197 protein-coding genes, 1 tRNA gene, 1 other RNA gene, 1 pseudogene and 1 CRISPR repeat array (2 of these 201 only partly in view) are annotated in these 226,371 nt (G+C 66.3%); of the genes and pseudogenes, 97 read left to right on the top strand and 103 right to left on the bottom strand.

Annotated features, from left to right (window positions below; all coding sequences use genetic code 11):
* The 6 genes from AC1RCS_RS03820 to AC1RCS_RS03795 all read left to right on the top strand — a co-directional run.
* Positions 1 to 872: the 3' portion of an MFS transporter gene (locus AC1RCS_RS03820; protein ID WP_218293277.1), read on the top strand. 331 nt of this gene lie to the left of the window's left edge; the window shows 872 of its 1,203 coding nt (coding positions 332–1,203); its start codon lies beyond the left edge, outside the window; it ends in the stop codon at positions 870 to 872.
* 64 nt (positions 873 to 936) lie between these two features.
* Complete coding sequence (gene dkgB / locus AC1RCS_RS03815) at positions 937 to 1,752, top strand: 2,5-didehydrogluconate reductase DkgB (protein WP_492244346.1); 816 nt, start codon at positions 937 to 939, stop codon at positions 1,750 to 1,752.
* A 47-nt stretch (positions 1,753 to 1,799) separates the two neighbouring features.
* The gene (locus AC1RCS_RS03810) at positions 1,800 to 3,461 is read left to right on the top strand and encodes an MBL fold metallo-hydrolase (protein WP_492244345.1); all 1,662 of its coding nucleotides are present in this window, start codon (positions 1,800 to 1,802) and stop codon (positions 3,459 to 3,461) included.
* A 157-nt stretch (positions 3,462 to 3,618) separates the two neighbouring features.
* Positions 3,619 to 4,404 carry an rRNA pseudouridine synthase gene (locus AC1RCS_RS03805; RefSeq protein WP_218293274.1) on the top strand — a complete coding sequence of 262 codons (786 nt, stop codon included), beginning with the start codon at positions 3,619 to 3,621 and terminating at the stop codon, positions 4,402 to 4,404.
* 254 nt (positions 4,405 to 4,658) lie between these two features.
* Positions 4,659 to 5,927, top strand: a complete 1,269-nt coding sequence (locus tag AC1RCS_RS03800) for a YjgN family protein (RefSeq protein ID WP_492244344.1) — start codon at positions 4,659 to 4,661, stop codon at positions 5,925 to 5,927.
* 122 nt (positions 5,928 to 6,049) lie between these two features.
* Complete coding sequence (locus AC1RCS_RS03795; RefSeq protein ID WP_218340451.1) at positions 6,050 to 7,279, top strand: M48 family metallopeptidase; 1,230 nt, start codon at positions 6,050 to 6,052, stop codon at positions 7,277 to 7,279.
* A 77-nt stretch (positions 7,280 to 7,356) separates the two neighbouring features.
* On the opposite strand, the gene rnpB is transcribed toward AC1RCS_RS03795, so the two are convergent.
* Positions 7,357 to 7,796: RNase P RNA component class A (gene rnpB, locus AC1RCS_RS03790), an RNA gene on the bottom strand.
* 249 nt (positions 7,797 to 8,045) lie between these two features.
* The gene (rtcR, locus tag AC1RCS_RS03785; RefSeq protein ID WP_492244343.1) at positions 8,046 to 9,680 is read right to left on the bottom strand and encodes an RNA repair transcriptional activator RtcR; all 1,635 of its coding nucleotides are present in this window, start codon (positions 9,678 to 9,680) and stop codon (positions 8,046 to 8,048) included.
* A gap of 339 nt (positions 9,681 to 10,019) precedes the next feature.
* On the opposite strand from rtcR, the gene AC1RCS_RS03780 reads away from it, so the two are divergent.
* The 12 genes from AC1RCS_RS03780 to AC1RCS_RS03725 all read left to right on the top strand — a co-directional run bounded on the left by AC1RCS_RS03780 (position 10,020) and on the right by AC1RCS_RS03725 (position 22,453).
* Positions 10,020 to 10,092, top strand: a tRNA-OTHER gene (locus AC1RCS_RS03780).
* Between the two features lie 307 nt (positions 10,093 to 10,399).
* Positions 10,400 to 11,542, top strand: coding sequence for a slipin family protein (locus AC1RCS_RS03775; RefSeq protein ID WP_369641411.1), 1,143 nt, complete (start codon positions 10,400 to 10,402; stop codon positions 11,540 to 11,542).
* A gap of 34 nt (positions 11,543 to 11,576) precedes the next feature.
* Positions 11,577 to 12,317 (top strand): hypothetical protein, encoded by a 741-nt coding sequence (locus tag AC1RCS_RS03770; protein ID WP_492244342.1) that lies wholly within the window; start codon positions 11,577 to 11,579, stop codon positions 12,315 to 12,317.
* 8 nt (positions 12,318 to 12,325) lie between these two features.
* Positions 12,326 to 13,567, top strand: coding sequence for an RtcB family protein (locus AC1RCS_RS03765; RefSeq protein WP_492244341.1), 1,242 nt, complete (start codon positions 12,326 to 12,328; stop codon positions 13,565 to 13,567).
* A 5-nt stretch (positions 13,568 to 13,572) separates the two neighbouring features.
* Positions 13,573 to 14,316, top strand: a complete 744-nt coding sequence (locus AC1RCS_RS03760; RefSeq protein WP_492244340.1) for an abortive infection family protein — start codon at positions 13,573 to 13,575, stop codon at positions 14,314 to 14,316.
* 54 nt (positions 14,317 to 14,370) lie between these two features.
* Positions 14,371 to 15,420, top strand: a complete 1,050-nt coding sequence (gene rtcA / locus AC1RCS_RS03755; protein ID WP_492244339.1) for an RNA 3'-terminal phosphate cyclase — start codon at positions 14,371 to 14,373, stop codon at positions 15,418 to 15,420.
* A gap of 155 nt (positions 15,421 to 15,575) precedes the next feature.
* Positions 15,576 to 16,493 (top strand): cysteine synthase A, encoded by a 918-nt coding sequence (cysK, locus tag AC1RCS_RS03750; protein WP_369641408.1) that lies wholly within the window; start codon positions 15,576 to 15,578, stop codon positions 16,491 to 16,493.
* 398 nt (positions 16,494 to 16,891) lie between these two features.
* Positions 16,892 to 17,656, top strand: coding sequence for an endonuclease/exonuclease/phosphatase family protein (locus AC1RCS_RS03745; RefSeq protein WP_218293267.1), 765 nt, complete (start codon positions 16,892 to 16,894; stop codon positions 17,654 to 17,656).
* Positions 17,653 to 18,936, top strand: a complete 1,284-nt coding sequence (gene clsB, locus AC1RCS_RS03740) for a cardiolipin synthase ClsB (RefSeq protein WP_369641406.1) — start codon at positions 17,653 to 17,655, stop codon at positions 18,934 to 18,936. Before AC1RCS_RS03745 ends, clsB begins: the two co-directional genes overlap by 4 nt.
* Before the next feature lie 16 nt (positions 18,937 to 18,952).
* A complete protein-coding gene (locus tag AC1RCS_RS03735; protein ID WP_492244338.1) occupies positions 18,953 to 20,002 on the top strand; it encodes a lysylphosphatidylglycerol synthase domain-containing protein in 1,050 nt (349 codons plus the stop codon).
* A 171-nt stretch (positions 20,003 to 20,173) separates the two neighbouring features.
* On the top strand, positions 20,174 to 21,889 hold the full coding sequence (locus AC1RCS_RS03730; protein WP_492244337.1) for an NAD(P)/FAD-dependent oxidoreductase: 1,716 nt from the start codon (positions 20,174 to 20,176) through the stop codon (positions 21,887 to 21,889).
* Positions 21,890 to 21,901: 12 nt separating this feature from the next.
* A complete protein-coding gene (locus AC1RCS_RS03725) occupies positions 21,902 to 22,453 on the top strand; it encodes a VUT family protein (protein WP_492244336.1) in 552 nt (183 codons plus the stop codon).
* Between the two features lie 863 nt (positions 22,454 to 23,316).
* Here AC1RCS_RS03725 and AC1RCS_RS03720 read toward each other — a convergent pair.
* Positions 23,317 to 24,660, bottom strand: coding sequence for an amidohydrolase (locus AC1RCS_RS03720; RefSeq protein WP_492244335.1), 1,344 nt, complete (start codon positions 24,658 to 24,660; stop codon positions 23,317 to 23,319).
* 126 nt (positions 24,661 to 24,786) lie between these two features.
* Here AC1RCS_RS03720 and AC1RCS_RS03715 point away from each other — a divergent pair, with 126 nt between their 5' ends.
* Entirely contained in the window at positions 24,787 to 25,872 is a 1,086-nt protein-coding gene (locus AC1RCS_RS03715) for a GlxA family transcriptional regulator (protein ID WP_492244505.1), read from the top strand.
* An 18-nt stretch (positions 25,873 to 25,890) separates the two neighbouring features.
* Here AC1RCS_RS03715 and AC1RCS_RS03710 read toward each other — a convergent pair whose 3' ends face one another.
* The 7 genes from AC1RCS_RS03710 to AC1RCS_RS03680 form a co-directional block, all read right to left on the bottom strand.
* Positions 25,891 to 27,000 carry a dipeptidase gene (locus AC1RCS_RS03710; RefSeq protein ID WP_492244334.1) on the bottom strand — a complete coding sequence of 370 codons (1,110 nt, stop codon included), beginning with the start codon at positions 26,998 to 27,000 and terminating at the stop codon, positions 25,891 to 25,893.
* A gap of 168 nt (positions 27,001 to 27,168) precedes the next feature.
* Positions 27,169 to 28,050, bottom strand: coding sequence for a protease HtpX (gene htpX / locus AC1RCS_RS03705; protein WP_010462430.1), 882 nt, complete (start codon positions 28,048 to 28,050; stop codon positions 27,169 to 27,171).
* A 199-nt stretch (positions 28,051 to 28,249) separates the two neighbouring features.
* Entirely contained in the window at positions 28,250 to 29,020 is a 771-nt protein-coding gene (locus AC1RCS_RS03700) for a DUF3025 domain-containing protein (protein WP_492244333.1), read from the bottom strand.
* Positions 29,005 to 30,057, bottom strand: a complete 1,053-nt coding sequence (gene pyrC / locus AC1RCS_RS03695) for a dihydroorotase (RefSeq protein WP_492244332.1) — start codon at positions 30,055 to 30,057, stop codon at positions 29,005 to 29,007. Before pyrC ends, AC1RCS_RS03700 begins: the two co-directional genes overlap by 16 nt.
* A 421-nt stretch (positions 30,058 to 30,478) precedes the next feature.
* Entirely contained in the window at positions 30,479 to 30,916 is a 438-nt protein-coding gene (gene rimI / locus AC1RCS_RS03690; RefSeq protein WP_492244504.1) for a ribosomal protein S18-alanine N-acetyltransferase, read from the bottom strand.
* Between the two features lie 130 nt (positions 30,917 to 31,046).
* The gene (locus AC1RCS_RS03685; protein ID WP_492244331.1) at positions 31,047 to 31,988 is read right to left on the bottom strand and encodes an Lcl C-terminal domain-containing protein; all 942 of its coding nucleotides are present in this window, start codon (positions 31,986 to 31,988) and stop codon (positions 31,047 to 31,049) included.
* 20 nt (positions 31,989 to 32,008) lie between these two features.
* A complete protein-coding gene (locus AC1RCS_RS03680; protein WP_492244330.1) occupies positions 32,009 to 32,758 on the bottom strand; it encodes an Lcl C-terminal domain-containing protein in 750 nt (249 codons plus the stop codon).
* Between the two features lie 99 nt (positions 32,759 to 32,857).
* Here AC1RCS_RS03680 and AC1RCS_RS03675 point away from each other — a divergent pair, with 99 nt between their 5' ends.
* The 3 genes from AC1RCS_RS03675 to AC1RCS_RS03665 all read left to right on the top strand — a co-directional run bounded on the left by AC1RCS_RS03675 (position 32,858) and on the right by AC1RCS_RS03665 (position 36,623).
* On the top strand, positions 32,858 to 34,048 hold the full coding sequence (locus AC1RCS_RS03675) for a helix-turn-helix transcriptional regulator (protein ID WP_492244329.1): 1,191 nt from the start codon (positions 32,858 to 32,860) through the stop codon (positions 34,046 to 34,048).
* A gap of 188 nt (positions 34,049 to 34,236) precedes the next feature.
* Positions 34,237 to 35,295, top strand: a complete 1,059-nt coding sequence (locus tag AC1RCS_RS03670; RefSeq protein ID WP_492244328.1) for an IPTL-CTERM sorting domain-containing protein — start codon at positions 34,237 to 34,239, stop codon at positions 35,293 to 35,295.
* A gap of 164 nt (positions 35,296 to 35,459) precedes the next feature.
* Entirely contained in the window at positions 35,460 to 36,623 is a 1,164-nt protein-coding gene (locus AC1RCS_RS03665) for a helix-turn-helix transcriptional regulator (protein WP_492244327.1), read from the top strand.
* A gap of 21 nt (positions 36,624 to 36,644) precedes the next feature.
* On the opposite strand, the pseudogene AC1RCS_RS03660 reads toward AC1RCS_RS03665, so the two are convergent.
* The 3 genes and pseudogenes from AC1RCS_RS03660 to AC1RCS_RS03650 all read right to left on the bottom strand — a co-directional run.
* Positions 36,645 to 36,858: pseudogene (locus AC1RCS_RS03660) on the bottom strand (amino acid ABC transporter ATP-binding protein); the annotation flags it as partial.
* A 187-nt stretch (positions 36,859 to 37,045) separates the two neighbouring features.
* Complete coding sequence (locus tag AC1RCS_RS03655) at positions 37,046 to 38,044, bottom strand: Bug family tripartite tricarboxylate transporter substrate binding protein (RefSeq protein WP_218340465.1); 999 nt, start codon at positions 38,042 to 38,044, stop codon at positions 37,046 to 37,048.
* Positions 38,045 to 38,076: 32 nt separating this feature from the next.
* On the bottom strand, positions 38,077 to 39,246 hold the full coding sequence (locus tag AC1RCS_RS03650; protein WP_492244326.1) for a M20 family metallopeptidase: 1,170 nt from the start codon (positions 39,244 to 39,246) through the stop codon (positions 38,077 to 38,079).
* Positions 39,247 to 39,348: 102 nt separating this feature from the next.
* Here AC1RCS_RS03650 and AC1RCS_RS03645 point away from each other — a divergent pair, with 102 nt between their 5' ends.
* A complete protein-coding gene (locus AC1RCS_RS03645) occupies positions 39,349 to 40,269 on the top strand; it encodes a MurR/RpiR family transcriptional regulator (RefSeq protein WP_492244325.1) in 921 nt (306 codons plus the stop codon).
* Positions 40,270 to 40,469: 200 nt separating this feature from the next.
* Here AC1RCS_RS03645 and AC1RCS_RS03640 read toward each other — a convergent pair whose 3' ends face one another.
* From AC1RCS_RS03640 to AC1RCS_RS03615, 6 genes are all read right to left on the bottom strand, one after another.
* A complete protein-coding gene (locus AC1RCS_RS03640; RefSeq protein WP_218293253.1) occupies positions 40,470 to 41,207 on the bottom strand; it encodes an amino acid ABC transporter ATP-binding protein in 738 nt (245 codons plus the stop codon).
* A 148-nt stretch (positions 41,208 to 41,355) separates the two neighbouring features.
* The gene (locus tag AC1RCS_RS03635) at positions 41,356 to 42,021 is read right to left on the bottom strand and encodes an amino acid ABC transporter permease (protein ID WP_218293252.1); all 666 of its coding nucleotides are present in this window, start codon (positions 42,019 to 42,021) and stop codon (positions 41,356 to 41,358) included.
* A 1-nt stretch (position 42,022) separates the two neighbouring features.
* Positions 42,023 to 42,781: an amino acid ABC transporter permease gene (locus AC1RCS_RS03630; RefSeq protein WP_218293251.1), complete on the bottom strand. Its 759-nt coding sequence runs from the start codon at positions 42,779 to 42,781 to the stop codon at positions 42,023 to 42,025.
* Between the two features lie 108 nt (positions 42,782 to 42,889).
* Positions 42,890 to 43,789, bottom strand: a complete 900-nt coding sequence (locus AC1RCS_RS03625; RefSeq protein ID WP_492244324.1) for an amino acid ABC transporter substrate-binding protein — start codon at positions 43,787 to 43,789, stop codon at positions 42,890 to 42,892.
* Positions 43,790 to 43,903: 114 nt separating this feature from the next.
* Positions 43,904 to 44,800: an amino acid ABC transporter substrate-binding protein gene (locus AC1RCS_RS03620; RefSeq protein ID WP_492244323.1), complete on the bottom strand. Its 897-nt coding sequence runs from the start codon at positions 44,798 to 44,800 to the stop codon at positions 43,904 to 43,906.
* Between the two features lie 180 nt (positions 44,801 to 44,980).
* Complete coding sequence (locus tag AC1RCS_RS03615) at positions 44,981 to 45,913, bottom strand: LysR family transcriptional regulator (RefSeq protein ID WP_492244322.1); 933 nt, start codon at positions 45,911 to 45,913, stop codon at positions 44,981 to 44,983.
* A 236-nt stretch (positions 45,914 to 46,149) separates the two neighbouring features.
* On the opposite strand from AC1RCS_RS03615, the gene AC1RCS_RS03610 reads away from it, so the two are divergent.
* The 3 genes from AC1RCS_RS03610 to AC1RCS_RS03600 are packed head-to-tail and all read left to right on the top strand — an operon-like array spanning position 46,150 to position 49,087.
* Entirely contained in the window at positions 46,150 to 46,713 is a 564-nt protein-coding gene (locus AC1RCS_RS03610; RefSeq protein ID WP_492244321.1) for a TRAP transporter small permease, read from the top strand.
* Entirely contained in the window at positions 46,710 to 48,008 is a 1,299-nt protein-coding gene (locus tag AC1RCS_RS03605) for a TRAP transporter large permease (RefSeq protein ID WP_218293246.1), read from the top strand. The genes AC1RCS_RS03610 and AC1RCS_RS03605 overlap by 4 nt, the downstream gene beginning before the upstream one ends.
* Before the next feature lie 41 nt (positions 48,009 to 48,049).
* Positions 48,050 to 49,087 (top strand): DctP family TRAP transporter solute-binding subunit, encoded by a 1,038-nt coding sequence (locus tag AC1RCS_RS03600; RefSeq protein ID WP_492244503.1) that lies wholly within the window; start codon positions 48,050 to 48,052, stop codon positions 49,085 to 49,087.
* Positions 49,088 to 49,228: 141 nt separating this feature from the next.
* On the opposite strand, the gene AC1RCS_RS03595 is transcribed toward AC1RCS_RS03600, so the two are convergent.
* The 3 genes from AC1RCS_RS03595 to AC1RCS_RS03585 form a co-directional block, all read right to left on the bottom strand.
* A complete protein-coding gene (locus AC1RCS_RS03595; protein WP_492244320.1) occupies positions 49,229 to 49,561 on the bottom strand; it encodes a nucleotide pyrophosphohydrolase in 333 nt (110 codons plus the stop codon).
* Positions 49,562 to 49,637: 76 nt separating this feature from the next.
* Positions 49,638 to 50,570, bottom strand: coding sequence for a 2-hydroxyacid dehydrogenase (locus AC1RCS_RS03590; RefSeq protein WP_492244319.1), 933 nt, complete (start codon positions 50,568 to 50,570; stop codon positions 49,638 to 49,640).
* Positions 50,571 to 50,718: 148 nt separating this feature from the next.
* The gene (locus AC1RCS_RS03585; protein ID WP_492244318.1) at positions 50,719 to 52,581 is read right to left on the bottom strand and encodes an ABCB family ABC transporter ATP-binding protein/permease; all 1,863 of its coding nucleotides are present in this window, start codon (positions 52,579 to 52,581) and stop codon (positions 50,719 to 50,721) included.
* A 128-nt stretch (positions 52,582 to 52,709) separates the two neighbouring features.
* On the opposite strand from AC1RCS_RS03585, the gene AC1RCS_RS03580 reads away from it, so the two are divergent.
* On the top strand, positions 52,710 to 53,135 hold the full coding sequence (locus AC1RCS_RS03580) for an acyl-CoA thioesterase (RefSeq protein WP_218293241.1): 426 nt from the start codon (positions 52,710 to 52,712) through the stop codon (positions 53,133 to 53,135).
* 69 nt (positions 53,136 to 53,204) lie between these two features.
* Here AC1RCS_RS03580 and AC1RCS_RS03575 read toward each other — a convergent pair whose 3' ends face one another.
* The 4 genes from AC1RCS_RS03575 to AC1RCS_RS03560 all read right to left on the bottom strand — a co-directional run bounded on the left by AC1RCS_RS03575 (position 53,205) and on the right by AC1RCS_RS03560 (position 56,565).
* Complete coding sequence (locus tag AC1RCS_RS03575; RefSeq protein WP_492244317.1) at positions 53,205 to 54,176, bottom strand: amidohydrolase family protein; 972 nt, start codon at positions 54,174 to 54,176, stop codon at positions 53,205 to 53,207.
* A 203-nt stretch (positions 54,177 to 54,379) separates the two neighbouring features.
* Positions 54,380 to 54,955 carry a bactofilin family protein gene (locus AC1RCS_RS03570; RefSeq protein WP_218293239.1) on the bottom strand — a complete coding sequence of 192 codons (576 nt, stop codon included), beginning with the start codon at positions 54,953 to 54,955 and terminating at the stop codon, positions 54,380 to 54,382.
* Positions 54,956 to 55,173: 218 nt separating this feature from the next.
* Positions 55,174 to 55,659 carry a thioesterase family protein gene (locus AC1RCS_RS03565; protein ID WP_218293238.1) on the bottom strand — a complete coding sequence of 162 codons (486 nt, stop codon included), beginning with the start codon at positions 55,657 to 55,659 and terminating at the stop codon, positions 55,174 to 55,176.
* Between the two features lie 108 nt (positions 55,660 to 55,767).
* A complete protein-coding gene (locus AC1RCS_RS03560) occupies positions 55,768 to 56,565 on the bottom strand; it encodes a crotonase/enoyl-CoA hydratase family protein (protein ID WP_218340475.1) in 798 nt (265 codons plus the stop codon).
* A gap of 217 nt (positions 56,566 to 56,782) precedes the next feature.
* Between AC1RCS_RS03560 and AC1RCS_RS03555 the strand changes: the two genes are divergently transcribed.
* From AC1RCS_RS03555 to AC1RCS_RS03525, 7 genes are all read left to right on the top strand, one after another.
* A complete protein-coding gene (locus AC1RCS_RS03555) occupies positions 56,783 to 57,658 on the top strand; it encodes a branched-chain amino acid ABC transporter permease (protein WP_492244316.1) in 876 nt (291 codons plus the stop codon).
* A gap of 4 nt (positions 57,659 to 57,662) precedes the next feature.
* Positions 57,663 to 58,739 (top strand): branched-chain amino acid ABC transporter permease, encoded by a 1,077-nt coding sequence (locus AC1RCS_RS03550; RefSeq protein ID WP_492244315.1) that lies wholly within the window; start codon positions 57,663 to 57,665, stop codon positions 58,737 to 58,739.
* Between the two features lie 186 nt (positions 58,740 to 58,925).
* Positions 58,926 to 59,765 carry an ABC transporter ATP-binding protein gene (locus tag AC1RCS_RS03545; RefSeq protein ID WP_492244314.1) on the top strand — a complete coding sequence of 280 codons (840 nt, stop codon included), beginning with the start codon at positions 58,926 to 58,928 and terminating at the stop codon, positions 59,763 to 59,765.
* A gap of 61 nt (positions 59,766 to 59,826) precedes the next feature.
* Complete coding sequence (locus AC1RCS_RS03540) at positions 59,827 to 60,645, top strand: ABC transporter ATP-binding protein (protein WP_218340477.1); 819 nt, start codon at positions 59,827 to 59,829, stop codon at positions 60,643 to 60,645.
* 7 nt (positions 60,646 to 60,652) lie between these two features.
* Complete coding sequence (locus tag AC1RCS_RS03535) at positions 60,653 to 62,509, top strand: AMP-dependent synthetase/ligase (RefSeq protein WP_492244313.1); 1,857 nt, start codon at positions 60,653 to 60,655, stop codon at positions 62,507 to 62,509.
* A gap of 96 nt (positions 62,510 to 62,605) precedes the next feature.
* On the top strand, positions 62,606 to 63,772 hold the full coding sequence (locus AC1RCS_RS03530) for an ABC transporter substrate-binding protein (RefSeq protein ID WP_218340479.1): 1,167 nt from the start codon (positions 62,606 to 62,608) through the stop codon (positions 63,770 to 63,772).
* Positions 63,773 to 63,899: 127 nt separating this feature from the next.
* Complete coding sequence (locus tag AC1RCS_RS03525) at positions 63,900 to 65,063, top strand: acyl-CoA dehydrogenase family protein (RefSeq protein ID WP_492244312.1); 1,164 nt, start codon at positions 63,900 to 63,902, stop codon at positions 65,061 to 65,063.
* 48 nt (positions 65,064 to 65,111) lie between these two features.
* On the opposite strand, the gene AC1RCS_RS03520 is transcribed toward AC1RCS_RS03525, so the two are convergent.
* Positions 65,112 to 65,414 (bottom strand): hypothetical protein, encoded by a 303-nt coding sequence (locus AC1RCS_RS03520; RefSeq protein WP_225584958.1) that lies wholly within the window; start codon positions 65,412 to 65,414, stop codon positions 65,112 to 65,114.
* 186 nt (positions 65,415 to 65,600) lie between these two features.
* On the opposite strand from AC1RCS_RS03520, the gene AC1RCS_RS03515 reads away from it, so the two are divergent.
* Both AC1RCS_RS03515 and AC1RCS_RS03510 read left to right on the top strand, forming a co-directional pair.
* Positions 65,601 to 66,806: an acetyl-CoA C-acetyltransferase gene (locus AC1RCS_RS03515; RefSeq protein ID WP_492244311.1), complete on the top strand. Its 1,206-nt coding sequence runs from the start codon at positions 65,601 to 65,603 to the stop codon at positions 66,804 to 66,806.
* Positions 66,807 to 66,989: 183 nt separating this feature from the next.
* Complete coding sequence (locus AC1RCS_RS03510) at positions 66,990 to 69,161, top strand: 3-hydroxyacyl-CoA dehydrogenase NAD-binding domain-containing protein (RefSeq protein WP_492244310.1); 2,172 nt, start codon at positions 66,990 to 66,992, stop codon at positions 69,159 to 69,161.
* A gap of 509 nt (positions 69,162 to 69,670) precedes the next feature.
* On the opposite strand, the gene AC1RCS_RS03505 is transcribed toward AC1RCS_RS03510, so the two are convergent.
* The 26 genes from AC1RCS_RS03505 to AC1RCS_RS03380 form a co-directional block, all read right to left on the bottom strand.
* A complete protein-coding gene (locus AC1RCS_RS03505; RefSeq protein ID WP_218340482.1) occupies positions 69,671 to 70,312 on the bottom strand; it encodes a LysE family translocator in 642 nt (213 codons plus the stop codon).
* A 365-nt stretch (positions 70,313 to 70,677) separates the two neighbouring features.
* Positions 70,678 to 73,533 (bottom strand): midcut-by-XrtH protein, encoded by a 2,856-nt coding sequence (locus tag AC1RCS_RS03500; RefSeq protein ID WP_492244502.1) that lies wholly within the window; start codon positions 73,531 to 73,533, stop codon positions 70,678 to 70,680.
* Positions 73,534 to 73,783: 250 nt separating this feature from the next.
* Positions 73,784 to 74,671: a beta-keto acid cleavage family enzyme gene (locus tag AC1RCS_RS03495; protein ID WP_492244309.1), complete on the bottom strand. Its 888-nt coding sequence runs from the start codon at positions 74,669 to 74,671 to the stop codon at positions 73,784 to 73,786.
* A gap of 14 nt (positions 74,672 to 74,685) precedes the next feature.
* Positions 74,686 to 75,858: an acyl-CoA dehydrogenase family protein gene (locus tag AC1RCS_RS03490; RefSeq protein WP_492244308.1), complete on the bottom strand. Its 1,173-nt coding sequence runs from the start codon at positions 75,856 to 75,858 to the stop codon at positions 74,686 to 74,688.
* The gene (locus AC1RCS_RS03485) at positions 75,855 to 77,879 is read right to left on the bottom strand and encodes an acetyl/propionyl/methylcrotonyl-CoA carboxylase subunit alpha (RefSeq protein WP_492244307.1); all 2,025 of its coding nucleotides are present in this window, start codon (positions 77,877 to 77,879) and stop codon (positions 75,855 to 75,857) included. Before AC1RCS_RS03485 ends, AC1RCS_RS03490 begins: the two co-directional genes overlap by 4 nt.
* On the bottom strand, positions 77,876 to 78,679 hold the full coding sequence (locus tag AC1RCS_RS03480) for an enoyl-CoA hydratase/isomerase family protein (RefSeq protein ID WP_492244306.1): 804 nt from the start codon (positions 78,677 to 78,679) through the stop codon (positions 77,876 to 77,878). The genes AC1RCS_RS03485 and AC1RCS_RS03480 overlap by 4 nt, the downstream gene beginning before the upstream one ends.
* 168 nt (positions 78,680 to 78,847) lie before the next feature.
* Positions 78,848 to 80,017 (bottom strand): acyl-CoA dehydrogenase family protein, encoded by a 1,170-nt coding sequence (locus AC1RCS_RS03475; protein WP_492244305.1) that lies wholly within the window; start codon positions 80,015 to 80,017, stop codon positions 78,848 to 78,850.
* A gap of 38 nt (positions 80,018 to 80,055) precedes the next feature.
* Positions 80,056 to 81,186 carry a DNA alkylation repair protein gene (locus AC1RCS_RS03470; RefSeq protein WP_492244304.1) on the bottom strand — a complete coding sequence of 377 codons (1,131 nt, stop codon included), beginning with the start codon at positions 81,184 to 81,186 and terminating at the stop codon, positions 80,056 to 80,058.
* 29 nt (positions 81,187 to 81,215) lie between these two features.
* Positions 81,216 to 82,829, bottom strand: coding sequence for an acyl-CoA carboxylase subunit beta (locus tag AC1RCS_RS03465; RefSeq protein ID WP_492244303.1), 1,614 nt, complete (start codon positions 82,827 to 82,829; stop codon positions 81,216 to 81,218).
* Entirely contained in the window at positions 82,826 to 83,767 is a 942-nt protein-coding gene (locus AC1RCS_RS03460) for an SDR family oxidoreductase (RefSeq protein ID WP_492244302.1), read from the bottom strand. Before AC1RCS_RS03460 ends, AC1RCS_RS03465 begins: the two co-directional genes overlap by 4 nt.
* A 30-nt stretch (positions 83,768 to 83,797) precedes the next feature.
* Entirely contained in the window at positions 83,798 to 84,547 is a 750-nt protein-coding gene (locus tag AC1RCS_RS03455) for a TetR/AcrR family transcriptional regulator (RefSeq protein ID WP_492244301.1), read from the bottom strand.
* A gap of 1,014 nt (positions 84,548 to 85,561) precedes the next feature.
* Positions 85,562 to 86,338, bottom strand: coding sequence for an enoyl-CoA hydratase (locus AC1RCS_RS03450; RefSeq protein WP_492244300.1), 777 nt, complete (start codon positions 86,336 to 86,338; stop codon positions 85,562 to 85,564).
* A gap of 72 nt (positions 86,339 to 86,410) precedes the next feature.
* Positions 86,411 to 87,271, bottom strand: a complete 861-nt coding sequence (locus tag AC1RCS_RS03445) for an acyl-CoA thioesterase (RefSeq protein WP_218293214.1) — start codon at positions 87,269 to 87,271, stop codon at positions 86,411 to 86,413.
* A 27-nt stretch (positions 87,272 to 87,298) separates the two neighbouring features.
* The gene (locus tag AC1RCS_RS03440) at positions 87,299 to 88,186 is read right to left on the bottom strand and encodes an alpha/beta hydrolase family protein (RefSeq protein WP_492244299.1); all 888 of its coding nucleotides are present in this window, start codon (positions 88,184 to 88,186) and stop codon (positions 87,299 to 87,301) included.
* Positions 88,187 to 88,469: 283 nt separating this feature from the next.
* Entirely contained in the window at positions 88,470 to 89,669 is a 1,200-nt protein-coding gene (locus AC1RCS_RS03435; RefSeq protein ID WP_492244298.1) for an acetyl-CoA C-acyltransferase, read from the bottom strand.
* A gap of 15 nt (positions 89,670 to 89,684) precedes the next feature.
* Complete coding sequence (locus AC1RCS_RS03430; protein WP_492244297.1) at positions 89,685 to 90,194, bottom strand: DUF4442 domain-containing protein; 510 nt, start codon at positions 90,192 to 90,194, stop codon at positions 89,685 to 89,687.
* Between the two features lie 11 nt (positions 90,195 to 90,205).
* Entirely contained in the window at positions 90,206 to 92,608 is a 2,403-nt protein-coding gene (locus tag AC1RCS_RS03425; RefSeq protein ID WP_492244296.1) for a 3-hydroxyacyl-CoA dehydrogenase/enoyl-CoA hydratase family protein, read from the bottom strand.
* A gap of 85 nt (positions 92,609 to 92,693) precedes the next feature.
* Positions 92,694 to 93,131 carry a DUF2147 domain-containing protein gene (locus tag AC1RCS_RS03420; RefSeq protein ID WP_218340494.1) on the bottom strand — a complete coding sequence of 146 codons (438 nt, stop codon included), beginning with the start codon at positions 93,129 to 93,131 and terminating at the stop codon, positions 92,694 to 92,696.
* Positions 93,132 to 93,176: 45 nt separating this feature from the next.
* Positions 93,177 to 94,973 (bottom strand): acyl-CoA dehydrogenase C-terminal domain-containing protein, encoded by a 1,797-nt coding sequence (locus AC1RCS_RS03415; RefSeq protein ID WP_492244295.1) that lies wholly within the window; start codon positions 94,971 to 94,973, stop codon positions 93,177 to 93,179.
* A 4-nt stretch (positions 94,974 to 94,977) separates the two neighbouring features.
* Positions 94,978 to 95,718: a TetR/AcrR family transcriptional regulator gene (locus tag AC1RCS_RS03410; protein ID WP_218293207.1), complete on the bottom strand. Its 741-nt coding sequence runs from the start codon at positions 95,716 to 95,718 to the stop codon at positions 94,978 to 94,980.
* A 177-nt stretch (positions 95,719 to 95,895) separates the two neighbouring features.
* Entirely contained in the window at positions 95,896 to 96,558 is a 663-nt protein-coding gene (slmA, locus tag AC1RCS_RS03405) for a nucleoid occlusion factor SlmA (RefSeq protein WP_492244294.1), read from the bottom strand.
* A 175-nt stretch (positions 96,559 to 96,733) separates the two neighbouring features.
* Complete coding sequence (locus tag AC1RCS_RS03400; RefSeq protein WP_218294383.1) at positions 96,734 to 98,182, bottom strand: sensor histidine kinase; 1,449 nt, start codon at positions 98,180 to 98,182, stop codon at positions 96,734 to 96,736.
* A 95-nt stretch (positions 98,183 to 98,277) separates the two neighbouring features.
* Positions 98,278 to 98,970: a response regulator transcription factor gene (locus tag AC1RCS_RS03395; RefSeq protein WP_218293205.1), complete on the bottom strand. Its 693-nt coding sequence runs from the start codon at positions 98,968 to 98,970 to the stop codon at positions 98,278 to 98,280.
* 18 nt (positions 98,971 to 98,988) lie between these two features.
* Positions 98,989 to 99,879 carry an acetylglutamate kinase gene (gene argB, locus AC1RCS_RS03390; RefSeq protein WP_218293204.1) on the bottom strand — a complete coding sequence of 297 codons (891 nt, stop codon included), beginning with the start codon at positions 99,877 to 99,879 and terminating at the stop codon, positions 98,989 to 98,991.
* 84 nt (positions 99,880 to 99,963) lie between these two features.
* Entirely contained in the window at positions 99,964 to 101,067 is a 1,104-nt protein-coding gene (locus AC1RCS_RS03385) for a glycosyltransferase family 4 protein (RefSeq protein ID WP_492244501.1), read from the bottom strand.
* Positions 101,064 to 101,861 (bottom strand): glycosyltransferase, encoded by a 798-nt coding sequence (locus AC1RCS_RS03380; protein ID WP_492244293.1) that lies wholly within the window; start codon positions 101,859 to 101,861, stop codon positions 101,064 to 101,066. Before AC1RCS_RS03380 ends, AC1RCS_RS03385 begins: the two co-directional genes overlap by 4 nt.
* Before the next feature lie 79 nt (positions 101,862 to 101,940).
* On the opposite strand from AC1RCS_RS03380, the gene AC1RCS_RS03375 reads away from it, so the two are divergent.
* From AC1RCS_RS03375 to AC1RCS_RS03340, 8 genes are all read left to right on the top strand, one after another.
* Positions 101,941 to 105,609 carry a methyltransferase domain-containing protein gene (locus AC1RCS_RS03375; protein ID WP_492244292.1) on the top strand — a complete coding sequence of 1,223 codons (3,669 nt, stop codon included), beginning with the start codon at positions 101,941 to 101,943 and terminating at the stop codon, positions 105,607 to 105,609.
* Between the two features lie 230 nt (positions 105,610 to 105,839).
* Complete coding sequence (locus AC1RCS_RS03370; protein WP_492255510.1) at positions 105,840 to 107,789, top strand: glycosyltransferase family 2 protein; 1,950 nt, start codon at positions 105,840 to 105,842, stop codon at positions 107,787 to 107,789.
* Positions 107,786 to 108,817 carry a glycosyltransferase family 2 protein gene (locus tag AC1RCS_RS03365; RefSeq protein ID WP_492244291.1) on the top strand — a complete coding sequence of 344 codons (1,032 nt, stop codon included), beginning with the start codon at positions 107,786 to 107,788 and terminating at the stop codon, positions 108,815 to 108,817. The genes AC1RCS_RS03370 and AC1RCS_RS03365 overlap by 4 nt, the downstream gene beginning before the upstream one ends.
* Before the next feature lie 476 nt (positions 108,818 to 109,293).
* Positions 109,294 to 110,802: a cell surface protein gene (locus AC1RCS_RS03360; RefSeq protein WP_492244290.1), complete on the top strand. Its 1,509-nt coding sequence runs from the start codon at positions 109,294 to 109,296 to the stop codon at positions 110,800 to 110,802.
* Between the two features lie 244 nt (positions 110,803 to 111,046).
* Positions 111,047 to 111,979, top strand: a complete 933-nt coding sequence (locus AC1RCS_RS03355) for a peptidylprolyl isomerase (RefSeq protein WP_492244289.1) — start codon at positions 111,047 to 111,049, stop codon at positions 111,977 to 111,979.
* A 40-nt stretch (positions 111,980 to 112,019) separates the two neighbouring features.
* Positions 112,020 to 112,820, top strand: coding sequence for an ABC transporter permease (locus AC1RCS_RS03350; RefSeq protein ID WP_492244288.1), 801 nt, complete (start codon positions 112,020 to 112,022; stop codon positions 112,818 to 112,820).
* The gene (locus tag AC1RCS_RS03345; RefSeq protein ID WP_492244287.1) at positions 112,817 to 114,055 is read left to right on the top strand and encodes an ABC transporter ATP-binding protein; all 1,239 of its coding nucleotides are present in this window, start codon (positions 112,817 to 112,819) and stop codon (positions 114,053 to 114,055) included. Before AC1RCS_RS03350 ends, AC1RCS_RS03345 begins: the two co-directional genes overlap by 4 nt.
* 3 nt (positions 114,056 to 114,058) lie before the next feature.
* On the top strand, positions 114,059 to 114,973 hold the full coding sequence (locus AC1RCS_RS03340; RefSeq protein WP_492244286.1) for a lysophospholipid acyltransferase family protein: 915 nt from the start codon (positions 114,059 to 114,061) through the stop codon (positions 114,971 to 114,973).
* 85 nt (positions 114,974 to 115,058) lie between these two features.
* On the opposite strand, the gene AC1RCS_RS03335 is transcribed toward AC1RCS_RS03340, so the two are convergent.
* Genes AC1RCS_RS03335 through gspE form a run of 12 tightly spaced genes read right to left on the bottom strand, consistent with a single transcriptional unit; the run spans position 115,059 to position 126,277 of the window.
* Positions 115,059 to 115,487 (bottom strand): hypothetical protein, encoded by a 429-nt coding sequence (locus AC1RCS_RS03335; protein WP_492244285.1) that lies wholly within the window; start codon positions 115,485 to 115,487, stop codon positions 115,059 to 115,061.
* Positions 115,488 to 115,513: 26 nt separating this feature from the next.
* Positions 115,514 to 117,889, bottom strand: a complete 2,376-nt coding sequence (gspD, locus tag AC1RCS_RS03330) for a type II secretion system secretin GspD (RefSeq protein WP_492244284.1) — start codon at positions 117,887 to 117,889, stop codon at positions 115,514 to 115,516.
* 33 nt (positions 117,890 to 117,922) lie between these two features.
* A complete protein-coding gene (locus AC1RCS_RS03325) occupies positions 117,923 to 118,588 on the bottom strand; it encodes a hypothetical protein (protein WP_492244283.1) in 666 nt (221 codons plus the stop codon).
* The gene (gene gspM / locus AC1RCS_RS03320) at positions 118,585 to 119,133 is read right to left on the bottom strand and encodes a type II secretion system protein GspM (RefSeq protein ID WP_492244282.1); all 549 of its coding nucleotides are present in this window, start codon (positions 119,131 to 119,133) and stop codon (positions 118,585 to 118,587) included. Before gspM ends, AC1RCS_RS03325 begins: the two co-directional genes overlap by 4 nt.
* Positions 119,130 to 120,374, bottom strand: coding sequence for a PilN domain-containing protein (locus AC1RCS_RS03315; protein WP_492244281.1), 1,245 nt, complete (start codon positions 120,372 to 120,374; stop codon positions 119,130 to 119,132). The genes gspM and AC1RCS_RS03315 overlap by 4 nt, the downstream gene beginning before the upstream one ends.
* A gap of 20 nt (positions 120,375 to 120,394) precedes the next feature.
* Positions 120,395 to 121,261 carry a type II secretion system protein GspK gene (locus AC1RCS_RS03310; protein WP_492244280.1) on the bottom strand — a complete coding sequence of 289 codons (867 nt, stop codon included), beginning with the start codon at positions 121,259 to 121,261 and terminating at the stop codon, positions 120,395 to 120,397.
* A gap of 2 nt (positions 121,262 to 121,263) precedes the next feature.
* Entirely contained in the window at positions 121,264 to 121,941 is a 678-nt protein-coding gene (locus tag AC1RCS_RS03305) for a prepilin-type N-terminal cleavage/methylation domain-containing protein (RefSeq protein WP_492244279.1), read from the bottom strand.
* Positions 121,938 to 122,345 carry a type IV pilus modification PilV family protein gene (locus AC1RCS_RS03300; protein ID WP_492244499.1) on the bottom strand — a complete coding sequence of 136 codons (408 nt, stop codon included), beginning with the start codon at positions 122,343 to 122,345 and terminating at the stop codon, positions 121,938 to 121,940. Before AC1RCS_RS03300 ends, AC1RCS_RS03305 begins: the two co-directional genes overlap by 4 nt.
* 5 nt (positions 122,346 to 122,350) lie before the next feature.
* Positions 122,351 to 122,809 (bottom strand): GspH/FimT family pseudopilin, encoded by a 459-nt coding sequence (locus tag AC1RCS_RS03295; protein WP_492244278.1) that lies wholly within the window; start codon positions 122,807 to 122,809, stop codon positions 122,351 to 122,353.
* A 12-nt stretch (positions 122,810 to 122,821) separates the two neighbouring features.
* Positions 122,822 to 123,280 (bottom strand): type II secretion system major pseudopilin GspG, encoded by a 459-nt coding sequence (gene gspG / locus AC1RCS_RS03290; RefSeq protein WP_492244277.1) that lies wholly within the window; start codon positions 123,278 to 123,280, stop codon positions 122,822 to 122,824.
* A 23-nt stretch (positions 123,281 to 123,303) separates the two neighbouring features.
* A complete protein-coding gene (locus AC1RCS_RS03285; RefSeq protein ID WP_492244276.1) occupies positions 123,304 to 124,557 on the bottom strand; it encodes a type II secretion system F family protein in 1,254 nt (417 codons plus the stop codon).
* Complete coding sequence (gene gspE / locus AC1RCS_RS03280; RefSeq protein ID WP_492244275.1) at positions 124,550 to 126,277, bottom strand: type II secretion system ATPase GspE; 1,728 nt, start codon at positions 126,275 to 126,277, stop codon at positions 124,550 to 124,552. The genes AC1RCS_RS03285 and gspE overlap by 8 nt, the downstream gene beginning before the upstream one ends.
* Positions 126,278 to 126,622: 345 nt before the next feature.
* Between gspE and AC1RCS_RS03275 the strand changes: the two genes are divergently transcribed.
* Together AC1RCS_RS03275 and AC1RCS_RS03270 are read left to right on the top strand one after the other, a co-directional pair.
* Positions 126,623 to 128,503 (top strand): hypothetical protein, encoded by a 1,881-nt coding sequence (locus AC1RCS_RS03275; protein WP_492244274.1) that lies wholly within the window; start codon positions 126,623 to 126,625, stop codon positions 128,501 to 128,503.
* A 103-nt stretch (positions 128,504 to 128,606) separates the two neighbouring features.
* Positions 128,607 to 131,087, top strand: coding sequence for a DUF7657 domain-containing protein (locus tag AC1RCS_RS03270; protein WP_492244273.1), 2,481 nt, complete (start codon positions 128,607 to 128,609; stop codon positions 131,085 to 131,087).
* A gap of 34 nt (positions 131,088 to 131,121) precedes the next feature.
* On the opposite strand, the gene rfbC is transcribed toward AC1RCS_RS03270, so the two are convergent.
* From rfbC to AC1RCS_RS03245, 5 genes are all read right to left on the bottom strand, one after another.
* Positions 131,122 to 131,670 carry a dTDP-4-dehydrorhamnose 3,5-epimerase gene (gene rfbC, locus AC1RCS_RS03265; protein ID WP_492244272.1) on the bottom strand — a complete coding sequence of 183 codons (549 nt, stop codon included), beginning with the start codon at positions 131,668 to 131,670 and terminating at the stop codon, positions 131,122 to 131,124.
* Between the two features lie 10 nt (positions 131,671 to 131,680).
* Positions 131,681 to 132,565: a glucose-1-phosphate thymidylyltransferase RfbA gene (gene rfbA / locus AC1RCS_RS03260; RefSeq protein ID WP_492244271.1), complete on the bottom strand. Its 885-nt coding sequence runs from the start codon at positions 132,563 to 132,565 to the stop codon at positions 131,681 to 131,683.
* Positions 132,566 to 132,579: 14 nt separating this feature from the next.
* Positions 132,580 to 133,470, bottom strand: a complete 891-nt coding sequence (gene rfbD / locus AC1RCS_RS03255) for a dTDP-4-dehydrorhamnose reductase (protein ID WP_492244270.1) — start codon at positions 133,468 to 133,470, stop codon at positions 132,580 to 132,582.
* Positions 133,467 to 134,561 carry a dTDP-glucose 4,6-dehydratase gene (gene rfbB, locus AC1RCS_RS03250; RefSeq protein WP_218293180.1) on the bottom strand — a complete coding sequence of 365 codons (1,095 nt, stop codon included), beginning with the start codon at positions 134,559 to 134,561 and terminating at the stop codon, positions 133,467 to 133,469. The genes rfbD and rfbB overlap by 4 nt, the downstream gene beginning before the upstream one ends.
* A 111-nt stretch (positions 134,562 to 134,672) precedes the next feature.
* Entirely contained in the window at positions 134,673 to 136,661 is a 1,989-nt protein-coding gene (locus tag AC1RCS_RS03245) for an SDR family oxidoreductase (RefSeq protein ID WP_492244269.1), read from the bottom strand.
* 227 nt (positions 136,662 to 136,888) lie between these two features.
* Between AC1RCS_RS03245 and AC1RCS_RS03240 the strand changes: the two genes are divergently transcribed.
* The 3 genes from AC1RCS_RS03240 to AC1RCS_RS03230 all read left to right on the top strand — a co-directional run bounded on the left by AC1RCS_RS03240 (position 136,889) and on the right by AC1RCS_RS03230 (position 139,255).
* Positions 136,889 to 137,491 (top strand): phasin family protein, encoded by a 603-nt coding sequence (locus AC1RCS_RS03240; protein WP_218293178.1) that lies wholly within the window; start codon positions 136,889 to 136,891, stop codon positions 137,489 to 137,491.
* Between the two features lie 248 nt (positions 137,492 to 137,739).
* The gene (locus tag AC1RCS_RS03235) at positions 137,740 to 138,402 is read left to right on the top strand and encodes a TetR/AcrR family transcriptional regulator (protein WP_218293177.1); all 663 of its coding nucleotides are present in this window, start codon (positions 137,740 to 137,742) and stop codon (positions 138,400 to 138,402) included.
* Positions 138,403 to 138,481: 79 nt separating this feature from the next.
* On the top strand, positions 138,482 to 139,255 hold the full coding sequence (locus AC1RCS_RS03230; RefSeq protein ID WP_218293176.1) for a tetratricopeptide repeat protein: 774 nt from the start codon (positions 138,482 to 138,484) through the stop codon (positions 139,253 to 139,255).
* Positions 139,256 to 139,354: 99 nt separating this feature from the next.
* On the opposite strand, the gene AC1RCS_RS03225 is transcribed toward AC1RCS_RS03230, so the two are convergent.
* The gene (locus AC1RCS_RS03225) at positions 139,355 to 140,122 is read right to left on the bottom strand and encodes a type III pantothenate kinase (protein ID WP_218293175.1); all 768 of its coding nucleotides are present in this window, start codon (positions 140,120 to 140,122) and stop codon (positions 139,355 to 139,357) included.
* 177 nt (positions 140,123 to 140,299) lie between these two features.
* On the opposite strand from AC1RCS_RS03225, the gene lysM reads away from it, so the two are divergent.
* The gene (gene lysM / locus AC1RCS_RS03220; RefSeq protein ID WP_218293174.1) at positions 140,300 to 140,782 is read left to right on the top strand and encodes a peptidoglycan-binding protein LysM; all 483 of its coding nucleotides are present in this window, start codon (positions 140,300 to 140,302) and stop codon (positions 140,780 to 140,782) included.
* 87 nt (positions 140,783 to 140,869) lie between these two features.
* On the opposite strand, the gene AC1RCS_RS03215 is transcribed toward lysM, so the two are convergent.
* The 7 genes from AC1RCS_RS03215 to AC1RCS_RS03185 all read right to left on the bottom strand — a co-directional run bounded on the left by AC1RCS_RS03215 (position 140,870) and on the right by AC1RCS_RS03185 (position 148,608).
* A complete protein-coding gene (locus AC1RCS_RS03215) occupies positions 140,870 to 141,286 on the bottom strand; it encodes a rhodanese-like domain-containing protein (RefSeq protein ID WP_218340516.1) in 417 nt (138 codons plus the stop codon).
* A gap of 71 nt (positions 141,287 to 141,357) precedes the next feature.
* Positions 141,358 to 142,335, bottom strand: a complete 978-nt coding sequence (locus AC1RCS_RS03210) for a M48 family metallopeptidase (RefSeq protein WP_492244498.1) — start codon at positions 142,333 to 142,335, stop codon at positions 141,358 to 141,360.
* A 164-nt stretch (positions 142,336 to 142,499) separates the two neighbouring features.
* Positions 142,500 to 143,246: a lysophospholipid acyltransferase family protein gene (locus AC1RCS_RS03205; protein WP_218293171.1), complete on the bottom strand. Its 747-nt coding sequence runs from the start codon at positions 143,244 to 143,246 to the stop codon at positions 142,500 to 142,502.
* A 64-nt stretch (positions 143,247 to 143,310) separates the two neighbouring features.
* Complete coding sequence (gene gmhB, locus AC1RCS_RS03200; protein ID WP_492244268.1) at positions 143,311 to 143,925, bottom strand: D-glycero-beta-D-manno-heptose 1,7-bisphosphate 7-phosphatase; 615 nt, start codon at positions 143,923 to 143,925, stop codon at positions 143,311 to 143,313.
* A 52-nt stretch (positions 143,926 to 143,977) separates the two neighbouring features.
* Complete coding sequence (gene glyS, locus AC1RCS_RS03195) at positions 143,978 to 146,149, bottom strand: glycine--tRNA ligase subunit beta (protein WP_492244267.1); 2,172 nt, start codon at positions 146,147 to 146,149, stop codon at positions 143,978 to 143,980.
* A 22-nt stretch (positions 146,150 to 146,171) separates the two neighbouring features.
* Positions 146,172 to 147,077, bottom strand: coding sequence for a glycine--tRNA ligase subunit alpha (glyQ, locus tag AC1RCS_RS03190; RefSeq protein WP_056413984.1), 906 nt, complete (start codon positions 147,075 to 147,077; stop codon positions 146,172 to 146,174).
* 460 nt (positions 147,078 to 147,537) lie between these two features.
* On the bottom strand, positions 147,538 to 148,608 hold the full coding sequence (locus tag AC1RCS_RS03185) for a type II asparaginase (protein ID WP_492244266.1): 1,071 nt from the start codon (positions 148,606 to 148,608) through the stop codon (positions 147,538 to 147,540).
* Positions 148,609 to 148,777: 169 nt separating this feature from the next.
* Between AC1RCS_RS03185 and AC1RCS_RS03180 the strand changes: the two genes are divergently transcribed.
* Positions 148,778 to 149,683 carry a LysR family transcriptional regulator gene (locus AC1RCS_RS03180; RefSeq protein WP_492244265.1) on the top strand — a complete coding sequence of 302 codons (906 nt, stop codon included), beginning with the start codon at positions 148,778 to 148,780 and terminating at the stop codon, positions 149,681 to 149,683.
* A gap of 53 nt (positions 149,684 to 149,736) precedes the next feature.
* Here the strand turns inward: AC1RCS_RS03180 and fabB are convergent, their stop codons facing one another.
* The 6 genes from fabB to AC1RCS_RS03150 all read right to left on the bottom strand — a co-directional run bounded on the left by fabB (position 149,737) and on the right by AC1RCS_RS03150 (position 155,732).
* On the bottom strand, positions 149,737 to 150,951 hold the full coding sequence (gene fabB, locus AC1RCS_RS03175; RefSeq protein WP_218293166.1) for a beta-ketoacyl-ACP synthase I: 1,215 nt from the start codon (positions 150,949 to 150,951) through the stop codon (positions 149,737 to 149,739).
* Positions 150,948 to 151,478 (bottom strand): 3-hydroxyacyl-[acyl-carrier-protein] dehydratase FabA, encoded by a 531-nt coding sequence (gene fabA, locus AC1RCS_RS03170; RefSeq protein ID WP_218293165.1) that lies wholly within the window; start codon positions 151,476 to 151,478, stop codon positions 150,948 to 150,950. The genes fabB and fabA overlap by 4 nt, the downstream gene beginning before the upstream one ends.
* 160 nt (positions 151,479 to 151,638) lie before the next feature.
* Entirely contained in the window at positions 151,639 to 153,258 is a 1,620-nt protein-coding gene (gene lnt / locus AC1RCS_RS03165) for an apolipoprotein N-acyltransferase (protein ID WP_492244264.1), read from the bottom strand.
* Positions 153,258 to 154,142, bottom strand: coding sequence for a CorC family transporter (locus tag AC1RCS_RS03160; protein ID WP_218293163.1), 885 nt, complete (start codon positions 154,140 to 154,142; stop codon positions 153,258 to 153,260). The genes lnt and AC1RCS_RS03160 overlap by 1 nt, the downstream gene beginning before the upstream one ends.
* Positions 154,143 to 154,239: 97 nt before the next feature.
* Positions 154,240 to 154,977: a GNAT family N-acetyltransferase gene (locus tag AC1RCS_RS03155; RefSeq protein WP_218293162.1), complete on the bottom strand. Its 738-nt coding sequence runs from the start codon at positions 154,975 to 154,977 to the stop codon at positions 154,240 to 154,242.
* 272 nt (positions 154,978 to 155,249) lie between these two features.
* Complete coding sequence (locus AC1RCS_RS03150) at positions 155,250 to 155,732, bottom strand: Lrp/AsnC family transcriptional regulator (protein WP_218293161.1); 483 nt, start codon at positions 155,730 to 155,732, stop codon at positions 155,250 to 155,252.
* A 165-nt stretch (positions 155,733 to 155,897) separates the two neighbouring features.
* On the opposite strand from AC1RCS_RS03150, the gene AC1RCS_RS03145 reads away from it, so the two are divergent.
* From AC1RCS_RS03145 to phhA, 5 genes are all read left to right on the top strand, one after another.
* Complete coding sequence (locus tag AC1RCS_RS03145; RefSeq protein WP_492244263.1) at positions 155,898 to 156,836, top strand: lipase family alpha/beta hydrolase; 939 nt, start codon at positions 155,898 to 155,900, stop codon at positions 156,834 to 156,836.
* Positions 156,837 to 156,839: 3 nt separating this feature from the next.
* Positions 156,840 to 157,835 (top strand): lipase secretion chaperone, encoded by a 996-nt coding sequence (locus AC1RCS_RS03140; protein WP_492244262.1) that lies wholly within the window; start codon positions 156,840 to 156,842, stop codon positions 157,833 to 157,835.
* Positions 157,836 to 158,015: 180 nt separating this feature from the next.
* Positions 158,016 to 159,128, top strand: coding sequence for a 4-hydroxyphenylpyruvate dioxygenase (gene hppD, locus AC1RCS_RS03135; protein WP_492244261.1), 1,113 nt, complete (start codon positions 158,016 to 158,018; stop codon positions 159,126 to 159,128).
* 73 nt (positions 159,129 to 159,201) lie between these two features.
* Complete coding sequence (locus AC1RCS_RS03130; protein WP_218293157.1) at positions 159,202 to 160,179, top strand: Bug family tripartite tricarboxylate transporter substrate binding protein; 978 nt, start codon at positions 159,202 to 159,204, stop codon at positions 160,177 to 160,179.
* 62 nt (positions 160,180 to 160,241) lie between these two features.
* Positions 160,242 to 161,081: a phenylalanine 4-monooxygenase gene (gene phhA, locus AC1RCS_RS03125; RefSeq protein WP_492244260.1), complete on the top strand. Its 840-nt coding sequence runs from the start codon at positions 160,242 to 160,244 to the stop codon at positions 161,079 to 161,081.
* Positions 161,082 to 161,899: 818 nt separating this feature from the next.
* Here phhA and AC1RCS_RS03120 read toward each other — a convergent pair.
* Entirely contained in the window at positions 161,900 to 162,796 is an 897-nt protein-coding gene (locus tag AC1RCS_RS03120; protein WP_492246363.1) for an esterase/lipase family protein, read from the bottom strand.
* Between the two features lie 93 nt (positions 162,797 to 162,889).
* Here AC1RCS_RS03120 and AC1RCS_RS03115 point away from each other — a divergent pair, with 93 nt between their 5' ends.
* From AC1RCS_RS03115 to AC1RCS_RS03075, 9 genes are all read left to right on the top strand, one after another.
* Positions 162,890 to 163,636 carry an FFLEELY motif protein gene (locus AC1RCS_RS03115; RefSeq protein WP_492246362.1) on the top strand — a complete coding sequence of 249 codons (747 nt, stop codon included), beginning with the start codon at positions 162,890 to 162,892 and terminating at the stop codon, positions 163,634 to 163,636.
* Between the two features lie 69 nt (positions 163,637 to 163,705).
* Entirely contained in the window at positions 163,706 to 165,391 is a 1,686-nt protein-coding gene (locus AC1RCS_RS03110; RefSeq protein WP_218340527.1) for an AMP-binding protein, read from the top strand.
* Between the two features lie 442 nt (positions 165,392 to 165,833).
* A complete protein-coding gene (locus AC1RCS_RS03105) occupies positions 165,834 to 166,787 on the top strand; it encodes a sugar ABC transporter substrate-binding protein (protein WP_492246361.1) in 954 nt (317 codons plus the stop codon).
* Positions 166,788 to 166,825: 38 nt separating this feature from the next.
* Entirely contained in the window at positions 166,826 to 168,493 is a 1,668-nt protein-coding gene (locus tag AC1RCS_RS03100; RefSeq protein ID WP_492246360.1) for a sugar ABC transporter ATP-binding protein, read from the top strand.
* Positions 168,490 to 169,482 (top strand): ABC transporter permease, encoded by a 993-nt coding sequence (locus AC1RCS_RS03095; RefSeq protein WP_218293150.1) that lies wholly within the window; start codon positions 168,490 to 168,492, stop codon positions 169,480 to 169,482. The genes AC1RCS_RS03100 and AC1RCS_RS03095 overlap by 4 nt, the downstream gene beginning before the upstream one ends.
* A gap of 56 nt (positions 169,483 to 169,538) precedes the next feature.
* The gene (locus AC1RCS_RS03090; RefSeq protein WP_218293149.1) at positions 169,539 to 170,564 is read left to right on the top strand and encodes a LacI family DNA-binding transcriptional regulator; all 1,026 of its coding nucleotides are present in this window, start codon (positions 169,539 to 169,541) and stop codon (positions 170,562 to 170,564) included.
* On the top strand, positions 170,561 to 171,511 hold the full coding sequence (rbsK, locus tag AC1RCS_RS03085) for a ribokinase (protein ID WP_492246359.1): 951 nt from the start codon (positions 170,561 to 170,563) through the stop codon (positions 171,509 to 171,511). The genes AC1RCS_RS03090 and rbsK overlap by 4 nt, the downstream gene beginning before the upstream one ends.
* Positions 171,508 to 171,897, top strand: a complete 390-nt coding sequence (rbsD, locus tag AC1RCS_RS03080) for a D-ribose pyranase (RefSeq protein ID WP_218293147.1) — start codon at positions 171,508 to 171,510, stop codon at positions 171,895 to 171,897. The genes rbsK and rbsD overlap by 4 nt, the downstream gene beginning before the upstream one ends.
* A 147-nt stretch (positions 171,898 to 172,044) precedes the next feature.
* Positions 172,045 to 172,977, top strand: coding sequence for an MBL fold metallo-hydrolase (locus AC1RCS_RS03075; protein WP_369641330.1), 933 nt, complete (start codon positions 172,045 to 172,047; stop codon positions 172,975 to 172,977).
* Between the two features lie 107 nt (positions 172,978 to 173,084).
* On the opposite strand, the gene AC1RCS_RS03070 is transcribed toward AC1RCS_RS03075, so the two are convergent.
* Both AC1RCS_RS03070 and AC1RCS_RS03065 read right to left on the bottom strand, forming a co-directional pair.
* The gene (locus tag AC1RCS_RS03070; RefSeq protein WP_370627815.1) at positions 173,085 to 173,684 is read right to left on the bottom strand and encodes a DUF4124 domain-containing protein; all 600 of its coding nucleotides are present in this window, start codon (positions 173,682 to 173,684) and stop codon (positions 173,085 to 173,087) included.
* A gap of 112 nt (positions 173,685 to 173,796) precedes the next feature.
* Positions 173,797 to 175,782 carry a lytic transglycosylase domain-containing protein gene (locus AC1RCS_RS03065; RefSeq protein ID WP_492246358.1) on the bottom strand — a complete coding sequence of 662 codons (1,986 nt, stop codon included), beginning with the start codon at positions 175,780 to 175,782 and terminating at the stop codon, positions 173,797 to 173,799.
* Positions 175,783 to 175,796: 14 nt separating this feature from the next.
* Between AC1RCS_RS03065 and AC1RCS_RS03060 the strand changes: the two genes are divergently transcribed.
* From AC1RCS_RS03060 to AC1RCS_RS03050, 3 genes are all read left to right on the top strand, one after another.
* Complete coding sequence (locus tag AC1RCS_RS03060) at positions 175,797 to 176,369, top strand: 5-formyltetrahydrofolate cyclo-ligase (RefSeq protein ID WP_218293142.1); 573 nt, start codon at positions 175,797 to 175,799, stop codon at positions 176,367 to 176,369.
* A gap of 138 nt (positions 176,370 to 176,507) precedes the next feature.
* Positions 176,508 to 177,200, top strand: a complete 693-nt coding sequence (locus AC1RCS_RS03055) for a glutathione S-transferase family protein (RefSeq protein ID WP_492246357.1) — start codon at positions 176,508 to 176,510, stop codon at positions 177,198 to 177,200.
* 8 nt (positions 177,201 to 177,208) lie between these two features.
* The gene (locus AC1RCS_RS03050; RefSeq protein ID WP_492246356.1) at positions 177,209 to 177,517 is read left to right on the top strand and encodes an NIPSNAP family protein; all 309 of its coding nucleotides are present in this window, start codon (positions 177,209 to 177,211) and stop codon (positions 177,515 to 177,517) included.
* 24 nt (positions 177,518 to 177,541) lie between these two features.
* Here AC1RCS_RS03050 and AC1RCS_RS03045 read toward each other — a convergent pair whose 3' ends face one another.
* A complete protein-coding gene (locus tag AC1RCS_RS03045) occupies positions 177,542 to 177,997 on the bottom strand; it encodes a hypothetical protein (RefSeq protein ID WP_492246355.1) in 456 nt (151 codons plus the stop codon).
* Between the two features lie 45 nt (positions 177,998 to 178,042).
* Here AC1RCS_RS03045 and AC1RCS_RS03040 point away from each other — a divergent pair, with 45 nt between their 5' ends.
* Both AC1RCS_RS03040 and AC1RCS_RS03035 read left to right on the top strand, forming a co-directional pair.
* Complete coding sequence (locus AC1RCS_RS03040) at positions 178,043 to 179,296, top strand: multifunctional CCA addition/repair protein (protein ID WP_218293138.1); 1,254 nt, start codon at positions 178,043 to 178,045, stop codon at positions 179,294 to 179,296.
* A 134-nt stretch (positions 179,297 to 179,430) separates the two neighbouring features.
* Positions 179,431 to 179,889 (top strand): GNAT family N-acetyltransferase, encoded by a 459-nt coding sequence (locus AC1RCS_RS03035; protein WP_218293137.1) that lies wholly within the window; start codon positions 179,431 to 179,433, stop codon positions 179,887 to 179,889.
* A gap of 35 nt (positions 179,890 to 179,924) precedes the next feature.
* On the opposite strand, the gene AC1RCS_RS03030 is transcribed toward AC1RCS_RS03035, so the two are convergent.
* On the bottom strand, positions 179,925 to 180,566 hold the full coding sequence (locus AC1RCS_RS03030; protein ID WP_492246354.1) for an NrsF family protein: 642 nt from the start codon (positions 180,564 to 180,566) through the stop codon (positions 179,925 to 179,927).
* A complete protein-coding gene (locus AC1RCS_RS03025) occupies positions 180,553 to 181,197 on the bottom strand; it encodes a sigma-70 family RNA polymerase sigma factor (RefSeq protein ID WP_218293135.1) in 645 nt (214 codons plus the stop codon). Before AC1RCS_RS03025 ends, AC1RCS_RS03030 begins: the two co-directional genes overlap by 14 nt.
* 207 nt (positions 181,198 to 181,404) lie before the next feature.
* Here AC1RCS_RS03025 and AC1RCS_RS03020 point away from each other — a divergent pair, with 207 nt between their 5' ends.
* From AC1RCS_RS03020 to AC1RCS_RS03005, 4 genes are read left to right on the top strand one after another with little or no spacing between them, the layout of a single operon-like run.
* Positions 181,405 to 181,692, top strand: coding sequence for a BufA1 family periplasmic bufferin-type metallophore (locus tag AC1RCS_RS03020; protein WP_492246353.1), 288 nt, complete (start codon positions 181,405 to 181,407; stop codon positions 181,690 to 181,692).
* 4 nt (positions 181,693 to 181,696) lie between these two features.
* The gene (gene bufB, locus AC1RCS_RS03015; RefSeq protein WP_492246352.1) at positions 181,697 to 182,542 is read left to right on the top strand and encodes an MNIO family bufferin maturase; all 846 of its coding nucleotides are present in this window, start codon (positions 181,697 to 181,699) and stop codon (positions 182,540 to 182,542) included.
* Positions 182,533 to 183,300 carry an HvfC/BufC family peptide modification chaperone gene (locus AC1RCS_RS03010; protein ID WP_492246351.1) on the top strand — a complete coding sequence of 256 codons (768 nt, stop codon included), beginning with the start codon at positions 182,533 to 182,535 and terminating at the stop codon, positions 183,298 to 183,300. Before bufB ends, AC1RCS_RS03010 begins: the two co-directional genes overlap by 10 nt.
* A gap of 9 nt (positions 183,301 to 183,309) precedes the next feature.
* Positions 183,310 to 183,783 carry a DoxX family protein gene (locus AC1RCS_RS03005; RefSeq protein ID WP_492246350.1) on the top strand — a complete coding sequence of 158 codons (474 nt, stop codon included), beginning with the start codon at positions 183,310 to 183,312 and terminating at the stop codon, positions 183,781 to 183,783.
* Positions 183,784 to 183,798: 15 nt separating this feature from the next.
* Here the strand turns inward: AC1RCS_RS03005 and trxC are convergent, their stop codons facing one another.
* Complete coding sequence (gene trxC, locus AC1RCS_RS03000) at positions 183,799 to 184,236, bottom strand: thioredoxin TrxC (protein WP_492246349.1); 438 nt, start codon at positions 184,234 to 184,236, stop codon at positions 183,799 to 183,801.
* A gap of 206 nt (positions 184,237 to 184,442) precedes the next feature.
* Here trxC and otsB point away from each other — a divergent pair, with 206 nt between their 5' ends.
* Genes otsB through otsA form a run of 3 tightly spaced genes read left to right on the top strand, consistent with a single transcriptional unit; the run spans position 184,443 to position 188,410 of the window.
* A complete protein-coding gene (gene otsB / locus AC1RCS_RS02995) occupies positions 184,443 to 185,180 on the top strand; it encodes a trehalose-phosphatase (RefSeq protein ID WP_369641323.1) in 738 nt (245 codons plus the stop codon).
* Positions 185,177 to 186,982 (top strand): glycoside hydrolase family 15 protein, encoded by a 1,806-nt coding sequence (locus tag AC1RCS_RS02990; RefSeq protein ID WP_492246348.1) that lies wholly within the window; start codon positions 185,177 to 185,179, stop codon positions 186,980 to 186,982. The genes otsB and AC1RCS_RS02990 overlap by 4 nt, the downstream gene beginning before the upstream one ends.
* Positions 186,983 to 187,030: 48 nt before the next feature.
* Positions 187,031 to 188,410 carry an alpha,alpha-trehalose-phosphate synthase (UDP-forming) gene (gene otsA, locus AC1RCS_RS02985; protein ID WP_218293127.1) on the top strand — a complete coding sequence of 460 codons (1,380 nt, stop codon included), beginning with the start codon at positions 187,031 to 187,033 and terminating at the stop codon, positions 188,408 to 188,410.
* A 51-nt stretch (positions 188,411 to 188,461) separates the two neighbouring features.
* Here the strand turns inward: otsA and AC1RCS_RS02980 are convergent, their stop codons facing one another.
* From AC1RCS_RS02980 to AC1RCS_RS02960, 5 genes are all read right to left on the bottom strand, one after another.
* Positions 188,462 to 188,656 (bottom strand): DUF2905 domain-containing protein, encoded by a 195-nt coding sequence (locus tag AC1RCS_RS02980; RefSeq protein ID WP_056164478.1) that lies wholly within the window; start codon positions 188,654 to 188,656, stop codon positions 188,462 to 188,464.
* Between the two features lie 105 nt (positions 188,657 to 188,761).
* Positions 188,762 to 189,637, bottom strand: a complete 876-nt coding sequence (locus AC1RCS_RS02975; RefSeq protein WP_218340546.1) for an ABC transporter permease — start codon at positions 189,635 to 189,637, stop codon at positions 188,762 to 188,764.
* Positions 189,634 to 190,653 carry an ABC transporter ATP-binding protein gene (locus AC1RCS_RS02970; protein ID WP_492246347.1) on the bottom strand — a complete coding sequence of 340 codons (1,020 nt, stop codon included), beginning with the start codon at positions 190,651 to 190,653 and terminating at the stop codon, positions 189,634 to 189,636. The genes AC1RCS_RS02975 and AC1RCS_RS02970 overlap by 4 nt, the downstream gene beginning before the upstream one ends.
* Positions 190,654 to 190,666: 13 nt before the next feature.
* On the bottom strand, positions 190,667 to 191,719 hold the full coding sequence (locus AC1RCS_RS02965) for an ABC transporter substrate-binding protein (RefSeq protein WP_492246346.1): 1,053 nt from the start codon (positions 191,717 to 191,719) through the stop codon (positions 190,667 to 190,669).
* Positions 191,720 to 191,805: 86 nt separating this feature from the next.
* Positions 191,806 to 192,726 carry a TauD/TfdA dioxygenase family protein gene (locus tag AC1RCS_RS02960; protein ID WP_492246345.1) on the bottom strand — a complete coding sequence of 307 codons (921 nt, stop codon included), beginning with the start codon at positions 192,724 to 192,726 and terminating at the stop codon, positions 191,806 to 191,808.
* 195 nt (positions 192,727 to 192,921) lie between these two features.
* Here AC1RCS_RS02960 and AC1RCS_RS02955 point away from each other — a divergent pair, with 195 nt between their 5' ends.
* On the top strand, positions 192,922 to 194,331 hold the full coding sequence (locus AC1RCS_RS02955; RefSeq protein ID WP_492246344.1) for an ethanolamine ammonia-lyase subunit EutB: 1,410 nt from the start codon (positions 192,922 to 192,924) through the stop codon (positions 194,329 to 194,331).
* Positions 194,328 to 195,143, top strand: a complete 816-nt coding sequence (eutC, locus tag AC1RCS_RS02950) for an ethanolamine ammonia-lyase subunit EutC (protein ID WP_492246343.1) — start codon at positions 194,328 to 194,330, stop codon at positions 195,141 to 195,143. The genes AC1RCS_RS02955 and eutC overlap by 4 nt, the downstream gene beginning before the upstream one ends.
* On the opposite strand, the gene AC1RCS_RS02945 is transcribed toward eutC, so the two are convergent.
* Positions 195,144 to 196,262 (bottom strand): class I SAM-dependent methyltransferase, encoded by a 1,119-nt coding sequence (locus AC1RCS_RS02945; RefSeq protein WP_492246342.1) that lies wholly within the window; start codon positions 196,260 to 196,262, stop codon positions 195,144 to 195,146.
* Between the two features lie 15 nt (positions 196,263 to 196,277).
* On the opposite strand from AC1RCS_RS02945, the gene AC1RCS_RS02940 reads away from it, so the two are divergent.
* From AC1RCS_RS02940 to AC1RCS_RS02875, 14 genes are all read left to right on the top strand, one after another.
* Positions 196,278 to 197,063, top strand: a complete 786-nt coding sequence (locus tag AC1RCS_RS02940; protein WP_492246341.1) for an SDR family oxidoreductase — start codon at positions 196,278 to 196,280, stop codon at positions 197,061 to 197,063.
* A gap of 29 nt (positions 197,064 to 197,092) precedes the next feature.
* Positions 197,093 to 197,464 carry a dihydroneopterin aldolase gene (locus AC1RCS_RS02935; protein ID WP_218293118.1) on the top strand — a complete coding sequence of 124 codons (372 nt, stop codon included), beginning with the start codon at positions 197,093 to 197,095 and terminating at the stop codon, positions 197,462 to 197,464.
* 55 nt (positions 197,465 to 197,519) lie between these two features.
* Positions 197,520 to 199,331 (top strand): LTA synthase family protein, encoded by a 1,812-nt coding sequence (locus AC1RCS_RS02930; protein WP_492246340.1) that lies wholly within the window; start codon positions 197,520 to 197,522, stop codon positions 199,329 to 199,331.
* 52 nt (positions 199,332 to 199,383) lie between these two features.
* Positions 199,384 to 200,310 (top strand): tRNA 2-thiocytidine(32) synthetase TtcA, encoded by a 927-nt coding sequence (gene ttcA, locus AC1RCS_RS02925; RefSeq protein WP_492246339.1) that lies wholly within the window; start codon positions 199,384 to 199,386, stop codon positions 200,308 to 200,310.
* A 63-nt stretch (positions 200,311 to 200,373) separates the two neighbouring features.
* A complete protein-coding gene (locus tag AC1RCS_RS02920) occupies positions 200,374 to 200,985 on the top strand; it encodes a DUF4136 domain-containing protein (RefSeq protein WP_492246338.1) in 612 nt (203 codons plus the stop codon).
* A 60-nt stretch (positions 200,986 to 201,045) separates the two neighbouring features.
* Positions 201,046 to 201,684 (top strand): histidine phosphatase family protein, encoded by a 639-nt coding sequence (locus AC1RCS_RS02915; RefSeq protein ID WP_218340554.1) that lies wholly within the window; start codon positions 201,046 to 201,048, stop codon positions 201,682 to 201,684.
* Complete coding sequence (locus tag AC1RCS_RS02910) at positions 201,668 to 202,837, top strand: DSD1 family PLP-dependent enzyme (RefSeq protein ID WP_218293113.1); 1,170 nt, start codon at positions 201,668 to 201,670, stop codon at positions 202,835 to 202,837. The genes AC1RCS_RS02915 and AC1RCS_RS02910 overlap by 17 nt, the downstream gene beginning before the upstream one ends.
* Positions 202,838 to 202,924: 87 nt before the next feature.
* Entirely contained in the window at positions 202,925 to 203,914 is a 990-nt protein-coding gene (gene cas1f / locus AC1RCS_RS02905; RefSeq protein ID WP_492246337.1) for a type I-F CRISPR-associated endonuclease Cas1f, read from the top strand.
* Positions 203,911 to 207,450, top strand: coding sequence for a type I-F CRISPR-associated helicase Cas3f (gene cas3f / locus AC1RCS_RS02900; RefSeq protein WP_492246336.1), 3,540 nt, complete (start codon positions 203,911 to 203,913; stop codon positions 207,448 to 207,450). Before cas1f ends, cas3f begins: the two co-directional genes overlap by 4 nt.
* 45 nt (positions 207,451 to 207,495) lie before the next feature.
* The gene (csy1, locus tag AC1RCS_RS02895) at positions 207,496 to 208,905 is read left to right on the top strand and encodes a type I-F CRISPR-associated protein Csy1 (protein ID WP_492246335.1); all 1,410 of its coding nucleotides are present in this window, start codon (positions 207,496 to 207,498) and stop codon (positions 208,903 to 208,905) included.
* Positions 208,902 to 209,993, top strand: a complete 1,092-nt coding sequence (gene csy2 / locus AC1RCS_RS02890; RefSeq protein WP_492246334.1) for a type I-F CRISPR-associated protein Csy2 — start codon at positions 208,902 to 208,904, stop codon at positions 209,991 to 209,993. Before csy1 ends, csy2 begins: the two co-directional genes overlap by 4 nt.
* A gap of 58 nt (positions 209,994 to 210,051) precedes the next feature.
* Positions 210,052 to 211,080, top strand: a complete 1,029-nt coding sequence (gene csy3, locus AC1RCS_RS02885) for a type I-F CRISPR-associated protein Csy3 (RefSeq protein ID WP_492246333.1) — start codon at positions 210,052 to 210,054, stop codon at positions 211,078 to 211,080.
* 13 nt (positions 211,081 to 211,093) lie between these two features.
* Positions 211,094 to 211,669, top strand: coding sequence for a type I-F CRISPR-associated endoribonuclease Cas6/Csy4 (gene cas6f / locus AC1RCS_RS02880; RefSeq protein WP_492246332.1), 576 nt, complete (start codon positions 211,094 to 211,096; stop codon positions 211,667 to 211,669).
* A gap of 131 nt (positions 211,670 to 211,800) precedes the next feature.
* A CRISPR array of direct repeats spans positions 211,801 to 214,536; the repeat unit is 28 nt; unit sequence GTTCACTGCCGCATAGGCAGCTCAGAAA.
* A gap of 77 nt (positions 214,537 to 214,613) precedes the next feature.
* On the top strand, positions 214,614 to 216,467 hold the full coding sequence (locus tag AC1RCS_RS02875; protein ID WP_492246331.1) for a lysoplasmalogenase family protein: 1,854 nt from the start codon (positions 214,614 to 214,616) through the stop codon (positions 216,465 to 216,467).
* Here AC1RCS_RS02875 and AC1RCS_RS02870 read toward each other — a convergent pair.
* The 4 genes from AC1RCS_RS02870 to ruvA form a co-directional block, all read right to left on the bottom strand.
* On the bottom strand, positions 216,409 to 217,320 hold the full coding sequence (locus tag AC1RCS_RS02870) for a hypothetical protein (RefSeq protein WP_492246330.1): 912 nt from the start codon (positions 217,318 to 217,320) through the stop codon (positions 216,409 to 216,411). The genes AC1RCS_RS02875 and AC1RCS_RS02870 overlap by 59 nt on opposite strands.
* Positions 217,321 to 217,374: 54 nt before the next feature.
* Positions 217,375 to 218,436: a Holliday junction branch migration DNA helicase RuvB gene (ruvB, locus tag AC1RCS_RS02865; RefSeq protein ID WP_218293110.1), complete on the bottom strand. Its 1,062-nt coding sequence runs from the start codon at positions 218,434 to 218,436 to the stop codon at positions 217,375 to 217,377.
* A gap of 8 nt (positions 218,437 to 218,444) precedes the next feature.
* Positions 218,445 to 220,370, bottom strand: coding sequence for a trypsin-like peptidase domain-containing protein (locus AC1RCS_RS02860; protein WP_492246329.1), 1,926 nt, complete (start codon positions 220,368 to 220,370; stop codon positions 218,445 to 218,447).
* 69 nt (positions 220,371 to 220,439) lie between these two features.
* Positions 220,440 to 221,015, bottom strand: a complete 576-nt coding sequence (gene ruvA / locus AC1RCS_RS02855) for a Holliday junction branch migration protein RuvA (RefSeq protein WP_057229355.1) — start codon at positions 221,013 to 221,015, stop codon at positions 220,440 to 220,442.
* Positions 221,016 to 221,096: 81 nt separating this feature from the next.
* On the opposite strand from ruvA, the gene AC1RCS_RS02850 reads away from it, so the two are divergent.
* The 4 genes from AC1RCS_RS02850 (at position 221,097) to AC1RCS_RS02835 (ending at position 225,143) form a co-directional block, all read left to right on the top strand.
* A complete protein-coding gene (locus tag AC1RCS_RS02850; protein WP_218293107.1) occupies positions 221,097 to 222,050 on the top strand; it encodes a PhoH family protein in 954 nt (317 codons plus the stop codon).
* Between the two features lie 57 nt (positions 222,051 to 222,107).
* A complete protein-coding gene (ybeY, locus tag AC1RCS_RS02845) occupies positions 222,108 to 222,572 on the top strand; it encodes an rRNA maturation RNase YbeY (RefSeq protein WP_492246328.1) in 465 nt (154 codons plus the stop codon).
* A gap of 523 nt (positions 222,573 to 223,095) precedes the next feature.
* The gene (locus AC1RCS_RS02840; protein WP_492246327.1) at positions 223,096 to 223,842 is read left to right on the top strand and encodes a sulfite exporter TauE/SafE family protein; all 747 of its coding nucleotides are present in this window, start codon (positions 223,096 to 223,098) and stop codon (positions 223,840 to 223,842) included.
* 83 nt (positions 223,843 to 223,925) lie between these two features.
* Positions 223,926 to 225,143 (top strand): MFS transporter, encoded by a 1,218-nt coding sequence (locus tag AC1RCS_RS02835; RefSeq protein ID WP_492246326.1) that lies wholly within the window; start codon positions 223,926 to 223,928, stop codon positions 225,141 to 225,143.
* Positions 225,144 to 225,183: 40 nt separating this feature from the next.
* Here the strand turns inward: AC1RCS_RS02835 and dtd are convergent, their stop codons facing one another.
* Together dtd and AC1RCS_RS02825 are read right to left on the bottom strand one after the other, a co-directional pair.
* Complete coding sequence (gene dtd / locus AC1RCS_RS02830; RefSeq protein ID WP_492246325.1) at positions 225,184 to 225,636, bottom strand: D-aminoacyl-tRNA deacylase; 453 nt, start codon at positions 225,634 to 225,636, stop codon at positions 225,184 to 225,186.
* Positions 225,633 to 226,371: the 3' portion of a cation diffusion facilitator family transporter gene (locus tag AC1RCS_RS02825; RefSeq protein WP_218340562.1), read on the bottom strand. It continues 212 nt past the right edge of the window; 739 of the gene's 951 nt are visible here — the last part of the coding sequence; the start codon falls outside the window, past its right edge — the gene reads right to left on this strand; it ends in the stop codon at positions 225,633 to 225,635. The genes dtd and AC1RCS_RS02825 overlap by 4 nt, the downstream gene beginning before the upstream one ends.

Here is a 226,371-nt window from a genome sequence, read left to right as displayed (position 1 = left end):
TCGGCTCGACCATCGCCACCGGCCTGGTGCCGCGCGAGAAAGCCGCCAGTGCGATCGCCATCATGTTCACCGGCCTCACCGTGGCGCTGGTCACGGGCGTGCCGCTGGGCACGTTCATCGGCCAGCATTTCGGCTGGCGCGAGACCTTCCTGGCCGTGTCGGCACTGGGCGTGGTGGCCTTCATCGGCAGCGCGATCTTCGTGCCGCGCAACATCGCCCACACCCCGCCCGCCTCGCTGGTGCAGCAGGCCAGGGTGCTGGCCGAGCCGCGCCTGCTGCTGGTGTACGCCAAGACGGCCATCGGCTACGGCGGCACGTTCATCCCGTTCACCTTCCTCGCCCCCATCCTCACCGACATCGCGGGCTTCAGCGCCGGTGCCGTGGGCTGGGTGATGCTGGTGTACGGCGTCTCGGTGGCGGTGGGCAACATCTGGGGGGGCCGCCTGGCCGACCGGCTGGGGCCCATCCCCGCGCTGCGCATCATCTTCGCGCTGCTGGCCGCCGTGCTGCTGCTGCTGCAGTTCACCGCGCCCCACCCCTGGCTGGCCCTGGCCACCGTGCTGCTGTGGGGCGCCGTGGCGTTCGGCAACGTGCCCGGGCTGCAGGTGTATGTGGTCAAGCAGGCCGAGCGTTTCACGCCCCAGGCGGTGGACGTGGCCTCGGGCCTGAACATCGCGGCGTTCAACCTGGGCATCGCCGGCGCCGCCTGGGCCGGGGGCCTGATCGTGACGCACCTGGGCCTGATGCACACGCCCTGGATCGGCGCCCTGGTGGTGCTGGTGTCCCTGGCGCTCACGCACTACAGCGGCGTGCTGGACCGGCGCAGCGGCATCCCGGTGCGCGGCAGCGGGCCGGTGCCCGTGGGGCACTGAGCAGCCCACGCCCCCTCAACCCTTTCTGTCCCACCCCTTTTCTTGCTTCGTTTCAGGAATCGCCATGACTTCTTCCCCTTCCCTTCCCGCCTTCGGCCTGGGCACCTTCCGCCTCCAGGGCCAGGTCGTCATCGACTCGGTGCGCAACGCGCTCGACCTGGGCTACCGCGCCATCGACACGGCGCAGATCTACGGCAACGAGGCCGAGGTCGGCCAGGCCATCGCGGACAGCGGCGTGCCGCGCGGCGAGCTCTTCATCACCACGAAGGTCTGGACCGAGCACCTGGCGGGCGACCGGCTCGTCCAGAGCCTGAAGGACAGCCTGGCCAGGCTGCGCACCGACCAGGTGGACCTCACGCTGATCCACTGGCCCTCGCCCGGCGGCGCCGTGCCCGTGGCCGAGTTCATGGGCGCGCTGGCCGAGGCCCAGGCCCGGGGCCTCACGCGCCTGATCGGCGTGTCGAACTTCAATACCGCCCTGCTGCGCGAAGCCATCGCGGCCGTCGGCGCCGACCGCATCGCCACGCACCAGATCGAGCTGCACCCCTACCTGCAGAACCGCGCCGTGGCGGACTTCGCGCGCAGCCAGGGCATCCACACCACCTCGTACATGACGCTGGCCTACGGCAAGGTGCTGGGCGACCCGGTGCTGGCGGACATCGCGCGGGCCCACGGCGCCACCATCGCGCAGGTGGCGCTGGCCTGGGCCATGCAGCTGGGGTATGCCGTGATTCCCTCGTCCACCCGGCGCGACAACCTGGCGAGCAACCTGAAAGCCCGGCCGCTGCGGCTGACCGGCGAGGACATGGCACGCATCGCCGCGCTGGACCGCGGCGAACGGCTGGTGAACCCCGAAGGCCTGGCGCCCGCCTGGGACTGAACCGCCCCGCCCGTGCGGGGCGCGCCGCGCGCCTCGATAATGGCCCGATGCCCCGCACCACCCAACAACTGCACCCCCACCGCGAACCTGTTGCCACCCGCCCGGCCGCCACCGTGCTGCTGCTGCGCGATGCGCAGGGCGAACCGGGCGGACTGGAAGTCCTCATGACCCGGCGCTCGGCCACGGCCAGCTTCGCGCCCGGGGCCTACGTGTTCCCGGGCGGGGGCATCGACGCGCTGGACGCGCAGGTGCACGCCGCCGCCGACCGCCGCCCCACGCAGAGCGACCAGCACCTCACGCAGGCCATCGCCGCGATCCGCGAAAGCTTCGAGGAGCTGGGCATCCTGCTGGCCCGCCATGCCGATGGGCGCATGGCCGACGCACGGGACATCGCCGCCATCGACCGCCAACAGCCGCTGGCCGCCCAGTGCGGCGCGCGCGGCCTGCGCCTGGCGGCCGACAGCGTGTACCTGCTGGCCCACTGGACGGCCGACCGCGACCTGCCGCGCCGTTTCGACGTGCCGTTCCTCGTGGCCCGCATGCCCGAGGGCCAGGAGCCCGTGGCCGACGAAACCGAGCAGTTCGAGCCCGTGTGGGTGCGCCCGGCCGATGCGCTGGCGCGGCACGCGGCGGGGCAGTTCTTCATGATCTTTCCCACCATCCGCACGCTGCAGCGGCTCGCCCTGTTCGCCAGCGCGCAGGCGGTTCTTGACGCCCTGGCCGATGAAAAGCCGCTGTGGGTGAGCTGCCCGCGCGCCGGCACGCTGGCGGGCCAGGAGGCGCGCTACATGGAAGGCGACGCCCCCTTTGGCGAGCTGGCCCTGGTGTGCCCCGACGGCCAGATCGTGCACGCGCTCGACTGGCAGACCGACCGGCCCGTGCCGCTGCTGCGCAACGTGCAGCGCCTGACCGCGCCCAACCCCGGCGTGATGACCGGGCCCGGCACCAACAGCTACCTGGTGGGCGACCCGGCCACCGGCTACATCGCCATCGACCCGGGCCCGGCCGACGCGGAGCACCTGGACAGGCTCTGGCGCGCCGCCGGCGGCGACATCCGCACGATCGTGTGCACCCACTCGCACCCCGACCACTCGCCCGGCGCCGCGCCGCTGCAGGCGATGTGCACCCGGGCCGGGCGCAGCGCCCCCCCCATCCTGGGCCTGCCATCGGCCCCCACGGCGCGCGCTGCCAGCGCATTCACGCCCGACCGCTTGCTACAAAACAATGAGCTGCTCACGCTGGAAGGACAAGCGCCAGAGGGCAAAATCACCCACACCCTGCAGGTGATCCACACCCCGGGCCACGCGGCCAACCACCTGTGCCTGCTGCTCGTGGAAGACGCCCTGCTGTTCAGCGGCGACCACATCCTCAACGGCAGCACCACCGTGGTGGACCCACCCGACGGCAACATGGCCGACTACCTCGACTCTCTGGACAAGCTCGATGCGGTCTGCGCCGCACATGGCGTGGAGTTCATCCTGCCCGCGCACGGCTATGTGCTGGGCGACGCGCGCGGCGCGATCGCCAGGCTCAAGGCCCACCGCCTGGCGCGCGAGGCCAAGGTGCTGGCCGCCATGCAGGCGCTGCCCCAGGGCAGCGTGGACGACTGGGTGCAGCATGCGTATGACGACGTGCCCCCGCGCATGTGGCCCGTGGCCCAGCGCTCGCTGCTGGCGCATGTAGAGCGAATAAGAATGCTCGCCCCCTGAGTCGCCTGCGGCGCCTTCCCCCATCCGGGGGGCGACGCCCTCGCTGCGGGGCGGCCTTGCTTGGCGTCCCTGGCGGAGAGAGCGCCCGCTGCACGCGCCACGAACAACAAGAGGCATGCCCACACAATCCATCCAACAAAGAAAGCCGCCCCCACCCATGAATGACAAAAACCCTGACCCCACCCACATCCGCCTGGCCAAACGCGTGGCCGAGCAACTGAACTGCTCGCGCAGCACGGCCGAGCAATTCATCGAAGGCGGCTTTGTGAGCGTGGACGGCCAGGTGGTGGAAGCCCCGGGCGCGCGCGTGCGCCCCGACCAGGCCGTGGCGGTGGCCAAGGACGCCAGCCTGCTGGAGCTGACCCCGGTGACCTTGCTGCTGCACAAGCCGGTGGGGTTTGAAGCGGGCCTGGGCCTGCCCGCCGGGCCAGCGGCGCACGCCAGCCGCAGCCAGGGCGCCACGGCCGCCAGCACGCTGCTGGGCGCTGCATCCCACCTGGCCGAGGACGCCTCGGGCATCCGCGTGCTGCTGCGCCATTTCAGGCAGCTCGAATGCTTCACGCCGCTGCCCACCGAGGCCAGCGGCCTGGTGGTCTACACCCAGGACAAGCGCATCGCGCGCAAGCTGGCGGAAGACATCGAGTCGCTGGAGCAGGAATGCATCGTCGAGGTGAAGGGCGATATCGCACCGAACGGGCTGCAGCGCCTGTGCCACGGCCTGTCGTTCAACGGCCGCCCGCTGCCGCCCATCAAGGTGAGCTGGCAAAGCGAGACGAAACTGCGCTTTGCGCTCAAGGGCATCCGCCCCGGCCAGATCCCGGCCATGTGCGACGCCGTGGGCCTGGCCGTGGTCGCCTTGAAGCGCATCCGCATCGGCCGCGTGCCGCTGGCCAAGGTGCCCGAGGGGCAGTGGCGCTATCTGCAGCCCTGGGAGAAGTTCTGACTCCCCCTGAGTCGCCTTTGGCGCCATCCCCCTGAGGGGGGCACCCGGTGGCCTGGCAAAGCCAGTTCCACGGGTGCGCTGACAGAGGTGCGCCAGTTGCCGGCGGCGGGGCGGGGCGGGCCGAACCATCGCCAGAACGATTGCTACCAAAAACATAGCTATCAGCGCTTGATGGAAAGGCGCCAGAGGCCCATCTGGCTCGAGATTTTTTCCACAGACCGCTGCTACACTGCGCCACAAACAGGAGGGAGTCCATGAGCCAAGTTCCATCAGACAGAGACGGCGCCGCCGGGCCGATGTCCACGTTCATGCCGCAGAACATCGACGCGCACCCGCTCGAATTCACCGGCAGCGGCGGCGAGTATTTCCGGGTGTGGATCGTCAACGTGCTGCTGTCCATCGTCACGCTGGGCATCTACACCCCCTGGGCCCGGCGCCGCACCGCGCAGTACTTCTACAGCCACACGCTGGTGGCGGGCAGCCCCCTCGAATTCACCGCGCAGCAGCGCAAGATGGTGATGGGCTTCGTGCTGCTGGTGCTGCTCACGCTGGCCTACAACATCGCCGCCAATACCGGACAGGACGCGGCCGTGGGCGTGTTCCTGCTGACCGGCGCCGTGCTCTCGCCCCTGGTCTGGGGCAGCGCCATGCGCTTTCGTCTCGGGGCCACGCGCTGGCGCGGCCTGCGCCTGCAGTTCACCGCCAGCTGGAAAGAGGTCTACATCGCCAGCTGGCCCATGTTCGCGCTGGCGCTGGTGTGGTTCGGCGTGTTCTTCGGCATGCAGGTGCTGTCGCCCGGACTGGCCGAGGCGCTCCAGGCCGCCGAGGAAGAAACCACCAAGCGGTCCCTGCCCGCCTTCACCCCCGCCATGGGCGGCCTGCTGCTGCTGGGCCTGGTGCTGACGGTGCTGTGCTTCATCCGCCTCGAATACAACTACAAGAGCCTGCTGGTGCTCAAGGCCCAGGTGGGCGCAGAAAAAGGCCGCTGGAAGCCGGTGTACATGGATTTCGTGAAGGTGTGGCTGGCCACGGTGGCCGTGTTCATCCTGTGCGTGGTCGGCATCTCGGCGCTGATCGGCATCCTGGCGGGCAGCTCCATCGCGCTGGTGGCCAGCCAGAGCGACCGCATGGGCCTGTGGCTGTTCGTGGTGATCATCGTGTCCATCGTGGCGGGCATCTTCATGCTGATCCTGGCCTCGGCCCCCGCCCGCGCGTACCGCGAGGCGCGCATGTTCCAGCTGATGTGGAACAACACCGGCGTGAGCCACGTGGCACGGTTCAAGTGTCACCTGAAGAGCGGGCGCTACGTGTGGCTGCGCATCAAGAACATGCTGCTCACCCTGCTCACGCTGGGGCTGTACCGTCCGTTTGCGCGGGTGAGCGAATACCGCATGAAATGCGAATCCGTCACCCTGCATGTCAAGGGCGGCGTGGAACAGGTGGCGGGCGCCATGGTGCGCCAGCAGCAAGGCGGCCTGGGCGATGCGCTGGCCGATGCGGCGGGCCTGGACCTGATTGGATAGCGGGTAGAGGGCATCCCCCTGAGGCGCTTCGCGCCCCGGTGCGTCCGCCAGGGCGGCCGCTCGCCCGTGCCGCCGCCAGTTTCACCGGCCCCGGGCCACCTACAACGTGATGGATGACTGACATGAACGACCCCCTTCACGCTGCATCCCTCGTGCCTGGCCGCTGGTTCGACGGCCAGAGCAGCAGAGCCCGCCCCGTGATGGTGGGCCTGCGCCCCACGCCGCGGGGCCCGTCGCTGGTGCTGCACCCGCTCTCGCAGCCAGGCGCCGCGCCGGCCGTGTTCGCCTGCAAGGATGTGGGCTGGCCGGAGGCCTGGAACGAGCGCAAGCCCCAGCCCCGCGTGGTCGTGGACCTGCGGGACCACGGCAGCCTGGAGATCGATGCCGTGAACGACTGGCGCGCCGCCCTGGCCGCCGCTGGCGAACGCCCGGGCCTGGCCCAGCGCATGCAGACCCGCTGGCCCGTGCTGCTGGGCGTGGTGGCGGTGGCGGCCATCGGCCTCACGCTGTTCTACCGCTACGGCACCCCCTGGGCCGCCACGCAGCTCACGCGCTTTGTGCCCCTGTCCTGGGAAACCAGCGTGGCCGAGAACGTGCTGCGCCAGATGGACAGCGGCACGCTCAAGCCCAGCAAGCTCCCCAGGGAGCGGCAGGAGCAGCTCAAGGCGCGCTTTGACGCCCTGGTGCAGCACACACCCCCCGGCCTGCGGCGCTACCCCGGCTACCAGCCTCCCTTGAGCCTGGAATTCCGCTCGGGCATGGGCGCCAACGCCTTTGCGCTGCCGGGCGGCAAGGTGGTGATGACCGACGGCATCGTGAAGGCGGCCGCCGACAAGGGACTGGACGACAACGCGCTGGTGGGCGTGCTGGCGCACGAAATCGGCCATGTGGTGCAGCGGCACACCACGCGCATGGTGGTGCAGCAGGGCGTGCTCAGCATGGGCCTGGGGCTGGCGCTGGGCGATGTGTCCGGCATTGTCTCCACCGGTGCCTCGGTGCTCACGGGGCTGGCCTACAGCCGCAACCATGAGCGCGAAGCCGACTGCTACGCCATCGCGGTGATGGGCCAGGCAGCCCTGCCCACGGCGCCCATGGGCCAGCTGCTGCTGGCCATCGCGAAGGATGAAGCAGAAGAGGAAGAAGACAACAAGAAGAAGGAGAAAGCAGGCCAGGACCAGGCGGCCACAGCGGCCGAACCCGGCGCCAGCAGCCCGGAGCGCTCGCGCAAGCGCAAGATGGCGGAAGACATGGCGTCGCACCCGGTCTGGTCGCTGCTCAGCAGCCACCCCGACACCGTGGAGCGGGCCACGGAGCTGGAAAAGGGGCATGCACCCCACTGCGCGAAAGGCTGAGCGCGCCGTGGCGTGCTCCGCGCCGGGCACGACCGGCACATCAGCGCCTACACCAGGCTGAGGCTGGGGGAAATAAAGTGTGAAGCGCGCCGATAAGCCGGATTCTGTGCACCACGGTTGCCCGCAGTGTGACCGCCATTAATCTGGGCCGGGTGTCGCCACCACGGCTCGGTGCTACCTACCCGCCAGCTCTGCGGAACCACATCAACGCTGGCCTACTTGGTATTGCTGCGCGTAGAGATTGCCCGTTTCACCCCGAGCGGGCTTGCCCGCTCGGGGTGGCTGTTCGGACCCGGCTTGCGCCGGGTTCGGACAGCTCTCGCTGTCCTCTCGCCAGCTTGCGCTGGCGCCTCACAGAACACTCCGTGGCAGGTAGTTTCCACCCGGACTCGTCTCTGTTGCTCTGATCCTCACCTCACGGTGGGCAGCCGTTAGCTGCTACGCTGTCCTGTGCAGTCCGGACGTTCCTCCAGTGCCTGGTTTCCCAGATTGCACCAGCGGCGGTCTGGCGCGCTTCACGGGGTGGATTATCCTAGAAACGGCAGTTGAATGCGCCCGTCAGTGCCGTGATCGGTGCGTCAGGCAAGGCGAGACGACGCTGCAGGCTCTTGCCTGCAAGGAGGAGCAACGCCGCATGGCACGCCGAGCGCGGTGCTGGCGGGTGTATAGCGTGCCCATCCAACCAGTGAACGCCATCGAAGCAGCACATACCTGACTTCAGATGGCAAGTTGAAGGAAACCAAGCGGTCAACTGCCGTTTCTAGGATTACTGCCCAGAGGCACTCGCGCGATCCCAGTCGAGGCCAAAACGCGCCAGGTACTTGCGCAGCCGGTCCGCATCGTTGACCACCGTGCGCTGCGTGCGCGAGGCCTGGAACAGCTGGCGCCCCGCGTCCGACAGGGTGCGGGCCTGGCGGCACACCTGCAGCACGGCCGCCAGTTGCAGCTGGTCGAACAGGTCCAGGGCGTGCACCGCTTCTTCGCCCAGCAGGTCCGCCAGATCGCCGCGGCCCACCGCGCCGGGCATGGACGCCAGACCGCTGCGCGCATCGCTGGCGGGCTGCCACAGCCAGCGCAGGCGCGCGATCTCGGCATCGACCAGGGGCAGGCCGATGCGGCCGCTGTCGGCCAGCGTGGCCAGGCGCGTGACGCTGGCCGAGAGGTCGCGGAAGTTGCCGGTCCACAGCGCCTCGGGGGACTGGGCATAGCGCAGGTAGGCCGCGCGCGCCTCGTTGGAAAAGCGCACGCCGCGGCCCAGCTCGGCGCCTGCGCGGGCCAGCTGGTGGTCCACGTTGGGCTCGATGTCCTCGGGCCGCTGCGCCAGGCCCGGCAGCACATAGCTCCAGAGGTTGATGCGCGCATACAGGTCTTCGCGAAAACGCCCCGCCGCCACCTCGGTGCGCAGGTCGCGGTTGGTACCCGCGATGAGCTCGAAGTCGCTGGCCACCTCGCGGTCGCTGCCCAGGGGGTAGAAGCGCTTTTCCTCCACCGCCTTGAGCAGCATGGCCTGCTCATCGAGGCCCAGTTCGCCGATCTCGTCGAGGAACAGCACGCCCTTGTGCGCCGTGCGCAGCAGGCCCGCGCGGTCGGCCGCCGCACCGGTGAAGGCGCCTTTCTTGTGGCCGAACAGCGTGGACGCCGCGCCGTCGCCATGCAGCGTGGCGCAGTTCACTTCCACGAACTCGCCCTCCACCTGGTGGCGCGACTTCTTCAGCTCGAACATGCGCCGCGCCAGGTGCGACTTGCCCGCGCCCGTGGGCCCGGTGAACAGGATGGGCGCACGCGAGCGCACCGCCACGCGCTCCACCTCGTCGATCAGCGCGTTGAAGCGCGCGTTGCGCGTGGCGATGCCGCTCTTGAGGAACTGCACCGCATCCTGCTGCTCGGCGCCGAAGCGCTGGGCGATCCCGTCGTAGCGCGACAGGTCCAGGTCGATCAGCGTGTAGCTGCCCGGGTCGCCCATCTGCTGGCGTTTGGGCGGCGAGGTCTGCGCCAGCACGCCTGGAATGCGGCGCGATTCCACCAGCAGGAACAGGCAGATCTGCGCCACGTGGGTGCCGGTGGTGATGTGCGTCCAGTACTCCTCGCGCCCGGTGTCGAAGCGGTAGGCCTGCGCCCAGTCAAACAGCCTGGCATACACCTCGCCAAAGTCCCACGGGTCGGCAATGGGCAGGGGCGCCAGATTCACCGTGGTCTCGGGCGAGGCGATGGCCATGTCGGCGCGCACCTGCTGCGCCAGGTCCTGGTGCGGGGGCGTGTAGAGCAGCTCCAGCCGCTCGATCACCACGTCCTCATGCTGCACCAGCGACACCGTGGGGCGCCACTTTTCCCACCGCCCCGCGCCCCTGCCGGCGTCGAGCTGGGTGCCCAGGAAACCGATGACGACTTTGTTTTTGCGCATTCTATTTATCTATTCAACTAGCTTTCATTCTAGTTACTTCATGCGCCTCGGATAGACCCAAAAATCAATCAACGAGATTTCCCCTTACAAATCAATGACTTGAAAGAAATCGAACCACAAGCCACAGGCTGGCACGCATCTGGCAATAAAGAAGACATCCAGCGCAAGCGGTGACCGCTCACAGGCCGGGGTTAGGACACACGTTCGCCCCGCCGGTGCAGGGAATCCGGAGCCTCAGGGCTCTTGTCGATTCCCCGCATGCCGCACGCCGCAAACGCTGGGTAACGGCACGGCCGTGGTAGCCATCCCGCAAGGGATGCCTGGTTCGACTCCAGGCGTGCCTCCATTGGTAGCTCATTGGTAGAGCAACCCCGCAAGGGGTCTGTTGCAGGTTCGATTCCTGCCCAAGGCCGCAAGGCCAGCACTTGGAAGTACCGGTCGAAAGACCACCCGCCGAACGCGGGGAGTTGCCCCAGGGTGGCGTTTTTTTGGAACGCCACCGCAAGGCAAGGCCCCGTCAGCCGGTGGCGGTTTGTGCCAGCACCCGGCACGGCCCGCGCCCGCGGCCAGCCACGCTGCCGCCCTGCTTGCAGGGCAGCAGCCACGGCGCACTGCAAGGCCCGAGGTTGTGCCCCCTGGCACCCCGCCATCGCTGTAACGGCAACCTGATTGCAATGACAGCGAAGTAACGACAACGACAGAACAAGGAGAAGAAAAAAATGACGAAGTTGATCCAACGCACCACCGTGAAGAAGAACGAACGCGCCCTGCTGCTGCGCAACGGCAGCTTTGACCGCGTGCTCCACAGCGGCACGCACTGGCTGTTTGCCGGCATGGACCAGCTGCGCGTGGAGACCTTCGCCCTGGAGCAACCCGCCTTCACCCACGGCCTGGCCGACTACCTGATGGCGCAGGAACCCGCCGTGGTGGCGGCAGAGTTTGTGCAAGTGAACCTGTCGGAACAGCAAGTGGGCCTGCGCAGCGAAAACGGCGTGCTGGTCGAGGTGCTGCCGCCCGGCACGCGCCGCCTTTATTGGAAAGGCCTGGTGGAGGTGAGCGTGCAGGTGATCGACCTGCAAGCAGGCCCCGAGCTGCCCGCCGCCCTGGTGGCGCGCCTGACGCAAACGCAACTGCGCCAGCGCAGCGTGGCCGGATTGACCGGCGTGCTGCAGGTGCAGGTGCCCGAGGGCCAGTGCGCGCTGCTCACGGTGGACGGCAAGGTCGAACGCCTGCTGGCGGCCGGCGCCTACGCGTTCTGGAAGTACGGCCGCACCATCGCCGTGGAACTGGTGGACCTGCGCCTGCAGGCCGTGGAGGTCTCGGGCCAGGACATCATGACCCGCGACAAGGTGAGCCTGCGGCTGAACCTGTCTGCCACCTTTCGCACCACCGATGTGCTGCGCGCCTTTGCCCAGCTGCAAAAGCCCGCCGACTACCTGTACCGCGAGCTGCAGTTTGCGCTGCGCGCCGCCGTGGGCACCCGCACGCTCGATGAGCTGCTGGAGAGCAAGACGGTGATCGACGACGTGGTGACCGCGCACATGGCCGCCAAATTGCAGCCCTTCGGCATGCAGCTGGAGAGCGTGGGCGTGAAGGACATCGTGCTGCCCGGCGAGATGAAGGCCATCCTGACCCAGGTGGTGCAGGCCCAGAAGCAGGCCGAGGCCAACGTGATCCGCCGCCGCGAGGAAACGGCTGCCACGCGCTCGCTGCTCAACACGGCGAAGGTGATGGAGGACAACCCCGTCGCCCTGCGCATGAAAGAACTGGAGACGCTGGAGCGCGTGGCCGAGCGCATCGACAAGATCTCGGTGTTCGGAGGCCTCGACCAGGTGCTGAACGGCCTCGTGAAGATGCGCTGAGAAAAATGGAAAAAATGGAAAAGCAGGAACTGCCATGAAAAACAAGAAACTGACAGCGAGAGAAAAGCGCCTGCAGCGGGACACCGCATCCGCCACCTGCGCATCCGTCGGCCTGGACCCGGCGGTGTACAGCGCGGCCTTGCGCTACCTCTTCGACCGCCCCGTGCCCGACAAGAGCGGGCAGGAGTGGTATTGGCTGATCGACGAGCCGGAGTTCGACGCCACGCCACTGCAATGGACACACATCCAGACCGTGCTGTTCGCCAACGCGGGCACCGACCTGGCGCCCTACAGCGACGAGCAGGTGGGCATGGGCCTGAACCATGTGATGAGCAACAACGCGGGCGACATCCCGCACATGGCGAACGACCCCTCGGTGCCCTTGGCCGACGCGATGCGCATGATGCGGGCCCTGCCCACCTTGTGGCGCGACTGCCTCGGCCCGCGCCTGGACACCGGGCCGAGCCCCATCGGGAGCCGAAGCGACCGCCTCTACTTCGTGAGCTACATGTGGTTTGACGTGTGGCCCACGTTCTGGAACGCCAAGGACATCCCTGAATGGCGCGACGCGATGTGGCAGGTGTTCTGCGAGATGCTGGCGATGCCGTTCAGGGCCGCACAGGAGTCCGCATTGCACGGGATCGGCCACGAGGGCGTGCGCCTGAAGCGGCCCAAGGAACTGCAGGCGCACATGGACGCCTTCATCCGCCAGGTGAAGAACGACGACGAACTGAAGAACTATGCCCAGGCCGCCGCGCGCGGAATGGTGCAATGAACAACAAAATGCGAAAGAACAATATGACCAACAACAACTACGAACAATACGAAGTGCCGAACGGCGTGCCCGTGAAGATGTGGACGAACGGCGTGCCCGTGGAAGAAGAAGCCCGGAACCAGCTGCGCAACATCGCGCGCCTGCCCATCGTGTTCAAGCACGTGGCGGTGATGCCCGACGTGCACCTGGGAATCGGTGCCACCATCGGCTCGGTGGTGCCCACGCTCAAGGCCATCATTCCCGCCGCGGTGGGGGTGGACCTGGGGTGCGGAATGATGGCGTGCAAGACCACGCTGACCGCCAGCGACCTGCCCGACAACCTCTCTGGCGTGCGCGCCGCCATCGAGCGCGCCGTGCCGGTGGGGATGACGCCCAAACGCTTTGGCCGCGATGAAGGCAGCTGGGATACCCCGCCCGCCGAGACCGACCGCGCCTGGGCGGGGCTGGTGGACGAGTTCGAGGAAATCTGCGAAGCGCACCCGCGCATCAAGAACACGAACAACTACAAGCACCTGGGAACGCTGGGAACGGGCAACCACTTCATCGAGATCTGCCTGGACGAACACCAGTCCGTGTGGGTGATGCTGCACTCGGGCTCGCGCGGGGTGGGGAACGCCATCGGCACCCACTTTATCGAGCTGGCCAAGAAGGACGCCGAGATGAACCAGCGCAACCTGCCCGATAAAGACCTGGCGTACTTCGAGGAAGGCGCACAGTATTTCGGCGACTACGTGAAGGCCGTGGGGTGGGCCCAGAAGTTCGCCGCCGCCAACCGCGAAGTGATGATGGGCCGCGTGATCGCCGCGCTGCGCCAGGTGATCACCAAGCCGTTCGAGACGCACATTGAGGCGGTGAACTGCCACCACAACTACGTGCAGCGCGAGACGCACTTCGGGCAGGACGTGTTCGTGACCCGCAAGGGCGCGGTGAGTGCCGAGCACGGCAAGCTGGGGATCATCCCGGGAAGCATGGGGGCCAAGAGCTTCATCGTGCGCGGAAAAGGCCACCCCGAGAGCTTCAACAGCTGCAGCCACGGCGCGGGCCGCACCATGAGCCGCACCAAGGCCAAGAAGATGTTCACGATCGAAGACCAGATCAAGGCGACTGAAGGCGTGGAATGCCGAAAGGATGCGGATGTGATCGACGAGATTCCAATGGCCTACAAGAACATTGACGCGGTGATGGCGGCGCAGGAAGACCTGGTGGAGGTGGTGTACACGCTCAAGCAGGTCGTGTGTGTGAAGGGGTGAAAAGCATGAACGTCTACAAAGAGCAGGTGGAAACACTCCAGAACCTGATGATTTCACGAGCAACCGGCAACGACGAAAACGACGCCGACTATGTGAGGCTCAGACAGGTCGTGTTGTCCGAGACGCGATTTGACTCACTGGTTCCAAGCTTCGTGAGAACCTGCCGAAGCCTGCCCCAGTTTTGGCAATTTGTAAAAGGCAAATACGCCAAATATGCCGAGCGAAGAGACTACATATGGGGCGAGTTTCGCCCCCTTTTGGAGAGGATTGAATCAGATCAGGACTATCCCGCCGATTCATTGGTCTCTGGAGCCGTCGAAAAAATGAACTCAGCGTACGCCCAAGCGATATGGTCGAAGGCACTTGATCGGAGGGCGGCCGATCCAGAGGGTGCTATCACACTGGCTCGAACACTTCTTGAGTCGGTATGTAAGCAAATTCTTGACGAGTGCAACGTTACGCATGACGACAACCCAGACATGAACAAGCTGTATCGGCTCACAGCAGAGGAGCTGCGAATAGCGCCATCCCAACACACCGAACAAGTTTTCAAACAAATCTTGGGGGGGTGCACGGCAGTCGTTGAGGGCCTAGCAGCGCTTCGGAATCGCTTGGGCGATGCCCACGGAAAGGGGAAAGTAGGCATTCGACCTGCAGCGAGGCACGCAGAACTGGCAGTCAATCTCTCAGGCGCGCTAGCTATCTATTTACTTGCTACGTATGAAGCCCGCAAGGATGTGCCGACTTAACGTGATCGGCTTCAAACGATCCTTGATGGAAAAACAAAAAACTATCTCACGAAGATGCACTCACTCACCCTCGACGGCTCCACCGGCGAAGGCGGCGGCCAGATCCTGCGCACCGGCCTGGCCCTTTCCATGGCCACCGGCCGGCCGCTGCACATCACGCGCATCCGCGCCGGGCGGCCCAAGCCGGGACTGATGCGACAGCACCTGGCCTGCGTGCAGGCGGCCACCGCCGTGTGCGGCGGGCAGGCCGAGGGGGCGGAGCTGGGCTCCCAGACGCTGCGGTTCACACCCGACGCGGTGCGTGCGGGCGACTACCGCTTTCAGATCGCCACGGCGGGCAGCTGCCTGCTGGTGCTGCAAACGGTCTTGCCCGCGCTGATGCTGGCCGACGGCGAGAGCCGCGTGCAGCTGTCGGGCGGCACGCACAACCCGATGGCGCCGCCGTTTGATTTTCTGGAGCGGGCGTTTGCGCCGCTGGTACGGCGGCTGGGGGTGGGGCTGGATCTGCAGCTGCAGCGGCGGGGCTTCTACCCCGCCGGGGGAGGCGAGGTGCTGGCGCACATCACGCCCCCAGTCCAGACCCTGGCCCCGGTGGACGTGCTGGAGCGCGGCACGCTGAAGACCGGGTGGGCCGATGCGCTGGCGCCCGGCCTGGCCCGCAACATTCCCTACCGGGAGCTGGAGACCCTGGGCCAGCGGATGGGCTGGACCTTTGAAGCAGGCCAGTTGCGCCAACCGCCCACGCGCCAGAACGAGGGGCCGGGCAATGCGCTGATCGCCACGCTGGAGTACGAGCACATCACCGAGGTGTTCTGCCAGCTGGGCGCGCGCAGCCTGTCGGCCGAGCAGGTCGCCAAGCGGCTGGTGGACGAGGTGCGCGCCTACCAGCGCAGCACGGGCGCCCTGGGCCCGCACCTGGCGGACCAGTGGATGCTGCCGCTGGCCCTGGCGGTGTGGCGCAGCGGGCAAGCCGCGCGCTACACCTGCACCGAGGTGACGCAGCACACGGCCACCAATGCGCAGACCATCGCGCTGGGCCTGCCGGTGCGGGTGCAGACCACGCCGGTGGACGGGGCCATGCGGGTCGAGATCACACCGGCGTAGCCCGCCCCCCGGGCCCGCCGCGCGGCCGGGGCCGGGGAAACCCCTGCCGGCTGGCCCGCAACCCACAGGCCCCGGCATATCCATATCACCCAGACAGCAGAACAAGTGGTTCAGAATGCGCGTCACACCCCTCTTTGCACCTCACAGGAGACGCCATGAAAGTTGACAACATTCTGCAAACCATCGGCCACACGCCCCACGTGCGCATCAACCGCCTGTTTGGCCCGGCGGCCAACGTGTGGGTGAAGTCCGAGCGCAGCAACCCCGGCGGCTCCATCAAGGACCGCATCGCGCTGTCGATGGTGGAAGACGCCGAGAAGTCCGGCGCCCTGCAGCCCGGCGGCACCATCATCGAGCCCACCTCGGGCAATACCGGCATCGGCCTGGCGCTGGTGGCGGCCGTCAAGGGCTACAAGCTCATCCTGGTGATGCCCGACAGCATGAGCATCGAGCGCCGCCGCCTGATGCTGGCCTACGGCGCGCAGTTCGACCTGACCCCGCGAGAAAAGGGCATGAAGGGCGCGATCGCCCGCGCACAGGAGCTGCAGGCGCAGACGCCGGGCTCGTGGATTCCCCAGCAGTTCGAGAACCCCGCCAACATCGACGTGCATGTGCGCACCACCGCGCAGGAGATCCTGGCGGACTTCCCCGACGGCATCGACGTGCTGATCACGGGCGTGGGCACGGGCGGCCACATCACGGGCGTGGCGCGGGTGCTCAAGGCCAGGTTTGCGAACCTCAAGGTGTTCGCGGTGGAGCCCACGGCATCGCCGGTGATCTCGGGCGGCGCGCCGGCGCCCCACCCCATCCAGGGCATTGGCGCGGGTTTCATCCCCAAGAACCTCGACACCAGCCTGCTCGACGGCGTGATCCAGGTCGATGCCGAACCCGCCCGCGAATACGCACGCCGCTGCGCGCGTGAAGAAGGCATCCTGGTGGGCATTTCGTCGGGCGCCACGCTCGCCGCCATTGCGCAGAAGCTGCCCGAGCTGCCTGCGGGCGCCAAGGTGCTGGGCTTCAACTACGACACGGGCGAGCGTTATCTGTCGGTGGAGGGGTTCCTGCCTGCATAAGTTGCCCCCCTGAGGCGCAACCGCTTGGTGCCACCGCCAGAGGCGGTGTCTCTTCGATGCCGTCCAAGCCTGCGCAGGCAGGCTTGGAGCCGCGGCGTCTCAGCCCCCAGGGGGACGCACCCGGTGGCCTGGCAGAGCCAGTTCCACGGGTGCACCGGCCTGGGGCGCGCCAGTTTCCAAGGTGCTGCGGGGGCGGCCGGCCCCTGGTGCCAGCCCTGAACCCAGCACGTAGCCAAGGCACGGGTTCAGGGCCGAAAGCCTTTTTCGGCCAGCGCAGCACACACCCACGGCCAGCCGTCCTACAGCGGCGGCGCACTGCGGCCCCAACAATCGTTTCACCCTTCGGCCCGCCCCTGGCGGCGCCCCGCGCTGGAGGGCCCCACAACGATTGTTTGCCCATGGACACCCTCCCCTCACAACCCATCGCGTTCAAGGTGCTCACCGTGAACGTGCACAAGGGCTTCACCACCTTCAACCGGCGCTTCATGCTGCACGAGCTGCGCGAGGCGGTGCGCAGCGTGGCGGCGGACCTGGTCTTTCTGCAGGAGGTGCAGGGCACGCACCACCGCCATGCCAGCCGGCTCGCCAACTTTCCGCAGGTGCCGCACTACGAGTTCCTGGCCGACACCATCTGGTCGCAGTACGCCTACGGGCGCAATGCCGTGTATGACAACGGCGACCACGGCAACGCCCTGCTGTCCAAGTTCCCCATCACGCACTACGAGAACCATGACATCTCGATCAGCGGGCCCGAGCGGCGCGGCATGCTGCACTGTGTGCTGCAGCCGCCCGGCCACCACCTGCCCGTGCATGCCGTGTGCGTGCACCTGGGGCTGCAGGAGGCCCACCGCCAGCGCCAGCTGCAGCGGGTGTGCGAGCTGCTCAAGACCTTCCCGCCCGGCGAGCCCGTGGTGCTGGCCGGCGACTTCAATGACTGGCGCCACCGCGCGCACGCCATCCTGCAGCGGGGCGCGGGCCTGCAGGAGGTGTTCGTGCAGGCCTTCGGCCGGGCGGTGCGCACCTTCCCCGCGTCCATGCCGCTGCTCGCGCTGGACCGCATCTACGTGCGCAACGCGGCCGTGCATGCGCCCCTGTCGCTGCCGCGCAAGCCCTGGGACAAGCTTTCGGACCACGCACCCCTGGCGGCGGAGATCCTGCTATGAGCCTATCTTCCCGCTCGTTTCGCGCACCACGCTCATCCCGCTGGGTGCCGGGCAACCACTTCGATCTGCTGGAAAACGGCGAGGAGTTTTTCCCCCGGGTGTTCGGCGCGATTGAAAAGGCACGGCGCGAAGTGCTGCTGGAAACCTTCATCCTGTTCGAGGACAAGATCGGCCAGGAACTGCACGCCGCCCTGCTCGCGGCCGCCCGGCGCGGCGTGGAAGTGCATGTGCTGGTGGACGGGTTCGGCTCGCCCGACCTGTCCGACGGCTTCGTGGGCAGCCTGGTCGAGGCGGGCGTGCGCTTTCGCATCTTCGACCCGGGCCGCCGCTTCATGGGCCAGCGCCTGAACATGCTGCGCCGCATGCACCGCAAGATGGTGGTGGTGGACGGCGAGCTGGGGTTCATCGGCGGCATCAACTACTCGGCCGACCACGTGGCGGATTTCGGCCCCGAGGCCAAGCAGGACTACGCCGTGCAGGTGCGCGGCCCCATCGTGGCGCAGATGCACCATTTCCTGCGCGAGGCCGTGCAGGAGGGCGCGCAGCGCCGGCGCCCGGGCGGCGCGGCCGCCACGGGGCGGCCACACGCGGGCACCGCCCATGCCATTTTCGTGACCCGCGACAACCACGACCACCGCAGCGACATCGAACGCCACTACCGCGTGGCCCTGCGGTCGGCACGCCACCGCGTGGTGATCGCCAATGCGTATTTCTTCCCGGGCTACCGCTTCATCCGCGAGATGCGGCGCGCCGCCAAACGCGGGGTCGACGTGCGGCTCATCCTGCAGGGCCAGCCCGACATGGCCATCGTGCGCACGGCGGCCAGCATGCTCTACGACCACCTGCTGCGCGCGGGCGTGCAGGTGTATGAATACTGCGAGCGGCCCCTGCACGGCAAGGTGGCGCTGGTGGACGACGAATGGTCCACCGTCGGCTCCAGCAACCTCGACCCGCTGAGCCTGTCGCTCAACCTCGAGGCCAACGTGATCATCCAGGACCGCGGCTTCAACGCCCAGCTCCATCGCCGCCTGGCGCGGCTGATGGAGAACAACTGCCGGCAGATCGAGGCCCCGCCGCCGGGGCGGCTGGACGGCCTGCGCCTGCTGCGCAGCTACGTGGTCTTCCACCTGATGCGGTGGTTTCCCACCTGGGCCGGCTGGCTGCCCCGCCACGAGCCCACCATCACCATGGTCCGCAAGGCGCCGGCCCCCGCGCAGCCCGCGGGCGATGCCGCCGGCAACGGCACCAACAACAACAGCAGCGCGGGCGTGGCCGCCTAGGCGGCCCCGGCATCCCATGGCAGCCACCACCACGACCCCGCGCCACCCGGCCCTGCCGCCCCTGGCCGCGGGCAGGCAGGCCCCCGGCGCCCCTTCCGGCTGGCGCGGCCTCACCCAGCGCCCCTGGTGGCCGTGGCTCACGCGCGGCCTCGCGGCGGCGTTCTTCGGGGGGGTGGCCTGGCTCATCTTCCGGCAGGCGCGCCTGGTGGACTGGCCCGCCGTGTTGCGCGCCCTGCAGGCGTTGCCCGCCAGCGCGCTCGCCGTGGCGGGAGCGCTGGCCCTGGCCAGCCATTTCACCTACGGCAGCTTCGACTGGGTGGGCCGCCACTGCAGCGGCCACCGGCTCACGCGCCGCGCGACGCTGGGCATCGCGATGACCAGCTATCCCTTCACGCTCAACCTGGGCTCGCTGATCGGCGGCGTGGGCGTGCGCTACCGGCTGTACGCGCGGCGCGGGGTGGACGCGGGCACCATCGGGCAGGTGGTGGGCACCAGCGTGCTGACCAACTGGGTGGGCTACCTGCTGCTCGCGGCGGTCCTCCCCTGGCTGTGGCAGCCCCCGTTGCTGGCCGGCTGGGCCGCCACGCCATGGCAATGGCGGCTGGGCGGCGCGGTGCTGGGCTGCCTGCCCGTGGCCTACGTGGCGCTGTGCGCCGCGCGCGGCGGACGGGCCCTCACGCTGCGCGGCCACGCCTTTCCGCTGCCCCGGTGGCCCGTGGCCTTGTGGCAGGTGGCGGCGTCGGCCACGAACTGGATGCTCATGGGCGCGGCGCTGTGGGCCGTGCTGCAGGGCGCAGTGAGCTACCCCGCCGCGTTCGCCACCGTGCAGCTGGGAGCGGTGGCCGGGCTGGTCCTGCGGGTGCCCGCGGGCCTGGGCGTGCTGGAGGCCGTGGGCGTCGCGCTGCTGGCCCACGGCGCGCTGGGCCAGGACAAGGTGCTGGCGGCCCTGCTGGCGTACCGGGCGCTGTACTACTTCCTGCCCCTGCTGCTGGCCGCGCTGGGCTTTGGCGTGGCCGAGCTGCGCTGGCGCAGGGGCGAGGCCACCGGCGACGGAAGATCCGCATAAAAACCGGTTGCAGCGCTTATCCATCAAGCGGTAGCAGCTATCATTTTTGAAAAATCGCCTACCCCACGCCAAGGGCGCCCACGGCAGGCACGGGGCCGCGCGCCAGCGGCCCGGTAAAATCACGGCCCCACGACTTTGCACCCCGCCCGATCGACACGGGCCCGCAAGACCATGATCCGCCTCTCCGAAATCCGGCTGCCCTTCACGGCGGCCGAAGACCCCGACGCGCTGCTGCGCGCCGCCGCCGCCAGGCTGCTGGGCCTGGCCCCGGCCGACATCACCCACCTGCACGTCTTCAAGCGCAGCTTCGACGCGCGCAAGGTGGAACTGCTGGCGGTGTACATCATCGACATCACCCTCGCCCAGCCAGAGCGCGAGGCCGCGCTGCTCGCGCAGTTCGCGGGCAACCCGCACATCCAGCCCACACCCGACATGGCCTGGCAGCCCGTGGGCCAGGCCCCGGTCGAGCTGCCCCTGCGCCCCGTGGTGGTGGGCTTTGGCCCCTGCGGCATCTTCGCGGCGCTGGTGCTGGCGCAGATGGGCTTCCGGCCCATCGTGCTCGAGCGCGGCAAGCCCGTGCGCGAGCGCACCAAGGACACCTGGGGCCTGTGGCGCAAGCGCGAGCTGCATGCCGAAAGCAACGTGCAGTTCGGCGAGGGCGGCGCGGGCACTTTCAGCGACGGCAAGCTCTACAGCCAGATCAAGGACCCGCGCCACCTGGGCCGCAAGGTGATGAACGAGTTCGTGAAGGCCGGCGCGCCCGAGGAAATCCTGTACGTGGCCCACCCGCACATCGGCACCTTCAAGCTGGTGAAGGTGGTGGAGAACCTGCGCGAGCAGATCATCGCGCTGGGCGGCGAGATCCGCTTCGAGCAGCGCGTGACGGACGTGGTCGTCGAAGGCACCGGGGAGAACCGCCACCTGCGCGGCCTGAAGGTGCTGAACCAGGCCACGGGCGAGACCACCGACCTGCGCGCCGACCATGTGGTGATGGCCCTGGGCCACAGCTCGCGCGACACCTTTGCCATGCTGTACGACCGCGGCGTCGCCATGGAGGCCAAGCCGTTTTCCATCGGCTTTCGCATCGAGCACCCGCAGGGCATCATCGACCGCGCCCGCTGGGGCCGCCACGCCGGCCACCCGCTCCTGGGCGCGGCCGACTACAAGCTGGTGCACCATGCGCAGAACGGCCGGGCGGTGTACAGCTTCTGCATGTGCCCCGGCGGCACCGTGGTGGCCGCCACCAGCGAGCCGAACCGCGTGGTCACCAACGGCATGAGCCAGTACTCCCGCAACGAGCGCAACGCCAACGCGGGCATGGTGGTGGGGATCGATCCGAGCGACTACCCTACCGATGCCGCCGCATTCGACGCCCACCTGGGCCACACCCACGGCATCGAAGCAGTGCCGCAGGGGCAGTTCCACCCGCTGGCGGGCATCGTGCTGCAGCGCCAGTTGGAGTCCAACGCCTTCGTGCTGGGCGGGCGCGACTACAGCGCGCCGGGGCAGCTGGTGGGCGACTTCATTCAAGGCACTCCATCGAAGCACCTGGGCGATGTGGAGCCCTCGTACAAGCCCGGCGTGGCCCTGGGCGACCTGCACGCCGCCCTGCCCGGCTACGCCATCGCGGCACTGCGCGAGGCACTGCCCGTGTTCGGCCGCAAGATCAAGGGCTTCGACATGCACGACGCGGTGCTGACCGGCGTGGAGACACGCACGTCGTCGCCGCTCAAGATCGGGCGCAATGAGAACCTGCAGAGCCTGAACACCGCCGGCCTGTACCCGGCGGGCGAAGGCGCGAGCTATGCGGGCGGCATCCTGTCGGCAGGGGTGGACGGGATCAAGGTGGGCGAGGCGGTTGCGCGCGCTCTGCTGGGCACGGCCTGACGTGGTGGTGGCATGCCGGCTGCGCTGAAGCACCCGACCCGCGCGCAGTTCGCTGCCGCGGCCCTGGCCATGGCCGCCGTGGTGCTGGCCTCCAACATCCTGGTGCAGTTTCCGATCAACGACTGGCTCACCTGGGGTGCCATCACTTACCCGGTGGCCTTCCTGGTGAGTGAACTGGTCAACCGCGCCCACGGCCCGCAGCAGGCACGCCGCGTGGCCTGGGTGGGCTTTGCGGTGGCGGTGGCCGCGTCGCTGGTGCTGGCACCTGCGCGCATTGCCATCGCGTCCGGCACGGCGTTTTTGCTGTCGCAATGGCTGGACATCGCCGTGTTCGACCGGCTGCGCCACGGCACCTGGTGGCGCGCGCCGCTGGTGGCCACGCTGATGGCTGCGGTGCTGGACACGGCAGTGTTCTGGAGCATCGCCTTTGCCGGTAGCAGCGACCCTTGGGTGACGTGGGCGCTGGGGGACCTGGGGGTGAAGCTGGTGCTGGGCGTGGCGCTGCTGCTGCCGTTTCGGCTGCTAGTGGGCCGGGGCGCCGCGCTCCACACCCGGTCGGGTTGAGCTTGTCGGACCCTGGGTGCGCTCGCAGGCTCGCTGATGGGCAGCATGCCTGGTTGAAGGGCGGAGGCCGGGAGTCGCCCGGCGTGCGAGTAACTTTCTTTCGCTTCGCCGAAAGAAAGTCACCAAAGAAAGGGCGACCCTACAGCCTGCGTCCCCACTCGCCCGCTGGGCGAGTGGGGCAACCTGCGGTGCTCGTGCGGGGGGCGCGCTGCGGAACTCGCTGCGCGCTTCGCGCTCCGCTCAGACAACCGCAGCGAGTCAGTCAACGAAGGCGTGTGTCCTTCGGCACACGCCCGCCCCCCGCACTGCGCTCCTCGGCGCATCCTGAAGGGCTGGGGGAGCCAACATCCACACGGGCCATTGCTGCGCTCGGCCCCCGAACGCGCAGGCGCTTCGCGCCGCGACCGCGCGGCCGAGCGCAGCAATGGCCCGTGTGGTTGTTCGGATGTTGGGCTGTCCACCCCTGCTGGCTGCGCCTGCGGCGGGGCGGTTGCGGGGTGGCATGCGCGTCGCAGCGCGCATGCTTCGTGCACTGACTCGCCGCAGTTGTCTGAACGGAGCGCCAAAGGCGCGAAGTGAGTTCTGCGGCGCACCCCGCAACCGCCCCGACACAGGTTTGCCCCTTCGCAACGCGAAGGGGTCGCAGACTGGGGGTCGCCTTCTCTTTGGTGACTTTCTCTTGGCGAACCAAGAGAAAGTTACCGCGCCGCCGGGCGCGCACCCCGGCTCCCGCCCTCAACACAGGCATGTCGCATCCATCAGCCAAAGAGCCAACCCAGGTTTCGACAAGCTCAGCCCGCGCAACCTGAGCCCCAACCCCATGCGGCCCCGTCGGCACCACACCCAGCGCCAAGGCCCACGCCTTACTTGCGCTGCAAGAAATCCACCGCCAGCGCCGCCAGCGTGCGCGCACCCACCGGCAGCTGGTCTTCATCGATGTCGAACAACGGCGAGTGGTTGGATGGAGCCTTGTTGAAGTCCGCGCCCTTGGGCGGCGCGCCCAGGAAGTAGAAGAAGCCGGGCGCGACCTTCTGGAACTCCGAGAAGTCTTCCGAACCGCTCACCTTGGGGATGATCATCGCCTTGCCCCCCGTGGCCAGCTTGAGCGCGGGCAGCGAGGCGGCCGTCAGCTCGGCCGGGTTGGTGGTCACCGGGTAGGCCACGGGGCCGAAGCGCACCTTGGCCTTGGCGCCGCTCGACGCCGCGATCTGCTCGGCGGTGGTGGTGATGCGCTTCAAGGCCTCCTGGCGCATGCCCTCGTCGAAGGTGCGCAGGGTGCCCAGCAGCTCCACGTTGTCCGGAATGATGTTGTAGCGCGTGCCGCCATGGATGGAGCCGATGGTGACCACCGCGGGCTCCTGGCTGATGTTGAGCTGGCGGCTGACCACGGTCTGCAGGCCCAGCACCACCTGGCTGGCCACCACCACCGGGTCCACCGCGTTCCAGGGCGACGAGCCATGGCCGCCGCGCCCTTCCACCTGGATGCTGATGTTGTCCGATCCGGCCATGAGCGGGCCGCTGCGGTAGCCCACCACGCCGGACGGCAGGTTGGCCGTGATGTGCAGGCCGTAGATGGCCTGCACATCCTTCAAGGCGCCCTCTTCCACCATGGCCTTGGCCCCGAAGCTGGGCACCTTGCCGTTGGCGTCGGCCTCCACGGGCGCGCCTTCCTCGGCGGGCTGGAAGATGAACTTGATGGTGCCGGGCAGCTGGGCCTTCATGCCGGCCAGCGCCTCGGCCGCGCCCATGAGCATGGCCACGTGGGCGTCGTGGCCGCAGGCGTGCATCACCGGCACTTCCTTGCCCAGGTAGTTGGCCTTCATCTTCGAGGCAAAGGGCAGGCCGGTGTTCTCGGGCACGGGCAATGCGTCCATGTCGGCGCGCAGCGCCACCACCTTGCCCGGGAGGCCGCCGCGCAGGGTGCCCACCACGCCGGTGCCGCCCACGTTGGTCTGCACCTCCATGCCGAGTTTCTTCAGGTGCTCGGCCACGAGCTTGGCGGTGCGCACCTCCTGGCCCGAGAGCTCGGGGTGGGCATGGATGTCGCGGCGCCAATTGACCATCTTGGGCGCCACCTTGTTCACGGCGGTGTCGATGGCCTGCAGGCCGGCGGCATCGAGCGCCTGGGCGTGGGCCGAAGAGACGGCGATCAGCCCGCTGGCGGCGAGGCCGGCGGCAAGCGCGATGGCGGAAAGGGGTTTGTGCATGGGCAGATCCATAGGGTGGGTGACAGCTTGCAAGGCTGGAGCAGGGAGCAAAAAGCACGTTCATGCTAAAAGCCGGCACCCTCTTCATGACAAGCGAAAATGGCCATCCAACGAGCCAATACCGCCATGCCGCAGTCACCGTCGTCCTTGCCCCCGAGTCCCGCCAGGCCGCCGGTCTTTCGCGTGGACATTCCGCTGCTGCCCGAGTCCGCCGTGGGCAATGCGCTGCAGTTCATCGACCTGCTGCGCGGCGCCAACCTGCTGGCGGGCCTGCGCATGGGCGCGCAGGCGCCGCGCATGGCCTGGCGGCTGCTCGATGCCGGGGGGCTGCCCCTCGCTTCCCTGCCAGGGCCGCTGGGGGCCTACACGCCGGCCGGGGACACGGCGGCGCCCTCCGCCCCGGCCCACGCGTTGTTCATCCCCTCGTTCCATGCCGCGGACATTCCGGCCATCCGCGCGGTGGCGGCCCGCCACCGCGCGCTGTCGCGGCAGCTGGGCATCGCGCTCGATGCCGGGCAGAAACTGCTCACGGTGGGCAATGGTGCCTGGCTGGCGGCGCAAAGCGGCCGCCTGAACGGGCGCCAGGCCAGCCTGCCCTGGTTCTACATCGCGGGCTTCGAACGGGACTTCCCGGGCATCGGCCACAGCCTGGGCCGGGACCTGTCGGACGACGGCCCCTGGCTCAGCTGCGCGCTGCCGCACAGCGTGAACCTGCTGGCGATCGCCCTGGTGCGCCACGCGCTGGGGGAGGAACTGGCCGCCGCCTGCGAGACCGTGATGGCGCCGGACCACCAGCGTGCGCGCGCGGCCCTGCAGGCCAACGCGCAGCAGCACATCCCGGCCACGCGCGACAGCACCCTGGCGCGCGCCATCGCCTGGATGGAAGCCCACCTGGACCAGCCGTACTCCCTGGCCCGGCTGGCCGAGGCCGCGTCGGTGAGCACGCGCACGCTGCTGCGGCACTTCCAGCAGGAGCTGTCGCAGTCGCCGCTCGACTACCTGCACGGCCTGCGCTGCCGCCGCGCCAAGGTCATGCTGGAAGTGACGCTGGAGAGCGTGCCCAGCGTCGCCGTGGCCTGCGGCTACGCCGACCCGGCGGCTTTCAGGCGCATCTTCGCGCGCTACACCGGCATGGCGCCGGCGGAGTACCGCAAGCGCCATGCGCTGCGCGCGCCGCGCAGGCGCTGGCGGGTGGAGGTGGCGGCGCGTTGAACGCGCGCCATCCGCCCATCAGGCCGCGGGCAAGGTGGCCTTCAGCACGCGGGCAAAATTACCGTAAGCCACCTTTTCAATGGTTGCAGCGTCAAGCTTCTGGTTCTCCAGCAGCGTCACGACCTCGCGCAGGTGGCTGTAGTCATTGAGCGCCCATTCGCTGCCCATGCCCGCGATATCGGATCCGAAAGCCACATGGTCAGCACCTAGAAGATTCACCAATTTGACCATTTCGCGGGCATAACCAGGCCGATCCTGGGTGCGGACATTCCAATCTGAAACACCTTGCTGGTTTCTACCCAGTCCCCAAAGCCCGACGACACCGCCACGCGCCGCAATTTTCTTGGCCTGCTCGACAGACAGACGTCGCCGCAAGTAGCCGGAGCTGTCACGCGGTCCCCCGCTTTGGGTATGCACCCAGCCATGGGACCAGACCAATGGCTTGGCAGCCACTTCCAACGCCTGGTCAATGGCCGAGGCGCTGCAATGGGCCAGATCCACCAGAATGCCATGCGTTTCGCACGCCTTGACGAGTTCTCGCCCGGCGACGCTCAGGCCGTTGTGGACGGGCTCCATCGTGGAAGCGTCACCAATGGGGGTCCGGATGTAATGCACGAGCTGCATTTGGCGTATCCCGAGATCGAATGCTATTTTGAGCTGACTTACATCGCCATTGAGGAACTCCGCCGACTCGCTCGCCAGAAGCACCGAGTGCTTGCCCGCGAGCGCCGCATCCACATCGGCAGCCGTACGGACGATCGCCAACTGGTTTTGCTCGGCATAGGCTCGCATGTTGCCGAGGGTCTTTTCGAAAAAGGCCAGCAACTCGGCGGCTGTTGGCTCGCCTGTTTGGATGACACCACGTGTGTTGTTGCCCAGCCAGGGCGCATCGGCCACCACCGCCCAGGACACCAGGGTCGCCCCGTGCGCCTTCATCTCAGTGGCCAGATCGGCCGGAGAACGTGTCCGTCCCACCACTCCAAGGTGCGAATGCATGTCAGCGATCACCACCGGAGTCGACGGAGCCTGCGCACGAACGCTCAAAGGGAACAACGCTGCCAGGCCGGCCCCCACGAGACCCTCCAAGGCGAAGCGGCGGGTCACGATGTTGTCTTTTGGTCGGTCCATGGAATGTGTTGCAACAGTTTGTAGGAACTTGCATTCTGGCGGCAAACCCGATGTTGAGCCAGCGACTTTCTGCCGAGCAATTCCGCCGTCGTTCTCCTGCAAAAAAACCGCTGCAAGGCACAACCCTGCAGCGGCTCCCTGGGAAGGGGTTACCCCCTGAGCACTCGTTCAGCCCTGCTGCTGCGCATTCTGCAGCGCGGCGATGCGCTCTTCAATGGGCGGGTGCGTGCTGAACAGCTTGCCGATGCCGCCGGCGATGCCCATGGCGGCCATGCTCTTGGGCAGCTCGGCCGGGTGCATGCCACCCAGGCGGGCCAGGGCGTTGATCATGGGCTGGCGGCGGCCCATGAGCTGGGCGGCACCCGCGTCGGCGCGGAATTCGCGCTGGCGGCTGAACCAGGCCACGATCATGGCGGCCACAAAGCCCAGCAAGATGTCGAGCACGATGGTGGTCACGTAGTAGCCGATGCCGGGGCCCGAGCTGCTCTCGTCGTTCTTGCGCAGGAAGCTGTCCACGGCGTAGCCGATGACACGCGACAGGAACACCACGAAGGTGTTCATCACGCCCTGGATCAGCGTCATGGTGACCATGTCGCCGTTGGCGATGTGGGCCACCTCGTGGCCGATCACGGCCTCGACCTCTTCACGCGTCATGCCCTGCAGCAGGCCGGTGGACACCGCCACCAGGGCCGAGTTCTTGAACGCGCCCGTGGCGAACGCATTGGGGTCGCCCTCGAAGATGCCGACTTCGGGCATGCCGATCTTGGCTTCGGTGGCGAACTTGCGCACGGTCTCGACGATCCAGCGCTCGTCGGGCGAGCCGGAGCCGTCGATCACGCGCACGCCCGAGGTCCACTTGGCCATGGGCTTGCTGATGAGCAGCGAGATGATCGCGCCGCCAAAGCCCATGACGAGCGCGAAGCCCAGCAGCGCGCCCAGGTTCAGCCCGTTGGCCGTGAGGTAGCGGTTCACGCCCAGCAGGCTGGCCACCACCCCCAGCACGACAACGACGGCCAGGTTGGTCATCACAAATAACAGGATCCGCTTCATGGAATGAATTCTCCGTGGGGTCAACAACAACAGTGTCCGCTGGTCCAGATGGGGGCCGGGGACCGCGCTTCAAGCGGTACGCCCTCGGGCGTGGCGGGCCGCTGTAGCCCCCGCGCCCGCCGCCCATGGCCGCGATTTCATCGCGCTATGGTAGGTGCAAACCTGTGGTGCGGCCTTATCACACAAGCCTTGACGGGAATTAGGGAGCGGGTGCAGCGCGCGGCGGACGGAACACCTGGGCGTCGGCATAGAAGCCCGGCACCTCATTCGCCCGCCACCAGCCGGGCACGCCCAGTACCGGCAGGGGGGTGAAAGGCTTGGCGTCCCAGGTGGGAGATTGCACCCGCCGCGCGAGCCAGGCATCCAAATTCGCTATGGATTCAATAGCTTCAGACGCTGGATAGACATGCGCCACCATGGGTTTTCGGGGTGCCACCAGCTTCTCCAGCAACGCATGGCCGAACAGCACCAGCCGGGCTTCGCGCCACAGCGGGTGCAGGTCGACGAACAGGCGCTGCCAGTCGCGCGCCCGGAGCGCATCCCACAGTGCGTCGGGCGCCTGCAGCAGCGCGCCGTTTTCATCGAACACCGTGAGCGCATCGCGCAGCGGCCCGCGCACCGCCTGCACGCCGTCGGCGGCGATGGCCTGGGCCTGCAGTTCGTTCAGGCGGCGCTTGGTGAGCGGGAAATGCAGCCACACCAGGCCGTTGAAGAAGTCGTGCAGGTTGTCGCGCGTGGGCACGCGGCGGGTGTCCCAGATGTACTGCTCGTAGGCCACGCCGTCGGGCAGCGCGGCCTGCGGCGCGAACAGCATGGGCACCGCGCCGCGCGCCGCGGACTGCAATGCCTCGTGCACCGCGCCGCCGCCCTGCACCTGCCGCGCGATGGGCTGGCCCAGGCCGCGCCACGGCGCCAGCCAGGGAGCGCTCCAGTCGATGGCGTCGAAGGAGGGGCTTACACCAGCCGCCACGGCAGCGCTTCACCGGAGCGCAGGGGCTTGAGGTTGGCCTCGCCGAAGACGAAGCTCTCGGGCGGCGTCCAGGATTCGCGGCGCAGGGTGATGGTGCCGGTGTTGCGCGGCAGGCTGTAGAAGTCGGGGCCGTGGAAGCTGGCAAAGCCTTCGAGCTTGTCGAGCGCACCGGCGTTGTCGAACGCCTCGGCGTACATCTCCATGGCGGCATGCGCGGTGTAGCAGCCTGCGCAGCCGGTGGCGTGCTCCTTGAGGTGCGCGGGGTGTGGCGCGCTGTCGGTGCCCAGGAAGAACTTGGCCGAGCCGCTGGTGGCCACCTGCACCAGGGCCACGCGGTGCGTCTCGCGCTTGAGCACGGGCAGGCAGTAGTAGTGCGGGCGCACGCCGCCGACGAAGATCGCGTTGCGGTTGTACAGAAGGTGGTGCGCCGTGATGGTCGCCGCGGTGAAGCGGTCGCACGCCTGCACGTAGTCGGCCGCTTCCTTGGTGGTGATGTGCTCGAAGACGATCTTGAGCTCGGGGAAGTCGCGGCGCAGCGGGATGAGCTGCTGGTCGATGAAGACGGCTTCGCGGTCGAACAGGTCGATGTCGCTGCTCGTGACTTCGCCGTGCACCAGCAGCAGCATGCCGGCCTTCTGCATGGCCTCGAGCGTCTTGTAGGTCTTGCGGATGTCGGTCACGCCCGCGTCGCTGTTGGTGGTGGCGCCCGCGGGATAGAGCTTGCAGGCCACCACGCCCGCATCCTTGGCGCGCACGATCTCGTCGGCGGGCAGGTTGTCGGTGAGGTACAGCGTCATCAGCGGCTCGAACTGCACGCCGGCGGGCACGGCGGCCAGGATGCGCTGCTTGTAGGCCAGGGCCTGCTCGGCCGTGGTCACGGGCGGGCGCAGGTTGGGCATGATGATCGCGCGGCCGAACTGCGCGGCCGTGTGCGGCACCACGGTGGAAAGCGGCTCGCCGTCGCGCACATGCAGGTGCCAGTCGTCGGGCCGGGTGATGGTGAGGGTCTGAACGGGGGTTGGGAGTGCGGCTGTCATGGCGCCATTGTCCCATCCGTGCCGATGCGGGCGCTCCGCGGTCTTTGCTTCATGGGAAAGCTGTTTTTCGCAGCGGCGTTTGCCGCCATCACCGGCGCCCTGCCGGATGTGCAGAGCGCTCTTCTTTCAATAGCTATTAGCGCTTGATGGACGGTCACTAGCGGCAAATCTGACTCAGCATGATGTTGGAAATTTTCGCCACCCCACCGTTTCGCAGGACCCGTTTTTCCCACGAATGGCCTTGGCAATAGTTGCAAACGCTTGATGGTTGGCAGGCACTACCGCCATATTTGCTTGTGCCTATGTTCACCCATCGCGGCTGAACCCGCTTCTGCAAAACGGGGGCGATGAACGCGCCCGTTGCAGAAGCTTCAGCGGGCAGTTTCCAGGGCAGGCAGCCTAGCTAGATCGTGAGCACCAGTCACTCTTGCTCCAGCAATCGCAGGCTCATCACGACAGCGTCCTCGCGTTCGCCCCGAAGCGGCGGGTAGTAGCCCTTGCGCAGGCCCACGCGCGCGAAGCCCCGCTCCAGATACACCTTCTGCGCCCTTGCGTTGCTGGCGCGCACCTCCAGCCACAGCCATTCGGCGCCCACGAGACGCGACCACAGCGCCAGCGCGTCCAGCATCACCAGCGCCCACCCCTGGCGCTGGTGCGCGAGCGCAACGGCGATGTTCAGCAGGCGGACCTCCTGAAGGCCCCGCATGACGACAAAGTAGCCCAGCAGTTCGTCGCCCGCCAGCAGGCACTGCGCTTCGTGGCCAGCGGCCAGCGTGTCGGTGAAGGCGCCGCGTGTCCACGGAGGGTCGCAGGCGGCCTGCTCGACCGCCAGCACGGCGTCCAGCTGCGCGGCGGTCATCGGCTCGAAGCGCGCCTCGATGGCCTGGGCCAGCGGCACGGCATCGGCCAGAAGGATGGCGTTCCTCGGACCGCTCCCCGTGCTTCGGAATGAGCGTTCGGGCTGGGGGACTGTCCAGCGCGTTGGGTGACTAGGCACACGGCCGTCCCCGGCGCCAGCCCAACCCAGCCAGCAGCGCCGACAGCAGCACCAGCCCCCAGGCCGATGTCGCGGGCACGGCCGTGGGCGCGACGGCGGCCGCGGCGGTGAACACCGTGGCCACCACGCCCGGCTGCAGGTTGCCGCTGCCGTCGCGGGCGACGAAATACAGCACGTAGGCCGTGCCTGCCGTCAGGCCGCTGACGGAAAAGCCCGCGGGCACCCCTGCCGCCATGCCGATGGGCATGCCGCCACCGCCCGCCAGCGCGGCGGACGTGGGCGCGGGCTGGCCGGCGGGCGCTACCTGCCAGTAGCCGGTGGCGTCTTCGTTCACCGTCACGCTGACGCTGGCGCTGGCGCCGCCCGTGCCGGGCGTGACGACGGTGGGGCCGGCGGTGGTGAGCGGCGCGGTGGTGTCCAGGGCGTCGAAAGCCGCGGGCGCCGGCCCGCCACGCACCAGGCGCACGTGCAGATGATCGGACTTGGGGCTGAACACCGTGTCGCCAAACGAGAACTGCACGACCCAGGCGGACGACGGGAATGACGCCAGCGTGGTGGAGGTCCAGAACAGGGTGGACGGCGTGCCGGGGAAGGCGTTGGGGTCGATGGCCGGGCTGGTGGCGCGGCCCAGGTCGCGCAGCGACAACAGTTCCTTGATGTTGGGCACACGCCAGTCGGAATGGCCTTTGTAGGCGAGGAGGTTCAGCGACTCGGTGGACTGGAGCGCCTCGCCCCAGGTCATCAGCGGCGTGGTGGTGGTGGTCGGGCAGTGCGCGTCGCTGAGGTGCTGGCCCAGGTAGCAGTGGTCCCACACCAGGCCGGTGGCGGCGTCGGTCACGGTGCCGTCGGCATGGGTGGTGAAAGGCGCAGCCCAGGCGGCGGGCGCCAGCAGCATCAGGGCGGCGGCGCGGATGAAAGAGGTGGTGGCGGACATGGCGGTAAAGGGCGTGGGGTTCATAGTCCGCTGGGCAGCACCAGACGCACATAGGCCGCGCTGAGCGTGTTGTAGAGATTGTTGCCACCCGTGGCGAAGTCCACGGCCCAGGCAGTGTTCGGGAAGGCGGACGTGGTGGACGACCAGTGGGCGGAGCCCACGGTCTGCGGAAAGTAGGCCTGATCGATGGCCGGGTTGCTGCCGCCGTAGGTGGCCAGCGTCAGCAACTCGGCCTCGGTGGGCAGGCGCCAACCGGTGCCGGTGCCGCAGCGGCTGATGGCGTTATGGCCTGCGGCGGCGAAAGCGGGCGTGCTGGCCGTGGCCCAGAACTCCAACCGTGTCTGCAGCGACCAGACCAGGCCGGTCAGGTTGTCGCGCGTGCAGGCCCATTCAGTGGCGTTGGGGCTGGCGCCGGTATTGGCGGGCGGGTTGGCGGCGCAGGCGCCGGCGCCGGCCGCGTCGCCGTTCATGCACAGCCGGGTGAAGTCGAACCCCGCTTCGCCTGCGCCCTGCTTGGCCAGCGTACCAGCGACAGCGGCGGCGTCGCGGCCATAGCGGCCGTCTTGCCCGGGGCGCCCGGAGATCGCGACGTTGCAGGCCACCAGGGCGTGGCTGGCGTCGAAACACTGGGTCTGGCCGGTGTCGTTGAGCGGCCGGGTCTGCGCGCCGGCATGGCCGGGCAGACCCGCCAAGGTGGCGAGCGCCAGCGCAATCAGGGAAAGCCGGGCGCGCCGCGCGCCGGGGGTGTAGGAATTTCGGTGAGCCCTCATCTCGTCCTCTGTGTCATTGGGGATGGAGGCAATGTAGGTATCGCACCGGCGCCGCGTAACTCCACCGCGGTGGAGGGTTGCCGAACGTCCGGCCGTGGCATGCTGTGCGACCACACCGACCAGAAAGCCCCCGTGCGCTACCGTCCCAGCAGCCTGCCAGGCGTGGAGATCGACCCGGCCTTTGCATCCGAGCGCGACTGGCTGGCTCATTTGGGCCTGCTGGCCGATCTGCCTTATCCCAGCCTGGCGCTGATGCCCAGCATCCTGGCCGTCGTGCGCAGCCGCGTGGACTGCGCCGTGGGCAGCTTCGGCTGGACTGACGCCGGCATGAACCCCACCGCGTTCATGACCGAGCACATGAGCCTGCGCGCCTACCAGTGGTGGATCAGCCACGCCAGCGAGTTCTTTGCGCTGTGCCCCATCCAAGCGCAGTGGGACAGCCGGGGTGAATCATTTCGCCAGTTCGTCGCCGCACCCGCGTTCGCGCGCACGGTGTTCTTCGATGAAGTGTTCGGCTCACAGGGCCAGCGCTGGGCCACCCTGGCCCCGGTGCGCATCGCGCAGGGCGAGGGTTATGGCTTTCTGAGCGTGTACCGCGCGCCCGAAAGCGGCCCCTTCACCGACCAGGAGCAGGCGCGCCTGTGGCGGGGCACGCAGGCGCTGGCCGGGCTGGACCGGCGCCACCACGCCTGGCAGGCGCCAGTACCGGTCGAGACGGCCCTGGCGGGCGAAGCCAGCCTATTGATCCGGCCCGATGGCGCGCTGGCGGCCCGCAGCCAGGAAGCCGCCCGGCTGCTGTACCTGCAGGGCGGCGCCAACATGCACACGCTGGAATGGGCCCGCATGGACTGGCGCGCCCTGCCGGCGCAAGTTCGGGATGCCGCCCGCGCCATGTTCGGGCAGCCCGAGCCGGAGCTGAAGCGGCGCGTGTGCCTGCACCAGCCCTGGGGCCGGTTCGAGTTCGTGCTGGAGAAGATGCACGGCCAGGGCGCCCCGGCCGAGGCGCTGGTGGTGGTGGGCATCCGCTACTTCGAGGCGATCGACATCACGGTGGCACGACGGCTGGCGGGCTGGCCGCTCAGCCCGCGCGAGAAGCGCCTAGTGGTGGCGGGCACGCGCAGCGCCAGCCTGGCCGAGCTGGCGCAGGCGTTGGGCATCACCCTGCTCACGCTCAAGACCTACAACCGCGAGTTGATGAACCGCCTGCAACTGGGCTCGCGCCAGCAGTTGATCGAATGGCTGGTGTCCGAGGAAGCCGGCCGGCACGACCGGCTGTTCAGGCCACCCTGAAGCCACCACCACAGCACAGGCTCGGTTCGTTCCTTCATTTGACGGATGCTTTTTGCGGCGGTGTTTCCAACAATGGCGGTGGCATTGGGCCACCTGCGCGGAAATTTGGTCAAAACGACCTACAGCGCCCGTCCCTTCAGCGCAGGCAGCTATCAAAAATGATGAATAACAGAACGAGGAGTCCCCCTATGCTTCGCTGGCTTGCCGCGCTCTTGGCAGCGCTTTCCACCCTGGGCGCCCAGGCGGAGACCTACGTGTACACGGGCGCTTACTACGGCGCAGCCGGCGGCACCATCCTCAACGACACGACATGCGCGTCGCCCCACGAGTGCGGCACATTCATCAACACCCAGCGCGTCACCGGCTACTTCACCACGGCGGGGCCACTGGGCAACAATCTCGTGAACGCGAACATCATCCCCAGCATCACGGGCTATTGGTTCAACAACGGCGTGTCCACCATCTCGTCGGGCAGTGCGTCGCGGATATTCACGTTCCGGGTGTCCACCGACGGCGCAGGCGCCATCACCAGCGCCGAGGTCGAGCTTGTGAGATGGACGTATTCGGCCCTGAACTCACCCCCGGCAGGGCCGCACGGCGAAGGCGACGAATTCGACCTGATCTACATCAGCCCCGCATCCACCAGTTCAGCGTTCATCACTCTCTGGTGTCCTGCTGCAAACATAGGCCCGTCGCCTGATGGGACGCCCGACGTCTGCCTGGCCGCAGGCTCATCCACCGCCACGTCCAGCGCGGGGGTGCCGGGCGGCACCTGGGGCGCAGCGCCCACCGTGTCCATCGACAGCGTCGGCGTCGTAGAAGGCAACGCGGGCGTCACCGTCATGAATTTCACAGTCACGCTCTCGGCCGTGCCCACCACTCCCGTCAGCGTGGCTGTGGCCCACACGCCCGTCACGGCCACTGCGGGCGCGGGCGGGGACTACGTGCTGGCCTTGCCTGGCCTCTCTTGGGCACCCGGCGACCCCGTCACCAAAACCCTGCCCGTGGTCGTGCAGGGGGACACCACCGTGGAGCCCGACGAGACCTTCCAGATCACGCTCTCCAACCCCGTCGGCGCCACGCTGGGCACGGCGTTGGGCACCGGCACCATCCTCAACGACGACGGGTTGGCGCCTGCGGCCGCCGCCACGGCCATCCCGACCCTCTCGGAATGGGCGCTGGCCTTGCTGGCGCTGGCCAGCGCGGCGCTGGGCATGCGGCACATACGGCGCCTGCGGCGGTCTTGAAACTATCTTTTTCATAGCTGCCAGTGCCTGGTGGATAAGCGCTGGCAGCCTTTTTCATCCATTTCCACCGCGCTTCCCGCGTTGCGCCGATGCACGCCCCATTGCCCACCGGCGGGCGATGTGCCACAACAGGCGTCTTCAGGAACCACCCCCCAGGAATCGCCATGAGCCAGCCAGCCGAGATGCCCCTGGCCACCTTCAGCCGCGTACAGCACGCGCTGTACGGCGCCGTGGGCCATGACGACGCCTGGCCCGACGCGCTGCGCGTGCTGGCCGAGGCCTTCGATGCCAGTTTCTCGATGCTGGTGGCCGCCGGCCAGGGGCAGCGCGACCAGAGCTTCTTCGCGGCCTGGAACCATTCCGAGGAAGCGGCCCGCGCCTATTCGGACTATTGGTGGCAGCACGACATCTGGCTGGAGCAAGGCGTTGCCCGGGGCTTGTTCGTGCAGGGCAATGTCCTTCGCGGCAGCGACCTGGTGCCGCTGCCCGTCTTTCGCCAAAGCCGCTTCTACCGCGAGTACCTGGCGCCGCTGTCCGCCGAATACCTGCTGGTGTGCGCGGTGTCGGACGGCAGCGTGCCGGGGCTGGCGCCGCCCTCGCACCTGAGCCTGTTTCGCAGGCCCGAGCAGCCCAACTTTGACGCGGGCGATATCGCGCGCATGCACTTGATCTTTCCGCACGTGGTGCGCGCGTTCGACCTGCACTGGATCACGCGCCGCCTGCAGGAGCAGGTGACGCTGCTGCACCGCTTTCTGGACGCGCTCGACTTTGGCGTGGTCATGCTCGACCCGGCGGCCCAGGTGCTGTACGCCAACCAGGGCGTGGGGGCCATGGTGGCGGCCCCGCAGTTGGCGCGCTGGCTGGGCAGCCTGCCGGCGCGCGTGGCGGCGCATGATCCGCTGGGCAAGCTGGTGCATGCCTGCGCGCGCGGGCACGGCGGCGGCATGGTGCTGGGCAGCGCGGCGTCCCAACTCCTGGCCCTGGCGCTGCCCATCGAAGGAAAAGGCGCACGGGCGCAGCCCGGCGCGTGCATGCTGCTGCTGGCCCGCTATGCGCAGGCGCCTTCGGCCGTGTCCGATTTCGTCATGCGCATCTTCGGCCTGAGCCCCGCCGAGGCCCGTGTGCTGCCGCCGCTGCTGCGCGGCAGCGCGCCAGCGGAGATCGCGGCCGAGCTGGGGGTGAAGATCAGCACCGTGCGCTCGCAGCTCTCTTCCATCTTTGCCAAGACCGGCGCCACGCGCCAGCAGGACTTGCTGCGCCTTCTGGGCAACGTGCCGCGCATCCACCTGCCCGCCAACGGCAACGGCCCCGAAGGGCCGCAGGCGTGAAGCAGCAGGTACAGACTTTTCTTAGTGCGGCAGGATCTTGTTGAGGAAGTCCTTGGTGCGCGGCTGGCGCGCCTCCGGGTGGCCGAAAAAGTCGTCCTTCGAGCAGTCCTCGAAGATCTTGCCGCCCACGTCCACGAAGATCACGCGGCTGGCCAGCTTGCGGGCAAAGCCCATTTCGGGGGTCACGCAGATCATGCGTCATGCCCTCGTGGACCAGGTCCACCATCACGTCCAGCCGTCGCGCACATGCAGGTGCCCATCGTCGGGCCGGGTGATGGCGAGGGAGTCGATGGGGGTGTGGAGGGCGGCTGTCGTGGGCAGCATTGCCCCATCGGCTTCGATACTATTAATTTCATAGCACCCAGCGCTTGATAGACAAGAGCCAGCGGCCAAAATCACTCAAAAACCAAGCTTTCCGGCCCTTATTCGGCCGTGATGCCCGCCTTGCGCACCACCTCGCCGAATTTCACGAGGCGCTCGGACATCATCTTCTCGAAGGCGGCGGGCGCCATCTCTTCGGGGGCGATCACGCCGCGCTCCTTGAGGTTGGCCAGCATCGCGGGCGAGGTGGCGACCTGGCGCACGGCCTTGTACAGCGTCTGCACGATGGCATCGGGCGTGCCGCCGGGGGCCGCCAGGCCTGTCCACGAGGTGAGGTTGAGCTCCGGATAGCCCACCTCGGCCATGGTGGGCACGTCGGGCAGCTGGGCCAGCCGCTGGTCGGCCGCCACGGCCAGGGCACGCACCTTGCCGGCCTGCACGTGCGGCAGCATGATCACCAGGTTGTCTAGGATGAACTGCACCTCGTTGGCCAGCACGGCCGTGATCAGCGGCGTGCCGCCACGGTAGGGAATGTGGGTGGTGAAGGCGCCGGTGGCGGCCTTGAACATCTCCACGTTGAGCTGGCCCATGCTGCCCACGCCGCCGCTGCCGTAGTTGAGCTTGCCGGGGTTCTTCTTGGCGTAGGCCACGAACTCGGCGAACGTCTTGAACGGCAGGCTGCTGTGCACCACCAGCGCGTTGGGCTGGCGGCCCAGGATGGCGATGTTCTCGAAATCCTTGACCGGGTCGTAGCCCACCTTGGGCTGGGTGAGCGGGTTGGCCAGGTGGCTGCTTTGCGACGACACGACCAGCGTGTAGCCGTCGGGCTTGGCGCGCGCCACGTACAACGCGCCCACCGAGCCGCCCGCGCCCGCGCGGTTTTCCACGATGATGGGCACGCCCAGCACGCGCGAGAGCGGCTCGGAATACTGGCGGGCCATGATGTCCACCGACCCGCCGGGCGGGAACGGCACCACCAGGGTGATGGGGCGCGAGGGGAATTTCTCGTCCGCCTGGGCTGCTACCGGCGCCAGGCCCGCAAGGCCCAGCCCCAGGCCGGCGGAAAGAACATGGCGGCGGTTGGGTTGTGTGGAATGCATGGGGTCTTCTCTCGAAAAGGAATGGGGAGGGATCAGGGATGGTCCAGGATGGCCAGCGCCACGGCCTGGGCACGCGGCACGAAGGTGGACAGCTCGCAGTACTCGCGCTCGGTGTGCGGGTGGCCGCCCACGGGGCCGGTGCCGCACAGCGTGGGCGCGCCCACGGAGGCGGTGAGGCCGCTGTCGGCCGCGCCCCCGGTGAATTCGCCCTGCACCTCGAAGCCCAACGACTGGGCGCCGCGCTGGTACAGCGCCAGCAGCGCGTCGGGCGTGGGCTTCATGGGCAGCGTGCGGCGCGATTCGGTGATGCGGCCTTTGGTGCGCGGCACGGATTCCTCCTCCACGATGGCACGCACCCTGGCGAGCAGTTCCTCGGGGTCGGTGTCCGAGGTGAAGCGCAGGTCCACCGCGGCCTTGGCGTGCGGCGCCACCATGTTGGGCACGATGCCGCCCTGCACCACGCCCACGTTGGCGGTGGTGCCCATGGCGGGGTCGGTGAGTGCGTGCAGCGCCAGCGTCTTGCGGGCCAGGGCCTCGATGGCGCTCGCGCCCGCCGCGTGGTTGATGCCGGCGTGGGCGGCGACGCCCTCCACCTCGAACTCCACCACCATCGAGCCCTTGCGGCTCGTCACCAGGTTGCCGCTGACGCGTCCCGGCTCGGCATTGAGCACCGCCTTGACGCCGCGCGCCTGGGCCATGATGCGCTCGCGCGTGGCGGGCGAGCCGATCTCCTCGTCGCACGAGAAGAACAGCTGCAGCGGCCCCTGGAGCCCGCCGCAGCGCGCGAAGGCCTCGGCCACGAACACGTTCATCACCAGGCCGGATTTCATGTCGGCCACGCCCGGGCCGTAGGCACGGCCGTCCTCCACGCGGAAGGGGCGCCGCGCCACGGTGCCCGAAGGGAACACGGTGTCCATGTGGCCCATGAGCACGATGGGCGGGCCGTCGGTGGCGCCAGGAACGTGGGCATGCAGCAGCACGCCATAGCCCGGCACGGGCTCGAACCGCACGGCCACGCCGGCGGCCTCGAGCCGCTCGCGCAGGACGGTGGCCACGGCCGTCACCCCCGCCTCGTCGCGGCTGCCGCTGTCGATGTTCACGACTTTCTGCAACAGGTCTTGCATGGCCTGCGACTGGCCAGCGAGCCAGTCCAGGACGCGCCGGCGCACCTGGGAGCCGCTTGTTTCAAGGGTATCCTGCATCTGTGTCCTTGGGTCCTGCCCCTGAACGCGGGGCGAAAATTGGGCCGAAGTGTTGCACGCGCTGCCTCTGTTTGCAATACATTTTTCATAAAAGAGACATTCATGAAATCATCATTGCAAGAATCCGCCGGCTTGCTGACCGAGCGCCTGGCCCGCCAGGGCGCCGAACTCACGACCAGCGAGCGCACGCTGGCCGAGGCGCTGGGGCGCGACTACCCGCACGCGCTGCTGGAGTCCGCCACGGCGCTGGCGGCGCGCAACGGCACGAGCGCATCGACGGTGGTGAGGCTGTTCGCCAAGCTGGGCTATGAAAGCTATGCCCAGGCGCAGCGCGAGGCGCGCGGCGAAGTCACGGCGCTGCTGCAAACGGCCGGCCAGCGCGCACCGGTGACCATCGGCACGGAGCGCAGCCTGCAGCAGTGCCTGGACGATGCGCTGCTGCACGACCAGCACAACATCGCCGCCACGCGCGACGGCCTGGACATGGCGGCCTTTGAGGCCATCGCCCGGCGCATCGCCCAGGCGCGGGGCCGCCTGTTCGTGCTGGCCCAGATCAACAGCGCGCCCGTGGCCGCGTGGCTGGCACTGCACCTGAACATGTGCCGCCCCGGGGTGCATGAGCTGGGCGTGGGCGCCGTGGCGACCACCGACCAGCTGCTGTGGGTGCAGCCCGAGGACACGCTGCTGGTCTTCAGCATCCGCCGCTATGCGAGCGGCCCGGTGAAGGTGGCCCAGCGCTTTCGCGACGCGGGCGCACAGGTGCTGGCCATCACCGACAGCGCGGCCGCGCCGCTGGCGCGGCTGGCCCAGCACCGGCTTCAGGTGCGCACCTCCAACGCATCGCCGTTCGACTCGTACACCGCGGCCTTCTTCCTGTGCAACGCCCTGGTGTCGGCCGTGGCCCAGCTGCGCCACAAGGCCGTGTCCGAGGCCCTGAAGCATCGCGACGACCTGTGGACGGATTTTGAGTCGCAGCTCATCGTGGAGGGTAGCCCGCCGGCCGGCCGGCGGGGCAAGCGTTAGCCTGGGCTCCTTGGCATTGCATGCGCCCATAAAAAAAGCGCTCCGAAGAGCGCTTTTTGCTTTTAATCCTGAACACCTGCACGCCACTCGCTGCATGAAACTGGCGCGGCCCAAGCCAGTGCCACCGGGGAACTGGCTTTGCCAGGCCACCGGTGGCGTCCCCCTGGGGGAAGGCGCCGCAGGCGACTCAGGGGGAGCCATCAGTGCTGCAGGATCTTGTTGAGGAAGTCCTTGGTGCGCGGCTGGCGGGCGTCGGGGTTGTTGAAGAAGTCGTCCTTGGAGCAGTCTTCCAGGATCTTGCCGCCCACGTCCATGAAGATCACGCGGTTGCTGACCTTGCGGGCGAAGCCCATTTCGTGGGTCACGCACATCATGGTCATGCCTTCGTTGGCCAGGCCCACCATCACGTCCAGCACCTCACCGACCATTTCGGGGTCGAGCGCGGACGTGGGTTCGTCGAACAGCATCACGATGGGGTCCATCGACAGCGCACGGGCAATCGCCACGCGCTGCTGCTGGCCACCCGAGAGCTGGCCCGGAAACTTGTCCTTGTGCGCCATCAGGCCCACGCGTTCGAGCATCTTCAGGCCACGCTTCTTGGCGTCGTCCGCACTGCGGCCGAGCACCTTGATCTGCGCGATCGTCAGGTTCTCCGTCACCGACAGGTGGGGGAACAGCTCGAAATGCTGGAACACCATGCCCACGCGGCTGCGCAGCTTGGGCAGGTCGGTCTTGGGATCGTGCAGGCGGATGCCGTCCACGGTGATCTCGCCCTTCTGGAAGGGCTCCAGCGCGTTGATGGTCTTGATCAGCGTGGATTTGCCCGAGCCCGAGGGCCCGCACACCACCACCACTTCACCCTTGTTGATGGTGGCCGAGCATTCGTTGAGCACCTGCACGGGGCCATACCACTTGGATACGTTCTTGAGTTCGATCATTTCTTTCTCCAATCTCTTCTCTCGTCACTTGTTCAGGGCGCTGCGCATGAGACCGATCCGGCCCCATGCGAGGACGCCGTGGAACTGGCTTTGCCAGGCCACTGGCGTCGTCCCTCTCGGGGGAAGGCGCCGAAGGCGACTCAGGGGGCTACCGAATAATTGCGATCTTCTGGTGCAGGCGCTTGACCATCCAGGACAGCGCGTAGCACATCACAAAGTACAGGACGGCGGCCGCCAGGTAGGCCTCGATGGGCCGGCCGAAGTTCTTGCCTGCCACTTCGAAGCCCTTGAGCATGTCGTAGGCGCCGATGGCGTAGACCAGCGACGTGTCCTGGAACAGGATGATGGTCTGCGTGAGCAGCACCGGCAGCATGTTGCGGAACGCCTGCGGCAGCACTACGAGCTTCATGTTCTGGCCATACGTCATGCCCAGCGCCTGGCCGGCATGCACCTGTCCGCGCGGGATGGACTGGATGCCGGCGCGCATGATCTCGCTGAAATAGGCGGCCTCGAACGCGATGAAGGTCACCACGGCCGACACTTCCGCGCCGATGGGCCGCCCGATGATGGCGGGCACCAGCAGGAAGAACCACAGGATCACCATCACCAGCGGAATGCTGCGCATGCCGTTGACGTAGATGGTGGCGGGCACGTCGAGCCATTTCTTGCCCGACAGGCGCATGAGCGCGAGCACGGTGCCGAAGATCACCCCGCCAATGGTGGCCACGAAGGTGAGCAGCAGGCTGAAGTACAGCCCCTTGAGCACGAAATTGGAGATGAGATCCCAGTTGTAGAAGGAGAAGTCGAGATTCATATCAATGACCTCCGCCTGCGCTGCTGGCCACGACCATGCCCGGGATGCGCACGCGCTTCTCGATGAACGCCATGATCCGGTTGATGGCAAAGGCCGAGATGATGTAGAGCGCCGTCACGGCCAGGTACACCTCGATGCCGCGCGAGGTTTCTTCCTGCGCCTGCATGGCGAACATGGTGAGTTCGGCCACCGACACGGCAAACGCCACCGACGAGTTCTTGAAGATGTTCATCGTCTCGCTGGTCAGCGGCGGGATGATGATGCGAAACGCCATGGGCAGCAGCACATAGCGGTAGGTCTGGAACGTGGTGAACCCCACCGCCAGGCCGGCATAACGCTGGCCGCGTGGCAGCGTCTGGATGCCCGAACGCACCTGCTCGGCGATACGCGCCGAGGTGAAGAAGCCCAGGGCCAGCACGACCAGTGCAAACCCCGGAACGCCCTTGAGCACCGGGAACAGGCTCGGCAGGACGTGGTACCAGAGGAAGATCTGGACCAGCAGCGGAATATTGCGGAATAGCTCGACCCAGGCATTGCCCAGCCGAACGATCACCGGCCGGTCCTGCAGAGTGCGCAGCGTGCCGATGAAAGAGCCCAAAACAAGTGCCAGCACAAGTGCCAGCAGAGAAACAGACACCGTCCAGCCCCAGGCAGACAGCATCCAGTCCAGGTACGTGATGTCGCCGCCCTTGCCAAAGCAGCTTTGCACGACTTCCCGGTCCATGGTGTCCTGGCAGAACACCTGCCAATCCCAACTCATAGGAGCACCCCTTTAATTCTTGGTGTTGCGTTGGCCGCTACCGCGCGCGAGCCCAACAAAAAAGCCCCTTCAAACCGGCTGGCCGAAGGGGCACAAGCGCTCAGAAGATCACTTCTTTGCGTAGTCTTCCATGGGCTTGTCGTTAGGCGATGCCCAGGCCGCCTTGGTGGCTTCAGACATCGGCAGGCCGATCTTGGTGTTGGTCGGTGGCACGGGCTGCATGAACCACTTGTCGTACAGCTTGGCCAGCGAACCGTCCGCGATCTGGCGCTTGATGGAGTCGTCCACGGCCTTCTTGAAAGCGGGGTCGTCCTTGCGCAGCATGCAGGCGATGGGTTCCACGTTCAGGACTTCGCCGACGATCTTGTAGTCGGCGGGGTTCTTGGACTTGGAGATGTTGGCGGCCAGGATCGATCCGTCCATCACGAACGCGTCGGCACGGCCGGTTTCCAGCATCAGGAAGCTGTCGGCATGGTCCTTGCCGAAGACTTCCTTGAAGTCCACGCCGCCAGCACGTTCGTGCTTGCGCAGGGTCTGCACCGAGGTGGTGCCGGTGGTCGTGGCCACGGTCTTGCCGTTCAGGTCCTTCACGGAGGTGATGCCCGAGTTGGCCTTGGTGACGATGCGCACTTCTTCCACATAGGTGGTCACTGCGAAAGCCACGTCCTTCTGGCGGGCTGCGCTATTGGTGGTGGATCCGCACTCCAAGTCCACGGTGCCGTTGGTCACCAGGGGGATGCGGTTTTGCGACGTGACGGGCTGGTACTTGACGTCCAGCTTGGGCAGGCCCAGCTGCTTCTGGATGTCGGCCAGGACGACTTCGCCCATTTCGGTGTGGAAGCCTACGTACTTGCCGTTGCCCAGGGTGTAGGAAAGACCGGAAGACTCACGCACGCCGAGCGTCACGCTGCCCGAGGCCTTGATCTTGGCCAGGGTGTCGGTGGCCTGAGCGAAAGCGCTACCTGCAGCCAGGGCGGTCACGGCAACCGCGAGCAAATGCTTCTTCATTGGTATCTCCTTGTGTGTGAAGCGAAAAAAGGGATGGATTCTAGAGATTCGACCCTGCCGGGGGTACCGGCAGACCGCATTCTCCAAAATGGAAACCTCGACCAGGGATATTAGTCAGAACGGGACCTGGTCGGTAGGGTATTTCCAGAAGTCCCGCAACAAGTAGCTGACAGGAAGGTTCAGCACCGTGTTGTTCGGGGGGATGGGCTTGTTGAACCATTTGTCATAGATCGGGTAGATGTCGCGGCTGGTGATCAGGCGGCGCATCTCCTCGTCGATGAGCTTCTTGAACTCGGGGTCGTTCCTGGGCAGCATGATGGCCAGGGGCTCGGTGGTCATGAAGCGGCCCACCACCTTGAGCGCCTTGGGGTCGGGCCGCCCGGCCGCCAGGCCGTACAGCAGCACGTCGTCCATCACGAAGGCGTCGGCCTCGCCCTTTTCCACCATTTCGACGGCCCTGGCATGGTCGGGCGCCTCCACGATGGTGATGCCCATCAGGCGTTCGCGGTTGGCCTGCTCGGCCGCCTTCAGCGGCGTCGTGCCCTTGGTGGACACCAGTTTCTTGCCGTTGAGGTCTTCCACGCGGTCGATGGGGCTGGCGGACTTCACCAGCAGGCGCGCGCCGGTAATGAAGTGGGGGATCGTGAAGGCCACCTGTTGGCGCCGCTCGGCGTTGTTGGTGGTGGAGCCGCACTCCATGTCAGCCTTGCCCTGCTCGATCACCGCGATGCGGTTGGCCGGCGTGACCGCCACGAACTCGACCTCCATGTCCTTCTTGCCGGTCTTCTTGCGCACCACCTCGGCCAGGCGCAGGCACAGATCCATCGCGTAGCCCACCGGCTTGCCGGACTGGGTGTCGATGTACGAGAAAGGCACCGACGATTCCCGGTGGGCGATCACCAGCTTGCCGCCAGCGCCGATGCGCTCGAGCACCGAGGCCTGCGCAGAAGTCGCAAAAGCGCTGCACAGGGCGGCAAGGCCCCAGGCAATTCCCCAATGCTGAACGTTCATACGGTGTCTCGGTGAGTGGATGGATCGGATTTGCAATGTTCGTGCCACCGAGGGGCCTTCAGAGGGCGCGCGCTGCGGTAACCGACCCGTCGATGGCGCAGACTGTACGTGTCGTTACCGTGAAATTCCAATGCCGTTTGCGCGCGCAACTATGCAAAGTGTTTATATCCGCATTTACCCTTAGTATGACCCTGCCTGGGATTGCAGGTAGGTCCACAGGGCCTGCGCCGTGCCCTTGGGGGCTTCCTTGCCCGCGGGCTTTTCGCGGTAGGCGCGCACGTCCATGGTCATCTGCAGTCCTTCGGTATCGGGCGGCGCCGCACTGACCAGGCGGCGCGAGCGCAGCTCCTTCTTCACCGCGCTGTGCGGCAGGAAGGCCACGCCATGGCCCTCGAGCGCCATGGCCTTGAGGCCCTCGGCCATGTCCGTCTCGTACACCCGCTCCAGATGGATGGGCGTGCCGGACTCCTTGAGGATCAGCTCCGTCACGCGCCCCAGGTAGGCACCGGGCGCGTAACCCAGGTAGGGCAGCGGCTGCCCGGCGCGGCCTGGCAGGCGGTGCAGCGGCTGGCCTTCCGCGTCGGCCTTGCTGTAAGGGGAGAGCACCTCCTGCCCCAGGCTCACCATCTCGTAGCGGTCGGCATCGAGCTGGAACGGCTGCGAAGGGTGGTGGTAGGCGATCAGCAGGTCGCAGCCGCCCTCCACCAGCCGCATCACGGCGTCGTGCACGTTCAGGGCGATGAGGCGGCTCTTGAACGGGCCGAACTTGTCGTGCAGGCTGGACACCCAGGCGGGGAAGAAGGTGAACGCGAGCGTGTGCGGCACCGCGAACTCGATCATGTCCTTGCCGGCGCTGGTGTGCGCGCGCAGCATGGCGCGCGTGTTCTGCAGTGCCTGCAGCATTTCCAGCGCCTGGTCGTACAGGGTCTTGCCGGCGGGCGTGAGGCGGGTGGGGTAGGAGCTCCGGTCCACCAGATCGGTGCCCGCCCAGGCTTCCAGGGCCTGGATGCGCCGGGAGAAGGCGGGCTGCGTCACGTGGCGTAACTGGGCGGAGCGGCTGAAGCTGCGCGTTTCCGCAAGACTGACAAAATCCTCTAGCCACTTGGTTTCCATGGGCGCATTATCCGCGCGCGCCCGCGGACGTGCTTCGTAAAGATATGAGGGTTTTCACAGCCCGCCCCAGGCGCACCAATGGTGTGCATGCATAGCAACCATCGCATAATAGAAAGCAGCGCTTACCGCGCTTTTTTTGCGCTCGGGGCGGGATTCGCCCCAGCCCCCGGTGCACAACACCGCCGGGCAGGGCGGCCGGCATTCGCATATGTTTGTTCCCCTCCACCCCTGCTCCCATGTCCTCCTCTTCCCCCCCCGGGCCCGCGGCCGATGCATCGCCCGGCGCTGCCAGCCCCGACGCCGAGCCCCGCTCGCTGCGCCTTGAAGACTGGCTCACCGTCCTCGTGATGGCGGCGCTCGCGCTCATCACGTTCGCCAATGTCCTGGTGCGCTATTTCACCAACTCCTCCTTCGCCTGGACGGAGGAAATCTCCGTGTTCCTGATGATCGTGCTGGCCCTGGTGGCGGGCTCCGCCGCCGTGGCGCGCGACCAGCACATCCGCATCGAGTATTTCGCCGAAGGCGGCTCGGCCCTGCGCAGCAGGCGCCTGGCGCAGCTGGGAGCCATCACCGTGGCCCTGCTGTTCGGGCTGATCGCGGTGCTGAGCGTGCGCGTGGTGTGGGACGACTACCGCTTCGGCGAGACCTCGCCCGGCATCGGCGTGCCGCAGTGGTGGTATTCGATCTGGCTGCCCGTGCTGTCCACGCTGATCGCGGCGCGGGCCGTCGGCCTGCTGGTGCGGCGCACGCGCGCGGCGCCCGGGGCCACCGATGAAGCCGCCGAGGACGCCCGGCCATGATCGCCACGCTCCTGTTCGTGGCCTTCCTGGGCCTGATGTTCGTGGGCGTGCCGATCGGCGCCGCGCTGGGCCTGGCGGGCGCCGCCGCCATCGCACTGGCCAATGCCGACAGCCAGTGGTTCGGCCTGCTGGCCGTGCCGCAGAATTTCTACGCCGGGTTGGGCAAGTACCCGCTGCTGGCCATCCCCATGTTCGTGCTGGTCGGCTCCATCTTCGACCGCTCGGGCGTGGCGCTGCGCCTCGTGAACTTCGCCGTGGCCATCGTCGGACGCGGCCCGGGCATGCTGCCGCTGGTGGCCATTGCGGTGGCCATGTTTCTCGGGGGCATCTCGGGCTCGGGCCCGGCCAACGCCGCCGCCGTGGGGGGCGTGATGATCGCGGCCATGTCGCGCGCGGGTTACCCGCCTTCGTTCTCGGCCAGCGTGGTGGGGGCAGCCGCCGCCACCGACATCCTGATCCCGCCCTCCGTCGCCTTCATCATCTACTCGGTGCTGGTGCCCGGCGCCTCGGTGCCGGCGCTGTTCGCAGCCGGCATGATCCCCGGCATCCTGGCAGGCATCGCACTCATCGTGCCGGCCGTGTGGATGGCCCGCAAGCACAAGATGGGCGCGCTGGAAGCCACGATGCCCCGCCCCCCGTTCTGGAAGAGCCTGCGCGAGGCCACCTGGGGCCTGGCCGCGCCGGTGCTGATCCTGGGCGGCATGCGCGCTGGCTGGTTCACGCCCACCGAGGCCGCCGTGGTGGCGGTGTTCTACGGCCTGTTCGTGGGCATGGTGATCCACCGCACGATCAAGGTGCGCGACCTGTTCCCCATCCTGCGCGAATCGGGCGAGCTGTCGGCCGTGATCCTCATCGTGGTGTCGCTCGCGGGCATCTTTGCGTATTCGCTGTCCACGCTGGGCGTGATCGACCCGGTGGCCAACGCCATCGTGAACTCCGGCCTGGGCGAATACGGCGTGCTGGCGCTGCTCATCGTGCTGCTCATCACCGTGGGCATGTTCCTCGACGGCATCTCGATCTTCCTGATCTTCGTGCCGCTGCTGCTGCCCATCATGCAGTTCTACAAATGGGACCCTGTCTGGTTCGGCGTGATCCTGACCCTGAAGGTGGCCCTGGGCCAGTTCACACCGCCGCTGGCCGTGAACCTCATGGTCTCGTGCCGCATCGCCGGCGTGCGCATGGAATCCACCGTGCGCTGGGTGGGCTGGATGCTGTTCGCCATGTTCCTGGTGATGGTGCTCGTGATCGCCTTCCCGCAACTGGCCCTGTGGCTGCCCGCCAAACTCGGTTATTGATTCACACATTGACCCCTGATTTCTACAAGGAGACTGAAACAATGAAACTGCGCACTTTCCTCACTTCCGCCGTCGCCACTGCGGCCGCCCTCGCCTTCACCGCCCCCGCCGCCATTGCCCAGACGGCCTACAAGAGCGAGTACCGCATGTCGCTGGTGCTGGGCACCGCCTTCCCCTGGGGCAAGGGCGGGGAACTCTGGGCCAACAAGGTCCGCGAGCGCACCAACGGCCGCATCAACATCAAGCTGTACCCCGGCGTCTCGCTGATCCAGGGCGACCAGACGCGCGAGTTCAGCGCGCTGCGCCAGGGCGTGATCGACATGGCCGTGGGCTCCACCATCAACTGGTCGCCCCAGGTCAAGCAGCTCAACCTGTTCTCGCTGCCCTTCCTGTTCCCCGATTACGCGGCGGTGGACGCGGTGACGCAGGGCGACGTGGGCAAGCAGATCTTCCAGACCCTGGACAAGGCGGGCGTGATGCCCCTGGCCTGGGGCGAGAACGGCTCCAGAGAAGTCTCCAATTCCAAACGCCCAATCAAAACGCCGGACGACTTGAAAGGCATGAAGATTCGAATCACTGGCTCTCCACTATTTATTGACACTTTTACGGCGCTAGGCGCCAACCCAACTCAAATGAGCTGGGCGGATGCTCAGCCCGCCTTTGCCAGTGGTGCTGTGGATGGTCAGGAAAATCCACTTGCCGTCTATCAAGCTGCCAAACTGCATACAGTTGCCCAAAAGTACATCACCATCTGGGGCTATGTGGTGGACCCACTGGTCTTTGTGGTGAACAAGGACATCTGGAAGAGCTGGACTCCGGCCGACCGAGAGATCGTGAAGCAAGCCGCAATTGAGGCAGGCAAAGAACAGATTGCTATTGCCCGCAAAGGCGTTGTCGAGGCCGACAAGCCCCTGCTCAAGGACATCGCCGCCAATGGCGTGACCGTCACGCAGCTCTCCACCGCCGAGCGCGATGCCTTCGTGAAGGCCACGCGCCCCGTGTACGAAAAGTGGAAGGGCCAGATCGGCGCCGACCTGGTGGGCTCGGCCGAGAAGGCGATCGCCGCGCGCAAGAAGTGAGCAATGCCATCACCGGCGCACGAAAGTAAGCCGGTGCGTGCAGCATGAAAAAGCCCCGCCCTGGCGGGGCTTTTTCATGGGCGTCCCGTCACCGCCAAATGGAGAGCACCCGGCATGCAACACCGGTGCAGGCGCCCCCGTTCACTCCAGGTTTTCTGGTGCGGGGTGCTTGACGGCGTTCTTGCGCAGCTTGTGCTCCACCGCTTCGGCCAGGTCCACGCCCGCATGGTCGGCCAGCTGCAGCAGGTACAGCAGCACATCGGCCACTTCATCGGCGATGGGCTCCTTGAGCGCCGGGTCGTCGCGCACCGACCGCGACTGCTCGGGCGTCATCCACTGGAAGATCTCGGCCAGCTCGGCCGCCTCCACCATCAGCGCCATGGCCAGGTTCTTGGGGGTATGGAACGGCTGCCACTGCCGTTCGGCCGCAAACACACGCAGCCGGGCCTGCAGCGCATTCAAATCGACGGGCATGAGTCGCTCCTGATGGAATAGCTGCCAGCGCTTGTCCAGCAAGCGCCAGCAGCCGATATCACTATTGAACCTTCTGTCACACCACCGTGACGGGCGCCTCGCCCGCCAGGTGGCGCCGGGCGTTTTCCATGAACCGGTCCACCGAGGCCTGCACCGCCTCGGGCGACCAGCCCGCCACGTGGGGCGTGAGCACCACGTTGTCCAGGTCCAGCAGCTCGGCCGGGGGCGCGGGCTCGCTTTCGTACACATCGAGGCCCGCCGCCGCGATGCGGCCTTCGCGCAGCGCGGCGGCCAGGGCAGCCGTGTCGATCACGCTGCCGCGCGCGATGTTGACCACCACGCCGCGTGCGCCCAGGGCATCCAGCACAGCGGCATTGACGAGGTGCCTGGTACCTGCACCACCCGGCGTGGCGACCACGAGGAAGTCCGCCCATCCGGCCAGCGCCGCCACGTCTGCGAAGTAGCGATAGGGCACATCGGTGCGCACGCTGCGGTTGTGGTAGCCCACCTCGATCTCGAAGCCCAGCGCGCGCTGCGCGATCTTCTTGCCGATGGTGCCCAGCCCGATGATGCCCAGGCGCTTGTGCGACACGTTGGGCGGCAGCGGCAGCGCCGTGCGCCAGATGCCCGCACGCGTGGCCTTGTCCAGCGCCAGGATGCGGCGCTGCGCCGCGATCAGCAGGCCCCAGGTGTGGTCGGCCACGCAGTCGTCGTTGGTGCCCGCGCCCGTGGCCACCACGATGCCGCGCGCCTTGGCGTGCGCAACGGCCACGTTCTCATAGCCCGCGCCCAGCACGCAGATGAGGGTGAGCGCGGGCAATGCGTCGATCTGCGCGGGGCTCAGGCCCACGGCACCGATGGTGAGCACCACGCGCACGCGCCCGCCATGCTGCGCAATGGCAGCCGCGGCCTGGGGCGCGTCGGGGGCGTAGACCACCTCGAAGGTCTGAGCCATCTGGGCGATGTGCTCTTCGGACAGGAACATGAGGGCAAGCAGGACAGGCTTCATGGGTCAATGCAATGTCAATGGAAAAAAACTGCGAGAACAAGAGCCGTGCGGCGTGCATCGTCTCCTTGCGCGCAGAGCGTACAAAAACCGGCGCGGCCCGCGCGAGAGGCACCCGGCAAGGGCCGCCCCATGGCGGGGGTGCCGCCCCTCAGGGAGAAAGCGCCGCAGACGACTCGGGGGGGCTCTCTTGTTGCAAGGACCACATGCCCGCGTAGCGGCCACCCAGGGCCAGCAGCTGGGCATGCGTGCCGCGCTCGATGATGCGTCCCACGTCCATGACCAGGATCTCGTGCGCTTCCACCACCGTGGAGAGGCGGTGGGCGATCACCAGGGTGGTCTTGTTCTGCGAGACGTTCTGCAGCTCGGCCTGGATCGCGCGCTCGTTGGCCGAATCCAGCGCCGAGGTGGCTTCGTCAAAGATCAGGATGGGCGGGTTCTTGAGCAGGGTGCGCGCAATGGCCACGCGCTGCTTCTCGCCGCCCGAGAGCTTGAGCCCGCGCTCGCCCACCATGGTGCCGTAGCCCTTGGGGGTGCTGGCGATGAAGTCGTGGATGCGGGCGGAGCGCGCGGCCGCTTCCACCTCGGCCTGGCTGGCGCCGGGGCGGCCGTAGGCGATGTTGTAGGCCACCGTGTCGTTGAACAGCACCGTGTCCTGCGGCACGATGCCGATCGCCTGGCGCACGCTGGCCTGCGTCACGGCGCGGATTTCCTGCCCGGCGATGGTGATGCGGCCCTGCTGGATGTCGTAGAAGCGAAACAGCAGCCGCGCCAGCGTGGACTTGCCCGAGCCCGAGGGCCCGACCACCGCCACCGTCTTGCCCGCGGGGATCTCGAAGCTGATGCCCTGCAGGATGGGGCGGCCACTGCCAAGGTCGCCGCCCTTGCGCACCTCGTAGGCGAAATGCACGTCCTCGAAGCGCACGGCGGGCTGGTCCAGCCCGGCCAGGGGCAATGCGCCGGGGCGGTCGGCCACCTCGCGCTCCTTGTCCATCAGCGTGAACATCTTGTCCAGGTCGGTCAGGCTCTGCTTGATCTCGCGGTAGATCACGCCCAGGAAGTTGAGCGGGATGTACAGCTGGATCATGAAGGCATTGACCATGACGAGGTCGCCCAGTGTCATGCGGCCATCGACCACGCCCTGCGTGGCGCGCCAGAGCATGGCCACCAGCCCGGCGGCGATGATGAGCTGCTGCCCCGTGTTGAGCAGGGACAGCGTCGTCTGGCTCTTGAGCCGCGCGCGGCGCAGGCGCTCCAGGCTTTCGTCGTAGCGGCGGGCCTCGAAGCCTTCGTTGTTGAAGTACTTGACCGTCTCGTAGTTGAGCAGCGAATCCACGGCCTTGGTGTGCGCGGCCGAATCGAACTCGTTGGCCTCGCGCCGGAACTGGGTGCGCCACTCGGTCACCAGCACCGTGAAGACGATGTAGAACGCCAGCGCCGCCAGCGTGATCCAGGCAAACCAGGCGTCGAACTTCACGGCCAGCACGGACAGCACCAGCACCACCTCGACCAGCGTGGCCACCACGTTGAACAGCGTGAAGGAGATCAGCGACTCGATGCCGCGCACGCCGCGTTCGATGTCGCGCGTCATGCCGCCGGTCTGCCGCTCCAGGTGAAAGCGCAGGCTCAGGGCATGCAGGTGCTCGAAGGTCTGCAGCGCGATGGAGCGCGCCGCCCCCTGCGTGGCCTTGGCGAACACCAGTTCGCGCAGCTCGGTGAACAGCGACGTGGACAGCCGCAGCGCGCCGTAGGCCACCAGCAGCCCCACGGGCACCACCAGCAGCGCCGCCGGGTCTCCGGGCTTGAAGTTCATCGCATCGACCAGCGTCTTGAGCAGAAGGGGCACGCCCACGTTGGCCACCTTGGCGCCCACCATGAACACGATGGCGGCGATCACGCGCCACTTGTACTGCCACAGGTAGGGCAGCAGGCGGTTCAGGGTGCTCCAGTCGGACTGTGCAGGCGGTGCAATGGTGGCGATGGCGGAAGGGGCGGTTTCGCCGTGGTGGCGCATGGGGGACAATTCCAGTTGTTGTTTTTACCGACCCGGCTGATGCCCAGGTGGTTTTTTGCAGGGCGCGAGCCTGTGATGAAACCCCTGGTTCCCCAAGGATTGGCTCAGCCCCAACCGAGATTGTGCCCATGTCTGCCGTTTTCAGCCCGCCCCCCGCCGCATTGCCCTCCGACAAGGAACTGGTGCTCAAGGTGATCCCCATGCCCGCCGACACCAATGGCAACGGCGACATCTTCGGGGGCTGGGTGATGGCACAGGTCGACCTCGCCGGCTCGGTGCTGCCCGCGCGCTACATGCAGGGCCGCATGGCCACCGTGGCAGTGAACGAGTTCATCTTCAAGCAGCCCGTGCGCGTGGGCGACATCCTGTCGTTCTTCTCGTCCATCACGCGCGTGGGCAACACCTCGGTCACCGTGGAGGTGGAGGTGTATGCCGAGCGTTTTGCCGAGCAGGGCCGGTACGTGAAGGTGACGGAGGCGCGGCTCACCTACGTGGCCATCGACGAGCAGGGACGCCCGCGCCCCGTGCCCAAGCTGGCGCCGAATCCGTCGTAGGGGAGAAACGGCCCCGCACGGCCCGGCCTTTGCGCAGGCTTTCCGGGAAGGCCCGGACCGGCATGCGGCCTAGGGCTGCCCGAGCCCCACCAGCCGCATCAGCGTGCCCCGCGCCACCTGCTGGCGCGCGCCAGGCGACAGCTGGGCCAGGAAGCCCTGCACGCTCGCGTACTTCATGTCGTCGCTCGCGGCCGAGCGGTGGCTCGCATCCGTTCCCACCAGAAAGCGCCCGGGCTGCTCCTCGATGAGCGCCAGCCACTCGGGCCAGACGCGCGTGCCATCGCGCAGGATGGTGTAGTCCGGCGAGCGGGGATGGTGGGGCCAGGTGCGCGCACTCAGTTCGTAGTAGAGGTTGGGATGCCGCTCCAGCATGCGCCGCGCCAGGAACAGCGGCGTATAGCCCCCGTGCGCCCAGATCACGGGCACATCCGGGAACCGCTGCAAGAGCTGTGAAAGCTCCGCCATGCGCGTGCTTTCGACATGCACCATCACCGGCACCTTGTGCTTGCGGGCCAGCTCCAGGATGCCCGCCATCATCGGGCCGACCACGCCGAAGTCCGTCTCCGCGAAGCCGGCCGAGGGAAAGTGCGCCACCGAGATTTCGCCGATGCCCTTGTAGAGGCCGGTCGCCAGCATGGCGTCGAGCTGTGTGAGCAGTTCGACGCCGTTGTGCTCCCAGTGCGGCCGGTACGCCGTGCGTTCGGGCGATATCGAGGCGAACGGAATCAGCACGCCGGGGTGCTGGCGCGCGGCCTCGGCCACGGACTCATTGCTGCTGCGCCCGCCCCAGAACACCACCGCGTGGCTGGCCCCCCAGCGCGCCATGAGCTCCAGCTGCATCGGCAGGCTGTTGAGGTGCACATGGGCATCCACGAAGGGCGTGAGGGCGCCGGCCGGTGCGGGTGCCTGCGCGGGGCCGGGCGCGGCATCGCGCTGCACCGGCTGCCGCGTGGCGCGCCGCACGGGCTCGGACGGCTCGGCCTGCGGCCAGGCGTTGAGCGCAGCCAGGGCAAGGCACGTGGCAAATAGAACTCGTGTCATGGTGGCGATGGCGCGAAGAAAGCGCGCCCGGAGTGCAGGACGACGTGGAAATTTTACAAAGCCATTTCCATGCCGCCTTCTCCGCACCCGCGCCGCGCCGCCACCGGCACGCAGGACGGCACAAGGCACCCGTGACGGCTCCAGCCAGGCCGGGCTGCCGCGGGTGCCTGAATGCCCTGGTTATCTGTGTGCCGCGATGCGGATCAGGCCGCCATCGCCGTGGGCTCGGCCCGCAGCGGTGCAGACGCCGTGCGCTGCGCGCCGGACGACGACGCGCCGCTGGCAAAGCCCGCCTCGATCTCGCCCGCGAGCTGCCCGCCCTCTTCCACCACCAGCTTGCCGTAGCGGATCTTGCCGTTGACCTTGCCGGTGCTGTAGATCACGAGCTTCTGGCGCACGGTGAGCGTGCCATTGAACTCGCCATGGATTTCGGCGATGTCGATCTCGGCCGAGCCGCGGAAGGCGCCGTTTTCAGAGATCTGGATGACGCGCGAATCCATGGTGGCCTCGACCGTGCCTTCGACCACGAGCGTGTCGCAATCGGTGATCTCCACGCCCTTGAGCTTGATGTTGGGGCCCACCGTGAGCTTGCTGCCCGAGGAGTCGCTGGAAGACCGGTTGGCGGCGGTGCCGGCCACCGACTGCGCCGTGGCCGCGCTGCTGGCCGCCGTGCCACTCAGGCTGGAGGCGGCAGATGAGGATGATGAAGTGGTGGCGCCATGGCGGGGTTGGAACGACTCAGGTTCACGCTTGCCAAAGAAGGGATTTTGCACGGCCATCAGATCTCCTTGAAAAGAAGTCATCGTAGGTTTGGGGCCCTGTGAAAGATGCCTTCGTTACGCAAGAACGGTAACCAAACGGTTCGTCCGTAGCATGCGCTTGCAAGGCTTGCGGGATCACACATCCACGCGATGGGGCGCGGCAACGGCCGTGACCTCGCCCCCGTGTCCGAAGAGGGTGCGCGCGCAGCGCGTTGGCGGTGAAGCCGCTCAGGGCGCTACGACACGATGTACGCCGCGGCCCCCGCCGACATGATCTCCCCGTCCGGGCCGAGGAATTCCATGCGCGTGCTGGCCACGCGCGAGCCCAGCCGCAGCACGTTGGCGCGCAGCTCGAAGTGGCTGCCGATGCCGGGGCGCAGGTAGTCGATGCGCAGGTCGATGGTGCCCAGCTTGGCAAAGCGGTGCAGGCGCTGCTCGGGCGCCTCGTCCATGTGCTTGGCGCCGATGGCCGCCATCACGGCCAGCCCGCCCATGGCGTCCAGCCCCGCGCTGATCACGCCGCCGTGGATGCGGTTGTACGCATAGTGGCCCACCAGGTCCGGCTTCATGTCGATGCGGCCCACCACGCCATCGGGCTTGAGGGAGGTGATCTTGAGGCCCAGCACCTGGTTGAACACGATCTTCTCTTCAAAGATGGCCTTGAGCCCGGCAATGAAGTCGGGCTCGAAGGCTTGCGGGGGCGGTGTGGTGGATTTGCTCATGGGTTTCCTGGGGGAGTGCGCGCGGGCAGCTCGGGCCCACGAACGTCATTTGCTATATTTTATATAGCGCACTGCGCTTTCACGATAAGCGCTGGCGGCCATTTTCACTCAAAAATCACCATGGCGTCCCTGCCCGTCGGCGAACCGCGCCGCTCCCCGCAGGGCGTCGGCCAGGCACGCCCGGCCCCCCGCCCACTCGCGCAGCAGGGCCTCCTGCAGCGGCAGCCCTTCGGCCGCGAGCGCGCTGGCCCGGTCGGCGCGCAGCGTGGCCTGCGGGAATGCTGCGATCTCCCGCGCCAGCGCGAGCGACGCCTGCAGCGCCTGCCCCGGGGGCACCACGCGGTTGCACAGCCCCATGCGCAAGGCCTCCGCCGACCCGACCTTGCGGCCGGTGAGGATGAGGTCCAGCGCGTGCGACAGGCCCACCAGGCGGGGCAGGCGCACGGTTCCGCCATCGATCAGCGGCACGCCGAAGCGGCGGCAAAAGACACCGAAGTACGCGTCCTCCTCCATCACGCGCAGGTCGCACCACAGCGCCAGCTCCATGCCACCGGCCACGGCCGCGCCGCTGACCGCGGCGATCACCGGCTTGGTGAGGTGCAACCGGCTGGGGCCCATCGGCCCCAGCGGCAACGGGGTGTCGGCCGTGAAATCGAGCGATCCGGCCAGCGCCTCGGGCGCCACGCCCTGCGCCTGCAGCCGCGCCCCCGACTGCAGGTCCCAGCCCGCGCAGAAATGCCCGCCAGCGCCATGGAACACCGCCACGTCGGCCGCGCCGTCCTGCTCGAACGCCAGGAACGCGGCGTGGAGCGCTCGCGCGGTCGCCGCGTCCACGGCATTGCGCACGTCGGGGCGGTGCAGTGTCACCAGCGTGACACGGTCCTCGGTCTCTATCTGTACGGACATGGCGTTCTCTCAGAGGGTGTTGCGCGCCTTCCCCGACCCTGCCGGAGGGCGCCCCGGGGTGCGCCTATCGGACGCAACCCTTATTGCGCCCCGCCGCGCACTGCGTCAATATGCGCCGGGACCGATCAGGGTTAGCCCCGAGTGCGGGATGCGTCCGGCACAGGCACCATTATTTATGCAAAGCAATCGCTTTGTAAAAATATTCTGGAGCGCCAGGGTGCAATTCTTGCAACTGTTGATCAGCGGTATCTCCCAGGGGTGCATCTACGGCCTGATAGCGCTGGGCTTCGTGCTCATCTACAAGGCCACGGAGACCGTGAGCTTCGCCCAGGGCGAGCTGATGATGCTGGGCGCGTTCTGCGGCCTGGCGCTCATGACGGTGCTGGGCTTTCCCTTCTGGGTGGCGGTGCTCGCCAGCATCCTGGCCATGGGCCTTTTCGGCGTGGTGCTCGAACGCGCGGTGATCCGCCCCATCCTCGGCCAGCCCGCGTTCTCCGTCGTCATGCTCACCATCGGCATCGGCTACGTGCTGCGCGGGCTGGTCACCATGATTCCCAACATCGGCACCGACACCCACACGCTGCCCGTGCCCTACAAGGACCTGTCGTTCCGCCTGGGCGCGCTGGTGCTCAACGCCGAACAGCTGGTGGTGATCGGCGCCACGGCCGCGCTGTGCGTGCTGCTGTTCGCGATGTTCCGCTACAGCAAGCTGGGCATCGCGATGCAGGCCTCGTCGCAGAACCAGCTGGCCGCGTACTACATGGGCATCCCCGTGCAGCGGCTCAACGGCCTGGCCTGGGGCCTGGCCGCCGCCGTGGCCGCCGTGGCGGGGCTGCTGCTGGCGCCCATCACCTTCGTGCACGCCAACATGGGGCTGATCGGGCTGAAGGCGTTTCCCGCCGCCGTAGTGGGCGGCTTTGGCAGCCTGCCGGGCGCCATCGTGGGCGGGCTGGTGATCGGCATTGTCGAATCGCTCTCGGGTTTTTATCTGCCCGACGGCTTCAAGGACACGGCGGCGTACATCGTGGTGCTGATCATGTTGATGGTCAAACCGAATGGGCTGTTCGGCGAAAAGCTGCGCAAGAAGGTGTGACCCCATGAGATTCATCTTCAAGACCAGCTACGAACAAGACCTGCGCCTCGCCAAACATGGCGGGCATGTCTTCTGGTACAGCCTGCTGGCCGTAGGGCTGGTCGCAGCACCCTGGGTGGCGCCAGAGTATTGGCTGGCCCAGCTCACCTTTGTGCTGATCTACGCCATCGTGGGCCTGGGGCTCATGCTGCTGGCCGGGTTCACGGGCCTGTTCTCGCTGGGGCATGCGGCGTTCCTCGGCGTGGGGGCGTACACGCAGGCGGTGCTCACGGGCATGGGCTGGCCGTTCGCGCTGTCGCTGGCCTGCGCGGCGGGGCTGTCGGCCGCCGTGGGCGTGGTGGTGGGGCTGCCCGCGCTGCGCGTGAAGGGCATCTACCTGGGCATGGCCACGCTGTCGTTCGGTTTCATCGTCGAGGAGGTGTTCGCGCGGTGGGAGTCGGTCACCGGGGGCAACTCCGGCAAGCACCTGGTGCCGCCCGAGATCTGGGGCTTCAAGTTCGAATCCACCGAGTCCTTCTACTTCCTGTGCCTCGTGGTCGCCGTGGTCAGCACCCTGGCCATCCTGAACCTGCTGCGCTCGCCCACGGGCCGGGCCTTCGTGGCGATCCGTGATTCGGAGATCTCGGCGCAGAGCATGGGCATCCACCTCGCGCGCTACAAGACGCTGTCGTTCTCGATCTCGGCGGCCCTGGCCGGCATCGGTGGCGCGCTGTATGCGCACAAGCTGCAGTTCATCTCGCCGGACCAGTTCAACATCCTGCAGTCCATCGACCTGCTGCTGATGATCGTGATCGGCGGCCTGGGCTCGGTGCACGGCGCGTTCCTGGGCGCGATCTTCCTGATCTCGATGCCCCAGCTGATCTCGCTCAGCAAGGACTGGCTGCCCGCCGCCGTGGGCCAGGCGCCGGGCCTGCAGGCGGTGGTCTATGGCGCGGTCCTGATCGCCTTCGTGCTGTTCGAGCCCATGGGGCTGTACGGCCGCTGGCTCAAGGTGCGCACCTGGCTGCAGATGTTCCCGTTCTACCGCAAGGGCCTGTTCAAGCGGCAGAAGTCCTTCCAGAAGTCGGACAGGCTGAGATGAAGCACCCCCTGAGTCGCTTCGCGCCTTCCCCCTCTCTCGACCCGCTGCGCGATTCGGGAGGGGAACGCCCCCAGCGCGGTGGGGCGGCCCTTGCGCGGGGGCACTGGCCTCGGTCACGCCAGTCGCAAAGGCAGCGAGCGGCATTCAGCGCAATGGACCAGTGAAATGACCCCAATTGCTGTACCCATGACTGACGACATCTTGCTCAGCGCCCAGAACCTCAGCGTGCGCTTTGGCGGCGTGCTGGCGGTCAAGAACGTGAGCTTCGACGTGCGCCGGGGCGAGGTGTTCACCCTCATCGGCCCCAACGGCGCGGGCAAGACCACGGTGTTCAACCTCATCAGCCGCATCTACACGCCCACCACCGGCACCATCGCCTACGCGGGCCCGGGCGGCGCGATGCTGCCGCTCACCGACCAGCCGCCGCACAAGGTGGCGGGCCTGGGGATAGCGCGCACCTTCCAGAACATCGAGCTCTTCGAGCACGCGAGCGTGCTGCACAACCTGCTGATCGGCCGCCACACGCGGCGCGAGACCGGCCTGTGGGCCGACATGCTGTTCACCCGCAAGGTGCGCGACGCCGAGGTGCGAGCCCGCGAGAAGGCCGAGCAGGTCATCGACTTTCTCGACCTGCAGCATTACCGCGACACGCTGGTGGCCGGCCTGCCCTACGGCGTTCGCAAGGTGGTGGAGCTGGCCCGCGCGCTGTGCACCGAGCCGCAGCTGCTGCTGCTCGACGAACCCTCGTCGGGCCTGAACGTGGAGGAGACCGACGACATGGCCTTCTGGATCCAGGACATCCAGCACGAGCTGGGCATCACCGTGCTGATGGTGGAGCACGACATGTCACTGGTCTCCAAGGTGTCCGACCGCGTGCTGGCGATGAACCAGGGCGAGGTCGTGGCCATGGGCACGCCGCGCGAGGTGCAGTCGCATCCCGGCGTGATCGAGGCCTACCTGGGCACCATCGACGATGTGAGCAACCTGCGCCGCCCGACGGGTTCCCACCTGGGGGTCCGGGCATGAGCGCCGCGCCGGGCCGCCCCCAGCAAGCTCGCACCGCAGTGCGCAGCACGGAGGTTTCCGAATGAGCGCCGTACTTGCCGCCGTCAACACACCAGCCGCCGCGGCGGCCGACCAACCTCTGCTGCGCCTGCAGAATGTGGAAAGCGCCTACGGCCCCATCAAGGCCATCCGCGGCGTGAGCCTGCAGGTGCGGCGCGGCGAGATCGCCGCCGTGCTGGGCAGCAACGGCGCGGGCAAGACCACCATCCTGAAGACCATCAGCGGCATCATCGACCCGCGCAAGGGCTCCATCGAATTCCAGGGCGCCGACATCACCGCCAACGACCCGGCGGCCATCGTGCGCCGGGGCCTCATGCATGTGCCCGAGGGGCGCGAGGTGTTCGCGCTGCTGTCGGTGCGCGACAACCTGCTCATGGGCGCCTACACCCGCGGCGACGCCGACGCGGTGGCGCGCGACATCGAAACCGTGTACGGCTACTTCCCCATCCTGAAGGAACGCGCCGCGCAGGACGCGGGCCTGCTCTCGGGCGGGCAGCAGCAGATGCTGGCCATCTCGCGCGCGCTCATGGCCAACCCCGAACTCATCCTGCTCGACGAGCCCAGCCTGGGCCTGTCCCCGAAGCTCACCAAGGAGATCTTCGAGATCGTGGTGCGCATCAACCGCGAGCGCGGCACCACCATCCTGCTGGTCGAGCAGAACGCCAACATGGCGCTCAACGCATCGGACTACGGCTACGTGCTGGAGAACGGCCGCATCGTGATGGAGGACAGCTGCGAGCGCCTGCGCGAGAAGGACGACATCAAGGAGTTCTACCTGGGCATGAAGGATGTCGGCGTGCGGGGTGAGCGGCGGTGGAAGAAGAAAAAGACCTGGCGGTGAGGACTACATGAGCAATCTCTGGGACCTCGATCACATCCAGCCCGCCGGCACCGACGTGCTGGCCGGCAGCACCATCTCGGCCATGTTCTGGAACGCCGTGGCCGAGCGCGGCCCGCGCGTGTGGATGCGCCAGAAGGAAATGGGGATCTGGAAGAGCTGGACCTGGGACCAGACCGCCGAGGCCGTGCGCGAGATCGCGGGCGGACTCATGTCGCTGGGGTTTGCGCGCGGCGACTGCGCCTCCATCCTGTCGAGCACCAACATCGAATGGGTGCTGGCCGACCTGGCCGTGCTCAGCTGCGGCGGCGTGTCCAACGGCATCTACCCCACCGACGCGGCCGCCCAGGTGCACTACCTGAGCGAAGACTCCAGCACCAGCGTGCTGTTCGTCGAAGACGATGAGCAGCTCGACAAGGCACTGGAGGTGCGCGCCAACCTGCCGCTGCTGCGCAAGATCGTCGTCTTCGACATGGAGGGCCTGCGCGGCCTTCAGGACCCGGGCGTCATCAGCCTGGATGCGCTGCGCGACATGGGCCGCGCCTGGAACCAGCAGAACCCCGACGCGCTCATGCGCCGGGTACAGGCCTGCCAGCCCGAGGACGTGGCCATTCTCGTCTACACCTCGGGCACCACCGGCAAGCCCAAGGGCGCGATGCACACGCACGCCGCGCTCACCTACACGGTGCGCGGCTACAACACGCTGATATCGCGCACCGAAGACGACGAGGCCATGTGCTTCCTGCCGCTGTGCCACATCGCCGAGCGCATGGGCGGCGAGTACTTCTCGCTGTACACCGGCTCGCGCCTGAACTTCGTCGAGAACCCCGACACCGTGCCCGAGAACGTGCGCGAAATCGCGCCCACGGTGTTCACCGCCGTGCCGCGCGTGTGGGAGAAGTTCTATTCGGGCGTGATGATCGCGCTCAAGGAATCCACGCGCCTGCAGCAGGCGGCCTATGCCTGGTCGATTGGCGTGGGCACCCGCATTGCAGACCGTGTGCTGGCGGGCCAGCCGGTAGGGGGACTGCTGAAGGCGCAGTTCATGCTGGCGCGCATTCTGGCGCTGAACAACGTGCGCAAGCTCATCGGCATCCACCGCGCGCGCTTCCTCGTCACGGGCGCAGCGCCCATCTCGCCCGAACTGGTGAAGTGGTACCTGGCCCTGGGCGTGCCCATGCTGGAGGTGTGGGGCATGACGGAGACCTGCGGCGCCGCCACCGGCGTGCCCGCCAGCCGCATCAAGCCCGGCTCCATCGGCCCGGCGGCCAGCTACAACGAGGTGCGCATCGACCCCGCCACGGGCGAGATCCTGGTGCGCGGCCCCAATGTGTTCAAGGGCTACCTCAACCTGCCCGAAAAGACGGCCGAGACCATCGACGCCGACGGCTGGCTGCACACGGGCGACGTGGGCACCATCGACGCCGACGGCTACCTGCGCATCACCGACCGCATGAAGGACATCATCATCACGGCCGGGGGCAAGAACATCACGCCCAGCGAGCTGGAGAACGAGCTCAAGTTCAGCCCCTACGTGACGGACGCCGTCGTGATCGGCGACAAGCTCTCCTACCTCACGGTGATCATCATGATCGACCAGGAGAACGTGGAGAAATATGCGCAGGACAATGACGTGCCCTTCAGCAACTACGCCAGCCTGACCCGCGCCCGCGAGGTGCAGGACCTGATCCAGGCCGAGATCGACCGCGTGAACACCCGGTTCGCCCGCGTGGAGCAGATCAAGAAGTTCTTCCTGCTCGACACGCAGCTCACCGCCGAGGACGAGGAGCTCACGCCCACCATGAAGCTCAAGCGCAAGCTGGTGCAGCAGAAGTACGCGCCCCAGATTGACGCCATGTACCGCTAGGCAGCCTGCGCCAGGTGGCGCGCGGCATAGGGAAAGTGCTGGTGCCCCACCCTGGGCATCGTTCTATAACGACTGATCCATTCAAGGAGACGTGCCATGAAACTTCATCACATTGCCGCGCTGGCCATCGTGGCCATGGCCGCAGGTGCTGCGCAGGCGCAGCCCAGCCAGGGCGTGAGCAAGGACACCATCACCCTGGGCTCCATCCAGGACCTGTCCGGCCCGCTGGCGGGCTTTGGCAAGCAGGTGCGGCTGGGCATGATGCTGCGCGTGGACGAGGCCAACGAGCAAGGCGGCGTCAACGGCCGCAAGCTCGACCTGAAGGTGGAAGACTCGGGCTACGACCCCAAGAAAGCCGTGCTGGCCGCGCAGAAGCTCGTGAACCAGGACAAGATCTTCATGATGGTGGCGCACATCGGCACGGCACAGAACCTGGCCGCCATGCCGGTGCAGTTCAGCAAGAACGTGATCAACTTCTTCCCGGTCACCGCCGCGCGCGAGATGTACGAGCCCTTCCACAAGCTCAAGTATTCGTTCGCCGCCACCTACTACGACCAGATCCGCCTGGCCGCACCCAAGCTCATCAAGGAAAAAGGCGCCAAGAAGGTCTGCACCATCTACCAGGACGATGAGTTCGGCCTGGAGGTGATGCGTGGCGGCGAGGCGGCGCTCAAGTCCCTGGGTATGGAGTTCACCGAGAAGACGTCGTACAAACGCGGCGCCACCGACTTCTCGTCGCAGGTCGCCAAGATGAAGTCGTCGGACTGCGACTTCGTGATACTGGGCACCATCATCCGCGAGACCATCGGCACCATCGGCGAGTCGCGCAAAACGGGCTTCAACCCCACGTTCCTGGGCTCCAGCGCCGCGTACACCGACCTCATCCACAAGCTGGGCGGCAAGCCCATGGACGGCCTGTACGCCACCATGACGGTGCAGCACCCCTACCTGGACGAGGCCAGCCAGCCCATCCGCTTCTGGGCCAACAAGTACAAGACCAAGTTCAACGAAGACCCCACGGTGTTCTCGGTCTACGGCTACGGGGCGGTGGATGCCTTCATCAAGGCAGCCCAGAAGGCAGGCACCAGCCTTACCACCGACAGCTTCATCAAGGCCATGGACACCATGGTGATCCCGCCCGACATGTTCGGCAGCGCCGAGGCCACCTACGGCCCGCAAAAGCGCCTGGGCAGCGATCTTTCGCGCCTGTCGCAGATCACCGATGGCAAGTGGAAGGTGGTGTCCGACTACGTCAAGCCATGAGGGCCTGACCACCCGCTCCCAAGCCGCCTTCGGGCGGCTTTTGTGTTTCAGGGGATGCGCTCGGCCCCAGTCGGTGGCAGAATTTAACCAAGCAGTAACTTTGCATAAATAGACCGAATCCACCGCCATGATCGAACGCACCCTCTTCCAGCCCGACCACCAGGCCTTTGCCGACAGCTTTCGCCGGTTCATCGACAAGGAGGTGGCGCCCCACCACGCCGACTGGGAAGACCAGGGCTACGTGGCGCGCGAGGTGTGGAGCCAGGCGGGCGCCAACGGCTTTCTGTGCATGAGCCTGCCCGAGGAATACGGCGGCGCCGGGGCCGACAAGCTCTACTCCGTGGCGCAGATGGAAGAGCTGGCGCGCGCCGGCACCACGGGCATCGGCTTCGGGCTGCACAGCGAGATCGTGGCGCCCTACATCCTGCACTACGGCACCGAGGAGCAAAAGCGCCGCTACCTGCCACAGATGGCCAGCGGCGCCATGGTAGGCGCCATCGCCATGAGCGAGCCCGCCGCGGGCAGCGACCTGCAGGGCATCAAGACCACCGCCATGAAAAGCGCCGATGGATCGCACTATGTGCTCAACGGCAGCAAGACCTTCATCACCAACGGCTGGCATGCCGATCTGGTGATCGTGGTCGCCAAGACCGACCCGGCGGCCGGGGCCAAGGGCACCAGCCTCTTCCTGGTGGAGCGCGGCATGCCCGGTTTTGAAAAAGGCCAGCGCCTCAAGAAGATGGGCATGAAGGCGCAGGACACCTCCGAGCTGTTCTTCACCGACGTGAAGGTGCCCGCCGCCAACCTGCTGGGCAGCCCCGCCATGGAAGGGCGCGGCTTCATCTGCCTGATGGAGCAGCTGCCGTGGGAGCGCCTGCAGATCGCCATCACCGCCGTGGCGTCCGCGCAGGCCGCCATCGACTGGACGGTGGACTATGTCAAGCAGCGCAAGGTCTTCGGCCAGAGCGTGGCCGCCTTCCAGAACACCCGCCACACCCTGGCCGAGCTGCAGACCCAGGTGCAGGTGGCCCGCGTGTTCGTGGACAAGTGCTGCGAGCTGATCACGCGCGACCAGCTCGACACCGATACCGCCAGCATGGCCAAGTACTGGACCACCGACCTGCAGTGCAAGGTGATGGACGAATGCGTGCAGCTCTTCGGCGGCTACGGCTACATGTGGGAATACCCCATCACCCGCGCCTACGCCGATGCGCGCGTGCAGCGCATCTACGGCGGCACGAACGAGATCATGAAAGAAGTGATTGCGCGCGCCATGGGCCTGGGCAAATAGCACCATGACCAGCGCCACGGACTGCGCCGCGACGGGCGCCCAACACCGTCACAGGTACCAGGCGGCGCGGGCTTCCTCGGGGCTGAGCGGCGCGCCGGGGCGGCGGTCGGTGACATTCAACCAGGAGCGGACACCCTGGCTGCCGCTCAGGGCACGCATCAGCAGCAAACCCGCGCCGATGCCGCGAATGGCTGCCGAGCTGCGGCTGGGTGCCATGAAGGCCGCCACCGCCAGCGCGCTGGATGCGGCCAGTACCACATGGTGTTCCAGCGCAAACCCATCGCGCGTGTCGTCGTATTCCACAGCGCCACGGACCATGCGCTGCAATGCAGAGGATGTATTTCGTTTCATAGCCAAAAATGAGAGAGCAACCGCAGAAAGATAGTGCAAAAACCACCGCACGCGCGTCAGAAAGCGCGCTGTTGTGGTGTGCGCCGCCGAGGCACCGCTCGCTGCCGACCCGCATGGGGCGCGCCTCCCAAGCGCCTGCCCGATCACCCAGCGAGCTTCCAGTTTAAAGACCACCGGAGACCATTCATGACCGAAGCCTATGTATTCGACGCGCTGCGCACCCCGCGCGGCAAGGGCAAGAAGGACGGCACCCTGCACGAGGTCAAGCCCATCGACCTGCTCACCGGCTTACTGATCGAGCTGCAGGCGCGCCACCGCTTTGATACGGCAGCGGTGGACGACGTGGTCATGGGCATCGTCTCGCCCGTGGGCGAACAGGGTTCGGTGCTGCCCAAAGTGGCCGCGCTCAAGGCCGGGTGGGACTTTCGATGCGCGGGTGTGCAGGTCAACCGCTTCTGCGCATCGGGCCTCGAAGCGGTGAACCTGGCCGCGCAGAAAGTGCGCAGCGGCTGGGAGGATTTGGTGGTGGCGGGCGGCGTGGAGAGCATGAGCCGCGTGCCCATCGGCTCCGACGGCGGCGCCTGGGCGCAAGACCCCGCCACCAATTCGGAAACCCTGTTCGTGCCCCAGGGCATCGGCGCCGACCTGATCGCCACGCTGGATGGCTACACCCGCGCCGACGTGGATGCCTTCGCCCTCGAATCGCAGCGCCGCGCCACCGCAGCGCGCGCAGCGGGCTACTTCAAGAACTCGGTCGTGCCCGTGCGCGATTTCATCGGCCAGACCATCCTGGCCGAGGACGAATTCATCAAGCCCAAGACGACCCTTGAAGGTCTGGGGGCGCTCAAACCTTCGTTCGAGCAACTGGGCGGCATGGGTTTCGACGCCGTGGCGCTGCAGCGCTACCCGCAGGTGGAGCGTATCCACCACGTGCACCACGCGGGCAACTCGTCGGGCATCGTGGATGGCGCCGCCGCCGTGCTCATCGGCAACGAGGCCGCCGCCAAGGCCCATGGCCTGACGCCCCGCGCGCGCATCGTGGCCACGGCGCTGAGCGGCGCCGACCCCACCATCATGCTCACCGGCCCCGTGCCCGCCGCCAAGAAGGCGCTGGCCCGCGCGGGCATGACCATCGACCAGATCGACCTGTTCGAAGTGAACGAGGCCTTCGCCGCCGTGCCCATGCGCTTCATGCGCGAGCTGGGCGTGCCGCACGACAAGGTCAACGTGAACGGCGGTGCCATCGCCATGGGCCACCCGCTGGGCGCCACGGGCGCGATGATCCTCGGCACCCTGATTGACGAACTGCACCGCCGGGGCCAGCGCTATGGCCTGGCCACGCTGTGCGTGGGCGGAGGCATGGGCATCGCCACCATCGTTGAACGCGTATGAGGAACAACCCCCTGAGCGGCTGCGCCGCTTCCCCCTTCTCTCATCGCTGCGCGATGGGAAGGGGGACGACGCCACTGGCCTGGCAAAGCCAGTTCCACGGCGTCCGCTGGCCTCGGCCACGCTTCATCCAAGGCCGCGCCCCATAGCTGCGCCATGGCGCATTACCGATTCGGAGACATCAGCATGCAAACCATCCGCTACGAACTCATCCCCGCCCAGGGCACCGAAGGCCAGGTCGCCGTCATCACGTTTGACGAAGCCAACTCCCCCGTCAACACCATGTGCCGCCAGTGGCAGCAAGAGCTGGGCGAGGTCACCGCCCAGGTGGTGGCAGACCGGGAGCGCCTGGGCGCCGCGCTCAAAGGCATCGTGCTCGCATCCGCCAAGACCAGCTTCTTTGCGGGCGCCGACCTCAAGGCCACCATGCGCCTGACGCCCGCCGATGCACCCGCCGTGTTTGGCGAGATCGAGCGCATGAAGAAGCACTTCCGCACGCTCGAAACCTTGGGGCTGCCGGTGGTGGCCTGCCTCAACGGCGCCGCGCTGGGCGGCGGGTGGGAGGTGGCCCTGATTGCCCACTACCGCATCGCCGTGGCCGGCCCCAAGATCCAGTTCGGCCTGCCCGAGGTCACGCTGGGCCTGATGCCCGGCGCCACCGGCGTGACCAAGATGACGCGCCTGCTGGGCCTGATGGGCGCGCAGCCCTTCATCCTGGAGGGCAAGCTCTTCAACCCCGCCGAGGCGCTGGAGCTGCAACTGGTACATGAACTGGTGGCTACCCGCGATCAGCTGCTGCCCGCCGCCCTGGCCCACATTGCCACCCACCCGCACGCCGTGCAGCCGTGGGACGACAAGAACTACAAAATGCCCGGCGGCACGCCCGCCAACCCCAAGCTCGCAGGCGCCCTCACCGTCGCGCCCGCCATGCTCAAGAAGACCACACGCGGCCGCTACCCCGCGCCCGAGGCTGCCTTGGCCGCCATGGTCGAAGGCGCCATGGTGGACTACGACACCGCCCTGCGCATCGAAAGCCGCTACCTCGCCCGCCTGATGACCGGCCCCGTGGCGCGCAACATGATCAACACGTTCTTCTTCGACATGAACGCGATCAAGAGCGGCAAGTCGCGCCCCGGCACCACGCCACGCTACAAGCCCCAAAAGGTCGGCATCCTGGGCGCCGGCATGATGGGCGCGGGCATCGCCTGGGCTCAGGCCAGCCGGGGGATCGCCACCGTGCTCAAGGACGTGAGCGCCGAGAAGGCCGAGGCCGGCAAGGCCTACAGCGCCAAGCTCACGCAAGCCCGCGTGGACAAAGGCCGCATGACGGCCGAGGCGCAGCAAACGCTGCTCTCGCGCATCACGCCCACCGCCAGCGCGGCCGACCTGGCGGGCTGCGACCTCATCATCGAAGCCGTGTTTGAAAGCCGCGACCTCAAGGCCAAAGTCACACAAGAGGCCGAGCCGCAGCTGGCGCCCGGCGGCTTCTTTGCCAGCAACACCTCCACCCTGCCCATCAGCGGCCTGGCCACGGCCAGCAGCCGGCCCGAGAAGTTTGTCGGCATCCACTTCTTCAGCCCCGTGGACAAGATGAAGCTGGTGGAGATCATCCGCGGCAAACAGACGGACGACGAGACCGTGGCCCGCGCTTTCGACTATGTGCAGGCCCTGGGCAAGGTGCCCATCGTGGTCAACGACTCACGCGGCTTCTACACCAGCCGCACCTTCGGCACCTTTGTGATGGAAGGCGCCGCCATGCTGGGCGAAGGCATCCCCGCCGCCGCGATTGAAAACGCCGCCATGCAGGCCGGCCTGCCCGTGGGCCCGCTGGCCGTGCTGGACGAAACCGCGCTGACCCTGAGCGTGCACGTGCTGGACCAGACCCGCGCCGACTACGCGGCCGAAGGAAAAACCTACACCGCCACACCCGGCGAGCTGCTGGTGGAGCGCATGGTCAAGGAACTGAAGCGCCCCGGCCGCGCGGGAGGCGGCGGCTTTTATGACTACCCCGCAGGCGCCAGGAAGCACCTGTGGCCGGAATTGAAACCGCTGTTCGAAAAGCCCGGCGTGGAATGGAGCGTGCAGGAGATCCAGGACCGGCTGCTCTACCGCCAGGCCATCGAGACCGCCCGCTGCCTGGCCGAGGGCGTGTTGACCAGCGTGCACGACGCGAACATCGGGTCGATCTTTGGGATTGGGTTTCCGGCGTGGACGGGCGGGGCGATGCAGTTCATTTATGGAACCGGGGTGGAGGCATTCCTTCAGCGTGCCGATGAACTGGCGGCGAAGTACGGGGCAGGGTTTGTTTTGGAAGCAAAAGTCCGAGATGTCATTCGAGATTTTCAGCCGACCTATTGACTGACCATAGTTCAGTCAAACCGGATAGCTAAAGGAGCTCGCTTCTGGCACACCCAGCGCATCCCCGACCAGCTGCCATATCTGCTGATTCGGTGTTGTGGAGAACACAAACCACAGCTCTACGATGCGCAGAGCTGGAAGCATCAAATCTTCCAGCGAGAAGCGTCCTTCCCTATTGAGACAGATCGCCACAACCAAATCGTCACCAGAATACTTGCTCAGTCCATCGACCCAACGCCTGGACTGTTGCGCTTGCGTTCAAATGATCAGGCACCAGCTCTTGAGGACAGCAGCACGGCCAAGATCTTTCAATTTCTTGCCAGGCGTACACACCAATTCTCACGCGAGTCAGTGACTGATAGCCGCTAGAACGGCGCGCTTGATCCTGTACTTAAGAAATGCGGTTCGCCAACCCGGGTTGGCAAGGATCCCTGATTCGGTGCGCCCCGGAAACATCCCTGCAAATTGATCGCACCCCGATCAATTTGCAGGGATGAGAATTGGCGGAGTTACCGCGCCACCATCCGCAATCCCAGCGCAATAAACACCGTCCCCGCCAGCCGATCCAGCCATACACCCACCTGGGGCTTGCGGTTGATCCACCCACCGACGCTGCCTGAGAAGTAGCCCAGCAACCCGAACAGCACCGCCGCCTGGGCAGTGAACAGCAGCCCCAGCAAGCCCAGTTGCAGTTCCATGCTGCCGCGCGATGCGTCCACGAACTGCGGCAGAAATGACAGGAAGAACAGCACGACCTTGGGGTTGATGGCGTTGGCTATCAGGCCCTTGCAGAAGGTGCGGCCGAGAGATTCAGCAGCGGGTTGGCTGCTGGAGTTGCTATTGGCGCTTTCGATGCGCACAGCGCCTGCGTGGCGCAGGGCCTGGGTGCCGAGCCAGATCAGGTACCCGCCACCTGCCCACTTGAGCGCAGTGAAGGCCACTGGCGATGCGGCCAGGATTGCGCCTACGCCGATGACGGCCAGCACGGTGTGGCTGAGACAACCCAATGCGCAACCCAGGCCAAACACGATGCCAGCGCGGCGGCCTTTGGACATGCCGACGCTGAGCACCATGAGGTTGTCGGGGCCGGGCGTGGCTGTGAGCATGACGGCGGTGAGAAGAAACGCGATGGCTTGGGCGGTGGTCAACATGGTGGTGGATGCTTGGCTTTTTATTGCTGGCCGCCCCTGGCTGGCAAGGGCAGACGGTGATGGTGCTGTGCTGAGCTTGCCCTGAGCGTCCAAGGCATCGCAATCAATTACATACTATCAAATCAATAGCAATCACTCCTTTGCCAACAGGCGGCAGAGGCCTAAAAATATTGAAATCTAGTATGCCAACGGCCGCCACTTGGGCTGCAGGGCCAGATGCCAGGCTGCATCCAGGGGGTCTAAGGACCAGCAGCCCAGCCGCCAACCGCTCGTGGCTGCATCGGAGCCGGGCTGATGCCCTGCCTGTCAGATACACCCCCGCCCGCAACGGCAGGCACTGGCCGAGCCCGGCCAGCTCGGCGCCATCAATCCACGATGAGTTTGTTGTTGTTCAGCAGCTGGGTAATGATCTGCTGGTCTGTGGTGGCGCCCGAGTAGAGAGACTGCAGGTCGTCCCCCGAAAGAACGATCTGCTGGGTTTCGGTGGCGCTGGTGTAGGCCGCTCCTACGATGTGAGAATCCGCAGCAAACCCACCCGTGTGGCTGATGTGGATGATGGTGTTGCCCCCCGATATCTCGAAGTGCAGATAGTTCGCCAGGTTGCCCGCGCCGTTGGATGGGCCCACGTGCTCTCCTTGCAGCAGGTCGCGCAGGTCAAGCACGTCGCCTCCCGCGGTATTGCTGCCCGCTGCCGCCGTTGAGAAGTTCTCAATGGTGTCCACCGCAGGAGTCCCGGCAGCGCCCTGGTCGCCCAGGTTCCAGACAAACACGTCCACGAAGCTTTCACCTGCATCGCCGCCGATCAAGGTGTCGTTGCCCGGGCCGCCCGAGATCACGTCGGCACCGCTGCCGGCGTTGATGGTGTCGTTGCCGCTGCCGCCGTAGAGCATGTCGGACCCGCTACCAGCAGAGAGGTCGTCATCGCCACCACCACCGTGGACGATGTTGTTCCCATTGGAGGCATTGATGGTGTTGTTGCCATTCCCACCCTGGATGAATTCGCTGGCCGAGCTGCCGGTGTAGCTGCCACTCTCCGTCGTGGCGATGTCTATCGTGGTGTAAGCCGCCTTGAGCGTCACGATACTGCTCACGCTGGCAGTGACGCCACCGTTTATTTCTGTGGATGTGACCTGAACGGTCAGGTGGGTTGCATTGGTGGCGTAGCTGCCTGGAAGATTCAGCATCAGGTTGGGCAGGTCCGCCTCGACAAGCTGCCACACGCCGCCACCCAGGTTGAGCCCTGCATTGAATGAAACGCCCGTGGGCACGTTGCTCACCCTGATCGACAGGCTCTCGGAGCCATCCGTGTCTCCAAGGGTCGTAGTGATAGGGAACCTGGCGCTGATTCCGCCAGTGCCGTGCGCATTGACCACCAGGGACCTCAAAATCACCAACGAAGGCGTTGTGGCCGAGCCGACAGTCATATTGACCGTGGCCGTGCTGCTGGCACCGGAGGGATCCTCTATGGTGTAGGTGAAGCTGGCGGCGCCTTCGAAGCCGCTGGCTGGCGTAAAGATGACGTTGTTGCCGATGCGGCTGACCGTGCCGTTCACTGCCGCCTGTACCGACACCAGGGTCAGCACGTCTCCATTCGCATCGGTGTCGTTGGCCAGTAACATGGACACGGGAATGGAAATGGCCGTATCCATGCGCGTGAGGGCCGTGTCGTTGGCAGCGACCGGCGCCTGGTTACCGATGGGATTCACGGTCATCGTGACGGTGCCGGTACCTGTATTGCCATGTCCATCGTCGACGGTGTAGGCGAAGGCGTCTGTACCGGTGAACCCGGCATTGGGGGTGTAGATGGGGTTGCGTGTAACGGCATCGATCACCACCGAGCCATTGGCGCCCTGAGTCACTCCAACAATCGTGAGCGAATCGCCATCGGGGTCCGTGTCGTTGCTGCGCACGGCAATGATCACCGAGCTGCCTTCATCCACTGTCGCAACATCGTTGTTGGCCACGGGCGCGCCATTGGACGGTGCATTGACCGTGACCGTGACGGTTGCGGTGGATGTGGCGCCCTTGCCGTCGCTGATGGTGTAGGTGAAGCTGTCACTGCCGGCAAACCCTGCGTTGGGTGTGTAGATGGGGTTGTTCGTGACGGCATCGATCACCACCGAGCCGTGAGCGCCCGGCGTCACACTGGCAACCGTGAGGGGGTCACCGTCGGCATCGGTGTCGTTGCCGCGCACAGAGACGGTCACAGGGGTGTTTGCATTGGTGGAGACTGCGTCGTTCACCGCCACGGGCGCACGGTTCATGGTGATGCTGAGCGTGCTCGATGCGCCTGTGTGCACGGTGTAGGTCACTACCAGCGGACTGGCGCCAGTGAACGGCGAGGCCGCCACAAAGGTGTAGTCGCCGTTGCTCTGCATGGTCAACGTGCCCAGCCCTGCCGCCGAGGCCGGCGTGCCGGCCGCGTACCGCGTGCCCTGGTAAGTGAAGCTGGCCAGCACCAGCGGGCCATCGGGGTCCAGGTCATTGAGCAGCACATTACCCGTGGCCTGCGCTGCCGCCACCGCCGACACGGTATCGGCCAGCAAGGAGCTGGACTGATGGCCCTGCGCCGCGGTGGCCGCAGCAGCGCACAGTGCCGCCACATCGACCCAGCACGCGCCGCCTGCAGGCAGTGCAGTGCCAACGGCACAGACGGTGCCCGGGCGGGCCGGGGTCACTGGCAGGGGCGACGGAATGCCCAGCGGAAAGCAGGTGCTCCAGGTCGGCTGCGTGATGCTGGTGATGCGCAAGCCGGACGCTGTCCGGTTGGTGTAGACCACCGGCAGGAATCCCGAAGGATCGCCACCGGGTGTGGTGCCCGTGGACTGCACGGGAATCGTGAGCGTTTCTCCACCCGCCTGGTGGAAGGCAGCCTGCAGCTCCTGCAACTGGGCCTGCACAGCGTCACCCCACACCACCAAGGCGCCCAGCACCGTGGCCACGGCTCCCAGCGCCACGCTGCGCAAGGTGGCGGAGGACACGAGGCCTTTCGTGCGCACCATCCAGCCCATGCAGGCCACCATGGCCACCGCCAGCAGCAGCAAGGCGCCAGGGTGGTCGACTGGTATCGCTGCGGCCGCGAGCGCGCCTGCCGTAATCGTCTGCGCCTGCGCCGCCGGCAATGCGGCCACCAGCAGCATTGCAGCCGCCAGGCGCCGCAATGCACTGCGTGCACCGAGAGGGTCAGCGAAAAATGGGGCGCAATACCAGGGGCGCAACATCGATAGTCCTTCGTTGTTGGAAGAATGAAAGCTCATGGGGGGTTGCCTGTCGGGCATGCCTGCACAAGGCCTGCGGCAGGCCGCCGGGAGGGATGGCGCCGGCACTCTACCCTGTAAAAGCAGGTAAGCCATCATAGAAAATTGCAACAGGCCCACGGAGCACAAGACTTACTCCAACGCCGTGGGGGAGGCGCAAGTACGCAAACTGCCTGCCAAAGCCGCGCAACAGGCGGGCAATGCGTGGCCTACGCTACGCGCCAGCCAACCCCAACATGCCCCGCGCCTCCTGCTGCGACGCCACCTCCCGCCCCGCATTGCGCGCGTACTGCGCCAGCTGCTCAATCAAAGGCCCGTTCGAATCCGCCTTGATCCCATCCGGCAGATAGAACGTGTCCTCCAGCCCCGTGCGCAAATGCCCACCCAGTTCGGCCACGCGCTGGTGTACGGGCCAGATCTCGCTGCGGCCGATGACGGTGGCTTGCCAGGGGGCGTCCTTGATTTTCAGCTTGAGCAGGATGGGCAGCAGGTCCGGGTCCGCAGGCATGCCGGATTCGACGCCCATCACAAAGTTGTATTCGGGCAGGCGCTCGGTGTACATGCCGGTCTGCACGTACATCTCCACGCAGCGCACGATGCCCACATCAAAGCATTCGAACTCGGGCAACGTGCCGGTCTCCAGCATCACGTCGATGAAGTCCTTGACCTTGGCGGGCTGGTTGTCGAACAGCATGGGCGGCCAGGCCCAGGTGCCGTTGCTGCGCACCTTCAGGTAGTTGAGCGAGCCGGCGTTGCACGCGGCCATCTCGGGGCGGGTGGCGCGCAGGCAGTCGAGCGGGCCCTGGTAGTGGGGGCCGACCACGCCGGTGGTCTGGTTGATGATCAAACCCGGGCAGGCCTCCCGCATGGCCTGCACGCAGTCGCGCGCGACCTGCGGGTCCCAGCTGGGCAGGTGGCCCTTGCCGGGCTCCTGGTTGCGAAAGTGCACGTGGACCACGGCGGCGCCTGCGTCGCAGGCGCGGCGGGCCTCTTTCGCCAATTGCTCGGGCGTAACGGGCACGTGATGCTGGCCGGGGTCCGTCAGCACGCCGGTGATGGCGCAGGTGATGATGGCTTTGTTGCCGTGGTCGGTGCTGTGCATGGTGCCTGTCTCCTTCAAATGCCGAGCTGCTTGGCAGCTAGGTCTTTCATGATTTCTTCCGCACCGCCGCCGATCATCATGACCTTGACCTCGCGGTAGATGCGCTCGCTGACGGTGCCGCGCATGAAGCCCATGCCGCCCAGGATCTGCACGGCCTGGTCGGCACAGAACTGCATGGTTTGGGTGGCGTGGTTCTTGAGCAGACACACACTCGCTACCCATTCCGGTCCGGTGCGGCCCGCGTCGGCCTGCGCGGCCACGGACTCGCACCACGCGGCGGTGGACTGGATGCGCATCTGCATGTCCACCAGCTTGTGGCGGATGACCTGGTGTTCCACCATCGCGGCGCCAAAGGTCTTGCGCTGGCGGGCCCAGGCCAGGGCCTCGTCGTAGCAGGCCTCGGCAAAGCCCAGGGCCGACGCGGCCAGGCCAAAGCGCTCGCCGTTGAAGTTGGCCATGATGATGCGAAAGCCCGCGCCCTCTTCGCCCAGCAGGTAGCGGGCGGGCACGCGCACATTGTCGAAGCGCAGGTGGGCAGTGTCGGAGCACAGCCAGCCCATCTTGTCGAGCTTGCTGCGCGACAGGCCTGCGCTGTGGCCGGGGATGAGCAGCATGGAGATGCCGCCAGAGCCCTTGCTGCCGGCATCACCGGTGCGGACGGCCACGGTGATCCAGTCCGCGCGCATGCCGGATGTGATGAACACCTTTTCGCCGTTGACGATGTAGTCATCGCCCTCGCGCCGCGCGGTGGTCAAAAGCCGCGCCACGTCGGACCCGCCACCGGGCTCGGTGATCGCCAGCGCGGCGATCTGTTCGCCCGCCAGCACCGGTGGAATGACCTCGGCGCGCACAGCATCGCTGCCATGCGCAAGCACGGGCGGCAGGCCGATGTTGTGCGACAGCAGGCCGGCCAGCACACCGCCGCTGGCGCCGTGGCGGCTGAGCGCACGCCACAGCGGCAGTCGCAAGGCGTAGCTGGCGGGCGTGCCGCCGTACTGCTCGGGGTAGCCCAGGCCCAGCAGGCCCAGGTCGGCTGCGCGGCGGTACAGGCTGCGAGGGAATTCACCGGCTCCGTCCCATGCATCCACATGCGGCGCGATCTCGGTGCGGGCAAAGCGGGTGACGGTGTCGGTGAGGGCGGTGCGGTCTTCGTCGCTCGTAGGGATCGCGTCGGATGTGACGGTCATGCGGGCGCTCCTTGCGTGGCGGGTGCAAAGCGGGCCAGCACCTGGCCGGGCGACACCTGCTGGCCGGGCGCTACCAGCAGCTCAGCCACGGTGGCGGCTGCGGGGCTGGCCAGGCTGTGTTCGAGCTTCATGGATTCGATGACCACCACCGTGTCGCCCGCTGCCAGCGCCTGGCCTGCGGCCACGGGCAGTGCGACCACCTTGCCGTTGAAGGGCGCGCGCAGCTCGGTGGCGCCACCAGCGGCGCCCGAGCGTGCGGCAGGTTCCCACGATGCGTCTTCCACCCAGCCGTCCACACCGCCGATCTGCCAATGCCAGCGCAGCGGCTCCACGGCGACGTAGTGCACACCGCGCTGAGGCAACTGCAGCGTGATGGTGGTGGGCCCTACCCCGGCCTGCTCTACCTGCAGCCGCCCCCTGCCCAGCTCTCGCACGGCGACGGCGTGCACCTCGCCCTGGTGGCGCAGGCGCAGGGGCCGCGCCATGGGGCACGGCAGGATCGATGCGGGTTTTGAAGCAAAAATGGCCTCCAGCGCAGGAGGGACAAGCGCTGATAGCTCCTCTTTCAATAGCAATCCTTGCAAGCCAGCAGCATGTTCTGCCAGGAACGGCACCAGCGCCTCCCCGCTGGCAAACACCGGGTGCTGCAGGCACGCCGCCAGAAACGCGCGGTTGGTGGGCAGGCCCAGCACGCGGGTGCTGTGCAGCGCTCGGACCAGCGCGTCGACGGCCTCGGCCCGCGTCGGCGCATGCACGATGAGCTTGCCCAGCATGGCGTCGTAGTGGGGTGTGACCTCGGCGCCCTCTTCCAGCGCGTGGTCAAAACGCAGCGCGCCGGGGGTGGCCCGTTCAAACGCGGTGGCTTGTGGCGCACTGAACTGCAGCACGCGGCCGGTGTGGGGGCGGAAGTGCGCGTCTTCGGCACACAGGCGCACTTCGATGGCGTGGCCTTGCAGATGCACATGGTCTTGCGCGAGTGGCAGCGGTTCGCCCCGTGCCACGCGGATTTGCCATTCCACCAGGTCCAGCCCGGTGAGCGCTTCGGTCACCGGGTGCTCCACCTGCAGGCGGGTGTTCATCTCCATCAAGTAGAAACTGGCCCCCACGCTCCCCGCGTCGCGTGGTTCGCTGCCCCCCGAGGGGGCCTTCGCGACTTGGGGCGGCCCGGCGTCGCTCAAGCCACTGCCATCCAGCAAAAACTCCACCGTGCCCGCCCCCACATAGCCAGCAGCCTGTGCCAGCGCCACGGCACAGGCGCCCATGCGCTCGCGCAGCGCGGCGTCCACCGCAGGGCTGGGGGCCTCTTCAATGATCTTCTGGTGGCGGCGCTGCACCGAGCAGTCGCGCTCGCCCAGGTGGATGCACGCGCCGTGGGCGTCGGCAAAGACTTGCACTTCCACATGGCGCGGCTGCAGCAGCGCGCGCTCGATCAGCAGGTCACCACAGCCAAAGCCCGCCAGCGCCTCCGACCGGGCACTGGCCAGCGCGGCGGGCAACTGCGCCAGATCGGTGACCAGGCGCATGCCACGCCCTCCCCCACCCGCCACGGCCTTGACCATGAGGGGCGTGCCGATGCGCGCAGCCTCGGCGGAAAAGCGTTCGTCGCTCTGGTCGTCGCCCGCATAGCCGGGCAGGCAGGGCACGCCATGCGTCTGGGCCAGCGCCTTGGCCCCGGCCTTGCTGCCCAGCGCGCGGATGGCGGCGGGCGGCGGGCCGATCCAGGTCAGGCCCGCATCGACCACGGCCTGGGCGAAGTCGGCGTTCTCGCTGAGGAAGCCATAGCCGGGGTGCACGGCATCCGCGCCGGTGGCACGGGCGGCGGCCAGCAGTTTGTCGGTGCGCAGGTAGGTGTCGGCGCTGGAGGCACCGCCCAAGGCCACGGCCTGAGTGGCTTCGCGTACGTGCAGAGCGTTGGCATCGGGGTCGGAATAGACCGCGACCGTTTCGATGCCCATGCGGCGGGCGGTGTGGATGATGCGGCGGGCGATCTCTGATCGGTTCGCTACAAGGATCTTTTTCATAGCTTCGCGCTCCACGGCGGTGCCTTGCGCGCGGCAAATGCCGCCAGCCCTTGCGGCGCCTCAGGCCCACGCAGCGCTTGCGCAAAAGCCAGGGCCGCGTCGTCCAGCAGCGCGGGCAACGGCGTTTCGGGCTGGGCCAGCAACAAACGTTTGGTAGCGGCCACGGCTTGCGGCGCTGCGGCAGCGTGGCGTGCAATGGCTGCCTGCAAAGCGACATTCATGTCGCCCTCCACCAGGTCATCGACCAGGCCCAAGCGCTGGGCAGCAGCGGCATCCCAGCGCTCGCCGGTCAGCAAACACCGCCGCGCAGCAGACGGGCCCAGGCGCCGCACCACAAAGGGCGCGATCTGCGCGGGCACGATGCCCAGCGTGACCTCGGGCGTGGCGAACTGCGCGCTCGTATGGGCCAGCACATGGTCGGCACAGCACACCAGACCAAAGCCGCCGCCCATCGCGGCTCCCTCCACCGCCACGATGAGCCACTGCGGCAAAGCGCACAGGGCCTGCAGCAGCGCGCCAAACTGTCGGTTCAAAGGCACCAGCGGGTCGGCCTCGCCAGAAGCCAACGGCTGGCCGATGGTCTTGGCAAAGCCGCCCAGGCTGCCGCCCGCGCAGAAGTGACCACCGGCGCCACGCAGCACCACGCCGCGCAGGTCGGCATCGGTTGCAGCGCGCTCGCATGCAGCCAGCAGGGCGTCAACCATCGCCTCGGAAAGCGCATTGCGGCTGGCCGGGTCGTTGAGCGTCCAGGTTTCCACACAGCCGCTGGCCAGCGGCGCGCGGGTTATCTGCAAAGGCATGTCAGGTCTCCACCGTGTTGCGCGCCACGCGCGACATACGAAACTGGCGCGGCCCAGTGCCAGGGCAGCCGAGCAAGGGCCGCCCGGCAGCGAGGGCTGCGTCCCCCTGCCCGCATTGCGCAGCAATGCGAGAGCGGGGGGAAGCGACGAAGTCGCTCAGGGGGGTGTTCATCTCTTCGCGATGCCCATGAGCTTGGCGAGGATGCCCAGCATCACCTCGTCCGCACCGCCGCCGATGGACGCCAGCCGCCCGTCCCGGTACATGCGCGAGACCTTGTTCTCCAGCGTGAAGCCCATGCCCCCCCAGAACTGCAGGCAGGTGTCGGGCACCTCGCGGTTGAGGCGGCCGGCCTTGAGCTTGGCCATGCTGGCCAGCTCCAGCACGTCCTGCCCGTTCACGTACAAGTCGCAGGCACGGTAGGTCAGTGCGCGCAGCGCCTCGACCTCGGTCTTGAGTTCGGCCAGCTTGAACTGCACCCACTGCTGGTCGGCCAGCGTGCTGCCAAAGAGCTTGCGCTCCTGCGCATAGTCGATGGTCCACTGGATGCAGTGGTTCAGCGATTCGAGCGTGCTGGCGGCACACCACAGGCGCTCCTCCTGGAACTGCTGCATCTGGTAGATGAAGCCCTGCCCCTCCGCGCCGATGCGATAGCGCTGCGGCACGCGCACCTCGTCAAAGTAGATCAGGCCGGTGTCGCTGCTGTGCATGCCGATCTTGCGGATCTTCTGCGCCACCTCGACGCCCGGGGTCAGCTTGCCGCCGGGGCCATCGCGCAGGGGCACCATCACCAGGCTCTTGTTCTTGTGCACGGGGCCTTCGCCCGTGTTGACCAGCATGCACATCCAGTCGGCCTGCAGGCTGTTGGTGATCCACATCTTCTGCCCGGTGATCACGTAGTCGTCACCGTCCTTGCGCGCCACGCTCTTGATGCCGGACACGTCGCTGCCCGCCGCAGGCTCGCTCACGCCGATGCAGCCCACCATGTCGCCCGCGATGGCCGGGGCGAGAAACTGGCGCTTGAGTTCCTCGCTGCCGTAGCGCGCGAGCGCCGGGGTGCACATGTCGGTCTGCACGCCAATGGCCATGGGCACGCCGCCGCAATGGATGTGGCCCAGCGTCTCGGCCATGGCCAGGCTGTATGAATAGTCCAGGCCCTGCCCGCCGTATTCCTCGGGCTTGCACAGGCCCAGCAGGCCCAGGTTGCCCATCTTCTTGAAGACCTCGTGCGCGGGGAAGATCTCGGCCGCCTCCCACTCGTCCACGTGGGGGTTGATCTCTTCATCGATGAAGCGCTTGAGGGTCTTCTGGATCTCGTGGTGCTCGTGCGTGAACTGCATGGTGTTTGTCTCCGGTGTTTTGTTTGTGTGGATCTCGATCACGACAACTGGAACTGCCCCAGCGGCTGCGGCCGCCCGTTGAGTACCAGTTCCACCTGGTGCGCGCCGGGGTAGTGGGTGCGCGTGGTCATCTGCTGCAGCGACAGCGTCTTGCCCACGGCCACCGTGGCGCCAGGCGCTATGTCCAGCGTTTGCAGCTTGAACACCTTGGGCGCGGCACCGCCGTGGGCCTTGACGTAGTGCACCTTCAGGTCGGCCAGCACGCGCTGGGGCCGTGGCGTGGGGTTGTGCAGCTCGGCCTCGATGCGCACCTTGTCTCCGATGCGTGCGCTGGCAGGCAGCACGCGCGCGGCCCGCACGTCCAACGCCACGGCATGCCCCACGCCCAGGGCATCGAGCGCACCAGAGTCGCCACGCTTGATGAGAAAACGCAGGCCGTGGCGCACCAGGGCTTCACGCGGTGCGGATGCGCCCTGCAGCCAGGTGCGGGCGGTGCCCACGGCCAGGTCGGGGTGATCCTTGGCGATGTCGCCCAGGTGGTTGGCCACCGAGCGGCGCACATAGGACGACGGGTCGTCCTTGAGCGCATCGAGCAACGGCAGGGCCAGTTGCGGGTTGGCCTGGAACGCGGGCAGGCGCGGTGCCCAGGGCAGGCGGGGCCGCGTGCCTTCGCTCACCAGGCGGCGCACGTGGGCATTGCCGTCCTGCGCCCAGTTCCGCAGCCGCGCGAGCGTGGCGCCCTGGTGGTGCAGCAGGTAGGGGCGGATGCAGAACTCGGCGGTAAAGCGCTGGGTCAGCGCGTGCTGCGCGGCCATGGCCGCCTCGAAATGCGGCAGGCCGTGTGTGCCGATGTAGATGCTGTGCGGCAGGTACAGGAAGGCGCTGTAGGGCCGGTCGCCCGCGTCGGGTTCGCCAGCGGCATCGAGGCCCATGGGTGGGTCCATCGAATCGACCAGCACGGCCAGTGCGCGCGGTATGTCTTGCGGCAGGTGCGCCTGCAGGGACTGCGCGATGCGCTGGCCGCGTGCCATCAGCTCCAGCGATTCGTAGCCGGGCTCTACTTGCTGCAGAAACGCGGTGGTATCGAACTTGCGCCACGTGCGCCGCACCATGGCCGCAATGCGCGGCGGCACGGTGTCGTTCAGCAAGTGTTTGAGAGGCTCGGCCATCGTGGTGATTGCGTGCTTTGGCGTGGCTCTTACATCCGCGCCACGCCAAAGCTCAGGGGCCGCAGCGTGCGGGCCTGTGCCTCGGCGCAGGTGTCCAGGCAAAACGCCAGCACGGCACGCGTGTCACGCGGGTCGATCACGCCGTCGTCCAGCAACAGGCCACTGGTGTAGAACGCATCGGCCTGGGCCTCGAACATGGCGACGATCTTGTCGAACTGGGCCTGCGATTCGGCGGGGTCGGGCGTGATGCCTTTGCGCGCGAGCGCCGCCTCGGTCACGATCTGCATGGTGCGCGCAGCCTGCTCGCCGCCCATGACCGCTGTCTTGGCCCCCGGCCAGCTGAACAGGAAGCGCGGCGCATAGCCCCGCCCACACATGCCGTAGTTGCCCGCGCCAAAGCTGGCGCCGCACTGGATGGTGATCTGCGGCACGGTGGCGTTGGTCACGGCCTGGATCATCTTGCTGCCGTGCTTGATCATGCCGCCCTGCTCGCTGTCCTTGCCCACCATGTAGCCGGTAGTGTTCTGCAGGTAAATGATGGGGTGGCCCAGCTGGCACATCCACTGGATGAAGTGCGTGGCCTTGTTCGCGCCCGCCACGTCGATGGGGCCGTTGTTGCTGATGAAGCCCACGGCGTGGCCGCCAATGCGGCCCTGGGCGCACAGGGTGGCCATGCCGTAGCGCGCCTTGAACTCGAGCAGCTCAGACCCATCCACCAGCCGTGCGATGACCTCGCGCATGTCCACGGGCTGGCGCAGGTCGGCGGGCATCAGCGCCAGCAGGTCGTCGGCCGGCAGTGTGGGCGCAGGTGCTGCAGCGCGCGGCAGCGCGGCCCAGCCGGTCTGCGCGATCACGTCGCGCGCCATGCCGATGGCCTCGCGGTCGTCCAGCGCCAGGTATTCGCCCAGGCCCGAGACGGCGGTGTGCATCTCGGCGCCACCCAGCTCCTCTTCAGTCGCGACCTCGCCCGTGGCGGCCATGAGCAGCGGCGGACCGGCCAGGAAGGCCCGCGAGCGGCCCTGCACCATGATGACCACGTCCGACAAGCCGGGCATGTAGGCGCCGCCTGCAGTGCCCGAGCCGTGCTGCACGGTGATCACCGGAATGCCCGCCGCCGACAGCCGCGCGAGGTTGCGGAACAGTGTGCCGCCGTGCACGAAGCCTTCGACCCGGTAGCGCATGAGGTTGGCGCCCGCACTCTCGACCAGGTGCACGAAGGGCAGGCGCTCGCGCAGCGCGATCTCCTGCACGCGCAGGATCTTTTCCAGGCCCATGGGCTGGATGGCCCCCGCCTCGATGCCGGAGTCGCTGGCCACCACCATGCAGCGCACGCCGCTGACCAACCCGATGCCGGCGATCATCCCGCCGCCAGGCACGGACTTTGCCGGGTCCTTCACATCCTGCAGGTAGCCCGCCAGGGTGCACAGCGGCAGCCACGGCGCGCCCGCGTCCAGCAGCAGGGCCACGCGCTGGCGCGGCAGCAGCTGGCCGCGTTTGTCGAACTGGGGCAGCGACCGGGCCGAGGCGGCGGCGGCACGTTCTTCCAATGCGCGCAGGGCATCGAGGCGCGCGGCCAGGGCAGCGCGGCGCTGTTGCGCATCGGGTGCGCCGGAGTGAAAGCGCGAAGCAAAGGCGGTGGTCATTCAGAGTCCTTGGACGCACTGCAAGCCTGCTCGGCAGACGCTGCAAACACGCGCGGCACCTGTGCGCGGTGAAAGCCCCCGTAGGGCTTCACGGCGGCGCGCTGCTGCGTGGCGGCATCGGGCACGCGCAGCGGCCAGCCCAGGCGCACCTGCGGCCGCGCGCCATCCACGCGCAGCGTGCTGCCGCTGATGAAGCTGGCGGCCGGGCTGAGCAGGAAGACGATGGCCGCCGACACCTCGGCCTCGTTGCCGAAGCGGCCCAGCGGCACGGTCTGCGGCATGGCGCGCAGCGTGTGCGCGGCGGCGGGCGGGTAGTTGTCCATGCCGCTCGATGCGATGTAGCCCGGCGCGACGGCGTTCACGCGCACGCCGCTGCAGGCCCATTCGAGCGCGGCGGTTTCGGTGAAGCTGACCATGCCCGCGCGCGCCGCGCCGCTGTGCCCCATGCCCGGCATGGAGCCCCACATGTCGGCCACGATGTTGACGATGGAGCCGCCGTTGGGCGCCATCCACTGCCGGTAGCACTCGCGCGCCACCAGGAAACCGCCGGTGAGGTTGGTGTGCAGCACGGCCTCCCAGCCCTTGGCGCTGATGGATTCGAGCGGCGACATGAACTGCCCGCCTGCGTTGTTCACCAGACCATCGATGCGCCCGTGCGCGGCCAGCACCTGCTGTATCAGCACGACCACCGCGTCTTCGGAGCGGATGTCGCAGGCGTGCCAGGACGCTGCGCCGCCATCTGCGGCGATCTCATCGGCTACGGCCTGCAGCTTCTCTGGCTTGCGGCCCACCAGCACCACCTGCGCGCCCAGGCGGGCCAGCTCGTGCGCTGTGCAGCGGCCGATGCCCGAGCCGCCGCCCGTCACGACGACCACCTGGCCGGCGAACAGGCCCGGGGCAAACACAGACTGATAAACATTCGGAGCCGTCGGGGCCATGGTGGTCCAGCCTTTTTTGTATTTTTTTGTTTATGCGCGGATGAAAAGGGCCAGGGCCTCGTCGGTCAGCGCATCGAGCGACTTGCCCTTCTTGGGCGAGAACCACTGCACGGCCCAGTTGAGCGCGCCAAAGATGAACAGCCGCGCCACGCCAGGATTTGCCTGCAGCGCGCCCTGCTGCGCGAGGGCATCGAGCGCGGGCATCCACGCGGCCTCGTAGCTGTCCTTGATGCGCGCAATGCCCTTGCGCTGCGCGGGCGTGAGCGAGCGCCATTCGTAGAGCATCACCGGGATGAAGCTGCTGCGCGGGCCGAGCAGGATCTCGAAGTGGTGGCGGATCAGCGTGCGCAGCTGCGCGCGTGGCGCTGCGCCAGCAGGCAGGGCCTCCAGCGCCTGCTGCTGGCTCTGCGTGGCCATGGTCATGCCCTCGCTCATCACGGCGTAAAGCAGCGCGCTTTTGCTTTCGAAGTGGTAGAAGGGCGAGCCGCTGTGCATGCCTGCGGCGGCGGCAATATCGCGCGTGCTGGTGGCCGCGAAGCCCTGCGTGCGGAACAGTTTGGCGGCGCCGTCCATGAGCTTGCGGCGGCGGTTGCCGTCGTCGAGTTCTTCGGCGGTCTTGCGCGGGCGGCCGCGGGGGCGGCGTGGGGGGTCTTCGGCTGCCGTGGTTTCTGTGGGGATGGGGTTGGCGACGAGGGACGCTGCGGCCTTGCCACGGGGGCGGGCCGGGGTTTTCTTTTGCGGGGGGGTGATGGCGCGGGTGCGCGACACGGGTGAGTCCATGCAGGCACGATAGCAAAACTGTTTATTTTTAGCAAGCAAGTGCTTGGTAAAAATAGGTGCTGCGATTGCGGGTTGTTTTGCCTGGCGGGATTTTGGGTGTTTTTTTGCCTTTAGCGCTTATCCATCAAGCGCTAAAAGCTATTGTTTTTATAGTATGCAGCGTGCCTGAACGAAGGGCGGAGGCCGGGGTGTGCGCCCGGCGGCGCAGTAACTTTCTTTCGCGTCGCCAAGAGAAAGTCACCAAGGAGAAGGCGACCCTGCCGTCTGCGACCCCTTCGCTGCGCTACGGGGCAAACTGGGGTGCTCGGTCACGGGGTGCACCGCAGAACTTGCTGTGCGCCCCAGGCGCATCCAGAAGGGAACCCGCAGCCGGACATCCATTCGGGCCGTCGCTGCGCTTGGCCCAGCCTGCGCAGCGCGTGGCGCTTGCGCCCGCGAGATGGGGCCGAGCGAAGCAAAGGCCCGTGTGGCTATTCGGCTGTCTGGATGTTCGGCGGTCCACCCCCCTGCTGGCTGCGCCTGCGGCGGGGCGGTTGCGGGGTGAGCATGGGCGTCGCAGCGCCCATGCTTCGTGCTCTGACTCGCCGTGGTTGTCCGAGCGGCGCTGCGCAGCAGCAAAGCGAGTTCCAAGGCGCACCCAGCAACCGCCCCGACGCAGGTGGCCCCTTCGCACTGCGAAGGGGTCGCAGACTGGGGGGCGCCCTTTCTTTGGTGACTTTCTTTCGGCGACGCGAAAGAAAGTTACTCGCATGCCGGGCGACTCCCGGCCTCTGCCCTCAAACCAAGCATGCTTTTCAAACCAGCACGCCCTGGCATCGATGGGCTCAGCCCGAAAGGTAGGCAGAAACTCGATGACTATAAAAACAATAGCTGCTAGCGCTTGATAGAAAAGCGCTAGCAGCCAAAACGACCAAGAACCGGGGACCCAGAGTGCGCCGAAATCCAGTCGGCGCTTTTACCAAAAGATCGTTCAGCCCGCTACGCGGTCTGCACCGCTATCGCGGCGGCCAGATTTCAGCTCTTGCTGAAATCTGGCTTTCTCTTTTCCATAAACGCCGAGAACGCTTCCCGCGCTGCCGGCTCGCGCAGCATGCGACCAAAGCTCGCGCCCTCTTCCGCCATCACCGCCAGCACCTTCCCCGTCTGCCCCCCCTTCATCAGCCGCTTGGTCTCGATCAGCGCCGACAGCGGCTTGGCCGCCAGCTTGCGCGCTTGCGCCTGCGCCACGCCATTGCACTCGGTCGGCGGCACCACGCGGTTGACCAGGCCCACTTCCAGGGCGGCCTCGGCCATGAAGGGCTCGCCCAGCAGCAGCGCCTCGGCCGCGCGGTGATAGCCCAGCATCTGCGGCACCAGCAGGCTCGATGCGGCCTCGGGGCACAGCCCCAGGTTCACGAAGGGCATGGAGAACGCCGCGTTGTCGCCCGCATAGACCAGGTCGCAATGGAACAGCATGGTCGTGCCGATGCCCACGGCGGGGCCACACACCGAGGCGATGATGGGCTTGGGAAAGGCCGCGATGCCGTGCAGGAAGCGGAACACGGGCGAATCCTGCGTGGCGGGCGGCTGCTTCAAAAAGTCGCCGATGTCATTGCCCGCGCTGAAGATGGCCACGTCGCCCTGGAACACCACCACGCGCACGCTGGCATCGGCCTCGGCAGCGGCCAGGGCATCGGCCATGGCGGCATACATGGTGGTGGTGATGGAGTTCTTCTTGTCCACACGGTTGAAGGTGACGGTGGCCACACCGGCTTCGGTGTGGACGAGGATGTCTTGGGTGGCGTCGGTCATGATGGTGAAGGTTCCGGGGTCGGATGGATGAGGACGGGAAGAATGCACGGTGCAGAGCAACAGGCCGACTTCCTATTCCTTGTAGTAAACGATCTGGTGGCTCGTGGCCAGCATGGTGCCAGCCTCGTTCCACAGCTGCACGGTCTGGTCGAAGAAACCGTTGCGAAACTCCTGCCCGCGCGCCTGGCCGAGCAGGTAGCCGGAGCCCGTGGCCTGCAACTGCTCTGCCGTGGCATGGAAGTACACGGTGATGGACACCGTGCCCGCAGGCACCTGGCGCGCACGGCGCAGCCACACGCGGGGGAAGAACACGTCGGCCAGTGCCGCCAGCGAGGTGAAGTCGAGCGGGCGCGGCGGCGCGTCGCGCATCCACAGCTGCGTGAGGCTGTGGTCGCCGCTGCCGTCCCAGGTGCGCGGGATGAATCCCGCGATGGGGCGCATCTCATAGCGGCTGAGCCATTCCACCGCCCCCTTGGGCGCGACGATGGCCTTGTGCTCCGCGGGGGGAGGCACCTCGGGCATGGGCACATCGCCCACGCTCCAGGTCTCGCGGCGCACCGCCGTCACGGCCGTGGCGGTGGTGGTGACCACCGGGGCGCCGTCGGCACCAGCCTGCAGGATCGACAAGGTCCAGTGCTGGGTGGAGCGGTTGGTGCGCACGGGCGTTGCCTGCACGGTGAACGCACCGGCTGTCAGTGCGCCCGCGTAGTTGACGGTGAGCGACAACGGTTCGCCGAGCCGGTCAGGGTGCTGCAGGATGGCCTGTAGCAGCGTGGCGGCGGTGATGCCACCAAACGGGCCCACCATGTTCCAGTAGCCGGGGTGGGTTTGCCCTTCGTACTGGCCGGTCGGAGCGGACGAGGCCGTCAGTTGCAGCGCCTCGTCCAGCGGGTGGGCTGCGGAGGACGAAGAAGTGGATGAAGAGGAAGTCATGCTGCGAGTGTGCCGCGAAACGACCGCTCAGGCCGTCGTACCGGAGACTTCGCCGTGGTGCACGCCGCCACCCAGGGCGGCCAGCGCAGCCGCCGCGCGCGGCCACAGGCTCTGGCGAAACTGGTCGCGAAAGAAACCGAAGTGCCCGATGCGGCGCACCTGCAGATCGGCCGGCGTGATGCTCTCCACGCGGCGCTCGGTGTTGGCGTACAGATTCACTAGGTTGTGTGTGCCGCGCAAGGTCATCAGCTCGTCGTCGGCCATCGACAAGGCCAGCACCGGAAAACGCACCGCGCCGTAGCTCTGCGCCACCGCAGGCCCCTCGGCACCCACGCTGTAGGCAGGATGCAGGCACCAGCGCCGCCACTGCAGGATCACCCCCGCAGGCAGGTCGCCCACCTTCTTGAGCGTGCGCCCCGGAAAGTACCCGCACAGCCGCGTGGCCAGCGGCACCAGCACCCACCAGAAATACGGAACGATGCGCTTGAGCTGCGGTGCGTTGTCGCGCCAGTAGCCGCTGCCTGCGGCCACGCTGAGCAGGCCCGCCACCTGCTCGGGCTTTTTCAACAGGCCCGGCAACTGCGCCCCCAGGCTGTGGCCCAGCAAGTACAGCGGCTGCGACGGCAGCGCGGCCTTGGCGGCTGTGATCACCGCCTCGTAGTCCTGTGCCCAGTCGAACAGGTCCGCCTTCACATCGCGCATGGCGCCCTGCAACGAATCGCCATGGCCCCGGTAGTCGAACGTGGTGACCCGAAACCCTTGCTGCGCCATCCACAGCGCAAAGGCCTCGTAGAACGACTGCCGCACCCCCATCGCGCCGCCGATCACGACACTGGCGCGCGGAGCGCCCTCGGGTTGGTAGACACGCAGCGCCAATGACACTGCCCCGTTGACCTGCAAAGTTTGCTTGTCCATGTCTGTCTCCTTGGTTCGAAACCGATCTGCGCCGGCTTGAAAAGAAAACTATCGCTGAGGGCAGAACCCTGGCTTCGACAGGCTCAGCCCGAACGGTTTGGGTGAGAGCAATCAAGTCTTACCCCGCCCATTCACCTGCCTTCACACCCCGCCCTCAAGGGCGTGGCGAGCGGGATCAGCTGCTAGGCGGACGGAGCACAGGAACCGGAACGTACTTGCCTAGTACGTGAGGATTCCGAGCACCGCCCAACGACGCAGATGGCCCGCGCAGTAGCCAGCTAACTCAAAGAGCTTCGATGATGCCGGCGGCGCCTTGTCCCGTGCCCACGCACATCGTGACCATGCCGTACTTCAGCTTGTGCCGACGCAGCGCATGCACCACCGTCGCCGCGCGGATGGCACCAGTAGCGCCCAGCGGGTGCCCCAGTGCAATGGCGCCGCCCATGGGGTTCACGTTCGCAGGGTTCAGGCCCAGCGTATTGATCACCGCCAGCGACTGGGCCGCAAACGCCTCGTTCAGCTCGTACCAGCCAATGTCATCGCTCTTGAGACCCGCATAACGCAGGGCCGCAGGAATCGCTTCGATGGGGCCAATGCCCATGATCTCGGGCGGCACGCCGCGCGCTGCGTAGCTCACAAAACGCGCCAGGGGCGTCAGGCCGAATTGCTTCACCGCCTTTTCGCTGGCCACGATCAGCGCACCCGCACCGTCGCTGGTCTGCGAGCTGTTGCCCGCCGTGACGCTGCCGCGCGCAGCGAACACGGGCTTGAGCTTGGCCAGGCCTTCGAGGGACGTGTCGGGCCGAGGGCCTTCGTCCAGGTTCACGGTGCGGCGCTTTTCCGCCACTTCGCCGGTGGCCAGGTTGGGCGAACGCTCCACGACCTCGAAGGGCGTGATTTCGTCGCTGAACTCACCGGCCTTCTGCGCCTTGATGGCGCGCAGGTGCGATTCCAGCGCGAAGGCGTCCTGCGCCTCGCGGCTGATCTTCCACTGCTGCGCGACCTTCTCGGCCGTGAGGCCCATGCCGTAGGCGATGCCCACGTTCTCGTCGCGCGCGAAGATCTCTGCGTTGAACGATGGCTTGTTGCCGCCCATGGGCACGAGGCTCATGGACTCGGCGCCGCCGGCGATCAGCACATCGGCCTCGCCCACGCGGATGCGGTCGGCGGCCATCTGCAGCGCGGTGATGCCCGATGCGCAAAAGCGGTTCACGGTCACGCCGCCCACGGGGTGGTCGAACGCCAGGCCCACGGCGATGCGTGCCATGTTCATGCCCTGCTCACCCTCGGGGAAGGAACAGCCGATGATGGCGTCCTCGATCGCCTTGGGGTCCAGCGTGGGGACCTGGGTCATCGCACTGCGGATGGCGGCGACCAGCAGGTCATCGGGGCGGGTGTTCTTGAAATAGCCGCGGCCCGAGCGCCCGATGGGGGTGCGCGTGGCAGCAACGATGTAGGCATCCTGGACTTGTTTTTGAGCCATGGTGTTGAAACTCCTTCAATGCTTGGCGGGGCGGCTGGAAGGAATCCAGGCCCACGTAAATACACATTCGACCGGCTCCACGCCGGCTTCGTCGGTCACGGTGACGGTGACCTGCACCTCGCCCTTGTCGCCGGCCAACATGGCGGCGCGCTGCTCGGCGGTGAGCGTGGCCACGGCCTTCAAGCCACCCGTGGCGCGCTTCTTGAACGCCATGGACAGCTCCTTGGCCAGCGGTATGCAGTCATCGCGCACGTTCATGCCCACCACCATGCCGGTGGCCGTCTCGGCCAGCAGGTTCATGGCCGAGGCATGCACGCCGCCGATGTGGTTCTGCACGCGGTGCTCATTGGGCAGGCGCACTTCGACGCGCTCGGGCGTGAGCGACACGAACTTCACCCCGGCCGTGCCGGTGAAAGGCACGGCCCGGCGCAGGATGATGTTCTGCACGAAGCCGCGCAGGAAGGCGGGTGCCTCGTCCAGGCGCATCAGCGAGCGCTGGAGTTTGTTGGGGGCGTGGTCCGTCATGGCGATGGCGGTCAGTTGCGAACAGGCTTGCCCGTGGAGAGCATTCCGAGAATGCGCTCGTGCGTCTTGGGCTGGGCGATCAGGTGGCAGAACGCCTTGCGCTCCAGCGTGAGCAAGTATTCCTCGCTCACCAGTGCGCTCGCATCCACATCACCGCCACAGACTACCTCGGCAATCATGGCGCCGATCTTGAAGTCGTAGGCGCTGATGAAGCCGCCGTCGCGCATGTTCACGAGCTGCGCCTTGATGGTGGCCAGGCCGCTGCGGCCCGCCACGGGGAACAGGCGCTTGTGGGGCGCGCGCCAACCGCTGGCCGCCATGGACCTGGCCTCGTTGATGGCCACGAACAGCAGCTCGTCCTTGTGGGGCACGATGATGTCGGACTCCAGCAGGAAGCCGAGCTTGCGCGATTCGAGCGCGCTGGTGCCCACCTTGGCCATCGCGGCGGCGGTGAAGCCCTCGGTCAGGAAGGGCAGGATGTCCTTGCCAGTAGAGGCCGCCATGTTCTCGGCCGCGCGGCGCGCGATGTAGGTCAGGCCGCCCGCACCGGGCACCAGGCCCACGCCGACTTCCACCAGGCCGATGTAGCTTTCCATGTGCGCCACGCGCTTGGCGGAGTACACCGCCAGCTCGCAGCCGCCGCCCAGCGCCATGCCGTGGATGGCCGCGACGACGGGCACCTGCGCGTAGCGGATGCGCATCATCAGGTTCTGCAGCTCCTGCTCGATGCTTTCGACCGCATCGGCGCCGCCGACCATGAAGGCGGGCATGGTGGCTTCCAGGTCAGCGCCCACGCTGAACGGGGCGTCGCCGGACCAGATGACCATGCCCTGGTACTCGGCCTCGGCCAGCTCCAACGCTTCGGTCAGGGCTTCCATCACTTCGGGGCTGATGGCGTGCATCTTGTTCTTGATGCTGGCGATGAGTACCTGGCCATCCAGCGTCCACGTGCGCAGGGCTTTGGACTCTGCAATGGTCGTGCCGGCGGTGCGCCAGTCGGGCAGGTTGGTTTCGCCCAGCAGCGACTCGGGGAAAATCTGGCGTTCGTACACGGGCAGCTGGCGGCGGGGCACGAACTTGTTCTGCGATGCGCTCCACGAGCCTTGCGCGGTGTGCACGCCACCGGCTTCGGCCACGGGGCCCTTGAAGACCCACTCGGGCAGCGGTGCCTTGCACAGCGCCTTGCCGGCGTCGATGTCTTCCTGGATCATCTTCGCCACTTCGAGCCAGCCGGCTTCTTGCCACAGCTCGAAGGGGCCTTGCTTCATGCCAAAGCCCCAGCGCATGGCCTGGTCCACGTCGCGCGCGTTGTCCGCAATGGTGGCCAGGTGCACGGCGGCGTAGTGGAAGCCGTTGCGCAAGATGGCCCACAGGAACTGGCCGGGCGCGCCTTCAGCGTTGCGCAGCAGCTTCAGGCGTTCGGCGGCGGGCTTCTTGAGCATGCGGGCATACACCTCGTCGGCCTTCTGGCCGGCGGGCACGTACTCTTCGCTTTCCAGCTCGAAGCGCATCACGTCGCGGCCGACCTTCTTGAAGAAACCGGCCTTGGCCTTCTGGCCCAGGTTGCCCAGCTCCAGCAGCTTCTTCAGCACCGCGGGCGTGCCAAAGCTTTCGTAGAAGGGGTCGATCTCGATGCTCAGGTTGTCCTGCAGCGTCTTGATCACATGGGCCATGGTGTCCAGGCCCACCACGTCGGCGGTGCGAAAGGTGCCGCTCGATGCGCGGCCGAGCTTCTTGCCCGTGAGGTCGTCCACCACGTCGAAGGAGAGGCCGAAGTTCTCGACCTCCTTCATCGTGGCCAGCATGCCGGCGATACCCACGCGGTTGGCGACGAAGTTGGGGGTGTCGTGCGCGCGCACCACGCCCTTGCCCAGGCCGCTGGTGACGAAGGCTTCGAGCTGGTCGAGCACTTCAGGCTGCGTGGTGGGCGTGTTGATCAGCTCCACCAGCGTCATGTAGCGCGGTGGGTTGAAGAAGTGGATGCCGCAGAAACGCGGCTTGATGCTCTCGGGCAGCACTTCGGAGAGCTTGGTGATCGACAGGCCCGAGGTGTTGGACGCCAGGATGGCGTGCTTGGCCACGTGGGGCGCGATCTTGGTGTAGAGGTCGAGCTTCCAGTCCATGCGCTCGGCAATGGCCTCGATCACGAGGTCGCATTCCTTGAGCAGGTGCATGTGCTCTTCGTAGTTGGCCTGCTGGATCAGCGCCGCGTCGTCGGCCACGCCCAGGGGCGAGGGCTTGAGCTTCTTGAGGCCTTCGACGGCCTTGGTGACGATGCCGTTCTTCGGGCCTTCCTTGGCGGGCAGGTCGAACAGCACCACGGGCACCTTCACGTTGACGAGGTGGGCGGCAATCTGCGCGCCCATCACGCCTGCGCCGAGCACGGCGACTTTCTTCACTTGAAATCGGGACATGGGTTGGTTCCTTGTTGGTGGCCTGGCGCCGCCGCGCGCCGGGCACGGCGCAGGCAGACGGGCAGGCAGGCCACGGGCGTTGGGTTTACTGGACGCGGATCCAGGTCTGCGAGCGGCCGAAGGGGCCGATGGAGCCCCGCACTTCGAGCTTCTTGCCGCCGTCGATGGGGGTCATGCGCAGGGTGTAGTTGCGGCCGTTCTCGGGGTCGAGGATCTTGCCGCCTTCCCACACTTCCTTGCCCTCGGCCTTCTTGGCGCCACGGATGATCTCCAGCCCCAGGAGGGGCTTGCCCTTGCGGTCGTCCGAGCATTCGTCGCAGACATCGTCGGGCTTGGCGTCCTTGGACAGGCGCTTTTCCAGCGCCCCGTGCAGCACGCCGCCGCCGATGTCACGGATGCGGATCTCCGCCTTGGCCTCGCCGGTCTTGTCGTCGATGTTGCGCCACAGGCCTTCAGGCGTCATCTGCGCCCAGGCCGGCAACGCACCCGCTACCAAAACAATAGCTGCTACCGCTTTGTACATAAGCGCTCCGTGGCAAAAAGGCTTGAAGTCCGCATGATGCACCGATCAGGCCAGGGCCAGATCGGTGTCCATCAGCACCTTGCTGCCGGCACGGGCCGTGCGCATCAGCGTCGCCGTTTCAGGGAACAGCTTGGCGAAGTAGAAACGCGCGGTCTGCAGCTTGGCGCCGTAGAACGGGTCGGTGTTGCCGGCGGCGATCTCGCGCAGCGCGACCTGGGCCATGCGGGCGAACAGGTAGCCAAACACCAGGTGGCCGGCCACGCGCAGGTAGTCCACGGCGGCGGCGCCCACTTCGTCGGGGTTTTGCATGCCCTTGAAGCCGATTTCGGTGGTGAACTTGGTCATCTGGTCACCCAGCATCGCGACGGGGTTGATGAACTCGGCCATCTTCTCGTTCACGCCTTCTTCTTCCACCAGCTTGCCGATCAGCTTGCCCAGCTTCTTGAGCGTGGCGCCGTTGTTGCCCAGGATCTTGCGGCCCAGCAGGTCCAGCGACTGCACGGTGTTCGTGCCTTCGTAGATCATGTTGATGCGGTTGTCGCGCACGTACTGCTCCATGCCCCATTCCTTGATGAAGCCGTGGCCGCCGAAGACCTGCATGCAGGCGTTGGTGCTGATGTGGCCGTTGTCGGTGATGAAGGCCTTCACGATGGGGGTGAGCAGCGCCACCATCTCTTCGGATTCGGCACGCACCTTTTCATCGGGGTGGCTGTGCACCTTGTCCAGCAGCAGCGTGCAGAAGATCTGCAGCGCGCGGCCGCCTTCGGCATAGGCCTTGGCGGTGAGCAGCATCTTGCGCACGTCGGGGTGCACGATGATCGGGTCGGCGTCCTTGTCCTTGGCCTTCACGCCCGAGAGGCTGCGCATCTGGATGCGGTCCTTGGCGTAGGCCAGCGCGTTCTGGTAGGCCACTTCCGTCAGGCCCAGCGACTGGTTGCCCACGCCCAGGCGCGCGGCGTTCATCATCACGAACATGGCGGCCAGGCCCTTGTTGGGCTGGCCCACCAGGGTGCCGATGGCGCCATCGATGGCGATCTGCGCGGTGGCGTTGCCGTGGATGCCCATCTTGTGCTCCAGGCCCGTGCAGTAGATGGGGTTGCGCTCGCCCAGCGAGCCGTCGGCCTTCACGTTGAACTTGGGCACGACGAACAGGCTGATGCCCTTGCTGCCCTTGGGCGCGTCGGGCAGGCGGGCCAGCACCAGGTGCACGATGTTGGCGGTCATGTCGTGTTCGCCGGCGCTGATGAAGATCTTGTTGCCGGTGATCTTGTAGGTGCCGTCGGCCTGGGGCTCGGCCTTGGTGCGCAACAGACCCAGGTCGGTGCCGCAATGGGGTTCGGTCAGGCACATGGTGCCGGTCCACTCGCCGCTGGTGAGCTTGGGCAGGTAGATCTTCTTTTGTTCTTCGGTGCCGTGGGCGTGCAGGGCTTCGTACGCGCCGTGCGACAGGCCGGGGTACATGGTCCACGCCTGGTTGGCCGAGTTCATCATTTCGTACAGGCACTGGTTCAGCACGAAGGGCAGACCCTGGCCGCCATAGGCGGGGTCGCACGACAGCGCCGCCCAGCCGCCTTCGACGTACTTGGCGTAGGCGTCCTTGAAGCCCGACGGGGGCTTGACTTCGTGCGTGGCCTTGTCCAGCACGCAGCCTTCGGTATCGCCGCTGATGTTGAGCGGGAAGGTCACTTCGGCGGCGAACTTGCCGGCTTCTTCCAGCACGGCATTGATGGTGTCCACATCCACCTCGGCGTGGGGCGGCATTGCCTTGAATTCATCGCTGACCTTGAGCACTTCGTGCATGACGAATTGCATGTCGCGCAGGGGCGGCGTGTAGGTAGGCATGGGTTTACTCCTTGGAGGTGGTGGTTTGGTTGGAAACTTTGCGGCGCTTGGCGGCAGCAGGGGTGGCTGGCGCGGCGGCGGCCGGCGTGTCGGCGCTGTAGCGCGCCAGGATGTTGTGAAAGCCCTGCACGGCCCGGCCCATGGAGCCGGGGGTCTGCAGGAAGCGCGCTTCGTAATGCAGCGCGAGGATGAGGCCGTGGATCTCGAACAGCATCTGCTCGGCATTGGTGTCCGCGCGCAGCTCTGCGAGGCCCTTGCACTGCTCGATGGCGCGGCGCATGGCGGCGTGCCATGTCAGCACCGAGCTGGCCAGCGCGTCGCGCACGGGGCCGGTGCGGTCGTCGAACTCGACCGCGCCGCTGATGTAGATGCAGCCCGAGTCGATTTCGATGGAGGTGCGCTTCATCCAGTTGTCGAACATGGCCGACAGGCGCGCCACGCCGCGCGGCGCGGACATCGCGGGGTAGAACACCTCCTGCTCGAAGCGGGTGTGGTATTCGCGGATGACGGAGATCTGCAGCTCTTCGCGCGAGCCGAAGTGGGCGAACACGCCCGACTTGCTCATGCCCGTGACATCGGCCAGCGCCCCGATGGACAAGCCTTCCAGCCCGATGTGCGTGGCCAGGCCCAGCGCCGCCTCGACAATGGCCGCCTTGGTTTGCTGGCCCTTTTGCAGGGCGCGGCCGGTACCGCTGCGGGCGCGCGGGATGCGGGTGACCTGGCTGGATGAAGAGGTGGCGGACATGCTGGCAAATAAAAACGAACGTTCGTTCTATTCTGCAGCAAATTCAGCGACCGGCCAAAACCCCGGGAAAAAATAGGGAGCGGCCCCCAAATCACCCGTTGCGGCGGCGCCACCGCCTGGCGGGCCCGCTCTCCAGCGTGCCGGGGCCCCGCCGGCGGCACCGCCAGCGGGGCGGTGCTAGAGGATCAGCGCGAGGCTGGCTTCCAGGTGCTCGGAAGGCGGGCGCTTGAAACCCGAGCGCGCATAGCGCTGCAGGCGCCCCACCGCAAACGCCGTGAGCACGCTGGCCGCCACCTGGGCATCGACCGTGGGCGTCGCGGAGCCCGCCGCGGCCGGGCGCAGGCACTGGCGCAGGGTGGACTCGATGCGGTCAAAGAACTGGTTCATGCGCTGCTGCAGGCGCTCGTGCTCGAACACCAGGGCATCGCCCACCATCACCCGCACCATGCCGGGGTTGCGCTCGCCAAACTGCAGCAGCACGGCCACGATGCGCGCCGCCTGCCGCTGGCCCACGTCGGGCGGCTGGGCGGGGTCGGGCACCTCGCGGCCGGTGATCTGCTGCACGAGGGTGAACACGGACTGCTCGATGAAGTCGATCAGCCCCTCGAACATCTGCGCCTTGCTCGCGAAGTGGCGGTACAGCGCCGCCTCGCTCACCGACAGGCGCGCCGCCAGCGCGGCGGTGGTGATGCGCTCCGCGCCCGGCTGCTCCAGCATGGCCGCCAGCGCCTGCAGGATCTGCACGCGGCGCTCGCCCGGCTTGGGCCGCTTGCGCGCGGCCGGCGTTTCACCCGCGTCGTCGGTACTGGCGGGCTCTGGAAGGGGAGAAAGTTCGGACATGCAGGACAGGGGCTCTGGTAGGGCCATGCGGCCAGTGGCACCCGGCGCCCGGTTCACATGCCGGATGGGCATGCACGGGCCAGCGGCAGGCGTAAATCATGTATGGAAATGATTCTCGCACAGGCTTTTGCCCGGCCCGCGCACGGACACGCGCAAGGAGCGCGCGGGGGCGGATCTACAGCGGAAACACCACAGCCACCAGCAGCCCGTGCCCCTGGGGGCCCGTCCCGAGCGTCAGGGAGGCGCGGTGCACGCGCGCGATCTCGTCGGCGATGGCCAGCCCCAGGCCCGTGCCCTCCCCCACCGTGCCAGGCACGCGGTAAAAGCGCTGCATGACGCGGGCGCGCTCCGCCTCGGGCACGCCCGGGCCGTCGTCCTCGACCTCCAGGTACACGCGGGGCGGCCCGGTGCGCCCCTGGCGCATGCCGCAGCGGATGGTGACAATGCCCCCCGCCGGCGTGTACTTGATGGCGTTGTCCACCAGGTTGGACAGCAGTTCGCGCAGCAGCCAGCCATGGCCGGTGACATGCACGGGCTGCACGTCGAGCCCCAGGTCCAGCCCCTTGCCGGTGGCCGGATCGAGAAAGGTCTCGAGCAGCGCCTCGCACAGGTCCTTCAGGTCCACGCGCTGCGGCGGCTGCGCATCCAGGCTGCGCGCGTCGGCGCGCGACAGGGCCAGCAGCTGGTGCGCGAGCTGCGAGGTCCGGCGCGTGGCATTGCGCAGCTTCTCGATCTGATCAACTCCTAAAACAATAGCACCTTTCGCTTGACCATCCTGCGCCAGCGGCATTTGTCGATCAAAGTCCGGCAGCGATACCCGCGGGCCGGCGGCCTTGGCCATCATCGCCCAGGCCTCGACCTGCGCCTGCAGGCCCGCCAGCGGGGTGCGCAGCTGGTGCGCCGCGTCGGCCACGAAGCGGCGCTGCCCTTCCGCCTGCGCATTGACCAACGCGAACAGCCGGTTGAGCGAATGCACGAGCGGGCGCACCTCGGCGGGCGACGAGGCCTCGTCGATGGGGCTGAGATCGCGCGGCGAGCGGTGCTCCACCGCTTCGGCCAGATCCACCAGCGGCTTGAACGCACGCCCCACGGCCCAGTGGATGGCCAGCGCGGCGGCGGCCACGAGCACCAGGTTGGGCAGCAGCACGCGCAGCAGAAGCTGCTGCGCCCACTGCTGGCGCGGGTCCGACCCGTCGGCCAGCGCCACCACCAGCTCGCCGGCCCCCGTGCGGCCGCGCTGCACGGCCACCCGGTAGGTCACGCCGCCAAATTCGACGCTGTGGAATTCGGGGGCCTGCGTGGTCGGCACGGCGCTGTGCACCCAGTCGTCCCCCAGCAGCAGGCGGCCGGAGGCGTCGCGCACGCTGTACCCGGCAAACCCGGCGTTCTGGCGCAGGAAGTCCTCGACCGGCGGCGCCAGCAGCAGCAGGGGCGGCTCGTTGTCACGGATCGCGGGTGCCAGCACCGAATCGGCCAGCGCCGGAAGCAGCCGCAGCAGGCGCTGGTCATGCCGTCCGGCGGCCTCATCGGCCGAGCGGTAGTCCAGCCACACGCCCGCGAGCGCGAGCAGGCACAAGGGCAGCACCAGCAAAAGCAGCAGCCGGTTGCGCAGGTCGGAGGTCATGGCGCGCAGGCCAAGCCGCTGGGAAGGAGGGGCCCGGTCCGGCATCGTCATGGTGGGTCTTCACCGGCGCGGGCGCTGAGCCAGACCGATTCCGCTCAGGCGGCCTGGAGTTCCAGCCGGTAGCCGAACCCGCGGATCGAGCGCAGCGCCACGCCATGCGGCTCGAGCTTGCCGCGCAGGCGCGAGACGTAGACCTCCACCGCATTGGGCGTGATCTCCTTGTCCCACCCCGTCAGGGCCTGCAGGAGCTTGTCCTTGCTCGCAGGCTTGGGGGCGTTGATGAGCAGGTATTCGAGCACGGTCCATTCACGGGGACCCAGTTCGATCACCTGCTCCCCTTCGCCGGTGCGGATGCTCGCGCGGCGGCCTGCCGTGTCCAGCTCCAGCGGCCCGAAGCTGAGCACCGCCGTCGTGGCGGCCTGCGAGCGGCGCAGCAGGGCCCGCAGGCGGGCCAGCAGCTCGGGCAGCTCGAAGGGCTTGACCATGTAGTCGTCCGCCCCCAGGTCCAGCCCCTGCACGCGGTCATGCAGGGCATCGCGCGCGGTCAGGATCAGCACGGGCATGGCGGGGCTGATCATGTCGGGACGGCGCAGGCGGCGGGTGAGCTCCAGCCCATCCATGGCGGGCAGGCCGATGTCGATGATGGCCGCGTCGAAAGACTCCGTGCGCAGCACCTCTTCGGCGCGCTCCCCGCTGCCGACCCAATCCACGGCGTATCCGGCGTCGGTCAGGCCCAACTTGATGCCGCTGGCCACCATGACATCGTCTTCAACCAACAGCAGGCGCATAGCAGGCTACGAAAAGGGTCAGTGCGAGCGGATCATGGTCCCGTAGGCCTGGTCGGTCAGGATTTCGAGCAGCATGGCATGCGGCACACGGCCATCGATGATGTGCACGGCGTGCACGCCGGCCTTGGCGGCATCGAGCGCGCCCGCGATCTTGGGCAGCATGCCGCCGGAGATGGTGCCATCGGCGAACAGCGCGTCGATCTCGCGGGCCGTGAGGTCGGTGAGCAGGTTGCCCGCCTTGTCCAGCACGCCGGGCGTGTTGGTCAGGAGCATGAGTTTTTCAGCTTGCAGCACCGTGGCCAGCTTGCTGGCCACCACGTCGGCGTTGATGTTGTAGCTCTCGTTGTTTTCGCCGAAGCCGATGGGGCTGATGACGGGGATGAAGGCATCGTCCTGCAGCGCCTTGACCACGCTCGGGTCGATGGCCACGATGTCCCCCACCTGGCCCACGTCGTGCTCGATGCTCGGGTTCTTGTTGTCCACCATCTTGAGCTTCTGCGCGCGGATCATGCCGCCGTCGCGACCCGTGAGCCCCACGGCCTTGCCACCGGCCTGGTTGATCAGGCCCACGATGTCCTGCTGCACTTCGCCGGCCAGCACCCACTCGACCACTTCCATGGTCTCGGCGTCGGTCACGCGCATGCCCTGGATGAACTCGCCCTTCTTGCCCAGGCGGTTCAGGGCCGTCTCGATCTGCGGGCCGCCGCCGTGGACCACCACGGGGTTCATCCCCACGAGCTTGAGCAGCACCACGTCTTCGGCAAAGTCGGCCTGCAGCGCGGGGTCCGTCATGGCGTTGCCACCGTATTTGATGACCATGGTCTTGCCATGGAACTTGCGGATGTAGGGCAGCGCCTGGGCCAGGATTTCAGCCTTGTCGCGCGGAGCAATCGAAAGAAGGTCGGTCATGGAGGCGGGCCATCCAGAGAAAACGGTGAGGCGCAAATTGTGCCGCATTCGCGCGGCACCCTGGGGTGGCCTGCGCAACAGCCCTCAGTGGCGCAGCCAGTGCGGGACCTTGAACCGCACGATGGCAAGGTACGCCATCACATAGCTGATGACGAACAAGCCGCAAAACGCCATCAGCAGCGGGGTATTGCTCCAGAACAGCACCGCCGGCACCACCGTGAGCAAGGTGAAGCCCCAGAGGTAGGGCGATGTGCGGTTGTTGCGCATCAGCACCCTGCGGGATTCGTCGTCGTGGAAAACGCCCCGCACGATGCGCCGGTAGATCAGCTGGTGAAAATGCAGTGCATCGGCCACGCCGGGTGACACGCCCCGCACCGTCTTGCGATAGATCGAGAAGATCGTTTCCCAGACGGGGTAGATCAGCAAAAGCATGGGGAACCACGGTGACACGTCGGCGTTGCGCTGCACCAGCGAAATGCTGGCCAGGGCGATGACCACGCCCCAGATATAGGCGCCCCCGTCCCCGGCAAACAGTATTCCGCGCGGGTAGTTCCACACCAGGAAACCGCCCGTGGCGGCGGCGGTGGACACCAGCAGCGCCGCCAACGAACGGTCACCCACCTGCAAAGACACATGTGCCAGGGCCAGGCACACGATCAGGGCGACCATGCCCGCCAGGCCGTTGTAGCCGTCGATGATGTTGAATGCATGGGGCAGCCCCGCGACCGCCAACACCACGATGGCGATGCCCAGCCAGGGCGCAGAGGCCAGCACAGAGTCGAGCCAGGGCCACCCTATGCGGGACAGGGAGAGATTCAGGAATGAAACAGCCAACGCCCCCGATGCACCCGTCAGTATCAGTCGGTAGCGAACAGACAGGCGCTGCGTCATGTCTTCCGCGATGCCGCCAAGCGCCGCAGGCAACAGGACAGCAAGCCAGCCCCAGACCCAGACCCCCAATCGGAGCGAGCCTGGGTCCCCCCAATGCGATGATTGCCAGACGCCCAGCACCCAGCTCACAGCCATGCCAAAAAAAAGTGCGGCCCCTCCGAGACGTGGCACATCACCCAGATGAAAACGCTGAGGCATGGCGTCGCCATACACAGCGGCATGCCCACGCCCCCATCGCACAATGAGCCCTGCGGCCAGCGCCGCTACCAGAAAACCAACTACAGACAACCAGATCATGGGGTGCCGATGGTACCCGTGACGGCAGGAGCAGTCGTGAGCAACTGTTGCGCCTGCCGGTAGACCGGTGAAAACCAGAGCCGCAGCAGGCTTCGGACATGCCAAGACAAATGCCGCGCGCTATGCCGACTGGCACGCTGGCCCGCATGAATAATCGAAACTGGCGCTTTCACCAGACTCAGCCCCTGCAGCCGCAGCCGAAGGCACAAATCCACGTCTTCGCAATACATGAAGTACCGCTCATCAAAACCGCCGTGCGTGCTCCAGACACGGGCAGAAAACACCATGCACGCTCCGCTGACCCAGTCAGTCCGTGATTCCCGGCGGCCGAGTACTCTTCGTTTCAACAATGCCCGGGGGCTGGGCAACTCCCGCTCGAAATCCTGTGGCAAGCCCTCGCCATCGACCTGCTCGGGGTAGCTGCACCCCACCCCAGGTTGCTCCGCGGCCGCCACCAGAGACTTGAACGGATCCGATCCGGCCAGGCGGACATCTGGATTGAGCACGCACACGAACTGTTCGCCCGCCCCCCGCAGCGCCTTGTTGTGATTGGCCCCAAAACCGCGCGGCACCGGATTGCACACCACATCCAGAGCGAAGGGCCACCCTCCCACCGGAGTTTGCGGCTCTGGCTCGGGCACATTCAAGGTCAGAACCACCCTGGCGACAACGCCCGCGCTGAATTCGCAAAGGGCGTACAGCAATGCCTGCACGCAAGGTCCATGCCCATGACTGACGATCGAAACCACGAGGTTCGGCGAAGGAGCGGGAATAGAAGGAAGGGCGAAGGCCATTGCCTCTATTGTCGCTTCGTTATCCTTTGCGTCCGCAAAACTGCCCCGGCGTCCCAATCCCTCCCGTCATAATTCTGAAATGACGCATCCAAATACGGAGCTGCACGTTTATCTCCGCAGCATCCATGCCCACGAAAAAACATCGCTGTCCGTCCTTGCGAGCCACATCCCGCCTCGCTCCACCGTGCTGGATCTTGGCTGCGGCAGTGGTGCCCTTGGCGAGTATCTCAAGCAAAACAGCGGTTGCGAAACGGATGGCGTGACGCTGAGCCCGGCCGAAGCCGCACATGCCGGGGTGCACTACCGGCGGGTTGAGGTCGCCAACCTGGAAACCGCCGACCTGACGGCGCTTTTTCAAAGCCAGGGCTATGACGTCATAGTGTGCGCGGACGTCCTGGAACACCTGCGGCAACCAGAACGCGTGCTTCTGGCGTGCCGGCAACTGTTGCGGCCACAAGGGAAACTCTTGCTGTCCGTTCCCAATGCCGCTTACTGCGGGCTGGTGGCGGAATTGATGCAGGGCGAATTCAAATATCGTGACGAAGGCTTGCTGGACAGCACGCACGTCCGGTTCTTCACACGCAGGTCGCTCTCCCGTTTCATGACCGACCACCAGTGGGCACTGGAGCCGCTGGAAGCCATCGCGCGCCAAGTGCCCGACTCAGAATTTGATGTCGCCTTCGACCAGCTGCCACCTGCGGTTGCACGCTATCTTCTGGCCACGCCGGATGCGTTGGCCTATCAGTTCATTGGAACCGCGCGCCCATCACAAGTCACCCCCTCCCTCCCCCTGCCGCTTTCAAGCTTTGAGCCCGAAGCACAGGCGCTGTTCACTGCACAGCTTTACCTGGGCCGCGAAGGCGCCTACGACGAAGAAGAAAAAATCACAGCCCGGGGATCCATGGGCAACGGGCGGCAAACGCTGACGTTCGACCTGCCTGGCGGCAATATCACCGAGCTGCGCCTGGACCCCGCGGACCGCCCCGGCTTTCTGCATGTGTATGGCCTTCGATTGCGGGATTCCGACGGGGCCGTTCGCTGGGAATGGGCCGCCAGCACCGACACATCGCAGGCGCTGCGGCAGGCACCGCAGGATCAGATCACGTGGAACGTGCCCATGGCCACGGTCTCGGACGCAGCACTCCTCCTCCTGTACGGCGACGACCCCTGGATAAAGCTCCCCATCCCCCCCTTCGCGCTGGCGCAATGCATGCAAACCGACGGCTCGCGACTGGAGGCGGACCTGGGCTGGCCCATGTCGGCAGACTATCTTGCCCTTTCGTCCGCCACGCGCACACTGAGCGAACAAATTGCCCATTTGGAACATGCGTTGGCCAAATGGCAAGGAGACGCCGAGGCCGCGGCAGCTGCGGCCAGGCATTTTGAAGAGGAATTTACACGCACGATACCTTTGCAGGAACAGCATGCCCAGCTGCTGGCGCTGTATGCGCGGCTGCAGGACCATGTGCAGCGCATAGAGACATCCACCGCCTACCGTGCGACCCGTCCCGTCGTGCGGGCAAAGATGCGGGTCGACCGCCTTCTCGGCCGGGGCATCAGCCCGCCTTCGCCGGACACCCGGCCCCCCGAGCCGGAGCGCGAAGTTACGCCAGCCCCGCCTCCGGCCGAATCCACACCGCAAGAGGCCCCCGCCCCGCAGCCAGAGGTGGGGGCGCTTCCGGCCGTTGCGGTGGACATCGTGATCCCGGTGTACCGAGGACTGGCAGACACCCAGCGATGTCTGGAGTCGGTGCTGGCGAGCGCCAACGAAACCCCATTGCGCCTGATCGTCATCAACGACCACAGCCCTGAGCCCGAGCTCACCGCCTGGCTCAGGACAAAGGCTGCGTCCGAGCCCCGCATTGAATTGCTGGAGAACGAAAGCAACCTGGGCTTCGTCGGAACGGTCAACAGAGGAATGGCGCTGAACGACTCTCATGACGTCCTTTTGCTCAATAGCGACACTGAGGTGGCAGGCAATTGGCTGGACCGCCTCCGCGCAGCGGCGTATTCGGCCCCCAACGTCGCCACGGTAACGCCTTTTTCCAACAACGCCACCATTTGCAGCTACCCACTCTTCTGCGCCGGCAACCCGCTCCCTCCGGGGTACACCACCGGCCAGCTTGACGCGGTTTTCGCATCCGTGAATACCGGCGCCGTTCTCGACATCCCCACCGGCGTAGGCTTCTGCCTGTACATACGCCGCGACTGCCTGTCACAGGTCGGCATGTTCGACATCGAGAACTATGGCAAGGGCTACGGCGAAGAGAACGATTTTTGCATCCGGGCGGCCAAGACGGGCTGGCGAAATCTGCACGCGCTGGACACCTTTGTGCTGCACACGGGCGGCATCAGCTTTGGCCAGACCAAAGCCCCGCGCGAACTGGCGGCCATGGAAACCCTCAGGCGCCTGCACCCTGAATACGAGCCGGCGGTGCAGGCCTTTGTTGCTTCAGACCCTGCGCGCCCGTTTCGGGAAGCCGTGGACCTGGCGCGGCTGCAGGCTGTCCCCCTTCCGCGGATCCTGGCGGTAGTTCACTCGCTGGGCGGAGGAACCCTGCGCCACGTCAAGGAGCTTGCCGCTCACCTCAAAGACACGGCGGCAACCATCTTGCTGATGCCTCTGGAAGGCCATCATGTCCGGCTGCATTGGCTTGCGGAGGACGAATCCATGCAGCGGACCTACCACTGGCCCACACAGTCCGATCAGCTGCTGGAGTTTCTGAAGATCATCCACATCGACCATGTTCATTTTCACCATCTGTTGGGGCTGGACCCGCAGATGATGAAGATCCCCCAACGGCTGGGCGTGCCATACGACTTCACCGTGCATGACTACTACACGGCATGCCCCCAGATCGCCATGGCGGACATGCAGCATGCCTACTGCGGGGAGGCCGGGATTGCTCAGTGCACCGCCTGCCTGAAGGAGCGGCCCACCCCCACCCAGGAAACCATCGAGGAATGGAGGCTGCGGCACAAGCTGTTCCTGTCCGGTGCACGCAACGTACTCACGCCGAGCCTCGACGCCGGGCGCAGGATCGCCAGGTACTTCCCGAGCGCACGCATCAGGCTGGCGCCGCATACCGACCTGCCTCCCGGTACCCAGCTGCCCGAGCCAGCGCCACACGCCATTGCGCAGCATGCCCATCTGCGCATTCTGGTGGTGGGGGCGGTGGGCGAGCTCAAGGGCGCAGACACGCTGGAAGCCACCGCCATTGAGGCGGCCCAGCACGAATCTCCGCTGGAGTTTCATTTGGTGGGCTACGCGCACCGTGCCTTGAAAACCCAGCCCCATGCCAGCCTGACCATCCACGGAGCGTACAAGGACGAAGACCTCCCTCATCTTCTGCGGCGCCTGAAGCCGGACGTCGTGTGGTTTCCCGCGCAATGGCCAGAGACCTACAGCTACACCCTCAGCGCATGCCTGCAAGCCGGAGTGCCCATCGTCGCCCCGGACATCGGCGCATTTTCCGAACGGCTCCAGTACCGCCACTGGACGTGGTTGATGCCCTGGAAGACATCGGCGCACCAATGGAGACTGTTCTTTACGGACATTCGGACCCGGCATTTCCAGACGGGGCAGGGGCCCGCAGCCACGCCTGGTTACAGTGCCGACATGGCGGATGCGAAAATAGAAGGTTGGTCCTACGAGAAAGATTACCTGCGTGAAGAGCGAGCAGCCCCCCGCGCTGCGGAACCTGCGCCTGGTCTTCTTGAAGACAGCGAGCAAGGGCAACCGACATGATTGGCTGCGCCGCGAGGCGCATGGCATGGCGGGGAGCCGGGGGCACCCGCCCCGTGGACCATGCATGCGCCGGCTCATTGCAAACCCATGGACAAACGCCCTGCCGTGCATCTGCGCGACGCCAAATGAACTGAACAGGCACTGAGCCACCACCGTCCAACCATCAGCATCGCCCATGCAACCCCCTGGCACCAGGCCATGGGAAACAAGAATTTCGGAGTATTTTCAAAGTGACCTCTCCCGTAAGCGCCTTGCAGAATATGCCGCGCAAGGTATGGCTGCTGGCGCGCAGCCTGTATCGCCTGTTCCAGACCCCTTCCGCCTTCCGCAGCAACCTGCGTCACCTGACCACCTCGTTGCGGCTGGGGGGGCTGCAGCAACTCAAAGGCGCCCTGCTGAGCATTCCTCCTAAGGTCAACAGCGACACCTGGCGCATGTACCGACACGCGTTCGATGTCAACGTCAGGCCCCTGATCGAAAAGCAATTGCAGGAAAAGGGCGCGCCAGTCAAGATCTCCGTCATTGTCCCCACCTACAACACGGCGGCCCCGCTGCTCAAGGCCATGCTTCGGTCGGTCCAAGCCCAGATCTACCCGAACTGGGAACTGTGCATCGCGGACGATGGCTCCAGCAAGCCACACGTCCAGCGGATACTGGCGGAATTCGCGGCGGCCGACGAGCGCATCAAACTTCACCTGGGCACGGAGAACCGGGGGGTGTCGCACGCATCCAACCAGGCGCTGCAAATGGCGTCCGGGCCATTTTGCGTGTTCCTGGACCATGATGACCTGCTGGAACCGCAAGCCATCTTCCGTGTTGCCGAAGCCGTCATCCACAACCAGGCCGACATGGTGTACTCGGATGAAATGATGATTTCGGCGAACGGCAAGGAAATGCTGTACCACGCCCACCGCCCCGCGTTTTCACCCGAGTACCTGCGGGGGCACCCCTACATCGTGCATCTGGTGGGGTTCCGCACCAGCCTGCTGAAGGAAATTGGCGGTTTTGACGAAACGCTGACCATCTCCCAGGACTACGACCTCATCCTGAGGGCCAGCGAAAAATCGCAGGTCATCGTCCACCTTCCCGAGATACTGTACCTGTGGCGCGTCATCCCGACCTCTTCGGGACACGACAAGGCATCGGTGGTCATGGAGACCTCCACACGCATCCTTCAGCAGCACCTCGGGCGCAGCGGCATCCAGGGCCAAGTGAGCGTAGGGGCGGGTTTCAACTTCTTCAAGACCCGGCACCCTCTGCAGGATGGCCTGCGCACCGCCATCATCATTCCGACCAAGAACCACGGCGATCTGGTGCGCCAGTGCGTGGAAAGCATCCGAAGCACCGTTCAGGAGGCCGCCTACGACATCTTGGTCATCGACCATGCCTCCGACGACCCCGACACCATCGCCTACCTGTCCACGCTGGGCGGAAATGCCAAGGTATTGCGCTACGAAGGGCCCTTCAACTTCTCGTCCATCAACAACTGGGCCATCGCGCAGCTGGATCGGCCGTACAGCCACTACCTGCTTTGCAACAACGATATCGAGGCCCTCAAGCCGGGATGGCTTGAACAAATGCTCGAACTTGCCCAGGACCCCTCGGTGGGCATTGTCGGCGCGGAACTGCTCTACCCGGACCACAGCAGCGTGCAGCATGCCGGCGTGTGCGTCGGCGCCTTCGGCATTGCGGAGCACTATGGCAAGTACCTCAAGATCGACCCCGACAAGCCCGACATCCGGTACCTGGGCAGGCTGGCCATTCCACACGAAATATCCGCAGTCACCGCGGCCTGCCTGCTGATCCGCAAGGACGCCTTCGATGCCGTCCAGGGCATGGACGAAGGGCTTGCTGTGGGCTTTGGCGACGTGGACCTGTGCCTGCGCGTGCTGAAGAAAGGCTGGCGCATCCTGCAATGCCCCCCGGCCATTCTTATCCACCATGAGTCCTATACACGCGGCAAAAGCATCGGAGAAGACCCACATCCGAAAGATTCCGCCGCCTTCGTGGCACGTTGGAAAGAGTTCCTGGAACTGGGCGACCCCTACCACAATCCCTGCCTCCTGTTGACCCAGCACTCCTGGCACGTCAAGACACCATTGCATTGCAGCTTCGTCAGCCGCCGTCGCGTCTTCGAGCGCGATGCGGACACAGGGCGGCAAAAGCTTTACCACGGATGAGCCCGCCCGAAGGCCTGGCCGCAGCAGCCACCCCGGCCGCTCCGCCAGCAGACGGAGAAGGCGTGACGGTCATCGTCGTCAACTGGAATGGGGGCGGCATGCTGGCCACCTGCGTTGCCCACCTTCAAGCGCAGACCACCCTTCCCGCCCGGGTTTTCATCGTTGACAATGCAAGCTCCGACGACTCCCTTGCCCGCTTGCCGCAATGGGATCGCGTCACAGTGCTGCGCATGCCCTCCAACCTGGGGTTCGCGGCCGGCAACAACCGCGCGCTGGAGCAAGCCACCACGCCCTACGTGGCGCTGCTGAACCCCGACGCCTTCGCAGCCCCAGACTGGATCGAGCAACTCCTGAAAGTGGCGCGGGCCCATCCCGAGGCCGCATCCTTCGGCTCCCGCCAGCTCAGCCACGAGACCCCCTCCCTGCTCGACGGCATCGGCGATTGCTACCACCTGAGCGGAATGGCTTGGCGAGACGGGCATGGCCAGGCACAGGAGGCAGCCCACCTGACCGAAGGCGAAATATTCGCCCCCTGCGCGGCTGCGGCCCTTTACCGCCGCCAGGCACTGCGCGAAATTGGCGGCTTCGACGAAAGCTACTTTTGCTACATGGAAGACGTCGACGTGGGCTTTCGGCTTCGCCTGGCCGGCCACGCCTCGCGCTACGCGCCCCTGGCCTGGGTCACGCACGTCGGCAGCGCCACCAGCGGAGGCGCGCGCAGCAACTTCGCCAGCTACCACGGCCATCGCAACATGGTCTGGACCTATATAAAGAACATGCCCGGAATAATGTTCTGGGTGTTTCTACCCCTGCATATTGCGGCCAATATCGCCAGCTTACTGCTGCTGGCCACGCGGGGGCAGGGAAAGGTGGGCATGCTGGCCAAGCTGCACGCGCTGCGCGGCGTGCGGCACGCATGGTCACAGCGGCGCGCCAGCCAGCGCAATCGCAAGGCGTCCCTGGCCGACATCTGGCGCGCGCTGGACAAGCGGATCCTGCGCAGCAAACAGAGTCCCCGCCAATATTAATTAACTTAATATGTCTGCCAGCACTTCACCCACTGGCAAAACCGTGGGCAGCCCCCAGCATAGCGCATTCGGCCAGCCCCTGCGCGGAGGGGAATCCCGCCCCCAGAATCAACATTCCTGGTTAGCGGGTACCTCTCCACGGTGGGCACCGGCAGGTGCTTCTGGCGCAACCCCGGCCTGAATTGCCACCCGAAGTGTGAAAAAAACCACGCCTGGCCCCTTATTAGATCAAGGGGCGTTGTAAACCCCCCCCGCCCCGGCACCCGCTCCGCTAAACTTCGGACACCCGAGCCGGTGACGGTTTTCAGGCTGGATTCCAGCCAAAAAGACCGCCGCACGTGGTCGATGTTGTATTTTGCAAACATCGGTTTCGCACAGTACAGCACGGGTGTTGTCCCCTGAAACGGCTGTGCTACCATCACGCAGCGTAATCAATCTTGGTAGTTGCGCTTTCAACTTTTAACTGGAGTTCATACATGAGAAAAAATCTTCTCGCCCTGAGCATTGCTGCCATGGTTGGTGGCCTGTCTGGCGCGGCCAACGCAGCTGTTTTCGTGAACACCGCAGCCGCCGGCGGCGTGGCTGCTCCTGGCGTGACTGCGGCTACGGTGCTTGAGCCCACCGTGACCGGTGTTGGCCACATCCTGACCGTGCCTTACTTCACCACGCAAGGCACCAACGCCACGCTGCTGAATCTGGTGAACACCGACACGACCAACGGCAAGGCTGTGAAGCTGCGTTTCCGTGGCGCTGCCAACTCTGACGACGTGTTCGACATCACCATCTTCCTGTCGCCTGGCGACATGTGGACGGCCAACGTGTCCGCCTCTGGCGAACTGTCGTCGCTGGCTACCAACGACACCAGCTGCACGCTGCCCTCCGCTGCCGACATCAAGGCACTGGGCGGTCTGTTCAAGACGGGCCGTGTCCAAGGCGCTGCTGCCGCCCAGACTCGCGAAGGCTACGTTGAAATCCTGAACATGGCGGACATTCCTCCTGTTGCTACGGCTGGCTCCCTGTTCGTGGCTACCAAGCACGTGAACGGCGTGGCACCTTGCACGCAGTCGGTGATGAACGCCCAGGAATTTGATCTGGTTGCTGGCGGTGCCAACGATCCTCTGACACGTGGCTACTCGTGGCCTACTGGCGGCCTGACCGCCAACTGGACCATCGTGAACCTGGCAGACAAGGCTTCGTTCTCCGGTGAAGCCGTGGCCGTGCGTGCAAACGTGACTGCTGGTGGCGTTTCTGGTGCTGGCAACTTGGTGTTCTTCCCACAAACGGCAGATGCTCCTGCCCTGCCAGCTGGTGGCGTCGCAGGCTTCACGGCTGACCCACTGCTGCAAAGCGCTGGTTTCGCTACGTCCGTCGCGAACTACGACTTCCCTGATCTGTCCACGCCTTACGCAGGTGGCACCGTTGATGCAGCTGGCACGGCTGCTCAAGCTGAAGCTCTGGCTGGCGCGCTGGCCACCACTTCGGTGATCAACGAGTACCTGACCGGTGGCGTGGCTGACTTCGCAACGGACTGGGTGTTCTCTATGCCTACCCGCCGCTACGCAGTCGCTCTGAACTACGCAGCAGCTGTTAGCTCCCGCCTGCTGTTCAATGCTGGCGTGAACGACCACTTCACCGCCGCCAACACGGCGCTGAATACGGACGGTTCGCAAGCTTGCGTGACGCCTGGCGGCACGATGCGCGGTTTCGACCGTGAAGAAAACACGAAGACCACGTTCGTGATTTCTCCTGACGTCGCTCTGAAGTTCTGCGGCGAAACCAGCGTTCTGACCTTCGGCACCCCCGTGCTGGGCGCCAAGATCGCTACGTCTGGCATCAACGCTGGCTACGCCAACGGCTGGCTGCGTATCGGCACGGGCGGCGCAACCGGCGTCGGCCTGCCAATCGTGGGCTACGCTGCTGCCAAGGCCAAGGGCGTGAACCTGGGTGGTACCTGGAACCACCGTACGGCTCGTCCTGCTCCTTAATTGGAAGCTGGCAACAGCCATTGAATCTGCTTTTGCAGAGTTCTGAAAAGGCGGGGAATTTCCCCGCCTTTTTTTCGTCTAAAAATTGGGACGCTGGCCGGCCCCGGCTGCCGCAGGGCGGTTGAAGCAGCCATGCCGTTACCGCCTGATGCGTACATGCGCAACCGTGATCGATTGCCCACCGGCTGGCACGGCATGGCCGCAACATACCGCCACCTTGTTTGTAACCCTCCAACATCCTCGAATGAAGCTTTCCAAAACCTCTTCCATCACATCCCGCGCCGCCTTCCTGCGCGCGGCAGCCTTCACTTTCTGCGCAGCAATGATTGCCATGCCGGCGTTCAGCCAGTCCACCCCAGGCAAGGTGTTGATGCAAGGGGCCAACGTGGCCATCACCACGGACGACCTGCTGGCCGACATGCAGCGCATGCCCTCGGAAGTCCAGAACAAGCTGCTGGCATCGCCCGAACAAATGCGCGTGCTGGTCGACAACATCTACCTGCGCCGCGCCACAGCGCTGCAGGCCGAGAAGAACCCCGCCATCGCCAAGGACCCGGTGGTGCAGTACAAGCTCCAGGCCGCCCGCGAGAACGTTCTGGCCGAAGCCCTGTTGCTCGAACGTGACAAGGAAACCGCCCTCTCCAGCGATGCGCTGGACACCTATGCGCGCGTGACCTACAAGGCCGAGCCCAAGCGCTTTGAAGCCCCTGCGGAGACGCGCGCGAGCCACATCCTTATCCAGGGCAAGACCCCTGAGAATCTGGCCAAGGCCGAGAAGCTGCTGGCTGACATCAAGGGCGGCGCCAAGTTCGAGGATCTGGCCAAGGCCAATTCGCAAGACCCGGGCAGCGCGGCCAAGGGCGGCGATCTGGGCTGGTTCGCCAAGGGACGCATGGTCAAACCCTTCGAGGACGCCGTGGAAGCGCTGCAAAAGCCGGGCGACATGAGCGGCATCGTGACCAGCGATTTCGGCTATCACATCATCCGGCTCGATGGCCGCAAGCCCGCGGGACCACGAACCTTCGAGGAAGTCCGGGAGCAACTGCGCGCCGAGGCCATCGGCAAGATGCAAAAGGAAAACCGCCAGAAGCATGTGGACACGCTGCGCGGGAACGCCAAGGGTGATGAAACCGCCCTGCAAGCGTTCATCGACGCCCAGAAGGCCGCCCGCAAGTAATCCTCCGCGCTCTCGAAACGCCCCCGCGGGGGATTGATCCATGAAAATTCTTGCTGCCGAATGTCTGGCGTTGTGGCGCATGCGCACGCTCTGGTGGGTCATGACCCGCCGGGAAATTGCAGCCCGGTACGCCGGCACGGCGGCAGGCGTCGTCTGGGCCTACATCCAGCCGCTGCTCATGGTGGCGGCCTACTACGTTGTCTTTGACGTCGTCTTCGCCATGCGACTGGGGGAGAATGCGCCTACGCGGGCCGTCGGCGCGTATCTGGTGGTGGGCGCGCTCCCCTGGATGGCCTTTTGCGACTCGGTGTCGCGCGGCATGTCCAGCCTGGTGGAGGCTGGGGGCGTACTGCAAAAGAACGCACTGCCTCCCGTGCTCTTCCCTGCCCGGTCGGTGTCAGCCAGCATGCTGGTGCATGGCCCTTTGCTGATCGGCCTGGCACTGGCTTACGGACCTCAGCACCAGTTCCCGCTCGCGCTCGTTGCACTGCCAGTGCTGGTGGGAATGCAGTTCTTGCTGAGCTTGCTGCTGGGGTATGTGCTGGCGATCTTCGCGGCGGCATTGCGTGACACAGTCCAGATCGTCGGCTTTGCCCTTTCCATCGGCATCTTCCTGAGCCCGATCCTCTTTCCACTGGACATGTTCCCCGAACCATGGCGATGGGTGTTGTGGCTCAACCCCATGACTTCGCTGGTGCTGGGCTACCAGGCAGTGCTCCTGCAAGGCGCCTGGCCGGATGCCCGCACGTGGTGGGCATTGCTCTGCTGGTGCGCGGGCAGCGCCTTGATCCTGACCGTGCTGCTGCGCCGCAGCCGTGACCAATTGGTGGACTGGCTATGACGGCGAATCTTGAAGTCCGGGGCGGCCTTGTGCTGCACGCGGACCATGTGGGCAAGGAATACAAGCTGTACGACGCCCCCAAGGACAGGCTGAAATCCCTCCTGGGAGGCGGCGCGCGCCACCGCAGCCACTGGGCACTGCGCGACGTGTCGTTCACCCTGGGCAGGGGGCAATGCCTGGGCGTGGTGGGCGACAACGGCGCGGGAAAGAGCTCGTTGCTGAAGCTGATCGCGGGCACCTTGCAGCCCTCCACCGGGCGGGTGGTGTGCTCTGGCCGCATCACGGCCATTCTGGAGTTGGGCACAGGTTTTCATCCTGACTTCACGGGGCGGGACAACCTGTATTTCGGCGCCAGCCTGATCGGCATCTCTCCATCGGACATGCGCGCGCTGGAGGCCGGCATCATCGAGTTCTCGGAGCTTGGCGAAGCGATCGACCGGCCCGTCAAGACCTACTCTTCGGGCATGACCGTGCGCCTCGCCTTCGCGCTGGTGACGGCTCTGGAGCCCGACCTGCTGATCATCGACGAGGCGCTGGCGGTGGGAGACCAGCATTTCCAAAAGAAGTGCATCGAGCGCATTGCCTCGTTTCGCGACAGTGGCTGCACCATCCTGTTTTGCTCCCACAGCCTCTATCACATCCGCCAGCTTTGCGACGTGACGCTCTGGCTTGATCGCGGCACGCAACGCGCGTTCGGGGACACGGAGACTGTGCTATCGGCATACGAGGTCCATGTGCGGGCCAAGGACCAGGCGGGGCGAAGCGCGGCTGCTGCAACGGCGGCATCCACGCCAGCCACGGCCGAGGGCCACAAGGTCCCAGCAGGCTCCGCGGGCATTGTGTCGGTGGACATCGAAAACCTGCAAGACCTGGGAGACGGCCTCGCACCCCGGCTCCAGTCGCCCGATCTGGTGATCAGGATCACAGCGCGGTCGCTGCCCGGCGAACAGCCCCAGTTCGGCATCATGCTCGAGCAAGCCCATGGCGCCGGGATCACGTCGGTGGGCACGCTCAACGACGGAGCCACGCCGACACACCTTGGAAATGATGTTTGGCAGGCGTGCGTCCGCTTCACGGAACTGCCGCTGCACACCGGAGAATACGTGGTGAGTGCGTTTCTTTTCGATTCGCGGGGTTTGGCGGTCTACGAGCAATGGCTTCACTGCGCGAACTTCCGGCACAGCTATGCGCTGAGCACACCGGGCCTGGTTCGGCTTCCCCACCAATGGGAGTGAGCCTTGCCTGGGGTTGAACTGATGTCCCGCATGCGCACGCAGGTGCGCGACGCCCTTGAACTGGTCCTGTTGCCTGGGCTGGCGGCACTCCTGCCGTGGTCCTTCTGCTTTCGCGTGTTCCGCTTCATCGCCGCGCGCAGTCCATGGCTCTACCGTGACGCCTGCGAAAAGGCGCTGCAGGAAGCCCATGCGCGGGGACATGTCCCCGATGCAAGCCAGGGGCAGTGGCTCCTGCGCCGCAGATTGCTCACGCTCGTGGACCATGCGGATCTGTATTTGGCGCAAACCCGGTCGGGCAAATGGATGCACCGCCACCTGCAGGTTCAGGGCACGTGGCCAGCGCCATCGGAGGCAGGGATTTTCTGCACCTTCCACTGGGGTGCTGGCATGTGGGGGCTCAAGCATGCGGGAGCGAATGGTATGCGCGCCCATGCGCTGGTGGCCGCGCTGGAAGGAACACAATTCGCCGGTCGCCCCATCCTCCATTGGTACGCCCGGCGCCGCACGCGCATGGTGGCCAAAGCACTGCAAGGCCCTACCCTCGATGTATCAGCCAGCCTGGCCCCGGTGCTTCGCGCCCTGCGCAGCGGCGAACAGGTCATGGCGGCCATTGATGTTCCGTCGGACCAGGTGGCCGCCAGCATTCCTGTGCGGCTGCTGGGCATCCAAACGCATGTGCCCAAGGGGCTGATGAGGATTGCCGTCGAAAAGGGGGTGCCAGTCAGTGTTTATGTGACGGGACTGGATTTCACCACCGGGCAGAGGTTTCTGAAGATTAGTCCGTTGGGTGTCCATGAAGACATCGCCACACTCGCTCAGGCCATTTTTGGACATCTGGACCAGGCGATCGCCTCTGACAGTGCCGCCTGGCATTTCTGGAGCGAGGCGCCCCGTTTTTTTGGGCCCCCAGCCAGATAGCCCTCTCTATTCCAAAAAAAGGGGCGCATGCATCAGTGATGCATGCGCCCCTTTTTACCTCAACAGCCCAGGACGGGCCATGGGGTCAAGGGTTTTGGTGGAACCACCAGTTGTTCTCGTCCTTGATCCAGACTTCCGAGATCTTGCTGGAGATGGGCGATGAGAAACCTCTCGCGACCACCAGCGTTTCCAGCTTCACCACGGCCGTGCAGCGCTCCGCATTTTCACAAGTCACCGAATCAAGCTTCGCGGACAGCCACTTTGCACCGTCGCCAAACCGGTTAACATAACTCTGCGGGCTCAACACAACGCGCTCCGCCGGGGTCAGATACGCATAGGCCTTGGCATAGTCGCTCTTCAACAGCAGATCCCAGCGATCCTGCGCACGCTTGCTCACGATCTGCTCGGGATTTTGGGTGGTGGCAGTGGCTGCACAGCCGCTCAGTGCCGCCACGCACAGGGCGAAGGTGGCAAGCAAGGTACCGCGCTTGGTGAATGTGGACGAGTGCTTCATTGGGGTACGACTTTCAAAAATGCTGTTTACTTGGAAAATGGAATGGCCTGAACAGGCTGCACAGGGGCGGTCCTTCGATTGGCATCGAATTCCTTGATTTGCACCAGCCCTTTCATGCGGTCTCGCAGGTCTTCACTGACTTCCCTGATGTCGATGTCGGAGCGAACGACACGCGGCGTGATGACGACAATGAGTTCAGTGCGCTTACCTTCGTTCGCCGTTGTTCCAAAAAGGTTCCCAATCACCGGCAGGGTATGCAGCAAGGGGACGCCAGACTTGGATGTCGTCCCACGCTCCTGAATCAGCCCCCCCATCACGATGGATTCGCCCGAACGCACGGCAAGCTTGCTGGAAAGCTGCCGCTGAAGGAAGGCCCGTTGCTTGGTGATCTCATCCTCCCCGCCCACGTCGGTCACGGACTGCTCCACCTGCATGGTCACGATGTTCCCGGAGTTGACGGATGGCGTAACGATCAGGTTGATACCCGTGTCCTTGTATTGGATGTTGCTGGTGACAACACCCAGGTTGCTGGTGGTGCCGGCCTGGACGGGGGTCTGATCACCCACCGCGATGGAGGCGGTGTGGTTGTCAAGAACCATCAGGGAGGGGCTCGCCAGCACCTTGACGGACGTCTTGGCGGAGAGGGCGCTGAGAATGGCCCGCACATTTCCTGCGGGGTTGCGCAACGTGTAAGAAAACCCGCTGGAGGGCTGAACAAGCGAACCCGGCGTCGTGGTGTTGGTATTCGACAGCCTGCCTACCCCCGTATATCCGGTGCTGGCACGGTTGTCGCTGAACTCCCACTGAAGGCCATATTGCAGATCGTCCGAAAGAGTCACCTCCACGATGCTGGCCTCGATCAGCACTTGCGTCAGTGGCAGATCAAGGCGCTTCAGCGTGGCTTCAATCTTGGCGTATTCGGCACGGGTGCTCCACACCAGCACGGCGTTGTTGAGCTCATCCGCCATGACGCGAATGCTACCCAGCGTCGCGGCGGTGGGCGCGGTGGCCCCCACCGTGCCTTGGCCGCTTCGCCCGCCCAGCATGCTGGTGCCGGTATTGTTCTGAGAAAACCCACCGGTACGGGAGCCGAAGCCGCCCGTCAGCGACCCCGAGCTTCCTCCAAACAGGTTTGAATTCCCTCCCTGCTGGCCAAAGGCATTGCCCGTGGAGGTGGAAAGCCCCGGCGCAACGCCGCTGCCGGAAACATTGTTCGTCTGCTGCTTGCCATCACCAAAAATACCGCTCAGCACGCTGGTCAGGTGGCGTGCGTTGACGTTCTTAACTTGGTAGACAAAGAGTTGGGCATCCGCGCCGTTGTCGCTCGGCTGATCCAGGCGCTCAATCCAGCGCCGGGCCTCCTCCAGATACGCGGCGCGCGGCGTTACAACCAGCACGCTGTTGATGCGCTCAATGGGCATGATGCGCAGGGCTCCAAACAAGGGATTGGAGTCCCCTATGCCGGCAACACCGCCTTGCGCACCGGCAGCACTGGCCGATTGCGCTGTCACCGCGGTATTGCCTGCCTGTGCTGGGGCTCCGGATGCGCCAGCGCCAGTTCCGCCGCTGACCAGGCGCAGCGCCGACTCGACTTCCTTGATGGTGGCGTACTTCAGGGGAAACACCCCCACGGACATTCCCTTGAGCAGATCGACATCGAATGTCGCCACCAGATCAAGCCACCCTTCCGCCTGATTGCGGGTACCCGCCAGCACCAGAAGATTGCGAACGGAATCCACGCGCACCATGGAATCTGCAGGCATCAATGGTCGCAAGATGGCCGCCATCTCGTTGGCCCCAATGTACTGAAGCGGAACGACAATGGCACCGTATCCCGGCGGAAGCGTCGCACCGCTGCCGGCTTGCCGGACGGCAGAGCCAATGCTCTTGAGCGCGTCAGGCCGTCCCACATGGTAGGAGCCACGTGCATCGCGCAGGAGCGCAAGGCCGTTCGCCTGCAAGGCACTCTCCAGGAGAAAGACCGCCTGGTCAGGAGCCACTGGAACCTTGGTGGACAGGGTCACCGTTCCGTTCAATGGAGGATGCAGCACATAGTCGGCTTTGAGCACGTCACCCAGAATGGTGCGAACCACTTCGGCAATGGGCGCCTCTTCGAAATTGAACGAGATGGGGGGGCCCTCGACCCGTGGCGAATTCTTTGGCGCTGCAATGACGCGGTCATTGCCACGCAGAATCCGTGGCTCCGAGGTGGGCGGCGGCGAGGGGGAACTTCCGTCCTCGGAAGTACGGACCGCCGTGCCAGAGCCATCATTGGGTTGTTGCGAGCGCCCTGCGTTCGATATGTCAGACGCAGTTCCCGTCGCGGAAACAGACGGTTGAGCCGCAGCGAGTTGGCAGACAACAATTGCAGCTGCGCTCAGCGCATATGGATAGGGTTTCATAGATTCCAAGGAATGTCTTGCGATGCAAAAAAGCTAAGGCCCAAACCGTGATGCCCTGGGAGGAGCTGAGGGGGTCGGATTGACAGGCGTATTGCCTGGCGCCATAGCCGGCGGCGTCGGTTGTTGCTTCGTTATCCCCATCGGGGGCGGCGTCGGGAAGGCTTGCGCCGCATTCGGTGCAGGCATGTTTGGCATACCCGTATAGGTATTGACGAGGGAGCGCGTCATGTGAATGGTGCGCGTCTGACCATCATTTCGCCCGAAGGTTGCAGCTCTGCCCTGAACGGATTGCAGCACCCATCCGTCAACGCTTTCATTCAATTTCATACGCCGGTTTTTTCCGGCAATCTGAATGATGATCCCATTTGTTTGTGCGCCCTGGAACAGGCCCACCAGCTTCGCGGTGCTCAAGTTGTCGACCACCGCCGCCTCTGCCTCCGAGGAAACGATCACAGGAGGCGGCGGCCGGCGGGTGGGCGAAAAGAGGGGACGCTCAAGCATCGCCAGTGCGCGCCCACCGTCCACCGGGCTTTTTGCGGGCAGCACGGGCAGCATCGCGTTGTAGTCGGCGGTAATCGGCGAAGGTGGCAGCCATCGCGTGTTTCTCAAAGACCCTTCCTTGCCTATCCACAGAGCGCCCAGTCCCAAGGCCAGCAGCAGGTTCGCCGCACCCAGCAGCAACAAAACGTACCGCTTCATGGCCGCGCCCTCAAGATCACGAGATTGAATTGAACCCCGAGCTTCTGAACACCCTTCACAGGCCCGCCAATGACCTGAATCACGAAGCCATCGACCAGGATGGCAGGCGTTTGCTCGTTCAGCGCCGCCAAGGCGAGTTGGGCCGCCATGAGATCGCCCTCTGCACGCACCGTCAAAGGAATGCGCTCAAAGTCCTTGTCTTCCTTCACGGCGAGCACCTGGGTGCTGACAATATTGAGTCCCGCACTGGCCAGAACCCCTCGGATGCGCTGCTGCACCTCATTGGCCAGTTGCGTGGCATCCTGACCAGGCGGGTGCATGTATTGGGCCAGTTGCGCCTTCGCCGTGGTAGCCGCCTGGACAAGTGCCTCCTTGTTCTCAAGCAACCCCAGCAAACGCGCATAGCGCGGCTCAATTTCTGCAATGCGTCCATTGGCCCATTGGTACTTGGCGTGCAGATACATCCCCGCCATCAGGAAGGGGGCGCAGACCAGCACTGCAACCATCGAAATGAATACCAAATTGCGGCGTGTTGTCTGGTTCATGAGCCGGTCTTTCCCTTGGCAGCAGAAGATGGGGAAGACGCTGCCGGCGGTTTGTCCATGCCGGATGAGAATCGGCTGCGCGTCACAGGCGCCACCGCGCCAGAAGCCAGCGGTGCCGGAGCCGGAGCCGCAGATGCTTCGGGGGCACTGGCCGGCGCTGCCGGGCTCTCCGTGGCCGGGACCTTGTTGGGAGACGCAGCAACCGAGAACGCTGCAGGATCCAGTTGAAACTCGATGTTGAAGCTGTCGAGGGTTGCCCCGGGATTGCGAACCGCAGCTATGGGCGCGCGAACGTCCTTGAATCCACGCTGCGTCCCCAGCTGCTGCATAAGCGAAGCCGCATTGGATGTAAGCCCTGTGATTTTTACTTTGAGGCCAGTGACCTCCAGCGTGTTGAGGGACGTGTCGTCTGCCAGTGTTTGAGTCAGTATCTCCATCAACGCCAGCCCATCCACGCGCTCCACAAGAACTCCGCGCAGCAGATTCAGGCGATCCACCGTCTTCACGAACGCCTCCCGCTCGGAGGCAATCGGCGCCGTGCGTGCCTGCAGGTCGGAGTAGGCATATGCCGCTTCAATGGCTCTGAGTCTCAACTGGGCGATCGGTGTGACGGCAATGCCCGCCCCAAGGATCAGAATTGCGAGAATGAGCAGGTAGTTGATGCGGCGCTGCCGCGCGCAATGCTGCTCGCGCCGGCCTTCACCCCAACCCGCAAGAACCACACGCTGCTGACCTGATGAAAGCAGGGCCCAGACTTCGGGCTCTTGTGCGGCGTGCAACCGCCCTTTTTGGATAGCCAGATACTCAGCCACCTGCTTGCGGGAAGCCAGCACCATGTCTATCTGGTAGCCCCCCCCCCTCGGACGCGGGGACGCTTGATAGCCCCAAACCAGATCCTCCGAAGGAAAAGGACTTACGGAGGCGGCTTCCAAGGTCAACGCCTGGGCCATGGAAGAAGGCGGCATCAATGGCAATGCGAAGTGCCGTTCCAGGAAAATGTGCGCTGGCAACTCTACGGCTTCGAAAACCGCCTTGCTCGGCTTTGCGGAGGAAGGCAGCCACCTGAAGCCATACCAAACCGCTTCCGATCCGTCCGCACGGAATACTTTTACCGGCACCTCGGGCGACAGCCAAGCCAGAACGGGCCATTGCTGGGCACTTTTTGCGAAGGCGGAGAACTCAGCCCGCAAAGCGGCTATATCCAGCCCGAAGAAAAGCGTTGAAGATGAGGTTGAGGACATTTAAGGGGAGGCAGCCGCCATCATGGGGGTGCAATGATCCACTGTTCTGCATTGAAAATACGCCACGGCAACCCAGAGACATTGTCTGGCCTGAGATCTACGTTTCGTAGAACCACCGTCCAGCTTCCGTCGCCATTGGGTACTTTCGCTTGGATTCTGTACCGCGTAGAAGGCGAGACACCAGTGAATTCGCCATTCAAACCGGTGATGTCGACTTCCATGGAGTTGGCACCCGAATCGAGGCGCGCATCAATGGCTTGAGCACGTGATGCGTTCCCACCAGCAAGCACCAGGAGCACTTCCTTTGGAGCCGCTAGCGGGTTGACTCTGCCACTGCCCTGAGCCTCGGCAGTCAGGAGCGGGGAAAGTCTAGCATAGAGCTCATAATCGACTCCAGGGACACGAAGCAAGTCTTGGATCGCTTCGAAACCCCACTGGCGCCCCGTGGCATCACGCTGCGCGCGTGCTTCAATCGTAGCCGCCGCCAGACGTGCCGCCGCGTCGGTTGCCAGCTTGCCGGCAACCGTGTAAGTGGCCACCAGAAGTGCTTCCGGGGCCCTGTTGATGTCAATGAGTCCATTCAATGGCGTCAGCTGCACTTCAACCAATCTCTCCCGGTATCGGTATTCCTTGAGTTGCCGCCGGTTGATGCGTTCTGCGCTGGCCAACATGTCTTGCAAGGCCAGTGCCATTGCTGCCTCTCCAGCGGCTACCGCTTCCACCGAGCGCCGGGCCGCTCCCACAACGCGCAACTCGGAGCGTACAGAGAGTTGAATGCCGCCAACGGCGATGGCCAGCGCAGCCACGATCCATAGCACGGCCAAAAGCGCCACCCCTTGCGAGGAGGCATCGGGCACGCCATCTTTACGAACGACTTCGGCGCCCACGATCAGTCCACTCCAGAGGAGAAGGCTCCTCCGGCCCGATCGGAGAATGGCAACGAGCGCGTGGCCACTACAAGCAGTGGCCAAGGACCATCGCGCGTTGCGACGTCAATACGGATCCGGGACGGTAGACCGTCAGCCCGCACCCATCGGTCAACCCAGAGCGGCCGCACTTGTTGCGCCATGTCTTCGTAGCTGATTTCAAATGCCTGGACTCCGCGAGCCAGTACCCTGCTGTCAGCCTGGTCCCAGTTGGGCATGGCGACCTGCCCTTCCCATGGAACGAACCTGATGACCAAGGCGGACGTATCTGAAGAGCCCTCGACTGCCAGACGGAAAATGAAACGTCCTCCAGCCCCATGGCGAGCCGGCATGATGCCGACCCAGACAACGGCATCCCGCAGCCCAGAAAACAAGAACGGACTTTCGTCCTGCCGCTGCATCGCTCCTGTACGGCGGACCGACAGGCGCCCCATGGTGGTGCGAAGAAACGCTGCAGCAACACGGAGTTCATCCGCCCGTTCGACGCGCTGATCGACACGTTCTTCCGTCTGCGCCATGCTTCTCAATGCAGAAGCCATACCCAGCATTAGCAGCGACAGCAAGGCCATGGTAACGAGCATTTCCACCAAGGTGAAGCCTCGATCTCGCCCCCGGGCAGGATGATCTCCGCACAGCCTCATCGCACACCCGCGCCAGGAAGGTTCAAGCGCTGGGGCCGAAGGGTATGCAATTGCACCGAACGCACGGTGTCCTGCTCACGCCAAGCGATTTCGATGCTCAGTTCGTGCAGTGGGGGCGAGGACGGATTGCGCTGCGCCGCTTCCGTGGTAAAGGGCGCACTGCTCACATGCCAGTCATAGATGCCCGCTCGACCACTCTCATTCCACCCGTCAGCCGGCACCACATCGCGTGACGCCAAGAGAGACTCGCCGACGACGACTGCACGCTGATAGAGCTCCGCTGCAGCGACACTCCTGGCATTGGTACCCATCGCCTTGTAGAGAGCACCCAACGACATCGCCAGTATGGAGAAGGCCACGAGCAACTCCAGCAGCGACATGCCGGCCTCCCTTGACCAATGCATGCGACTCATGGCGACAAGGGTTCTTGAAATACCTGACCGGAAAGCCAGTCCACCCGCAGCCGCACTCCCGCCCCGGAGGGCCGCACGATATCAATGCTGCCCCCCGTCGCCCCTCCGTCCGGCAGAAAGCGGATTGCAGCCACCCCGGAACGCAATTCGGTGCCCGCCACCGTGGCTCGTACATTGACGGCCTCGGGCAAAGACTGGGCGGCACCTCCGTCCCGGCCATAGTTCCGGCTCTGAAGATCCACCCAGAAGCGGGTTTCGCCACGCCCGGAGACGGCCAGATGCCTTGCGCCCCGCATCTCGGTCACCATGGTTCGTACTGCATTTCGGTACTGAGCAGAATCTCGAAGGCGCTCAAAGGCAAGCGGCGTGACCCCCACCAGCAAGGCCATGATGGCAAAAACCACCAGCAATTCGACCAGGGTGAATCCGCGCTGACGCCGCATAAGCTCTTCCAAGGGGGCGCCAGATCAGTTCTTGTTCCGTACGTCTGCCGCTTCTCCCTCCCCACCTGGGGCACCATCGGAGCCCAGAGACAGAATTTCAATGCCTCCGTTCGGACCGGGGTTGGCGTAGCGATATGGGTTGTTCCAAGGGTCCTTGGGCAATTCCCCTCGCAAGTAGGGGCCGCTCCAGCCATTCACACTGCCCGGGCGCTTGACAAGCGCCTCCAGGCCTTCTTCCGTGGATGGGTAGCGCCCGACATCCAGCTTGAACAACTCAAGCGATTTGTCCAGATCAGCGATCTGAATTCCGGCGGTTTTGGTCTTTGCCCCCCCAAACTGATTGAGCACACGGGGTCCCACAAGGCCAGCAAGCAGGGTCAATATCGCCAATACAACCAGCAACTCAATCAGGGTAAAGCCCTTGGCGCGGCCACCCGCAAAATCCAGCCGCTTTGCCCTGCGTTCCAAAAATCGATAGTTCATCACATTCCTCAAAATCAAAAATATCAACCAGCAAGATCGTTGATGGACAAGATCCCCATCAAAATGGAGACAATGATTGCAGCGATCAAGACACCCAAGACAAGAATGAGAACGGGCTCCACCAATGTCAGCAGTCGTTTGATGCCGACTTCCACCTGACGGTTCAATATTGTTGCAAGCTCGAGCATCATGGGACCAATGCGGCCCGTTTCCTCGCCGACCCGAATGAGATTGATGGCCAGGGGCTCGAAAATACCCGTTGCCGAGATGGCCTGGACTACTCGCCCACCTTCCTTGACGATGGGGGCGACCCGGGCCAGTGATTGCCGCAGGACGGCGTTGCCCACGGTTTCCGTCGCGATGTTCAGCGCTGTCAACATGGGAACGCCATTTCCGATCAACGTACCCAAAGATCTCGAGAACAGCGTCAGTTGGTATTTGAGCGCAAGATTCCCCATGATGGGCAGCTTCAAAAGACGCGTTTGCCACCAGTACCGCCCCCCTGGCGTCTTGAGCCAGCGCGTCAACAAGGTCCCCAAGAGGAACACGCCAACCCCGATAAACAGACCGTACTGCGTGAAAACCTGCCCCATCTCCATGACAATCTTGGTGGGCAACGGCAGCGCATCGCCCATATCGGTAAACAGTTTCTCAAACTGTGGCACCACAAAGCCCAGCATGGCAATCAGAGACAGCACGGCAACCGCCAGCAGGATGGCAGGATAAATGGTCGCGGAAACAATACTCTCCCGCAGCGCGCGCTCGCGCTCCATATGGTCAACCAACCGATCCAGGACGGACGACATTTGCCCGCTCGCCTCACCCGAACGCACCATGTTGATATAAAAATCACCAAACAGCTCCCGGTGCGGTAACAGTGCACGGCTCAGCGGGGTCCCGCCCTTGACGGCGTCCAGCACCTCCTGCAGCAGCGTCCTGACGCTCGACTTGTAGCTCATCTCGATCAGCACACGAAGTCCGTTGTCGAGCGCCAATCCCGCGCGCAGCATGATGGCCAGTTCCGAGGTCAGCGCCTGGACATCCGCAGCCTTGACAGGCCCCTTGATCACCCGTGCCCTTCGCTGGCCAGCGTCCAGCCCAGCGGGAACGGCCTCAGGAAAAGCGCCGCCCGCCGCCAGCGACGCATCTGTCACGCTCAGCGGCGTAAGCCCCTGGCTCCGCAGTTGCTTGAGCGCCAGAGCGGCGCTCGCGGCCGTCAATCGGCCTGCGGTAATTTCACCCGTCGATGAAGCTGCACGCCATACAAAATCAGGCATCGGATTGATCCTGCGTGACACGGGCCAGTTCATCCAGTGTCGTTATGCCGGCAGCCACCTTGCGCAGCCCGTCCTCATGCAGGCTGAGCATGCCCCCTTGCGTTGCGATGGCGTTCAGTGCTCCGGCGTCCTTGCCTTCGATGACTGCACGGCGCATGGCCTCATCGAGCACAAGCAACTCATGGATTCCTGTGCGCCCCTTGTACCCAGACTGGCGGCAATGGTCGCACCCTACTGCGCGATAGACCGATTGGTGAGAAGGGCAGAATCGGGAAAGGCCCGAGCTCTCTCGCACTTCACCAGAAGGGTCCCACGGGGTCTTGCAATGCTCACACAATGTGCGGACCAATCGTTGCGCGAGCACCCCATTGACTGCCGAGGTAATGAGATACCGCTCCACGCCCATATCCTGCATGCGGATGACTGCGCTGGCCGCCGTATTCGTGTGAAGCGTAGAAAGCACCAGATGCCCCGTCAACGCGGACTGGACGGCAATCTGGGCGGTCTCACCATCCCGCATTTCACCGATCATGATGATGTCGGGGTCTTGCCGCAAGATGGAGCGCAGCGCATTCGCAAAAGTCAGATTGATCTGTGAATGCACTTGAATCTGGTTGATGCCCTCCAGTTGGTACTCCACCGGATCCTCCACGGTGATGATCTTCTGGGAGGCAGAGTCCAGCTTGGAAAGCGCGGCATAGAGGGTCGTCGTTTTGCCGGACCCGGTAGGCCCGGTGACCAGCAGGATCCCGTGGGGTTTCGCCAGCAGCCCATTGAAACGGTCGAGCGTGTCCTTCTCAAACCCCATCTTTTCCAGATCCAAGCGCACACTGGCCCGGTCCAGTACACGCATCACAACGCTTTCGCCGTGCACCGTGGGAACGGTGGATACCCGCAAATCCAACTCACGGCCCTTGACCCGCGTCTTGATACGCCCGTCTTGAGGCAGACGGCGCTCGGCAATATCCAAATGAGCGAGCAGCTTGACGCGCGAATTGACAGCTGCGCTGTGGCGTGGGGGAACCACTTCAGCGTTATGAATGACACCATCCACGCGATAACGCACGTGCAAGCCGTCATCGAACGGCTCCAGATGGATGTCGGAAGCACGCATGTCGATGACACGGCCGATGATGGTATTGACAAGCCGAATGACTGGTGCCTCGCTGGCCAAGTCCTTCAAATGCTCGACGAAATCACCCGTATCAAACTCATCGAGAGCTTCGCCATCTGCGCCAGCGTCGTCGTCTGCAGGCTCCGCAAGCGCCTTCTCGATATCGCTCTCGAGCGCAATACCGGGTCGAACACTCAATCCTGTCGCCAACTGCAATGCCTTCAGAACATACGCATCCTGAGGCTCGGACATGGCGACGAACAGCACGTTGTTTTCCACGTAGAGGGGGTACACACTGTGCGCGCTCAGGAACTCCGGCAAAAGCCCCGGAACCTCCGGCATGAGGTCCGGAAATGCATCCGCGCTCACCCACGGAAGGGCTAATTGCTTGGCAAGGGTCAGGACAACATCCAGCTCAGAGACCAGACCCAGACTCACCAGCACCCGCCCGAGCAGGCTGCCCATTTCCTGCTGCGCACCCAACGCGCGCTCAAGGTCGCGTGCGCTGAGCTTTCCCGCCTGCACCAGCAATTCACCCAGCCGCTGGCGCGTGGGAGCAGAAGAGTCGGCCAACTCGGAGGCCGCATAAAGTGTAGATGTGTTCATTGGTTGTCCGCGAACAAGCACGCAAGGGCCCCGGGCCCGGGATTGGAGGCGATGCGCACCCACCCCATGCTTGATGCGGACATGAGTGTAGCTGCCACCAACTCCCCACCAGGCGGCAGAGCCCAGGATGACTGCCAAGGGGTGGCGGAGGCTCCCGCAGGAGCTACCATTTTCATAGCAAAAAGTGCCTACAATCAGGCCTTGCGCGTGTGCCTCGTTAAAAACCTCCAACCTCCGGAGGTTCCTGCCGGCGCTCCAAAACTCACGGCTGTCACATAAGATTGCCCCCGCCGCTTCGGCATAGCCACAAGGCTTTTCGATTCGCATTCCTTTGTCTGTCATCCCATGAACTGGCGCCGTCTTCGCAACGCATCCTCGTTTGCCACGCTGATTTCAGCTGCAGGGGTGCTGGTGGCGGGGGCATGGGGATGGTCTTTCCATTCCCGCGTCAGTACTTCCATTCCCCAGCCGGCGACGATGTTCCTGGCCCCCATGATCGGCGTGATGGAGGCTTGCATCCTCCTGGAGGACAAACCCTACCCGGTGGGGTCACGGCAAAGCAAATGCACCAATGGCAATGGCTCAGCAGCGGCATTGATCGAATCCACCCTCCTGGAATTGCATCCGGATTCTGCGGTCAAGCCGCCCTATGCGCTAGGGTACACCTTGCCGATACCGCTCCTGCAGTTGTTTCGCAAGACGGCAGGGCAATGGAGCATCGACCAGACTGTTGTGTCCCGCCTTGTTCGGACGGTGAAAGATATGGATCGCCCAACCGTTCTGTATTTTTTCTCCACGCATTTTGGCAGCGGAAACGATCTGGAGAGAGAGTTGGGTGCAGACCCCGCCAACCTCGCATACACACAGGATGGTCCGTTGCATTCGGACACCTACTATGGCTCAGCCATTCACAACTGGACATTTGCCACGACTCAAACACCGGTGACAGCCAAACGCATACAGGCTGCCAAGGCTGTGATCGCCGAGATTTGCCGGCTTGAACCTGCTGACAGGGCAAAAATCAGGGCAGTGACGCTACTGGGCGAGTTGCACCACCTGTTTCCTGATTTTGAATCCGGGATGGGTTTCCGCCAGCCCTATCGGATTACGGACTACCGCCCGGAGTCCGCTGCCGGGTTTCAACGCTTTCTCCGCCAGCACTTCCGCGATGTCAAGGAGCTGAACAAGTCCATCGATGCATCCTATCCATCGTTCGAAGCCGTACAGCCTCCTTCCCGGGACATTCGCAAAGAACACCTATCCCAATACACCGAGCACATCGATGCCTATGCCCACGGGAGCTTGCCCATAACGGGGTGGGCCCACATAGAGCAAGCAGGCAACGCCGGGCCTGCGTGGGTGCATGTCTTTCGCAACGGAGAATTCATCGGCAAGCGCCCTGTCAGCCTGGGCCGGCAGGACGTACTGCAGGCCCTGCCGGAACTGGGCGACGCCAACACGGGCTGGCAATTGGACATGGACTTCAGATCCCTGCCCCCGGGGGAGTACCGGATTGATGTGATGCTGGAGGGCAGAGACACCCCCTTGATGCACATCGGGACACGCACCATCCTGATCCAGGCCAGAGACGGCCGCCCTCCTGCAGCACTGCCGCAAAAACCCCTGCCTGCCAGCAGCCCTCCCACCACGCGAACACGGTCACACGTTGATCAACCGCTTGATCGAGCCAACTACTACTACAACCCCCTGGTTCTTCTCTGGCACGCCTTCCGCGCCCAGCAGGTCACGGAGTACATCCGCTTCTTTGACCAGGTGTTCGAGGATTCATGCCTCGCAGGAACGGCACGTTACACCCATCAGATCATCCCCTTCACAAATGCTGGCTGGGATGTAACCAAGTTCGCGATCGAACCTTCACTGCTCTATACGGCGCCCGTTCGCCTGGGAGTCAGCCTGTATGGAGAACCCACTTATGGCAACTCCTTTATCGACTGGTATGCCCGCTCTCCTCGCAGGCGCTATGGCGTGACGGAATTCCACCCGCTGAAAAACATGGACAACCGCGCACTTCGCAAGGCCCTGGACATGCATGCCAGTCATGGTGCAGATTTTCTGTCGTTCTTTCTCGAACCCCGGTGGGACGGCGAACTGGTGCCGCGCAAACACAATATCTTTTCCCTGGCCCCTGAAAATCATCAGTCCGGCTCCGATGGACTTTACCGGTCCATGCAAGAGGTGCTCAACGGAGGCGGGGCGGAAAAATGAATGCCCCATCTGGCTTTCAAAGGGCAATGCCCCTCGCGGCCATTGGCCTGCCCCCCCTTTCGATTCCTGAACAATGCGTCTCCGACATATTTCATTCTTGCTAATGCTGTTGCTGATGTGGGGTTGCGTCCAGGCGCAGCAGCCGACGGGATATGGCAATGTGGACTCCGTGGAGTACCTTGCGAAAGAACACGAGCTACAAATATCGGGATGGGCTGCATCGGACAAACAGAATGTATTTGCCACCAATGTCATCGTCGCCCTCGACGATGACATGGTCTATCGAGGCCGGATGCAGCGGTTTGAGCGCCCGGACGTGGCCCGCGCCTACGGACGCGCCGAGTGGATCGGCTCGGGATTTGTTGTTCGGGTGCAGCTTCCTGACCGCGTCCACGGCACGAACAAGGCGTTGAGCGTGCGGGTGCGCCTGGGCAACGGGGATATCTTTCCTCTGAGCATTCCTTCAACACTCAAGCAAGTTGCATTGCCTGCCAAGCCGTCGCCCTCGGCTGCGATCAAAGCGATGATTGTCGCGGGCTTGCTGCTGCCACTGGCTGGATTGCTTGGCTCGCCGAGACTGTCGTCCGCCATCTCCGCTCGCCGGCCGTCAACAAGGAGCATTCACCCCAGCATGGCGTTCTATGGAAGCGTCGCACTCTCCTTCGCCATGCTGGTCGGAGCGGGCAGCACTGGATCTTCCTTGCCTCTGCTTTTTGAAGGCTCTGAAATCGCTCAACAAAATGGGCAGCCCTGGCTAGGGGAGAACCGGGGCATCCGAAGCGATGAATGGGAAGTCATCACGCCCCTGGCAATCAGTCAGCTCACCCACTCGCCGCCTTTTCCGGTCATCAACAGGAATCAGGGAGAAGAAGGACAAAACTCGCTCATTACCGGCATGACCGGTCTCCCGGCGGCCCACGTATCCACCCTCTCCAAACCTGCAACCTGGGGCTTCTTTTTTCTGGACCTCAGGCGCGCGCTGGCCTGGTACTGGTGGATGCCTATTTTTGGCTGCTTTGCCGCGCTGCACGGAGTCCTCACGCGCATGTTGGGCGTGGGCCAGGTCGCTGCGGCGGGTCTTGCAGTTGCATTCACCTTCGCTCCGTATTCAGTGGGATTCTCCGCGTGGCCGGCCTATACCGCTTTTTTTCCGCTGCTGGCAATGCTCCTGGCGGCACACATACTCAGCAGGGCCTCCAGCCTTGTGACAGCCACGGTCAGCGCGGTGGTTCTCGGGCTGGCACTCGGCGGATTCGCCTTGGTGCTCTACCCCCCTTGGCAAATTTCACTCGCCACGCTTTTCCTTTTGTTCTTTGCGTCATGGATCTGGGTGCATCGCGCCCAGATCCGCTGGGGATGGGCTCAATGGCTGGCGCTTGCAACTGCGATGCTGGTAGCCACCATCATCCTTGGGCTGTGGTGGCGTGATGCCAGCCCCGCCATTGAGGCCATCCGTGCCACGGTGTACCCGGGACGGCGCGTGCTGGAGGTGGGAGGGGACATCGATCCATGGTTCCTGCTCAAGGGGATGTTCACCCCCCTCACCATGTACCAGACCAACGCGGCGATGGATCCCGCAGACGCCAGTTCGTACGTCCTGTTTCCCATCGCTTTTTGCCTTGCAGCAATCTGGGCATCCTGGAGACGCAGGACGACGGCCTGGATCAGCGGGGCATTGGTGCTCTACACGGGACTCGTGCTGGCATACATGTTCATTGGATCCACGCCAGCGATCGCCCGCTGGACACTCTGGGGATCAGTGACCAGCTATCGACTGGATTTGGCACTCGGAATGGCACAGACCCTGCTCTGGGGGTGGCTGCTGGCGCCCTGCCAGACCGAGCGCCCGCCAGCCGCTCCGATGAATTCACACACGCATGCGCGACAGGGAGTCGCGCTTTCGGCCGCGCTCTTCACACTGGTGCTTGGCTTTTGGCTTCATTCGCTCATGCCGCCAGCGATAGCACACTCCATCACAACACCCATGCTTTGGGCCTTCATGCTGATGTCTGGCCTCGCGACATACCTGGTCCTCGTCCAGCGCCACACCTTTGCACTGTCGCTTGTCTGCGGCTGGAGCCTGATCGCCGCGTTGCCATTCAATCCCCTCTCTATCGCGCCCAAGCAGATTACGGTGGCACCCGCACTCATCCAGGCCCTTCGCGAACCTGATCCGCACGCATCCACTGGCAAGGGAAAAGGAACCGCTGTTATCGACGAGCGCACTTGGTCCCTCATTTTGCCCATGGCAAACGAAGCCGTCGCCAACAGCGTTTTCTACGCCCCTCCGGCCACCCTTTGGCAAAGGCTGGATCCACAGGGAATCCACGCCACAATCCACAACAGATACCAACGCCTGTTCGTGCGTTTGGATGGGACGCCTGTCGGACCGGGAGGCTATGCCATCAACTCCCCTCGACTGGACGAAGTGGTCCTGACGCTGGACGCTGCGACTTTCGATTTCCGATTGCTGGGGGTACGCAACGTTCTGAGCCCGTTAAAACACCAGGAGGCACTGAGCAGGAACAAGGGGCTGGAACAAGTCGCTGAATCCACGCAGTGGATTGTCATGAGGGTGAAGTGAGGGGGCATGTCACCTCAGCACACCCTGCACCAGGCTACGCCGACCCGAGATCCGCGTCGCGAAAAAGCTGCCCGCGCTGGTCCTTGTCGGAAAGTACCGGCGCTTGTTCGACGGGCCAGTGGATCCCGAGGTCCGGATCGTTCCAGACAATGCACCGCTCGTGCTGCGGAGCATAGTAGTCCGTGGTCTTGTACAAAAATTCTGCACTGTCGCTGAGCACCAAAAACCCGTGGGCAAACCCCGGCGGCACCCACAGCTGGTGGTGATTTTCCGCGCTCAGCACCTCCCCCACCCACATTCCAAATGAGCGGGAGCCTTTGCGAATATCAACCGCCACGTCAAACACGGCACCGTGCACCACCCGGACCAATTTACCTTGAGGCTGCTGTACCTGGTAATGCAACCCCCGAAGCACGCCCTTGGCACTGCGGCTATGGTTGTCCTGAACAAACTGGTGCTGTGTACCCGTCGCCTCGTTGAAGGCGCGCTGGTTGAAACTTTCAAGAAAAAACCCTCTCGCATCGCCAAAGACCTTGGGCTCGATAAGAAAGACTTCGGGAATCGCCAGGGGTGTTGCTTGCATAGAAAGGCTGTCAGTAGACTTTTTCTTTGAGAAGGTGCAGGAGATACTGACCATAGCCACTTTTCGTGAGGGGCCGGGCCATTTGCTCCAATTGGGCGCTGTCAATCCACTGCGACCGCCACGCGATCTCCTCAGGACAAGCTATCTTCAGCCCCTGGCGATGCTCCAAGGTAGCAATGAACTGCCCCGCCTCCAACAAGCTTTCATGGGTTCCCGTATCCAGCCACGCATAACCTCGCCCCATGATCTCGACGTTCAGCGCCCCTTGCTCCAGATAGAGGCGGTTCAAGTCCGTGATCTCATACTCCCCTCGTGAGGACGGCTTGAGTGCCCTGGCCATTTCAACGACCTTGTTGTCGTAAAAATAGAGGCCTGTTACGGCGTAGCTGGACTTGGGCACCTGCGGTTTTTCTTCCAGCGACAGCACCTTGCCCAGCGCATCGAACTCGGCCACTCCGTAACGCTCGGGGTCGTGGACGTGATAAGCAAACACGCTGGCCCCCTCCGCGCGGTCCATGGCGTTGCCTAACAACTCGTGGAAATCGTGACCATAGAAAATGTTGTCCCCCAGCACCAAGGCGCTGGGCGAATCCCCCAGGAACTCCTCGCCGATGAGAAATGCCTGCGCCAAACCATCAGGGCTGGGCTGCACCGCATACGACAGGCGAATTCCCCACTGGCTGCCATCACCGAGCAACTGCGCAAAGCGCGGGGTGTCTTGAGGAGTACTGATAACCAGAATGTCACGGATTCCCGCCAGCATCAACGTGCTCAACGGGTAGTAGATCATGGGCTTGTCATACACCGGCAGCAACTGCTTGCTGATGGCCAAGGTGGCCGGGTGCAACCGGGTACCAGACCCTCCGGCGAGGATGATGCCTTTGCGTGCCGTCATGGGAATGAATGTGTTCAAAGAATCTCGGTGAGCATGCGCGCCACGCCCGTCTGCCAATGCGGCAGCGTCAGGCCGAAGGTGTCGCGCAGTTTTGTAGTATCCAGGCGCGAGTTGTTCGGGCGCATGGCTGGCGTGGGAAAGGCGCTGGTCGGCACGGGCGCAATCTCTTTGGCAACGATCCTCGCGCCCACAGGGTGTTGGGCAGCCACCGTCAACACGTACTTCGCGTATTCGTTCCAGTTCGTCTCGCCGGCCGCCACGCAGTGGTAGAGCCCGGCGTCCTGCGGGCGCTGCTGCAGGTGGCGCAGTGCATGGGCGGTCACATCCGCCAGCAGGTCCGCGCCGGTGGGGGCTCCCCACTGGTCATCGATGACGGTCAGGCGATCGCGCTCCTGGGCCAGGCGCAGCATGGTCTTGGCGAAGTTGCCGCCGCGCGCGGCGTAGACCCAGCTGGTGCGCAGGATCAGGTGCTTGGCACCGGCCTCTGCGATCAGCTGCTCGCCTTCGAGCTTGGTGCGGCCGTAGACGCTCAACGGGGCAGGCGCATCGGTCTCCACCCAGGGGCGGCGGCCGCTGCCGTCGAACACATAGTCGGTGCTGTAGTGCACCAGCCAGGCGCCCAGCCGCGCAGCCTCCTGCGCGATGGCGCCGGGAGTGGTGGCATTGAGCGTGCGCGCAAAGTCGGCCTCGCTCTCGGCCCTGTCCACGGCGGTATGGGCCGCGGCATTGACGATGACGTCGGGGCGCAGGGCGCGCACCGTGTCGACCACCCCCGCCGGGTTGGCAAAGTCGCCGCAGTGGTCGGTGCTGTCATGGTCCAGGGCCGTCACCGTGCCCAGCAAGGACAGGCTGCGCTGCAGCTCCCACCCGACCTGGCCGCCCTTGCCAAAGAGCAGGATGTTCATGCGCTGGCGTCCGCGACGGCAGCGGCTGGTGCCTCCTGCGCGTACTGGGTCTGCACCCAGTCGCGGTAGGCACCGGTCTGCACGCTGGCCACCCAGTCGGCATGCTCCAGGTACCACTGCACCGTCTTGCGGATGCCGGTGTCGAAGGTTTCGGCAGGCTTCCAGCCCAGCTCGCGCTCGATCTTGCGCGCGTCGATCGCGTAGCGGCGGTCGTGGCCGGGGCGGTCCTTCACATAGGTGATCTGGGAGCGGTAGCTCTGGCCGTCGGCACGGGGGCGCAGCTCGTCGAGCAGCGCACACACCATGTTCACGATCTCGATGTTGGGTTTCTCGTTCCAGCCGCCCACGTTGTAGGTCTCGCCGGGGGCGCCGGCTTCGAGCACGCGGCGGATGGCGCTGCAGTGGTCCTTCACGTACAGCCAGTCGCGCACCTGCATGCCGTCGCCATACACGGGCAGGTTCTTGCCCGCCAGGGCGTTCACGATCATCAGCGGGATCAGCTTCTCGGGGAAGTGATAGGGACCGTAGTTGTTGCTGCAGTTGGTGGTGAGCACCGGCAGGCCGTAGGTGTGGTGCCAGGCGCGCACCAGGTGGTCGCTGGCGGCCTTGCTGGCGCTGTAGGGGCTGTTGGGCTCGAAGCCGCGTGTCTCGGCGAAGGCCGGGTCGGTGGGGGCCAGCGATCCGTACACCTCGTCGGTGGACACATGCAGGAAGCGGAAAGCCGCGCGCTCGCCCTCGGGCAGCGCGCTCCAGTGGGCGCGCACGGCCTCCAGCAGGCGGAACGATCCCACGATGTTGGTCTGGATGAAGTCTTCCGGCCCGTGGATGGAGCGGTCCACATGCGACTCGGCCGCGAAATTGACCACGGCGCGGGGCTTGTGTTCGGCCAGCAGGCGGGCCACCAGGGCGGTGTCGCCGATATCGCCCTGCACGAAGATGTGGCGCGCATCACCCTGAACACTGTCCAGGTTGTGCAGATTGCCAGCGTAGGTGAGCTTGTCGAGGTTGACCACGGGCTCGCTGGAGACAGCAAGCCAGTCAAGAACGAAGTTGGCGCCAATGAAACCCGCGCCGCCAGTAACCAGAATCATAGGGAGGGCTGTGTGAAATGCCAGCTCGGCAGAACCCGCGATTATCCCACCCTGCCCGGCCACCAGGTAACAGAGTTCAACGCATGGGCATCTGCGCGGGCCGGACGGTCGTCAGAAGTGGATGCCGCGCATCATCTGCTGCAGCGCCACCGCCTCGGCCGACAGCTGCGGCTTGGCGCCCTTGTCACCCTTGGCGGCGGCGGTGGAATCCGGGAACATGCGAAAGCTGGTGTTCATCGTGATCTGCGCCACGCGGGGCACCAGCGCATGCAGCAGCTGGCCGGTGATGCCCAGGCGCGTGGCGATGCGCACCGGCTTGAAGATGCAGGCCTGGGCGATCATGTCGGCCGCCTCCTCGGGGCTCAGCGTGGGCACGTTGTTGTAGATCTTGGTGGGCGCGATCATGGGCGTGCGCACCAGCGGCATGTTGATGGTGGTGAAGGTGATGCCCTGGTCGGCGAACTCGCTCGATGCGCAGCGTGTCCAGGCATCCAGCGCCGCCTTGCTGGCCACATAGGCCGAAAAGCGCGGCGCGTTGGTCAGCACGCCGATGGAGCTGATGTTGACCACATGGCCCTTGCGCTTGGCCACCATGCCGGGCAGAAAGCCCATGGTCACGCGCAGGCAGCCGAAGTAGTTGAGCTGCATGGTGCGCTCGTAGTCGTGGAAGCGGTCGTAGCTCGACTCGATGGCACGGCGGATGGAGCGGCCCGCGTTGTTGATCAGGAAGTCCACGCCGCCGTGGTTGTCGATCAGCAGTTGCACGAAGCGGTCGCAATCGGCCATGTCGGCGATGTCGGCCGAATACGCGATGAAGGCGTAGCCCTTGGCCTTGGCCTCCGCGCACGCCTCGTCGAGCTTGTCCTGGTCACGCCCGCAAATGATGGTGGTCGCACCCGCCTCGGCGAACTTGTGCGCCGCCGCCAGGCCGATGCCCGAAGACCCCCCGGTGATCAGCACGACCTTGCCCGCCACCGTGCCCTTGAGCGTGCGGTCGATGAACAGCTCGGGATCAAGATTGCGCTCCCAGTAGTCCCACAGGCGCCAGGCGTAGTCCTTGAGGTTGGGGCAGGTCACGCCCGAGCCCTTGAGCGCCGCCAGCGTTTCGCGGCAGTCAAAGCGCGTGGGGTAGTTCACGAAGGTGAGCATGTCCTCGGGCAGGCCCAGGTCCTTCATGACGGCATTGCGCACGCGGCGCACGGGCGCCAGGGCCATCAGGCTTTTCTTGATGCTCTTGGGGATGAAGCCGAGCAGCGCGGCGTTGACGAACAGGTTCATGCGCGGCGCATGCGCGGCGCGGCTGAAGATGTCGAGCACATCGCCCACGCGGTAGCCGACCGGGTCCACCAGATGGAAGCACTTCTTGCCGATGTCCTTCTGGTGGCTGATGACGTTGAGCGCGTTCACCACGAAGTCCACCGGCACGATGTTCACGCGCCCGCCCTCCAGGCCCACGGTGGGCATCCAGGGCGGCAGCAGCTGGCGCAGGCGCTGGATGAGCTTGAAGAAGTAGTAGGGGCCGTCGATCTTGTCCATCTCGCCGGTCGTGCTGTCGCCCACCACCATGGCGGGGCGGTACACCGTCCAGGGCACCTTGCAGTCCTGGCGCACGATCTTCTCGCTCTCGTGCTTGGTCTGGAAGTACGGGTGGTCCAGGCCCTCGGCCTCCTCGAACATGTCCTCGCGGAACACGCCTTCATACAGGCCCGCGGCAGCGATGGACGAGACGTGGTGGAAGTGCCCGGCATCGATGGCCTTGGCCAGATCGACCGTGTTGCGCGTGCCCTCGATGTTCACGGCGACCTGGGTTTCCTCGTCCGCGGAGAGGTCATACACGGCGGCCAGGTGGTAGAAGTGGTCGATCTGCCCCTTGAGCTTCTTGACGTCTTCCGCAGCCACACCCAGCTTCTTCGCGGTGAGGTCGCCAAACACGGGAATGGCGCGCGTGGCACCCACGCCCCAGAACCTGCGCAGGTCGGCCACCTTGTCCGCGCTTTCCTTGCGGAGCAGGAAATGCACCACCGCGCCCTTGCGCTCCAGCAGCTTCTTGACCAGCCGCTTGCCAATGAAACCCGTTGCCCCCGTCACGAAATACTGCATGGAAAACTCCTGTGAGATAGCTTCATTCTTGCCCAAGGCCTGCGCGCACCGATTCAGCAGAAACCCGCGCCGATCCTAGGGCCCGCAGCCCGGCGCGGGCTAGACGGCACGCTCTACATTTTTAGGAGCGCGCGCCTACACCTTGCGCGCCGCGCGGCGTACAGTGCGGCCATGCGTCAGAGGCAATCCGCCCTGGCAAACCCACCCAACCGCACAACGGAGGCCCCATGGTCAAGAAACTGCAGAAACTCAGCGCCGACAAGAAAAAGAGCAACGCCCAACTGTCCAGCACCGTCAAGGACTCCGCCCAGCAGATCTGGCTGGCGGGCCTGGGCGCCTTCTCCAAGGCGCAGGAAGAAGGCGGCCGGGTGTTCGAAGCCCTGGTCAAGGAAGGCCTGACCATCCAGCGCAAGACCCAGGCCGTGGCCGAGGAAAAGATCACCGAGGCCACCAGCCGCGTGACCACCATGGCCAGCGACATCGGCTCCAAGGCCCAGGGCCAGTGGGACAAGCTCGAGAACATCTTTGAAGACCGCGTCGCCAAGGCCCTGTCCAAGCTGGGCGTGCCATCGGCCCGCGACCTGCAGGCACTGAGCGCCCGCGTGGATGCACTGGCCAAGGGCGGCAAGGCAGCCCCCGCCAAGGCCGCAGCTGCCGCAAAGCCCGCCGCCAAGGCCCCGGCCAAGAAGGCCCCCGCGAAAAAGGCGGCCCCTGCCAAGGCGGCTGCAAAGCCCGCCGCCAAGGCCGCTCCGGCCAAGAAGGCCGCCGCCAAGAAGCCTGCCGCACGCGCGGCAGCCGACACCGGCGCCAACACCCCATCGGGCAGCTGATTGCACATCAGGCAGGCGGCAGGCAACACCACCGTGCCGCCCCTGAAAAAAAGCGGCCAACGCGCGAGAGCGTGTTGGCCGCTTTTTTTGGCCGGAGCCCACTCCCTCGCGCCAGGCCGCCCACGGCAGGGACGCAGCGGCGCTGATATGCAGGCGCGATGCCGCAGTGCAGCATTTCTGTGTCGGTTAGAGTAACCACCAGAGACATCGAAACAACGACGCAAAACGACGCGAAGGGGCCCGCACACATGGTGAAGAAAGCGCCACGCCGCACCGCAGAACGCATTCTGGAAGTGACGCTGGACCTGTTCAACCGGTTCGGCGAACCCAACGTCTCCACCACCCTGATTTCCGCCGAGCTGCGCATCAGCCCGGGCAACCTCTACTACCACTATCCCGCCAAGGATGAGCTGATCAACGCGCTGTTCGACCGCTACGAACGCTCGCTCACCGAACTCCTCACGGCCAGTGACGGCGTGCGCAATGTGGAGGATGCCTGGTTCTTCATGCACACGCTGTTCGAGCTGATCTGGCAGTACCGCTTCCTGTACCGCGACCTGAACGACCTGCTGTCCAAGAACCGGCGCCTGGAAACCCACTTCCAGGCCATCCTCAAGAACAAGACCCGGGCCGTGCGCGCCATGCTCGATGGCATGGGCCGCGCGGACAGCCTGCACATCGACTCGCGCGAGCTGGAAGCCACCGCCACCAGCATGGTGGTGGTGCTGACCTACTGGCTGAGCTTCGAGTACGTGCGCGACCCGCGCCGCGCGCTGGAGCCTGAAAGCGCCCAGGCCGCGCTCCTGCGCGGCGCCCACCATGTGCTGAACCTGCTCATGCCCTACCTCGAAAGCAGCCAGCGGGCCCACCTGCTGGAGCTGGTGGGCGCTTACGCCGCTGCGCCGGGATAGGCGCAGACAGCAAGCACCCGCCTCACGGCAGCACGACAGGGCAACCCCCCTCCCACAAGAACTTCAGGAGACACACACCATGGCCAAATGGACCCCCTTCCCCCACGCAGGCGACTATGCGTTCGACGCCGCGAGCGTCAAGAAGCACTGGGCCCGGCTGCACAGCGGCGATGCCGAGCCCTGCCCCAAGGACACCGCGGTGCTCGAAGCCTGGGCGATGTTCCACAACGGCGACTTCGAGAAGGCAGCGGCGGCCGGCCTGGCGGCCGGCGGCCCTGGCATCACGGTGGCCAACAAGGCAGCCTCCATCTACGCCAACTACCTGGAGCAAAGGGAAAAGACCCGGCTCGACCTCTTCACCCAGGTGGCGGAGCGCGCCGAGGCGCAGGCCGCTGCGGAGCCCGGCAACGCCAATGCCTGGTACTGGCACGCCTACGCGCTGGGCCGCTACAGCCAGGGCATCAGCGTGGCCAAGGCGCTGGCGCAGGGCCTGGGCGGCAAGGTGAAGGAATCGCTGGAAAAGGCCATCGCGCTGTCGCCCAAGCACGCCGATGCACGCATCGCGCTGGGCGCATTCCATGCCGAGGTGATCGACAAGGTGGGCTCGCTGATTGGCGGCATGACCTACGGCGCGAAGAAGGACACCGGACTCAAGCTGTTCCAGGAAGCCCTCAAGCTCAACCCCGGCTCGGCCATCTGCATGATCGAATACGCCAACGCCCTGGTCATGCTCGAAGGCGACAAGAAGATGAAGGAAGCCACCGGGTTCTACGAAAAGGCCGCCGCCAGCGAACCCGCCGATGCGATGGAGCGCCTGGACGTGGAGATGGCGCGCGCCGAACTGGAAGATTGAATTCGGAACACCCCCTGGCCTGGCCGCGCCCGTCCTGAAAATCCAGGACCGCCCGTGGCGCCGCGGAATGCGGCCGGGCCGCGAAGTCCGCGCTCCAGGTCAGCCGGCAAAGCGGCGCAAGGCAATCTCCAGCAGGCCGTCGAAGATCAGGTTGTCCACCAGTTCGAAAGGGCGCGTCATGCTGGGCGCCATCTTCCAGCCCGCGCCGCCGGTCATCAGGCACGCCGGCTCCTCGCCGCAGTGCTGGATGACGTGCTGCACCATGCGCTCCACGGCCCCCGCGATCGCATAGGTGCCGCCGCTGGTGAGGGCATCGCTGGTGTTGGTGGGAAACATGCGCACCTCGCCCGTGGGCACGTGCAGCCCGGCGGTCCCGGACTCCAGCGCGCGCAGCATGATGCCGTGGCCCGGCAGGATGAGCCCGCCCATGAACCGGCCCTCGGTGTCGATGCACTCCACCGTGACCGCCGTGCCCACCATGACGACCACCAACGGCCGCGCCGGGCCCTGGCGCAGCACATGGTGGCGCGCACCGACCATGGCGACCCACCGGTCGGAGCCCAGGCGCGAGGGATGGTCGTAGCCGTTGGCAAGGCCTGCCTCCTGCGCCGACGACACCACCCACGAGGGCTCGACGTTCCAGATCTCCATCTGCTCCTCGACCCGGCGCTTGACGGCGTCGCCCGCCACCACGCACCCCAGCATGCGCTGGGGGTGCGGCAAGGGCGCCCAGCTGCCCTCGGCCAGGCGGTCGATGTGATCCAGAAACTCGGCGCCATGCGCCAGCAGCGCAGCCCCGGGGCGGGGAGCGTCGTACAACGCCCATTTGAGACGGGTGTTGCCGACGTCGATGGCCAGAAATGTCATGCGGGGGATTATCCCGAGTTTTGCGGCGCCCCCGCGTACCCGCGGCGACAGGCGCCGGCGGCGGGATGGCGCGGAAAGAATGTCAAAAATCGTTTCGCGCGCCTGTGCGACACACCAGCGCCACGCTTTGCACGCTACAGTGGTCGTTCCTGTTTCTGCAACTTTAGGAGGTACGACATGGGTCTTTTCAGTTTCATCAAGGAAGCCGGCGAAAAGCTGTTCGGCGGCAAGGAGGCCCAGGCAGCCACGGCCGCTGCGCCCACGCAGGATGAACTCAATGCCAAGGCGGCCAAGGCCATCGAGACCTACATCGCGGCCCAGAACCTGGGCGCCAGCAACGTGCAGGTGGCGTTCGACGGCACGCAGGGCAAGGTCACCGTGAAGGGCACCGCCCCCACGCAAGGCGCCAAGGAAAAAGTCACCCTGTGCTGCGGGAACGTGGCCAGCGTGACCAGCGTCGAGAACCTGATGGAAGTGACCAATCCCGAGCCCGAAGCCCAGTACCACGACGTGGTGCGCGGCGACACGCTCAGCGCCATCGCCAAGAAGTTCTATGGCGACGCCAACAAGTACCCCGCGATCTTCGAGGCCAACAAGCCCATGCTGACCCATCCCGACAAGATCTACCCCGGCCAGAAGCTGCGCATTCCGCCGCTTTGAGCAGGGCAAGACGTCCTGACGGGCAAGCGGGCCACCAGGCCCGCTTTTTTTTGGGCGCGCCCATCGCGCGCACCGGCGGGTCGTCTCTCAGTTCTGCCGCCAGGGCAGCCCGTGAAAGCGCCAGCCGCCCTTCCTGCCGCGCTGGCCCTGGGCGTCGGCATCTCCCTCGAAACCTTCCAGGATGTTGTAGGCCGTGAAGCCGAGTTCGGTGGCGCGCCGCGCCGCGGCGATGGAGCGCACGCCGCTGCGGCACAGCATCACCAGCGTGGCGCCGGCGGGTGCGGCCGCGCGCAGCTGGGTGTCGAATCCGGCGTTCAGGGCCATGCCTGGCCACTGCTTCCAGGCCACGGCGGCGCCCCCGGGCACCTGTCCCACCCATTCGCGTTCGGCGTCGCTGCGCACGTCCACCAGCACGGCCTGGCCGGCCTGCATCCACTGCCAGGCCTGCTGCGGCGTGACATCGCCCGCGTAGCCTTCGGCGGGAGTGATCGTTGGGATGGTCATCAGCTAGCTCCTTTCATCTCGGTTAACCGGTCCACGGGACGGGCCCACGGCCCGCCACAGGGGCGAATGCGTCACTCCCACAACGGAGCGGGTTCATCGCGCAGGCGGCTGCGCAGCACCGCGTAGTCGGGCACCACGGTGGCCACGGTGTCCCAGAAGCGCGGGCTGTGGTCCATCACGCGCAGGTGGGCCAGCTCGTGCGCCACCACATAGTCGATGATGGCCGGGCGGTAGTGCAGCAGGCGCCAGTTCAGGCGGATGGAGCCGTCGGCCTTGGCACTGCCCCAGCGGGTCTGCGCGCTGGACAGGCGCAGGCTGGCCCAGCGCACCCCCAACAGCGGGGCGAAGTGGTCCAGCCGCGCGGTGAAGTGGCGGCGTGCATCGCGCATGAGCCAGGCCTGCACAGCGTCGCGGATCTGAGCGGCGCTGGCACTGTGGGGCAGGCCGATGTGCAGGCTGCGGGCGACTGCGATGCCCTCTTCCCCGGCCGAGGGCGGCACGGACGGCACCAGCGCCCCGCCCCTGCCGGCAAAGCCATGGCTTGGGTCCAGCACCACCGTGAGCGGCTCGCCCAGGTACGGCAGCACCGCGCCATGGGCCCAGAGGATGCGGCCGCCCTCCATGCGCTGTTGGCGCTCGCGGGCCTCCGACAGCTTGCGCAGGATCCAGTCCGACTTGTCGCGCAGCGCGGCGTCCACCGCCGAAAGGGTCACCCAGCTGGGCGCGCGCACGGACAGGCCATCCGCGCCCACGGTGAAGCCGATGGTGCGTCGCCGCGCGCGCTGCAGCGCATAGGCGACCACGGCGTCGCCCAGCAGCACTTCGCGGCTGGCCTGCGGGTGGCGGAACTCGGCCGGGGACAGCAGGGACGGCAAGGGCACCGCCGGTGCCGCAGGCCTGCTTGCTATCGTTCTAGGAGCTACCGGCGCTTGATCATTCTGCGCCAGCGGCGCTCCAGGCTTGAAACCTGAAGCCTGCACCGCCGATGCCGCAACCGGTGCGGCCGGCGGGTCGAAAAGGTCGAGCGCCAATTGCACAAGCCGGTGCATGGAATCAATAGCTCCCCAGCGACGAGCAGCCATCCAGAGCATCCGGCACCGGCGCTTCCCAGGCCAGCGGCCGCCGCGCCAGGGCCGCCCCGCCACGCTGGCGGCGCCTTGCCGGCATGCGCTGGTGGCGCCCTCGCGCAGCGCGGCACTTCAGGAGAAGCAGCTCAGGGGGTGTTCTCATAGGCCTCGGGGTCCAGGCGGCGCATCTCGGCCTCGATCCAGGCCTCGACCTCGCGCATCAGCTCGTCGGGCTGGCGGCCCACGCTGGAAATGGGTTTGCCGATGGACACGTCCACCACGCCGGGCCGCTTGATGAAGGCCTTGCGCGGCCAGACCTTGGCCGAGGTCACGGCGATGGGCACCACGGGCGCGCCGGTGTCGATGGCCAGGCGCGTGCCCCCGGTCTTGTAGTTGCCCTTGCGCCCGCGCTCGATGCGCGTGCCCTCGGGGAACATGATGATCCAGATGCCCTTGGCCAGCAGGTCCTTGCCCTGCTGCACCACCTTGTTGAACGCCTGCGTGCGCTGGTTGCGGTCGATGTGGATCATGTCCAGGCGGCCAATCGCCCAGCCAAAGAAGGGAACGTAGAGCAGCTCCTTCTTGAACACGTAGGCCAGCGGGCGCGGCATGATCGTGGGCATGAGGAAGGTTTCGTACGTGGACTGGTGCTTGACCAGCAGCACGGCCCCGGCGTTCTCGCCCTGCGGGAGGTTTTCCATGCCGGTCACATGGGCGCGGACGCCCAGGATCACCCGGGCACCGCTGATGCACAGCGACAGCCATGCCCGTGCGATGCGGTACAGCGGCCCTCCGCGCACGCCCAGCAGGGTGCCCAGCATGATGGCCAGCGCATAGGGCACGACGGTGATGCCCATCCAGAGAAGGTGAATGACGGAACGGATAAAAGCCATTTTTAGGAGTTTTCGGCTGCCAGCGCTTGATCATCAAGCGCTGGCAGCTATTAAATTAATAGCATCAAGACGATGGGGCACTGCCTTGCAGGGGCAGGGGAATGGCCGCCAGCGCTGCCGCCGGCACCTGCACCGCGGGCAGCAGCTGGTCCACGAAATCCCCCAGGCTGGCGTGCACCAGCGTGCCCGCCGGAATGCCCGCCGGCAGCGGCCCGCCGGGGTGCACCTGGGCCGACTGCCCCGTGCACACCAGGTGCAGCTGCGCGCCCAGCGCGGCGCCGGCCTGCAGATGGGCGGCACAGCTGCCCACCACCCGCACGTCCTGCCGCTCCACGCCATAGCGGTCGCTGATCTGCTCCAGCAGGCCCGGGGCGGGCTTGCGGCAGGCGCACTCCTCGTCGGCCGCGTGCGGGCAGTAGAACACCGCGTCGATGCGCCCCCCCACGGCGGCCACCTGCCGGTGCATCTTGGTATGGATGGCATTGAGGGCCACCACGTCGAACAGCCCCCGGCCCAGCCCCGGCTGGTTGGTCGCCACCACCACATGCCAGCCGGCATGGTTCAGGCGCGCGATGGCTTCGAGCGCGCCCGGCACGGCGGTCCACTCGTCGGCGGAGGTGATGTAGTCCTCCCCCAGCGGGTTGAGAGTGCCGTCGCGGTCGAGGATGGCGAGTTTCATGGGGCTTGGTTACCTTGTGAGAATCGCCAGCCTATCAGCTTGGGCCATCCGGTCAAACGGCCAGGCGCGAGAGGTCGGCCACGCGGTTCATCGCGTTGTGCAGCATCTTGAGCAGGCCCAGGCGGTTCATCCGCACATCCAGCTGCTCGGCGTTGACCATCACGTCGTCGAAGAACGCATCCACCGGCGCGCGCAGCACGGCCAGGGTTTGCAGGCTGGCGGTGTAGTCGCCCGCGTCGAACTGGGCATTGGCCTCGGGCACGAAGCGCTGCAGCGCGGCGTACAGGTCCTGCTCGGCCTTTTCCTGCAGCAGGTCGGGGTTCACGTGGGCATCCACCGGGCCCTCGACCTCGGCCTTTTTCAGGATGTTGCCCACGCGCTTGTTGGCCGCGGCCAGGGCCGGGCTTTCGGGCAGCGCGGCAAAGGCGCGCACGGCCGCCAGTTGCTTTTCGACCAGGGCCAGGCGCTGCGGGCGCAGGGCCATGACGGCGTCGACCTCCTGCGCGCGGTAGCCCTGCTCGCGCAGGCTGCCGGCGAGGCGGTCGTAGATGAAGTCGGCAAGTTGCGCGGATGCGTCGGTGATCTTGTCGCCAAAGGCGGGCACCGCACCGGCGAGCAGGTCGTTGAGCTGCAGCGGCAGGTCTTTTTCGACCAGCATGCGGATCACGCCCAGCGCATGGCGGCGCAGCGCGAACGGGTCGCGGTCGCCGGTGGGCAGGTTGCCGATGCCGAACATGCCCACCAGGGTTTCGAGCTTGTCGGCCAGCGCCACCACCACACCGGCGGTGTTGCGCGGCAGCGTGTCGCCCGCAAAGCGGGGCTTGTAGTGGTCTTCGATGGCGTGGGCCACGGTCTCGCCCAGGCCGTCGTTCAGGGCGTAGTAACCGCCCATGATGCCCTGCAGCTCGGGGAACTCGCCCACCATGTCGGTGACGAGGTCGGTCTTGGCGAGTTGTGCGGCCGTATCAACAGCAAGTTCAAGCGCAGGGCCCTGCACCTCAGGAGAGCCGTAGCTTGGGGAAAGCGCTTTAGCAATCGCCTTGGCAATGGCCCGCACCCGCTCAACCCGCTCACCTTGCGTGCCTAGCTTGTTGTGATAGACCACCTTGCCGAGGCCTTCGACGCGCGAGGCCAGGGTCTTCTTGCGGTCCTGGTCGAAGAAGAACTTCGCGTCGGCCAGGCGCGGGCGCACCACGCGCTCGTTGCCGCCGGTCACGAAGCTCGTGTCTTCGGGGCTGATGTTGCTCACCACCAGGAACTTGTGGGTGAGCTTGCCCGCGGCGTCCAGCAGCGGAAAGTACTTCTGGTTGGCCTTCATCGTGAGGATCAGGCACTCCTGCGGCACGTCGAGGAATTCGGTCTCGAACGAGCAGGTGACCACGTTGGGGCGCTCGACCAGCGCGGTCACTTCGTCGAGCAGCGCCTCGTCTTCAATGGGGCGCGCGCCGTTGCCCACCTGGGCGGCGGCCGCGGCCAGCTGGCGGGCGATCTCGGCCTTGCGCTCGGCAAAGGAGGCGATCACGGCGCCGTCTTTTCGCAGCGTGGCGGCATAGCTGTCGGCGTCTGCCAGCACCACGGGCGACACGGCGGCTTCAAACCGGTGGCCCTGCGTGCTGTTGCCCGCCGACAGGCCCAGCGCCTTCACCGGCACCACGGTGCTGCCGTGCAGCGCGACCAGGCCGTGCGCGGGGCGCACGAAGTTCACGCTGGTCCAGCCGGGCAGTTCGCAGTCGGTCTCGAGCTGGTAGCTCATGACCTTGGGGATGGGCAGCTTGGCAATCGCCTCCTGCAGCGCTTTCTGCAGGCCGTCCTGCAGCGTCGCGCCGGGCACCACGCTGTCGTAGAACAGGGCCTCGGCCTTGCCGTCCTGCGCGCGCTTGAGCGCCGCCACGGCAGCCGCCGGGTCGGACACATCCGCACCCAGGGCCTGCAGCTTTTTGAGCAGCGCCGGGCTGGCGTTGCCGCTGGCGTCGAGCCCCACGGTCACGGGCATGAGCTTTTGCTGCACGGCCTTGTCAGCCGCCTTGCCGGCCACGCCGGTCACATGCGCGGCCAGGCGGCGGGGCGATGCAAAGGGCGTGACCACGGACGCTGCCGTGGCCAGCCCCTGCGCCTTGAGCTGGTCGCCCAGCACGGTGGCAAAGGCATCGCCCAGCTTTTGCAGCGCCTTGGGCGGCAGCTCTTCGACAAACAGTTCTACGAGAAGGTTTTGGGTCGTCGTCATGTTCTTGTTCTCTTTCGTCCGCTCAGGCTGCCTTCTTGGCCATTTGCTCCACCCACTCGCGCGGTGCCATGGGGAAGCCCAGGCGCTCGCGGCTCTCGTAGTAGCTCTGCGCCACGGCACGGGCCAGGTTGCGGATGCGGCCGATGTACGCAGCGCGTTCGGTCACGCTGATCGCGCCGCGCGCATCCAGCAGGTTGAAGCTGTGCGCAGCCTTGAGCACCTGTTCGTAGGCGGGCAGCGCCAGCTGCTGCTCCATCAGGTACTTGGCCTGCTTTTCGTGCGCGTTGAAGGCGGTGAACAGGAAGTCTGCGTCGCTGTGCTCGAAGTTGTAGGTGGACTGCTCCACCTCGTTTTGCTTGTACACGTCGCCGTAGCTCAGCGTGTCGGTCCACTTCAGGTTGTAGACGTTGTCCACGCCCTGCAGGTACATCGCCAGGCGCTCCAGGCCATAGGTGATTTCGCCCGTGGCGGGCTTGCAGTCGATGCCGCCGACCTGCTGGAAGTAGGTGAACTGCGTCACTTCCATGCCGTTGAGCCACACCTCCCAGCCCAGGCCCCAGGCGCCGAGCGTGGGGTTCTCCCAGTCGTCTTCGACAAAGCGGATGTCGTTCTTTTTCAGGTCGAAGCCCAGGGCTTCGAGCGAGCCCAGGTACAGCTCCAGGATGTTGGCCGGTGCGGGCTTGAGCACCACCTGGTACTGGTAGTAGTGCTGCAGGCGGTTGGGGTTCTCGCCGTAGCGGCCGTCCTTGGGGCGGCGGCTGGGCTGCACGTAGGCGGCCTTCCAGGGCTCGGGGCCGATGGCGCGCAGGAAGGTGGCGGTGTGCGATGTGCCGGCGCCCACTTCCATGTCATAGGGTTGCAAAAGGGCGCAACCCTGCGCGTCCCAGTAGGACTGCAGCTTCAAAATGATTTGCTGGAATGTCAACATGGCGTCTTTGGCTGAGGCACTGGCAAGCCAGGGCCGAGCAAGTAAGGGGAAAAAAAGAAGAAAAGGCGGTGCGGATGCCAGCCCCGGCGCCTGCCACCCAAAAGGTAGCAAGGACGGGCCTCGCGCGCGCAAACCAGTGATTTTACGGCGCGCAGCCGCACGTGCTGCGGCAGCGCCAGCAACATCGGCCCGCGCCCATGAAAAAAGGCCGGAGCCCTTTTGGAGCACCAGCCTTCCCAACCAGTCACGCAGGCTATAGCCCGTTGCGTACCAGTGACCACCTTTGCGGGTAGCCCGTCGGCGCACGTGTTGTGCGCCAAGTCAAATCAACCATCCATCGCACTGGCCGCTGCACCACCAAAGGGCGCGGCCTGTGCCAGCGCCCCCGCGCAAGGGCCGCCCCGCCGCGCTGGGGGCGTCCCCCTTCAGGGGGAAGGCGCGAAGCGCCTCAGGGGGTGCTTCAATACTCCCAGAAAATGCGCTGCAGTTCCTTGCTGTCATTGGTCTTGGTGAGCGCCACCATGGCAAGGATGCGGGCCTTTTGCGGACGCAGGTCATGCGCCACCACCCAGTCGTACTTGTCGTCGGGCTGCTCGGCGTTGCGCAGCACGAAACCGTCGGGCACGCGGGCCGAGCGCACGATCTGCACGCCCGCCGCACGCAGCGCCTTGAGCGAATCCACCGCCTGCGCGGCCACCGAGCCGTTGCCCGTGCCGGCGTGGATCAGCGCCTTCACGCCAGCCTTGCCGTAGGCCTCGATGCCCGTGGTGTTCATGTTGCCGTAGCCGTACACGATGTCCACGGCGGGCAGGGCCTGGATCTCGTCGATGTTGAACTCGGAATTGGCGGTGTGGCGCTTGACGGGCGCGCGGAACCAGTAGTTCTTGCCCTCCACCACCATGCCCAGCGGGCCCCACTGGCTCTTGAAGGCCTCGGTCTTGATGTTGATGGTCTTGCTCACGTCGCGGCCGCTCTGGATCTCGTCGTTCATGGTGACGAGCACGCCCTTGCCGGCGGCGTCCTTGCTGGCCGCCACGCTCACGGCGTCGTACAGGTTCAGCGCGCCGTCGGCCGACAGGGCCGTGCCGGGGCGCATGGAGCCGACCACGACGATGGGCTTGTTCGTGCGCACGACCAGGTTCAGGAAGTACGCGGTTTCTTCCAGGGTGTCGGTGCCGTGGGTGATGACGATGCCGTCCACGTCGGCCTGCTTGGACAGGGCCGAGACACGCTGGCCGAGCTTGAGCAGGTGCTCGTTGGTGAAGCTCTCGGAGGCGATCTGGAACACCTGCTCGCCCGAGACCTTGGCGACGCTGGCCAGCTCCGGCAGGCCCGCCAGCAGCTTGTCGACCGGCACCTTGGCCGCGGCGTAGGTGGCGCTGTTGGCGGCCGAGGCGCCCGCACCGGCGATGGTGCCGCCCGTGGCAAGCACCACGACATGGGGCTTGGCGGCCTGGGCCATGGCCACGGCCGAGGCGGCGGACAGCAGCAGGCCGGCCAGCCAGTGGTGCACGGGGGGGGAAATGCGCATGACAGAAATCTCCAGACAGTTGTTATGAAGAGGCGGCCAGCGGAATGCGCTGACAACCCGGCCGCTCGTTGGCGGTGCCGGATCGTATGAGAGAGTCACACACATCGTTAGGGAATAATCAGCCTCTTCTTGTGAATTTCACTCATACCCCTACCACCGGACCCTGGCCATGAACCTGCGGCAACTCGAGGTGTTCCAGGCCGTTCTGCAAACCGGCAACATGAGCGCCGCGGCGCGGCTGCTGTGCATCACGCCCTCGGCCGTGAGCAAGGCCGTGGCGCACACCGAGCTGCAGCTGGGCTACCGGCTGTTCGTGCGCACGCCGGCCGGCCTCACGCCCACGCCCGAGGCGCAGGTGCTGGCCACCGAGTCCACGGGCATCCACCGCCAGCTCGACGCCCTGCGCCGCACGGCGCGCAACCTGGGCACCAGCGACACGGGCGACGTGCGCCTGGCGGCCATCCCCTCGATCACGCACGAGTTCCTGCCCCTGGTGCTGCAGGAGCATGCGCTGCGCTACCCGCAGGTGGGCGTGGAAGTGCGCACCATCCACCAGGACCAGATGACGCAGGCCCTGCTCACGCGCAGCGTGGATTTCTGCCTGGGCTTCTACAAGCACCCGCACCCGCAGATCCGCAGCGATCTGCTGGTCAGCGGCCGCATGTACCTGGCGGTGGCGCAGTCCGTGTGGACGCGCGCGCCGCGCGCCGTGGCGCCCAGCGCCCGGCTGGCGCAGTTGCCGGTGATCCGCCTGGTGGGGGACGACCCCATGCGCCAGTCCATCGACGACCTCGCCCAGCGCCTGGGCACGCCCGCGGGGCCGGGCCTGCAGGTGCAGACCTCGCGCCTGGCGCTGGACCTGGTGCGCCGGGGCATGGGCTGGACGGTGATCGACTTTCTCACCGCCACCCAGCTCGACCCCGGGACCATGGTGGCGCTGGAGCTGCACGAGCTGCCGCCCATGTCGCTGTACTGCTACCACGCGCGCGCCCTGCCCCCCGGGCTGCAGGCCACGCGCATGCTGGCCATGCTGCCGGGGCTGCTGCACCGAGCCCTTTCGGCAAAGGCGGTATGAAAAAACCCGCCCATCCCTCGCAGGATGGCGGGTTGCGCTGAAAACCTCGCGGCTCAGTTGTCCCAGCGGCGCAGGACCAGGCTGGCGTTGGTTCCGCCAAAGCCGAAGCTGTTGGACAGTGCCGTGCGGATGGGCGCATCGCGCGTCTCGCGCACCAGGGGCATGCCCTCGGCGGCGGGCTCCAGCGTCTCGATGTGGGCCGAGCCCGCGATGAAGCCCTGGCGCAGCATCAACAGGCAGTAGATCGCCTCCTGCACGCCCGTGGCGCCCAGCGAGTGGCCGGTGAGCGACTTGGTGGACGAGAACGGCGGAATCGCGTCGCCGAACACCTCGCGGATGGCGCGCAGCTCGGGCACGTCGCCCACGGGCGTGGAGGTGCCGTGGGTGTTGATGTAGTCGATGGGTTCGCTCACGGTGGAGATGGCCTGGCGCATGCAGGCGATCGCGCCGTCGCCCGAAGGGGCCACCATGTCGGCGCCGTCGGACGTGGCGCCAAACCCGATGACCTCGCCCAGGATGGTGGCGCCGCGCGCCTGCGCATGCTCCAGGCTCTCCAGCACCACGGCGCCGCCGCCGCCCGACAGCACGAAGCCGTCGCGGTTGGCGTCATAGGCGCGCGAGGCCTTCTCGGGCGTGGCGTTGTAGGCGCTGGACATGGCGCCCATGGCGTCGAACAGCAGGCCCATGCCCCAGGTGACCTCCTCGCCGCCGCCGGCGAACATCACGTCCTGCATGCCCCAGGCGATCTGCTGGGCGGCCGCGCCGATGCAGTGGGCCGAGGTGCTGCAGGCCGAGGTGATGGAGTAGTTGATGCCCTTGATGCCGAAGTTGGTCGACAGGCAGGCGGACACGGTGGAGCTCATGCAGCGCGTGACCTGGTAGGGCCCCACGCGGCGGATGCCCTTGCTGCGCAGGATGTCCGCCGCCTCGATCTGGTTGGCGGGCGAGCCGCCGCCCGAGCCCATGATGAGGCCGGTGCGCGGGTGCGACACCTGCTCGGGCGTGAGGCCCGATTCGGCGATCGCGTTGGCCAGCGAGATGTGCGCATAGGCTGCCGCATCGCCCATGAAGCGCAGCTGCTTGCGGTCGATCAGCTCTTCGAGGTTGATCTGCGGCACGCCCGCCACCTGGCTGCGCATGCCCAGCTCGGTGAACTGCGGCATGGCACGGATGCCCGAGCGGCTCTCCCGCAGCGACTGCGTGACGGTGCCCATGTCGTTGCCGATGCACGAGACAATTCCCGCGCCCGTGATCACCACGCGTTTCATGCTGCGGCTCCTTGTGCGGCGCCATCTTCCTCGCGTTTGAACAAGCCCACACGCAGGTCGTTGGCCACGTAGATTTCCTTGCCATCGGCCAGCAGCCGGGCATCGCCAATGGCCATGACCAGCTTGCGCTTGATGACGCGCTTGATGTCGATTTCGTAGGTGACGAGCTTCACGTCCGGGCCCACTTCGCCGGTGAACTTGACCTCGCCCGCGCCCAGCGCCCGGCCGCGGCCAGGCAATTGCAGCCAGGTCAGGTAAAAGCCGATGAGCTGCCACATGGCGTCCAGCCCCAGGCAGCCGGGCATGACCGGGTCGCCCTGGAAGTGGCAGGCAAAGAACCAGAGGTCCGGGCGCACGTCAAGTTCGGCGCGGATCTTTCCCAGCCCGTGCGCGCCACCATCGCTGTCGATGTGCGTGATGCGGTCAAACATCAGCATGGGCGGCAGCGGCAGGCGCCCGCTGTCAGCGCCGAACAGCCGGCCCTCGCCCGAGGCGATCAGTTGTTCGTAGGAAAAGGAATCAGCCATCTTCAGTCGTGCTCCAGAACAGCGGTGGGCCCGCTTCAAATCATCGTTGTATGCAAACACAAGCCCCCGCTTGTGGGGCTCCATTATCAAGGCAGAGAAAGACACATCCCGGTTTTGGCCCGGCAAGGCACCGGGACACCCCGGCAGCACATGACCTGGATCAATTCCCGCGCACCGTCTGCCACCGCCTCGCCACCAGGGCAAAAACCAGGGCCAGCCCCCCGAAGATCCACAGGGGCACCAGCCCCCAGCGCGACACCCACCACGCGTACGGGGTGATGTGCCAGCCACTGGCAGCATCCATCCCCCGGCCCCACACCTCGCCCTTGAGCACGCCCCGCGTGTGCCGCGCCAGCTGGTGGGTGACCACGCCCCGGTGGTCGATGATGGCGGTGGCGCCCGTGTTGGTCGCGCGCACCATGGGGCGCTCGAATTCCAGCGAACGCATGCGGCTGATGTGCAGGTGCTGGTCGATGGCCACGGTGTCGCCGAACCAGCCGATGTTGCTGAAATTGACGAACACCGTCGGCGCCTGCGCCGGGTTGGCGAACCGCGCGCCCAGTTCCTCGCCAAAAAGGTCTTCGTAGCAGATGTTGGGGGCGATGCGCTGGCCTGCCCAGGCAAACGGGGCCTGGCCCACGGTTCCGCGGTTGAAATCGCCCAGCGGGATGTCCATCATGGCCGTGAACCATCTGAAGAACGGCGGGATGAATTCCCCGAACGGCACCAGGTGGTGCTTGTCGTAGCGGTACGGCGTCTTCTGGTGGCCGGGGCCCATGCCCAGCACCGAATTGGTGTAGCCCAGCGTTTCGCTGCCCAGCGGAATGCCCAGCAGCGCCGCCTGGGAGCCCTGCGCGTAGCGCTGCTGGATGCCTTCCAGGTAGCCCGGCATGAGCTGCTGGGGCAGCAGCGGGATGGCGGTTTCGGGCGCCACCACCAGGTCGGCCCTGGCGTCGCGCAGCGCATCGGCATACCACTTGAGCGCCATCGGCACGCCGCTGCCCTGCTGGAACTTCTCGTCCTGCGGGATGTTCCCCTGCAGCAGTTCCAGGGTCATCGGCGGCGCCGCGCGGGCCGATGGCGTATGGCACAGGTTCACCGCGCAATGGCGCTCCAGCGTGGCGCCCGCCAGGCCCGCCGCGAGAACGCCGGCCAGCCCCCACAGGCGCCAGTGGCGCAGGTCCCCCGGGCGCCATTGCACGGCCAGCATCGCCAGCATCGCAGCCACCGCCCCGATGCCGTACACGCCCAGGATGCGCGCCAGCACCGTCAGCGGCCCGTCAACGTGGGCGTAGCCGCCCGCGCCCCACGGGAAACCCGTCCACAGCGTGCCGCGCGCCAGTTCGGCCAGCAGCCAGAATGCTCCGAAAACAATAGCTGTCAGCGCCCTGTTGGCAAGCGCCAGGCGGCAAAAAAACCCCAGCATCACCGCGTAGTAGCTGCCCAGGAACGCCGCGAGGCCCAGCACCGCCGCCACCGCCAGCGGCGCGGCCAGCCCGCCGTAGGTGTGCATGGAGATGAAAAGCCACCAGAACGTGCCCGCGAGCCAGGCCGTGGCGAACAGGCCGCCGATGGCGGCACCGCGCCGCCAGGCCACGGACGCGGTGGCCTGCGGGCGCACCAGCCAGGCCAGCACCGCCATGGAGGCGATCTGCAGCCACCACAGGGGCTCGCCGCTCCACGGCCAGGCCAGCGAGGCCGCCTGCGCGACGCCGGCAGCCACGGCCAGCAGCGCCTGCAGGGCCAGCGGCAGCCCCGGCGTCGTGCGCGCGCGGGCCATCAGCCGCCGGCGCTGGCGTCTTCGACCCGCGACACCTTGAACCAGCGCACGGCGCCGCCCTTGGTGTGCAGCACGACGAAGTGCAGCCCGCCCAGCTGCAGGTGCTCGCCGCGCTTGGGCACATGGCCCATTTCGTGGGCGATCAGGCCACCGATGGTGTCGAAGGTTTCGTCGGGGTCGCTGCCCTGGACCAGCACGTCGAACGCCTCGGAAACCCGTTCGACCGAGGTGTCGCCGCTCACGCGGTAGGTGCGGTCGGCCAGCCCGAAGATGTCGCCGTCGTCCTCGGGAATGTCGAACTCGTCCTCGATCTCGCCCACGATCTGCTCGAGCACGTCCTCGATGGTGATGAGCCCGGCCACGCGGCCGAACTCGTCGATCACGATCGCCAGGTGGTTGCGGTTGCCGCGGAATTCGCGCAGCAGGTCGTTCAGGCCCTTGCTTTCGGGCACGAAGACGGCGGGGCGCAGCAGCGCGCGGATGTTCAGTTCGGGGGCCCGCTGCAGCTTGAGCAGGTCCTTGGCCATGAGGATGCCGATGATGTTCTCGCGCTCGCCCTGGTACACCGGAAACCGCGAATGCGCGGTGTTGATGACAAGGTGCAGCAGCTCGTCGAACGGCGCGTCGATGTTGACGAGGTCCATGCGCGGCGCGGCCACCATCACGTCGCCCGCCGTCATGTCGGCCATGCGGATGACGCGCTCGAGCATCACGCGCGATTCGGCCCCGATGACCTCGTTGTCCTCGGCCTCGGCCAGGGTTTCGATGAGCTCTTCCGTGGAGTCCGGCCCCGGATGGATGAACTCGGCCACTTTCTGCAGGAAGGTGCGCTTGTCTTCCCTCTCGGGCAAGCGCCCGGGGTGCGCAGGGTGCGGGTCAGACACTGAGGACGTGCGGGTAGTGAATCAGGCCCCTAGGATAGCGGATTGTTGTGACAGCGCGCCATGGCGCCCGCGCCTTGCGGCCCGGGCCCGCCGCCGGTCACTCGGCGGACTGGTGGCGCGCGTGCTGCACGCCGCTGCGCACTTCCTGCACGCCCGCCAGGAAATCCCAGAACTGCTTGGCCTGCTTCTTGATCTGGTAGTCCACCTCGGCAAACTGCTGCTCCACGATCTCGGCCATGCGCGTGTCCAGGCTGGCGGGCTGGATCTGGAGGTAGGCCTCGGACTCCGAGCCGTCGCGGCGCACGGTGGCGCCCGCCTTGCGGGCAATCTTGAGCATCGCGGTGTTCTCGGACAGCGCATGGATGAAGACCATGTTCACGCCTTCATTGCGCGCATGCATCACCGCGCGCTCGAACAGGCGTGCGCCAAAACCACGGCCCCGCGCCTGCTTGAGCACGGAAACGCCAAACTCGGCGCAGTGCTTGTGCTCGGGATGCTCCGAGAACGCCAGGTGGGCCATCGCGATGAGTTCCAGGCGGCGGTTGTAGATGCCGAAGATCTCGTCGCGATTGAAATCGAGGTGCTCGGCATACCGGCGGATCTGCTCGTCATTGGCCGCGTAGCCGAAGCGCAGATAGCGGTCCGCCGGTTCGAGCTTCAGCAGATGCTGGGTGATCCGCTCGCGGTAGGACGGGCCCAGGGCGCGGATGGGAACCATCATGGGCACCTCCTGCTTTGCGTGCGTGTCATGGGGAGACGGGCCGCCCGTCACCGGGCGCAGCATGTCCCTGCCTGCGTGCCAGGATGCCTTGAGCCAGTCTTTCGTTGCGAACATGGCTGTAAATATAAGGGTTTTCCCTCATTATTTCCAGTACAAATTGCTGCATTGCAGCAAAGTAGTGAGATGCCTCAAATCAAGGCAGAAAATAGCTCTCGGCGCTTTGTCCATGGGCGCGAGAAGCTATCAAATCCATAGCAATTGCCTTGCACCAGGGCCCACGGATGTCTTCTGCGCGACCCATCCCGGCCCCGCAGCGCCGGGTGCCGGCCGCCCGCAAGGGTATAGCGGCGGCCATCGCGCGGCAAGCGGCCCGGGGCGCGAGGGCATCACACCGGCACGGCGGTGGTGGCCTTGACCCGGTCGAGCACGAAACTGGTCTTGCAGTCCTGCACGCTGGGGTGCTTGAGCAGGGTGTCCATGATGAAGCGGCTGTAGTGCGCCATGTCCGCCACCACCACGCGCAGCAGGTAGTCCATCTCGCCCGTGAGCGATGCGCATTCCACCACTTCGGGCCACGTCTGCACGCTGGCGCGGAACAGGTCCATGGGGTTGCGCTTGTGGCTTTCGGTGTGCTTTTCCAGCCGCACATTGAGGTAGGCGGTCAGCCCCAGGCCCACGGCCTCGGGGGGCACCAGCGCCACGTAGCGGTCGATCACCCCGCTTTCCTCCAGGCGCTTGACGCGGCGCAGCACCGCGCTGGGCGACAGGCCCACCTGCTCACCGATGACGTCATACGTCTCCCGGCCATTTTCTTGCAGACGGCGCAATATGGCCCTGTCCAGCTTGTCGAGTGCGCTTGAGGCTTGCATAGCGCAGGATTTTATGGAATCCGCGGATTTTTCGCTTGCCAGATTGCATGCTGGGGTATGTCCCGATAGTGACACCACGCCCGGACCAGAAGAATGAATCCCGCAAAAACGCACGGTCGTTCGTTTTTTGCAGGCACAAAAACCATATCCAACGGAGACAACCACATGACCGGATTCCTCAGCCGCTTTCTGCGGCGCCTCGCGCTGGCGGCCAGCGCCGGGCTCTTGCTCCTGGGGGCCAGCGCCCAGGCCCAGAGCGGCTACACGCAGACGCGCTACCCCATCGTGCTGGTGCACGGCCTTTTCGGCTTCGACTCGGCCCTGGGCATCGACTACTTCTATGGCATTCCCGACGCCTTGCGCCAGGGCGGCGCGAAGGTCTACGTGGCGCAGGTGTCCGCCGCGAACAGCACCGAGGTCCGGGGCGAGCAGCTGCTGGCGCAGGTCAAGACCATCCTGGCGATCACCGGAGCGGCCAAGGTCAACCTCGTGGGCCACTCCCATGGCGGACCCACCACGCGCTATGTGGCGGGCGTCGCGCCGCAGCTGGTGGCGTCGGTCACCTCGGTGGGCGGGGTCAACAAGGGATCGCGCGTGGCGGACATCCTGCGGGGCGTGGCCCCCGCCGGTTCGGTGTCGGAGGCCGTGGCCAGCGGCGCGGCCAGGGCGCTGGTCAGCCTGATCAACCTCACATCCGGAGGTTCGGCCCTGCCCCAGATGCCGACCGCCGCGCTCGATTCGCTGACCACCGCCGGGCTCGCGGACTTCAATCGCCGCTTTCCGCAGGCCCTGCCCAGCGGCTGCGGCAGCGGTGCGGAGCTGGCCAACGGCGTGCGCTACTACTCCTGGACGGGCACGCAGCCCCTGACCAACGTGCTCGATGCCAGCGATGGCCTGCTGAGCGTGCTCAGCCTGGTCTTTGGCGAGGCCAACGACGGCCTGGTCTCCGCCTGCTCGTCGCGCTTGGGCAAACACCTGGGCGACCACCGGCAGAACCACCTGGACGAAGTGAACCAGCTGCTGGGCCTGCGCGACTGGTTCTCCACCGACCCGGTGACGCTGTACCGCCAGCACGCCAACCGCCTCAAGGCGCAGGGTCTGTAAGCCGTGGAAAGAAGGTCCCGCGCCTTCGCCGCCGCAGTGGCCCTGGCCGCCGCCACGGCCGCCGTGGTCTGGTGGACGGCCCCGCACGGCCTGCAGGGCGCGGAGGACCCGCATCCAGGCGCCGGCGCCGCCGGCCCGCAGGCCGGCAGCGCGCGCCAGAACCCGTCGGGCTCGGCACGGCCGATGGAGAGCAGCTTCTTCGCCGCCCGCCGCGCCGCCGGCCCGGACCGCCACGAAGACCCCCTGCTGGTGCACGGCCTGCGCGATACGCTGGAGGCGCTGCTGATGGAGGCGCAGGACGGCGGCGCGGCGGACCCCGCCACGCTCAAGCAGCGCCTGGCGGGCCTGGTGGGCAAGCACTTCCCGGCGGCACTGGCCACCCGGGCACTGGCATTGGCCGAGCGCTACGTGGACTACCGCGTGGCGCTGGGCCAGCTGCGCACGCCCCCGGACCCGACCGACCCCGGCGCGCTGCGCGAAGCGCTGGAGGCGCGCCACAAGGTGCGCCAGCAGTTCTTTGACGGCCCCGAGCACGACGCCCTGTTCGCCCGCGAGGCGGACCTGGACCGCTACACGCTGGCGCGTCTGGAGATCGAGCGCAACCCCCGGCTCACCGCCGAACAGCGCACCCAGGCCTTGCGCGATGCAGAGAACGAATTGCCCCAGGCGCGCCGCGCGGAGCGCGCAGCGGCCACCGAACACCTGAGCGCGGCGGCCCAGACCGCCGCGTTCAACGCACAAAACACCGACGAACGCACCCGCCACGCCGCGCGCAGCGCGCAGTACGGCGAGGCCACGGCCCACGCCATGGCCCAGCTGGACCGGGAGGAGCAAAGCTGGCAGCAGCGCCTGGACCAATACAGCCAGGCCCGTGCCCAGCCGGGCGACGGCAGGGCACTGGAATTACTGCGCCAGCAGCTGTTCTCACCGCAGGAGCAGCAGCGCCTCGATGCCGCCCTTGCGCTGCGAAAGCTCCCGCCGGCCACGCCGGGCTCCTGAGCGCAGGGCGCCGGTGCCATTCGACGGCGCGCCCGGGGGGCGCGCCTGTCCTGCGCCATTTTTTGACCATTCGCAACATTCCTGCAAATCAAAGGCCCAAGCCTCTTGATTTCGCCAGAAACATGAGGCAGGGCGCGCCTACAGTCCATGACATTCCTCAACGAATGCCGGAGACACCCCATGAACGCCGCCTTGCCCCAAGAAACCGCCGCCCAACTGGAAGCCTGGGACAACCCCATGGGCCTGATGGGGTTCGAGTTCGTCGAATTCACCTCGCCCCAGCCCGGCGTGCTGGAAGCCGTGTTCGAGAAGCTGGGTTTCACCCTGGTCGCCAAGCACCGCTCCAAGGATGTGGTGCTGTACCGCCAGAACGGCATCAACTTCATCCTGAACCGCGAGCCCCACAGCCAGGCCGCCTACTTTGGTGCCGAGCATGGCCCCTCCGCCTGTGGCCTGGCCTTCCGTGTGAAGGATGCCCACAAGGCCTACAACCGCGCCCTGGAGCTGGGTGCCCAGCCCATCGAGGTCCCCACCGGCCCCATGGAACTGCGCCTGCCCGCCATCAAGGGCATTGGCGGCGCGCCGCTGTATTTGATCGACCGTTTTGAAGACGGCAAGTCCATCTACGACATCGACTTTGAATTCATCGAAGGCGTGGACCGCCGCCCCGTGGGCCACGGCCTGAACCTGATCGACCACCTCACGCACAACGTGTACCGGGGCCGCATGGGCTTCTGGGCCAATTTCTACGAGAAGCTGTTCAACTTCCGCGAGATCCGCTACTTCGACATCCAGGGCGAGTACACGGGCCTGACGTCGAAGGCCATGACCGCGCCCGACGGCAAGATCCGCATCCCGCTGAACGAAGAGTCCAAGCAGGGCGGCGGCCAGATCGAGGAATTCCTGATGCAGTTCAACGGCGAAGGCATCCAGCACATCGCGCTGATCTGCGACAACCTGCAGGACGTGGTGGACAAGCTGGGCATGGCCGGCGTCTCGCTGGCCACCGCGCCCAACGACGTCTACTACGAGATGCTGGACACCCGCCTGCCCGGCCACGGCCAGCCGGTGGCAGAGCTGCAGTCGCGCGGCATCCTGCTCGACGGCACCACGGCCGACGGCACGCCGCGCCTCTTGCTGCAGATCTTCTCCATGCCCATGCTGGGCCCGGTGTTCTTCGAGTTCATCCAGCGCGAAGGCGACTACCGCGACGGATTCGGCGAAGGCAACTTCAAGGCACTGTTCGAATCGCTGGAGCGCGACCAGATCCGGCGCGGGGTGCTCAACACCTAAGACATCAGACATCTCGGGTTAACCCTGACCAGATGCCTATACTGCGCGCTCCCCGGAACTCAAAAGGATCCCGATGTCGCTCCGTAGCACCTTGTCCAGTGTTGTTCTCGTCCTGCTCTGCGCCGCCACGGCGGCGCAGGCGCAGAACCCGTCCGCCCCCCTCACCATCGTGGTCCCCTACCCTGCCGGCGGCCCGCTGGACACCTCGGCACGCATCGTGGCCGAAGGCGCCGCAGCCCAGCTGGGCTCCATCACCGTGGAGAACAAGCCTGGCGCCGGCGGGGGCACCGGGGCCGACCAGGTGGCCAAGGCACCCAAGACCAGCAACCAGATCCTGATGGGCGCGGTGGCCACGCATGCGGTCAACCCCTGGCTGTACAAGAAGAACTTCCCGTACAACCCGCTCAAGGATTTCAAGCCCCTCGTGCTGGTGGCGCGCACGCCCAATGTGCTGGTGGTGAACGCGGAGCAGGCCGCCAGGCTGGGCATCAAGACAACGCCGGACCTGGTGCAGTACCTCAAGAAGAACCCGGACCAGGCCAAGTACGGCTCGGGCGGCAACGGCAGCATCGGCCACATCTCGGCCGAGATGTTCAAGTCGCTCACCAACACCCGCATGGGCCACACGCCGTTCCAGGGCTCCAAGCCCGCCCTGGCGGCGCTGGAGTCGGGGCAGGTGCTGATGGTGTTCGACAACCTGGCCTCGGCGCTGCCGCAGATCCAGTCGGGCAAGCTGCTGGCGCTGGGCGTGACCACGCTCAGCCGCAACGAGTCGCTGCCCAGCGTGCCCAGCATCAACGACAGCGTGCAGGGCTTCAACGTGTCCACCTGGTTTGGCCTGTTCGCGCCCGCCTCGCTGCCGGACGCCGACGCGCGCCGCTACGCCAACGCGTTCTCGGCGGCCATGCAGTCGCCCGCTGGCAAGGAGAAGTTCAAGAAGATGGGCATCACGCCCGAAGAGCTGACGCTCGACGGGTTCGCGCAATTCGTGCGCTCGGAAAACAGCAAGTACGAGTTCCTGATCCGGGCCGCAAAAATCAAGATCGAATAACCGCCGCCCGGGCAGGTGCGCGCCACCCGGCGCGCCGCACCAGGACGGCCAAGGAGCACAAAATGGGACAAGCCCCCGTCGTCTATGGCCAATCCACCCGCCCACCCCGGGGCGACTACTCGCGCGCCAGCGAGGACTACACCTGCCCGCAGGACTACGCGGCCTATACCGCCGCAGACCACGACACCTACCGCCGCCTGTACGAGCGCCAGCGCGCCCTGCTGCCGGGCCTGGCGAGCCAGGCGTTCATCGACGCCCTGCCCTCGCTGGGCGCCAGCGACCGCATTCCGCGTTTTGAGGAAGTCAACGAGCGCCTTTACAAGGCCACGGGCTGGGAGCTGGTGGGCGTGCCCGGCCTGATCCCCGAGGTGCCCTTCTTCACGCTGCTGGCCCACCGCAAGTTCCCGGTGACGGACTGGATCCGCAAGCCCGAGGAGTTCGAGTACATCGTCGAGCCAGACATTTTTCATGACCTGTTCGGCCACGTGCCGCTGCTGTTCAACCCGGTGTTCGCGGACTATGTGCAGCGCTATGGCCAGGGCGGGCTGAAGGCGCAGGGGCTGGGGTCGTGCGAGATGCTGAGCCGCCTGTACTGGTACACGATCGAGTTCGGGTTGATCCGCGAGGCGGGGCAGTTGCGGGCGTACGGCGCGGGGATTCTGAGTTCTTCGGGCGAACTGGCGTATTCCGTGCAGAGCCCGGAGCCACAGCGCATTGCGCTGCAACTGGAGCGCACCATGCGCACGCGCTACAAGATCGATACGTACCAGCAGACGTATTTCGTGATCGACAGTTTCGAGCAGCTGTTCGAGATGACGGCGGCGGACTTTGCGCCGATCTATGAGCGGCTGCGGGGGTTGCCGGAGTTTGCGGCGGATGAGCGGGATGCGGTGGTTGCTTGATTCTTGAGTGAAATAGGGCTCTTGCGCTTTTCTATCAATCCCTAGTAGCTATTGTTTTTATAGCTTGCGCCGTGCTTGAACAAAGGGCGGAGGCCGGGGTGTGCGCCCGGCGGCGCAGTGGCTTTCTTTTGCTTCGCCAAAAGAAAGTCACCAAAGAAAAGGCGACCCTGCACGCTGCGTCCCTTCGCTTCGCTGCGGGCAACCTGCGGTGCTCGCGTCCAGCGGGGTCTCGCTCGAACTCGCTCCACTGCGTTGCGCTCAGACAATCGCGAGCCCTGATCCGCTGGCCGCTGCGCTCCTCGGCGCATCCTGAAGGGAACCCGGGGTGCGGACATCCCTTCGGGCCATCGCTGCGCTCGGCCCCATCTCGCGGGCGCAAGCGCCACGCGCCGCGCAGGCGTGGCCGAGCGCAGCGATGGCCCGTATGGCTGTTTGGCTGTTTGGTTGTTCGCTCCCCACCCCCATCTGGCTGCGCCTGCGGCGGGGCGGTTGCGGGGTGAGCATGGGCGTCGCAGCGCCCATGCCTCGTGCTCTGACTCGCCGTGGTTGTCCGAGCGGCGCGCGCCAGCGCACAGCGAGTTCCACGGCGCACCCCGCAACCGCACCGACGCAGGTTTGCCCCTTCGCAACGCGAAGGGGTCGCAGACTGTGGGTCGCCTTTCTTTTGGGTACTTTTCTTTGGCGAAGCAAAGAACAAGTACCTCGCCCGCCGGGGCGACATCCCGGCCTCCGCCCTTCACTCAGGCACGGCGTGAACTATAAAAACAATAGCTGCGAGCGCTTGATAGACAAGCACCAGAAGCCACAACAATCAAAGATCACCCCCGCCCCATCTCCTCCAGGCACACCTTCATCACCCCCGCATCAAACGCCATCTGCACATGCGCGACGCCCTCCACCAACCGGTTGTCCGCCCCTGGCAACGCCGCGGTGCTCGCCGGGAACACGATGTTGTCGCAGTTCGAATACCAGCAAGTAAACAACGCCGCCCGCCCCGCCGGCTCGGCCCGCTGCAGCGCCACCACCCAGTCCCCCGCCAGGCTCATCTGCCGCCCATTCACCGCCCGGCTGAAGCGCCCGAGCCACGTGCCGCCGTGGGGCGTGCCCAGCGTCAACACCCGGTGCACCCGCCCGTCCGCCTGGTGCGCGCGCAGCCAGGCCCGCACCGCCAGCCCGCCCATGCTGTGGCACAGCAACACCGGCGCCTGGCCCGTGGCCGCCGTCACCTTGCGCACGGCCTCTTCGATGATGTCGGCGTACTCGTCAATCGAACCCATCACCGGCTCCAGGTTCACCGCCACATGGGCATGGTCCCGGGCTTGCAATGGCGCGAACCACGGTAACCACAGGCCCCGGTTGCACATGAAGCCGTGCACCAGCACCACGCCGCGCTTTCCGGTCGGCTGCGCAGGCAGCCAGTCGGGCAATGACTGGTGGCGAAACGGCTGGCGCCAGCCAAAGACCATCAATGCCACCCACACCTCGGCCCACCAGGCGGCCAGCACCTGGGAGAGGCGCGCACGGGGCGCGGCGTCCTGGCGGTTGGTGAGGTGCATCAGCACAAACTCCACCGCCATCACCGCGAGGTATATCCCCAGGGGCAGCAACGCCCCCAGCACGGCACGCAAGGGCGAATGCGGCCACTGCCACACCAGCCAGGCGGCCATGGTCAGCAGGATGAACAGGAGCAGGGTTCGTTGCCAGCGCGCGATCATGGTGGTGATGGGCAGATGTTGTAATTGACCAGCCGCATTGTGCGGTCTGGGCCCTGCCCTGACGCCCCCCGCACGTAGAAAGGACCCCGCCCCATGGATGCCGCCCAGACCATCCGCGACTGCATCGCCGACGTCACGGCTCTGCGCCTGCACCGCACCGGCGATGCCGCACTGGGCGCGGCGGTGGGCCAGGTCAAGACCCTGCAGGCACGGCGCTTCAGGGGCACCTATGCCGACCTCATGGGCTCGCCCTCGTTCGGCCCCGCGGCCCGGTTCTTCCTCGAGGAGCTGTACAGCGACACCGACTACACCGAGCGCGACCTGCAGTTCGGCCGCATCGCGGGCACGCTGCAGACCATGTTCCCGCAGCCCGTGGTGGCCACCGCCGTGGCGCTGGCCGTGCTGCATGCGCAGACGGAGGGGCTCGACCAGGAGATGGGCCGCGCCTGGCTCGACGCCTCCGGCGGGGGCGGCATGCCGGACGCCGCCCGCTACACCGCCGCCTGGCGCGCCGTGGGGCAGCGCCATGCGCGCCAGCAGCAACTGCAGCGCGTGCTGGCCATGGGCACCGACCTCGCCCGCCTGACCCGCACCCCCGGCCTGCGCATGATGCTGCGCATGATGCGCGCGCCCGCCCAGGCGGCCGGCATGGGCGCGCTGCAGCGGTTCCTGGAGGCGGGCTTCGACACCTTTGGCCAGCTCGCGCGCCAGCGCGGCGGGGTCGAGCAGTTCCTGGCCACCATCCAGGAGCGCGAAGGCGCGCTGATGGCGCAGCTGTTCGAGGCCGATCCTGTCACCTGCGAGACCCAACTGGCGCGCACCCTAGGACAAGCCCGGTAGCTGACTGCACGCCCGCGCTTCCACAATCTGTGCCCACCCTTTCACTGGCGAGCACAAGGAAACAAGCGCATGGAAAAGATCTGGCTCAAGAGCTACCCCCCGGGCGTACCGCACGATGTGCAGCCCGAGCAATACCGCTCCGTGGCCCACCTGCTGGAGGAATCCTTCCGCAAGCACGCAAAGAGCCCCTTCTCGGTCTGCATGGACCGGTGGATGACCTATGGCGAACTGGAGCGCCGCTCGGCCGCGCTGGGCGCCTACCTGCAGAGCCTGGGCCTGGCCCCCGGCGCGCGCGTGGCCATCATGCTGCCCAACATCCCGCAGTTCGGCGTGACCATGGCGGCCGTGCTGCGCGCGGGCTACACCTGCGTGAACGTGAACCCGCTGTACACGGCGCGCGAGCTGGAGCACCAGCTCAAGGACTCCGGCGCCACGGCCATCGTGATCCTGGAGAACTTCGCGCACACGCTGGCCGAGGTGGTGGACCGCACCGCCATCCAGCACGTGGTGATGACCTCGATGGGCGACCTGCTGGGCGCCGCGTTCGGCGCCTGGATCACCTTCGCGGTGCGCCACCTGGCCAAGATGGTGCCGGCCTACGAGCTGCCCCTGACCGGCGGCCGCAAGCTCGTCACCTTCAAGAAGGCGCTGTCGCTGGGCGAGCACAAGTCCCTGGCCCCGAGCCAGGCCACGCTCGACTCCATCGCCTTCCTGCAGTACACGGGCGGCACCACGGGCCTGTCCAAGGGCGCGGTGCTCACCCACCGCAACATCGTGGCCGCCACGCTGCAGGCCGAGGCCTGGTTCACGCCCGCGCTGTCGAAGGTGGGCGACATCAGCAAGGCCAACTCCATCGCCGCGCTGCCGCTGTACCACATCTTCGCGCTCACGCTGTGCCTGCTGGCCATCCGCCAGGGCTCCAGCCTCACGCTGATCCCCAACCCGCGCGACATTCCCAAGTTCGTGGCCGAGCTCAAGAAGCGCCCCTTCCACATGCTGCCCGCCGTGAACACCTTGTTCAACGCGCTGCTGCAGAACCCGCAGTTCCGCACGCTCGACTTCTCGCACCTGTGCGTGTCGCAGGCCGGCGGCATGGCCGCCAGCGAAGGCACGGCCAAGCAGTGGCAAAAGGTCACGGGCAGCACCATGATCGAAGGCTGGGGCATGAGCGAGACCTGCGCCATCGGCACCAACAACCCAGTGAACAACACCACCTTCAGCGGCACCATCGGCCTGCCGCTGCCGGGCATCGACATCGCCATCAAGGACGACGCCGGCCACAGCGTGCCCCAGGGCGACCCGGGCGAGATCTGCATCCGCGGCCCCAACGTGATGACGGGCTACTACAACCAGCCCGAGGAGAACGCCAAGGCCTTCACACCCGATGGGTTCATGCGCACGGGCGACATCGGCATCATGGACAGCGAGGGCTACACGCGCATCATCGACCGCAAGAAGGACATGATCCTGGTGAGCGGCTTCAACGTGTTCCCCAACGAGCTGGAGCAGGTCATCAGCCTGTGCCCCGGCGTGGTGGAATGCGCGGCCATCGGCATCCCCGACGAAAAGCAGGGCGAGGCGATCAAGGTGTTCATCATCAAGAACGACCCCACGCTCAGCGAGGAAGACGTGGCCCGCTACTGCCAGGAGAACCTCACCGGCTACAAGCGGCCCAAGTACATCGAGTTCCGCGACGAGCTGCCCAAGAGCAACGTGGGCAAGATCCTGCGGCGGGAGTTGAGAACCGCCGCCTGAGCGGCTCCGCCCCCCTTTCCTCTTCTCCTTCCTTTCCCCCTTCTCCTCACGCGCTTCGCGCCAGGGAAAGGGGGCACAACACCGGCGCGGCGGGGCGGGCCTTGCGCGGTGTTTCTGGCAAGGCAGCGCGCAGGTTTCCACGCCCTGGCGCCACGGCCCGGCCCTTGCTCTTCTCTGCGGGGCCCCTCCTCCCATCCACCCCCTCCAAGCCCCGCGAAGGCAGGGCCGGGCTCTGCGCAGGGCGGCACGGCGGCAGAGCCGTTCCCGGCTTTCTCCCCGCTAGGCCATTGCGTGCTATTTCAGGGTTTTCACCAACTAGCAAACGTTTGCGCAAACGTTTGCTTTAGATATGATTCGCGCCGCGGCATCGCTTTGGCGGGTCGCCCGAAGCGTTTTTGTGGGCGCCGCTGGCGCTTGAAGCCCCATTCCAACAGGAGACACCATGCAGTTCACCCGCCGTTCCGTTCAGACCGCCGCCGCCCTTGCCGTTGTGGGCAGCCTGCTGGCCAGCCCTGCGCTCGCGCAGGACAAGCCCAAGATCGCGCTTGTCATGAAGTCGCTGGCCAACGAGTTCTTCCGCACCATGGAAGACGGCGCCAAGGCGCACCAGAAGGCGCACGCCAGCGAATACACGCTGGTGGCCAACGGCATCAAGAACGAGACCGACACCGCCGCGCAGATCAAGATGATCGAGCAGGCCATGGCGCAAAAGGTCAGTGCCATCGTGCTGGCCCCGGCCGACTCCAAGGCCCTGGTGCCCGTGGTCAAGGCCGCCATCGACAAGGGCATCATCGTGGTCAACATCGACAACCAGCTCGATACCGATGCGCTGAAGGAAAAGAACATCACCGTGCCGTTTGTGGGCCCGGACAACCGTGCGGGCGCCAAGTTGGTGGGCGACCACCTGGCCAAGACGCTGAAGGCTGGCGACAAGGTCGGCATCATCGAAGGCGTGTCCACCACCTTCAATGCGCAGCAGCGCACCCTGGGCTACCAAGACGCCATGAAGGCCGCGAACATCACCGTAGTGGGCGTGCAATCTGGCAACTGGGAGATCGAAAAAGGCAACACCGTGGCCGCCGGCATGATGCGCGAGCACCCTGACCTGGTGGCGCTGCTGGCCGGCAACGACAGCATGGCCCTGGGCGCCGTGGCCGCCGTGAAGGCCGCCGGCAAGACCGGCAAGGTGCAGGTGGTGGGCTACGACAACATCGGCGCCATCAAGCCCATGCTGGCCGACGGCCGCGTGCTGGCCACCGCCGACCAGTACGCCGCCAAGCAGGCCGTGTTCGGCATCGAGCTGGCGCAGAAGGCCCTGGCCGCCAAGACACCCCAGGCGCAGCTGCCCGCCCTGGTGAAGACCGACGTGGTGCTCGTGACCAAGGGCAGCAAGTAAGACGCACCCCGACCCCAGCCGCACCCGCTTCGCCCGCCATGCCCCGCACGACCGCCGCCCCCGCCCTGGCCACTCCCCTGCTCACGATCGACGCCGTGGGCAAGGACTACACGGCCACGGTGCTGGACGGCGTGACGCTGGCGCTGAACGCGGGCGAGGTGCTGGCGCTGACGGGCGAGAACGGCGCGGGCAAGAGCACACTCTCCAAGATCATCTGCGGGCTGGAGTCGCCCACGCGGGGCGGCATGCGCCTGGCGGGGCAGACCTACACCCCCGGCTCCCGCCGCGACGCCGAACGCCAGGGCGTGCGCATGGTGATGCAGGAGCTGGGCCTGGTGCCCACGCTCACCGTGGCCGAGAATCTGCTGATGGGCCGCCTGCCGCACCGCCTGGGCTGGCTGCGGCGCGATGCGCTGCACACGGCCGCGCGCGCGCAGCTGGACAAGATTGGCCTGCGCGGCATCGACCCCGCCACGCCGGTGTCGCAGCTGGGCATCGGCCAGCAGCAGATGGTGGAGATCGCGCGCAACCTGCAGGACGACACGCGCATCCTGGTGCTGGACGAGCCCACGGCCATGCTCACGCCGCGCGAGACCAACTACCTGTTCGAGCAGATCGCGCACCTCACCGCGCGCGGCGTGGCCATCATCTACGTGTCGCACCGGCTCGAAGAGCTGCGGCGCATCGCCGACCGCGTGGCCGTGCTGCGCGACGGCCGCCTGGTGGACGCGCGCCCCATGGCCGGGATGAGCGAGGACGACTTGGTGCAGCGCATGGTGGGCCGCGTGGTGAGCGACCTGGACCACCGCCCCCGCCGCCCCGCCGGCCCGGTGGTGATGGGCGCCCTGGGCCTGGGCCGGGGCACCGCCGTGCAGGACGTGAGCCTGGAACTGCGCGCGGGCGAGATTTTCGGCATTGCCGGGCTGGTCGGCTCCGGCCGCACCGAGCTGGTCCGGTTGCTGTTTGGCGCCGACCGGGCAGACCGGGGCAGCATCACGCTGCACCCGGAATTTGAGCAAAAACAGCCCCCAGCGCTTGATGGACAAGCGCAAGCAGCTACACAAAACATAGCAAACCAGGCGGCCAAGGCGCCCCTCGCCACACCACGCACCATTGCGCGTGGCTTCGCATCCCCCCTGCAGGCCATCGCCGCCGGCGTGGGCCTGGTCACCGAAGACCGCAAATCGCAGGGCCTGCTGCTGGCGCAGCCCATCCGCATCAACGCCACGCTGTCCGACCTGTCGGCCGTCTCGCGCGGCGGCTGGCTGCTGCGCGGGCTCGAAAGCCGGCTGGTGCAGGGCTTTGTGCGCACGCTGGGCATCCGCTGCCGCAGCCCCGAGCAACCCGTGGGGCAGCTGTCGGGCGGCAACCAGCAAAAGGTGGTGTTCGCCCGCTGGCTGCACCGCCAGGGCCGCGTGCTGCTGCTCGACGAACCCACGCGCGGCGTGGACGTGGGCGCACGCGCCGAGCTGTATGGCGAACTCGACCGCATGGCCTCGGAAGGCCGCGCGCTGCTCATGGTGTCGTCCGACCTGCGCGAACTCATGGCCATGGCCGACCGCATCGGCGTGATGAGCGCGGGCCGCCTGGTGGCCGTGTTCGAGCGCGGCGAGTGGTCCGAGCAATCGCTGCTGGCGGCCGCGTTTTCCGAGCCCGGCGGCCGTACCGGCACCACCCCTTCCACCCCTTCTCCTGTCACCGCATGAACGCCCCCGCACACTCTGCCGCCCCCGCGGCGGCACCTTCCGCCTCCTCCGTCTGGCGCAGCCAGCTGGGCACCTACCTGGGCCTGCTGGCCGTGCTGGCGGGCATGGTGGCGCTGTTCTCGTCGCTGTCCGACTACTTCTGGAGCGCCGAGACCTTCATCACCATCGCCAACGAGATCCCGGCCCTGGCCGTGATGGCGGTGGGCATGACCTTCGTGCTCATCATCGCGGGCATCGACCTGTCGGTGGGCTCGGTGATGGCGCTGGCCGCCGCCACCTCGGCCGCCGCCATCCTGCAATGGGGCTGGACGGTGCCCGCCGCCGCAGCCCTGGCGCTGGCCACCGGCCTGGTGTGCGGCACCATCACGGGCGCCATCTCGGTGGCCTGGCGGCTGCCCTCGTTCATCGTCTCGCTGGGCATGCTCGAAGCCGTGCGCGGCAGCGCCTATGTGGTCACCGATTCGCGCACGCAGTACGTGGGCGACGCCATCTCGTGGCTGTCGGCACCCTTCTTTGGCGGCATTTCGTTCGCGTTTCTGCTGGCCGTGGTGCTGGTGGTGGTGGCGCAGCTGGTGCTGTCGCGCACCGTGTTCGGCCGCTGCGTGGTGGGCATCGGCACCAACGAGGAAGCCATGCGCCTGGCGGGCGTGGACCCGCGCCCCATCCGCGTCATCGTGTTTGCCATGACCGGCCTGCTCGCGGGGCTGGCGGGGCTGATGCAGTCGGCCCGGCTCGAAGCCGCCGACCCCAACGCCGGCACCGGCATGGAGCTGCAGGTGATCGCCGCCGTGGTGATTGGCGGCACCAGCCTCATGGGCGGGCGCGGTTCGGTGGTGAACACCGCGTTTGGCGTGCTCATCATCGCGGTGCTGGAGGCGGGCCTGGCCCAGGTGGGCGCGAGCGAGCCCAGCAAGCGCATCATCACGGGGTTCGTGATCGTGGCGGCCGTCATCGTGGACACGCTGCGCCAGCGCCGCGCCGCCGCCTGACACCCCTCCCTCCTTGCCCACCGACTTCCTCTCCTCCCAATTTTTTTCTTCTTCCCATGGCCACTATCAAGGACGTTGCGCGCCACGCCGACGTGTCGGTCACCACGGTGTCGCACGTGGTCAACGGCACGCGCCGCGTGAGCCCCGAGGGGCGCGAGCGCGTCGAAAAAGCCATCCGCGCGCTGGGCTACGTGCCCAGCGCCATCGCGCGCAGCCTCAAGAGCAACAACACGCGCACGCTGGGCATGCTGATCCCCAACAGCTCCAACCCCTACTTCGCCGAGATCGTGCACAGCGTGGAAGACCGCTGCTTCGGCGCGGGCTACAACCTCATCCTGTGCAACACCAACGACGAGGCGCACCGCCAGGGCACCTACCTGCAGGTGCTGGCCGAGCGGCGCATCGACGGACTCATCGTCGTCTCCACCGGGCATGACGCCACCCTGCCCACACAGCTGGCGGGCCTGTCCATCCCCACCGTGCTGGTGGACCGCGAGATCGAGATCGCCGAGCAGCCCTGCGACCTTGTCGAGACCGCGCACATGCAAGGCGGGCAGCTCGCCACGCAGCACCTGCTGGACCTGGGGCACCGCCGCATCGCCTGCATCAGCGGCCCCGAGGGCCTGGTGCCGAGCGAGCAGCGCATCGCGGGCTGGCGCGCCGCCCTGTCCGCGGCTGCGGATGCCCGCGGTGAGGCGCCCATGCTGTGCAACGGCCACTTCACCAGCCAGGGCGGCTACGACGCCATGCACGCCCTGCTGCGCGCGGACACGCCGCCCACCGCCGTCTTCGTCTGCAACGACCTCATGGCCATGGGCGCGCTGTGCGCCGCGCATGAACGGGGCCTGCGCGTGCCCGAGGCGCTGTCCATCGTGGGCTTCGACGACATCGAGCTGGCCGCCTTCACCAGCCCGCCGCTGACCACCGTGGCCCAGCCCAAGCAGCGCATCGGCGCGCTGGCGGTGGACATGCTGCTCGAACGCATCGACGGCAAGCGCCAGGACGCGCGCAAGGTGATGCTGCAGCCCGAGCTGCGCGTGCGCGCCTCCACCGCGCCGCCCGCCCTGGAGACCCGCGCATGAGCGCCTCCGCCGCGCGCGTGCCGCGCATCGCCGTGGTCGGCAGCCTGAACATGGACCTGGTGCTGCAGGTGCAACACGCCCCCGGCCCCGGCGAAACCGTGCTGGCCGACGCCCTGCACCTGATGCCCGGCGGCAAGGGCGGCAACCAGGCCGTGGCCTGCGCCCGCCAGGGCGCCCGGGTGGCCTTGTTTGGCCGCGTGGGCGACGATGGCTACGGCCACACGCTGCGCGCGGGGCTTGACGCCGACGGCATCGACCACGGCGGCGTGCAAACCGACACAGAAACCACCACCGGCGTGGCCGCCATCACCGTGGAGGCCAGCGGGCAAAACCGCATCGTGGTCGTGCCGGGCGCCAATGGCCGCTTTGTGCTGGATGCCGCCGCGCTGGGCACCGCACTGCAAGGCGCAGGCGGCCTGGTGCTGCAGTTTGAAACGCCCCTGCCCCAGGTCCTGGCCGCCGCCGAGATGGCGCATGCCGCTGGTTGCCCTGTGGTGCTCAACCCCTCGCCCATCCAGCCCCTGCCCGAAGCCCTGTGGCCGCTGGTGCACACGCTGGTGGTGAACGAATTGGAAGCCACGGCGCTGGCAGGCCAGAACGTGACCACGCCCGTGGAAGCAGCCAAGGCCGCGCAAGCCCTGCGCGCCAAGGGCCCGGCCCAGGTGGTGGTGACCCTGGGCGCGGCAGGCGCCGTGGCCGCCGACGCTGCCGGCAGCCGCCACCACCCCGGCAGGGTGGTGCGGGCCGTGGACACCACGGCGGCGGGCGACACCTTCCTGGGCGCGCTGGCCGTGGCGCTTGCGCGCGGCGAGCCCCTGGATGCCGGCGTACGCGACGGCATCCGCGCCGCCGCGCTGTGCGTGACGCAGCCGGGCGCCCAGCCCTCCATCCCCACCCGCGCCGCCGTGGCGCACAGCCCCCTGCCTCCCGACTGGATCGCCCTGTGAAACGCACCACCCTGCTGCATGCCGAACTCTCCCACGCCATCGCCAGCCTGGGCCACGGCGACATGCTGGTGATCGGCGACGTGGGCCTGCCCATCCCGCCCGGCCCCCGCCGCATCGACCTGGCACTCACCCCGGGCATCCCGGCCGTGGCCGACGTGCTGCGCGTGGTGCTGTCGGAGATGCAGGTGGAAAAGGCCGTGATCGCCACCGAGGCCGTGGAGCGCGGCGCAGGCCATCTGCCCGGCTGGTGCCAGCTCCCGGTGGAGCCGCAGGCCGTGCCCCACGACGACTTCAAGCGCCTGACCCAGCAGGCCCGCGTGATGGTGCGCACGGGGGAGTGCACGCCGTATGCCAACGTGATCCTGGTGGCGGGTGTGACGTTCTGATACAGCCTGGGCCTGCGGGGCCACCAGGCGGAGAAGCTGTTTGCGGGTTTTGGAGGGCTTCGGGCGGCCCCCACCTGCGGTACGCTGGGCAGCAGCCCACGGCGCGGCACGCATGCCCGCCACCGACGCCATCGAATTCCCGCCCCCATGCCCACCACCGCGCCCCACGACCTCCTGCCCCCCGAAATCACCGTCCTCGAACGCGGCTGGCTGTCTGCCAACAACATTCTCTTCATCGGCCACCACGACACCGCGCTGGTGGACACGGGCTACTGCAGCCATGCCGAGCAGACCGTCGCCCTGGTGCGTGACGCGCTGGCCGGCCGCCCGCTGGACCGCGTGCTCAACACCCACCTGCACAGCGACCACTGCGGCGGCAACGCCGCGCTGCAAAAGGCCTGGCCGGGCGTGCTCACGGCCATCCCGCCCGGCCAGGCGGACCATGTGCGCCAATGGGACGCCTATGCGCTGAGCTACACCCCCACGGGCCAGGAATGCCCGCCCTTTCGGGCCGACACGCTGCTCACGCCCGGCTCCTGCGTGCTGCTGGGCGACAAGCCCTGGCAGGTGCATGCCGCCCCGGGGCACGACCCGCATTCGGTGGTGCTGTTCGAGCCCCAGGGCCGCGTGCTGATTTCGGCCGATGCGCTCTGGGAAAGCGGCTTTGGCGTGGTGTTTCCCGAGCTGGAAGGCGACGATGCCTTTGCCGAGGTGGGCGCCACGCTGGACGTGATCGAGAAACTCTCGCCCCAGGTGGTGATCCCCGGCCACGGGCCGGTGTTTGCCGATGCGCCCCGCGCCATCGACGGCGCGCGCCGGCGCCTGGACGGCTTCGTGCGCAACCCGGCCAAGCACGCGCTCTACGCCGCGAAGGTGCTGCTCAAGTACAAGCTGCTGGAGTGGCAGCAGATCAGCATGGCCGACCTCACGGCCTGGGCCGAGGCCACGCCCTATTTCGGGATGCTGCGCGAGCGCCACTTCGCGGAGCAGACGCAGGCCGAGTGGCTGCGCAGCCTGGCCGATGACCTGGTGCGCTCCGGCGCCGCGCTGCGCCAGGGCGAGGTGCTGCACAACGTGTAAGCAGCGCGGGGGCGGCTGCAGGCGGCCGCGCCACCGCACGTGGCCCGGCGGCGCCCGGCCAGCGCGGGCCCCCCCTGCGGGAAGGCGCGCGGCGCCTCACGGCAGGCTCAATGCTTGTACTGCTTGTCGCACCCCATCACGTGGTTGTAGCTGCTGGACATGCACTGGTAGAACGACTTCTTGTTGCCCGACGCGCCCTGGCAGTCCGACACGCTGTACTTGCCCTTCGCCTCGCGGATCTTGGGCGCCGTCTTGTCGAAGTCGGCCTGGGCCATGTAGCCATCGCGCACATTCTTCTGCCCCACTTCCAGCATGGAGTCGGCCTGGTCGTGGATGTTGCCCACGGCGGCCTGGCAGTTCAGCGGCACCTGCTTGCTGTCGACCGTGCCCAGGGCCTTCGTGGCCCCCTCGGCAAACTCCTGCACGTCCTTGGGAATCTTCTTGGTGCCGTCCGCGTTGTACTGGACGCTGCCGGGCTTGCCGCCCCCTTTGCCGCTCGCACCGGCGCCACCGGTTCCGTTGGTGCCCTGCAGCTTCAGCGGCTCGGCATCCTGCTTGGACGGCGGCGGCTGGGAGCCATAGTGGGTCTTGCCCTCGGCATCCACCCATTTGTAGACCGGCTGCGCCTGGGCACCGGTGCCCAGGACCATGGCCATCGCCGCCACCGCCATGGCGGCACGGGCCGCCATCTTTTTGGCATCTCTCATCTCGCTTCCCTCCGTAGTTTTTGATTCCAATGGGCTCCACCGCTTTTCACCAAAGCGCCGACAGCTCATTTTTTTATAGCAAACGCCCTGCGGCGGCCACCCCCTCCCCGTGTCAGGGAAGGTCCTTGTTCACCTCGGGCGCGGAGGCATCGCGCGGGCCGATGGTGCCCAGGCGGCTCTTGAGCGACTGGGGCTGGCCCGTGAGCATGGCGGCGTAGTTGGTGGTGTTGGACAGCACCTTCTTCACATAGTCGCGCGTTTCGGCAAAGGGCACGTTTTCGGCCCAGATGGCGGCGTCCAGCACCGGGCCGTTGCGCCAGCTGCGCGGGCGCCCCGGGCCAGCGTTGTAGGCAGCCGCCGCCATGGGCATGGAGCCCGCGAAATCGTCCAGCGCGAGCTTGAGGTAGGCCGTGCCGATGGTGATGTTGGTGTCGCGGTCGTTGATCTGGTCGGGCGTGAAGTTGGCGAGGCCGATCTTCTTGGCCGTCCAGCGCGCCGTGGCGGGCATCACCTGCATCAGGCCCGAGGCGCCCACGTGGGAGCGCGCATCCATGATGAAGCGGCTTTCCTGGCGGATCAGGCCGTAGACGTAGGCCGGGTCCAGCCCGATGCCGGTGGCGCGCTCCACCACGGCGCTGCGAAACGGCGTGGGAAAGCGCTGCGTGGTATCCACGACGGCCTTGGTGCGCTCGCTGGTGTTGATGCAGCGGTCCCACACCTCGCGCTGGCACGCGAAGTCGGCGGCGGCCAGCAGCTCGCGGTCGGCCATGCCGCCGCTCTGGTGCAGGTTGGTGGTGTAGTTCCACTCGCGCACGCCCTCGCTGCGCAGGCCGAGCAGGATGGCGTACAGCGCGCGGTTCAGGCCCGGGTTGGCGCGGGCTGCCGCCTTTTCTTCCGGCGTGAGCGGCGCGGGCGCGGGCGGCACGGTGATGCGCTGGCCCAGTTCTTCCAGCGCCAGCTGCTCGTAGAAACCGCGCGTGCTGGCAATGCCTTCGAGCAGCTGGCGCGCCTCGGCGCGCTCCGCGTCGGTCACGCGGCCCGCCAGGAGCGAGCGCGCCTTCCAGTACACCCAGGTGCTTTCCTGGCGCGCCTCGGCGCCCATGGCGTCCACGGCCTTGCCCACTGTCTTCCACTGGCCGGCGCGCAGCGCGGCCCGCACCTTCCAGCCCAGCAGGTCGTCGTTCAGGTCGCTGTCGCGCGTCACGTTGGCGAAGTAGCCGTGGGCGTTGCTGGCCAGCTTCTGCGCGGCGGTCTTGCCGATCACGGCCCAGGCCCAGTTGCGCTCCTCGGACGAGAGGTGCACGCCCCACTTGCTGTCGAGCTGGTGGGCAGCGCCTTCCGGGTCGGTGGTGGCCAGCTTCAGGAGCGCGAGCAGCACCAGTTCCTGCCTGGCCTTGCCGGCGGCCGTGGCGCGCGAGAGCAGGTACTTGGCGGGCGCGTCGAGCACCTCCTTGACCTGCGGCAGCGATTCGGGCGAGACGATCTCGACCGCCGTGCGCACGACGCGGGGGCGGTTGGCCTCCACGCCCAGGCGGGCCTTGCGCCAGATGTCCAGGGCCGACAGCTTCTTGTAGCCATGCAGCTCCCGCGCCGCGTGGGTGCAGCCGTCGTCGCCATCGCGCTGGGCGTACCAGTTGCTGCGCACGTCCTCGGCCACCGTGGGGCTGGCCGTGCCCTTGATCTGGTCGATCAGCAGTGCGTAGCAGCGCACCTCGCGGTCGTCCGACATGCGGTAGCCGGGATGCTGCTCGGCGAACTGGCCCCAGTCGCGCCGCTGGCCCAGCAGCAGCAGCCAGTCGTTGCGCAGGCGGTCTTCCTGGTAGCTGCCCGCGTAGCGCTGCAGGAAGGACTGGATCTCCGATGGCGACGCCTCGCCCAGGCGCAGCTTGAGCTCCCAATAGGCCGCCCAGGGCTCCAGCGCATGGCCGCGTGCGGCGGGCAGGAGCTGCTCGAGTTTCTTGCGGTCTCCCTTGCGGAAGGCCTGCTGCATTTCGAGCAGGGTATCGTCACCACGGTTTTGCGCCATGACAAGGGGCGCGGTGGCGGCCAGCAGGCTGGCCGCGACAAGGGGTGTCAGAATCGCTCTGAGAAATTGCATGGGGGAATTATCTGATGGACAAAGCAGCCCTTCGGCGCGCGTTGATAGAAGAACGCCTCAACCTGCCCGACCGCCTACAGCGGGCCGACCTGTTACAGCAGGTGATGCGCATCTGGCTGGTCAACCGGCCCGACACCGTGATCGGCGCCTACTGGCCCATCAAGGGCGAATTCGACCCCCTGCCCGCCCTGCACCGCTGGAAGGAAGACGGCGAGCTGCTCGATGAACCCCAACTGCGCCGCATCGGCCTGCCGGTGGTGAACAAGCTGCACAAGACCCTCACCTTCCACGCCTGGTACCCCGGCTGCCCCATGGAGGAAGACGCCTACGGCATCCCCAAGCCCAAGGACACCGAGGTCATCGTGCCCACCCTGCTCTTCGTGCCCTGCGTGGGCTACGCGCCGGGCGGCTACCGGCTGGGCTATGGCGGCGGCTTTTACGACCGCACCCTGGCCACGCTGCAGCCCAAGCCGTTCACCGTGGGCCTGGGCTTCACCCATGGCTACCTGGACGACTTCGAGCCCGAAGCGTTCGACCTGCCGCTCGATGCCATCCTGAACGACAACGGCGTGGTCTGGCCGGTCTGAGCCGCCAACAGGGCCCGCACGGCCCGTGATGCGTGCCGCGCATCATTGGGGCCGTGTTTTCGCATCGCTGGCGCGCGCCACTGCCGCTAGCATGGCGGGCTGGCTTTCTTTTCTCTGATTTCCATCGGCAGGTGCCCCATGCTCAAGCTCTATATCGGCAACAAGAACTACTCGTCCTGGTCCATGCGCCCCTGGGTGCTGCTCAAGCAGGCGGGCATCGTGTTCGAGGAAGTGCGCGTGCGCTTCGACAGCTTCGAAGCCAATTCAGAATTCAAGCGCGCCATCGGCGCCGTGAACCCCACGGGCAAGGTGCCCGTGCTGGTCGACGGCGACCTGGTGGTGTGGGACACCCTGGCGATTGCCGAATACGTGGCCGAAACCCACCCCGCCCAAAAGCTCTGGCCCGCCGATGCCAAGGCCCGTGCACGCGCCCGCAGCATCTGCGCCGAGATGCACAGCGGCTTCACCGCCCTGCGCAGCCACTGCCCCATGAACATCGAGGCGAACCTGGCCGACACCGGCGCCTTGATCTGGCGCGACCAGGCCGGCGTGCGCGCCGATGTGCAGCGCCTGGTGGACATGTGGAGCGCGCTGCTGCAGGAACACGGCGGCCCCATGCTGTTCGGCCAATTCACCGTGGCCGACGCCTACTTCGCCCCCGTGTGCATGCGCCTGCACACCTACGCCCTGCCCGTGCCACCCCACATCGCCGACTACGTGCAGCGCGTGCGCGCCCTGCCCGGCGTGAAGGCCTGGATCGACGAGGCCCTGGCCGAGAAGGACTTCCTGGACTTCGAAGAGCCCTACCGCCTGCGCCACACGCAAGGCTGAGCAGCACCATGGCCGTCACCATCTACCTGCGCTACGTGCTCAACACCAGCAAGCTCAAAGAGTTCGAGCACTACGGAAAACTGTGGATCCCGCTGGTCGAGAAGTTCGGCGGTAAACACCACGGTTATTTCATGCCCAGCGAGGGCGCGAACAACATCGCGCTGGCATTGTTCACCTTTGACAGCCTTGCGGCGTACGAGGTGTACCGCCAGCAGTCGATGCAGGACGCGGACTGCCAGGCGGCGTTCCGCTACGCCGAGGAGACGGGCTGCATCGTGAGCTACGAGCGGAGTTTTTTCAGGCCGGTGTTCAGCTGAACGGGCGCGGGCAGCCCGCCCCCGCTACCGGAACTGCTTGCGCAAAAACGGCTTGTGCCGCGCGATGTGCGCCAACTGCGCCTGGGCGACGGTGCCGCCCAGGTCCTCCTCTTGCGCGTTGAGCACCTGGTTGGCATAGGCCAGCGCACGCGCCACCACCTCTTCGTCGCTCACCCCCTGCTGCGCGGCCAGGTCCAGCGCCACGCGCTTCATGGCGCGCTGCGACAGCATCCACATCGCGCCAAAGGCATCCCACGCGGCCATCGCTTCCTTGAACTTGTCGCGGTCGGCCAGGATTTCGTTCAGCGGCTTGGCCAGGATCTCCTGCAGATCGTCCACCTTGGCTTTCAGGGCTTCGAGCTGCGCCTCGCGCTGCAGGGCCTCGGCGGCCGCGTTGGCGGCCGCGTCGGGCGCCGTGGGCACGGGCACGCTGCCGTCGGGGTTGAGCTGGGCGATGGTGAGGTCGGACGATAGGGGCATGGTGGGCTGGAATATACGGCCGGGGGCCCGGCCTAAACTACACCGATGCAAATCTACATGGTGGGCGGCGCCGTCCGCGACAAGCTGCTGGGCCGGCCCGTGAACGACCACGACTGGGTGGTGGTGGGCGCCACGCCCGAGCAGATGCTGAAGCTGGGCTATCTGCCCGTGGGGCGCGACTTCCCCGTGTTCCTGCACCCCGAGACGCGCGAGGAGTACGCGCTGGCCCGTACCGAACGCAAGAGCGGGCGGGGCTACCGGGGTTTTGTGGTGCAAAGCTCGCCCGACGTGACACTGGAAGAAGACCTGTCGCGCCGCGACCTTACTATCAATGCGATAGCTAGCAGCGCCGATGGGACAAGCGCCACAGGCCTATTTGATCCCTATCTGGGAGCCAGAGACATCGCGGCGCGGGTGCTGCGCCACGTGACGGATGCCTTTCGCGAAGACCCGGTGCGCATCCTGCGCGTGGCGCGGTTTGCGGCGCGGTTCACCGACTTCACGGTGGCGCCCGAGACGATGCAGCTGATGCGCGAGATGGTGCAGCATGGCGAGGCGGACCACCTGGTGGCCGAGCGCGTGTGGCAGGAGCTGGCGCGCGGGCTGATGGAAGAAAAGCCGTCGCGCATGTTCGAGGTGCTGCGCGAGTGCGGCGCGCTGCAGGTGCTGCTGCCCGAAGTGGCGCGCCTGTGGGGCGTGCCCCAGCGGGCGGAGTACCACCCCGAGGTGGACACGGGCGTGCACCTGATGATGGTGCTGGACATGGCCGCCCGCCTGCAATCCCCGTTGACGGTGCGCTTTGCCTGCCTGGCGCACGACCTGGGCAAGGGCACCACGCCCGCCGACGTGCTGCCGCGCCACATCGGGCACGAGGAGCGCAGCGCCGCGCTGCTCAAGGACGTGGCCGAGCGTCTGCGCGTGCCCGTGGACTGCCGCGAGACGGCCGAGGTAGTGGCCCGCGAGCACGGCCACATCCACCGCAGCAACGAGCTGTCGGCCGCCGCCCTGGTGCGGTTGCTGGAGCGCTGCGACGCCATTCGCAAGCCTGCGCGCTTTGCCGACATCCTGCTGGCCTGCGAATGCGATGCGCGCGGGCGCCTGGGGTTCGAGGAATCGGCCTACCCGCAACGCCCCCGGCTCCTGGCCGTGCTGGGTGCCGTGCAGTCGGTGGCCACGCGCGACATTGCCGCGCAGGCGGCGGCCAAGGGCCTGAGCGGCCCGCAGGTGGGCACGCTGATCCACCAGGCGCGGGTGGCGGCGGTGGCGCGGTGGCAACACCCCCGCAGCGAGGCTGACTGACCCCGCGCAAAACGCCGCCACAGCGCGGGCAGAACCCTGCCTACAATCCGCGTCCGCTCGCACCCCCTCCGGGGTGCGCCTCTTGCCAGCCCCGGGGGCGCATTTTCGCGCCCCGCGGCCCTCTCCACGCCTCCATGACCACTGTGCACATCCGCCTGGCCACCCCGGCCGATACCGACACCATCGCCCCGCTGTTTGATGCCTACCGGCAGTTCTACGAGCAGGCGCCGGACCTCGCCGGAGCACGGGCATTCATTGCGGAGCGGCTGGAGCGCGCAGAGTCGGTGATCCTGCTGGCGCAGGACGCGTCCCGGGCGGCAGTGGGCTTTTGCCAGCTGTACCCCACGTTCTGCTCGGTGGAGGCGGCGCCCATCTACACGCTGTACGACCTGTTCGTGGCCCCCACGGCGCGCAAGGCGGGCGCCGGGCGCAGCCTGCTGGTGGCCGCCGAGGCCACGGCCCGCGCCCACGGCAAGGTGCGCATGGACCTGACCACGGCGCACACCAACACCGCCGCGCAGGCGCTGTATGAATCGCTGGGGTGGACGCTGGACACGGTCTTTCGCGCCTACAACAGGCGGGTGGCGGCCTGAGCGGCGGCCCGCCGCCGGGCCTGCGCCGATAGCGGCTACCAGCGCAGCAGGCGCGGCCCCAGCACGGCCCCCAGCGCCGTCGGGATGGCCATGCCCGCCAGGTACCAGACCGCCAGGAACGGCGCGGCCATCTCGGGGCAATGCAGGGCATACACCAGCGCGCCCAGCGCGCCCGCGAGCAGGCCGGCACCCGCGCCCGTCCAGGCCAGGCGCGTGGGTGCGGCACCCCTGAGGGCCCAGAAGCCCGCGGCCAGCGCAGGCACCGACAGCGCGGCGATATTGAACGGACAGGTGCGCCAGGTGCTGCCCAGGATGAGCGGCACCCGCTCCGCCGCCGTCACCTGTGACAGGGCCAGCAGGGCCAGGGCCCACAGCAGCAGCGGCGGCACCGCCAGCAGCAGCGCCGCAGGCCGCACCGCCATGCCCGGCCGGGCCATGCGGCGCAACAGCGCCAGCCCGGCGGCGGCCAGTGCAGCGGCAAACACCAGCTTGCCCCAGAACATGGGCTGCGCCAGGGTCGCCGGCAGGTCCGGGCGCAGGCCGAACAGGCCCAGTATCAGCACCCCGGCACCGGCAATGCCCACGGCGGCGGCCACGGCAAACCGTTGCTCTATCGCGGTGGTCCGCACCGGTCCGCCATCAGCGGCCAGCAGGTGGATCAATTCATCGGTTTTCATGCCATTCCTCCTGGGACTTGCGCAAATCAGGACGCGCCAACGACCCGTCGGCCGTGGCGGGCGATTTGCGCAAGCCCTGTTTTGCGTGAGTCATATCCCTCATCCTGGCGGCCAGGGCCTTGAGCCCCCGGTGCACGCCGACCTTGACGGCCGACTCCGACAGCCCCGTGAGGCGCGCCGTCTCGATCACCGACAGACCTTCCAGCTTCACGTACTCGATCGGCAGGCGCTGCTTGTCCGGCAAGGTGCGCAGCAGCTGCCCCAGGTCGCGCCGGGCTTCGGCGGCCTCGCTGTCGCTGCTGGCAAACAGCTCGCTGGCATCGTCCAGCGGGTCGTTGCGCCCTTCCTTCACGGCGTGCGAACGCAGCCAGTCGATGAGCTTGTAGCGCGCAATCGCATGCGCCCAGGCCGTCACCGGCATCTCGGGCCGGTAGGTGTGGCGCTGGTTGTGCACCGCCAGCAATGTTTCCTGCACCAGGTCCTCCACCTCATCGGGCCGCTGCGCCAGGCGGCGGCGCAGGAAGGCGCGCAGGTGCGCGCTCAGCTCCTTCAGAAAGCGCTGGTAAGCGGCTGCATCGGCATCCAGCCCCTGCAGCAGCAAACCGCGCAGGCGCTCTTCCACAATCTCCATGGCGTCTCCCTGCAGGCAATTCGTATGCCGGGGCCAACGGGTTACAGGCACCGCAAAAAATTTTCTTGCACTGCCACCGCATTTTTTTGCGCAGCACCGTAACCGGCCCGCCGCACTGCGCGAATTACAACGCAGATCGGGCAGCTGGAATCCACCTTCGTGCAGCGCCCCGGTCGGATGCAACCCTCAACCCTTGGAGATCCCACCATGACCACACGCACCCTCAGCCTCGGCGCCCTGGCCCTTGCCGCCCTGGCCTCTGGCGCCGCCATCGCCCAGACCGCCCCGATGGACGGCGCCAAGCCCGCCATGGAGAAGTGCTACGGCGTCTCGATGGCCGGAAAGAACGATTGCGCCGCCGGCCCCGGCACCACCTGCGCCGGCACCTCGAAGATGGACTACCAGGGCAACGCCTGGAAGTTCGTGCCCGCGGGCACCTGCGCATCGATCAGGACGCCCAAGGGCATGGGTTCGCTGACACCCGCCAAGGCCTGAGGCCATGGCGCTTCCCACCGCTGGCCTGGGCCTCAAGCCCCCGCACTACGACGAGGCGCTGCGGTGCACCGCCCCCGGCCTGTGGTGGGAGGTGCACCCCGAGAACTACCTGGCCGACGGCGGCCCGCGCCTGGCCTGGCTGGAAGCCATCCGCGCGCGCCACCCCGTGGCGCTGCATGGCGTGTCCCTGTCGCTCGCTGCCGATGAACCGCCCGACACAGCGTACCTGGCCCGCCTGGCCGCACTGGCGCGGCGCGTGGAACCCGTCCTGGTGTCCGAACACCTGGCGTGGTCCCGCTGGCGCGGGCAGTACCTGCCCGACCTGCTGCCGTTTCCCCGCACGCACGCGGCGCTGCACCGCATCGCTGGCAACATCGCCCGCACGCAGGACGTGCTGCAGCGGCCCATCGCCATCGAGAATCCCACGCACTACCTGCACATCGACGGCCACGATTGGGCCGAAACCGAATTCCTGGCCGAGCTGGTGCGCCGCACCGGCTGCGGCCTGCTGCTGGACGTGAACAACGTCCATGTCAGCGCGAACAACCTGGGCTGGCGCGCGCAGGCCTACCTCGACGCATTCCCTCTGCACGCCGTGGCCGAGATTCACCTGGCGGGCCACCACGCCGACCCGGTGCATGGCAACGCCTTGCTCATCGACAGCCACGACGCCCCGGTGGCCCCCGCCGTGTGGGCGCTGTACCAACGCGTGATCGAGCGCACAGGTCCCATCCCTACCCTCATCGAGCGCGATGGCAACCTGCCCGGCTTCAGTGAACTGCTGGGCGAGCGCGACCAGGCCCACCACGCACTCATGGCCGCGCACGCCGGGGCGGCCGCATGCAGCTGACCGAATTTCAGGACGGTTTCTCGGCCGCCGTGCTCGGCACCGGCCGTGCCCCGACCACCGCGTGGTCAGCGGCCCTGGAGGCCCAGCCCGGCTTTGCCGTGTACCGCAACACCGTGCTCAAGGGCTGCATCGACGCCCTGCAGGCCAGCTACCCCACGGTGTGCCAGCTGGTGGGCGAAGACTGGTTCCGCGCGGCAGCGGGGGTGTATGCCCGTGCGCGGCCGCCCCGTGACGGGCTGCTGATGGACTACGGCGCGGGGTTTGGCGGTTTTCTGGCCGGGTTTGAACCGGCCGCCGGGCTGCCCTACCTGCCCGCGGTGGCGCGCCTGGACCGCTGCTGGACCGAATGCCACCTGGCGGCGGATGCCACCGCCGTGGACCGTGGCTGGTGGGCCCGGCAAGCGCCCGGTGCGCTGCCCGGCATGCGGCTGCGGCCGCACCCCGCAGCGCGCTGGCCCTGGTGCGACGAACACCCCGCCTACGCCCTGTGGCAAAGGCACCGCGATGGCCTGGACATCCCCACGCACCTGGCCTGGGTGGGTGATGGCGGCCTGCTCACCCGGCCCCGGGCCGAAGTGGCATGGCGCCCCCTATCGCGTGCGGGGATGGCCCTGCTGGACGCCTGTGCCGGGGGCCTGCCCCTGGAGGCTGCCGCCACCCGCGCACTGGCCACCGACCCCGCCACCGATCTTGCCGCGCTGATGGGCGCCCTGCTGGACGCGGGCGCCCTGGTCCAGCCCCCTTCACACACAGGCTGAGGAGCCCCCATGGCAACAACCACCCACCTCCCCACCGCCCCCGCCAAAGGCCCCCGCGTGCTGCTGGCACGGCTGGCCGATGCCGCCGCCCGCCTCACCCCGCACGGCCTGCTGGCCCTGGTCAACCGGGTGGCGGTGGCGGGCATCTTCTGGCGGTCGGCGCGCACCAAGGTCGAGGGCTGGTTCACCCTCTCCGACAGCGCCCATGCGCTCTTCCGCGAGGAGTACCGGCTGCCCCTGATCGCGCCGGAGCTGGCTGCGCAGATGGCCACCGTGGCCGAACATGTGTTCCCTGTCCTTCTGGTGCTGGGCCTGTGCACGCGCCTGTCCGCACTGGCCTTGCTCGGCATGACGCTGGTCATCCAGGTGTTTGTCTACCCCGATGCCTGGCCCACGCACCTGTCGTGGGCGGGGTTGCTGCTGTACCTGGCGGGGCGCGGCGCGGGCAAGATGTCGCTCGACCGGGCGCTCGGAATTCGCTGACGCGTGGGCTTTTTTTTAGCCCGCCGCCGTCCGCACCCAGCGCACGATGTCCGCCGCGCCAAGTGCCCCCGAGATGCGCGCCACCTCGCGCCCCTGCTGGAAGAGGATCATGGTCGGAATGCTGCGGATCGCATAGCGCGCCGCGATGGCCTGGTGCTCTTCGGTGTCGAGCTTGGCCAAGCGCACGCGCGGCTCCAGCTCGCTGGCGGCCTGCGCGAACGCCGGGGCCATTTGCCGGCATGGCCCGCACCACGGCGCCCAGAAATCGACCAGCACCGGGATGTGGCTTCGGCCCACATGGCGATCAAAAGTGTCGGCGTCGAGCGCAAGCGGCGCGCCCGCGAACAGGGGCTGGTGGCATTTGCCGCAGTCGGGCGCGCTGGCCAGGTCGGCGCCTTGCACGCGGTTGGTGGTGTGGCAGTGCGGGCAGACGATGTGCAGGGCGTCGGTCATGCGGTGGACGTGGTGGGTGGAGGGGTAAGCGGATCGGTTCCTTTTGCACAGTGCGGCCAAGGCGCGGCATTTCAAGCCGCGGCCGGCAACTCTTCGCCCGGCGCAAACCCGCGCACGGCCAGTGGCAGGAAGTTACGCACGATTACCACGGCCAAAGCCCCCTTCCACGGGAGGCGGTTTAGCGCCATCTGCTAAGGTCGTGCCCCATGCAGCTGCTCCCGTTACTGACAACTGCCCATGCGCTTTTTCTCGATTTCGACGGCACGCTGACCGAGTTGGCACCGCGCCCCGAGGCGGTGCGCGTAGCCTCCGGCCTGGTTCCCACACTGGCGTCCCTGCATGCCCATCTGGGGGGGGCGCTGGCCATCGTGACCGGGCGGCCCGAGTCCGACATCGATGGATTCCTCGCGCCGCTGCGCCTGCCGCTGGCCAGCGAACACGGGGCGCAATACCGCCTGGGCGACACCTCCCACCCCGCCATCGAGCCGCCGGACCTGGCGCCCGTCCTGCAGGCTGCGCGGAACCTCGCGGCGCGGCACCCCGGCCTGCTGGTGGAGGCCAAGCGCGCCAGCGTGGCCCTGCACTACCGCCTGGCCCCCCCGCTGGAAGCGTTGTGCCACGACACCCTGGTGCGCGCGATGCAGCACGTGGACGGCGTGGAACTGCTGCGCGGCAAATGTGTCTTTGAAGTCAAGCCCCGTGGCGTCCACAAGGGCCAGGCCATCGTCGACTTCATGACCCAGCCGCCGTTCGCGGGCCGCACGCCGGTCTTCGTGGGCGACGACGTCACCGACGAGGCCGGCTTTGCCGCCGTGCAGGCGCTGGGGGGATGGGGCATCAAGGTCGGCGAGGGGCCGACCATGGCACAACACCGCTGCATGACATCCGCCGCGCTGCGCGGCTGGCTGTCTTCTGCACGCACCACCTGGGAGCGCGAACGATGAACACGCCAGCCACCGAACCCCAGCCCGGGTCCTTGAACCTGGGCATGATTGGCAACTGCGCCATCAGCGCGCTGATCGACGACCACGCCCGCATGGTGTGGTGCTGCCTGCCCCGGTTCGACGGCGACCCGGTCTTCAACGCCCTGCTGCAGCCCGGCGATGAGGGCGGCCACTTCGCCGTCGAACTGGAAGACCTGGCCTCGGCCCACCAGTGGTACGAGCCCAACACCGCGATCCTGCGCACGCAGCTGTTCGACAAGGCCGGCCACGGCATCGAGATCACCGACTTCGCACCGCGCTTCTACAGCCGCTCGCGCTACTTCCGGCCCATGACGCTGGTACGCCGGGTGCGCCCCATCCAGGGCGCGCCGCGCATCCGCGTGGCGCTCAAGGTGCGCTACGACTGGGGGCAGACGGAACCCCGGATCACGCGCGGCAGCAACCACATCCGCTATGTAGGCGAGGGCATGACGCTGCGCCTGTCCACCGATGCGCCGGTCTCGCACGTGCTGTCGGGCCAGGCCTTCGTGCTCACGCGCGAGCACAACTTCCTGCTGGGAGCCGACGAGACGCTGGTGGAGGGCATCGCCGACACCGCCCGCCTGTTCGAGCAGGAAACCACCTCGTACTGGCGCAACTGGACCCGCGCCCTGGCCGTGCCGCTGGAGTGGCAGGACGCGGTGATCCGCGCGGCCATCACGCTCAAGCTCTCGCTGTACGAGGACACGGGCGCCATCGTGGCGGCCATGACCACCAGCATCCCCGAATCCGCCCACAGCGGGCGCAACTGGGACTACCGCTTCTGCTGGCTGCGCGACGCGTTCTTCGTGGTGCGCGCGCTCAACAGCATCTCCGAGGTCGGCACCATGGAGGACTACCTGCGCTGGCTCAGCAACGTGGTGGTGGAAGGCGGCGACGGCCACATCCAGCCGCTGTACGGCATTGGCCTGGAGCACGACCTGCCCGAAAGCCTCGTGCCCCAGCTGGCGGGCTACCGGGGCATGGGCCCCGTGCGCGTGGGCAACCAGGCGGCCGAGCATTTTCAGCATGACGTGTACGGCAACATCGTGCTGGGCGCGGCCCAGGCCTTCCACGACCACCGCCTGCTGCACCGCGCGGGCCTGGCCGAATTCACGCGGCTGGAGCAGGTGGGCGAGAACGCGGTGCGCGTCTATGGCCAGCCCGATGCGGGCATGTGGGAGCTGCGCACGCGCGCCCGGGTGCACACCTCGTCCGCGCTGATGAGCTGGGCGGCCTGCGACCGGCTGGCCAAGATCGCCGCCACCCTGCAACTGGCAGACCGCGCCAGCCACTGGCAGCAGCATGCGGACCGCATGCGCGCCGAGATCCTCGACAAATCCTGGTGCGAAGCGCGCCAGGCGTTCGCCGAAAGTTTTGGCGGCCATGAACTCGATGCCAGCGTGCTGCTGATGGCCGAGGTCGGCCTCATCGACCCCAGGGACCCGCGCTTCGTGAGCACCGTGGAGGCCATGGAAAAGAGCCTGTGCGACGGCCCCTACATGCGCCGCTACGAGGCGGCCGACGATTTCGGCAAGCCCGAGACCGCCTTCAACATCTGCACCTTCTGGCGCATCGACGCGCTGGCGCGCATCGGCCGCAAGGCCGAGGCCCGCGCCATCTTCGAGACCATGCTGGCCGCGCGCAACCCGCTGGGCCTGCTGTCCGAAGACACGCACCCCGAAACGCGCGAGATGTGGGGCAACTTCCCGCAGACCTATTCGATGGTGGGCGTGATCAACGCCGCCGTGCGCCTGTCCGCGCCCTGGGACAGCGTGATTTGAGGCGCTGTCCGACAGGCGGCGCCCCCCAACCCCGCCGATGATCGGGGGATGAGCCGCCTCGTCGTCGTATCCAACCGCATCGCAGACCCCCGCAAACCCGCAGCCGGGGGTCTGGCCGTGGCACTGGGCGACACCCTCAACCGCACGGGCGGCCTGTGGTTTGGCTGGAGCGGCAACATCGCGGAGGCGGGCACGCCCGGCGAAGGCGAGCTCCAGACCCGCCAGGCGGGCCCCGTGACGCTCGCCACCGTGGACCTGTGCCGCGAAGACCATGACACGTACTACCACGGCTACAGCAACAGCGTGCTCTGGCCGGTGTTCCACTACCGGCTGGACCTGGCGGACTTCAACACCCGCTACATCGCGGGGTACCGGCGCGTGAACCAGATGTTCGCGCGCAAGCTGCTGCCCCTGCTGCGCGACGACGACATCATCTGGGTGCACGACTACCACCTGATTCCGCTGGCCGCCGAGCTGCGTGCCATGGGCTGCAGGCAGCGCATCGGCTTCTTCCTGCACATCCCCATGCCGCCGCCGCTCATCATGGCGGCCATCCCGCAGCACGAATGGCTGATGCGCTCGCTGTTCGCCTACGACCTGGTGGGCCTGCAGAGCGAAGCCGACGTGTCGCACTTCACGCGCTACGTGCGCAACGAAGGCAGTGCCGAGGAGGTGGATGCCCAGCGCCTGCGCGCCTTTGGCGCCACGGTGCACGTCAAGGCCTTTCCCATCGGCATCGACGTGGACGAGTTCACGCGCCTCACGCAGGCCCCCGACGCGGTGGAAACCTACGAGAACATGCGCGACGAGTACTCGCGCCGGCGCCTGCTGCTGGGCATCGACCGGCTGGACTACTCCAAGGGCATACCGCACCGCGTGCGCGCCTACCGAGAGCTGCTCGACCGCTACCCCGAGAATCGCAACAGCGCCACCATGATCATGATCGCCTCGCCCTCGCGCGACGACGTGCATGCCTATGCCGACCTGCGCCAGGAGCTGGAGGGGCTGTGCGGTGCGGTGAACGGCGACTATGGCGAGCTGGACTGGATGCCGGTGCGCTACATCCACCGCATGGTGGCGCGCAAGCGGGTGCCGGGGCTGTGCCGCGCCGCCGCCGTGGGCCTGGTCACGCCGCTGCGCGACGGCATGAACCTGGTGGCCAAGGAATACGTGGTGGCGCAAGACCCGGACGACCCGGGGGTGCTGGTGCTGTCCCGCTTCGCGGGAGCGGCCGAGCAGCTCAAGGAAGCGCTGCTGGTGAACCCCTACGACACCCAGGGCATGGCCGACACCATCCAGCAGGCGCTGCAGATGCCGCTGGCCGAGCGCCAGGCTCGCCACCAAAAGCTCATGGCCCGCATCCGCGAACATGACGTGCACTGGTGGCGCAGGTCGTTCCTGCAGGCGCTCCAGGCGGCAGGCGACTGAAGCCGCCACGCGCGGCGGCACATTCTGCCCCGGTGCGCGTGCCGCAGGGGGTCAGAGCAACTTCGTGAGCAGGCTCACCACAAAGCTCAGGAGCAGCGTCGACGCCAAGGGCACGTCCCAGTCCCGGCCCAGCCAGCGAAAGCGCAGGTCGCCGGGCAGGCGGCCAAACCCCATGCGCCTGAGCAGGGGCGACAGCCAGCTCAGCAACATCAGAGCCAGGAAGATGACGAGAAGCCAGCGGATCATGCCCACAGTGTAGGGCTGCAGGCCCGGTCGCCCCCCCACGGCGCGGGCATGCGGCGTGCCCTCACGGCATCCCGCGCCACGAGCGCCGGGCTGGCGCCGACCCCTTCAGCGCTGCACGCCCCAGCGCCGCACCGTCAACCGTTCCAGCGTGTGGAAACCCAGGCTCTCCACCGCCAGGCCGATCAGGATCACCAGCACCAGGCCCCCGAACACCTTGTCGGTGTAGAGCTCGTTGCGGTTCTGAAAGATGTACCAGCCCAGCCCGCCTTTGCCCGACGACGCGCCGAACACCAGCTCGGCCGCGATCAGCGTGCGCCAGGCAAAAGCCCAGCCGATCTTCAGGCCCGACAGGATAGACGGCAGCGCGGCCGGCACCAAGATCTGCAGCACATAGCGGATGCCGGTGAGGCCGTAGTTGCGGCCGGCCATGCGCAAGGTCTCGGGTACGGACTGGAAGCCCGCGTAGGTGTTGAGCGCCAGCGGCCACAGCACCGAGTGGATGAGCACGAAGACCAGGCTGCCCTGCCCCAGGCCGAACCACAGCAGCGCCAGCGGCAGCAGCGCGATGGCCGGCAAGGGGTTGAACATGGAGGTCAGCGTGGACAGCAGGTCGCGCCCGAACTGGGTGGACACGGCCAGCGTGGTGAGCACGAAGGCCCCGAGGATGCCCGCGAGGTAGCCCTTGAGCAGCACCGACAGCGAGATCGCCGTCTTGCCGATCAGCTCGCCCGACGCCAGTCCTTCGACCAGCGCCCTGGCGGTCTGCAGGAAGGTGGGCAGCAGCAGGTCGTTGTCCTGCCAGCGCGCCACCACCTCCCACAGCACGGCCAGCACCGCCAGGATCACGAGCTTGCGCACAAAGGCCTGCTGCCAGATGCGCGCCGTCAGCGGCAGGGGCAACACGGGCGCGATACCGCCCAGCGGCTCCAGGCTGCGCTCGAACTCGGGGCGCACGGGAGGGGTCAGCAGGGAGGCACTCATACGGAAATCTGGAAGGGCAGCGAACCCGCAGGCCGCTGTGGGGGAATGAGCGGCACGCCACCACGGCGGCCAGGTGCCAGAGCTTCGGCATCGGCCTGTACCGACCCCGGCACGGCACCGGCGGCGGGTTCGTCGAACAGCAGGCGGTGGATGCGCTGGGCCGTGGCCTGGAACTCGGTGCCGCCCAGGCTGTGCAGGCCGAACTGGTGGCTGTTGACCTCGGCGCGCAGCCGCCCCGGATGCGGCGAGAGGATGGCGATGCGGTTGCCCACCACCAGCGCCTCCTCGATGGAGTGCGTGACGAAGATCAGCGTGAAGCGGAACTCGTCCCACAGCGAGAGCAGTTCTTCCTGCATGCGCCGGCGCGTGAGGGCGTCGAGCGCGGCAAAGGGCTCGTCCATCAGCAGCACCTGGGGCTGCATGGCCAGCGCGCGCGCAATGGCCACGCGCTGCTTCATGCCGCCCGAGAGCTGGTGCGGATGCACGTCGGCGAACTTGGACAGGCCCACCTTGTCGATGTACAGCGCCGCGCGTTCGGCCGCCTCCTTGCGGCCCACGCTGCGCGAGGCCAGCAGCGGGAACATCACGTTCTCGCGCACGGTCTTCCACGGCGGCAGCTGGTCGAACTCCTGGAACACCACCACCCGGTCGGGGCCGGGCCGCGTGACCGCGCGGCCGCCGAGCAGGATCTGACCCTCGCTGGGCGCGATGAAGCCGGCAATCGACTTGAGCAAGGTGGACTTGCCGCAGCCCGAGGCACCGAGCAGCACGAAGCGGTCGCCCGCAAACACGTCGAAACCCACGCGGTGCGTGGCACGCACCACGCGCTCGCGCGTGCGGTAGTCGATGCTCACGCCCTGCACCTGCAGCAAGGCGGCGTTGGGGCGGGTGGGCGCGGCGGAGGCACGGCCCTCGCCCATGGCCCAGCCCAGTGCCTGCGCCTCGTCCTCCAGCGCATTGCGTTCGCTCTGCAGCGGCGGCGAGAAGGGGCCCATGCGGAGGGTGTGCTCGCTCATGCCCGAGACTCTCTCAGTTGCCCGACGCCGTGTGCGCGTCTTCGAAGAAATAGTCCTTGAGCGCGGTCGGCTGGTTCTTGATGGCGCCCACGCGGTGCAGGAACTGGCCCATGCCCAGCGTGTTTTCGGGGCGCACCTTGAACTGCACCTCGGGGTTCTGGATGATCTTGAGCAGCAGGCCCCGGTCGGTATTGCCGCCCGACACCTTGAGGTAGATGTCGGCCGCCTTCTCGGGGTTGGCGGCGACGAACTTCGCGGCCTCGTCGAGCGCATCGACGAAGGCCTTGTAGGTCTTGGGGCTCTCGGCGCGGAACTTCTCGGTGGCGTAGAGCACGGTGGCCGATGCCGGGCCGCCCAGCACGTCGTACGAGTTGAGGACGATCTTCGCCTTCGGGTTGCCGGCCAGCTCCTGCTCCTGGAAGGGCGGGTTGCCGAAGTGGCCGGTGATCTCGGTGCCGCCCTTGATGATGGCGGCCGCCGCATCGGGGTGCGGCAGCGCCACCTGGAGTTTGTCCAGGCGGTTGAATTCCTTCTCGCCCCAGAGCTTGGCCGAAGCCATCTGCAGCACGCGCGACTGCACCGAGACACCCACGGCCGGCAGCGCGATGCGGTCCTTCTCGCTGAAGTCGGCAATGGTCTTCACGGCCGGGTTGTTGCTCACCAGGTAGTAGGGAAAGTTGCCCAGCGAGGCCACGCCCTTGACGTTCTGGCGGCCCTTGGTGCGGTCCCACAGCGTGAACAGCGGGCCCACGCCGGCACCGGCGATGTCGATGTTGCCCGACAGCAGTGCGTCATTGACGGCCGAACCGCCCGACAGCTGCAAAAACTCGACCTTGATGTCCACGCCCGCGGCCTTGCCGTGCTTCTCGATGAGCTTGTTCTCCTGCGCCACGTTGAGCAGCAGGTAGACGATGCCGAACTGCTGGGCGATGCGCAGCTGGCCTTCGGCGGCATGGGCAGTGGCGCTCAACCCGCCGGCCAGCAGCAGGCCCGTGGCAGCGAGCCACGCGGCGGTCTTGCGGCCAAGGCTTCGGCGGTCAAAACGGTGGTGGGTGGAGGTGGTCATGGAAGTCCTTCAAATCAAAAATCAAACAAAATATGGCCCCAGCGCTTATCCAACAAGCGCTGACAGCTATTAAAAACAGAGCAAACTCAGAAAGGCAGGTCGCCTTCGATCGTGGTTCTGTACAGCTTGCGGCGTTCGGTGTCTGGCGTGCCCGCCGCCAGGTGCATGACAGACCGGTTGTCCCAGAACACCAGGTCGTGCGGCTGCCACGGGTGGCGGTAGGTGAACTCGGGGCGCACGCTGGCGGCGAACAGCTCGGCCAGCAGGGCCTGGCTTTCGTCCTCGGGCAGGCCGACGATGCGCGTGGTGAAGTGCTCGCTCACGAACAGGGCCTTGCGGCCCGTCTCGGGGTGGGTGCGCACCACGGGGTGGATGGAGGGCGCCACCTCGTCGATCTGCGCCTGGGTGAGCTTGGGGCGCCAGGGGCTGCGCGCGCGCAGCTCCTCGTACTTGGCCAGGTAGCTGTGTTCGGCCTGGAGCGGCGCGATGCGCGCCTTCAACGCTTCGGGCAGCGCATCGTAGGCGGCATGCTGATCAGCGAACAGGGTGTCACCGCCTTCGCCCGGCAGCTCCTGCGCATGCAGTAGCGAGCCCAGGCTGGGCTTGTCCTTGTACGACAGGTCAGAATGCCAGTAGTGGCCCGCATCGCCCAGGCCAATGGGCTGGCCCGCAGCGTCCTTGATGTTGGAGACGATCAATATCTCGGGGTGGCCCGCGAGCTGGAAGTTCTTGAGCACGTGGATCTGCAGCGGCCCGAACAGGCGGCTGAAATCGATGTGCTGCTGCGGCGTGATGCGCTGGTCGCGGAACACCAGCACATGGTGGTCCAGGTGCGCGCGGTGGATGCGCGCGAAGTCCTCGCGGCCCAGCGGGCGCGACAGGTCCAGGCCCAGCACCTCGGCCCCCAGCGGGCCGGCTGCGCTCGCCACGGAGCGGATCACCAGGCCTTGCGGTGGCGCGTCGCCATCGGTGGCGGAAAGGGACGGGAATGACGGAACAGCCGACATGGGAGCCTCGTGGGGAATGGGGACAGGCGTGCCCCGACGTCCGCACTCTAGGCCGCGTTGCTTATTCAGGGAACGAAGGTTTTCTCAGTTGTTAACAACCAAAACAGCTAACGTGCCCTGTGGCTCCCACCCGCTATGGCGCTCTGCGGCACGCACATGCCATCATCGCCACTGGGCCCACTTCCATCCTTGCCGATGCCTGCGACCTACCACCACACCGTCAGCGGCCAGCGCTGGTCGTTCTGCGACCTGCGCGAGGTGATGGCCAAGGCCACGCCCGCGCGCTCGGGCGACACGCTGGCTGGCATCGCGGCCAGCTCGGCAGTGGAGCGCATGGCCGCGCGCATGTGCCTGGCCGACGTGCCGCTGGCGCGCTTCCTGAACGAAGCGCTGGTGCCTTACGAGGTCGATGAGGTCACGCGCCTCATCATCGACACGCACGACGCGGCGGCTTTTGCCCCCATCGCCCACCTCACCGTGGGCGGGCTGCGTGACTGGCTATTGGCCGCAGACCCGGCCGCCCTGACCGCCGTGGCACCGGGCCTGACGCCCGAGATGGCGGCCGCCGTGAGCAAGCTCATGCGCAACCAGGACCTGATCGCCGTGGCGCGCAACTGCCGCGTGGTCACGCGCTTTCGCAACACCCTCGGCCTGCCGGGCCACCTGGCCGTGCGCCTGCAGCCCAACCACCCGACCGACGATGTGCGTGGCATCGCGGCGTCGATGGTCGATGGCCTGCTGTACGGCGCGGGCGACGCGGTGATCGGCATCAACCCGGCGACGGACAGCATCGCGGCCCTCACGGGGCTGGTGCACATGCTGGACGACGTCATCACCAAGCTGCAGATTCCCACGCAGTCATGCGTGCTGACCCACGTGACGAACACGGTGCAGATGATCGAGCAGGGTGCGCCGGTGGACCTGGTGTTCCAGTCCATCGCGGGCACCGAGAAGGCCAATGCGGGTTTCGGCGTGAACCTGGCCCTGCTGCGCGAGGCGCGCGGGGCGGCCCTGTCCCTGAAGCGCGGCACGGACTTTGGCGATGGCCGGGGCGACAACGTGATGTACTTCGAGACGGGCCAGGGCAGCGCGCTGTCGGCCAACGCCCACCATGGCGTGGACCAGCAGACCTGCGAGGCGCGGGCCTACGGCGTGGCGCGCGCGTTCTCGCCGCTGCTCACCAACACGGTGGTCGGCTTCATCGGCCCGGAGTACCTGTACGACGGCAAGCAGATCATCCGCGCGGGCCTGGAAGACCACTTCTGCGGCAAGCTGCTGGGCGTGCCGCTGGGCTGCGACGTCTGCTACACCAACCATGCCGAGGCCGACTCGGACGACATGGACACGCTGATGACGCTGCTGGGCGTGGCGGGCGTGGCCTTCATCATGGGCGTGCCGGGGGCGGACGACATCATGCTCAACTACCAGAGCACTTCCTTCCACGACGCGCTGTACCTGCGCGAGGTGCTGGGTCTGCAACGCGCGCCCGAGTTCGAGGCCTGGCTGCAGCACATGCACCTGGCCGATGGCGCGGGCCGGCTGCTGCCTGCCGCACAGCAGCAGGCCGCCATTGCGCAACTGCGGCAGATCGGGATGCGGAGATGAGCGAGTCAGCCCCTATCACCGGCCCTCTGCCCGACCCCTGGGATGACCTGCGCGCCCACACCGCCGCGCGGCTGGCGCTGGGCCGCGCGGGCACGGCCGTCCCCACGCGCGAGCTGCTCCGTTTTGGCCTGGCCCACGCGCAGGCGCGCGATGCCGTGCACCTGCAGCTCGGCGCGGAGGCGCTGGCGGCACAAATCAGGGCGCTGGGCTGCAGCACGCTGCAGGTGGCCAGCGCCGCGCCCGACCGCGCCACCTACCTGCTGCGGCCCGACCTCGGCCGGCGGCTTGGCGATGCGGATGCGGAGCGGCTGCGTGGTCTGGGAGACGGCCACACACGCTGCGACCTGCTTGTGGTCGTGGCCGACGGGCTCTCGTCCGTGGCCGTCGAGCGCAACGCCGTGCCCCTTGTGGAAACCATCGTGCGCACCGCGCCGCAGGGCTGGCGGATCGGCCCGGTGGTCGTCGCCACCCAGGGCCGCGTGGCGCTGGGCGACGAGGTGGGCGCGCTGCTGGGCGCACGCCTGGTGGCGGTGCTGATCGGCGAACGCCCGGGCCTGAGCTCGCCCGACAGCCTGGGCATCTACCTCACCTGGCACCCGCAGGTGGGCCGCAGCGATGCCGAGCGCAATTGCATCTCCAACGTGCGGGCCGAGGGGCTGGCGCCGTCGGCTGCCGCAGCACGCCTGTGGTGGCTGTGCCAGGAGGCCCGGCGCCTGGCCCTGACGGGCGTGGGCCTGAAGGACCGCAGTGATGGCGTGGTGGTGGGGAGCGCGGCAGGCAAGGTGTTGCCCCGCGGGCCCGCCGCGGCCTGACTACAGCCGGTGCGACCGGTCCCCGTGCACGAACCCCACGGGCTCCCACGCCTCGCCCGCGCCGAGGGCCAGCACCTTGAACAGCTCGCCCATTTCATGCTCCATGATCAATTTGGCCGCTATCGCCCGCTGTGCTTGCGGTAGTTGCTCCATTTTTTGTAGCAACCCGCAGTTGATGAGGAAGTGCGCCTGCGTGGTGTAGCCCAGCACGTTCAACCCGGCCTCCTGCGCGGCCAGGGCCATGGCGGTGAAGTTGACATGGGCGGTGATGTCCTTGCGCCCCACTTCCACCAACGGGTCGCCATCGGCCTGGTGGCCCTGGTGGCACATCACCGTGCCCATGTGGCGCTGGGGGTGGTAGTACTCGCTCTCGCCAAAACCGTAGTCCAGCAGGAAGGCCGCGCCGCGCGTGAGCCGGTCGGCCAGCGTGCGGATGAAGCCCTCGCCCTGGGCGTGGATCTCGGTCAGGTAGTCCTGCGGGCCGTCGATGTCGACGGGCGGGCGCAGGCCGGTGGGGACGTCGGCCCAGGCAAAGCTGCCGTCAGCCTGCACCACCACGCCGCGCTCGTGCCACGCCCCATTCTGCTGGCCGCCGTGGCGGGCGAGCAGTTGCACGGGCATGGCATCGAGCACTTCGTTGCCCACCACCACGCCGCTGAATTGGTCGGGCAGTGCATCCACCCAGCGCAGCTTGTCGGCATGCGCCACCAGCTTGGCCTGCTGGCGGGCCCGCAGGCTGCCCGACAGATCGACGATGGTGTAGCGCCGCACCTGGTCGCCCAGGGCATCCAGCAGTTGCAGCGCCAGCGCGCCTGAGCCCGCGCCAAACTCCCACACCTCGGAGGTACCAGTCTGCGCCAGGGCCTCGCCCACCTGCACGGCCAGCGCCTGGCCGAACAGCGGGGTCATCTCAGGTGCGGTGACGAAGTCGCTACCGGACTCGGGCATGGCGCCGAACTTGGTGGAATCGTTGGCGTAATAGCCCAGGCCCGGGGTGTACAGGGCCAGCGCCATGAAGCGGTCAAAACCCAGCCATCCACCCTCGGCGGCAATGGCCTGGGCAATGTGCTGGTGCAGGGCGGTCGTTAAACTGTCGGGTCTTTGGGTCACGGCCCGCATTGTCTCCCACCCCACATGTCTCACCCCGCCCCCACACGCACCGTTCTGGTCACAGGCGCCGCCAAGCGCCTGGGCCGCAGCATTGCGCTGGCCCTGGCGGCGGGGGGCTGGCAGGTGGCGGTGCACTACCGTTCATCCAAGCAGGATGCTATCGATACCGTAGCTGCTTGCGCACAGCTGACATGCGCCAGCGCCCATTTTGACGCTGATTTCGAGGACGAGGCCGCCGTGCGTGGCCTGCTGCCCCGCGTGGTGGCGCACTTTGGCCGCGTGGATGCGGTGGTCAACAGCGCCTCGCTGTTCGAGCACGACAACGCCGCCACCTTTGGCTTTGCCGCGCTCGAAAAGCACCTGCGCAGCAACACCGCCGCCCCCGTGCTGCTGGCCCAGGCGCTGCACCAGCACGTGGCCGACCGCGTTGCCAAGGGCGAGGCCGACGCGCAGGGCGCCGTGGTCAACCTGCTGGACCAGAAGCTCTGGAACCAGAACCCCGACTTCGTGAGCTACACGCTGTCCAAGGCGGCGCTTGAAGCCGCCGGCACCATGCTGGCGCTGGCCCTGGCACCGCGGGTGCGCGTGGTCGGCGTGGCGCCCGGCCTCACGATCACGAGCCACATGCTGGTGCAGGAAAAGTTCCAGCAGCTGCATGCGCTGAGCCCGCTGGGCCGATCGTCCACGGCCGAGGATGTGGCCGCGACCGTGAAATTCGCGCTGGAGAACCGCTCGATCACCGGCACCACGCTGCTGGTCGACGGCGGCCAGCACCTGATGAAGTTCGAGCGCGACTTCTCCATGATGTGAGCACATGCTCACGCAGAAAGCATCCATCCATGAACAACGCCGCTGGCACCCAGATCCTCACGCTCACCGGACTGCGCTTTGACGCCAACCTGGGCATCCTGTCGCATGAGAAGACGACGCCGCAGCCCATCCAGGTGGATGCCGAGCTGAGCCTGGGCGTGCAGCCGCTCACGCCGCGCGACGACGACATCCTGCATGTACTGGACTACCGCAAGGTGCGCCAGATCATCATCGACGAATGCCGGGCCGAACATGTGAACCTGCTCGAGAGCCTGATCGGCAAGCTGGCCCACCGCCTCATGCAGCTGCCCGGCGTGCTGGGCGTGCGCGTGAAGATCGCCAAGCTGGAGATTTTTGATGACTGCGAAGTGGCGATTCGCGTAGAGACAGGACAGTGGTGAGAAGTGACTTCATTGAAGTCCAGATAGCTCAGACAGATTCCGGGAAAAATAGAAAATGATCCGTGCTCAAAAAGGAAGAAGACTCCACGTTCTTCTTCTTTTATTTACCATAGCATTCGTCTGCCTCATATGGCTGCGATTTGAATCCGTAAACAAATCCGTCATCAACTACACAGACTGCAGCAGCAACTGCTTCAATCTGATTGTCCCCACCTATGACGCGGGGATATTCGGTTTTCTGATTGGCCTCATTGGAATAACACAGTTATCCCCAAGATATCTGAAATACGCATTGTCAGGCATTGGCGTATTCATGATCGCCATCTATTGCGTCGATTTGTTCGTGTTTTTGCTCCTACACCATCGGCTCAACATCCCTGACATCATCAGATACTCTGGCGAGGTAAAGCTCAATGGCACTGTTGCGGGGCCCAAGATATTCTCACCGTCGGGGTTTTTTCTAATAGGCCTGTTCTTTCTATCCACTGCCATTTTCCTCAGCATGGCATTGAGAAAGAAAACCAGCAGAACCTTGGGGATCGTACTGATCGCCGCCGCCCCCGCTTTTTTTGCCTTGCGCTTCCTGCCAGAGGACTACAACCATGTATCGTCCAATCTCTACAAGGACGTGGTGACGAATAATTTGCCGGATGGCATTGACACCCCTTTTTCTGAAGATTTCCTGTCCAGCCTCGAGAAAAAGAAAAAACCCCCGAGCGTCTGCACGCCTTCAGATCACCGCTCACAGCCTTTGATTCTGCTGGTGGTGGAGTCTCTTTCCGTATACCAGAGCAAGTACCTATCCGGGATCAACGACTACACGCCCGAACTCGACGAAATAACCAAAAAATACAGTCATATCGGCAATTTCTATGCAAATGGATTCACCACGGACGGCGGCCTCATTGCCTTATTGACCGGCAAGGTACCTTTGCCCAACATCAATCGCTACAGCAGCACAAATGCGTACCTGGGGTACGAACGATCAGAACAGGATCCGATCGAGAGGATCTTGCAAGAAAAAATCCCGGTCAACTACTTCCGGTCTGCGGACCAAGGATTCCTCAACACCGGCAATTGGCTTCGAAAAATAAAATTCCCCTATGTGGAAGGCCCGGAGAACCCTTACTACAATGGAATGGTCAGAGGCTCATTCAACGAGCCGGGGGATGCCGCGCTCTATCAACGGTACCTGCAATGGTATGACAAGGAGCGGGATAACAGCGTATTCTTTTCTGTTATCCAGACCACGACGACCCATCCTCCTTTTGTCATCCCCGGATCCGAAGATCGAGGAGAAGAGGCAGCCTTTCGCTATGCGGACAGGGAATTGTCCAAATTCATCCATTCACTTGAAGACCGGGGATACTTCAAGGATGGCACTCTTGTCATTACGGGCGACCACAGGAGCATGACCGCTCGGCGACCGGGCGAAACGGAATCAATTGGCCCGGATGCCCATGCACGCGTTCCTGCAATCATTATTAGTGCGAAACACAAAGGCCTCGGAACCATTCAAGGATCCTGGCAGCAAAAGGACTTTATCCCATCGTTGCTTTCAACCCTGGGATTGGATTCATGCACAAGTGATTTCGATGGCCGATTCCTGGGAGCGATGAGAGAGCCAAAGTACATCATTCATGTTCAAGGCATGGAGCGCGACCGATTGTTGGTGAGAATTCGGGGATATAAAGAACCCTTCAAGATTCAAATGGATGGCGACCGAACCCGCTGGCATGGCACTGCCCCGCCTGGAGGCCAATACAGCGAGGTCATCGACGAGATCAATCGCCAACGGGCGCTGCTCCCAAAATCGGAAAGGGATTTGGCTGCAGGTCTACTGAGATGGCATGGACTCACAAATTGATTCAAGAAAGACTTGTGCCATTTCCTTGAACCCTGAAAATATGGACATTCTCATGCCGACGCTCACTTCCCATACTGACGCTGAACACTCACCTGGTGTTCTCAAAATCGAGCGCGAAACGCACAAGCTCGAGAAGCGCCTGTGCCGCGAGGTCGGCAAGGCCATCGTCGACTTCAACATGATCGAGGAAGGCGACAAGGTGATGGTCTGCATGTCCGGCGGCAAGGACAGCTATGCCCTGCTCGACATCCTGCTCAAGCTCAAGGCGCGGGCGCCCATCCACTTCGACCTGGTGGCCGTCAACCTCGACCAGAAGCAGCCCGGCTTTCCCGAGCACGTGCTGCCCGAGTACCTCCGGAGCACCGGCGTGCCGTTCCACATCGAGAACGAGGACACGTACAGCATCGTCAAGCGCCTGATCCCCGAGGGCAAGACCACCTGCAGCCTGTGCAGCCGCCTGCGCCGGGGCATCCTGTACCGCGTGGCCGACGAGCTGGGCTGCACCAAGATCGCGCTGGGCCACCACCGCGACGACATCCTGCAGACCCTGCTGCTCAACATGTTCTTTGGCGGCAAGATGAAGAGCATGCCCCCCAAGCTGGTGAGCGACGACGGCAGGCACGTGGTGATCCGCCCGCTGGCCTATGTGGCCGAGAAGGACACCGCGCGCTGGGCCGCGCACCGCGACTTCCCCATCATCCCCTGCAACCTGTGCGGCAGCCAGGAGAACCTGCAGCGCAAGCAGGTGGGCGAGATGCTGCGCGAGTGGGAGAAAAAATTCCCCGGCCGCGTGGAGAACATGTTCAACGCCCTGCAGAACGTGGTGCCCTCGCACCTGCTCGACGGCGGCCTGTACGACTTCAAGAATGCCAAGGCCACGGGCGTGGCGAACGAGGACGGCGACAAGGCCTTCGACAAGGAGGAGTTCTCGGCGCCGTCGCCCTCGCTGCCGGGTGTGCAGGTGGTCCAGCTATCGTGAACCTCCCGGGTGCCGCAGCACTCTGACGGGAATCTCTTTTCCTTCCGCCCAGGAGGCTTCACCATGACGCGCCGATGGATTTCCACCCTGTTCCTGCATGCGGCCGCGGCCGCCCTGATGGGCTGCAGCAGCGCCCCCCGGATCGTCGAGGGCCAGGTGCAGAGCTTTTCCACCCTGGCGGCCCTGCCCACGCCCGCCACCTACCGCATCGAGCGCCTGCCATCGCAGCAGACGCCGTCGTTCGACCCGATCGCCACCCTGGCTGACCAGGCGCTGGCGCGCGCGGGCCTGCAGCGCGACGAGACCGCCCCCCGGCTGCTCGTGCAGATCGGCGCCCACGCCGACGCCGTGCCGCGCCACGACCCCTTCCGTCCGTACGGCCCCTACGGCCCCTATCCCTGGGGTTTTGGCGGCTGGTACGGCCGGGGCTGGGGCATGCAGGGCGCCTGGCGGTTCAGCGAACCCACGCCCCTGCACCGCCGCGCGGTCAGCATCGTGCTGCGCGACGCGGCCACGCAGGCCGTGGTGTACGAGACCTCCGCCGTGCACGAGGACGTGTGGGTGAGCGACCCGGCCGTCTATGGCGTGCTGTTCGATGCCGCACTCAGCGGATTCCCCAAGCCGCCCGGCGGGGTACGCCAGGTGCGGCTGCCGCTGGCGCCGCCCGCGCCCTGAAGAACGCTCACCAAACACTGTTTCATTTCCGCCCGCCCGCCCACACACACCGCCACCTGCATGCACGCCACCCGCATCGTCGCCATCCGCCACGGCGAAACCGCCTGGAATGTGGACACCCGCATCCAGGGCCACCTGGACATCCCCCTCAACGACACCGGCCTGTGGCAGGCCGACCAGGTCGCCCGCGCCCTGGCGGGCGAGCCGATCGCCGCCATCTATACCAGCGACCTGCAGCGCGCCCACGCCACGGCCCAGGCCGTGGCCCGCGCCACCGGTGCGCCCCTCACGGCGGAGCCCGGCCTGCGCGAGCGCAGTTTCGGGCATTTCCAGGGGCGCACCTTCGCGCAGATTGAGGCCGAGCTGCCCGAAGATGCCCTGCGCTGGCGCAAGCGCGATCCGCACTACACGCCCGAGGGCGGCGAATCGCTGGTGGCGCTGCGCGAGCGCATCGAGCGCACCGTGACGGCCCTGGCCCAGCAGCATGTGGGCGAGCAGGTGGTGATGGTGGCGCACGGCGGTGTGCTGGACGTGCTGTACCGCCTGGCCACCCGCCAGGACATCCAGGCGCCGCGCACCTGGCAACTCTCCAACGCGGCCATCAACCGGCTGCTGTGGACCCCGGATGGCCTGACCCTCGTGGGTTGGGCCGACACCCAGCACCTGGACAACGCAGCGCGCGATGAAACCCATTCCTGACGCCCTCCAGGCCACCGTCGGCCTGCGGGTGGACCTGATCGATACCCCTTCCCTCGTCATCGACCTGGACGCCATGGACCGCAACATCCAGCGGATGGCCGACTTCGCGCGCAAGCACCAGGTGCGCTGGCGCCCCCATGCCAAGCTGCACAAGAGCGCCGAACTCGCGCTGCAGCTGCAGCGCGCGGGCGCCCAGGGGGCGTGCGTGCAGAAGGTCGCCGAGGCCGAGGCCCTGGCGGCGGGCGGCGTGGACGACATCACCATCACCAACCAGGTCATCGCCATGCCCAAGCTGCACCGCGTGGCACGGCTGGCGGCCCTGCTGGCGGCACGGGGGGGCCGCCTGGGCCTGGCGGTGGATCACCTGGAGGGCATCGAACGCCTGAACGAGGCGATGGCGCAATCCGGCAGCGACGCGGGCATCGACGTGCTGGTCGAGATCGACGTCGGCCAGGGCCGCTGCGGCGTGCCGCCGGGCGAGGCCGCCGTGCCGCTGGCACTGGCCGTGGCGCGCAGCCCCCGCCTGCGTTTTGCGGGGCTGCAGGCCTACCACGGACGTGCCCAGCACCTGGCCAGCACGGTGGGCCGCAGGGAGGCCATCGCCGCCGTGGTGCGCGCCGCGGAACACACGCGCCAGCTGATCGAGGCCGCCGGCGTGCCCGTGCCGCTGGTCACGGGCTCGGGCACCGGCACGCTGGTGCACGAGGCGGCCAGCGGGGTGTTCGGCGAGCTTCAGGCGGGATCCTTCCTGTTCATGGACGCCGACTACGCGCGCAACGAACGCGAACCCGCGCAGCCCCCGTTCGAGCACGCGCTTTTCATCAAGACCCAGGTGGTATCGGTGCGCGACACCCATGCGGTGTGCGACGCGGGCCACAAGAGCCACGCCATCGACTCCGGCCTGCCCACCGTGGCCCTGCTGCCCCCGGACCGCGCGCTGCGCTTTTCCAATGGAGGCGACGAACACGGCGTGCTCCACGCCGATGGCCCCAAGGCCCGCCTGCCCGCGCTGGGCCGCATGCTGTGGCTCATCCCGGGGCACTGCGACCCCACGGTGAACCTGCACGACTTCATGACCGGGGTGCGCGGCGGCCTGGCCGCGGGCGTGGTCGAGCGCATCATCAGGGTTGATGCCAGAGGCGCGTTGACCTGAAGCAATGCACGGCACCAACGCAGCGCAAAACCATCGCGGCACAAAAAATAGAGTGATCTGTCTCCTGTTTTGGGCAACACTGATGCCATGGAGACCATTGCATCGTCTGACCTCAAAACGATCCTGCATTCCCAACGGGCCAACCTCTACTACCTCGAACACTGCCGGGTCTTGGTCAATGGAGGCCGGGTTGAATATGTCACCGACTCGGGTAAACGCAGCCTCTACTGGAACATCCCTATCGCCAATACCACCAGCATTTTGCTGGGTACGGGCACGTCCGTCACACAAGCGGCGATGCGCGAGTTGGCCAAGGCCGGGGTGCTGGTGGGATTCGCAGGCGGTGGAGGAACACCCCTGTTCAGCGCCAATGAGATCGACGTAGAGGTAGCGTGGTTCACCCCCCAATCCGAATACCGCTCTACTGAGTACTTGCAGGCCTGGGTCCGTTTTTGGTTCGACGACGATCTGCGCCTGATGGCCGCCAAATCATTGCAAACACAGCGCCTGAAACGTCTGCGGGAGCAATGGACCACGCGTGTGCTGCGCGATGCTGGATTCGCAGTGGATGCGCAGCGCCTTGACACTCTGGTGGAACAATTCACCCAGCGCATTGCGAAGGCGCCAGATGTGACCGTCCTGCTCACCGATGAAGCCAGCTTGACCAAGTCGCTGTTCAAGCTGGCCGTGGACGCCACTGGCTATGGCGACTTTGTCCGCGCCAAACGCGGCGGCGGCACCGATGTGGCGAATCGGTTTCTGGACCACGGCAACTATCTAGCCTATGGCCTGGGTGCTACAGCCACCTGGGTGCTGGGTCTGCCACACGGTCTGGCAGTGCTGCATGGCAAGACACGGCGGGGCGGATTGGTGTTTGATGCCGCAGATCTCGTGAAAGACGCAACCATCTTGCCCCAGGCATTTCTGTCCGCCATGCAGGGGGACGATGAGCAGCAGTTCCGGCGCCGTTGTATTGAAGCACTCACGCGCAGCGAATCGCTGGATTTCATGGTGGATACGCTCAAGGCCATTGCCACCACAACGGCACGGCATGCCGCCCAAGATATCCGGCCATGAATGTGCTGTTTATTTCGCAGTGCAGCAAGCGCGCACTGACAGAAACGCGCCGCATCCTTGACCAGTTCGCCGAGCGGCGTGGCGAGCGCTCATGGCAGACCCCTATCACTGCAGCCGGGCTGGATACGGTTCGCAAGTTGTTGCGAAAGACAGCGCGCAAAAACACCGCCGTGGCCTGCCACTGGATTCATGGCAAAGACCACAGCGAAATGCTGTGGGTCGTGGGTGACAACCAACAGTTCAACGCGGAAGGTACAACCCCCACCAACACTACAGCCAGCAATGTGCTGCGCGCCAGCGACGAAAACACCTGGCACCATCTGCCGCTGGTGACTTCCTTGGCCGCTTTGGCGGCTTTGCTGCACGACCTGGGGAAAGCGACGCAGGCTTTTCAGGACCGGCTGCGAAGCCTAGGGGTACCTCAACGCAACCACTACCGGCACGAATGGGTGTCGGTGCGGCTATTCCAGGCATTTGTGGGCCAAGGCGACGATGCCAGCTGGCTACAGCGGCTGGCGGCTTGCGCCGACGCGGAAACAGATACCCAAGCCTTTGAAGCGCTGTGGCTGGATCACCCAGGCGGGCGCTTGCTGCGCGACGGTCTGGACGAGCCCCGCGCCACGCAGCACCCGCCCTTTGCCCAACTGCCGCCCCTGGCCCAGGCCGTGGCCTGGCTGGTGCTCACCCACCACCGTTTGCCCTGCCTGCCTGTCAAGCAACCCAATGGCAGCTGCGATGAAGATCGCAACACCCCCCACGCAGAGCACCGGCGCTTTGGCGCGCATCCGAGCTTCATCAACTCCAACCAACTGGATGATGTGCTGGCCCGCATCAGTGCCGACTGGAATGAACCTCGCGAGCATTCCGACCACGCCACCGTGCAAGCCCACTGGCACGTCCCCCATGGTCTGCCAGTCACCACCACCGCGTGGCGCAAACAGGCCTCCCGGTATGCCCGCAAGCTGCTGGTGTTGTCGCAAGCCCTCACCCAACCCCTCGCACTGCACGACCCGTTTGTCATGCATGTCTCGCGCCTGTGCCTGATGCTGGCCGACCACCACTACTCCAGCCTCACCGACAAAGCCGCACGGACGCCCTACCTCAACGAAGGCTATCCGCTGTATGCCAACACCCTCAGCAGCAACTATCAAAATGACGGCTTCCAGCGCTTGAGTGGAAAGCGCCAGAACCCACTTTTCAACCAAACCCTGGATGAACACCTGCTGGGCGTGCAAGCCCACGCCACGTTGGTGGCACGCTCCCTGCCCAGCCTCACGCACAGCCTGCCCGCGCTCAAGAACCACAAGCCCCTCAAAAGACGCAGCACCGACCCGCGCTTTGCCTGGCAGGACAAGGCGGCCGACCTGGCCACCGGCGTGCGTGTCCATGCAGCGCGCCAGGGAGCCTTCATCGTCAACATGGCGTCCACCGGCTGTGGCAAGACGCTGTGCAATGCGCGCATCATGAACGCGCTGGCCGACCCTGCCACCGGAATGCGCTGCGCGTTTGCCATCGGACTGCGCACACTCACGCTGCAAACGGGGCGCAGCTTCCAAAACGACCTGGGCCTGGGCGAAGAACAACTCGCCATCCAGGTCGGCGGCGCCGCCAGCCGGGCCTTGTTTGAATACTGGGAGCAGCAAGCCGAAGCCACGGGTTCGGCATCGCGCCAGGACTTGCTCGACGAAGCGGGCACCGTGCTCTACGAAGGCAACGACCAGCACCCGCTGCTGCAGCGCCTGACGGACGATGCCAAAGCCCGTGCGCTGATTGCCGCGCCGCTGTTGGCCTGCACGGTGGACCACCTCACCCCCGCCACCGAAAGCCTGCGGGGTGGCCGCCAGATCGCGCCCATGCTGCGCCTGCTGACGGGGGACCTGGTGCTGGACGAGCCCGACGACTTCGACATGGCGGACCTGCCCGCCCTCACCCGGCTGGTGCACTGGGCAGGCCTGCTGGGCAGCCGTGTGTTACTGTCATCAGCCACGTTGCCGCCCGCGCTGGTGGAAGGGCTGTTTCTAGCCTACCGCGCCGGGCGGGCCGTGTACCAGCAGCACCGCAGTGAGCGGCCCGGCGAGAGCGTCAATGTGTGCTGCCTATGGATCGACGAGTTCCACCAGACCACACAAGACTGCGGGGACGGAGCCACCTTCCGCGAAGCGCACACCCAGTACGTGCACAGGCGGGTGGCAAAACTGAAGCAGGCCGAAATACGCCGTCTCGCCCAAATTGCCGCCCTGCCCGACAACTGGCACAGACTGGACGAAGCTGAACGCTGCAAAGACTTTGCCCGCTTGGCGCTAGCACACGCGTGGGAGCTACACCAGCAGCCCCAAAATCACAGCACCGACGCCAGCGGCAAGCGCGTGAGCCTGGGTCTTATCCGCATGGCCAACATCGCCCCGCTGTACGACGTGGCACTGGGCATGCACGCAGCCGATGCCCTACCACCCGAGCTGCAAGGCAAGGTCCGCATTCACCTGTGCGTGTACCACTCGCAGTTCCCCCAGCTGCTGCGCTCAGCCATCGAGCAACAGCTGGACACCCTACTCAACCGCCGTGGTGTCAAGGAGGGCCACGACCCCGCGCTGCACCGCCCAGCCCTGCGCGCGCTGATCCACGCCCACCCCGAGCCCCACCACCTGTTCGTCGTGCTGGGCAGCCCCGTGACCGAAGTGGGCCGCGACCACGACTACGACTGGGCCGTGGTCGAGCCCTCGTCCATGCGCTCGCTCATCCAGCTGGCCGGACGCGTGCGGCGGCACCGGCCCGGGGCAGTGGGTGGGGTCAACATGGTAGTGCTGGACAGCAACCTGCGGCACTTCAAAGACAAGAGCAAAGCGGCGTTTTGCAAGCCAGGCTTTGAGATGGACCCACAGCCGTCAGGGTCGAGCGACGCCGCGCAGAACTTCTACCTGCTCAGCCATAGCCTGCGCCAACTGATGGCTCGGTCAGTAAAAGATGATGAACCGTGGGCGGTGGATGCCCAGCCGCGCATTGAAGTTGCCAGCGCGCAATACCACCCCCGCCGCCATTGGGCCGACCTGGAACACGAGCGCATGCGAGATGCCATGTTGCAACGCTCTGCGGCCAGCAAATACACCACCGCCCCAGAGCGCGCGGCCTTCCTGCATTGGGCGCATCCCGGTCATCTGTGGCTCACTGGCCTGCTGCCACAAGTCCAGCGCTTTCGCTACGACCCACAACAACGCGACGACGTGGCCCTGCTACCGGATGAGGAAGAAGAAACGCTGCGCCTGCACCGCGTACAAGACGGGCAACGGCGCTACGACAAGCTCTACGTGCCCATCCACCAAAGCCTGTGCCATCCGGTGCCCGCAGCGCAACTGGCGTCATCCAGCGTATCGCCCTGGCCGCAGGTGGGTTTGATGGAGGAACTGGTTGCACTCGCACAAGCGCAGGGCTTGTCGCTAGAGCGCTGCGCAGAACGCTATGCCACCGCCACCTTGCCTGCATCGCAGGCGGGCTGGCGGTGGCACGAACAACTAGGTTTCAACAAAAAGGAGGCGTCTTGATGACAGTGAGGCACCGAAGACACAACCCACCAGGAGAGCCAAGGCATGCCAACGAATGAAGCACCGCCCACATTCGGCAACTACCGCGATGCAATCCATGCCTTTCTACAAGAACGGCTAAGTAGCAAGCTGGAAAAGCTCAATACCGACGAAGAAGGCAAACGCGCAGAGCTGATTGCACAGCATCAACTCACCGCATGGCTGGAAGATGCCGCACGCCGCGTGCCGCAAATCCAGGCCGTCACCCACTCCCTCAAACCCATCCACCCCGATGCGCGGGGCACCAACCTCTATGTGGAGCCCCGCACCCTGCCCTCGCTGGTCGAGCTGGGCAGCCACGCGTTAGGTATGCGCTTTGTGGGGGATGTGGTGGGCAACGCGGCGGCGCTGGATGTGTACAAACTGCTCAAGCTGGAAGTGAACGGGCGCAGCTTGCTCACCGCCCTGCTGGCACACGATGGAGACGCGCTGGCTGCCCTGCATGCCGACCCGACGCAAGCCCAGGCGCTGCGCGATGCTTTCGTTTCACTGACCGAGCCCCGCGCCGAAGGCCCCAGCAGCCATACCCTGGCTAAACAGCTGTATTGGCTGACAAGCACCGACGCCTGCGACGATGCCCACTACACCCTGCTGGCCCCGCTGTACGCCACATCGCTGGCGCATGCAGTACATGCCCAGGTGCAAGAGGACCGCTTTGGCGAAGTCAACAAGACCGCCCGCCAAGCACGGCGCGAGCGCAAGGCGCATGACGGTGTGTTCCGTGACTACCCCGGCTTGGCCGTGCAGAACATGGGCGGCACCAAGCCGCAGAACATTAGCCAGCTCAACAGCGAGCGGCGGGGCATGAACTACCTGCTCTCGTCCCTGCCGCCGCAATGGCAGGCCAGCGCGGTGCGGCTGCCGGTGCACGCATCTTCGGTGTTCGACAAGCTGTTCATCGCCCGCCCCGAGGTACGCCGCGCAGTGCGGGCGCTGCGGGTTTTCTTGGAATCCGACCCCGACGCCAACCTGGCGACCCGTGAGCGGCGCGAGGAGTTGCTGGACTCGCTGGTGGACGAACTGGTGTCGCTGGCCGCTGAGCTGCAGCAAATCCTGCCGCCGGGGTGGAGCCGCGATGACGAGCGCTTTGAAAAGCTCGATTACGCAGAGACGCTTTGGCTGGACCCACTGCGCGCAGAGATACCCGAAGAGGCCCAATTTGCACATGACTGGTTGTACATGGATTGGCCTGCAGCCATCGGCAAAGCCTTCGGCAACTGGCTCAACGCGCAACTGCGCGGCAAGCTGCCCATGGGCGATGCCGAAGCACGCGAGTGGAAGAAAGTGCTGCTGACCGATGAAGATGGCTTCAAGCAGCAGTTGCGCGAGCTGCGCGACAAGCTGGATGCGCCGCACTACATCCCCATCCGCAAAACACATGCGGAACTGGTGGCACTGCGGGAGGAGAACCCATGAGCCAACAGCAACCCCAAGCCATCCTCGTCCTGCCCCACCTGCGCATCCAAAACGCCAACGCCATTGCCAGCCCGCTCACGCACGGCTTCCCGTCCATCACGGCATTTACTGGCGTGATGTGGGTGCTGGAGCGCAAACTGGCGCAGGCCGGTGTACCGCTGCAGTTGCACGGCGTTGGCGTGGTTTGCCACCACCACCAGGAGCAGGTCACGCAGGGCTACGTGCGCAGCTTTAACCTGACGCGCAACCCCGTAGACAAAGACGGCAGCACGGCGGCCATCGTGGAAGAAGGACGCATGCACCTGCAGATCACGCTGGTGCTGGCCGTGTCGGAAAAGCCCGTGCCCGGCACACCCGCAACGCTGGTGCAAGGCAGCGACACGCAACTGGCTGACTGGGCAAAGAAGGCAGGCGACATCCTTGCCGGCATGCGCGTCGCGGGCGGAAGTGTGCTGCCATCTCGCCCCATGCCGGGCAAGCGGGTGCGGCCATGGATGGCCATCGTGCCCGAAGACCCCGAGGCCGCTGCCATCGAGTTTCGCAAATGGCGTCGGCAATGGCTGCCTGGCTTTGCCTTGGTGGGGCGCGACGACCTGCTGGCCCAACGCCTGAAGCACCTGCGTACCACCCAGCCCGACGCCACGCTGCTGGACGCCTGGCTGCATGCGGCCCGCTTCAACCACCAGCCATTGCCCAGCGCCGACGGTGCATCAGCACCCGATGGCAAGGTGACCTGGGGCGATCCGCTGCGCAAAAAGGGCAGCGGCTGGGTGGTGCCCATCCCGGTGGGCTATGCCGCCCTTACCCCGCAGGCCCATGCCGCAGGCACGGTGCGCAATGCGCGCGACGCCACGGTGCCGCTGCGGTTTGTGGAGTCGGTCTATGCGCTGAGTGAATGGATCAGCCCGCACCGCCTTACCCACCTGGGCCAATTGCTGTGGCATGCCGAAACCGATGAGGCCCAGGGTCTGTACCGCTGCCGCAATGGCTATCAGCCCGCGCCAGAGGCCGACGCAACCACAAACGTCCATAGCCAAGTCGACACGCTCGATGACTGGGACGACGCCGAGGCCTACGACTACACCTGAGCCGGAAGCACCGCTCGTTCACACGCAACAGACACCCCATTTTTGAAGGATTGACACCATGACCGACATCAAACTCACCACCGCTTCCGTCCTGGCTTTTGAACGCAAACTGGACCCTTCCGACGCCGTGTTCCACGCCGGCCGTTGGGAAGACCGCGCCCAGTCGCACGCCTGGCAGCCCGTAGTGATCCGCGAGAAGTCCGTGCGCGGCACCATCAGCAACCGCCTCAAGGCCAAAGACCAGGACCCCGCCAAGCTCGATGCCGCCATCGAGAACCCCAACCTGCAAACCGTAGACGTGGCCGCCCTGCCCGCTGAGGCCGACACGCTCAAGGTGCAGTTCACGCTGCGCGTGCTGGGCGGTGCGGGCACACCATCGGCCTGCAACAGCGCGGCCTACCAGACCAAGCTGCTGGCCACGGTGCAAGGCTATGTGCAGCAGCACGGCTTTGGCGAACTGGCCCGGCGCTACGCGGCCAACCTGGCCAATGGCCGCTTCTTGTGGCGCAACCGCGCGGGGGCGGAACAGGTGGACGTGACCGTGGAGCAGATGCAGGACGGCCAAGCTGCAACAACATGGCCTTTTGATGCCCTGGCGCTTAATACACGGTCGGTAGACGCTATCAATACAGAAGCAAAAGAACTCGAAGAACTGGGCCAGGCCATTGCGGCCGGGCTGGCAGGATCGGCCCATGTGCTGCTGCGGGTAACGGCTTTTGTGCGGCAGGGCGCGGGGCAAGAGGTGTTCCCATCGCAAGAGCTGATTCTGGACAAGGGCAGCGCGGGCAAGAGCAAGACGCTCTATCACGTGGACGGCGTCGCCGCCATCCATTCGCAAAAAATCGGCAACGCCATCCGCACCGTCGACACCTGGTACGAAGGTGCCGAAGAACTCGGCCCCATCGCGGTGGAGCCCTACGGCTCTGTCACCACCCAGGGCAAGGCCTACCGCCAACCCAAGCAGAAGCTGGACTTCTACACCCTGCTGGATAACTGGCTGCTGAAAGACCAAGTGCCGCCCGCAGAGCAGCAACACTTTGTGATGGCCGTGCTGATCCGTGGCGGTGTGTTTGGCGACGCCAGCTGATGCGCGAGGCGCCATGACCACGCACTACATCGACATCACCCTGCTGCCCGACCCGGAATTCAGTCACGCGCACCTGCTGGGCGCGCTGGTGGCCAAGCTGCACCGGGCGCTGGTGCAGGGGCAGACCACCGACATCGGTGTGAGCTATCCACAGCACGTGGGCCAGCCCCTGGCCCGCCGCACCTTGGGTGCAGTGCTGCGCCTGCACGGCATGCCAGATGCGCTGCAGCTCCTGATGGGGCAAGACTGGCTCCGGGGCATGCGCGACCACACAAAGGTAAGTGAACTGCGCACCGCGCCCACCGACGTGCAGCACCGCACCGTGCGCAGGCGCCAATTCAAAACCAACGCCGACCGCTTGCGCCGCCGCCGCATGCAGCGCAAGGGAGAAACCGCCGAACAAGCCACAGCCGCCATTCCCGATAGCGCAGAACGCCGCCCGGACTTGCCATTTGTGCAACTGCGCAGCAACAGCACCGGCCAACCGTTTTGCCTGTGCGTGGAGCACGGGCCGCTACAGGCACAGCCCGTTTCTGGAGGCTTCAACGCCTACGGCCTAGGGCACGAAGCCACGGTGCCCTGGTTTTAATACCCTTTTTCCAAGGCTTGTGGCGAAGCCTTGTGAATCAACCACTTACAGAACACCTCGGAAATTGGGGTGTTCTAGTTTGGATGGGAAATGTTCTTTAAAAATCAGTTACTTGCAGCGCTAGACTGCCAGTTCACTGCCGCATAGGCAGCTCAGAAACCACTGCAGGATGCGGCTGCGGATGGCATGGCTGTTCACTGCCGCATAGGCAGCTCAGAAATGATTGACCCAGGCGGACGCCGAATTGATGCAGTTCACTGCCGCATAGGCAGCTCAGAAAGCACATCGATCAAGCGCTCATCGGCCCAGTCCGTTCACTGCCGCATAGGCAGCTCAGAAATCGGTCACACCGGGGATGCGTGTCCAGTCGTCGTTCACTGCCGCATAGGCAGCTCAGAAATTCGTCCACGATGGCCAGACGGGCGGGCTTACGTTCACTGCCGCATAGGCAGCTCAGAAAGACAACCATTCGGTGAACTGGGCCTCGGGAAACGTTCACTGCCGCATAGGCAGCTCAGAAATATGCGGCTCGTCTTGCGGCGAGCAATGGAAAGTTCACTGCCGCATAGGCAGCTCAGAAAATCGTGGTCGGCGGGCTGGGGTGCTGGAGTAGGTTCACTGCCGCATAGGCAGCTCAGAAACGCCCAGGTTGGCGCTCTTGGGCTTGTTGAAGGTTCACTGCCGCATAGGCAGCTCAGAAATGCAAGTCAGGCAAGACCCGCCACCCTCGCGAGTTCACTGCCGCATAGGCAGCTCAGAAACATGCCCGCTTGCTTATAGGCGAGCTGCAGGCGTTCACTGCCGCATAGGCAGCTCAGAAATTGAGATCAGCAGTGAACTCGTCCACGGCTGCGTTCACTGCCGCATAGGCAGCTCAGAAAATGTCGGTGCTGAAGAACAGCGAGGCCGTGCTGTTCACTGCCGCATAGGCAGCTCAGAAAAGAGCGCCGCGAGCGTCACACAGCGAGAAGCTGTTCACTGCCGCATAGGCAGCTCAGAAATGATCGCATCCCATGGCCCGCGCCTGCCGTTCGTTCACTGCCGCATAGGCAGCTCAGAAAGTCACAGGCCAGCAGATAGCTGACATGCTGGCGTTCACTGCCGCATAGGCAGCTCAGAAAACGGATGAGGAGCGTGCAGCGCTGAATGCCCGGTTCACTGCCGCATAGGCAGCTCAGAAAACCACCACTTCATAGGGCGGGTAGCCCGTGGCGTTCACTGCCGCATAGGCAGCTCAGAAAGTTGGCGCAAGTCGGTGTGCGTGGAGGAATTCGTTCACTGCCGCATAGGCAGCTCAGAAACCAGCCAGCAACGGCAGATGCGATGGATGCTGCGTTCACTGCCGCATAGGCAGCTCAGAAATCTGGTTGTTGATGTTCGGATCGCCGCGAGCTGTTCACTGCCGCATAGGCAGCTCAGAAAACATCCCGCACCAGCTGATTGAGCGAGAAATAGTTCACTGCCGCATAGGCAGCTCAGAAAAACTTGTGAGGGAGTTTTCTGAATGACCCGCAGTTCACTGCCGCATAGGCAGCTCAGAAAAAGCAGAACGAACGCGACCTATCGCCCATGGCGTTCACTGCCGCATAGGCAGCTCAGAAATTCCGTGCGTCCATGGGTTACCGGATTTCGGAAGTTCACTGCCGCATAGGCAGCTCAGAAAAGAGCGGACTTGATAGACACCCGCTCGGAAAGGTTCACTGCCGCATAGGCAGCTCAGAAAAGCTTGGCGCGCAGTAGGCGCACTTCTGAAATGTTCACTGCCGCATAGGCAGCTCAGAAAGTCAGCGGCGCGGATCGTCAGCTCACCGCTGGGTTCACTGCCGCATAGGCAGCTCAGAAAGTCACGGCGCCAGCGATATTGCCCGGCCTCAAGTTCACTGCCGCATAGGCAGCTCAGAAACATGGCAAAGGGCGCTTCGGGCGAAGACGGTGGTTCACTGCCGCACAGGCAGCTCAGAAAGCGCGAACTTTGCAGCCCGGGGCGATCAAGTCGTTCACTGCCGCATAGGCAGCTCAGAAAGTACGCCGGAATGACGGCCACCGACCCGCCGCGTTCACTGCCGCATAGGCAGCTCAGAAAAGAAGGGCATGCCGGTAATCGGTGCGCTGTCGCGTTCACTGCCGCACAGGCAGCTCAGAAAGTTGTGCTGTTTGTCAGTTCGATACCCCCGCCGTTCACTGCCGCATAGGCAGCTCAGAAAATCAGGTCGTAGGGCGCGCCCTGGTTGCGATCGTTCACTGCCGCATAGGCAACTCAGAAAAGTCACAGTCACGGTATTGACGTTCGCCGTGAGTTCACTGCCGCATAGGCAGCTCAGAAAGCCGTGCACACGTCTGCACTCCACAACCCCCTGTTCACTGCCGCGTAGGCAGCTCAGAAAATCAAATACAAGGCCGCGCTGAGCTACTACAAGTTCACTGCCGCATAGGCAGCTCAGAAAACAGGGGGCGGGACGCCGTTCGGTGGGCCGTCGTTCACTGCCGCATAGGCAGCTCAGAAAAATGAGCAACGGAGAGTTGAGGCGCCACATTCGTTCACTGCCGCATAGGCAGCTCAGAAATTTCCGCCACCAGCGGCGATGGGAGGGGCGGCGTTCACTGCCGCATAGGCAGCTCAGAAAATCTTTGCGCCTTGATCGCCCGTCATGCCCAGGTGTTCACTGCCGCATAGGCAGCTCAGAAAAATGAATGCCGGAAGCAATTCAGCAGGCCTCGAGTTCACTGCCGCACAGGCAGCTCAGAAAACCAGCTGGGGCAGCTTGATCAGGCGGTAGATGTTCACTGCCGCATAGGCAGCTCAGAAAGACGCGGCAGTGCCCACCCAACCCGATGCGCTGTTCACTGCCGCATAGGCAGCTAAGGGAAAAATCACATCAGAAGATCACGACTCAGGGTTGATGCCAGAGGTGCATTGGTCCGATTGGGGCAAGAATGCTGCGGCATGAGCCCCAGCCAGATCATCGTTCTCGCCACCCCCGTCTTCTTCCTGCTGATCGCCATCGAGCTGGTGGTGGGCTACCGGCGCCGGCGCAATACCTACCGGCTGGCCGACGCGGTCAGCAGCATCAGCCTGGGGATGCTCAGCCAGACGAGCGCCGTGTTCACGCGGCTGCTGCGCATTGGCATCTACACCGCCCTGTTCGAGCACGTGGCCCTGTGGCGCAACGACGCGTTCTGGACCAGCCTGCCCGGCTGGCTGCTGGCGCTGGTGTTCTACGACCTGTGCTACTACTGGCTGCACCGCATGGGGCACGAGTCGGCGGTGCTGTGGGCGGCGCATGCCGTGCACCACCAGAGCCAGGACTACAACCTGTCCACCGCGCTGCGCCAGACCAGCTCTGGCGCAGCGCTGGGCTGGATCTTCTATGTGCCCATGGCGCTGGCGGGCGTGCCGCCGCTGGTGTTTGCGGTGGTGGCGCTCATCGACCTGCTCTACCAGTTCTGGGTGCACACCGAGCAGGTGGGGCGCCTGGGCTGGTTCGACCGCTGGTTCTGCAGCCCCAGCAACCACCGCGTGCACCATGCGGTGAACGACGCCTATCTCGACAAGAACTACGGCGGCATCCTCATCGTGTGGGACCGCCTGTTCGGCACCTTCAAGGACGAAGACGACCAGGACCGCTGCGTGTACGGCACGCGCGGCCTGCTCAACAGCTGGGACCCGCTGTGGGCCAATGCCCAGGTGTACGCGGGCCTGGCGCACGACAGCTGGCATGCGCGCAGCTGGGCCGACAAGCTCCGGGTGTGGCTCAAGCCCCCGGGCTGGCGGCCCGCCGATGTGGCAGAGCGTTTTCCGAAGCCCGCATTCAGCATGGCGCAGATGCAGCTGTACCACCCGCCGATGGCACGCGCGGTGCAGTGGTTCGCGCTGGTGCAGTTCGCGCTGCTGCTCACGGGGGTGGCGGCCTTTCTGTGGCAGGCCGACAGCGCGCCGCTGGCCAGGAACGCCGTCTGGTTCGCCACGCTGTTGGTCGCACAGTGGGCGCTGGGCGCGGTGATGCAGGGGCGCATCGGCATGTTGATGGCCCTGGTGCTGCAAAGCGGCGCGCTGGCCACGGCCACCAGCGCGCTGGGGTTCGTGCAGTGGCACTGGGTGTTCAAGCCCCTGACCATGGTGATTGCTATTGTCTTGGTAGCTGCCAGCGCTTACCAGTCAAGCGACAGGGGCAGATTTGGATCAAAAACCCTGGCACTGCTGGGTGCCGCGCTGGCGGGGTCGCTGGCGGGCGATGTGTTTCTGATGTTCGAGGGCTTTTTCATCCCCGGACTGGTGAGCTTCCTGGTGGCCCATCTGTTCTATGTGGCGCTGTTCAAGACCGGGCAGCGGTGGTTTCCGCACCGCGGCGCGCTGGCGGGCACGCTCGGTGTCGGCGTGGCGATGTATGCCTTTCTGTGGATGGGCGGGTTGCCCGCCGCGCTGCGGGGGCCGGTGGCAGCCTATGTGCTGGTGATTGCACTGATGGCCGCGCAGGCCATCGGTCGGGCCAGCGTGCTGCGCGATGGAGCGTCGGTGCTGGTGGCGGTGGGGGCGGTGTTCTTCATGCTCAGCGATTCCCTGCTGGCCACCCACCGCTTCGTGCAGCCCCTGCCGTGGTCGCAGGTGTGGGTGCTGGGCACCTACTACGTGGCGCAGGCGTGCATCGTGGCGGGGGTGCTGAAGGCGTTGCTGGTGCCTGCGCTCGAGGCCACGGCGCCTGACAGCCCGCCGGTCGTTGTTGCTTCTGTTCCTGTCGTGGCTAATGCGACCACGTGCGGGCCAGCGCTGCGGCCGGAATGTACGCCGCACCCGCAATGAACAGCACACCGGCGAGGGTGAACGAGCCGGCGCTCAGCAACCACAGCAGGGTGTCGGCGTTGTACCAGCCAGGCCGCGCCTGCAGCAGGGCGACCATGGCCGCTTCCTGCACGGCAATCAAGCCCCGCCCGGCGGTGTAGTGGTACACGGCGCCTCCCAGGGCCCAGAAGCCGGTCAGCACCAGCGCCAGGCCATAGAAGGCGTACCCGGTGCGCCATCGCTTGGTGGAGCCTGCCGTGCACCACACACCCAGGCAACCGGCCAGCACCGCACCGGCCACCAGCCAGGCCTGCAGGCGGTCGCTGGCCACCGGCAGCAGCCAATGCCAGGCCCAGGGCAAGGGCGCCAACAGCCATTCCGATTGCGCGGCCAGCCCCGGCCAGCGCTGCGCAGGCAGGTCCATGGAGAAGCGCGGCCTGTCCACCATCCACAGCACAAAGGTCACCGGCACCAGCACGGCGAACAGGATGTAGGCGCTGGCACGCCACACCAGCAGGCGGTGCGACCACGCGGCGGTCGTCCTGCCCCGCCTGTGGCCGTCGATCAGGTGCAGTGCCAGGCCTGCCACCAGTGCGGCCTCGGCCACCGCCGCGCACACGGCGACGCGGCCGCGCAGGTCGGCAAAGCCTTCCAGCACAAAGATGGACAGCTGGCCATAGATGAGCGCGCCCAGCGCATGCAATGCGACCGTGCCCGCCAGCAAGGCCACGGCGCAGGACCGCAGGAACTGTTGCTCGGGCACGGTCACGGGTCCGTCCGACCCCGCCCAGCCCCGCGCAGCGCGCGTCCGGACCTCGGCGCGCAACTGGCGGCGTCGGTCGCTCTTCTTGGGATGCTTGCGCGGTGTTGCCATGGCGGTGCTGCGCGGCCTGGGCGGCGGCGGACGTGAAGGTCGGTAGGAGGCTTCTCAGGCGCCAAACAACCCCGGCGCCCCGGCGCTGGGCGGCGCCACCCCCAGGTGCCGGAATGCCGCCAGCGTGGCGATGCGCCCGCGCGGCGTACGCTGCAAAAAACCTTGCTGGATGAGATAGGGCTCGATCACGTCCTCGATGGTGCCGGCCTCTTCGCCAATGCTGGCGGCGATGTTGTCCAGGCCCACGGGGCCGCCGTCAAAGCGGTGGATCACGGCTTCGAGCAGCTTGCGGTCCATCACGTCAAAGCCCTGCGGGTCCACGTCCAGCATGGCCAGCGCCTTGTCGGCAATGCCTTTTGTGATGCGGCCGTCACCCTTGACCTCGGCATAGTCGCGCACGCGGCGCAGCAGCCGGTTGGCGATGCGCGGCGTGCCGCGCGAGCGGCGGGCGATCTCGAAACCGCCTTCGTCGTCCATGGGCGCGTTGAGCAAGCCAGCGCTGCGCTTGACGATGCGCGCCAGCTCTTCGGATGTGTAGAACTCCAGCCGCGCCACGATGCCGAAGCGGTCGCGCAGCGGGTTGGTCAACATGCCCGCCCGCGTGGTGGCGCCCACCAGGGTGAAGGGCTGCAGGTCGAGCTTGATGCTGCGCGCCGCGGGCCCTTCGCCGATCATGATGTCGATCTGGTAGTCCTCCAGCGCCGGGTAGAGGATTTCCTCGACCACGGGCGAGAGGCGGTGGATCTCGTCGATGAAGAGAACGTCGTTCTTCTCCAGGTTGGTGAGCAGCGCCGCCAGGTCCTTGGGCTTTTCAAGCACGGGGCCGCTGGTCTGGCGCAGGTTCACGCCCAGTTCGGCCGCGATGATGTGACTGAGCGTGGTCTTGCCCAGCCCCGGCGGGCCAAACAGCAGGACATGGTCGAGCGCCTCGCCGCGCTTCTTCGCCGCGCCGATGAAGATCTCGAGCTGCTCGCGCGCCTTGGCCTGGCCCACATACTCCTGCAGGAGCTTGGGGCGCAGGGCGCGTTCAATGGCTTCTTCCTGGGGCGATGCGGGCGCGGCGGAGATCACGCGTTTGGAGGGCGCAGGGGCGAAATCGTCGGTCTGGATGGTCATGAAAACTGCTACTGACTCGCCCAAGCGTAGTAACCGACTCCCTCGTACTGGTATTCGGGATAGTTCTTGATGATGAAATCCCGCTCCGCCGCACTGACTGTGTAGAAATGGACTTGCTGCGGCTGGCGGTAGAAGCGATAGATGGCTGAAGCCCCTGGACTAGCCCCCCGCATCCCATACCACGCGACACCCTCGAAGCGGAAATCGGGAATATGGGCCAGGACGCTGTCCCGCTCTTCCGGGCTTATCGTGTAGAAGTGCACGCCATTCGTCTGCCGGTAAAAACGGTACACAGGACTGTTGCCCGCCTGTTGCGCGGCCTGCGCGTAGAACGCGACCCCTTCGTAAGCAAACGCGGGCAGGTTCCTGATGATATTGTCGCGCTCGGCGGCGCTGGACGTGAAGAAGTGCGCGCTGGTGGTGCTGTTGAAGAACCGATAGATCGGACTCCGGCCACCAGACGGTTGCACTGGCAAGGCTCCAAGCCAGTTCTTCAGCGCCGCCGCGTAGGCGACATCGAATCGGCCATAGAACTCGGGGGATGCGATGGATGAACAACTCGCGCTGCCACCATACAAGGTGCCAATGACATGCGTGCCATTCTTGAACAAGGCAGAGCCGCTGCTCCCGCCCTCGGTCGTGCCTTGCCGCCAATTCACCCTGTAGTAGTTGCCGGTTGAACCGGAACATTGGAACTCCGTGCCACCGGTCGCCGTGCAACTGGCCTGCCCGTTCAGCGCGCCGAAGCTGGCTTTCAGCAAGTCACCACGCGGATGGTGCAATCCCACCACCTCCATGCCCGGCACTTGCGCGCTGGCATCCCAACCCGCGAAGAAAGCGCCCGCAGGCGGCGTATCGTTGAGCTTGAGCAGGGTGGTGTCGGTGGTGTCCGCGGCGTAGAGGAGCACGGCGCCGTTGAGACGCTTGGTGGTGGTGCTCGACAGGGTGCGGCTATTGCAGACAGGCGCTCGGTAGAACCAGTCGGTCTGGAGCGTGGATGCCTCCGCGTGCGTCGAGATGCAATGGTTTGCCGTCAGGAAGTACGGCGTGCCCGAAGATTGGTTGTCATTGAGCAGCGTGCCAGTACATACATAGGAATTGCCCCCGGACGTGAAGATCATGCGTGCCACGGAATTGCGCTGGCTTGCATAGGCCTCGTAGCAGGTGGCGTCGAGGTGGCACGATGCCGATTCGTTGATCTTCGTGGAAAGCTCCTCCTCACCGGGAATCGCCAAATTCTCGAAGATGTGCGAGACGCGAGGGATGGCGATGTCCAGAGCTCCGATGGGGGTGCCTGCGGGCAGTTCCAGCTCCAGCGTGACTTCGTCCGAGCCCATGTCCGGCGTCCACCAGGTCTGCCCGTCCAAGGAGGTGTCGCCAGCTTGCGCATTGCGCTGGACGCGTTGCAGCACTTCCTGTCCGGAAATCTGGAACACGGTGCCCGTGTCGGCTTGGCGGTAGACGCGCAGCACGGCGCTGCCAGGCAGTTGCCTGGCCACCACGCCCAGGCGCAGGCCATGGGCCCCTTCGGCAGAGAAACTGATCGCCGCCACTTGGCCACCGCTGGCGGTAGGCGTCCACCGGAACTGCTGCAGTGTCTGCGCGGCGGCATGGGTGGGGCCCACTTCGCGTGCCACCCCCACCTGGCGCGGTCCCACGCCACCGCCCTGGAATGCAGTTTTCGCTGCGGCCAAGGCTCCGAGACTCACGCGCGATGGCGTCGGAGGAGCCACCACCAGGGCGCTGCGCGACTTGACGTTCGAGACACCTTGGTCTGCGCTGGCAGGCTGCACCCAACCATCCACCTGAAGCACCTGGGGGGATGACTGCGCACCGCCTTCCTGGCCACTGCCGCCACACCCGACCAGCAGGGCCGCTGCCGCCGCAGCAGCAGCAAACGCCGACCCCATACGAGCCACTACCCTGGATTTCATTTTTTCCCCCTGGACCCAGTCAAAACGCCATTGGACACTGAAATACGCCCCTTCGAAAACCGGACACTGTTACTTCGCCAACGCCTTCAGCGCCAGCTTGATGCCGTCACTCACTCCCACCTCTGGTGGCAGGGCCTTGAGGGCCGCAGCGGCCTCCTTGTCGTTGTAGCCCAAAGCCAACAGTGCCTGGAGAATATCCGCCTGCGCGTCGCTGGCGGCGGGCCCGTGCGCAGCCCCCATGTCGGCCCCCAGCTTGCCCTTGAGCTCCAGCAGCAGCCGCTCGGCCGTCTTCTTGCCGATGCCCGGCACCTTGACCAGGCGGCCCGCTTCCTGCAGCGTGATGGCCTGCGCCAGGTCGGCCACCCCCATGCCGGACAGGATGGACAGCGCAGTGCGCGGCCCCACGCCCGAAATCTTGATCAGCTCGCGAAATGCCTGGCGCTCCGGCGCCGTGGCGAAGCCATACAGCAGCTGCGCGTCCTCGCGCACAATGAACTGGGTGAGCAGGCTCACCCGCTCGCCCACGGCGGGCAGGTTGTAGAACGTGCTCATGGGCACATTCACCTCATAGCCCACGCCGTGGCAGTCCAGCAGCACCTCGGGGGGATTCTTCTCCAGCAGGGTGCCGGTCAATTTGCCTATCATTGATGTCCTTTGACGCCGCTGGCATGACACCCTGCGCCGTCGTTCTTGCTGTTTTTCCGTTGCCTGACTGGAATTATCCGCGTGATCCTGCGCCACACCTTCACCCCCCACAACAACACCCGGCTCACGCACCTGTGCGGGCCGGCCGACGCGCACCTGCGCACCATCGAAGTGGCCCTGCAGGTGAGCATTGCGCACCGCCATGAGCAGTTCAAGGTCGATGGCCCCAAGGCCAGGGCGACGCAGGCCATGGAACTGCTGCAGGCCCTGTACGAAATGGCGGAACGCCCCATCACCGAGGACTACCTGCAGCTCATGCTGGCGGGCGATACCGCTCTGGTGGAGGCGCCCGAGGGCGCCATCGTGCTCAACACCCGCCGGGCCGACCTGCGCGGCCGCACGCCCACGCAGAACCTGTACCTTGAAAACATCGCCAGCCACGACATCACCTTCGGCATCGGCCCCGCGGGCACCGGCAAGACCTACCTGGCCGTGGCCTGCGCCGTGGATGCGCTGGAGCGCAGCGCCGTGCAGCGCATCGTGCTCACCCGCCCGGCGGTCGAGGCCGGCGAACGCCTGGGCTTCCTGCCCGGCGACCTGGCGCAGAAGGTGGACCCCTACCTGCGCCCGCTGTACGACGCGCTGTACGAACTGATGGGCTACGACAAGGTGCAAAAGGCCTTCGAGCGCAACGCACTCGAAATCGCGCCGCTGGCCTTCATGCGGGGCCGCACGCTGAACAATGCCTTCGTGATCCTGGACGAGGCACAGAACACCACGCCCGAGCAGATGAAGATGTTCCTCACCCGCATCGGCTTTGGAGCCAAGGCCGTGGTGACGGGCGACGTGAGCCAGATCGACCTGCCCAAGGGCGCGATGAGCGGCCTGATCGATGCCGAGCGCGTGCTCAAGCGGGTCAAGGGCATTTCCGTCACCCGCTTCACCTCCGCCGACGTGGTGCGCCACCCGCTGGTCGCGCGCATCGTGGATGCATACGACGCGCCACGCCGTGCGGCGCCCGCTGCGCGCCGCTGAGCATTGCGCCTGTTTCTATAGCTATCCGCGCTTTCCAATCAAGCGCCTGAGGCCCCAATGCCCTTGAACCACCTCTCCCTGTCGCTGCAATTCGGCGCATTTGACGGCGCGGCGGCACACCGCGCCGTGCTGCCACGCCACAAGGTCACCCGCTGGATTCGCCACGCGCTGGCCATCAACGCCGAGATCACCGTGCGCATCGTGGGTGAGGACGAGGGCCGCCAGCTCAACCACGCGTACCGCAAGAAGGACTACGCCACCAACGTGCTCACCTTCGACTACACCCAGGAGCCGGTCGTGACCGCCGACTTGGTCCTGTGCGCCCCCGTGATCGAGCGCGAGGCGAAGGAGCAGAACAAGAGCCTGGAAGAGCACTACGCCCACATGCTGGTACACGGCACGCTGCATGCGCAGGGGTGGGACCACGAGACCAGCGAAGAAGATGCGCAGGAGATGGAAGCGTATGAGACGGACATCCTGCGCGAACTGGGGTTTGAAGACCCGTACGCGACCGGAACATGACCTCCGGCAGTGCCACCTATCCCACCATTCGATATAAAAAGGATAGGCCACGGACCGACGCCCTACCTTACGAAACGGTACAAGTGGTTGGATAGGGAGATGCTAAATGTTTCAACGATTCTCTGGGTCCGCGCTTCGGTGCCAATGACCATTTTCGGCGGCTGCCTGGGCCACACTCGTGGTCGCAAGAGCGTTGACGCATGAGGGGGAGGCTCGGGACACCCATTCCACCATGGACCCTGGCAACCCGTCAGCGGTCGCGGTTTCGGGCGACGACATCAAGGGCTACCGTTTCAGCTGGAACCCCGTGGCCGGAGCTTTACGGTACGAGGTGTTTGAGGATCCGGACGACCCCGGTCCTCTGCCTGATGCACAGGCCGGGAGCTCCACGGACGCCAGCTACTCCCAACACGCACGGTGCAGATTGATAAAACGTTGCACGAGGCTCGCTCGCGGCACGCAAGTCACCTGTGCTCGAAAGTACCGCAATCCTGGGTCCGATGGTGAATAGGATCGGGGGGTCATGGAATTCCTGCACCTCGCCCTGCTGCTCACCGCCGCCTTCGTCGCCGGCGCCCTCAATGCCGTCGCCGGAGGCGGCAGCTTCCTGACCCTTCCCGCCCTGGTCTTCACCGGCGTGCCGCCCGTGGTGGCCAATGCCACAGGCACGGTCGCGCTGCTGCCCGGCTACATGGCTGGGGCGTGGGGGTTTCGAGAGGACACGGCACCGCCGCCAGGGCTCTCCATGCGGCTGCTGGTGGTGTTGTCGCTCATCGGCGGCGCGGCGGGTGCGGCGCTGCTGCTGGTCACGCCCGACGCCACCTTCCGCCGCGTGGTGCCCTGGCTGCTGCTGGCGGCCACGGCGCTGTTTGCATTCGGGCCTCAGCTGCGCCGGATGCTGGCGGGCGGCAAACCCTCCACCGCCAAGGCCACGGTGGGCGTGCTGGCGGTGGCCGCCTATGGCGGCTACTTCAACGGCGGGCTGGGCATCCTTCTGCTGGCGCTGTTCGGCCTGCTGGGGCAGACGAACCTGAACGCCATGAACGGCCTCAAGAACTGGGTGTCAGCCCTGCTCACAGCCATTGCCGTGCTCATCTATGCGGCGGGTGGCGTGGTGCTGTGGCCGCAGGCGCTGATGATGATGGTGGCCGCCACCGCTGGCGGGTACGGCGGTGCACGCGTAGCGCGCAAGCTGCCTGCCAACGTGCTGCGCTGGGGCATTGTGGCTACCGGGCTGGTCATGGCCGCTCTGTTCTTCTGGCGGCAGTGAGCGGCAATCCCCTGCCGTCCTCGTCGGCGCCTCCATCCTTGCCCGCGGGCAGCGGCCGGCCATCACCGCGTGCGCTGTGGGCCATGCTGCTTGCGCTGCTCAGCGGGTTTGCACTGAGCCAGGCCTTTCGCACCACCACGGCCATGGTGGCCCAGGGACTGACGGCGGACTTCGGGCTCTCGCCAGGGTCGCTGGGCGCGTTTGCGGGGCTGTTTGGCCTTTCCTTCGGCGTGGCCCAGTTGCTGATGGGCGTGGGGCTGGACCTGTACGGCCTGCGGCGCACGGTACTCACGGCGTTTCCGCTCGCGGTTGCGGGGTCGGCGCTCTCGGCCACCGCGCCGGCCTACCCCTGGCTGATGGCAGCGCAATTGCTGATCGGCGTGGGCTGCTCGCCCGCGTTTCTGGCCTGCACGCTGTTCATTGCGCGGCATTTTCCGGCAGAGCGGTTTGCCTACCTGTCGGGCGTGGCGATGGGTGTGGGTGGCCTGGGCCTGCTGTTCACCGGCACGCCGCTGGCCTGGCTGGTGCAACACGGCGGCGGCTGGCGCACGGGTTATGCCGTGTTGGCGGTGCTCAGCGCGCTGTCGTGGCTGCTGATCTGGCTGCGCGTGCACGAGCCCACCCCGCTGGTGCAGCCCCCGGCACAGCGCGAAACCTGGGGCCAGGCGCTGCTGGGCTTTGGCCAGTTGCTCACGGTGCCGCACACCTGGGGCATCCTGCTGCTGGGCATGTCGGGCTACGCCGCGTTTCTGTCATTGCGCGGCCTGTGGCTGGCACCGCTGCTGATGGACCGCTACCACCTCTCGCTGGTAGACAGTGGCAACGTTGCGCTGGGGCTCTCGCTGATTGCCCTCTTCGCACCGGGTCTGGGCGGTCGGCTGGATCCGGGCATCGCCCGCCGCAGGCGCTGGATCGGCAATGCCTCGCTGCTCATGGCGAGCCTGTTCATCGTGCTGGCGTTCCTGCACGGGAACGCTTGGGCCAGCGTGGTGCTGATTTTGCTGATGGGCCTGCTGTCGGGCTACGGCGTGCTGCAGTACGCCGATGTGCGGGCCTCCTATCCGCCCACGCTCACAGGCCGGGCACTGTCGGCCTACACCATGGCGATGTTCCTGGGGGTGGCGCTGATGCAGTGGTTCACAGGCATCGTCGCCACCTGGGCGCAGCGCCAGGGGTGGGATGCCTACACGGCCGTCATGCTGGCCATTGCCACCTGGCTGGCGCTGGCGTCGGCAGGGTTCCGGGTGCTGCCGGTGTCGCCCTTGGTTTCCCTCGAAAACAAGAAGGAAACAAGGCCATAGCGCTTATCCATCAAGCGCTGAATGCTATCTTTTTTGACTATCAAGCCGCTCTAGGAGGTATCCGCAGCGGGATGGTCACCGGGCCGTCATTGATGAGATGCACCTGCATATCGGCGGCAAACTGGCCCGTGGCCACCTCGGGGTGCACCTTGCGCGCCTGGGCAACCACATAGTCGTACAGCCGCCGCCCCTCATCGGGTGCAGCCGCCTGGGTGAAGCTGGGGCGGTTGCCGCCGGTGGTGTCTGCCGCCAGGGTGAACTGGCTGACCAGGAGCAGGCCGCCACCGGTGTCCTGCACGCTCTGGTTCATCTTGCCTGCGGCGTCCGAAAAAATGCGCAGCTTGAGGATCTTGGCCAGCAGCTTGTCGGCCTCCATCTCCGTGTCACCGCGTTCAGCACACACCAGCACCAGCAGGCCTGCGCCGATGGCGCCCACGGTCTGCCCGTCCACATCTACGCGCGCTTCGCGCACACGTTGCAATACGCTGATCACTTCACGGCATCCTTCAAATCGTCACGGGGGTCGTCGAAATGCGCTTCCACGTCGGAGGGCAGCAGCTCGATGGTGGCGCGCAGGCCGGGCACGGCGGCCATCAGCGCGCGCTCGACCTGGCCGCGCAGCTCGGCGGCGTGGCGCAGGGTCCAGTCGGCGGGCATGTGCAGGTGCATGTCCACAAACCGGCGCTGGCCCGCGCGGCGGGTGGAGACATGGTCGAACCGCACGGCGCCGGGCGCCTGCGATTGCACGAACTGCTGCAAGGTGGCGTCGATGGTGGCTTGCACCTCGGGTTCCACCGCCGAATCCATGAGGCCCTGGGACGAGCGCCAGACCAGCTCCAGCCCCTCTTTCAGGATGTTCAGCGCCACCACGATCGCCGCCAGCGCATCCAGCCACAGCCAGCCGGTCAGGGCCGCGCCGGCGATGCCCACCAGCACGCCGGCGGAGGTCCACACATCGGTGACAAGGTGGCGGGCATCGGCCTCCAGCGCGATGGAGCGGTGCTCGCGCGCCGAACGGAACATGAGCCAGGCCAGCAGGCCATTGAGCGCCGAGCTGAGCACCGACAAGCCCAGGCCCCAGCCGACCTGCTCCAGGGGCTGGGGCGCCACCAGGCGGTGGCCTGCCGCCCACAGGATGCCCACGGACACGCCCACGATCAGGATGCCCTCGAAACCCGACGAGAAGTATTCGGCCTTGTGGTGGCCATAGGGATGGTCGTCGTCGGCC

This window comes from Acidovorax sp. GW823-FHT01C06 (genome assembly GCF_058798375.1).
Note: the sequence above shows the minus strand (reverse complement) of the source record. Positions and strands in the feature narration are given on the sequence as shown.

Excerpts from the sequence above, each read along its gene's own strand:
- AC1RCS_RS03775 (WP_369641411.1), top strand. The coding sequence starts at position 10,400 with ATGACGAAGTTGATCCAACGCACCACCGTGAAGAAGAACGAACGCGCC.
- AC1RCS_RS03625 (WP_492244324.1), bottom strand. The coding sequence starts at position 43,789 with ATGAAGAAGCATTTGCTCGCGGTTGCCGTGACCGCCCTGGCTGCAGGT.
- slmA (WP_492244294.1), bottom strand. The coding sequence starts at position 96,558 with ATGTCCGAACTTTCTCCCCTTCCAGAGCCCGCCAGTACCGACGACGCG.
- otsA (WP_218293127.1), top strand. The coding sequence starts at position 187,031 with ATGAGCCGCCTCGTCGTCGTATCCAACCGCATCGCAGACCCCCGCAAA.
- AC1RCS_RS02920 (WP_492246338.1), top strand. The coding sequence starts at position 200,374 with ATGACGCGCCGATGGATTTCCACCCTGTTCCTGCATGCGGCCGCGGCC.
- AC1RCS_RS03225 (WP_218293175.1), bottom strand. The coding sequence starts at position 140,122 with ATGACATTTCTGGCCATCGACGTCGGCAACACCCGTCTCAAATGGGCG.
- AC1RCS_RS03735 (WP_492244338.1), top strand. The coding sequence starts at position 18,953 with ATGGCAGCCACCACCACGACCCCGCGCCACCCGGCCCTGCCGCCCCTG.
- AC1RCS_RS03375 (WP_492244292.1), top strand. The coding sequence starts at position 101,941 with ATGACGCATCCAAATACGGAGCTGCACGTTTATCTCCGCAGCATCCAT.
- AC1RCS_RS03355 (WP_492244289.1), top strand. The coding sequence starts at position 111,047 with ATGAAGCTTTCCAAAACCTCTTCCATCACATCCCGCGCCGCCTTCCTG.
- AC1RCS_RS03305 (WP_492244279.1), bottom strand. The coding sequence starts at position 121,941 with ATGAGGCTGTGCGGAGATCATCCTGCCCGGGGGCGAGATCGAGGCTTC.
- AC1RCS_RS03105 (WP_492246361.1), top strand. The coding sequence starts at position 165,834 with ATGCAGTTCACCCGCCGTTCCGTTCAGACCGCCGCCGCCCTTGCCGTT.
- AC1RCS_RS03510 (WP_492244310.1), top strand. The coding sequence starts at position 66,990 with ATGCAAACCATCCGCTACGAACTCATCCCCGCCCAGGGCACCGAAGGC.
- AC1RCS_RS02940 (WP_492246341.1), top strand. The coding sequence starts at position 196,278 with ATGTCTCACCCCGCCCCCACACGCACCGTTCTGGTCACAGGCGCCGCC.
- ruvA (WP_057229355.1), bottom strand. The coding sequence starts at position 221,015 with ATGATAGGCAAATTGACCGGCACCCTGCTGGAGAAGAATCCCCCCGAG.
- AC1RCS_RS03675 (WP_492244329.1), top strand. The coding sequence starts at position 32,858 with ATGCTGTGCGACCACACCGACCAGAAAGCCCCCGTGCGCTACCGTCCC.
- AC1RCS_RS03670 (WP_492244328.1), top strand. The coding sequence starts at position 34,237 with ATGCTTCGCTGGCTTGCCGCGCTCTTGGCAGCGCTTTCCACCCTGGGC.
- AC1RCS_RS03640 (WP_218293253.1), bottom strand. The coding sequence starts at position 41,207 with ATGATCGAACTCAAGAACGTATCCAAGTGGTATGGCCCCGTGCAGGTG.
- AC1RCS_RS03570 (WP_218293239.1), bottom strand. The coding sequence starts at position 54,955 with ATGGCCGTGCAAAATCCCTTCTTTGGCAAGCGTGAACCTGAGTCGTTC.
- glyS (WP_492244267.1), bottom strand. The coding sequence starts at position 146,149 with ATGACGACGACCCAAAACCTTCTCGTAGAACTGTTTGTCGAAGAGCTG.
- gspM (WP_492244282.1), bottom strand. The coding sequence starts at position 119,133 with ATGAACCAGACAACACGCCGCAATTTGGTATTCATTTCGATGGTTGCA.
- rimI (WP_492244504.1), bottom strand. The coding sequence starts at position 30,916 with ATGACCGCCGCGCAGCTGGACGCCGTGCTGGCGGTCGAGCAGGCCGCC.
- AC1RCS_RS03245 (WP_492244269.1), bottom strand. The coding sequence starts at position 136,661 with ATGCAGTATTTCGTGACGGGGGCAACGGGTTTCATTGGCAAGCGGCTG.
- cas6f (WP_492246332.1), top strand. The coding sequence starts at position 211,094 with ATGACCACGCACTACATCGACATCACCCTGCTGCCCGACCCGGAATTC.
- AC1RCS_RS03545 (WP_492244314.1), top strand. The coding sequence starts at position 58,926 with ATGACTGACGACATCTTGCTCAGCGCCCAGAACCTCAGCGTGCGCTTT.
- AC1RCS_RS03680 (WP_492244330.1), bottom strand. The coding sequence starts at position 32,758 with ATGAGGGCTCACCGAAATTCCTACACCCCCGGCGCGCGGCGCGCCCGG.
- AC1RCS_RS03410 (WP_218293207.1), bottom strand. The coding sequence starts at position 95,718 with ATGTCCGCCACCTCTTCATCCAGCCAGGTCACCCGCATCCCGCGCGCC.
- AC1RCS_RS03485 (WP_492244307.1), bottom strand. The coding sequence starts at position 77,879 with ATGAAAAAGATCCTTGTAGCGAACCGATCAGAGATCGCCCGCCGCATC.
- AC1RCS_RS03720 (WP_492244335.1), bottom strand. The coding sequence starts at position 24,660 with ATGCACAAACCCCTTTCCGCCATCGCGCTTGCCGCCGGCCTCGCCGCC.
- AC1RCS_RS03505 (WP_218340482.1), bottom strand. The coding sequence starts at position 70,312 with ATGTTGACCACCGCCCAAGCCATCGCGTTTCTTCTCACCGCCGTCATG.
- AC1RCS_RS03630 (WP_218293251.1), bottom strand. The coding sequence starts at position 42,781 with ATGAGTTGGGATTGGCAGGTGTTCTGCCAGGACACCATGGACCGGGAA.
- AC1RCS_RS03560 (WP_218340475.1), bottom strand. The coding sequence starts at position 56,565 with ATGTCCGTACAGATAGAGACCGAGGACCGTGTCACGCTGGTGACACTG.
- trxC (WP_492246349.1), bottom strand. The coding sequence starts at position 184,236 with ATGACCGACGCCCTGCACATCGTCTGCCCGCACTGCCACACCACCAAC.
- AC1RCS_RS03480 (WP_492244306.1), bottom strand. The coding sequence starts at position 78,679 with ATGCCTTTGCAGATAACCCGCGCGCCGCTGGCCAGCGGCTGTGTGGAA.
- AC1RCS_RS02930 (WP_492246340.1), top strand. The coding sequence starts at position 197,520 with ATGATCCGTGCTCAAAAAGGAAGAAGACTCCACGTTCTTCTTCTTTTA.
- rfbC (WP_492244272.1), bottom strand. The coding sequence starts at position 131,670 with ATGCAAGCAACACCCCTGGCGATTCCCGAAGTCTTTCTTATCGAGCCC.
- AC1RCS_RS03525 (WP_492244312.1), top strand. The coding sequence starts at position 63,900 with ATGATCGAACGCACCCTCTTCCAGCCCGACCACCAGGCCTTTGCCGAC.
- AC1RCS_RS03045 (WP_492246355.1), bottom strand. The coding sequence starts at position 177,997 with ATGCCCCTATCGTCCGACCTCACCATCGCCCAGCTCAACCCCGACGGC.
- AC1RCS_RS03090 (WP_218293149.1), top strand. The coding sequence starts at position 169,539 with ATGGCCACTATCAAGGACGTTGCGCGCCACGCCGACGTGTCGGTCACC.
- phhA (WP_492244260.1), top strand. The coding sequence starts at position 160,242 with ATGGGACAAGCCCCCGTCGTCTATGGCCAATCCACCCGCCCACCCCGG.
- AC1RCS_RS03550 (WP_492244315.1), top strand. The coding sequence starts at position 57,663 with ATGAGATTCATCTTCAAGACCAGCTACGAACAAGACCTGCGCCTCGCC.
- AC1RCS_RS03430 (WP_492244297.1), bottom strand. The coding sequence starts at position 90,194 with ATGACGGACCACGCCCCCAACAAACTCCAGCGCTCGCTGATGCGCCTG.
- AC1RCS_RS03315 (WP_492244281.1), bottom strand. The coding sequence starts at position 120,374 with ATGTCCTCAACCTCATCTTCAACGCTTTTCTTCGGGCTGGATATAGCC.
- AC1RCS_RS03605 (WP_218293246.1), top strand. The coding sequence starts at position 46,710 with ATGATCGCCACGCTCCTGTTCGTGGCCTTCCTGGGCCTGATGTTCGTG.
- cas1f (WP_492246337.1), top strand. The coding sequence starts at position 202,925 with ATGGAGACCATTGCATCGTCTGACCTCAAAACGATCCTGCATTCCCAA.
- AC1RCS_RS03275 (WP_492244274.1), top strand. The coding sequence starts at position 126,623 with ATGAACTGGCGCCGTCTTCGCAACGCATCCTCGTTTGCCACGCTGATT.
- AC1RCS_RS03385 (WP_492244501.1), bottom strand. The coding sequence starts at position 101,067 with ATGATCTGGTTGTCTGTAGTTGGTTTTCTGGTAGCGGCGCTGGCCGCA.
- csy3 (WP_492246333.1), top strand. The coding sequence starts at position 210,052 with ATGACCGACATCAAACTCACCACCGCTTCCGTCCTGGCTTTTGAACGC.
- AC1RCS_RS03300 (WP_492244499.1), bottom strand. The coding sequence starts at position 122,345 with ATGCATTGGTCAAGGGAGGCCGGCATGTCGCTGCTGGAGTTGCTCGTG.
- AC1RCS_RS03055 (WP_492246357.1), top strand. The coding sequence starts at position 176,508 with ATGCTCAAGCTCTATATCGGCAACAAGAACTACTCGTCCTGGTCCATG.
- AC1RCS_RS03020 (WP_492246353.1), top strand. The coding sequence starts at position 181,405 with ATGACCACACGCACCCTCAGCCTCGGCGCCCTGGCCCTTGCCGCCCTG.
- AC1RCS_RS03595 (WP_492244320.1), bottom strand. The coding sequence starts at position 49,561 with ATGCCCGTCGATTTGAATGCGCTGCAGGCCCGGCTGCGTGTGTTTGCG.
- argB (WP_218293204.1), bottom strand. The coding sequence starts at position 99,879 with ATGACCGACCTTCTTTCGATTGCTCCGCGCGACAAGGCTGAAATCCTG.
- AC1RCS_RS03215 (WP_218340516.1), bottom strand. The coding sequence starts at position 141,286 with ATGACCATCCCAACGATCACTCCCGCCGAAGGCTACGCGGGCGATGTC.
- AC1RCS_RS03795 (WP_218340451.1), top strand. The coding sequence starts at position 6,050 with ATGAACGACCCCCTTCACGCTGCATCCCTCGTGCCTGGCCGCTGGTTC.
- lnt (WP_492244264.1), bottom strand. The coding sequence starts at position 153,258 with ATGGCCCGCGCGCGCACGACGCCGGGGCTGCCGCTGGCCCTGCAGGCG.
- AC1RCS_RS03070 (WP_370627815.1), bottom strand. The coding sequence starts at position 173,684 with ATGAGAGATGCCAAAAAGATGGCGGCCCGTGCCGCCATGGCGGTGGCG.
- gspE (WP_492244275.1), bottom strand. The coding sequence starts at position 126,277 with ATGAACACATCTACACTTTATGCGGCCTCCGAGTTGGCCGACTCTTCT.
- AC1RCS_RS03715 (WP_492244505.1), top strand. The coding sequence starts at position 24,787 with ATGCCGCAGTCACCGTCGTCCTTGCCCCCGAGTCCCGCCAGGCCGCCG.
- AC1RCS_RS03725 (WP_492244336.1), top strand. The coding sequence starts at position 21,902 with ATGCCGGCTGCGCTGAAGCACCCGACCCGCGCGCAGTTCGCTGCCGCG.
- AC1RCS_RS02980 (WP_056164478.1), bottom strand. The coding sequence starts at position 188,656 with ATGATCCGCTGGCTTCTCGTCATCTTCCTGGCTCTGATGTTGCTGAGC.
- AC1RCS_RS02955 (WP_492246344.1), top strand. The coding sequence starts at position 192,922 with ATGCCTGCGACCTACCACCACACCGTCAGCGGCCAGCGCTGGTCGTTC.
- AC1RCS_RS03650 (WP_492244326.1), bottom strand. The coding sequence starts at position 39,246 with ATGCAGGATACCCTTGAAACAAGCGGCTCCCAGGTGCGCCGGCGCGTC.
- AC1RCS_RS03185 (WP_492244266.1), bottom strand. The coding sequence starts at position 148,608 with ATGCGCATTTCCCCCCCCGTGCACCACTGGCTGGCCGGCCTGCTGCTG.
- AC1RCS_RS03335 (WP_492244285.1), bottom strand. The coding sequence starts at position 115,487 with ATGAAGCACTCGTCCACATTCACCAAGCGCGGTACCTTGCTTGCCACC.
- AC1RCS_RS03365 (WP_492244291.1), top strand. The coding sequence starts at position 107,786 with ATGAGCCCGCCCGAAGGCCTGGCCGCAGCAGCCACCCCGGCCGCTCCG.
- fabB (WP_218293166.1), bottom strand. The coding sequence starts at position 150,951 with ATGAAACGCGTGGTGATCACGGGCGCGGGAATTGTCTCGTGCATCGGC.
- otsB (WP_369641323.1), top strand. The coding sequence starts at position 184,443 with ATGCAGCTGCTCCCGTTACTGACAACTGCCCATGCGCTTTTTCTCGAT.
- AC1RCS_RS03205 (WP_218293171.1), bottom strand. The coding sequence starts at position 143,246 with ATGGCTTTTATCCGTTCCGTCATTCACCTTCTCTGGATGGGCATCACC.
- AC1RCS_RS03800 (WP_492244344.1), top strand. The coding sequence starts at position 4,659 with ATGAGCCAAGTTCCATCAGACAGAGACGGCGCCGCCGGGCCGATGTCC.
- rbsK (WP_492246359.1), top strand. The coding sequence starts at position 170,561 with ATGAGCGCCTCCGCCGCGCGCGTGCCGCGCATCGCCGTGGTCGGCAGC.
- AC1RCS_RS03435 (WP_492244298.1), bottom strand. The coding sequence starts at position 89,669 with ATGGCTCAAAAACAAGTCCAGGATGCCTACATCGTTGCTGCCACGCGC.
- AC1RCS_RS03655 (WP_218340465.1), bottom strand. The coding sequence starts at position 38,044 with ATGCATTCCACACAACCCAACCGCCGCCATGTTCTTTCCGCCGGCCTG.
- AC1RCS_RS03745 (WP_218293267.1), top strand. The coding sequence starts at position 16,892 with ATGGACACCCTCCCCTCACAACCCATCGCGTTCAAGGTGCTCACCGTG.
- cas3f (WP_492246336.1), top strand. The coding sequence starts at position 203,911 with ATGAATGTGCTGTTTATTTCGCAGTGCAGCAAGCGCGCACTGACAGAA.
- gmhB (WP_492244268.1), bottom strand. The coding sequence starts at position 143,925 with ATGAAACTCGCCATCCTCGACCGCGACGGCACTCTCAACCCGCTGGGG.
- AC1RCS_RS02910 (WP_218293113.1), top strand. The coding sequence starts at position 201,668 with ATGAAACCCATTCCTGACGCCCTCCAGGCCACCGTCGGCCTGCGGGTG.
- AC1RCS_RS03475 (WP_492244305.1), bottom strand. The coding sequence starts at position 80,017 with ATGCAGTTCACGCACGAGCACCACGAGATCCAGAAGACCCTCAAGCGC.
- AC1RCS_RS03395 (WP_218293205.1), bottom strand. The coding sequence starts at position 98,970 with ATGCGCCTGCTGTTGGTTGAAGACGATGTCATGGTGGCCAGCGGCATC.
- AC1RCS_RS03810 (WP_492244345.1), top strand. The coding sequence starts at position 1,800 with ATGCCCCGCACCACCCAACAACTGCACCCCCACCGCGAACCTGTTGCC.
- csy1 (WP_492246335.1), top strand. The coding sequence starts at position 207,496 with ATGCCAACGAATGAAGCACCGCCCACATTCGGCAACTACCGCGATGCA.
- AC1RCS_RS03710 (WP_492244334.1), bottom strand. The coding sequence starts at position 27,000 with ATGGACCGACCAAAAGACAACATCGTGACCCGCCGCTTCGCCTTGGAG.
- AC1RCS_RS03490 (WP_492244308.1), bottom strand. The coding sequence starts at position 75,858 with ATGACCGTCACATCCGACGCGATCCCTACGAGCGACGAAGACCGCACC.
- AC1RCS_RS02840 (WP_492246327.1), top strand. The coding sequence starts at position 223,096 with ATGGAATTCCTGCACCTCGCCCTGCTGCTCACCGCCGCCTTCGTCGCC.
- AC1RCS_RS03180 (WP_492244265.1), top strand. The coding sequence starts at position 148,778 with ATGAACCTGCGGCAACTCGAGGTGTTCCAGGCCGTTCTGCAAACCGGC.
- AC1RCS_RS02935 (WP_218293118.1), top strand. The coding sequence starts at position 197,093 with ATGAACAACGCCGCTGGCACCCAGATCCTCACGCTCACCGGACTGCGC.
- AC1RCS_RS03540 (WP_218340477.1), top strand. The coding sequence starts at position 59,827 with ATGAGCGCCGTACTTGCCGCCGTCAACACACCAGCCGCCGCGGCGGCC.
- rfbB (WP_218293180.1), bottom strand. The coding sequence starts at position 134,561 with ATGATTCTGGTTACTGGCGGCGCGGGTTTCATTGGCGCCAACTTCGTT.
- AC1RCS_RS03730 (WP_492244337.1), top strand. The coding sequence starts at position 20,174 with ATGATCCGCCTCTCCGAAATCCGGCTGCCCTTCACGGCGGCCGAAGAC.
- AC1RCS_RS03035 (WP_218293137.1), top strand. The coding sequence starts at position 179,431 with ATGACCACTGTGCACATCCGCCTGGCCACCCCGGCCGATACCGACACC.
- AC1RCS_RS03535 (WP_492244313.1), top strand. The coding sequence starts at position 60,653 with ATGAGCAATCTCTGGGACCTCGATCACATCCAGCCCGCCGGCACCGAC.
- AC1RCS_RS03120 (WP_492246363.1), bottom strand. The coding sequence starts at position 162,796 with ATGATCGCGCGCTGGCAACGAACCCTGCTCCTGTTCATCCTGCTGACC.
- hppD (WP_492244261.1), top strand. The coding sequence starts at position 158,016 with ATGAACGCCGCCTTGCCCCAAGAAACCGCCGCCCAACTGGAAGCCTGG.
- AC1RCS_RS03575 (WP_492244317.1), bottom strand. The coding sequence starts at position 54,176 with ATGACACGAGTTCTATTTGCCACGTGCCTTGCCCTGGCTGCGCTCAAC.
- AC1RCS_RS03325 (WP_492244283.1), bottom strand. The coding sequence starts at position 118,588 with ATGAAGCGGTACGTTTTGTTGCTGCTGGGTGCGGCGAACCTGCTGCTG.
- AC1RCS_RS03635 (WP_218293252.1), bottom strand. The coding sequence starts at position 42,021 with ATGAATCTCGACTTCTCCTTCTACAACTGGGATCTCATCTCCAATTTC.
- AC1RCS_RS03445 (WP_218293214.1), bottom strand. The coding sequence starts at position 87,271 with ATGACTTCCTCTTCATCCACTTCTTCGTCCTCCGCAGCCCACCCGCTG.
- rfbD (WP_492244270.1), bottom strand. The coding sequence starts at position 133,470 with ATGAACATCCTGCTCTTTGGCAAGGGCGGCCAGGTCGGGTGGGAGCTG.
- AC1RCS_RS03040 (WP_218293138.1), top strand. The coding sequence starts at position 178,043 with ATGCAAATCTACATGGTGGGCGGCGCCGTCCGCGACAAGCTGCTGGGC.
- AC1RCS_RS03060 (WP_218293142.1), top strand. The coding sequence starts at position 175,797 with ATGGACAAAGCAGCCCTTCGGCGCGCGTTGATAGAAGAACGCCTCAAC.
- AC1RCS_RS02860 (WP_492246329.1), bottom strand. The coding sequence starts at position 220,370 with ATGAAATCCAGGGTAGTGGCTCGTATGGGGTCGGCGTTTGCTGCTGCT.
- AC1RCS_RS03110 (WP_218340527.1), top strand. The coding sequence starts at position 163,706 with ATGGAAAAGATCTGGCTCAAGAGCTACCCCCCGGGCGTACCGCACGAT.
- fabA (WP_218293165.1), bottom strand. The coding sequence starts at position 151,478 with ATGGCTGATTCCTTTTCCTACGAACAACTGATCGCCTCGGGCGAGGGC.
- AC1RCS_RS02960 (WP_492246345.1), bottom strand. The coding sequence starts at position 192,726 with ATGTCGGCTGTTCCGTCATTCCCGTCCCTTTCCGCCACCGATGGCGAC.
- AC1RCS_RS03515 (WP_492244311.1), top strand. The coding sequence starts at position 65,601 with ATGACCGAAGCCTATGTATTCGACGCGCTGCGCACCCCGCGCGGCAAG.
- lysM (WP_218293174.1), top strand. The coding sequence starts at position 140,300 with ATGGGTCTTTTCAGTTTCATCAAGGAAGCCGGCGAAAAGCTGTTCGGC.
- AC1RCS_RS03010 (WP_492246351.1), top strand. The coding sequence starts at position 182,533 with ATGCAGCTGACCGAATTTCAGGACGGTTTCTCGGCCGCCGTGCTCGGC.
- ruvB (WP_218293110.1), bottom strand. The coding sequence starts at position 218,436 with ATGACCATCCAGACCGACGATTTCGCCCCTGCGCCCTCCAAACGCGTG.
- AC1RCS_RS03530 (WP_218340479.1), top strand. The coding sequence starts at position 62,606 with ATGAAACTTCATCACATTGCCGCGCTGGCCATCGTGGCCATGGCCGCA.
- AC1RCS_RS03240 (WP_218293178.1), top strand. The coding sequence starts at position 136,889 with ATGGTCAAGAAACTGCAGAAACTCAGCGCCGACAAGAAAAAGAGCAAC.
- AC1RCS_RS02970 (WP_492246347.1), bottom strand. The coding sequence starts at position 190,653 with ATGAGCGAGCACACCCTCCGCATGGGCCCCTTCTCGCCGCCGCTGCAG.
- AC1RCS_RS03345 (WP_492244287.1), top strand. The coding sequence starts at position 112,817 with ATGACGGCGAATCTTGAAGTCCGGGGCGGCCTTGTGCTGCACGCGGAC.
- bufB (WP_492246352.1), top strand. The coding sequence starts at position 181,697 with ATGGCGCTTCCCACCGCTGGCCTGGGCCTCAAGCCCCCGCACTACGAC.
- AC1RCS_RS03420 (WP_218340494.1), bottom strand. The coding sequence starts at position 93,131 with ATGTACAAAGCGGTAGCAGCTATTGTTTTGGTAGCGGGTGCGTTGCCG.
- ttcA (WP_492246339.1), top strand. The coding sequence starts at position 199,384 with ATGCCGACGCTCACTTCCCATACTGACGCTGAACACTCACCTGGTGTT.
- AC1RCS_RS02875 (WP_492246331.1), top strand. The coding sequence starts at position 214,614 with ATGAGCCCCAGCCAGATCATCGTTCTCGCCACCCCCGTCTTCTTCCTG.
- AC1RCS_RS03760 (WP_492244340.1), top strand. The coding sequence starts at position 13,573 with ATGAACGTCTACAAAGAGCAGGTGGAAACACTCCAGAACCTGATGATT.
- AC1RCS_RS03095 (WP_218293150.1), top strand. The coding sequence starts at position 168,490 with ATGAACGCCCCCGCACACTCTGCCGCCCCCGCGGCGGCACCTTCCGCC.
- AC1RCS_RS03210 (WP_492244498.1), bottom strand. The coding sequence starts at position 142,335 with ATGCACCGGCTTGTGCAATTGGCGCTCGACCTTTTCGACCCGCCGGCC.
- rtcR (WP_492244343.1), bottom strand. The coding sequence starts at position 9,680 with ATGCGCAAAAACAAAGTCGTCATCGGTTTCCTGGGCACCCAGCTCGAC.
- AC1RCS_RS03610 (WP_492244321.1), top strand. The coding sequence starts at position 46,150 with ATGTCCTCCTCTTCCCCCCCCGGGCCCGCGGCCGATGCATCGCCCGGC.
- AC1RCS_RS03155 (WP_218293162.1), bottom strand. The coding sequence starts at position 154,977 with ATGTTCGCAACGAAAGACTGGCTCAAGGCATCCTGGCACGCAGGCAGG.
- AC1RCS_RS03580 (WP_218293241.1), top strand. The coding sequence starts at position 52,710 with ATGTCTGCCGTTTTCAGCCCGCCCCCCGCCGCATTGCCCTCCGACAAG.
- AC1RCS_RS03050 (WP_492246356.1), top strand. The coding sequence starts at position 177,209 with ATGGCCGTCACCATCTACCTGCGCTACGTGCTCAACACCAGCAAGCTC.
- AC1RCS_RS03145 (WP_492244263.1), top strand. The coding sequence starts at position 155,898 with ATGACCGGATTCCTCAGCCGCTTTCTGCGGCGCCTCGCGCTGGCGGCC.
- AC1RCS_RS03360 (WP_492244290.1), top strand. The coding sequence starts at position 109,294 with ATGAGAAAAAATCTTCTCGCCCTGAGCATTGCTGCCATGGTTGGTGGC.
- AC1RCS_RS02870 (WP_492246330.1), bottom strand. The coding sequence starts at position 217,320 with ATGGCAACACCGCGCAAGCATCCCAAGAAGAGCGACCGACGCCGCCAG.
- AC1RCS_RS03030 (WP_492246354.1), bottom strand. The coding sequence starts at position 180,566 with ATGAAAACCGATGAATTGATCCACCTGCTGGCCGCTGATGGCGGACCG.
- AC1RCS_RS02915 (WP_218340554.1), top strand. The coding sequence starts at position 201,046 with ATGCACGCCACCCGCATCGTCGCCATCCGCCACGGCGAAACCGCCTGG.
- AC1RCS_RS03520 (WP_225584958.1), bottom strand. The coding sequence starts at position 65,414 with ATGAAACGAAATACATCCTCTGCATTGCAGCGCATGGTCCGTGGCGCT.
- ybeY (WP_492246328.1), top strand. The coding sequence starts at position 222,108 with ATGCCCTTGAACCACCTCTCCCTGTCGCTGCAATTCGGCGCATTTGAC.
- AC1RCS_RS03150 (WP_218293161.1), bottom strand. The coding sequence starts at position 155,732 with ATGCAAGCCTCAAGCGCACTCGACAAGCTGGACAGGGCCATATTGCGC.
- AC1RCS_RS03805 (WP_218293274.1), top strand. The coding sequence starts at position 3,619 with ATGAATGACAAAAACCCTGACCCCACCCACATCCGCCTGGCCAAACGC.
- AC1RCS_RS03380 (WP_492244293.1), bottom strand. The coding sequence starts at position 101,861 with ATGGCCTTCGCCCTTCCTTCTATTCCCGCTCCTTCGCCGAACCTCGTG.
- AC1RCS_RS03425 (WP_492244296.1), bottom strand. The coding sequence starts at position 92,608 with ATGTCCCGATTTCAAGTGAAGAAAGTCGCCGTGCTCGGCGCAGGCGTG.
- AC1RCS_RS03620 (WP_492244323.1), bottom strand. The coding sequence starts at position 44,800 with ATGAACGTTCAGCATTGGGGAATTGCCTGGGGCCTTGCCGCCCTGTGC.
- csy2 (WP_492246334.1), top strand. The coding sequence starts at position 208,902 with ATGAGCCAACAGCAACCCCAAGCCATCCTCGTCCTGCCCCACCTGCGC.
- AC1RCS_RS03450 (WP_492244300.1), bottom strand. The coding sequence starts at position 86,338 with ATGACCGACGCCACCCAAGACATCCTCGTCCACACCGAAGCCGGTGTG.
- AC1RCS_RS03075 (WP_369641330.1), top strand. The coding sequence starts at position 172,045 with ATGCCCACCACCGCGCCCCACGACCTCCTGCCCCCCGAAATCACCGTC.
- AC1RCS_RS03065 (WP_492246358.1), bottom strand. The coding sequence starts at position 175,782 with ATGCAATTTCTCAGAGCGATTCTGACACCCCTTGTCGCGGCCAGCCTG.
- htpX (WP_010462430.1), bottom strand. The coding sequence starts at position 28,050 with ATGAAGCGGATCCTGTTATTTGTGATGACCAACCTGGCCGTCGTTGTC.
- eutC (WP_492246343.1), top strand. The coding sequence starts at position 194,328 with ATGAGCGAGTCAGCCCCTATCACCGGCCCTCTGCCCGACCCCTGGGAT.
- AC1RCS_RS03400 (WP_218294383.1), bottom strand. The coding sequence starts at position 98,182 with ATGACCTCCGACCTGCGCAACCGGCTGCTGCTTTTGCTGGTGCTGCCC.
- dkgB (WP_492244346.1), top strand. The coding sequence starts at position 937 with ATGACTTCTTCCCCTTCCCTTCCCGCCTTCGGCCTGGGCACCTTCCGC.
- clsB (WP_369641406.1), top strand. The coding sequence starts at position 17,653 with ATGAGCCTATCTTCCCGCTCGTTTCGCGCACCACGCTCATCCCGCTGG.
- AC1RCS_RS02945 (WP_492246342.1), bottom strand. The coding sequence starts at position 196,262 with ATGCGGGCCGTGACCCAAAGACCCGACAGTTTAACGACCGCCCTGCAC.
- gspG (WP_492244277.1), bottom strand. The coding sequence starts at position 123,280 with ATGAACTATCGATTTTTGGAACGCAGGGCAAAGCGGCTGGATTTTGCG.
- pyrC (WP_492244332.1), bottom strand. The coding sequence starts at position 30,057 with ATGACAGCCGCACTCCCAACCCCCGTTCAGACCCTCACCATCACCCGG.
- AC1RCS_RS03235 (WP_218293177.1), top strand. The coding sequence starts at position 137,740 with ATGGTGAAGAAAGCGCCACGCCGCACCGCAGAACGCATTCTGGAAGTG.
- AC1RCS_RS03005 (WP_492246350.1), top strand. The coding sequence starts at position 183,310 with ATGGCAACAACCACCCACCTCCCCACCGCCCCCGCCAAAGGCCCCCGC.
- AC1RCS_RS03665 (WP_492244327.1), top strand. The coding sequence starts at position 35,460 with ATGAGCCAGCCAGCCGAGATGCCCCTGGCCACCTTCAGCCGCGTACAG.
- AC1RCS_RS03440 (WP_492244299.1), bottom strand. The coding sequence starts at position 88,186 with ATGGACAAGCAAACTTTGCAGGTCAACGGGGCAGTGTCATTGGCGCTG.
- AC1RCS_RS02990 (WP_492246348.1), top strand. The coding sequence starts at position 185,177 with ATGAACACGCCAGCCACCGAACCCCAGCCCGGGTCCTTGAACCTGGGC.
- AC1RCS_RS03590 (WP_492244319.1), bottom strand. The coding sequence starts at position 50,570 with ATGAAGCCTGTCCTGCTTGCCCTCATGTTCCTGTCCGAAGAGCACATC.
- gspD (WP_492244284.1), bottom strand. The coding sequence starts at position 117,889 with ATGAAACCCTATCCATATGCGCTGAGCGCAGCTGCAATTGTTGTCTGC.
- AC1RCS_RS03130 (WP_218293157.1), top strand. The coding sequence starts at position 159,202 with ATGTCGCTCCGTAGCACCTTGTCCAGTGTTGTTCTCGTCCTGCTCTGC.
- AC1RCS_RS03585 (WP_492244318.1), bottom strand. The coding sequence starts at position 52,581 with ATGCGCCACCACGGCGAAACCGCCCCTTCCGCCATCGCCACCATTGCA.
- AC1RCS_RS03285 (WP_492244276.1), bottom strand. The coding sequence starts at position 124,557 with ATGCCTGATTTTGTATGGCGTGCAGCTTCATCGACGGGTGAAATTACC.
- AC1RCS_RS02965 (WP_492246346.1), bottom strand. The coding sequence starts at position 191,719 with ATGACCACCTCCACCCACCACCGTTTTGACCGCCGAAGCCTTGGCCGC.
- AC1RCS_RS03270 (WP_492244273.1), top strand. The coding sequence starts at position 128,607 with ATGCTGTTGCTGATGTGGGGTTGCGTCCAGGCGCAGCAGCCGACGGGA.
- AC1RCS_RS03685 (WP_492244331.1), bottom strand. The coding sequence starts at position 31,988 with ATGTCCGCCACCACCTCTTTCATCCGCGCCGCCGCCCTGATGCTGCTG.
- glyQ (WP_056413984.1), bottom strand. The coding sequence starts at position 147,077 with ATGTTGACATTCCAGCAAATCATTTTGAAGCTGCAGTCCTACTGGGAC.
- AC1RCS_RS03350 (WP_492244288.1), top strand. The coding sequence starts at position 112,020 with ATGAAAATTCTTGCTGCCGAATGTCTGGCGTTGTGGCGCATGCGCACG.
- AC1RCS_RS03565 (WP_218293238.1), bottom strand. The coding sequence starts at position 55,659 with ATGAGCAAATCCACCACACCGCCCCCGCAAGCCTTCGAGCCCGACTTC.
- AC1RCS_RS03600 (WP_492244503.1), top strand. The coding sequence starts at position 48,050 with ATGAAACTGCGCACTTTCCTCACTTCCGCCGTCGCCACTGCGGCCGCC.
- AC1RCS_RS03100 (WP_492246360.1), top strand. The coding sequence starts at position 166,826 with ATGCCCCGCACGACCGCCGCCCCCGCCCTGGCCACTCCCCTGCTCACG.
- AC1RCS_RS03645 (WP_492244325.1), top strand. The coding sequence starts at position 39,349 with ATGAAATCATCATTGCAAGAATCCGCCGGCTTGCTGACCGAGCGCCTG.
- AC1RCS_RS03500 (WP_492244502.1), bottom strand. The coding sequence starts at position 73,533 with ATGTTGCGCCCCTGGTATTGCGCCCCATTTTTCGCTGACCCTCTCGGT.
- cysK (WP_369641408.1), top strand. The coding sequence starts at position 15,576 with ATGAAAGTTGACAACATTCTGCAAACCATCGGCCACACGCCCCACGTG.
- AC1RCS_RS03415 (WP_492244295.1), bottom strand. The coding sequence starts at position 94,973 with ATGCCTACCTACACGCCGCCCCTGCGCGACATGCAATTCGTCATGCAC.
- rfbA (WP_492244271.1), bottom strand. The coding sequence starts at position 132,565 with ATGACGGCACGCAAAGGCATCATCCTCGCCGGAGGGTCTGGTACCCGG.
- AC1RCS_RS03025 (WP_218293135.1), bottom strand. The coding sequence starts at position 181,197 with ATGGAGATTGTGGAAGAGCGCCTGCGCGGTTTGCTGCTGCAGGGGCTG.
- AC1RCS_RS03465 (WP_492244303.1), bottom strand. The coding sequence starts at position 82,829 with ATGACCACCGCCTTTGCTTCGCGCTTTCACTCCGGCGCACCCGATGCG.
- AC1RCS_RS03765 (WP_492244341.1), top strand. The coding sequence starts at position 12,326 with ATGCGAAAGAACAATATGACCAACAACAACTACGAACAATACGAAGTG.
- rtcA (WP_492244339.1), top strand. The coding sequence starts at position 14,371 with ATGCACTCACTCACCCTCGACGGCTCCACCGGCGAAGGCGGCGGCCAG.
- AC1RCS_RS03115 (WP_492246362.1), top strand. The coding sequence starts at position 162,890 with ATGGATGCCGCCCAGACCATCCGCGACTGCATCGCCGACGTCACGGCT.
- AC1RCS_RS03770 (WP_492244342.1), top strand. The coding sequence starts at position 11,577 with ATGAAAAACAAGAAACTGACAGCGAGAGAAAAGCGCCTGCAGCGGGAC.
- AC1RCS_RS03460 (WP_492244302.1), bottom strand. The coding sequence starts at position 83,767 with ATGGCCCCGACGGCTCCGAATGTTTATCAGTCTGTGTTTGCCCCGGGC.
- AC1RCS_RS03470 (WP_492244304.1), bottom strand. The coding sequence starts at position 81,186 with ATGGCCGAGCCTCTCAAACACTTGCTGAACGACACCGTGCCGCCGCGC.
- AC1RCS_RS03230 (WP_218293176.1), top strand. The coding sequence starts at position 138,482 with ATGGCCAAATGGACCCCCTTCCCCCACGCAGGCGACTATGCGTTCGAC.
- AC1RCS_RS03615 (WP_492244322.1), bottom strand. The coding sequence starts at position 45,913 with ATGGAAACCAAGTGGCTAGAGGATTTTGTCAGTCTTGCGGAAACGCGC.
- AC1RCS_RS03495 (WP_492244309.1), bottom strand. The coding sequence starts at position 74,671 with ATGCACAGCACCGACCACGGCAACAAAGCCATCATCACCTGCGCCATC.
- AC1RCS_RS02835 (WP_492246326.1), top strand. The coding sequence starts at position 223,926 with ATGCTGCTTGCGCTGCTCAGCGGGTTTGCACTGAGCCAGGCCTTTCGC.
- AC1RCS_RS02975 (WP_218340546.1), bottom strand. The coding sequence starts at position 189,637 with ATGAGTGCCTCCCTGCTGACCCCTCCCGTGCGCCCCGAGTTCGAGCGC.
- AC1RCS_RS03455 (WP_492244301.1), bottom strand. The coding sequence starts at position 84,547 with ATGGACTCACCCGTGTCGCGCACCCGCGCCATCACCCCCCCGCAAAAG.